Here is a 230,686-nt window from a genome sequence, read left to right as displayed (position 1 = left end):
CCTAAAATTATATCCAGATGTATTAAATTATGAACCCTATTCCTTTTTGGCTGAAAACGAGCGACAAGATCTGAATAGGTATGGGAATTTGATGGAGGCATTCAATCAAGTACCGGAAGGTGCATTTACACCTGTTATATGTGATAATGGTGCCTACTATATTGGGATTTTAAATAGGAGAGAAGCAGGCGATAAAAGACCATTTGAAGAATATAAAGATTTTTTGGCTATTAAGTATATTGAAGAGTGGATTCAAGATGATATAGATGCCTTAACAGTGAAAGCGCAAGTTCAGATACTAAAGCCATTTACACAATGAAAAAACGTCCTATATAACTAAGGTTTTAGACCTTGTTATATAGGACATTTTAAGTAAAAGAGATGTAGAGCATGTAATGAAAGCTTATTTACGAAAATATTTCATTTTAATTGTTTTACCAGTTACACGAGACGCTTCAGCAGCTAAAGCAAGTAAGTGACTTTCTACTGAAATGTCAATGGGTGTAATAGAAGGTGATGGCTTACCTGTTGCAATAAAGTTAACGAAATCATTCATAAGATTATGATCGCCACCGCCATGACCAGAATGATTTTGAGTTGTATAAATCACATCTTTACGTCCACTATGGAAATCATAAACTTCTATTACATGTTCATCACCAAAGAGCACACGAATCTCTCCGTGAGTACCCATCAAACGCATGGTGCGACTAAAGTCTTTTGTAAAACCACACATAGTGAAAGAGACTGTTAAACCACTTTTGTAGTTAAGATTGACCACTTGATGATCGACTACATCATTTCCTGCTTTAAACGCACATTTGCCAAAAGGAGAAGTTTTTAGATGTTCCATAATTTCTTCAGAAGTCATAGGATTGGGTGAGAAATAGTCCGTTCCCCATAATTTATCTTTAGCATAAATACGAGGTGCTGAATAGGTACAAGTATGGACATGAGGACAGCCATCTGTACAACGACTTGGTGCATCAATTGGTGCATTTTCTTCGCAGAAGTAGCTTAAACTACCAAAGGAAGAAATTTCAGTACATTCATCTTCACAAAGCCACTGGATAATATCTAAGTCATGACAAGATTTTGCCATAATCATTGGTGCACTTTCAGAAGCTTTTTGCCAAGGACCACGTACATAGCTGTGTGAATAATGAATATGATAGACGTTTTCACAGTGAGTAATCGACATCAGTTTTCCGATACGCCCACTATCTACGATTTCTTTAAGTGTTCTAAAGAGGTTAGTATAGCGTAAAACATGGCATACAACCACGTTTAAGTCTTTTTCTTTTGCCTTATCTCTAATTTGAATGCATTCTTCAGCCACTGGTGAGATAGGTTTTTCAAGTAGAAGATGATAGCCGCGTTCTAAAGCTTCCATAGCTGGTGCAAAGTGGAGTTTGTCTTGGGTACAAATGAAAGCAACATCTGCAAATTTAGGTTTTTCCAAGAGTTCTTCCCAAGATGTAAAACAATTTTCATCAGGAATATTATGTAATTTTTGAAGGGTTTTACGACGATCTTCTAGAGGTTCGGCAACACCTACGATTTTAATTTCACTAGCATTTTGTAAAGCATAAGAAGTATAGGCAAGCGTACAGCGAGGTCCAGCCCCCACTACAATTGCTGTAATTTGTTTCATTGGATAATCCTCCTAAGGTGTATAGATTATTACAAAAGTTTTTGTTAACCCTATTTTATAATATCTACGCTTTTTTAAAATGCTTTTTTAGACCCTAAACATATAAAATTAGACACCTATTAGACAAATGGAGTAGGTAATTCCGCACTTATATAAAAACTGTAGAAATACCATTGGCTTTTGTATTATAATGTAGAAAGTGATAAGAACTGATCAATGATAGAACGTATGCAAAACACAATATAAAAATGATAAGGCAGCATACAAGAAAGGGAAGAATATGAGAACATTAAAGACGTTAGAAGGTATTTCAGACGGTAAACTCTATGATATAGATGACTATGTAAAAGCCGATACATGTGGATGTAATGGGTGCTATACCTGTTGTCATCAAGTAGGAGACTTAGTTGAACTTACCCCATTTGATGCTTATGAAATAGTAAGTCACCTCAATGTATCCTTTGATGCATTACTAGGGGATAAATTAGCGCTTCAAAAAAATAATAAATTGATGCTCCCTTATCTCAAGATGGTAGGAGAAACCCAGCAATGTAGCTTTTTAAATGGAGAAGGCAGATGTAGTATACATGGACAACGTCCAAACATCTGTAGACTATTCCCATTAGGAAGAGTTTATGAAAATGATGATTTTAAATACTTCTTACAAGTAGGGACATGTGTCATGCCTAACTTAGAAGAAATTAAAGTAAGTGAATGGATTGGAATTGTGAATTATAACGAAAACAAGACATTCATTTTAACGTGGTACAAGTTATTAAAAGCACTTAACTTTAGATTGAAATTTGTCTATGATGAAGCAGAGTTAGAAGAGATTAATCAGTATGTACTGGATACATTTTATCGCATAGAAGTAAAAGAAGGTGAAGACTTCTACACTGCATTTTTCAGAGTATTACCTGAAGCAAAAGAACGACTAGGCATTTTATAAACAAAATAAAGAATGAGAAGTCCCGCTATTGGTGTACAGCGAAGTGTGCCAATAGTGGGATCTTTTTGCATAAGGAGATTAAAAAGGCTTTCCAATAATATAGACCGACAAATTAGGATGGATAAAGACAGGAGAAAGTCAAGGATACATGATAGTATAGTTATGAAAACAGCAAAAAGGGAGGTTGTAAAACAATGATTCATTCGAAAGGTAGAATGGTAGGGGTACTACTAGGGATTAGTACCTTGATTAGTATAGGTTTGACAAGCCTAAAATCTAATGAGATAGAAGCTAAACAAGCGATACAAATGGAGCGTCATGATACAGTTATAGTGGGGGGCGGTATTGCAGGTTTAACTTGTGGTTATTTTTTAGAAGATGAAGATTTCGTTATTCTTGAAAGAAAAAGTACAATTGGTGGAAGAACGATCTCGGGTGTTCATGAATCTTTTACATATGCTAAAGGTACAGAATATTTAGGAACACCAGAAAGTGCCTTAATGGAGATGATAGATGAACTTGGATTAGAACCCAAAGAAATTCCTTCACCAATGGATGGGTATTTTGATGGCAAAAACTTCTATTATGGAAGTGATGGTATAAAAAGGTATTTGGTGAGTAATAGTGACTATGATGCCTATGAAACGTTTACAGATCTTATATTAGATGCCTATGAAGATTATGATGAAGTTCCAGATTTTGATTATACATTTAGAGCAAAAAAACTAGATAATATGAGTGCAAGTCGTTGGCTTCGTAACAATAATATTCCAGCAGTATTTATAAAAAAATATAACGTAACTTCAAAAGGATTATTTGGTGCAACCCTTGACGAAATCTCTGCATTAAGTTTTATTCCTGAAGCAGCCTATGACTATGAGGATGAAGGCTTTAATGAAGGGTATGTAGATTACGAAGATTTTGATGAAGAGGATATTGAAGAAGAGTATGCAGAGGCAAAAGAAGAAAGTTCAGGATCCTACTCATTTGTCAAAGGATTGACAGAGCTCACAGATAAATTAGGTGAGGTATTAGAAGATAAAATCAAATTAAGTAGTAATGTTAAAAGTATTACTAAAAAAGGTAGAGAGTACGTTGTGACATATGTAGGAAATGATGGTAAAGAATCGATTATACTTGCTGATAACGTTGTATTAGCAGTACCAGCTCCTGAAGCACTTAAAATAGCACCTACTGTGATTTCTAGAGAAAAGACGAATATTATGAAAAATATTAAATATGCATCTTATGCAACGGTTGCACTATTCTCAGAAACACCAATATTTGATAAAGCATTTGATCTAGCAGTACCAGATGGATATTTCTTTACGGATATTTATGATTCTACATGGGTAGAAAGATTTTATGATGATAAAAAAACAGAGTTAGAGGACTATATTATTTCTGTATATGTTGCACCTAAAACAGGTGTAGATCATTCATTAGATACTATGAGTGATAAAGAATTAATAAAAAATGTCTATAATGATTTAGATAAAGTTTTTAACGCTGCAAGTAGTAAGGTTACAGGATACGATATTGAACGCTTCCCATATGCATATCCAATTATGTCTGAAGGGGCATATAAAAGATTGCTAAGATTAGATGAACTGAATTATGGATCTCTTATTTTAGCAGGAGATTACTTAGTTTATCCAACTTTTGAAGGTGCTGTAGAATCAGGTTATTTAGCTGCAGAGCGTATCATGGATAGCTATTAAGATATCCAAAAACCTATTTGAATATTGAAATCTTAATAGAGAGCTAGAAGCTCTCTATTTTTGAATGAAAATTTTATTTTGTGGAACGATTAACTTAAAGCTACATGATAAAATAACAGTAGATTTTGTTGATAGGAGGACGAATGAACTGGATAGAAATTATACAAAAAGCAATGAGTTTTATAGAAATGGAGTTGGCAAACAGTGAGCTATCCTCTCAACTTGTTGCCAAACATGTCCATGTGAGTGAATCCCATTTTACAAGGGCATTTCAGATATTGACAGGCTTCACTCTATCAGAATATATTCGTAATCGCCGTCTATGTGTAGCTGGAGAGCAGTTACAAGGTTTAGAAATATCTGTATCTGAGGTTGCTCTTAATGTTGGTTATGAGTCAGCAGAAGCTTTTTCTAAAGCATTTAAACGTTTTCATGGTGTGACACCAAGTGAAAGTAGAGGTGAAAAATTAAAAGTATTTTACCCTTTGCAAGTAAAGCTTATACTGACACAAGAGCGTCCACTTACTTATACTATTCAAGAGAAGACATACATCTTTTTAAATGGAATAACCAGTAGTGTTCCAAGTGATGACCCAAATGCTACAGGTTATCTGTGGGCAAAGTCTGAAACAGATGGATACTTAGATAGGTGCTGCGGATTTTCACAATTTGAAACTTTAGTTGGTGTTTCTACAGGAGAGGGATATACTATTAAGGAAAATGTACACAGCCATCAAAGGATACAGTAGTGATTATTCCACCTCATAAATGGGCTATTTTTCCTTGCCCGGGTGAGATGCCTCAGTCTATACTTCAAATATGGAAGCAGATTTATACAAGCTGGATTCCGAGAGAAGAATATGAAATTGTAGATCAACCACAGTTAGAAGTGTATTTTGAAGTTGATGAGGGGTATGCTTGTGAAATTTGGATACCTGTTAAGTAATACTTATAGGATCGATGTATTTATTTAAACGTATAAATACATCGATTTTTAATATATGTCGATAAATCTATTAAACTATGGCAGAGGATGCATATGTAAAAATATTACCTCTTCAAGTAAAAAATATCCCTTCAAAAGTAGTAGGTCTATTTCTTATAATGAAACTATAAAAAGAGAGAACAAGGGGGAAATGTTATGAAAAAGGTTTTACACAAATTACTTCCATTATTATTAACAGTGCCTATGATGGCAACCATGGTAGGATGTAGCCAAAGTAACACGCCTGCACCTAGTGAAACACCTTCTAGCACACAAGAGAGTCAAAAAGGGAATGGCCAAGTGACTTTAACCATGTGGAGTATTGCAACAGAAAGTGATGCCTTTAATCCAGCCTATACAAAAGCAATTGCTGATTATGAGGCAGCCCATCCAGAGGTTAAGATTGTACATGAAACTTTTGAAAATGAATCTTATAAGACCAAGATCAAATCAGCCGTAGCCGCCAATGAACTTCCAGATATCTTTTTCACATGGGGGGGAGGATTTTCTGAACCATTTATCGCTTCAGGTAAAGTCTTAGAATTAGATAGCTACTTTACAGATGAATACAAAGCTCAACTTCCTATAGCAGCACTAACGAATGCTACATATAACGATAAACTATACGGTTCAACTTTTACCACACCTGTATCTGCATTATTCTATAATAAGAAAATGTTTGATGAACGTGGACTTACGCCACCAACGACTTGGGATGAACTTGCTAATGTTTGCCAAACCTTCTTAAGTGATGGTATTACACCATTTGGTGTAAGTGTAAAAGATACATGGGTACTTGCTATGTGTCATGATGCACTTACTCTAAAATCAGCTGGTCCTGAAAAGACAAAACAAGCAATTACTAAGCAAGGGGTAAGCTATAATGATCCAGATTTCTTGGCTTCAGCAACAAAGCTTAAAGAGTTAGTAGATATGGGTGCTTTTCTAAATGGTGCGACAGGTGTTTCAAACGATGAAGCAAGTGCACAATTTTACAACGGTACAGTTCCTATGTACATTACAGGAAGTTGGATGGGAGGTTCTATTTTGACAGATGCTCAGAATCCAGAAGACTTTAGTGTTGCACCTGTTCCAGTAATCAATAGCAATAATGCTAAAATTACGGACTTTATGGGTGGGGCAGCAGATACTTTAATGGTAGCTCAGTCTACAAAATATCCTGATATTGCAGGTAATGCAGTATTTGAACTTTGTAGAAGTATTTCTAAATATGCTTATTTAGATGGTGCGGGTATAGCTGCTTGGGAAGTAGATTATGATGATAGTGGCGTAAATCCTATTACACAGAAAATTGCAGAGTTTGCAGGTGAAGCAACCTCTTTCACATTATGGTTTGACACATTAATGGCAGCTGAAGATGCTGGAGAATACCTTGCACTCTTACAAGAATTGTATATGGGGAACATTTCACCACAAGAATTTGTAGAAAGTATGGCGATTCAATTAGGTGAATAAACAAGGTATAAAAAGGTACTTCTAGTCCTATAGAAGTACCTTTTTAGCAATAGAAGAAAATAGAGAGAGCCATTTTAACTAAGGGGGAAGTCATACATGGATAAAGTGATGCGTAATAAGTTAGCCATTTTTATATTCATAGCACCAGCAGCAATACTCTTTTTTATGATTATTATTATTCCTATTTTTATGTCAGCATACTATAGTTTATTAAACTGGGATGGTATTACAACAGGAAATTTTGTAGGCTTAGAAAACTATATAACCCTTTTTACAAGCAAGTCTATTGCCTTTCCTAAAGCCCTTTCAAATGTATGTATTTTGGCAGTGTTATCTGTTTTTATTCAGTTACCACTTTCATTGTTTTTAGCCCTTGCCCTTGCAAGAGGTATTAAAGGAGAAAGGTTTTTTGTAACGGTTTTCTTTATTCCCGTATTAATCTCAACCGTTGTTATTGGGCAGTTATGGGCGAAGATTTATAACCCTGACTACGGTATTATTAATAGTGGATTAAATGCTTTAGGATTAAATCACCTGACGCGTGTATGGTTAGGTGATCCGAAGACCGCATTACTGGCTGTTTTTGTACCTATATTGTGGCAATACGTAGGGTATCACATGCTTCTACTCTATGCTGGTATTAAGTCTATTTCAAATGATGTAAGAGAAGCAGCTGTTATAGATGGTGCATCTTACTGGCAAACATGTAAATATATTATCATCCCACTTATCAAGCCTATCATCCAAGTATGTGTTATTTTTGCAGTAACAGGCTCGTTAAAGGCTTTTGACTTGATTTATGTGCTAACCAATGGAGGTCCAGCCCATGCCAGTGAGGTACCAAGTACTTTGATGGTCTCTATGATTTTTGGGCGTAATCGCTATGGTGTAGGAAGTGCCATTGCTCTTTGTATTATCTTCTTATGTTTCTTCTTTTCTATTTTAATAAAGAAAACATTTAAGACGGAGGTGGAATAAATGAAGTCAAGTCTAGGAAAAAAAATAGTTTTTGTTATTCTTATAGTATGGGCTGCAATTCAACTTTTTCCTCTCTATTGGATGTTTACTTTCTCACTAAAAGATAACTCAGAAATCTTTGGGCAAAATATAATAGGATTACCTAGAAATTGGCTTTGGTCTAACTATAGCGAAGCATTAACAACAGGTAACATGGGACGTTATTTTTTTAATAGTGTGATTGTAACAGGTGGAACCATTTTACTTACAACTATGTTAGCCTTAATGGCAACTTATGCATTAACAAGAATGATTTGGAGAGGCCAAAAAGTAATGAACATGGTTTTTATGCTAGGGCTTACAGTTTCTATCCATGCGGCCATACTTCCTGTATTTATTATTCTACGTAATTTGAAAATGCTAGATTCTTATCAAGCATTGATTTTGCCGTACTCGGCTTTTGCTTTGTCCATGGCAATCCTGATTAGTGGAAGTTTTATGCAGAGCATTCCCAGAGAGTTAGAAGAATCAGCTTGTATTGATGGATGTAGTGTATATGGCATCTTTTTTAGAATTATTTTACCACTTATGAAGCCAGCGCTTTCAACTATTGGTATTTTTGTTTTCTTGCAAGCTTGGAACGAGCTTATGTTTGCTGTTATTTTTATTAGTAGTTCTAAATATAGAACATTGTCAGTTGGGATACAGACCTTATGTGGTGCCTATACAACAGATTGGGGGCCAATAGGTGCAGCACTTGTCATTGCAACTTTCCCAACATTAATTGTTTATTGTTTTATGAATAAAAAAATTCAAGAAAGCTTACTTGTAGGCGCAGTCAAAGGATAGGGGGATTACATATGTTTAATGATGTAGTATGCAAGGAAAAGGCGGTTCAATTAGTTTCACAAATGACTTTAGAAGAAAAGGCAAGCCAGCTTACGTATAATGCTCCAGCAATACCAAGGCTTAATATACCAGCTTATAACTGGTGGAATGAAGCATTACATGGAGTAGCTAGAGCAGGAACAGCAACGAGCTTTCCACAAGCTATAGGGCTTGCAGCAATGTTTGATGAACAATTTTTAGAGCAAGTAGCAAGTGCTATTGCCGAAGAGGGACGGGCAAAATATAACGAAAGTGCACGTCATGGTGATCGTGATATTTATAAGGGGCTGACTTTTTGGTCACCTAATATTAATATTTTTAGAGATCCAAGATGGGGGCGGGGCCATGAAACCTATGGAGAAGATCCATACCTTACAAGTCGGCTAGGGGTAGCTTTTATTAAAGGGCTTCAAGGTCATGGAGAGCATATGAAAGTGGCAGCTTGTGCAAAACATTTTGCTGTTCATAGTGGTCCAGAGGATTTGAGGCATGAGTTTGATGCACAGGTAAGTCCAAAAGATTTATGGGAAACCTATTTGCCAGCATTTGAAGCTTGTGTCAAGGAAGGGCAAGTAGAAAGTGTCATGGGTGCTTATAATAGAACCAATGGAGAACCTTGCTGTGGAAGTTATTTCCTCATTCAAGATATTTTAAGGGGACAGTGGCAGTTTAATGGGCATTTTGTATCAGATTGCTGGGCCATAAAAGATTTCCATATGCACCATCATGTCACATCTACACCAGAAGAATCGGCAGCTTTAGCAATGGATGCTGGCTGTGATCTCAATTGCGGGAATACTTATTTGCACGTGATGATGGCAAATCAAAATGGGCTTATTCCAGAAGAACAGATTACAAAAGCAGCTGAGAGACTTTTTACAACACGATTTAAGCTAGGTTTATTTGAAGACTGTGAATATGATACGATTTCATTTGACAAGGTAGAATGCCAAGAACATATTGATCTAGCAGTAGAAGCTGCTAGAAAAAGTGTGGTACTTCTTAAGAATGAGAACATCCTTCCTCTTAATAAAAAACAGCTTAAAACCATTGGTGTAATAGGACCTAATGCCAATAGTCGTCTAGCGTTAAAAGGGAATTACTACGGCACGTCCTCTAGATATATTACCCTATTAGAGGGAATTCAAGATGAAGTAGGTGATGAAGTACGAGTTTTATTTGCCAAAGGTTGTGAGCTCATAAAAAGGCAAACAGAAGGTTTAGCCATGGAACATGATAGAATATGTGAAGCACTAAGTGTGGCAGAGCATAGTGATGTAGTCATTTTATGTCTTGGATTAGATGAGACACTGGAGGGTGAGGAGTTTGACCAAGGTAATGAAGTGGGTTCAGGTGATAAAAAGGATTTAGAACTTCCACAAGTTCAAAAGAAGCTTCTTGAAAGGGTTGTTGCAATAGGCAAACCTGTAATTTTATGTATGATGACAGGAAGTGCAATGAACTTAAGCTATGCCCAGGCCCATTGCAAGGGCATTTTGCAGGTGTGGTATCCAGGTGCAAGAGGTGGTAAAGCTGTTGCAGATATTTTGTTTGGCAAAACTTCTCCATCAGGTAAGCTTCCTGTTACATTCTATCAATCATCAGACCAGCTTCCTGCATTTACAGATTATGCTATGGAAGGTAGAACTTATCGTTATATGAAAGACCAACCTTTATATCCATTTGGCTATGGCCTATCCTATGGTAAAGTGTTCTGTGAAGAGGCCCAAATTATGAGTCCGTTAGAGGTTGGACACGATGTAGAACTTCTCGTTAAACTTTTTAATGATAGCTTATATGATACAGAAGAGGTTTTACAAGTCTATGTCAAAAATGAGACCTCTCAATATGCTGTGTTTAATACAAGCCTCTGTGCGTTTAAACGTGTAGCGCTTAAAGGAAGAGCAAAGGAAGAAGTAAAGTTAACCATTCCATGGAATGCTTTTACAATAGTTGATGCAAAAGGTGAAAGACGTTATGATTCATCTACTTTTAGCCTTTTTGTTGGAACAAGTCAACCGGATACTAGAAGTGAAGAACTTACAAAGATGAAACCCGTACAAGTAAATGTAATATTTAAATAAACCCTAAGAGGCTAGATAAAATGGATAGAACATTTTTCTAGCCTCTTTTTATAAGCTTAAGTGATGAAATGGAATACGTTATTAGAGATATTGATACATTTGTATAGAATATATATGTATAAATATTATAAAAAATATAAAATTTAAAGTTAAATTATGTTAAAATATACTTATCATGCAATAAGAAAAGGGTAAGGGACATAAAAGGAGGCAAAAGGTTGTTCAAACGCTTTTTAGACTTAAAACTTAAGCAAAAAATCAAGTACTTATTTCTTTTTATTATTATGAGTTATATGATTATATTTTTTATGGTCTATGCCTTCGTTTTAAAACGCAATATGGTACAATATGCCTTCGAAAATAATTTGAATACCATGACCGCTGTTGGGAATAATCTGGAGACAGAATTTGTGACGATTAATAATGTCAGCAAGTTAATTCTTACAGATAGTATCATTAATAAATACTTAGATAATGGCTATAAAGAGGGCGTGCGTCATGCACAAGAAGCTAAAAGCGCTTTGTTTGATTTAATGAATACTTTTAACCATATTAATTCTATCTATGTCTTCAATAAAGAAGGGGGCTATATTAACGTAAGCCGTAATACGGTTAAGTTAGATTCGGCAAGAATACAAGAACACCAATGGTATGATGAAATTGTTCAAGCTGCAGGTGGTTATAGGATACGTCTAGACGGAGAAGGGGCATTTAGTGGAAAAGAGCAGGTAATATCCTTTATTCGTTTAATGAATGATATCGAAACACAACAACCTAAAGGGATGCTCATTATTAATGTGTCTAAAAGCATTTTTACAAGTACATATAAAGACATGATAGGCGGGAATAAAAGCTTTGGCTATGCTTATGGTAATAAGCTTTTTTGTGGCAACTTAAGTATAGAACAAATTGGAGATTTGGCACTAGAGCAGAAGTACTATGTTCAATACAAAGAAGGATTTATAGTAAATGAAAATGTTACAGGGTTATACCCAATAGAGAATATGCCTATTACACTTATTGCAGTTGAAAAGATAGGAATTAGTAAGATGATTTCCAAAGAAGCAGGTTGGATTATTGGGAGTATTTTAATACTTACGTTAATAGCAATGAGTATGATAGGTGTTTTTATATCTATATTTATTACCAATCCTATAGAAAAATTGGTTGCAACGATGAAAAGCTTTAAACAAGGAAAGGTTCAAAAAGTATCTTTGTCAGTTGCCAATGATGAAATAGGGGATTTAAAAGAAAGCTATAATGGAATGATTAAGGAAATGAATGACTTGATCACTCAGCTTATTAACAAAGAGAAGTTTATCCAAAAAGCAGAACTAGAAGTATTGCAAGAACAAATTAAACCTCATTTTCTATACAATACGTTAGATACCATTGCTTATCTCGCACTTGAAAATGATGCAATCCATGTTTACCAGGCTTTAGAAACATTAGGAAGCTTTTATAGAAAGTTTTTAAGCAAAGGAAGTAGAGAAATAACGATTAAAGGTGAAATTGAAATTATTAAAGACTACTTAAGTCTTCAAAAGTTACGTTATGAAGAGGTTTTTGAAGATGAATATAATATTCAAGACGATCTATTAGATGTTAAAATACCTAAGTTAATTCTACAGCCCTTGGTGGAAAATAGTCTGTATCATGGATTAAGACCTAAAGGGGAGAAAGGACTTATTAAAATTACAGTTGAGAAGTTAGAAGGTCAGATTCATATCAAAGTTTATGATAGTGGAATTGGCATAGATGTGGAGCAACTACATACCATTATGAATTCTAAAGAGCATAAAAGCTTTGGTCTCAAAGGTACTATTGAAAGAATTCGTTATTATTACAGTAAAGAAGATGTCTTTAAGGTTAGAAGTGAAGTAGGTGTTTTTACAGAAATAGAAATTATCATACCAGTTATCTAGGGGGAAAGTTCATGTATAAAATCATGATTATAGATGATGAAACATCCATTAGAAACTTACTCAAAATTAAAATTAGCTGGACGAACTTAGATGTTGAGGTGGTAGGAGAAGCTGCAAGTGGTGTAGAGGCTATTAATATTATTGATGATCTAAAACCTCATATTGTTTTTGTAGATATTAGAATGCCTTTTATGAATGGCATTGAATTTGCTAAGTTAGCAATTGAACGTTATCCCAAGCTAAAGATTATTATATTAACAGCCTTTGATGAATTTAAATATGCAAGAGAGTGTATTCGAATTGGTGTTAAGGACTATCTTCTAAAACCTGTTGCCCAAACGGATATACAAACCGTATTAGAGAAAATCAAGAGTGAACTAGATCATGAAGTTGAAGAAAAAATGATGGACGAAGACGTAAAAGATGAATGTATAGGCCATGAAGTCATTCATCAAATCAAACAATACATATTAGCACATTATATGGATCCAGATTTGAATCTAACCTCAACTGCCATGCATTTTGGATTTAATCCAAGCTATTTAAGTAGAATATTTAAAGCAGAAGTTGGCGATAGTTTTATTGATTTCTTAACGGAATGTAGAATGGAGAAGGCTAAGCAATTAGCCAGACGTGAAGTAATGATGTATTGCGCAGCAAAAGAAGTAGGTATACCTGATTCCAACTATTTTGGGAAGTGTTTTAAAAAGTATACAGGTAAGGCCTATTCGTTATATATGAAAGAATAACCATAAAGTAAATACATGCTTTCTAAAAATGTAATACTTTGGAAGATTTTATTATTTAAATAGATAAAAAATGTCGTACATAGGAGAAGTGCAGAACAAAATTTTATTGTAGTAATATAATGTATTATATTAAACAATAGGAGATATGCTATGTATAAAAAACATTATTATAATAGATGTATGAAAGATTATAGTATATGTAGAGATGATGTATGGAATTGTTGTTGCGGCTGTTGTATTGAATTAAAAGGAAATAAGGGCGAGACAGGAGCTACAGGTCCCACTGGTCCTACCGGACCTGAAGGATTACCAGGAGTTACTGGAGCTACAGGTCCTCAAGGGTTACCAGGAATATCAGGAGCCACTGGACCTACTGGTTCTCAAGGGTTACCAGGAATATCAGGAGCCACTGGACCTACTGGTTCTCAAGGGTTACCAGGGATAACGGGAGCTACAGGAGCCACTGGTCCTCAAGGGTTAGCAGGAATAACGGGAGGCACAGGAGCTACCGGTCCCCAAGGGTTAGCAGGAATAACGGGAGGCACAGGAGCCACTGGACCCACTGGTTCTCAAGGGTTAGCAGGAATAACGGGAGCCACTGGACCCACTGGTTCTCAAGGGTTAGAAGGAATAACGGGAGCTACAGGACCCACTGGTCCCACTGGCCCTCAAGGAGTGACAGGAGGATTTTTTAATGCATACTCACAATATATTACTACGGATGCAGTAACTTCTAATCATTTTATTACTTTTATTAAAAATTATGATGTAGGAGGGTTGACAGCATTGTCTGCCGATCGATCAACTATAACAGTTAAAGCAGGTTATGTTTATGAGGTATGCTATACACTTCAAGGAAGTATATCTAATCAAAGTAATCATTTTCAGATAACACCTTATATTAATGGTATACTTCAAATTATGTTTCCTACGTCAGCAGCAAGTTATGAGACCTCTAATAATTCTATTTGTTCAGTTTCATCATGTTTTTATGTTATTGCAACAACAGATAGTCGTGTGCAGCTAAAAATGGCTACTTCTTTAACTACACCTATAAGCTATATTGGAAGTATATTCATTAGACCTTTTGCAACGGTATAATTAAATAAATATAAAATGTGTAAAATAGGACTATATATGTCCTATTTTAGTTTTATGATAGATAAGAAACCTTTTAAAGAAGGTTGATTCATAAAAAATCCTGTATATACTATGCTTTATAAGAAAAAACAAAATATGAGATTGATGTAAGTGGAAAAGGATAGAGAACAATGAGATTGATAGAAATACTCTTTTACTTATTAAAATGTAATTCTAAGACTACAATTAAACAACTAGCAGAGCAATTTAATGTTTCTCAAAAAACAATACAAAGAGATTTAGATAAATTATCAGTTCTTGGAATTCCCATTATTTCTTATAGAGGGATAAGTGGAGGAATAGAATTAGACAGAAATTATATTATTGCTAAATATGTATTAACTGAAAATGATTATGAAGATTTAATATTATCCTTATATATATCTGAAAATATAGCAAGCCATTTAAAAAAATCAGATCTTATTGAGAAATTTAAACTTGTTAATCATAATCGATGTGATCAGATATTAAGTAACTTAGAACAAAGATTTATAATTGATCTAGATGAGCAACAAGCAATTAGTGAAAAAGAAGTATGTAAGGTAATTAATTCATGTTTAGAAGATAAGATATTTGTGAAGTTAGAACTTAAAGAAATGAGTATAGAAGCCGTTCCTATTAGCTATGTTTTAAAAAAGGAGGGAATCTATCTCTATTGTTACGCGAAAACGTATAAATTGATCTCAATGGATCATATATATCAAGCTTCAAAAAGTTCTCATTGCTATGATGGAGTGTTTATTCAGTACAAGGAAAATAAAGATAATTTAAAATTATTGTAGTTGTTCTTAAAGTTTTATAAGTAGAATGAGAGAAAATTTTTAGGAGAGACTTATTAAGGAATAGTTTAATAAATAAAATATAAAATTAAAAAATATAAAGTGAGGTAGAATATGTGTACAGCATTAAGTATAAAATCAAATGAAAACAAATGGTTTTTTGGAAGAAATATGGATCTAGCCTATACTTTTAATCAATCAGGAATTATTATTCCAAGAAATTATCAATATCAAGATAAGGTAACGGGTAATATGGTTATCAATAAACGTGCTATTATTGGTATGGGAACCGTTATCGATAATCATCCTGCAATAGCGGATGCGATGAATGAAGCGGGATTAGCTTGTGCAGGCTTAAATTTTGCAGGGTATGCTTATTTTGAAGAAACGCGAGTGCCAGATAAAATAAATCTTGCACCTTATGACTTTATCCAATGGGTATTATCTAACTATGAAACAGTGGATGAAGTAAAAGAAGCAATTAAAAATATAGAATTTGTAAATGTACCGATTAATGATAAAACACCTGTTGCGATGCTACATTGGATGATTGCGGATAAAACTGGTAAGTCTATAGTAGTTGAAAAAACTAAAGAAAAAATTACAGTTCATGATAATCCTGTTGGTGTTATGACCAATAACCCAACATTTGACTGGCATTTAACTAACCTCAATGAATATATGCATCTTACTCCAAATCAACCTAAGGCAACAATGTGGAGTAACCAAGAACTAAGACCTTTAGGTATTGGAGCAGGTACATTAGGTATACCAGGAGACTTTGCTTCTGTTTCAAGATTTGTAAGAATTGCTTATATTAGATCTCAAATGCCAACAATAGAGAATGATATGCAAGCACTAACTCAATTTTTCCATATGCTTGACTATGTAAAGATGGTAAAAGGTGGTGTTATTACAGAAGAGGGACTAGAAGATTCAACTTTATATTCTTCTTGTATGGATCTAGAAAAAGGTATTTACTACTATAAAACACATGATAATAGTCGAATCAATGCTATAGATATGCATAAAGAACAACTAGAGGGCAAAGAACTCAAACTATTCCCATACGTATCTACACAAGATATTAATTATCAAAACTAATAAAATAGATTAAATAGAGTTTATCAAAGAAAGAGCTACTTATGTGTCTTATAGACATTTAAGTAGCTCTTTTAGTTTCCTATAAATAGTTAGACGTCGTACACACTGATTACTTTTAAATCTGATAAGTCTATAGTTGCAGTGCAATGGACTTTTTTCACTTCACCAGGAAGTAGAGAGAAGTAGTTGTCACTAAATATGCCATCTTTTGAACCAAGGTCTAGCATAATATCATGTGCAAAGGCAGTAGAGGTGACTTCTATTTCATGTGCATTAATTTGCTTAAAACTAATATGAGGATTCTCATAATTAAAGTGCTTAGGTTTTATAAATAATTGACAAGCACTGCTTAAAATAGTTTTGTCATGAATCAGTGTATACTGAAAGACTTTATCCCTTTTACTATTATAATCCAGAAGAAGTTCACTAAAATCTAAAGTTATACCTTCACTTCTTCCTAAAGATGGAGCAGAAACAGATGAATGTCCTAATTGTAGGCACTCCCCCTTAGCGTTTGTGATTTGCCATTGAATTTGACCAGTGAAAGCTTTGGCGCTGTCATTAATTACTAAGAGATGGACTTTGTTATCTTCTAGATCAGCGGATAAGAGGATAGGCGCAAAGAAATGCTTGCTTTTATAATGTAGCGCTTTCCATCTGCCATAGTAATCAATGCCGGACCAAGAAGCTACAGGCCAACAGTCATTAGTTTGCCAATAGAGTGCACCCATACATCTACCTCTATTTCTACGCCAATGCTCAGCACCATAGCGCATTGCTTCAGCCTGTAAAAGTTGTGAAAGATAGACTGTGTGTTCTAGGCTATAAGGGTAGCGGTAGTTGTCTGCTAGATAGTGCAAGATAATTTTATTAGCTTGTTTATTTTTTTGGTGCTTCTCCATCACATAAGAGAAAATATTACGATCAGATTCAAGGGTAAAGGATTCAATAGTCTTCATAGTAGGGAAGGATTGAAAACCATATTCGCTAACAAATCTGAAGTAATGCTCCTTATAGGCTTCAAAAGGTTTAAGTCCATGCCAGACTGTCCAGTAGTGCATATCTCCATGGTGTTCATCTCGTGGGTCATCACAGTCTATACCCGATGAAGGTGATGAAGGCCAATAGAATCTCTCTGGATCATACCGATGAACAAGCTCAGGCAGGACTTCTTCAAATTGTCTCTGGTAATGTTTTTTATATTTAGGTGCAATTTCTTCATTCCACCCCCAATAAAACCAAGCTTCTTCTTGTTCATTATTACCACACCAAAGGGCTATACAACTATGATGGCGTAGACGTTTGATTTGTTCAATGGATTCTTCAATAACTTCTTCTTGAAGGTTATCAAAGTTATAAAGGCTACAAGCATACATAAAGTCTTGCCATACAATAAGCCCCAATTCATCACAAATTTCATAGAAATAATCGGGCGGATAAATGCCACCACCCCATACGCGAATACAGTTGTGATTAGCTAAAGCGCAATCTGTTAGTAGCTTACGAGTACGTTCTTCTGTCATGCGAGATAATAAGCTATCTTCTGGAATGTAGTTACTTCCCATGGCAAAGATCTCTTTGCCATTAATAATGAAACAGAATTTTTCACCCCATTCATCTTTTTCCTTTTTAATACCTAGTTCACGTAGACCTATTTTAAAGTTTTTACAATCTTCTTTTCCTAAAGTTATTTTGACATCATATAAAGGTTGAGCACCATAACCATTGTGCCACCAAATTTGAGGATTATGAATGTCTAGTGTACTTTTAGTGCCATCGCTATAATATTTTTCTCCACTTGGGGAGATGACTTCAATTTGAATAGGTAAATCATGAGTCGCTTTTACATCTATTTCTAAAGATACCTTTGTAGCCGTATGATGTTGCCTAATAGTGTAGTCTAGGATATGTGCATTGCGTCCTATGATTTTAAGTGGTTTCCAAATACCTAAATCAGGTAGCTGCGGTCCCCAATCCCATCCAAACATATAGTGAGCTTTTCTTAAATGAGTATAGCCATCTACTACACCTGGATGATGAAAAATAGGCTCTTGCTCATGGCATTGCTGAATATATCGAGTAGGTGATTTTAAAACAACTTTAATTTCATTTTCTCCTTTGATGAGAAAGGGTTTCACATCAAAGATATAAGTTCTATGCATGTTTTGTGTTTTTCCTACTTCATGCCCATTTATAAAGATTTCACTCAAAGTATCAATACCTTCGCATAGAAGTGAAAGCTCTTGATAATCTAAGTCAACGACTGTAAAGGTTTTAATATACTCATAATCATAGTCAGCAAGGTTTAAGACGATTTCTTCATGATCTCGGAAAAAGGGATCAGGCATACAACCTGTATTTAATAGATCTAAATAGACACTTCCAGGAACAGTACCTGTATGATAGGCTGAATCTGAAGTACGTCTAAACTTCCAAGATCCAGATAAGTTTATTTCCATTGATAATAATCCTCCTTATGTATTAAAGCTTATTATAGAATTATAGACAAATAAAGTAAAAATGGCTATACATAATTAGTGAATTTTAGTAAAGTATAAAAAATTAAATAGGAAAAGTTGTTTTATTTGATGATTTAAATTTCAAAAAAGTAAATAATATTATATAATAAAACTAACAAATGGATAAAAGTTAAGGGGATAAAATGAAGATAAGAAAAGCTAAGTTAGCCAATAAAGTACTTGCTATTTATTTAGTCAGTCACTTTATGATTGCACTAAGTATTTTAGCCATTATGGGAGTGGGCCTTCGAACGATACGTGATAATTTTATACAGCGCTATAAAACAAATGCGATGCAACATATGGAGTATTTTGATGAAGAATTACTCAATTTACAAAATTTAGTGATGTATATGATGCAAAGTGAAAATGTTCTTGTATTATCTAATCAGTATGAACAACTATCTGATTATGAAAAAATAAATAAGAAGAAGCAGGCTAAGGAAGAGCTCAATATTTTAAATAATCAATATAAATGGACAAGTGATATAGGCATCTATATACCACAGCAAGATTTATGGATTACATCGTTGGAGTGGTTTAGACCTGATGAGGCCATAAAAGACATAGAAGAACCTGGTTTATATTTTTTACAAGATACTCTATATCTACTAGAAAAATATGAAAATAAGAATGAGTATAGAAGAGGATATATTAAGCTAGACCAATATGAATTAATACGTTTAATGGAGAAAATGAAATTTAATGAAGAGGTTTATATAGAAGCACTATTAAATGGAGAAAAGTTAGAAATTGCTCCTTTTAATGTACAACAAGCCAATAAAACTTCGAGAGAAATGGTTATAAAGAGCAGCTTATATCCTATAGCCTTTCATATTTATCTTCCTTCTCGTTTCATAGAGTTTGGACATGAATTTTATTTACTCAGTTTATTAGCTTTAATTTTATTATGTTTTATTACGATTAAGTTTACCAAGTATCTGAATCGGGCCATCCATAAACCACTCCAAAATGTAGTAAGTCATATTGAAAATATGAATGTACATAACTTCAATCAACAGGCAAAACATGAAGGTATCGATGAATTTGAGTATGTGACACAAAGTTTTAATAAGGCTAAGGGGTTATTAGAAAACTATATTAAGAAAAGTTATGAACAAGCTATTGATATGAAGCAGATGGAACTAAGCCATCTTCAAGGGCAGATTAAACCTCATTTTCTTTATAATTGCTTTTTCAATATTTCAAATATGTGCAAAACCTATGATGTAGAGAAGATAGAACAGCTTACACTTGGATTAGCCAAATACTATCGCTATATTACAAGGACAAGCTATGAGTTTGTCAAGTTAGAAGAAGAGTATGAGCACATGAAAAATTATATTGGTATTCAACAAATTAGATTTGAAGATCGAGTACAAATTGAGATGGATCCACTACCAGACAACCTAAAAAATGTATATGTACCCCGATTGATTTTACAGCCAGTGGTAGAAAATGCGTATAAATATGTATTTGAAAAAATTGAAGCAGGGGGAAAGTTACATATAAATGTTAGAGAGCAGGCCCATTTTATTCTGATACAAGTAGAGGATAATGGAACCTTTATAAGCTTAGAGCAAATAGAAGCATTACAGATCAGATTAAAGGCGTGTGAAAACCCTGTAACAGGTCTAATTAATATTAAAAAGCGACTTCACTATATTCATGAGAAAAATGATATTGTGGTAAGCCAAGGAGAAATGGGGGGATTAGCCATTATACTTCAGATTTATAGCGAAAAGTAAGTACATATAAGGGGGAAAATATGTATAAGATTTTAGTGATTGATGATGAGAAGAGTATTGTAAAAGGTCTTGTAACGATGCTAGAGAACAGAGAAGAACTTGAGCTACAAGTTTACTCAGCTTATACAGTGAGTGAAGGCCTTCGTATTGCAAAAGAGGTCAAATTAGATATATTATGTACAGATATTAATATGCCCATTATGGATGGATTTGAATTTAGTCAAACAGTAAAAGGCTATTGGAAGGAATGCAAGATTATTTATTTAACAGGTTATGATACTTTTGATTATATTTACCGAGCAGTCAATGAATATGCAGGGAAATATATGCTGAAAAATGAGGAAGAAGATAAATTTATTCAAGTGATTAATGAGTGTATCCAAGAAATAGAACGTACTCAACAAATAAGAGCAACTGAAGGCAAGATGTTGCAAATGACAAATGAAAACAAAACTTATGAAAAATGTCAACTTATGACAGAATTTCTTGGACATCAAAATAGTAATGAACGTTTAGAAATATTAAAGATGATTTATGATGCAGGACCCATTCAGATAGAAGAAGATTTTTATATTGCAATAGGGAAAGTATTAGGAGAGCGTTGCAGTAGCCAAAAGAGGAAAATGATTCTTCAAACAATTACACAGGTCAAGCAGCAGTATAGCTACTTTTATGAAGTAGATGAAATCAAATTATATAGTAATACCTATCTTATAGTCGTTCAGCCAAAGGAAAAAGTTGAGGAACAACAAGTCCTACTAGGTAACATGTTAGAAGAAATACAAACTCAATTAATGGCGTTATCTGAAGAAAAGATTTCTTTTATTTATTCCAATCATCAAGTGCAATGGGAGCAATTGAAGGATCAAATTAAGCTGTATACGACCTTACTAGATATTAATTTATCTAAATACGTACCTATTCTTATTGATGTGGAGACACTTATAGAAGGAAATAAGTTAAAGGATAGCAATCATGAGCATTATGTACTCCAAATTGATAAAATGCTTATAGAAAAGCGCTTCCTTGATTTAAAAGAAATTTTTGAAAGCCTTTATATCAGTATTAAGAATACCTATGAGCTGAGTTTAATTGATACACAGATGTACTATAAGTGTCTAGAAAAGGTTGCATCTTACATAGAAAAAGAGATTAATTACTTAGAACTTCCGGAAGATTTACAAAGAGGTTATTATCATTTACGTTATTTAACAGGCGTAGATGAGATCCATCAGTTTTTAGTCTTATTGCTTAAGTCCTTAGGAGAAGACCAAGCACTCAGTAAGGTAACGGAAGAAGATATGATTATTAAAAAGATAGAGGACTATATTTTAAATTCTGTCACAGGAGAAATTAGTTTAAATACTTTAGCTAAGTTAGTTTATTTTAATCCATCTTATCTATCAAGATTTTATAAAAGTGTTACAGGTAGAAATTTATCGCAGTTTATTAAAGAGGCTAAGTTGATGAAAGCCAAAGAACTTTTAAGAAAAAGTGATAAAAAAATAGGCGATATTTCTAAAATGTTAGGTTATGAGTCGGTAGGATACTTTACCGTATTCTTTAAAAAATGTGTGGGGCTTACACCTACAGAGTACAGAAATTATAAATAGGAGTAGAGTTAGAGAAAGTAACAAAGGCTTTCTTTAACTCTATTTTTATATACATGTCAACAAAAGAAAAAGAAGTAAAAATAAAGAAATTGAACAAAATGTACACAAAACATATAATTGTATATATAAATACAATAAAAAATATACAAATTCGGAGGTGCTATATGGGAAGAAGAGTAGGGGCGATGATTCTTGCTTTAACAATGTGTATGGGTGTCTTAGGAGGATGTGCTGGAAAGGAACAAACAACCGCTTCATCTAGTGTGGAAAAAGGTGAAGTAGATCCATTTGGAAAATATCAAGAGCCTGTAGAAGTAACAGGAGTACTTTCATTTTCAGCTGGCTCATCAGAAGTACCAGCAGGTACTACCCCAGAAAACCAATCTTTTGTTAGGGAAGCAAAAAATAGGTTTAACATTGATTTTAAATGGCTTTGGACTGCACCAACAGATCAATATGAACAAAAGCTAGGAGTAGCAATGGCATCAGGAGAGTTACCTGACATTATGGCAGTTTCAGCTGTTGATTATCAAAACTTATTAGAAAATGAACAGATTATGCCATGGAATGATGCCTTAGAATGGGCCAGTGATACTTTGAAAGAATGGATTTATCGTGACCCAGCAGTTCTTGAAAGTGTGACAACAGAAGATGGCAAAATTATGGCGATACCACAGTATTGGGATGTCAAACGTAATGTTAATATCATGATGATCCGTACAGACTGGTTAGAGGAAGTAGGGATGGATGTTCCTACAACTGTAGAGGAATTAGAAGCAGTAGCAACAGCTTTTAAAGAACAATTAGGGGCAGATATGGGAATCAGTCTTTCAAAAGATGTTTTAGCAGGTACATCTCCACTTGCAGCACTTATGAATATGTTTGGTTCTTATCCAACAGCATGGATAGAAGGAGATGATGGCACTTTAGTTCCAGGGGAAACACAACCAGAAACAAAAGAAGCTTTAGAAGCACTTAATCGTTTTTATGAAAAAGGGCTTATACATAAAGAATTTGCATTACATGATGCAACTAAACTTAGAGAGTTTATTATGTCAGAAAAATTAGGTATTTTAATTGCACCATGGTGGGCATTTGATTCTTTCATTGGAAAAGAAATTGCTAAAAATGGAGATAGTAAGTGGACAACAGCACCTATTCCAAGAGCAGAAGGTACAAACGGTGCTTTACTTGAAAGTATGATGATTGAAGATTACTATGTTTTAAATAGTAAATGTACAAATCCAGAAGCAGTTATAAAGCTCTTTAATCTTTGGGCATTATTTGAAACAGAGTATCCAGAAGAAGCTCAAGTTGCAAATGGGCACGTGTGGAACTGGGTACCAACAACTTACTTTGATCCATATGATATTCAAACTTTACATGATCGTTTCAACACCCAAATTGCTACAGGTGATTTAAAAACTTTACCAGAAGGCATTGGAGGTGGAGATATTCAGCTTTGGAGTTATGCTGAGGATTACTTTAAATGGAAAGCCGGAGAGATCCCTTATGATGAAACCAATAAATGGGGTAAATATTTAGGAAGAATTGATGACGACTTTGCTTGGGGAACAACAGAAAGACTTGTAGAAAACAAAGAGTATCAATTAAATAAATTCTATGGTCTTGCCACAGATACAATGAAAGAAAGAAAAGCTACACTCAATAAGTTAACAGAAGAAACTTATGTAAAAATGGTTATGGGAGAAACACCTATTAGCACCTTTGATGCTTATGCAGATAACTGGCTCAAACTTGGTGGAGATGAAATTACTAAAGAGGTTAATGAGTGGTATCAAAATAAATAAGACAGAAGTAAAAGGGTAGTAATTTTATTACCCTTTTACTTTTACAGAAAGAGGGATGGTAGATGGAAAAACTTAAAGCATTTTTGAGAAAAGATACAACAGCATGGCATATCATGCTTATACCAGGTGTTATTTTTACTGCTATCTTTGCTTATTTGCCTATGGCAGGTATTGTAATGGCATTTCAAAAGTTTAATCCAGTTAAAGGCTTTACAGGATCAGATTTTGTTGGAATGAATAACTTTAAGTATGTATTCAACTTACCAGGTTTCTATGACGCATTGTGGAACACACTTTACATATCTGTGCTTAAAATCATATTTGGTTTATTAGTTCCTTTAATACTGGCTTTACTTTTAAATGAAATTGTACTTAAACGTTTTCAAAAATATGTTCAAACAGCTATCTTTGTGCCCTATTTCCTCTCTTGGGTAATCTTAGGTGGAATTATAAAACAAATTTTTGCTTTAAATGGTCCAATCAATCAGATCTTAGGTGGCTTAAACATAGAACCACTTATGTTTTTACTCAATAATACTTGGTTCCCTATCGTTATTGTTATAACCCATGTATGGAAGGGGATGGGCTATAACATGATTGTTTTCCTTGCATCAATTGTAGGGATTGATACAAGTCTCTATGAAGCAGCAGAGATGGATGGTGCCAATGCATGGCAACGTGTAAAATATATTACACTTCCATGTATGATGCCTATTATCCTTCTTATCGGTATTTTAAGTCTTGGTAGCTTATTAAATGCTGGATTTGATCAAGTACTGATGCTTTATAGTCCTGTTGTATATGAAAGCGGTGACATTATTGATACCTTTGTTTATCGTTTAGGTATTTTTGATAGGCAATATTCACCTGCAGCAGCAGTAGGGTTATTTAAATCATTTATATCACTTATTCTAGTAGCCTTCTCTTATTGGACCGCTTATAAAGTAAGTGATTACCGTATCTTCTAGAGAACAAGACGAGAAAGGGTGTGTGTTATGGCAGTTAAAGAGTCAAAGGGACGCAAAGCGTTTAATGTATGTAATATTATCTTTTTATCCATTGTTACATTAATTTGTATACTACCGTTTGTACATTTATTTGCAGTATCTATGAGTTCACAAGCAGCAACTACAGCAGGGGAAGTTGGGCTTTTACCTAAACAAATTAGCTTAGAAGCATACAAGTACTTACTTCAAAAGAAAGAGTTCTTCCAATCTATGGGGGTAACCGTTGTAAGGGTAGTGATTGGTACGGTTATTAGCATGGCCATTACAATTTTAACAGCGTATCCATTATCTAAGTCTAACTTACGTTTCAAAAAGCGTAGTCTATATGTATGGTTCTTTGCTTTCACCATGTTCTTTAGCGGCGGTATGATTCCAACTTATATGGTCATTAAGAGTTTAGGGTTAATTGATACCATTTGGGCATTAGTATTGCCTACAGCCATGAATGTATGGAATGTTATTCTACTCCTTAATTTCTTTAGACAGATTCCAAAAGATCTAGAAGAAGTGGCACTGATTGACGGTGCGAGTCAGTTCTATATTTTATGTAAGATTTACTTACCGATTTCTTTACCATCTTTAGCAACTATTTTACTTTTCACTATTGTTGGTCATTGGAACTCATGGTTTGATGGGATGCTTTACTTGAATACAACAAGCAAATATCCATTACAGACATATTTATCAACGGTTGTACTTGATCAAAATATGACGGCGAATCAAATGATGTCACCAGAGCAACTTTTGGCACTTGAAAGTATTGGTGAGCTGAATCTACAAGCTGCACAGATTTTTGTCGGTGCACTTCCTATTTTACTCGTATATCCATTCCTACAACGTTTCTTTATTAAAGGTATTGTAGTGGGTAGTGTTAAAGGTTAAATCTATAGAAGAGGGGTTTTATTGATGATCATAAAAGCGGTGCAACATGAAACAGTTAGGTTGTATTATAATGAAGAGACCTTACATATAGCCATTGAAAGTAACGGTAATCGTTGGCAATGGGACGAAATGTATCAACCCTATTTCAATATAGGTGAGCAGACGATCTATTTTAAAGATGCAGGTTGTATCCAGCATTTTAATTGGAAGACAGGTGTAGGAGAAGGATTTAGAACTAAGTTTTCAAACTTTGTTGTAAAAGGGATAGAAAGCCCTTTAGCTTTTGAGACAGTGGTTTGGATAGAGTACGCTACACAAAACATTTATTTTGAACTTATTCCAATAGAGGAGGCTCATGAACTTATGGGCAACTTCTATTGGCCGGGGCACATGGCATTTAAAGAGGATAGTAGTAAGTGGTACACCGTTATCAATATGCTACAAGGACTTATGATCCCCAATAACTGGCCACATCAAGTAGATAAACTAGTATTTGATGGACAAATGTGCAGTAGTGCAGCGTATATGCCATGGTTTGGCCAAATAAAAGAGCATGAAGGATATATTGCTATTGTATGTACACCATGGGATGCAGGCTATCAGGTGAATCATCCCGAAGGATCAGACTTTTGCCACATTGGCGTAAGATGGCTACCGAGTATGGGGAAATTAACTTATAAACGTAGTATGAAACTGACTTTCTTAGAAAACTGTGATTACAATGACCTTTGTAAAGTTTACCGCCAGTATGCCAAAGAACAAGGGCTACTTGTAACTTTAAAAGAAAAAGCAGCTAAAAATCCCTTAGTTAATAAGTTTATTGGATCTGCTATTGTACATACAGGTATTAAAACACACGTATCACCAGATTCAGCTTATTATGATCAAGAGCATCCGGAGAAAAATGATGAAGTGGTTCCATTTGCAGTGAGGCAAAAACAAATGGAAAAGCTAAAAGAAGCAGGACTTGAGAAAGTTTATCTCCATTTAGATGGATGGGGAGAACCAGGGTATGATAATCAACACCCAGATTATTTGCCAGCTTGTATTGAGGCTGGTGGATGGGCTGGTATGAAAGCACTTTCAGATAAAATGAAAGCGTTAAACTATATGTTTGCTATTCATGATCAGTATCGTGATTACTACTTTGATGCAGCAACTTATGATAGAGCATTTGCGCTTCAAAATCCAGATGGATCACATATTGAGTTTTGTAGATGGGCAGGAGGCTGGCAGACATATATTTGTGCATCACAAGCACCATTATATTTAAAACGTAACTTTACAGAGCTCTTTAGGCATGGCATACAGCTAGAGGGAACTTACTTAGATGTATTCACATGTAACGAGCTAGATGAATGTACACATCCATGGCATACAATGACACGTAAAGAATGTATGGCCTATAGAAAATCATGCTTTGACTACTTGGTTGCACACGATATTCTTCCAAGCTCAGAAGAAGTGATTGACTGGGCAGTACCTAGTATTGTAACAGCTCATTATGGGCCTTATGCCTTTATGTTATGGCCAAATGAAAAACCTAAAGGCATACCTGTCCCACTCTTTAACTTGGTATATCATGACTGTGTAGTCCTTCCATGGCTGATGAAAGAAGATACACCACAAGGAGACTATATGCTCTATGCATTACTCAATGGTGGAGCAGCTTACCTAGATGCAGAAAAAGAAGGAGGCGCCCTTAAGCATGAAATAGAGCGCTATCAACAAGTGGCAGCCCTTCAAGAAAAAATTGCTCAATGTGAAATGATTAAACATGAATTCTTAGATGAAAATTATAGAATACAAAAAGCTGTATATAGCGATGGAACAGAAATAACTATTGATTTAGACAAAGGTACATATACAATTCAATAAAATAATAGAATTCTATATTTATACTTGATTATATAAATGCATATACATATAATATCAAATATAGAATGCATTATTTTAAAGGAGAAGTTAGAACAAATCATGGACGATGCTAGTGATACGGAGCATGAAAATAATAAGACATTAAAACTGAATAAGTTTCAAAATATAGAGGCATGGCTTACGTCTAATTAGGCGTAGGTTGTGTCTTTTTGCGTATATTTTGACTTAGAATATATTAAAAAACAGAGAGGATTGATTATTTTGGAAAGTGATTCGGCAAGTATTATGGGACAGTTGATTTTGATTCTTTTACTAACAGGTACAAATGCATTTTTTGCATCAGCAGAGATGGCCATAGTATCTGTAAACAAAAGTAAAATCAGGAGACTAAGTGAAGAGGGAAATAGTAAAGCGAGGTTGCTTGAAAGATTTATAGATGAGCCAAGTCGTTTCTTATCTACAATACAGATAGGAATCACTTTAGCAGGCTTCTTTTCAAGTGCATCAGCAGCAACAGGTTTATCTAGCCATGTTGCAAAATGGATGCTGCAACTAGGTATCCCTTTTTCAGGAGAAATTGCAATGATTGGTGTTACCCTTATGCTTTCCTATTTTACTTTAGTTTTTGGAGAGTTAGTCCCTAAAAGAATTGCACTGAAAAAATCAGAAGCTATTGCTTTAAGTTCAGTTAAAACCATTTATTTAGTATCATTAATTGCAAAACCTTTTATAAAGATTTTGTCTTTATCTACACTATTTGTTTTAAAAGTAACAGGTAATAGTCAAGACAATGCAGAGGAAAAAATTTCAGAAGAAGAAATTCGTGCATTGGTTTCACAATCTAAGCAAGATGGATGTATTGAAGATGAAGAAGAAGTTATGATTGATAAAGTATTTGAGTTTAATGACAGGATTGTTAAAGAAATTATGACACCTAGAAAAGATATCTTTGTCATTAATATTCAAGAGGATATAGAAGTGATTTTAGATAAAATTACAGAATTCAATTATTCAAGAATTCCTGTCTACGAAGACAATATAGATCATATTATTGGCCTACTTTATACAAAGGATTTAATAAAGGAAGCAAGAAAAGTAGGATTTCATGCTATAAATATTAGAAACATTTTACGTACACCTTATTTCATTCCAGAAAGTAAAAAGATTAATGAACTTTTTAAAAACTTTAAAGAAAGTAAAAATCACATCGCTATATTGATTGATGAATATGGTGGCTTTTCAGGGATTGTAACGATGGAAGATCTCGTGGAAGAAGTTATGGGAGATATTGATGATGAGTATGACATCGAAAAACTTAAAATAGAACAAATGGATGAGAAGACTTACTTAGTAAATGGTTCAACAGGCATTCATGATTTGAAATATACATTAGGACTAGAACTACCTGAAGGGGAATATGATACACTTAATGGATTCCTTACCACTTATATGGGTGCAATACCAGATGAAGGTATTGAAGTAGCATTAGAAGGTATAAAATATACAATTGTAGGTGCCAATAGGAGACGTATTGAGCAAGTACAAGTCGTGCTACCTTTCAATAATAAATAAAAAATAAGCCTCTATGTGGCAAAAATGTTATCAAGACATTGTACATAAGAGGCTTATTTTTATTAGAGTTCTCGGTTATAAATAGCAGATACAGCGTCCTTATTTTTAATGATGAGGAAGTAGGCTGCCAATGTCCCAATAATGCCATAGACCAATGCAAGGTGAGCGTAGTTAAAGTATTCACCAAGTATACCAGATACAAGGCTACCACAGCAGACCCCTGCCATAGATAAGATACTACTAAAGCCATTTACACGACCTCGTATCTCGGATGGAACATAGCTTTGGACAGAGGACATTCGAATATTAGCTGAGTTGGTACCCATAAATCCCAGTAAGAAACGAATAATAAGCATAACTGGAAAAGCCATAAAGAGCATGATGCCTTCTAATAGGTCATAGAGGACATACACACTGGCGGCAACTTTAAAGCGTGCCTTAGTAGGGATTTTAAATAGATAATGGAAAGTACCACTTAGTGTGCGTCCGATTGTTTCAGCAGAGATTAAGAGAGAGTAACTAGTTAAAGTAAGAAATTGATGATTTTCAAAAAAGGGTACTAATAATAAGGCGGTTGCTTGTGAGGCAAACATGGTAAAGAAGAAGTATGTAAAGATAGCAAGTAATCCTTTTTCACCTTGAATATAGCAAAAGCCTTGTTTTAGTTCTTCTAAATAAACTTTATAAGAAGTACTATCCGGTTTGGTTAAAGTTTCTTTGACTTTGATAAAGCATTCAAAGGAGGCCGCTACGATCAAAAGGACACCCTCTAGTACAAATAAGAAAGATACACCAAAGTGTTCAAAGATAAGTGCAGCCACAGGTGTCATCAGTGTGCTAGCTAAAGGATAAATCATACTACTTACCGAATAACCTTTTTGATACATCCCTTCAGGAATTAAGTCAGGATATAAGGCATTATAAGCACTGCCATAGATCACTCCATTTGTGTTAATAAGAATTCCCATGACAACAAAGAGCGGATAACTAAAGAAGTTATCCCGAGTGAGAAAGCTACAAAATAAAAAGAAAAAGCCCATGAGAAAATCTAAGCTTACAATAAGTTTTTTTCGGGAAAAGCGGTCAATGTAAGGTCCTATTATAATAGGCAGAATAAGCTGTGGAATGAGAATAAGTACAGTATATAGTCCTGTAAGAAGTGTAGATTCTGTTTCCTTAAAGACTACAATGTTCATAGCAAAGGAAGTTGCCACACCTCCTAGAGCAGAAATAATCGTTCCAAGTGTAATAATAGTAAAATTACGTGTCCATAACGTAGGTTGTTTTGTTTTCATATTTTCACCTCCTCTTTATATTATAAATAGAGGCTAAAGAATAAAATAGAGTGCAGTTTTGAGAAAATTTCACTTATATACGAGTGTTAATACGACTAAAAGCCCATATCTTAGGAAAGATACGGACTTTTGACATAAAGTTCTTCTGTAATGGCTAGGGCTTCTTTGTAACGTCTATTGGCCTTGTAGTAGTCAATAAGATAGTTGCCATGAAATTGTTTAAAACCAAAATGAATGGCTTCACCAACTTGGTTATAGACGGATTCTAAGAGTGTTCCATATTCTGAATTATGAAGATAGTTAGGATCATCAAGGGTAATCTTAACGATATCGAGCATCGTTTTAGTAAGAGGTGTACCGTGGATAGAACATGCCAGATAGCAGTTATAGGCACGGTCTAAGAAATTATGTGCCTTTTCCAGATTACCAAGTTGATGATGAATGAGGGCTAACTTGTGATAATTCATTACATCAGGATGAGGGCTATCTTTTCTAAGGTGAAGAGCTCGCTCACAGTAAGTAAGTGCCTTTTCGTAGTCTTTAATTTCTAAATAAGTGGCACCTAAGTTATAGTATGCGGTATAGAGGCTGTCATCTTCCCCTAGACTTGTTGCCAGATTAATAATGAGCTTAGAATATTTCTCCATAAGGAACATATTACGAATAGAAGAGTAGACACCTGCAATATTAAGTGCACTATAAAGAGCACACCTTAAGTTACCCTCTTTAATACACATCTCGTAGGCTTCTTCCATATAGTTTAGAGATAAATTATAGTGACCTAAGCGATAATGCTGTTTGCCGACAGCAAGTAGCATAAAGCCAGAGCGTTCATAAGCCAATGCCTGCTCCAAAGTATTAAATCCTTTAGTAGGCTCAGTTTTCATGTAGATTAAAGCGCAACCTTTAAATAAATAAAAGAGTGCCTTTTGACTGGAGGTAAGAAACTTAAAAGAATGTTCTAAGTCGTCTAGCGTTTCTAAAAGTTTTAAGTCGTGTGTTTCATTTTGTATATTTGCCTGAACGAGCAGTGCTTCCAACATCAAAGGTGAAAATAAATAGGTATTATAGTTTTCTAAAATATGCTCTTGAAGTAGTGCTACTTTATCTTCTAAAAAGAAGGATAATGCATGGAAGTAATCGTTAAAGAGCACTTCACCTTCTTTAAGGAATGCTTCTTCTAGTTCATAATGAATACCTAACGCCTGAGTAAGTCCTTCTAATATATCTTGGCTAGGGGTGACAAGGCCGGCTTCGATTTTACTTAAATAAGAGACAACACAAATACCTTGGCAAAGGGACTCTTGACTCATATTTTGTTCAAGACGATATTTTTTAATAAGGGAACCGAGTAAAGGGGTGTGAATAGCCATTTGATAAATCCTTTCTAGATAAACTGTTAGCTTCATTATACTAAAACTTTTAGGAGAATACATACTTTTTGAAACTAGAACTAAGGTAAATTATTTGATAAATATTTTACTAAAATATATGAATTTGTTATAATTTAACTGAGAGAAAATAATGGCTTAATATATAACAAAATGAAAAGCCGGAAAGAGAAGGTATAACAATGTATTTTGTAGGTTATGTAAATAAAGGAAGTATGCATACGATAACGGATGAACAAGCAAAAGCGTTAACACATCTTAACTTAGCATTTGCACCAATGGTTGGGGATATTACAGTCATGGAGCTAGATAAAGCGCAAATAGATGAACTCAAACGTATTAAAAAGGCAAATCCAGAACTTAATGTACTTGTTTCAACAGGAGGCGGTAACAATCATGGACATGGGGAAGCCACAAGTACACAAGCAGGAATGGATAAATTAGTAGCCTCTACAATGGATATTGTAATACGTTATGATTTAGATGGGATTGACTGTGACTGGGAATTTCCAGGTGATACAGGGATTATAGAGGAGAAATACCAACATACAGCACTTTTTGCAGCGTACCGTAAAGCCTTAGATACATTAGGTGAAAAAACAGGAAAGAAATACTGGCTCACAACAGCAGCTGGGAGTGGACAGTGGTATTTAGATCGTACAGAGATTCAGACAAGTCATGAGTACTTAGACTTTATTAATTTAATGACTTATGATTCTAATACAGGTGGAAAAGTAACTGGTCACCACACCAACTTATATGAGCCAAAAGGAGAAGGGATTAGACCTCATAGTGCAGATTATCACATTCATCTAATGGTAGGGGCTGGTGTACCTATTGAGAAGATACTAATAGGCGCAGCATTTTATTCTCAACAATGGAATAATGTACCAGACATTGATCATGGTTATCGCCAAACTTCACCAGAGCTTAATAATTGGGGACCTGGTTACACAGATATTGTTGATCACTATGAAAATAAAAATGGTTACATCAAATACTTTGATGAAGCGGCAAGAGCACCTTTCCTATTTAATGGAAGTACATTTTTCTCTTATGATGATCCTACCTCTGTAAAGGAAAAGTGTGATTATGCAAAAGCTCATCATATGGCTGGTATTTTTTACTGGGTACATGATGCAGATCGTAGGGGAGAATTGTTCGATATTATAGCACGTGAGATAAAAATTTCCTAAAAAAGAGTAAATTTTAAAATTAACTATTGCAATTATGTACTATAATACATAAAATATAGTTAAGTTCACTCCCCCAAGTTGAACTTGAATGAAGTCTCCTCCAACCCCTTTTTGGAAGAATGACGGAGAAAATGCCCTATGGCCTTATGCCATAGGGCATTTTTGTTTAGATTATAAAATATTTGCAGGAATATAGTGTTTTAATTATATGTTATGTTATAATAAATTCAGAATTAAAGCCTAAAATGACTAAATCATACAAAAAGTGGGGGGCTAGCATATGGGACTTAAGAATGTTATTAATATAGAACAAAAGCAAGTCATATCGACCCAGCAGCAACAATCGCTAAATATTTTAAGTATGACTAATGTAGAGTTATTTGATTTTTTGGAAAAGCAGTCAGAAGAGAATCCTGTTCTTGAAGTAGAAAGTAAGTGGATTGAGCAAAAGAAATTAGATGCTTTTAATCAGGTCGTTGATAAGGCTATAACATTAGAAGAATATCTTATAGGGCAAATTGATGTGGAACGTTTTACACATCATGAGATTAATTTATTACATATACTCATTAAGATGATAGATTCTCAGGGATTTCTAAAAGAAAATGAATCAGAACTTTTAAAGATATTGGCAGTAGACGATGTAACATTATATCGTCTTTTATATTATATTCATCATTTAGATCCAATTGGTGTAGGAAGTAGTAATTTTAGAGAGTGCCTTAAGTTTCAATTAGATGCAAAAGGATTATTAGATGAAGTATTAGAGCGAATGATAGATTTTTATTTGGAAGCATTAACAAAAGGGAATTTTGGAAAGGTGGCAAAAGAGCTAGGTATTTCTACCGTACAAGTAAAGTCTTATTATCAATTGATCAAGGTCCTTAATCCTAAGCCAGGTAATGGTTTTGGGATTAAAGATGAACAATATATTACACCTGATTTAGTTTTAAATTTAACCAATGACGGATATGAACTTATACTTGAGCGTCAGTCGCTCCCTCAAGTAACTATAAGTACTTATTGGGAGCATATGATGAAAGAAGCTCAAAACGATGATGGAGCAAAGGCTTATTTAGAGTCTAAATGGCAAGCAGCAAGAAAACTTGTACAGGCTGTAGAAGAGCGTAAAAAAACGATTCTAGCAGTAGGACATTTTATTGTAGAGCGCCAATACCTTTATTTTAAGACAGGTAATAGTAAATACATAAAACCATTAAAACTTAAAGATATTGCAGAAGCTATTGGTGTACATGAATCTACAGTGAGTCGTGCTGTAAATACTAAGTATTTATTATGTAGTCAGGGCATTTATAGTCTCAAATATTTCCTATCTACAGCAATAGGGAAAAAGGACACGCAGCTTGCGGGTAATGGAATGGAAAATGTTAGCAAAGAGAGTATCAAAGAACATCTAAGAGAATTGATTGAGAATGAGAATAAGGCTAAACCATTAAGCGATAGCAAATTGCAGGTGAAGCTTCAAGAAATGGGGTTTGAAATATCACGACGTACAGTGGTGAAATATCGTGAAGAATTAAATATAGGAAGTTCTTTCCAGAGGGGGACGCTGCATGTTTAGAATTTTATTTATTGTGCCTTATGATGCCATTCAACTTGAAGTAGAACAAGCTGTTAATCTCTATAAACCTAAGGGGATGAGCATTGACCTAACCAATGTCATTGGTGTAGAAGATACAGAAAAATTAAATATTGGTATTTATGACCTCATTATTGCAAGAGGGATTACATATGCAACCATTAAACAAATGGATCCTAATAAACCTATTATTGAAATAGGAGTAACTGGGTTTGAACTCATTCGAGCCATTAGTGAAGCCAAATCACTGTATAATCCGAAAAAAATAGCAGTAGTAGGTTGGAAGGATATGATTCATGCGGTTAAGGAATTAGGCAATTTGTGTGATATGGAAATACTATGCCAATCCGTTGAATCTGACCAAGAGGCAAAAATGGTGACTGGTGAATTAAAGAAACAAGGTGTAGAGGTCATTGTTGGTGGGCTGATGGCCTGTAATGCTGCAGATGCAAATGGACTACCTTGTGTATTTATTAAAACAGTAAAAGAAACCATTGAAAAATCTGTTGTTGAAGCCATTAATACAGCACGCGCGATTATCGAACAACAAGATAAAGCTAATCTCTTTAAAACGATTATGGATTATTCAACAGAGGCTATTATTTCCGTTGATAAGACTGGACATATTACAACCATGAACAAGATGGCTTATAGAATTTTAAACCTTCCTTATCAAATGGAGCTAATCGGAAAATCTATTCAAGATGTCATGCCACATAGTAAGCTTAGTGAAGTGATTGTAAGTGGTAAATCGGAAATGAATAAAGTCATTAAATATCAAGGTACACTTCTTAATACTAACATTGTTCCTTTAGAAGTTAAAGGAGACGTAAAAGGTGCAATTAAAATGTTCCAAAAGGTTACGAAAATCCAAGAGGTAGAAAGTGAAATTCGTAAAGCCATTCATAAGAAAGGCTTAGTAGCGAAGTATACTTTTGATAATATTATAGGTGAAAGTAGCACAGTAAAAAAAGCCATCGGGGCAGCACTCAAATATAGTAGCGTTTCTTCGAATATCCTACTTATTGGTGAAACGGGTACAGGTAAAGAACTTTTTGCTCAAGGTATTCATCAAGCGAGTAACCGTAAAGAAGGACCTTTTGTAGCCATTAACTGTGCGGCTCTTCCAGAAAACTTACTAGAGACGGAATTATTTGGTTATGTTGAAGGTGCATTTACAGGTGCATTAAAAGGAGGGAAAGTTGGTTTCTTTGAACTAGCTCATGGTGGCACAGTCTTTTTAGATGAGATTAATGAAGTATCTTTAAGCTTACAAGCAAAATTGCTAAGAGTACTAGAGGAAAAGGAAATCAGAAGAGTAGGCGATGACCGAGTGATTCCTATAGATGTGCGTATCATTACAGCTACAAATGCTAATTTAGGTGAGAAAGTAGAGCGAGGCGAATTTAGAAGAGATTTACTTTATCGTCTCAATGTATTGAATATTAAAATTCCACCACTGAGAGAAAGAGAAGATGATATATTAGCTCTAGCTGAGTATTATATTAATAAATTTAATTTGAAGTTTGAAAAGCATATTGAAGGGATAGAAGAAGACGCTAGACAAGCCTTTATGGAATATAGGTGGCCGGGGAATATACGAGAGCTTAAAAATATCTGTGAACGGCTCGTTGTATTAAGTGAGTATTCAATGATTACGTATGAAGATTTTATTGCACAAGTATCTTTTGAAAGCGAAATGCTAGATATCATTAAAAGGGAACCGGTAAAAGGAAAACATTATGTCCAGCGTGAACCCATACTTAATATTGATAAGCTTGAAAGTTATACGATCTTAGAAGCCTTAGAAAAAGCAGGACACAATAAAAGTATAGCAGCTAAAATGCTAGGGATTAGTAGAAGCACCCTTTGGAGAAAGTTAAAAGAAATAGAAGATAATGATTAAAAGGATAAAATCTGAGTAGCAGTATGAGTCTATTCGGATTCTTTTTTTACATTAAAACATTTAAATGTTTCATAAAAATAAAAAATGAAACAAGATGTTTAAAAATGAAACAGGTATACTGAAAGATTAATAAAAGTGCCGTAATAATAGAGTGTGGTATCTATTATTACCAAAATATAAAAGTTGGCACATTAATTGCTTATAAATAATGCATAGGAAGATATAAAAAAATACAATTCTATTCGTACTTTTGCATAGTGTGTTTTGCTACATCCCTTTCCCTGCTTAGTAGCAAGAACAGTTTGTAGAAGGCGAAAGAAAAGGAGAGGATTTTTTTGAACAAAGTGAATACAAAAACCCTGTTACCTCTTGGAACAGGACTCTTATCTATTCTATTTATTTACTTTGGTATTGTAGAGTATGGTATTTGGGATGATAAAAAAGGACCATTGGGGGGATTCTTCCCTGTCATTATTGCCATTGTTTTACTTCTTATGAGTATACTTGCCATTATACAGTCTTTTAAGGAAAGTAAAGTAGTTTATGAAAAAGAAAATTGGCTACCTGTTATAGGCGTAATGACCATTATCCTTGCAACTTACATAATTGGTATGATTCCAAGCGTTTTAATCTATTTAGTTGTTTGGCTTCGTGTTCTTGAAAAAAGTAGTTGGAAACAAACTTTACTTGTAACGCTCATCATTGGTGCAATTGTCTATGGTGTATTTGTGCTATGGCTAAATATTCCATTCCCACAAGGTATCATTTTTGAGTGGATTTTAGGATAGGGGGCAAAGAGATGGAGAATGTCGGATTTTTGTTAGAAGGTTTTATGGTAGCACTTTCGCCTCAAAATATAGGGGCAGCCATGATAGGGGCAGCACTTGGAATCATTGTTGGAGCAATGCCTGGGATTGGATCATTAGCAGGTGTTGCATTGCTTTTACCACTTACCTTTAAGTTCAACCCTACAACAGCCATTATTATGTTAGGTGCGATTTATTATTCCAACATGTATGGTGGTTCATATAGTGCTATTTTACTTAATATTCCAGGAGATAGCCCAGCTGTTATGACTACATTAGATGGTTATCCAATGGCTAAGAAGGGGAGAGCTGGGCAAGCGCTTTTAACAGCTAACTTTTCGTCTTTCATTGGTGGACTTATAGGAATGTGTATTTTAGTATTCATTGGTCCAGCTTTAGCACGCATAGGGCTAAAGTTTGGCCCAGCAGAAATGGCTGCTCTTTTATTAGTTGCTATGACATCTATTACATGGCTTGTAGGTGAAAATCCAACAAAAGGGGTTATTGTAACATTGGTTGGTATTTTGCTTGCAAGTATTGGAATGGATTCTGTACTTGGTACACCACGCTATGACTTTGGCAGTATTCATTTACTTGGAGGGATTCCATTTACACCATTAGTTATTGGGGCAGTAGGTTTTTCACAAGTGATTAAACTTATGTCAGAACGTGATAAACAACAAAAGGTAGAAGGGAAAATACGTCTTCGAGATAGTTGGTTTGTAAAAGGTGAAGGTAGACGTCTTTTATTTCCAGCCCTTCGATCAGGTATTCTTGGTACATTTGTAGGCGTATTACCTGGTGCAGGTGCAACAACAGGTTCTTTTATGGGATATGCTATTCAAAAAAAATGTTTTAAAAATAAAGAGAAGCTTGGTGAGGGAGCCATTGAAGGAGTGGCCGCTTGTGAAGCAGCAAATAATGCAGCAGCCGCTGGAGCCTTTGCACCATTGTTGGCTTTAGGTATTCCTGGTTCAGGAACAGGTGCTGTTCTACTTGGTGGACTTATGATGTGGGGACTCAATCCAGGACCAATGCTCTTTGAAACTAATCCGGATTTTGCCTGGGGGCTTATTGCTTCTTTATTCTTAGCCAATATGATTACACTTGGTATTGCACTTCTCATTATTCCATGGCTTATGAAGATATTATCTGTACCTGTAAAAATCATGATCCCAGCGATTTCTGTTATCTGCGTAGTTGGAGCTTATAGTACAAGTAACTCTATGTTTGGTGTTATTGTTATGTTCTTAGCAGGTGTATTGGGTTATTTATTAGAAAAAAATAATTATCCTATTGCACCATTACTCCTTTCAATGGTACTTGCTAAAACATTAGAAGTGAATACACGTCGTGCATTTATTATTTCAAAAGGTAGCCCGATGATTTTCTTTGAAAAACCAATCTCAGCGGTTTTAATGGTTATCTTCTTCTTGATTATTTGTACACCTATTGTAAAAGCGATTATTAAGAAAGTGAAAAATTCTAAAAATAATTCAATGGCACAAGGCCAATAAAAGAATGGGGGAAGTAAAATGAGAAAAGGGTTTATGATGGTGGTAGCAGGGATTTTGGCAATGGGCAGTTTAACAGGTTGTGGAGCAAAAGAAGCTTCATCAGATGGTACTTTCAAACCAACTAAAAACGTTGAATGGGTAGTTACTTCTAGTCCAGGTGGTGGGAGCGATATTTACACACGTGTCATCACAGACATTATGACGAAAGAAAAATTAGTAGATCAGCCTTTTATTGTAAACAATCAAACCGATGGTGGTGGAGAAGTAGGACGTAGTCGTGTAAGTAAGACAAAAGGGGATGCACATACACTCCTTACTTTTAATAGTGGAGACCTTACACCAATGGTAACAAATACCCAACTTCGTATTGAAGATTTTACACCAATCGCAGTAATGGCAGTAGATAAACAACTCATGTTCGTAGGAGAAAATCCTAAGTATCCAACCATGGAAGCAGCCCTTGAGGCCGCTAAGAAAGGCGAAAATGTTGTAGTAGGTGGTTCTAAGGGGGATGATATTGCAACCTTTGAAAAGTTTCTTGAGTGTGTAGGAATGACACAAGATCAAATCTCATACGTAATGTATGATTCTACAGCAGAAGCAATAACAGGTTTACTTGGAGGTCATGTTGACCTATGTATTAGTAAACCAGCAGCTTCAGTACAATATGTAGAATCAGGTGATATGACTCCTGTATTAGCGCTCTCAACAGAACGCTTTAATGCACCATTTGATGAAGCACCAACACTTAGTGAACTTGGTTATGAAGATGCAGAAGTTCCTGTTTGGCGTGGTGTAGTTGGACCAAAGGATATGCCACAAGAAGCTGTAGATTTCTGGAGCAATGCTCTTAAACAAGTAGCAGAATCTGAATCATGGCAAGTGGATTACTTAGATAAATACTTACTTATTCCAAATTTCTTAACAGCTGAAGAAGCTGCGACATTTATGAAACAATATCAAGATGATTACCTTGCAACGCTTAATAAATAAGGTGGCTTCCTCGTCACACATAAAAATAAAGCTATCACATGTGGTAGCTTTATTTTTATGTACATATGTTTTAGGTGTTTCAAGAAATGTATCACATTGAAACATGAAACATGGTGAAAATGGATAAAGTACCTAGAATAAAGCAAAAAATCTTTTTTATCTCATTTTAAAAGTTGGCACTCTATTTGCTCTATATAAAGATAAAGCAGGGAGTTAAAAGGGGAAAAATAGAGAAGGAGTGGTGTACGTGGAAACGTTAAAAAAAGATAAACCAAGGCTTGGGATTTTATTAGGAGATGCTTGTGGTATTGGACCAGAACTTATTGCAGGATTATGTGAAAAAAATAAAGTCAAATGTTATTGTGATCCTATTATTATTGGTGATAGACGTATTTTTGAAAGAGCAAGAGAAGTGATAAAAGGTCAGTTTCAGATTGAAACGATAAAAAGTGTTTCAGAATTAGACACTGTACAAAAAGCAGAAAATACTTACTATATATTAGACCAATACAATGTGGATCCTGAACAGGTTCCATTAGGTGAAGTAAGTGCTATCGCAGGAAAGGCATCAGGTGACATGTTGATGTTGGCACTTGAACTTTGTAAGAGGAAAGAAATAGATGGATTTGCCTTTGCTCCTCTTAACAAAGCAGCTCTTAAAGCTGGCGGCTATACGCTAGAAAGCGAAAATAAGTTGTTTGGGCGCTATTTTGATCGTGAGGAACTTACCTGTGAGGTCAATGTTCTAGATAAGCTTTGGACTTCTCGTGTAACTAGCCATATTCCAATTAAAGATGTTGCTAGTCACTTAAATATAGATACTATTTTTAATGCTATTAAGTTGGCACATGATACATTAGTCTTTTCAGGAAATGTTTCTCCACGTATAGGTGTCGCTGCTCTTAATCCTCATGGTGGTGAAAATGGTACTTGTGGTAGGGAAGAGATTGATGTCATTTTACCAGCTATAGCAAAAGCGAAAAAAGAAGGGATTGAGGCAATGGGGCCTTATCCTGCAGATATTCTTTTTATTAAAGCTTTCAACGATGAATTTGATGCTGCTGTAACTATGTATCATGACCAAGGGCAAATTGCTTTAAAGCTTAAAGGTTTCCAATATGGGGTTACCGTTCATGCAAACTTACCAGTAGCTATTGCAACAGCGGCTCATGGTAGTGCCTTTGATATAGCCGGTAAAGGTATCGCGACAACAGATGCTATGGAGAATGCAATCAAAATGACTGCAAGTTTAGCACTTGGTCTTAAAGCTAAGTAAGGGAGGTGGTGGAAAGATGAAACTATGTTATCAAGTTGCAACACCTGATGTGACACTTTCTCCTTCAGTTACAGCTTTTCAAGGTGACTTAGAAACTTCTTTAGGAACATTAGGAGATATGGGGTTTGATGGGGTAGAGTTTATGACCATTAATCCGATGGCTCTAGATTGGGGATATGTAGAAAAAGTAGCTTGCAAAAATAACTTAGACATTGTCCTTGTTTGTACAGGAGAAATTTATGGTCAGCAAGGGCTTACCTTTACAGATCCTAAGCAAGAAATTCGTACAAAAGCTATTCACCGTGTAAAAGAAATGATAGATTTTGCTTCATATTTTGGTGCAAATATTAATATTGGGCGTGTCAGAGGCCAGTATGTAGACAGTATTCCTAGAGGACTTTCTTATCAGTATGCCTTAGAAGCGTTTAGGCAGATTGCAGCCTATGGTGAAAAGAAAAAAGTGAAGATTGCTATTGAGCCTGTTACTTATTTGCAAACCAATTTTATCAATACAGTAGATGAAGCGATTAAAGTATGCAATGAAGTGGGGAGTGATTCTCTTAAAATAATGCTTGATCTTTTTCATCTTAATATAGAAGAAAGAGATATTTATGAGGCTATTGAACAAGGTAAAGACCATAACATCCATGTTCATATCGCAGATAATAATCGTCGCTATCCAGGTATGGGAGGTTTTGACTTTACAAAAATTTTACGAAGTTTAAAAACTGCAGGATATGATGGGCCTATCTGTACAGAAATTTATCAATTACCCAATCAGTTAGAAGCTGCTGAGGGTACCATTAGAAAGATTAAACCTATACTTGCAAACCTTTAGAAATGAGGTGATGTCATGAAAATAGGTGTTCTATACACCGTGAAATCAGTCCTAGATACGTTTCCTCAAACTATTGTAGAGGAAATAGGGCCAGTAGATTTCGTACATATATTAGATGAAGAGCTTTTAAGTTGGATGAAAGAAGAAAATAAGGTTACACCGAGGCAAGAAAAACGCATCTTAGCCCATATCAAAAAATTTGAGAGAGAGCAAGTAAACCTAATTATTAGTAGCTGTTCAAGCTTAGGTGACTTGTTACAAAAGGTAAAAGATGAAACCCACTTACCTATCTTAAAGATTGATCAACCGATGATGGAGGAGGCTTGTAAAATAGGTACTGATATTACCCTTATTGGAACAGCACCTACAACGATGCTGCCAAGCTTCCATCATTTAGAGCAGATTGCATATGACATGGGAAAAGTTATTCACATTACACCTATATTGGTAGAAAGAGCAGGTGAGGCACTTTTTAGCAATCAACATGAACGCTTTGCCACTTTATTATTAGAGGCATTAAAGCTTGTGCCCAAGCAAGATGTAGTGATTCTGGCACAAGCATCAATGGAAAATGCAAGGCAGAGTTTAGGATATGAATTGAATTTACCTGTGTTATCAAGTCCCAACTTATTTATAAGAAATTTAAAACAATACCTAGGAGGTGTTTAATATGGCGATTGAGGTGGCAAAAGTTGACCATTTAAAACAAATGAATCATCGCTTTAGACAAGAGCTTATTGAACTTTTACATAAGATTCAAACGGGGCATCCAGGGGGCTCCTTATCTTGCACAGAGATCTTAACTTTACTTTATTTTGACAAGATGGATATTACACCTTTAAATTTACAGAATCCAGAGCGTGATCATTTTATCTTAAGCAAAGGTCATGCAGCACCTATGTTGTACCTCACGTTAGCAGAAAAAGGATTTTTTGATAAAGAAGAACTTCAAAATTTGAGACAAATTAATAGTATGCTTCAAGGGCATCCTTGCTCTAAGACAACACCAGGTGTAGAAGTTTCTACAGGGCCTTTAGGACTTGGAATCAGTGCAGGATGCGGCATTGCAAAAGGGTTAAAAATGCAAGGTATAGATCGTCACGTTTATGTACTCATGGGTGATGGGGAAATTCAAGAAGGTGTTGTATGGGAAGCAGCCATGTCCGCAGCTAAATTTAAATTGGATAATTTAGTTGTTATTTTAGATGCCAATGGTGTACAGCTAGATGGGACCACGGAAGAAGTTATGCCAATGGGAGATATTAAGGCAAAGTGGGAGGCTTTTGGGTTTAGGGTTATTGAAGCTAATGGACATGATATTACATCCCTTTCAGAAGCTATTGATGAGGCTAAAGAAATAGAAGGTAAACCAAGCTTAATCTTGGCACATACGGTAAAGGGCAAAGGTATCTCCTTTATGGAAGGTAAAAATATATGGCATGGTAAACCAATATCTGATGCAGAATATGTGACTGCTCTTAAAGAGTTGGAGGTGGAAGTATGAAACAATCAATAAGAGATGCTTATGGGAATGCCCTTTGTGAATTAGGAGAAGAAATGAAACAAATTGTAGTACTTGATGCAGATGTATCGAGTTCGACAAAAAGTGGTGTATTTGGTAAACAGTATCCAGAGCGCTTCATCAATGTGGGTGTAGCAGAAAACAATATGATTAGTATGGCGGCAGGACTTTCAATTGTTGGATATATTCCTTTTGTTAATACCTTTGCTACTTTTATGGTAGGGCGTGGTGCAGATCCACTTAAAAGTCTCATTGCCTATGGCAAGCTCAATGTGAAAGTAGCAGGTGCTTATGCAGGGTTATCTGATTCCTATGATGGGGCAACCCACCATGCTCTAGAAGATTTAGCCTTTTTTAGAAGCCTTCCTAACTTTACAGTAATTTCTGTAGCAGATGGTGTGCAAGCTAGAAAAGCAGTTAAAGTTGCAGCTCAGCTAGAAGGTCCTGTTTATCTCCGTCTAAGCCGTGCAGAAGTACCTATCCTTTATGATGAAAGCACACCTTTTGAGTTAGGTAAAGGAGATGTTTTAGAAGAAGGGAAGGATTTAACCATTATTGCAACAGGCGTCATGGTAAGCAAAGCACTTGAAGCAAGCCAAATACTAAAAAATGAAGGCATTACAACTAAAGTTATTAATATCCATACCATTAAGCCTATTGACCAAGCACTTATTGTAGAGAGTGCTAAGCAAACAGGTAGAGTACTTGTTGTAGAAGAACATAATATTAATGGAGGCCTTGGAAGTGCAGTATGTGAGGTACTTAGCGAAACCTACCCTGTACCTGTAAAGCGTATGGGCACTCAAGATTGTTTTACAGAATCCGGGGATTATGAAGCTTTACTTTGTAAATATGGATTAGATGCAACAAGTATTGTACATGAAGCAATAACATTAATACGTACAAATTAATCCATTTCAATAAATTTAATGAAAAAACATATTCGAGGAGGAAAAGAAAATGAATGAATCTATGTACAAATATATGAAGGTCGGTCTTATTTACTTTATGGCTTATCCAACAACTATGAAAGGGGATAATGAGGAGGAGATTTTATCGGCTATTAAAAAAGTAGCCTGTGATGACTATTTTAATGCTATTGAAATCACTTGGATTAAGGATGAAGTAACACGTAACAAAGCCAAGAAGATGCTAGAGACAAGTCATATGGCTATAGGGTACGGTGGTCAACCTAGACTACTTACAACAGGGCAAAATATTAATGATTTAAATGAAGAAAAACGTCAAATCGCTTTAGATAATCTTAAAGCAGGTATTGATGAAGCATATGAAATGGGTGCACAAGGTTTTGCATTCTTAGCTGGTAAGTATGAGGAAGTTACAAAAGAAACAAGCTATGAAAAGCTTCTTGCTTCAACTCGTGAACTTTGTGACTATGCAGCCTCTAAAGGTGATATGAAAGTGATTTTAGAAGTATTTGATTATGATGTAGATAAAAAGAGTTTAATTGGTCCAGTAGAACTTGCACGTCGCTATGCAGAAGATATGAGAAAAACTCATGACAACTTTGGTTTGATGGTAGACCTAAGCCATTTACCTCTTGTAAGAGAGACAGCCGAAGAAGCGATTTTACCAATCAAAGATTATATTGTGCATGCACATATGGGAAATGCGGTATGTAAAGATGCCGATATGGAAGCCTATGGAGATGCACACCCAAGATTTGGATTCCCTAATAGTGAAAATGATGTGGATGAACTTACAACGTACTTAAAAGTGCTTATGGATATTGGTTTTTTAAATGAAACCAATCCTCCTATTGTAAGCTTTGAAGTGAAACCATGGGGAGATGAAGATCCAGATATTGTTGTTGCCAATGCAAAACGTACCTTAAATGAAGCATGGGGAAAACTCTAGAAGAAAGAGGTGAATAAGATGCGCATTGTCATTGCACCCGATTCCTTTAAGAACAGTAGTAGTGCAATATGTGTAGCAGAAAGTATAGAAAAGGGCATCAGGCGTGTAAAGCCTGATACCCAAATTGTTAAAGTACCTATTGCAGATGGTGGAGAAGGTACAGTGGATGCTATCTTAATAGGAAGTAAAGGGCAAAAAGTAACTTTACAAGTACAAGGTCCCTTAGGTAAGTGTGTGGAAGCTAAATATGTGCTTATAGATAAGGAAACAGCATTTATAGAAATGGCAGAAGCGTCAGGATTACAACTTCTATCAAATGAGGAACGTAATCCAATGGAAACCTCTACATATGGTGTAGGACAATTGATTTTAGCAGCTCTTGATAGAGGGGTTAGCAGAATTGTCTTAGGTATAGGCGGTAGTGCAACCAATGATGGCGGCGTTGGGATGGCCATGGCTCTAGGCGTAAAGTTTTTAGATAAGACGGGTCAACTTATACCTGTTGGTGGAAAAGGTTTAGCGTATATTGATAGAATTGATAAGAGTGAAATAGATCCACGAATTGCTAGAACAGAATTTAAAGTAGCATGTGATGTGAAAAATCCACTTTGTGGACCAGAAGGTGCAACAGCAATCTATGGCCCACAAAAGGGTGCCACACCCAAGATGGTTCAATACTTAGAAAAGGGCATGCAGAATTATGCAAAGGCTGTTGGGCACCTTTTAGAAGGTAGCTCCTATCATGAAGTACCAGGAGCTGGGGCAGCAGGTGGACTTGGGATGGGACTAATGGCTTTTTGTGGTGCGACGTTACACTCGGGTATTGATACCATACTAGATATGGTTCAGATTGAAAAGTATTTAGAAGAAGCGGATCTTGTCATTACAGGAGAAGGGAATATGGATGGGCAATCCATCTATGGTAAAGTACCCGTTGGACTGGCAAAGCGTGTAGAGCCTTTTAATGTACCAGTAGTGGCCATTGTAGGTGGCATGGGAATAGGAGCAACTAAAGTATACGATCATCACATCCAAAGCATTATGCCACTTACTAATAGACCAATGGTTTTAGAGGAAGCTATTGAAAATGTAGATATATTGTTACAAGATGCGGCAGAACGTATGATGCGTTTCATAGAAGTAGGAAAACATTTAAACTAAAAATAAGAAAAATATAGGAGGTTATTCATATGAAAATCGTTGTATTAGATGGTTATACATTAAATCCAGGTGACTTAAGTTGGGAGGTCTTACATGATTTTGGTGCGGTTACAGTGTATGATCGCACACCTGAAGAGGAAGTCATTAACCGTATTGGAGATGCTGAAATTGTTTTTACAAATAAAACACCTTTAAGTCGTGAAGTCTTTGAAGCAACACAAATCAAATGGGTAGGTGTACTTGCAACGGGGTACAATGTGGTTGATATTGCAGCAGCTAAAGAAAAAGGAATCCCAGTATCCAATGTACCAGCCTATGGTAATGATGCAGTAGGTCAATTTGCAATTGCACTTCTTCTTGAAATGTGCCATCATATTGCAGCACATGATCAGGCTATTCGCAAAGGACAATGGAAAGAAAGTGGAGATTTCTGTTTCTGGAACTACCCACTTATTGAACTTGCCGGGAAGACAATGGGTATTGTAGGATTTGGACGCAATGGGCAGGCAGCAGGGCGTATTGCAAAAGCACTTGGTATGAAAGTGATTGCCTATGATAAATATGTAAATGAAGCACTTGTAGCAGAGGGATATGAATATGTTGCGTTAGATGAACTCTTTAGAAGGTCAGATGTCATTAGTTTACATTGCCCACTTTTTGCAGATAACACAGGAATCATTAATAAAACCAATATTGCTAAAATGAAAGACGGTGTAATGATTATCAATACAGCACGTGGTCCACTTGTTAATGAAGAAGATTTGGCAGAAGCTTTAAATAGTGGAAAAGTAGGTGGCGCTGGATTAGACGTTGTATGTATAGAGCCTATTTTAGAAGATAATCCTCTTTTAACAGCTAAAAATTGTATTTTAACGCCGCATATTGCATGGGCACCTATTGAAGCAAGACAACGTCTTTTTGATATTGCTGTAGATAATTTACGCAGTTACTTAGAAGGTCAGCCAACCAATGTAGTTAATGCTTAAATCTCATTCAAGAAGGAGGAGCGTATGGTTAAACATATTGTTATGTGGCGTGTAGTCTCTCAAACAAAGGAAGACGTACTTAAAAACATAAAAGAACGGTTAGAAAATTTAAATGGCCAGATTGATGGACTGATTCATTTAGAAGTAGGCATTAACTACAATGCTTCAAAACAAGCTTATGATGCAGTTCTTTATTCAGAGTTTGAAAGTAAGGAAGCACTGATCTCTTATAGAGATCATGAAAAGCATCAAGAAGTAGCCAATACTTACGTACGACCTTTTACAGTAGAACGAGCAGTTGTAGATTTTGAATCTTAATCTGGAGTGAGTAAACATGACATCAGAAATAAGATAAATAGCTAGCAGTAGGGTTCTGAGAGAGAGGAATTTCAGAACCCTTTTTGCAGTACTTAGACATAGGGGTAAAGGGAGGAAGCAGATGGAGAATGATTTTTCAAAAGGAAGCATAGTAAGCCATATAGTTAAGTTAGCAATCCCAATGACACTGGCACAACTCATTAATGTCTTGTACAGTGTAGTGGATCGAATTTATATTGGTAAAATTCCAGAACAAGCTACCTTATCTTTAACAGGAGTAGGTCTAGCACTTCCTATTATTACTATGATTATTGCTTTTGCAAACTTGATTGGTATGGGAGGTGCACCGTTATTTTCTATAGCAAGAGGGAGACAGGAGGAAGAAGAAGCTAAATATATTATGGGTAACTGCTTTGTTCTATTGTGCTGTCTAGGTATTATACTTACTTTGTTAGGACTCCTTTTTAAGAAACCTTTACTTTATTTATTAGGAGCAAGTGAAGCTACTTTGCCTTATGCCAATGCGTATATTACGTTTTATTTATTAGGAAGTATATTTGTGATGATTGGTTTAGGGATGAATAACTTCATTAATGCACAGGGGTTTGGCAAAGTTGGTATGTTTACCATTCTTATTGGTGCAGTTGCAAATGTTATTTTAGATCCTATATTGATTTTCTTTTTACATATGGGGATAAGGGGAGCTGCTATTGCCACAATCATTTCTCAGTTTCTTTCTGCCTTATGGATTTTTAAGTTCTTGACGGGAAAACGTGCAAGTATAACCTTAGAAACTCAATATTTTAAATTAGATTGGGGAAGGATTCAAAAAATACTTACACTAGGTCTTTCTGGCTTTATGATGTCTATTACAAATAGTGGTGTACAAATGGCTTGTAATGCAAGCTTGCAAACTTATGGTGGCGACTTATATGTAGGTGTAATGACTATTATTAATACAGTCAGAGAATTTATTATGCTTCCTTTACAAGGAATTAGTAATGGTACACAACCCATAATTGGATATAACTATGGTGCTAAACTTACTACGCGAGTAAAAAGCGCTATTAAGTTTATGGTTGCTGCTTGTATAGGTTACACCCTTTTGGCATGGTGTTGTATTCATTTGTTTCCAACCTTCTTCATTAAACTTTTCAATCAAGATTCTAATTTGATAGAGGCAGGTGTATTTGCTTTAAGAATTTATTTTTTTGGCTTCTTTATGATGGCTTTGCAACATTCGGCACAGGCTGTTTTCGTAGGATTAGGCAAATCAAAGCAAGCTATTTTTTTCTCCTTACTTAGAAAAGCTATTATTGTGATTCCACTTACCTTATATTTGCCAAAATGCTTTGCACTAGGTGTGAATGGTGTATTTATTGCAGAGCCTATCTCTAATTTTATTGGTGGATTAGCCTGTTTTACAACAATGGTAGTGATTGTACGTAAAGAACTAAACGGGTTGGCAGAAAACTTCCTAGAGATGTAATATTTTTAGGAAGTTTTTTATGATGAGTAATAAATTATACTATTGACTAAAATTCGACAAAAATATACTATATGGTTATAATATTTTGTAATTTAAGGGAGTGTCATATGAAGTATAAAATGGGAAGAAGTACACATCAAGATGTACAGCAAAGTATAAATGAAGCAATTGGAGAACTTAAGCATCCTAAACTGATTTTATTCTTTTCAAGTGTAAGAAACTTTGACGCCTATACAATAGGTATTAAAGAAAAATTTCCGAACTGTTTAGTTATAGGTTCTACAACGTTTGCATCTTTTTGCAAAGAGGGGATTTCTAAAGAGGGCATACTAGTACTTGGAATTGAAGAAGGAATAGAGTGTTATGGTGATGTTCTTGAGGAAGTAGATCAATATCCTATCAAATATGTGCCACGTATAGAGGCGTGTGTAGAATCTATAGGTACATCTACCAATACTATGTGTTTAACTTTTACAACAGGATTAATAAGCTGTGAGGAGTTAGTGCTTTCTACATTAAATTCTGTTTTGAACCCAAGATAAATTCCTATATTTGGTGGGACAGCTGGGGATGAAGGAAAAGCTGAAAAGACACTAGTATCTTATAATGGGAAGGTATATGAAAAAGCCTGTATATTCGTGATATTGAAAAATTTAGGAGGGAAAATACACTTTTATCAAGAAAATATTTATAAACCAACAGCTCATCATTTTATAGCAACAAAGGTTGATGTTCGCAATCGTATTGTTTATGAGTATGATGGTAAGCCAGCGGCACCTCAAGTTGCTCAAGCATTAGGAACAGACCTTCAACATTTGCCGAGCTATTTAGATAGCTATCCTATGGGGAGAATGATTGGAAATGATATGTACATTACTGCCAATAAAGAAGTCGTTGAACAAAAGGGCATGGCGTATCATGCACGTGTCTATAAAAATTCTCAAATGGTTTTACTAGAACCAGATAACTATAAAAATGTTATTAAACAAACTATGGAACGTATTCACCAAGATGTACCTAAGCCATCTTTGGCTTTAGTTGTCCATTGTTTAGCACGTTCTTTACTATTTGAATCACAAGGGTATCTTGATCAATTTGCAAGAGAAATGGGACAGACTCTTGGTAACTATGTAGGCTTTTCAGGATATGGTGAACAACTTGATCACCAACATTTTAATCAAACAATGATTATAGCTGTATTTGAATAGGAGAGAGAATCATGAAGTGGCTAAGATTAAAAAAGAAACAATTAGATACACAAGCAATACCTACATCTATAGATGAGAAGGTTGTATATGAAAAAGAGGATCATACGCCTCATTTAAGGTATGGTGTACATCATATAGAAAAGAAAATAGAAGCATATATGGATGAAGAGGTAGAAGTAACACAAGCTATAGAAGATATTGCAGAGACCTTTGTGGAAATTAGCCGTATTAATCAGATGATTGAACAATTGAATACTGATTTTACAGCGTTTCACCATACAGCCAATCAAATAGATAGCGTAATGGAACAATCTGGGCAGACTGTTTATGAGGCTGACTTAAAAATGAATGACTTGGCACAGCAAATTCAAGGAACATGCCATCAATTGGATGCTATATCAGGTGCCTTTACAACATTAGAACAAAATTGTGTCCAAATCGGACAAATGTCTAGTAATATTACAGGCATTGCATCAAGCACAAATCTTTTAGCTCTGAATGCATCTATTGAGGCCGCACGTGCAGGCGATGCTGGCAGAGGTTTTGCAGTAGTTGCAGACCAAGTAAGAGAACTCTCTAATTCCACAACAGAACTTGCAAAAGGGATTGATGAGAGTATTCGATCGATTAATAAGAGTATTGAAACATTACGTCAAGAAATTGAGTCATCTAAATCTGCCATTCAAGAGAATGTAAAAACAGCTCAAACAGTACAAGAGAATTTTCAACAAATGACTCATAGTGCTAATGATGTAAAAAACTTTACCAATCAGATTCTAAGTGGAATAGAGTGGACAAGAAAGAATCTTAATGGTGCGGTCCAAGGGGTACATTCTATAACAGACTTGGTACAAACATTCGGTGATAAGCTTAAAAATTTAAAATCCAAAATTAGTAAAAAGTCAATTGTAATGTGTGAAATTATAGATTTCTTACAGCAGTTAGACAATCTTTTAAAAGAGAAACGATAAAGAACTATTTTGAAGAAGTAAAAAATGTCGATAAAATTTATAACAGCATAAATTTTATTGGAGGTTATAATAATGATTCAAACAATTTATCCTAATCTATTTCAACAAGTTCATTCAAGTAAAAAGTACTATGGTATGCAACCTAGTGAAGAGATTCTTTCTATTCAAAAAAAGTTAGCAAGCGGTATAAAGGTTGAAACATTATCAGAAGAAGAATATAAGAAATTAAATCATTATGAAGTTGCTCAGTCACAAGCTTTTTATGCTGAAGTTTATATGGAGATGGGACGTGCAGAAGCAATTGCTATCAAAATTGCTAAAGGTGAAAGTCTAACACCAGAAGAAGAACAATTTATTAATGAAAGCTATCCTGATCTTAAGCGTGAGGCAAATCGTGCAAAAGAAGAAGGTGAACAACTGAAAAAACGTTTACAACATGCTAAAACCGAAAGTGCAAGACAAAACATTTTATCTGCAGCAATGGGGACAGTGGTTGGAATGGCTCAAAAGGGATTTTTATCAGAGGTTCAAGTTCGCATTCAGATGGCAGCAATAGAAAAGGCCAAAGAAGAAGCAGAACAAGCGGGATGTAAAACAGGTTGTGTACAATTAGATGTAAAGGCTAGCCAACGAGAAGGACTTTTATTTGACCAACAAGGTTAAAGGATATGGAATCGAGTGGCTCCTAAAAGAAGTTATTACATTAGAGTAATAGCTTCTTTTTTATATAATTTTACTCCATACATTATTTAAAGGTCTATATTTGTAATTCTAAAATAAAATAAAAAGTAAGACTTTCAGCTAAGGGGGAACTCTATGAAAAAATATTGGTGGATTATATTATTCATCTTTATTAATATAAATGTATATGGCGCTAAAATAAGTGAAAAGATGGATATGGAGATTTACCAAGTTACAAATCAAAATCAAGAAAACATAAATATACCACTAAAGCTAGATGGAGAAACAGCAAAGGCGGAGCTAACGAATGGACCCAAGTCTTTTTCATCAAGGTATTAATGAAATCAAAGGACTATTCCATCAATCAGCAACCTACATATCAGCAAAAATATATTCCAGTTCTCATGTATCATCAGATTAAGGATCAAATAGGTATTACAAAAGAAGAGATAAGTATAGGTGTTAGCAAAACTTTATTTGAAGAACAGATTAAAGCTTTGTTGAATGCAGGTTTGCCTAATAAGCCCTTTATCATTTTGTTGCTCTGGCAACGTCGCTCAAATAGAAAATCAGATATACTAAATACATCCAAACAGATAATATAAATCAAGTTCAATAAGGAGCATACAATGAGTAAATTTTTAGGTCCAATTCATTATTGGTTATATAATAAAATTCAAATACAAGAAGGATTTGTTAAAACAGTTATAGATACAGCACAAACGAAATGGCATATTGATTTAGCAAGTAGCTGTTATACAAAATATGGACAAATCGCCCAAGGTGATTTAGAAGATATTATCGATACAACACAAATCCATGGATGGCTACAAAGCCAACTTTCTGTTACAGAATATCAATTTGCATATTGCGTAACAGAGCTTATTAAGCAAATACCAGATGCCATGGAGACTTTAAAAGAGGCTTTTGAGGACCAAGGACAAGCAAAACGTAAAAAAATGGGTGAAGGATTAGCACTTAAAGCACTCTATCAAGAGATTCAAGATAGTTTGATTGATGGTATGCCATGTGATCATGTTAATGAAGTATTAGAAGCTACAGAAGAGGCCGTTGTATGGCAAAGAAATCAATGTGTCCATAAAGCGTATTGGGAAGCAGAAGCGGGAGAGGTGTCCTGTTACTATGCATTACGTGAAGCATGGCTAAAAGGATTTGTAGAAACAGGTAAAGAAAGATTTCAAGTTGTAGATGAACACACTTATAAAATAAGTAAATAGGAGGAGTATAAAATGAGTGAAAGAACCATTAAAACATCTAGAGTTAAAAAGATAAATGAAGCTAATAGAGGGAATTTAGCAGAAGTTGTAGAAAAACAAATACTTATAAAAAATGATAAATATCGTATGATTTGTTTTGTATTTGAAGCTGGAAAAGGCTTGCCTAACCATACACACCAGGGACTTGCAGCTATTCAAGTTATAAGCGGGGAAGTGGAGATGTCATTTGTAAATGGACAGGTCCATCAACTTAAAGTAGGAGATGTCTTTGGATTTGATGCGAGTATTGAACATAATGTGATTGCAAAAAAGCAAAGTAAAGTACTTGTTACAATTATTAATTAGATTGAATGATTAAAAAGAAAAAAGAAAGAGACGTTACCTTTAGAAGTTAACGTCTCTTTCTTTTTTATATGTAGGATATTTTAACGTAAAATGTCTTTATCTCCCTGATTTACATTTTCAGAGAGTAACTTGATAGAGGAACCATATTCTGTAGGAGACATTCCAGTAAACCTTTTGAATTGCTTAGAAAAGTGTGCTAGGGAACTATAGGAAAGATAGTCTGCAATTTGAGAGAGGTTTTTCTCGTTCTCACGAATAAGCTGTTTAGCTAAATCGATTTTATGACGATTAAAATACTCCATAACACCAATATTTACTTTGGAATGAAAGAGCTCTTGTAAACAAGATTTACTAATTAGATTATCGTTACAAATGATCGGTACACTTAAGCGATCGCAAATATGTTTTTCTAAATAGTGACAAATATGTTCAAAAGTATGCTCTTTTGTAACCATAGGGCTTACAGGAGAATAGTCAGATGGTGTCGTTAGGATTCTTCGAATAAATCCAATAAGAAGTTCTTCTAGGTGGATTTTGATAAGTTGTTCAGCACCAAAATCTACCTCTTTTGCACGTGTAATTTGTTCAACAGCCGGTACATTAAGGGGTGTAGAAAAAGCTTGACTTGCTTCGCTGATAATTTTAGAAATAAGCTTTTTATCATTACTACCTAGTGTAAGATGTTTGTTTTGTAAGCAATCCATAATAGGTGAAGATGATTTAAACGAGATCGCAATAAGATTAGGAGCTGAGTGGCCAATAGATTTAATTGCGTGAAATTCCATTGGTTTATGAAAAATAATATCTCCTTGTTTAAGATGATGCATTTTGTCATCTGCTTGAACTTCAACTTCACCCTTGTCTACACATAGAAACTCCCAAAAGTTGTGAACCTCTCCAGCAAAATAGAAGTCTTTCATATATTCAAAGTAGTGAATCGTAATAATATGGCTAACTTGCACGCTAGAACGAAGTTTAGTACTAATATAAGTCATGGGGCATCCCTCCTATTGTAGGTTGTGTAAAGACTAGATTCGGATAAAAATACAAATTAGTCGGATAAATGATTATACAACTTTGTTTAAATATCATTATACTATCTATATACAAAAAAGTAAAAAAGTTAGAATATTAAAATTAGATTGCTATCAGGAGGAATAATATGGCTAAAAAATTAACAGTAGCATTAGCAGGACTAGGGAATCGTGGGAAGGATGCTTATGCGCCAGCAGCTTTAAAATTTAAAGATAAGATGGAAATTGTAGCAATTGCAGACTGGGACCCAGACAAAGTAGAAGAAGTTGCAAAAACTTATGATGTACCAAGAGATAAATGTTATAGCAGTGTTGAGGAGATGCTTGAACAAGATCAACTTGCAGATGTGATGTTTATTACAACACAAGATAGACAGCATGTGGGGCATGCTATTCCAGCTTTAAGAAAAGGGTATCACCTTTTACTTGAAAAACCAGTATCTCCTGATTTAGATGAATGTCGTGAGCTTGTAAAAGTAGCCAATGAATGTAAACGTAAAGTTGTTGTATGTCATGTACTTCGCTATACACCTTTCTATACCAAGTTAAAAGAAGTGTTAGATGCAGGCACAATAGGTGATGTAGTCACTGTAATGGGTATTGAAAATGTAGGGTATTGGCATCAAGCACATAGCTTTGTTAGAGGAAATTGGTGCAATTCAGATGAAACAAGTCCAATGATTTTACAAAAGTGTTGCCATGATATGGACTTATACTTATGGCTTACAAATAAAACCTGCAAAAGTGTGAGTTCTTTTGGAAGTACCTATCTTTTCAAAAGTGAAAATGCTCCAGAGGGTGCAGCAAAACGTTGTATGGATGGTTGCTTAGCAAAAGAAAATTGTCCTTATGATGCAGAAAAATTCTACATAGAACACGAAAGAATGGGCATTAAGAGTGGGCACACAGGATGGCCATTAGAAGTATTAGCGCTTCACCCAACCCTTGAAACGATTACAGAAGCCATCAAAACAGGACCTTATGGTCAATGTGTTTATTACTGTAACAATAACGTAGTAGATCATCAAGTTGTAAATTTAGAGATGACAGATGGTTCTACAATGAGCTTTACAATGAGTGGCTTTACAAATGATAATTCCCGCTATGCAAAAATTATGGGTACAATGGGTGAAATCGTGGCAGATATGAAAGCCAACACCTTAGAAATTAAAGTATTTGGCAAACAACCAGAAGTAATCGATATTTCTAAGTTAGCTCAGAATTTATCTGGGCATGGTGGTGGAGATATAAGACTTGTTGAGGAATTTGTAGATATGATTCTAGAAGACAGAGAACCAACAAAAGCAATCACATCATTAGAAAACTCTGTAGAAAGTCATTATATTGCATTAGCAGCAGAGAAATCTCGAGTAGAAGGCGGTACATGTATTGCGTTAGAAAATATAAGAAACGCATAAGCGTATAAAATGAGGGGATGATGTATGTGAGTAAAATGTTAAAAAAAGCGGTAGCAGTATTGATGATGACGATGGTTACAGCGTCTTGCCTAGCAGGATGTCAAAGCCAAGGGGACAAAAGTGGAAAAGTACAATTAACTTTTGGTATCTGGGATAAAAATCAACAGCCTACCATGCAAGCTTTGTGTGATGCTTATACCGCACAAAATCCTAATGTAAGTATAGAAATTCAACTTACACCATATAAAGGTGGGGAATACTGGACTAAACTAGAAGCTTCTATGACCGGGGGCACAGCACCAGATGTATTTTGGATGAATGGGTTACATGTAGAAAGTTATGTGGATGGTGAGATGCTTCTCCCATTAGATGAATACATAACAAGTAATAGTTTTGATTTAAGTCAGTTCCCAGAATCACTGGTATCACTTTACAATGTTGAAGACAAACAATATGCTGTTCCAAAAGATTTTGATACCAATGCAGTATGGTATAACAAAGAAATTTTTGATAATGCCGGTGTGGCTTACCCAACAGATGATTGGACTTGGGAGGACATGGTTGAAACAGCAAAACAATTAACAGATCAATCTAAAGGTATTTATGGTATTGCAGCACCATTAGATTTCCAAACTTGCTATTACAATACTATTTTTGCTGCCAATGGTAGTATTTTAAATGCTGATAAAACAGCAACAGGATATAATGATTCCAATACACAAAAAGGGATTCAATGCTGGATTGACCTCATTAATGAAGGGATTTCACCTACATTAGCAGAAACAACAGATACAAGTGCAGATGCCATGTTTGAATCAGGGAAACTTGCGATGATTTGGGCAGGTTCTTATATGACACCTGAATACGTTCAAAATGATGTGGTTAAAGGTAAAATTGACTTAGTAGAAGCACCAACTTTTGAAGGAAATCAAGGGAATGTCATTAATGGTCTAGGTTATAGTGTTTATGCAAATAGCAAACAAAAAGATGAAGCTTCTAAATTTGCACTTTGGTTAGGTGGAGAAGAGGCTATGAAAATCCAAGGAGAGTCAGGTGTTGTTATTTCTGCAAGAAATGATGCACAACAATATTTTGCCCAAACAAATCCTGATCTTAACTTGAAAGCTTATACAAATCAAGCAGGCATTGCAACAGCGTTGCCATGTTGTAAAGTTTCAAGTCAACTTTTTGATATTGAAGCAAAATACCTTAAGTTAGCATTTAGTAATGAAATGAGTTTAGAAGATGCATGTAGTAAAATTGCAGAAGAAAGTGATGCTGCACTGGCAGAAATGAACAAATAGGGGGGATGTTATGAAGGTCACCGAAGTACAACAGACACAGTGTGTCTATAAAAGACCCTCTAAAAAGTTCAATGTAGATTATATATGGGGCTATTTATTTATAGCCCCTTTAGTTATAGGTCTTGGTGTATTCTACATCTATCCTTTTATTAAGAGTTTCTTTTATAGTTTTACAAACATTAATAATTTTAACCAAGCAACTTTTGTGGGGCTAGAAAACTATAAGAAGTTATTTGGCGCACCAGAGCTTTGGCAAGCAACATGGAATACATTACGTTATGTAATTATTACAGTACCTATTGGTATTGCATTGTCGTTAATCATTGCAGCCTTATTAAATACTAAGATTAAAGGAACATCTATTTATAGAACCTTATACTTCTTACCAGCTGTTACAATGCCAGCGGCTATTGCCATGGTATGGAAATGGATTTATAACGGTAATTATGGGGTACTCAACCAGATTCTTGGCGTATTGGGTATAGAAGGACAAAATTGGTTGTCCTCTCCAGATTATGCACTTTATATGGTTATGATTGTAGGGATTTGGAGTATGATTGGTTATAATATGATTATTTTATTAGCAGGGATGCAAGGCATACCTGATACTTACTATGAAGCAGCTTCTATAGATGGAGCAGGGGCCTTTAGGAAATTCTTTAAAATTACTGTACCACTCTTAACACCAACAATCTTTTTTGTTCTTATTACAGGATTAATTAGCGGATTCCAAGTATTTGATACGATTTATATGATGATTGGAAAGAGTAGTTTAGCTTTCGAATCGACTCAATCACTGGTTATGCTATTCTATCGTAATGCTTTTGATTATGGACAAAAAGGTTATGCTTCCGCTGTTGCCATGTTTATTTTCACAATTATTATGATTATTACGGTTATTCAAGTGAAGCTTCAGAAAAAATGGGTTAATTATGATTAAGGAGGGGAGAAGTTATGAGTAAAGATAAGAAAATAAGTCACTTTTTTGTGCATTTGCTTTTAATTCTTGGATTAGGTATAACCATCTTCCCTTTTATATGGATGGTACTTACTTCATTTAAAACAAATGGGGAGGCTGTGCAAATACCGCCAACCATTTTCCCACAACATTTTAATGTAGATGCTTATACATCAACTATTAAAGCTATTCCTTTTGGTAGCGTTTATCTGAATACCTTGATCTCAACTGTCATTACGGTTGTAGGTCAAGTTGCAATCTGCTCAATGGCAGCCTATGGGTTTGCTAGAATTAAGTTTCCGGGACGTGATCTTATTTTTATTCTTGTACTATCTGTATTAATGGTACCAGGTCAAATTTTCTTAGTACCTCAATATATGATTGTACAAAAAATGGGCTTACTTAATACCACAGTGGCTTTATTTTTGCCCAATTTATTTAGTGCCTTTGGGACATTCTTGTTGAGGCAGTTCTTCATGTCGCTACCTGATGAATTAGAAGAAGCAGCCATACTAGATGGGTGTAATAGGTGGCAAATTTTCTATAAGATTATGCTACCACTTGTAAAATCAGGTATTGTAGCCCTTGTTATCTTCACAGCGAAGTTTGCATGGAATGATTTCATGTGGCCACTTATTGTCAATACATCACCAAAGAAGATGACATTAGGCCCAGCGTTAGCTTCATTATCAGGTCAGTATACTAATGATTTCCCAGCACAAATGGCAGGATCAGTCATGGCTGTTATTCCAATGATTGTCTTATTCTTTGTTTTCCAAAAACAATTTATAGAAGGCGTTGCACATGCAGGGATCAAAGGGTGATACAAGTCCGCTATACAATAAAGTATAGCGGACTTTTTTATAGCGGATTAAACATTTTAAATGTAAGGGTTGTATTCAATATTTAATCATGATAGCCTAAGGATAATAAAATCGATTAGATAGATCATGTCTATTGGGAGGGTAAAATGATTTATTATTTTTCAGGAACAGGTAATTCAGAATGGGTAGCTAAGGAATTAGCAGTTAGATTACAGACAGAAGCAATTGCTATTACATCATTGGAGAAACAAACGATTATTGAAGTGGGAGATGGAGAAACTGTAGGGTTTATTTTCCCCATTCATGCATGGGCACCACCCAAAATTATGGCGGAATTTATAAAGCATATAAACTATGGTAAGGATACTTTTAAATTTATGGTAGGGACATGTGAAAGTGAAGCAGGAACAGCCATGAAAAAGCTTGCAAAAGAAATAGGAATACAAAGTGGCTATTCAGTGAGTATGCCTAATAATTATATCATTGGAACAAATGTAGACACACCAGAAACGATAGACAAGAAAATAAAAGCTGCTAAGATTCAAATAGAGAACATTTGTGATGAAGTAAAGGCTAAGGAAAAAGTATGGAAGGTGGCAAAAGGACGGTTGGGTGGTATAAAGTCAGTCATTGCGGCACCTATGTTTCAAAAATATGCAATCAGTACCAAACCATTTCATGTTGAAGAAAGCTGTATAGGGTGTGGTGTATGCGTTAGATCTTGTCCATTACATTCTATAAAGCTAGTAGAAAACAAGCCTGTTTGGGATAAGGCATGTACCCAATGTTTAAGTTGTATTAACCATTGTCCAAAAGAGGCTATTCAGTATGGTGAAAAAACAAAAGGGAAAGCACGTTACTTCTTAAAAAAATATATGAAATAAAATGAGAAACTTGAAAAAGACGCCGGATAGCCCTTTGGCTATACAGCGTCTTTTTCTGGACAAATCATCATATACGAATATGAAGATATATATGATTATACAACAATTGAAATGAAATACAATATATTTCTGAATAATATAAAATAATTAATACTATAAGATAAAATAATAGATCTAAAGGTCAAATAAGAGTTAGAAAAGATAAATAAATTTATTAAATTTTTCAAAAAGTTATTGACAAAATTAAAAATATTTCATAGTATATCATTAATTAAATCGAATTCAAAATCTAGGAACAAAAAGAGTACTTATATTTAAATGTCACAGAGAGTCGGCGTTGCTGGGAGTCGATACGGGAGAATATAAGGAATGGGTTTGGGAGATGCATGGTGAAATGAGAGTAGCCAGAGCCGTTAGCTCTACGTTATAAGAGCAGGATATCGTACTTTTATGTACCGTATCTGAAGTAAGATAAGCTTAGAGAAGGTCTCTAGGTTTATAATTTGGGTGGCACCACGAAGTTATATCGTCCCATTGTGAGGAGGATATAATTTTTTTTTGGCCCAAAATAAGTTTACCCAACTGTTCATAGATCACTCTGATTTAATCATTAAAAAAATGGAGGGATTTATTATGTTAAAAGATGTATTTGGTAATTTTGGTGGAGCGTATGTACCTGAGGCACAACTTAACGCATTAAAAGAATTAGAGCAGGCATTTGTAAAGTATAAAGATGATGAGGCATTTAAAGCAGAACTTAATTACTATCTCCATGATTATGTAGGTAGAGAATCACCTTTATATTATGCTGAAAATCTTACTAAAGCCTGTGGGGGTGCAAAGATCTATTTAAAAAGAGAAGATCTAAATCATACAGGTGCTCACAAAATCAATAATGTACTCGGACAAATGCTTTTAGCAAAACGCATGGGTAAAAAGAAAGTGATTGCAGAAACAGGTGCTGGCCAACATGGTGTGGCAACAGCAACAGTCGCTGCACTAATGGGGATGGAATGTACAGTCTATATGGGTAAAGAAGATATGAAAAGGCAAGCACTCAATGTATTTCGTATGGAGATGTTAGGAGCCAAAGTTGTACCAGCAACCTCAGGTACACAGACTTTAAAAGAGGCAGTAGATGAGGCCATATGTGCATGGGTAAATGCTTCAGAAGAGACTTTTTATGTATTGGGATCAGCAGTAGGTCCTCATCCCTATCCAACTATTGTTAAGCATTTTCAGCAAGTAATTAGTGAAGAGTCTAGAAGACAAATTTTAGATAAAGAAGGTCAATTACCTTGTGCTATTATTGCTTGTGTAGGTGGAGGAAGCAATGCAATAGGGTCATTTGCAGCCTATATAGATGACCCAGAAGTTGCACTTATTGGCGTAGAAGCAGCTGGAAAAGGTTTAGATACACCTATGCATGCTGCAACCATCACTAAAGGAGAAAAAACAATTTTACACGGTATGAAAACCCTTTGTGTTTTAGACGAAAACAAAGAAGTTGCACCAGTTTATTCTATTTCACCAGGACTTGATTATCCAGGTGTAGGGCCAGAACATGCCTACTTAAATGAAATAGGCAGAGCAACGTACGTCTCAATTACAGATGATGAAGCAGTAGAGGCCTTATTAAAGCTTTGTAAGTATGAAGGGATACTACCAGCAATCGAAAGTTCACATGCTCTAGCTTATGCACTTAAATATGCACCAACTTGTAAGATGGATGAAAGTATCATCGTAACAGTATCAGGACGTGGAGATAAAGATGTAGAAGCAATCGCAGCATATCTTAATAAATAGTATGTAGGTAGAAGAGGTTGCATTTAATCAAGAATACAACCTCTTTAAAATATAAGATATGATGAATACTATATAGTACATAGAAGAGAGTTGGTATATAATAACTTTAAAAGAATGATGACAAAGGAGAAACCAATGAATCCATTAGACTTTATTTACAACCGTAAAAGTGTACGTTTATTTAAAGATACACCTATTCCAAAAGAGGTTATTACAGAAATTGTAAAAGCAGGAACTTATGCACCGTCACCAAAGCATCAACAAAATTGGCATTTTGTTGTACTTCAAAATAAAGAACTTATTACACAAATGGCAGAGATTGTTCGTGCAAGTCATGAACGCATTGGACAACTGGCTAAAAATGAAAAAGATTTCAAAAGACATATGAGTGTTATTAATTACTATACCTGTTTTAAGGATGCACCCGTTGTAATTTTAGTTTATGGTTGTCCTTATAATATGATTGAATACAAAATTTTACAAGAAAATGATGCACCAGCAAATGTGCTTGAAATGTTGCAATCACCACAATCAGGTGCACAAGGAATAGGTGCAGCAGTAGAGAATATGCTCCTTGCAGCCACCAAACTAGGTTATGGAAGTTGCTATATGACAGGACCAACTCATGCAAAATCAGAAATTGAAGCATTGATTAACTTTGAAAAAGAAGGGTATGAACTTATGGCGATGGTCGCTTTAGGAGAAGCTGCAGATCATACACCAGCTCAGCCACCTCGTAAACCATTAGAAGAAGTTCTGACATTTATTGATTAATGATGAGACTAAAGCTCTAACTTATTACTAACAAGATAATAAGTTAGAGCTTTTTATATAAAATAATAATTAATAAAATAATATATGATACAATAATAATTGAACTGATGTTGATTTTATTATAATACATTATAAATAGCTTATAAGGAGATTAAATATGTTATTAATTAAAAATGGTAAGATACTTACAATGGCAGGGACAACTTATGAAAAAGGGTGTGTTCTGATTGAAAATGGAAAAATCAAAGAAGTTGCTCAAGCTATTGAACCAACAAATGAAATGGAAGTTATTGATGCAAAAGGTGGATGGGTTATGCCAGGTATTATAGAAGCCCATTGTCATATAGGTATTATGGAAGAAGATAAAGGATTTGAAGGGAACGACACCAATGAAATGACAGATCCAATTACACCACAACTTAGAGCAATTGATGCGATTAATCCAATGGATACAGCTTTTGATGATGCCGTAGCTGGAGGTGTAACTTCTGTTATGACAGGCCCAGGAAGTGCCAATGTAGTCGGCGGACAATTTGTCTTTATGAAAACAAAAGGAAAAAGTATGGATGATCTCATTGTTAAAGCACCAGCGGCTATGAAAATTGCCTTTGGTGAAAATCCAAAACGTGTCTATAACAGTAAAGGTAAAATGCCATCTACACGCATGGCAACAGCTGCTCTTTTACGTGAAGCACTTACAAAAGCTGTACAGTATAAAGTAAAAAAAGAAAAGGCAGTAGCAAAGGGAGAGGACTTTGAGATTGATTTTAAGCAAGAAGCATGGCTCCCTGTACTTAATAAAGAAATTCCTCTTAAAGCACATGCCCATCGTAGTGATGATATTTTAACTGCTATTCGCATAGGTAAAGAATTTGATGTACATATGACATTAGATCATTGTAGTGAGGGGCATCTTATTCCAGAATATGTAGCATCTTCTACTTATCCTGCTATTATCGGTCCAACACTTACAAGTAGAAGTAAAATTGAAGTACAAAATAAATCCTTTAAAACACCTGGAATTGTACATCAAGCAGGTACACTTGTGGCACTCACAACGGATCATCCTGTTATTCCAGTTCAGTATTTAAGTAAATGTGCTGGATTTGCGGCAAAGGAAGGATTAGGTATAGAAGAAGGTCTTAAAGCCATTACCATTAATGCTGCAATCATTTGTAATGTAGCAGATAGAATGGGAAGTTTAGAAGTGGGTAAAGATGCTGATATTGCTATATTCTCAGGAAATCCAATGGAAATCTTTACTGATACCCTCTATACCATTATTGATGGGGAAATCGTTTATAAAAATTAAAGATTATTAATTTTGATGTTTTATCTTTAAATTTAACATCTGTTATTTAGTAGTAAGATATTCCATTATCTCGATTAGTATTTTAGAAGAAATGACTAGACCGTAGTAGTGTTTAGGTAAAGGCTTATTTCCTTAAATAGAGGGGATAAGCCTTTTATATTGTAAAAATGAAAAAGAACTTAGTGATGAAATCAAGATCTTCGCTATATATATGATTAGGGAACAAAATAGTAAAAGAGTGTAAGGAGATGTAAAGAGATGCTACAAAGTAAAACATTAAAAATTAATAAACCTACCTTAATAGGTTTGAGTATATTAGTAGGCCTTGGCGTAGGTGTTATTACCGTTTGCTATCGGCTGGTCTTAGAGTATGCTGAGCACTTTGTATTTTGGATAGTAAAGATGATTAAAGAACAGGGAATTGTGAACATTGGCATATGGTTTTTGATACTGATAGTACTAAGTGTACTGGTGGCAAGATGTGTAAAAGAGTGTAAATCTATATCAGGGAGCGGTATCCCACAGGTAAAAGGTTTACTTCAAGGATGTTTTAACCAAAAATGGTTACCAACTTTATGTATGAAGTTTATAGGAGGGGCTCTGACTGCAGCTGGAGGATTATCAGTTGGAAGAGAAGGACCATCAATACAGTTAGGTGCATGTGTGGGACAAGGAATAAGTAAGAAGGCGAAAGTTTCTAGCCAAGAAGAAAAATTCCTAATAGCTGGAGGTGCAAGTGCAGGTTTAGCTGCAGCTTTTAATGCACCACTTGCAGGTGTCCTTTTTATATTTGAAGAGATTTTTAAGTACTTTTCACCCCTTATTTTGTTGGTAAGTATGAGCGCAGCTGTTATTGCTGATTTTATAAGTAAGCAAGTCTTTGGTCTTAAGCCTATTTTTAATTTTAATCTAGGTATCTTTCCATTAAAGGACTACATTTTATTAGTAGTATTAGGAATCTTAATAGGTGCATGTGGTGTACTTTATAACCAAACATTATTATGGATTCAGCAAAAATATAAGCTTGTAACCTGGCTAAAAGGCTATGCAAAATTTATGATTCCTTTTATTCTCGCAGGTATTTTAGGTATTGTTTGTCCTCTTGTACTAGGAGGTGGCCATGCCATTGTTGAAATATTAAATTTGAACACAGCCTTATGGCTGATGATTATGCTTGTAATAATTAAATTTCTATTTTCTCTTATTTGTTTTGGAGCTGGCGTACCTGGAGGCATTTTCTTTCCTTTGCTCATTATTGGAGGCCTTATCGGTGGGATATTTGGTAAGGTATGTATTCTTTATTTAGGCGTAGATCCTAGTCTCTTTTATCACTTTGTCATTGTCGCTATGGCCGGGTATTTTACAGCTATAGTACGTGCACCCATTACAGGTATTGTACTTATTGCAGAAATGACAGGATCTTTTATAAACTTTTTACCTCTTACAGTCGTTTCTGTTATTGCTTATAGTGTTGCAGAAGGATTAAAGAGTGCACCTATCTATGATTCATTGCTTGAAAATCAATTGGCAGGTCAAGATTTAGGTATTGATGAAGAAGAACATGAGGAGAAGGTGATTCTTACAACAATAGTTAAACATGGTTCTAGGATGTGTGGCAAAGAGGTACGAGAAATTGAGTGGCCAAAACGTTCCTTACTACTTACAGTAGAACGTATGGGAAACACAATGGTTCCAAATGGAAAGATGAAGATAGAAGTAGAAGATGTGCTACAAGTAGTGACTGACTTAAATAATGAATGGGAAGCAAGAAAACAACTAGAATGTTGGACTAAAGAATAAAAAGCTAAGATCTACAATACTGATACCTATTAGGTTTCAGTATTGTAGATCTTCTAAAAGGGTCTGCAGTAAAGCTTCACAGCCTTCAACCACATCATTATAGGTAATATCAAAGTTTCCAGTGTACCATGGATCTGCAATATCACGTGGATTTTTGGAAAAGTCTAAAAGACGTCGTACTTTCTGATCAGGGTCATTGCTGATAATACGTCCTAGATTACGTAGGTTGTGACTATCCATACATAAGATATAATCATAGTTTGCATAATCTGCAGATGTAATTTGAATAGCGCCTCTTTTTGTAAGTGGAATACCCATCTCCTTAAGCTTTTTACGTGTGCCAGGATGGGTATCATTGCCGATTTCTTCACGACTTGTAGCAGAAGAAGTAATATGGAATAGATGGCCTATACCACGTTTTTCAACTAAGTCTTTCATAACAAATTCAGCCATGGGTGAACGACAGATGTTTCCATGACATACAAACATAATATGAATCATCATAAATCTCCAATCTCAAAATAGTATTGTAAGGTCCTATAAGTGATATGATTTGTTAATTTATTGAATACGTAAAATAGAACGATATAGGATAAGTATAACATGATAAATTTATAAGATACAATTATTTAGAGCTTTCACTTTATAAGAGTTAGATAATTGCTTATTTTTTATAGTTGATATATATTTAATAAAAGATAGGTGTAAATGGCGTTCTGAAAAGAGATAAAGGAGATGCAGGTATATCTATTGGGATTATTGGAGGTGCAGATGGACCAACAAGTATCTTCGTATCTACAACAGCGTTGATTGCAAGCGTTTGGGATTGGATCTTACTAGGGGGATTACTAATCTTGACTATAGTTTTATGGATTTTGAAGCTAAAAGGTAAAAATAAATAACTAGGGCAAATAATTTAAGTTCACAAATGAGGAGAGATTATGCGAGAAAGCTTATTAAACGGGACTATTGTAGAGTCTGGATTACATTATTCTAGAGAAAGTTATGAGGCTCTGAGGGAGATTCATAAAGATAAGGATTACTTATGGGCATGGAAAAATGACAAAGCATTATCAGAGATTGTACTTTTAAGTGGAGACAAGCCTTTAAATGATATACATATCTGTACCAGTGATTTTGTTAAAGGAACCGAATGCATCCCAAGCACATGCATAAAGACATTTTTTGTTAAGGAAGTAAAAGGTTTTATTGGACATGCCGGTTGGTATGCTTATAATAAAGCAGGGATTATGCCTACAGGACCAAGAGAAATGTTCCCCGATGTTCTTTGGGAGGATACTGTTTGTAGCATGCCAGCATTGAGTATACAATCAATTTGGATAGAAATACAGGTACCAGAGGATGTATCCGCTGGAATCTATGAAGGGAGAGTAGAAGTACACTGTGAGGAAAATAAACTAAGCTTTGACTATCAATTAGAAGTTTTAGAAGCGGTACTTCCTACCCCCGAACACTATCTATTTGATGTAGAATATTGGCAACATCCTTATAATCTTGCAGAGTATTATCAATTAGAGCCCTTTTCAAAAGCGCATCTTGAAAAGTTAAAAGAACATATGCAGTGTTATCAAGCTTTAGGGGGACAGACTATTACAGCATCTATCGTTGAGGAAGCTTGGGGTGGACAAACTTATAGCCAAAATCCTATTCATTACCCTTCAATGATTAAATGGATTAGAAAAAAAGATGGGACATTTAGCTTTGATTATACTCATTTTGATAAATGGGTAGCTCTTAACTTAGAATTAGGCCTGCTACAGCAGGTAGTTTGTTACAGCATGATGCCATGGGAAAGTAAAATCCTGTATAAAGATGAGATCTCAGGAGAGCAAAAGGTGCTTATTGCAGATGTTGGAGATCCTAAAAATTATCAAGCAGTATGGCGCCCATTTTTAAAAGACTTTGTAAAGCATATTGAAGCAAAAGGATGGTTTGAATACGTTTGTATAGGATTTGATGAACGTCATCAAATGGAAGTTGCTTTAGATTTAGTAGATGAAGTGAAAAATAGTAAAGGCAAAAGTATGAAAAAGGTCGCAGCTTTTAATGATTTTGTAGGTAATAAAAAAGTATTGGATCAATTGAGCCATGTCAGTGTAGGATTAGAAGAAATTCGTCAGAATGTAGAGGCATTCAAAGTAGAAGTAATGAATCGTAAAAAGCTTGGAAGAAAAACAACCCTTTATACAGCAACGGAACACTTCCCAAATAGTTTCGTAAAGTCTATACCTGTAGAAAGTTATTGGACGATTATGTATGCAGGTTCGTTAGGTACAGATGGCTTTTTGAGATGGGCCTTTGATGCTTGGGGAGAGAATCCTCTCCAAGATACAACACATGCTTCGTTCCAAGCAGGAGATTGCTTTTTAATTTATCCAGACTGTAGATGGTCTGTACGTTTAGCAAAGCTAGATGAAGGTGTAAGAGATATGAATAAGTTGTATGTCATGGCGAAAAAGTGCCCTGAACTTGAAGGACCAATCAAAGCATTACTTAATCAAGTGAAGTGTCAATACGACTATGATGAAGTAGAAACACCACCAACATGGGCAGTTGCAGGAAGAAGTGCTAAATGGGCTAGAGAAGAAAGTAAAATAGAAATGCTCAAAGATATGCAAAAGATTAAAGAAGGCATTTATGCAATCAGTAAACAATACAGCAATCAAGAGGTTTTAAGTTTAAAAATCAAGAAAAATAGTATATAATAGATGAAAGAGATATTTTTACTTCATAGAAAGCTCTAGTTAGCAAGATGAACTAGAGCTTTTGCAATGATTACACACAGAACAAAAGTTCGATATTATGAAGCAGTATATTGTAAAGAAAGAAGAGAACCTATGGAAAATGAGAAACAACGATTAAAGATTTTAGCTGACCTTCCTATTAGGCAACAAAATCTTGCAAAATACATACCTTTTGCTGAACTCTATGCGCTTAATAAGCGTTCGGATAAATATACCAATTTAGACATGGGCGTTTTAGTCCTTAGTGTTTTATCTTATCTCCTTTATGAGGGGCATCTAAAAGATCGTGGCGTAGGATTTGAAGAAATACAAGGTCATTTAGAGGGTGTTATTGGCACCGTTTACAACGAGGATTATTCTCCAGTGGAGATGACAGACCTTACCCGTTACGTTCTAGATAAACTTCAAAATGGTGGAACCCCTTTTGGTTATACCTATTATGATCTTGAAGAAAGACGCATGAAAGAAACAAAGCTCCGTTATATCAGTTATACAAGAGATGCCCTTTTAGAAAAAAACTTTTATCGTCTGACAACGGTCGGCATTGATTTTCTCCTTCAGACAAAGGAATTTGGAGAAGAAAGTAAAATCAGTATTCAGCTTATTTTACTTCGTAAATTGGTTGAGCATGAGGACTTTGGAAGTGCGCTTAGCACTTTAGAACGTATTAATATTGAAATTAAAAAGGAAGCTAAGCGTAAAGGAGAAATTTTAGAGGAACTGAGCTATGGCTTTACAGAGGGCTATGCGCTCTACACACAATCTGTAAGAAAACGTCTAGAAGATGAACAATCTCTTTTTAAAGAAACCCTCAGCTATTTGTCAACTTTAGAAAAAGAATATCTGCAACAAATCGAAGTGAGTCAAATGAGTGAAAAAGATTTAAGATTTAAACGTTTTGTCATTGATATGCAGATGGAACTTTCTAAGACAGTTGAGCTACATGCCCTACTATTAGATGCCCTTGTTGACCTAAGGCAGAAGGCAGAAGAAATGCTTGTGGCACGTCGTAAAACGATTTTTAAAGAGAACTTTAACTTCCACCATTTCTTAGAAAATGCTATCAGAAAGGACGATACAAGAGGCCTCGCGGCAGCTATGAATAGTTTATTTGATATCCATTTACCTAAGCAATTTGCCCTAGAGCGTATTGACCATCTTTTTTTACTTAAGGAAGAAAAAAGTTCAGAAGGTGAAATTGTGAACCCTGAAGATAGTGAAAGTATTAAAGTTGAGACATTAGACCAACAAGTTACAAGCCGTCTTATTTTTAACTATGAACTGATGTTTAGAGAGCTTCTATTCTTAGTCATGGAAAAGGAGCATATGAGTCTTAGAGATTATTTACAAACACTTAAGGCACGTTATGGTGCACAAGTAGTAGAAAACTATGATTTGCCAAGCTTTATGATGATCCTTACCCAAACAAAAGGAGAAGAAAGTGGTACAAAGTGTTTTGACTATAGACAAATAATCAGACAAGAAACCAAGCTTCCTAGTGTAGAAGCTATTTATAAGAAAATCGTTACAGAGACAGAAAGTTTGTCAGTTTTTAAAGAGGTGAATCTGATTGTAGAAGTTCAAAGAGGAACTTATATGACAGATGGGGCTTTAGAAATGACAGATTGTCATTATTATATAAAGAGGTAAATTTATGACACATACAGAACAGTTGCAACAAGCATTACAAATGACCAACTTGTTACTCCAAAATAAACCATTAAGTTTACAAAGTGAACCAGCACTTTATGAGCTTTATATGACAGATATGGGTGTACAAGAATTGGTTTATACCATTCTTTCAAGCTTTAACTTGACACTTATTGAATATAAAAAGGCACTTTACGTTTCACCAGGCCTAGAAAATACATTATTTGGTTATAAAAATGAAGAGCTTAGACAAGCTATGAATTTAGAGACCAATAAAGAACTCTATCTTTGTTATTTCATTATGTATAGTATGATGACGTTATTTTATAAAGAAAGTGCTTATACCACTTATAAGGATTATATTACCAGTACGGAAGTCGTGGACCGTGTAAGTGCTACTTTAGGCGCGTTAAGTTTAGAAGAATTGGATGAGGAAGAAGTCTATTCATTTACAGCTATTAAAAACTTCTGGGAGAGCTTAGCGCAAATGAGTTTGCACCAAAGCGAAGAAAATTTAGAAAGCCTTAGAAGAAGCCAAACACAATTTTACTTTGTCACAAGAAGCCTACACTTTTTAGTAGGACAAGGACTTTTACTTAAAAATGAAATCGAGCGTAACTATGTGCCAACTGAAAAGTTTAAAGCATTGATTGCCCATTACTTTGATGATCGCACAGTGAAAAATGCCCTTATGCATTACGGGGAAAGCCTACTTGAGAAGGGAGAGAACTAATATGCCATATATCAATCGCGTACGTATTACAAACATTAAATATAACGATGGCAATAACTACTATGAAGATTTTGTGCTTAAAATGGGAGGGACTCATACATTAATTGATATGATTAATGGACTAGGTAAAACATTCTTCTTACAATGTATGGCACAACCTATGCTACCAGGTGCAAAGTTTAAGCAAGAGTTTCCTCTTTCTCTTTTATTTGATAACAAAAATAACAATAATACGATTCACTCCCTTGTGGAATGGCGATTAGATGAAGGCAGTGCCTTTAAATATGCTTTAGTTGGATTTTGTGCTTATAAAAAAGAAAAAGTGGAGCAAGTGAACTTTTTAGACGAAGAAGAAAATGGTGAATTTGGTACGATGCTTTATATTACCTATTACAATGAACCTAATGCTTATGATTTAGAAAGTTTGCCACTGGTTACTGTAAAAGAAGATGGTACGAAGAAAATCATGAATTACAAAGAGTTAGAAGGTTACTTGAAGAAATTGATGCAAACGCCCCTTCGTGAGTACAGTGTGGTGATGAATCGTACGAAAAAGGACCATCTAAAAGAACTTGCAAAGCTCAATATTAATAGTGTGGAATGGAAACATCTCATGGGTATCAATGCCAGTGAGGCCAATGCCGAGAAGTATTTAAGAAGTTACAGTACAGCAAGTAGCTTTATTCAAGATTTCCTTATTCCGACCATAGAAGAAAGCTATAGATTACGTCACGAAGGCGACTATCAAACAGAAGAAAGTCGTGCAAAGACCCTTCTTAATCTGAGACAAACCCTTCTTACGCTTCAGCAAAAAGAAGCTTTAGAAGCAGAATATACTTATATTGAAGAAGCTTGTGAGCGTATTTATGAGCAACTTGGTAAACTAGGAAAAGCGTTTCAATCTAAAGAGGATTTAGTGACAAAGCTGAGTGAAATGAGTTTAGAGATTACCCAAGACCAAAGCTTTAAGGAACAAGAGAAAAGTCGTCTTATTAAAGAAACTCAAGAACTAGAAAGTTTACTTGGACAATATAAAATGCATGTAGAGCACTTAAATAGACAAGAGCAAGCCTATTCTATTAAAGAAACCGAGGAGAAGCTAAACGCACTGGGTACTTATCTTCAAGAATTAGAACAAGCCTTTGGACAAAAAGATGAGGCATTGAACGCTTTAAAAGAAAAGAAAACTTACTATGAAGCAGAAAAACTTTATGGGGAATATGAAAGCTTTAAAATGAGAAAAGCTTTAAAAGAAGAGGAACTTGGTACACGTGCCAAAGAACATAAGGAACTTATGGCAGATTACAACTATTGGGGTAATGTGTACGGTAACTTATTGTTTAAGCAGTTTAAAACAAGTACCAAAGCTAAAGAAGAAGCAGAAAAAGCCTTGGAAGCGTTAAAGGCTGAGTACCATGAAAGTTGTTTAGAAAGAGAACGTATTAAGACAACTTTAGGGCATACAAGGGTTCAAGTAGCAGAAAAAGAAAATACAATCCATAGAATCCAAGAGCAATTAAGTGCGCTTCAAAAAGAATTTAAGCATTTGACAAAAGAACAACTTGAAGAAGAATATGAAGCAAATAAATCAAATTGTGAAACTTTAAAAGCAAAAATAGAAGCACTAAAAGTTGAGATGGAAGAGGCAAAGAGTAGCTTAAATGACAAGCTCCAAGCACGTAAACTTTTAGAACTTGAAAAGCAACATCAAGCATTACGTGTGCTAAACCTTAGAAAAATTTTAGCAGAGGTACGTACAGGTGAAAACTTAATGAATCAGCTAAAAGCTAAGTACGACACGCAGGATTTGATGGGGCATTTAAATAAAGCCTTAGTAAATCTACATAAAGGGATGAGTCAAAAAGAAACAAAGAAAAAAGAATGTGAAGAAAAGCTAAGCATGCTGGAACTCAGTCATGGGGTTGTCCTCTCTGCATGTGCAAGAAGGCAATATAAGCGTGTATCAGATAGCTATCCTTCTGCAGTACTTGGGAGTAGTTTCTTACAAAACCAATCGGAGGACGAAAAGAAAGCACTCTTAGAACGTACCACCCTTTTACCTTACAGCATTTTAGTCGATGAAGTAGACTTTAGAAAGCTTGTAAGAGATACAAAGCTTAGACGTACATTAGAAGATGAAGTATTACCGATTATTAACCAGGATGCGTTATTAGAAGGTGAAGATCTACAAGCTTCAGGGATTACCTTTACGACCAAAGATGTTGACTATTTTATGGATGTCGACTTAAGAGAAAAAGAACTACGCAAGTTAAAAAAAGAGCTTGTAAGTCTTGAACAAGATTTAAAGGATTTAGAGGCACAAGTTAAAGTTGTTACAGATCACCAAGCCCTTGTTCTTGAAATCACCAAGACCTATCCAGAAGAAAAGGTAGAAGGATTTAAAGTTGAACTTGTAGAAGCCATCCACAAGGATGAAGCCTTAGAGGAACAGCAAAGACAACTTGAGGAAGCACTTTGTAAAGAAGAAACAAAGCTTCAAGAGATGAAAGAGACGTTAGAACAAGAACATCAAGCATTTACAACGATAAGTAAGGTGTTAGAAGGACTAGAGCAAGAATGTGAAGCTTTAAAAAAATGGGAAGCTGATCATCAAACGCAAGTTACTCTAGAAAGAGAGCTCAGTGAATTAAGCCTTACGCTTAAAAATTGTGAAAAGACTTTAGGCCTTTTAGAAGAGACTATTGAACACTTTGGTGTAAGACAAACTGAACTCACAGCATACAAGGATGCTTTAACAGGAAGTTATCATGAGATACGTATTCAAGTTGAGCACTTCACCTTTAAAGTTGAAGAAGATGCTGAGTATGATGTAGTAGATATGTCTTATGAAGAAGCAAAACTGAAATATGAGATGTATGACCAACGTTTACGTGAAGAAGCGGGAGATGTCAAGCAGCTCGAACAAGCCATTAAAGAATGTGCAGAAAGTATGGAACACAAAGTCTTAGAAATGGTAGCTAAAGGCGAACAGTTTACAACAGACTACTTCACAACGAGAAGTCGTTTTGAAGGTGACTATCTTTCCCTTCTTAAACAACTAGAAATCCAAATAGGTGAAAGCAGCAAACTCTACGAAGCAGCTCGTACCAATGTAGAAGCACAGAAGGTAGCATATGCCAGTCAAGAGGGTGCATTGGGGAATATGAAAGCCCAATTTTTAAAAGAATACCGTATGACTTACGAAGAGATGATTCTAGAAGAGGGAGAAATTCAGGCGTGTTTAGTAAAAGTAAAAGATGAAAAAGGTCTTTTACTTCAAAATATTAAAAAATGCCAAAATGAACAAAATCAGAAGTCAAAAGCACTTGTAGATCTAGAAGAAACACTTAAGAACCTTAACCATCAACGTGAAAAGCTAAATGGACTCATGTATCGTTACGGGTTACAATACATAGAAACTATTCAGGCTACCCGTAAAATGGAGAGCTTTGATGCCATTGAGCAAGAAACAAGAGAAGTCCTTCGTGCTTTAGAGAGTACTTCTAATGGTTATAGTCTATTACTCAAAGAAGTATTGGATTATTTAGAAGCACCCGAACTCATCCATTTTAAAGGAGATTTAGATAGACTCCTTTTAGAAAGTCCTAAAGATGAAGAAATGTGCAACCTCTATAGAGGACTCATTGGTGGAGAAGGCGGCTACCTTGAAAATGTAAGGGAAGAAAAAGTCCGTATTAAAGAAACCATTGAAGCGCTCAAAAAGGATGAAGAAAGCTTTATCAATCAATGTATCCAAAAATGTGAGCAAGTCTATAATGACCTTATGAGCCTGGCACATCTTTCAAAAATAGAACTTTATGGACGTAGTCAAGAAATGATTCGCATTATTGTGACACCACTAGAAGAAGAACTACGTTTTGCTAAGATGAAAAGTTATATTAATAACTTGGTTGAGCAAGTAGAGTCTATTGAAGATAATAAAAAACAAGCCTATTTAGCAGGTCGCCTCACACTTAGGGAACTCTTTGGTGCCTTTGTTGTCAATATCAAGAAAAGTGATGTACGTGTCTATAAAGTAGAAGATATTAAGGAAAATAGTAGAGAGCTTCCTTGGAGCCGTGCCATTGGTTCTACAGGACAATCCAATGGGATGTATATGAGTATCTTTATTTGTCTTATTTCCTATATTAGAAAACTCTATAATCCACATATCGGAGAAGATAGTCGTAAGTTTATTATGCTAGATAGTCCATTCTCTGGTACAGCTGCAGCCTATATATGGGAACCTATTATCAAATTACTTGATCGTAATAATGTTCAACTTCTTTGTGTAGGTTATGATATTCCACAACATCTTATGTCTCTCTTTGATGTGAAGTATAATTTAACTTCAGAGTATGACCAAAACAAAAAGCAGACTATTGTTGTAGAACATATTAAATCACACATTAATTTAGATGTACTTAGCTTTGACAAGCTTTTAGGAGAACAAATGATGTTATAAAATTAAGGTGATGAGTGGAGAAGACTTAATAATTGGTAATTAATTAGAAATATGTCTTTTTATATGATATAATGTACCCTGCTAACATAAAATAGTAGTTTATTTGTAAGGGAGAAAAAAATGAAAAACCAATTATTAAAAAAGTCAGGTATTTTGCTATTAGCCGTAGCAATGATTCCTGTATCACTCTTTGCCCATAGTGGAAGAACAGATGGAAATGGCGGACATAAAGATAACAAAAATAAGAGTGGCTTAGGTTCTTATCATTATCACTGTGGAGGGTATCCGGCGCATTTACATAATGGAGGGCAATGTCCATACAAAGGTAACGCTAGTACAAGTTCATCCTCATCTACTAAGTCAACAAATAGCGGTTCAGCTAGACCTACATATGAAACCACAACGGCAAAGTTCTATATTGATGAAAATTATCTTGCTGTAAATGGTATTATTGATAATGGCGTAACATTAGTAGAAATGAGACCTCTTTGTGATGCATTAGGAATTCAAATTGAATGGGATAGTGCTTCTACCACGGTACATTGTTCAAAAGGAGATAAGACATTCTCATTAACTACAAATTCTAAAAGTGCTAAATTAAATGGTAATCCTTATGCATTAGAGCGCGCACCTAAGCTTATTGATGGGAAAACATTATTACCAGCAAGATTTGTAGCAGAAGCAATCGGCAGAGTTGTAAGTTATGATGCTTCAACAGGAATAATAACAATAGAATAATTTAAAAAATAATTAGAAGTCAATTACGCTAAGATAAGTGTAGTTGGCTTTTTTTTCTATTGGAAAACTGAACTTGCGGAAGAATAAAACTTGAAATGAATGATTAAACATAAATAAAAATGAATAAATATTAAAAAATATATTGCAGCCTATTTTAAATTATGTTACTATGTATAAAGTAAACAAACAACTAATAAATATTCACAAACATAGAAAGAGGGATTAAATATGAGCAAGAAAAATAATTTACTTAAAGGATTAATGACGCTTCTTTTAAGCTTATCTGTAAGTGTTAATGTATTCGCTTGTACAGGCGTTGTTGTAGGGAAAAATGCTACTGAAGATGGTAGTATTATCATGGGTAGAACTGAAGATATTGGGGCAGCTTACAATAAGAATTTTGTTGTTGTACCAGCAACAACTTATAAAAAAGGCGAGATGTTTGAAGACCTTAATGGATTCAAGATTGAACAGCCTGCAAAAGCTTATAAATATACAATGCTTCCTGATGTAGAGGAACATGAAGATGGTATTTATGCAGCAGCAGGAATAAATGAACAAGGTGTTGCGATGACAGCAACGGTATCAGCAGCAGTAAATGATGCCATTAAAGCTATTGATCCACTTGTTGAAAATGGTATTCGTGAAGCAGCCATTCCATCAGTTGTTCTTCCACGTGTAAAAACAGCAAGAGAAGGGGTTAAAGTACTTGGTGAAATCGTAGAGCAATATGGATCAGCAGAAGGGAATATTATTCTTTTTGCAGATAATGAAGAAGCTTGGTATATGGAGATTTTAAGTGGTCATCAATGGGCAGCTGTAAAAGTACCAGATGATATGTATGCAGTTATTCCAAATGCTTTTATGTTAGGCTATGTTGATTTAAATGATACAGAAAATGTGATGGCTTCAAAAGATGTGATTAATATGCCAGCTCAACATGGTTTAGTAAAAAACTATGAAGGTAAATTCCATTTAGCACTTACATATGGACCAGAAATGTCAGAAGGTAACCGTTTACGTGCATGGGGAGGCCAACATTTCTTCTCAGCTTCTCAAGAGATTGCACTTGATACACCAGTATTTGATTTATTTATGAAAGCCGATGACAAGATCTCTGTAGACGAAGTGATGGACCTTCAAAGATATCGTTATGAGGGAACAGAAAATGATGTAAACCTTCCTGAAAATAAAGGTAAACGTGCTATTGGTACTGAAGCACAAGCCGAATGTCATATTATTCAAATGAAAGAAAGCTATCCAAAAGAAGTAGGCGGTCTCATGTGGATGGCAATGGGAAATGCAGAACACGCTGTATACCTTCCTACATTTGGAGGGATTACAGATACACATGAAGCCTACAAAGTACCAGGCGTAAACTATAATGAGGCATCTGCATATTGGACATTTAGAGGGCTTTCAACACTTGCAGAACTTGATCGTGTAAACTTTGGCAAAGGTGTAAGAGATTATTGGAAACAATATGAGTTAAACCTTATTAAAGCACAAGCTCAAGTCGATCAAAAAGTGATTGAACTTGTCAAAACAAATAAGACAGCAGCAGCTACATATATGACAGAGCAAGGTATAAATACAGCAGAGGATGCTTTAACAAAAGCTAAAGAAATACATAGTCAACTTTATACATTTGTTGCAAAACACGGTGGTGGTAGAACAATCAAAGCACCATTTGCGCCAGTTGTTAAGTAGTTTATAAGGTTATACAAAAAGAGTAAAGATAAAGGAAATCTAAGCCTTATCTTTACTCTTTTTTTATTCTGATTGCGTTATGTTAAGCTGTAACCTATAAGCGTCCAGATAATGTCTATTCCATTTAGCGGAGGAAGAAAAAATAAGAAACAGTATATGAAATGCCCCAGCATTATATAGAATTTGTGAGAAGGGATATACTATAGTATAATGAAACTATAACTAAAGAATTAAAGAGGTAACTTATGACAAACTTAGAAAAACAATTTGATGAAGCATTAATCAAAAACTGTGAAATCGCTAAAAAAGAATGTGATTGTAATCCTGCACGTTTTTTACAGACATTAGAGAAATTTGGTGGTGTTAAAACTGCAAAAGAAATTATTCGCAAGGGTAGATTATCTGACAACTTTGATAAATTACAAGAAGCGGGTTGTTTAGAACTGACTATGGAAGCTACCATTACAAAAAGTCAGTTTTTGGAGTTATTTACAGATGATGAAGTGAATAGCTGTTTTGAAGTACTTTGTGAATATGGTTATTTTAAATAAAAGGTATATTTTTATAACGTTATATGTTCATAGACTCTCTCTGATGAATAAGATAAAGTAAGGTGTTTTATAAAGGGGAGAGGTGTATGCAACTTTTACTTAGCTTGTTAATGATTGCTTTAATCTTTTTTGTTATTTTAAAGCTACTTAAATGCACAGTAAAAGGGGTGCTCTATTTAGGAGCGGCTATTGTATTACTATTTATAGTGTTTGCATTAGCCTTCTTATTTGGATTATAGCGTCACATACCACTAAAGCTCTATAAGGAGTTTTAGTGGTATTTTTGTGTATAGACTTTTGTAAAGACATATATTATCGTATAATAAGACAGACGTTATTTAAGTCTATGCGAGTAAAGGAATAGATTACAAATGGATATTCAAAAAATACAACAACTATTAGAAAAATATAAAATGGATTATTGGATCATTACAGATTATCATGGGCGAGATGTATTTAGTCAGCAACTCCTTGATTTACCTCAGCCATTTTTCACAAGCCGTAGATGGATTTACTTGCTTCCTAGAATAGGACAACCGATCAAGCTAGTTTCTACTATAGAAAAGCATATCTTAGATATTCTTGAGGGAACGACTGTATGTTATACAAGCTATGAAAGTTTAAAGACTCTACTTCATGAATATCTTTATGACCAAAAGGTGGCGATGCAATATAGCAAAGAGTGCCAGTTACCTATAGTGGCAACTACAGATGCAGGCTTTGTAGAACTGATTAAAAGTATAGGGGGACAAGCTGTATCCTCTGGAGATTTGATACAAGAACTGTATTGTGTGCTTGATGAAGAAGGAATAGAAAGCCATAAGCGTGCAGGAGAAAAGATCCTACGCATAAGAGATGACGTTTATCAAGCGATTCGTAAAGGCATCAATGAAGGGCAGCCTTTAACGGAATGGGATGTCTTAGTATGGATTCAAAAGGCTTATGAGAAATATAACCTTACCTGTGATCATGATATGCCTTATGTTGCAGTCAATGAGCATGCAAGCCAGTTAACCTTTGTACCCACCAGTGAAAATAGCTATACCCTTCAAGAGGGTGACCTTTTATTATTAGATTTGTGGGCACGTGAAAAAGGGGCAAAGAGTATTTATTACGATGTCACCTTCTGTGCTTATATAGGTAAGGAGATTCCGAAAGATTATGCCGAACAATTTGAAAAAGTAGTTGGGGCAAGAGAAGCTTGCTTAACTTTTATTCAAGAAAGGTTAGAAAAAGGCTTGTTACCAAAAGGCTATGAGGTAGATCAACATTGTCGCAAGTATTTTGAGCAGTGTGGAGAGGCAGACTATTTTATTCATCGAACTGGACATAACATAGGTCATGAAGTCCATGGACCTGGCGCTAACTTAGATAGTTTTGAAGCCATTGATGATAGAAAGTTACTGCCTGGAACATTATTTTCTATAGAACCTGGTTTATATAAGAAGAATATAGGTGTCCGTACAGAAGTGGATGTCTATATTGATGACCATTATAAACTTCATGTTTTTGGAGAAAAGCAATTTAATCTATTTAAAATATAAAGGAGTATGAGATGAACGAACAACGTAAACCCATTTATGAACTTACCAAAGTTGCACTTTTTGCAGCGGTAACCTTCTTAGGCATACAGGCATTTAGAATTCCACTACCAGCAGCTGTAGGGGTTCCTTTCTTACATTTTGGTAATATCTTTTTATTACTAGGCGCACTTATTTTAGGAGGAAAGAAGGGTGCATTTGCAGGGGCTATTGGCTTTGCTATCTTTGATTTACTCAATGGCTATATTACAGTGATGCCAAAGGTTATTATCCTTGCCATTCTTATGAGCTTTGTAGCCTCTAAACTCTTTGAACATTTCAAAGATCAAATAGGTGTCACTAAAGCATTAATTCTTGCAACAACTTGTGCCTTTTTAATTAGTTTAACTGGAGACTTCTTATATGATACAGCCACTTTATTTTTAGTAGGCAATGGTTTAAGTGTAGCCATGTGGGGCGCATTCACAAGTTTACTTGCTACCTTTGTCAATAGTGTATTTGGGATTGTAGCTGTAACCATTTTATATCCAGTACTTAATCCATTGGTTAAGAAATTTTAATAGGCTAAATAAAAAGCACCTTCAAATATTAGAGAAAATAAATCTAGCATTTGGAGGTGCTTTTTTAATGTAGAAATTGCTGTGTCTTACCCATGTTATAAGCAAGTTTAATAAGAGCTTGCTCCTCGGCTGTCATAGGACGATCATACATTTTTTCAAATTGCTCTATAAGTGCATGATAGTTGACACGCCTTTTAGGTTGCCTAGGATGGGCAGGCTTAAAAAATGGATCATAAATCATAGGTTTTATTGTAGGTGTATAGACTTTTCTAAAGATTTCCGCTGTATAGTAGGCATCATGAAGAGCATTATGAAACGCATGAGAGAGTGGAAGTTCAAGTTTTGTAATGGCATCTTCTAATTTTAAAAGCTTCTTCGCGGAGAGATTAAAGTAAGTTGAGGTATAAGGCTGAATATTGATAAAGTGTTTAGGTAAAGGTGCTTGGTCAAGATGATGATAGAAGACATTACGAAAAAGTTCCTTCATGTCAGACATTCCCCAAACAACCCATGTGATTTCTTCTTCGCCAATAAACTGTAGATAGGTTTCATAAACAAGTGGGAATAGGTCGCCTTCTTCTAATTGTTCGGGTGTAATTTGAGTTAATTCCGCAATGAACGGACTAAGACGTTTATAAAAAGTAGGTTTAATATAATGATTAAAAGTTGAAACAAGATTAAAGTGCTCATCTAACTTAACTGCACCAATTTGGATAATTTCAAAAGGAAAACGTGTTGCAGCGTGCTCAAAATTCTGTAAAGATTCAGCATCTTGATTAAATTCTAGATCAAAGACTATGTAGTGCATGATGGACCTCCTGAAGAGATAGATTTTACTTATTTTTTACAAGCTTTAATAAAGCTATACGTAAATGAAATAGCAGTAAATGGTTCATATTATTATATATTAGTTTAAACGTTGAATGAGAACGGAGGTTGAGAAAGATGCAAATTGTTATTCCAGAATTTACACTTCTTGTTATAGTAGGCGAAGAACAAGGAATACAAACTTTTATAAACAAACATTTCCAACGAAATGAAGTGATTGATCCGCAAAATATAGAAACACAAGTTATAGGTAGACTAGAACTTGGGCAGCTTACAGTGATTCCTCTTGTAACCTTTGAGAAGACAGTAGGCCAACATTTGGCTCAATTGGCAAAACGTTATCATTATACCCCTATGGCAGTAGTGGTTGGCAAAGATTATCTTCTCACTCTAGAAGGTGAAAGGAACGAGTGTCCTAAAGAAGAGATCAAGCAAAGTGAATCTATAATAAGTGTGCTAGGAAAAGTAGGATTTAAAACGTTGTATCATTTAGAAACATTGGAAATGATTGAACATACTTCAATACAATATAGACCACTCGCCAATAATAAACGCAAAATCCATGGACCTTTTGATATTATAGGGGATGTGCATGGATGTTATGATGAACTTTGTACATTATTGGATCAATTAGGCTATCGTGTAGATAAAAAGGGAGCCTATGCTTATCCACCAGATAGGAGAAAACTGGTTTTTGTAGGGGACTTAGTGGATAGGGGGCCAAAAACACCCCAAGTGCTTAAACTGGTGATGCATATGGTGACTAATGAACAAGCCTACTGTGTACTCGGAAACCATGATGGGAAGCTTTTACGCAAATTAAAGGGCTCAAATGTTCAAGTCATTCACGGATTAGAAACCACTATGGAACAGTTGGCACAAGAGCCAGAGTGGTTTAGTGAAAAGGTTAAGATCTTTTTAGAGGGACTTGTCAGTCATTATGTTTTTGATGAGGGAAAACTTGTGGTCGCTCATGCAGGACTAAAAGAACATTTGCATGGTAGAGAATCCAAGAAAATTAGAGATTTAGCCATGTTTGGTGAGACAACAGGTGAATTAGATGCACAGGGTTTACCGGTTAGACTTAATTGGAGTGAAGATTATGAAGGAGATGCATTAGTCGTTTACGGCCATACACCAAAGAAAGAGGCAGAGCATGTTCACCATACGATTAATATTGATACAGGTTGTGTCTATGGTGGGAAGCTCACAGCCTTTAGATATCCGGAAGATGAAATAGTAAGTGTGAAAGCAAAAAAAGTCTACTATCCCTCTGCAAGACCTTTTCTCTAACAGTGCTAGTCCTTGAGGACGGGGTATGCTATACTACACCTAAAAAGCGTAAGTTTTAATGTAAAGAGAGATAGGATGAGAGGCATGTTGAAAGAACAAATACAAGATTTTTGCAAGGCACAAGGGCTTACCACAATCGGTTTTATTCCTTGCAGGAGATTTGATGAACTTAGAGGGTTTTATGAAAAAAGACAAGAAGCAAAACTACAAAATGAGTTTGAAACTTCTGAGATAGATGAACGTATTAATCCTAGGCATTATATGGAAGAGGCAAAGACCATTATATCTATTGCCTTTCCCTATGCCGAATCCATTCCAACCCAGGCAGAACCGAATGGATTTTCTGTTTATACAAAGCGTTTAGATTATCATAGAGTGGTGAAGCAATACTTAGTGGCACTTTGTGATTATATTGAATCTCTTGGTGGCAAAGCTATGGCCTTTGTAGATAGTAATACATTGCCAGAAAGATATATTGCTTATTTAGCAGGGCTTGGGTTTATTGGTCGAAATAACATGCTTATTACAAAAACATATGGCTCCTATGTTTTTCTTGGGGAAATATTAACAGATTTAGAAATAGTATGTGAAGATCAGAGGAATTTTGAAGAGATGGGAAGTTATGTGGAATGTGGTACCTGTACCAACTGTTACAAAGCCTGTCCAACCTGTTCAATTAATAAGGCACGTATCAATCCTAATATCTGCTTATCTTATTTAACTCAAAAAAAAGAGCTGACCCATCAAGAAATGGGATTATTAAAAGGCAATGTATTTGGATGTGACTTTTGTCAAATCGAATGTCCTTATAATAAAGATATTACATCTTCAACATTAGAAGCCTTTTCTACTTTAGATTATATGAATGATGAGGCACGTATTTATGCTGAGATGGATAATAAATACTTTAAAGAGAAAATGGCATCTACTTCCTGTGGTTGGCGTGGTAAAAATGTTATTAAACGTAATGCCATCATTCATATGCATCAAAAAGGTGAATCTATTGATCAATTTAGAGGTGAGTCAAGTTATATTAATAGCTATATAGATAGACTCTCAGAAAAATAACCTAAAAAATTACAGAAAAGGTATTGCGCTCTAGGCTAAAAATAGTATATAATAATAAGCGTCACACAGGCGTATTCTGTGTGACATTAAATGGCGGCATAGCCAAGTGGTAAGGCAGAGGTCTGCAACACCTTCATCACCAGTTCAAATCTGGTTGCCGCCTTAAGATAAGCTCTTAGACTTAGGTCTAAGAGCTTTTTTTGTATACTTAAAAGTAGATGTGATATAAATAAATAGAGGATAGAGAAAGGAAGAGAAAAATGATTAGTATGATTGTTGCAATGAGTCAAAATAGAGTGATTGGCAAAGATAATAAAATGCCATGGTCTATTCCCGAGGATTTACAGTATTTTAGAAAAGTGACATCTGGACATATTGTGATTATGGGACGCAAAACTTATGAAAGTATTGGAATACCCTTACCTCACAGGACAAATATTGTTCTCACAAGGGATCAAAGCTATCAAGCTGATGGGTGTATTGTGATCCATGAAATGGATGCACTTCTTGCCCAGTATCAAACAAGTGAAGAAGAGGTCTTTATTATTGGAGGAAGTACCCTCTATCAAGCTTTTATGCCCTTTGCAAATAAACTATACATCACTCAAATCCAAGCAACTATTGAGGGGGATACTGCTTTTCCTATACTTCCGGTCACAGTACAAGGTGAAGGAGTGTTTAAATGTATAAGCTCAGAGTCACAAAAAGAAAACCATGAATATAGATATTGTTTTACAGAATGGATCAAACAGATCTAGAAAGATAAAAGTTTTAAAAAAGAAAATAAAATATAAAAATTTATTATACAATATGGTATAATTTTAATAATAACAAAAACTATGTCCTGTTAAAAGTGCTGGGGGGATGAGACAATGGACTACTATAAAGTTGTACTTGTTGATGATGAAGAAGAGATTAGAAGGGGGATTATTAGAAGAATTAAATGGGAAGAGTTAGGGTTCAAAATTGTAGGAGAAGCAGAAAATGGTTTAGAAGCTTTAGAAGTGATTGAAAAGACTTTACCAGACTTAGTCATTGCAGATATTAAAATGCCCTTTATGGATGGTATAAGGCTTACAGCAGAAATTCACGACCGTTTTCCTACAATTAAAGTCATTATCTTATCTGGTTTTGATGATTTTGAATATGCTAGAGAAGCGCTCAAGCTAGGTGTCATTCGTTATATCCTAAAACCCATTAATTCCATAGAGATTCATACACTTTTAAGAGAAGTAAAAGTCTTATTAGATGAAGAAATCTTATCAAAAAGCAATCTTAATACACTTAAACAGACCTATAAGAAAAGTCTACCTTTATTAAAGGAGCGGTTCTTAAATCAATGGATTGAAGGGTATATTGAACGAGAGATCCTTTATGATAACTTAACTGAGCTAGATATACAATTAGAAAGTCAAGCATTAGCCGTGGTGATTATACGACCAGATGAAATGAATAAAAAAGAAATGGTCCATTCATCTATTCCAAGTAAAAACTTATTAAAACTTGCTGTTTTTAACATAGCTGATGAAATTACACGTAGTGAACAACTTGGTTTATTATTTGCACGCAAAGATGAGCTTATTTTGCTTGTTGATTTAAAGCAAGGCGAACACCCTAAGTCGAGTAGCTATCTTTTTAGAGGGCTTGATCAAATACGTAGTGGTGTTAAGAAATACTTAAATACAACTGTAACTATTGGGGTAGGCAGCTTATGTACAGACTATACCAAACTTTATAAAAGCTATGCCGATGCCTCTTCTGCACTGGATTATACCATTACCATTGGGAATGATAAAATTATCTATTTAGACGATATAGAACCTGCAAGCCATACAAGTACTGTATTTGAAGAAGAGGATGAACATACCTTACTGACCATGATTAAACTAGGGCAAGAGGAAAAAATACAAGATGCTGTTGATAAAATGCTTGGGCAGTTAGATGGGGAATGGATGGCACTACGAGAATATCAGATTTATATTGTAGGTGTGCTTGCAAGTATATTAAAACTTGGTCGTAGCATGAAAGTAGAGATGAATAGTCTCTTACCACAAGATACAAATCTTTTAGAAGCACTGAGTAGGCTTTGTACAAAAGAAGAACTGAGAGAGTGGCTGACTAAGATTTGTTTGGCTATGACAAGAAGTATTCATGACTCACGTAAAGATAGCAAGAATGAATTGATTGAAAAAGCCGTAGAGTATATTCATCTTCATTATGAAGACGAAAACCTAAGCTCAGAAGCAGTATGCCAATATTTACATATTTCAACAACCTATTTTTCAGCACTCTTTAAAAAAGAAATGGATGTAAATTTTAGTACATACTTAACACAAATTCGAATAGAAAAGGCAAAGACTCTTTTACAAACAACCAATAAGAAAGCGGCAGAGGTAGGCTATGCGGTAGGGTATCCAGAAGGACATTATTTTAGCTATGTGTTTAAAAAGATAACAGGCTGTTCACCAACGGAGTACCGCAATGGAAAGATTTAAAAGTATTAAGAGCCTGATGATTATATGCTTTACCTCTATTATTGTAGTTGTTTTACTCTTAACAGGTACGAGCCTTTATAAGAAGTTTAATGATATTGCGATTCATTATGCAACTCAGTCTGCACAACAGCTGATGACACAAGTGAAATATAGTCTTGATACGTATACAAGAAGTATGATTGATGTTTCTAATACGTTATATTATAAGATCATTAAAAATCAGTCTATACAAGATAATACGTTTACAAACCAAATGTCTTTGATTCAAACAACCAACAACCATATTGCCAATTTAGCAATCTTCAAAGAAAATGGTGAACTCATAGCAGCCAATCGGTATATGCATCTTAATGAAGCGGTGGATGTTACAGAGGAAGAATGGTTTAAAAATGCCATTCAAAAGCAAGAAAATGTACACTTTTCAAGCCCTCATAAGCAAGTGATTTTTCAAGATAACAATAGCCCTGATGTGATTACACTTAGTCGGGTGGTTTCACTCAATGAAAATGGCAATATTATTCAAGGGGTATTGCTTGTAGATATGCACCTTACAGGGATCAAAAATATTTGTGCACCTATTAAAGACAGTGATATAGGAAGTATTTATATTGTGGCACCAGATGGCGGGCTTGTATATGGTGATTTAGGGGCTTTTGAAGTAGGCAAATTCAATGAAGCAATAAAGAATGAAGTAACTGTATTTGAGGAAGATAAACGTCTTATTACACTTCAGATGGCAGGTTATACAGGTTGGAAGGTCATAGGCGTTTGGGATTTAACCAAATTACTTGTTGATTATGATACATTCCAAAACTTTATTATTGCTGTCTTTGTAGTAGGATTTATTCTTTGTATTATAGGAACCTTATTTATTTCCTCTAGGCTTTCAGCACCTTTATATAAACTGCAAAAATCCATGAAGTTAGTAGAAGAAGGAAACTTTAATATTCGCTTGCCTGAAGAAGGTGAATACATTGTATCTGAATTGTCCAAAACATTTAATAGAATGGTAGAACGTATTAAAGGCTTAAAGCATGAGATTGTAACCGAACAAGATGATAAACGTAAAAAGGAAATGGAAGTTCTACAATCACAAATTAATCCTCACTTTCTTTATAACACCTTAGATTCTATTATTTGGTTAGTAGAAGATGAACGTAATGAAGAGGCAACGATGATGATTACTGCCTTATCAAGATTCTTTAGAATAGGCATTAGTGGAGGCAAAACGATTATTACAGTAAGGCAAGAACTCGAGCATGCAAGAAACTACTTAGCGATCCAAAAGATTCGATATAAAAATAAATTTGAGTATTTCATTGAAGCAGAAGACGGTATTATGGAATGTCTAACACTTAAGTTAATCTTACAACCTATTATTGAAAATGCGCTTTATCATGGGATTCAATACATTCAACATCAAGGACAGATTCATATCAATGTTTGGGAAGAAGAAGGGGTATTAATTTTTAGCGTACAAGATAACGGTGTTGGCATGGAAGAAGAAGTATCTACCAAGTTACTTGAAGAAGGGCGTACCATTCAAACAAAAGGCTCAGGGGTAGGCGTCCAAAATGTACATAGACGTATTCAACTTTATTACGGTATAGAATATGGCGTTGAGATACAAAGTGAAGTAGATGAAGGAACAACTATTTTAATCAAAATTCCTTTAGAAGGTTAGGAGCATTAAAGGAGGAAGGTATGAAAAAGACTTTACAGTGGTTGGTAATTGTAAGTATGGTAGGGCTTTTAGGGGGAATAGGCCTTGTAGTACTCAAGCAACCCACTCCAGAAAAGAAAGAACAAATAGACATTGGTGTCGTACTTTATAATGCGCAAGATCCTTTTATTAAAAAAACAGTTGAATATCTTGAAACGTACATACGTGAAATTCATGCAGAAACAGATTTGGCTTTCAATCTTACCTATAAAGATAGTACACATGATCAAAGCTTACAAAATGAACAGATTTCTAAATTGATTGAAGAAGGCTATGACTTACTTATTGTGAATACAGTGGAACGAGAAGATGCCAGCTTGATCATCGATAAAGCACAAAATGTAAATGTGCCAGTAATCTTCTTTAATAGAGAGCCTGTACCTCAAGATATTGCTAGGTGGGATAAACTAGCCTATGTAGGTTCAAAAGCAGAAGAAGCAGGTAAGCTTCAAGGGGAGCTTTTAGCTGATGCCTTGGATGCTGAATTAGAGGTTGATTTAAATCAAGATGGTAAGATTCAATATGTCATGTTAGAAGGTGAGTATGGTCATCAAGATGCCATACTTCGTACTTATCATTGTATTAGAACCCTAGAACAACGTGGATACCGTATGGAGAATTTAGCGACGGATACTGCTATGTGGCAAAGAGATACGGCCAAAGCAAAAATGGAAGAATGGTATACAAATTTAGGTGATCAAATTGAAGTCGTTATGGCGAATAATGATGAAATGGCATTAGGTGCCATAGAATGTCTCAAAGAAAAAGGTTACTTTGAAGGGGATAAGACAATTCCAGTTCTAGGTGTAGATGGACTTGATGAAGCTGTAAAGGCCATGGAAGAGGGCACCTTACTAGGAACAGTTTTAAATGATTCTAAGGAACAAGCTAAGTGCATGCTCTACAAAATATTTGAGCTTTTAGAGCTTCCAATGGATGAAACACTTATGCCTATTACAGAAAAAGAAAATCAGTATTTCTGGGTAAAACATGTACCCTTAAAAAAACATACGTTAGAAGATAAAAAATAATACAAAGAAGCTATTTTAGCTTTTTTGTATTATTTTTTTTAGTAAATTTTTAAGGTAAAGTGTTAAAATTTTGTATTCATACTAGACACTATTCACTATAAAATAAAGGCATAAGTAAGGTGCTTGTTAAAGGTATCTAAATACTAGGGGGTAATATAAATGAAACTTAAAAAAGTATTAAGCGTATTTCTTGCAAGTTGTATGATGTTAGCTTTTGTTGGTTGTTCACCATCTACTGAGAGCTCATCTTCAACAACCGAAACGAAAACCGAAACCGCTGAAACGGCTGATACAACTGAAAAAGCTGAAGAGCCAAAGCAAGAAGAAACAAGTGGTAAATTACCTAAAATTGGTGTAACTATCTACAAATATGATGATAACTTTATGACATTCACAAGAAATGCCATTCAAGCAGCAGCTGATGGAAAAGCTGAACTTACAATGAATGACTCACAAAATGATCAAGCTAAACAAAATGACCAAGTCGATACATTAATTGCAAAAGGTGTTGATGGTCTTATTATTAACTTAGTTGATCCAGGTGCTGCACCAACCATTGCTGAAAAAGCAAAAGCAGCAAATATTCCAGTTGTATTCATCAACAAAGAATATCCAGATGGTACAAACAATATTGGGTATGATCAAACATGGTATGTAGGTACAAACTCAGCTGAATCAGGTATCATCCAAGGCGAACTCATTATTGATGCTTGGAAAGCAAATCCTGATTGGGATAAAAATGGTGATAGCAAAATTCAATACGTAATGCTTATGGGTGAACCAGGACATCCAGATGCAGAAGCAAGAACAAAAGAATCTATTGCAACAATCAATGCAGCAGGTATTGAAACAGAAGACCTTGGTACACAAACAGGTATGTGGGATGCAACCAAGGGTAAAGAATTAATGGAAACATGGCTTGCAGCTAAAGGTGATGGCATTGAAATGGTTATTTGTAACAATGATGGTATGGCACTTGGTGCTGTAGAAGCATTAAATGCTGCTGGATACTTCCAAGGTGACAAATATATGCCAGTTGTAGGGGTAGATGCCATTCCAGAAGCCCTTGAACTTATTAAACAAGGTAAGATGTTAGGAACCGTTCTTAATGACCCACTTAATCAAGGTAAAGCAGCTGTAGAACTTGCACTTAATGCAACACAGGGTAAAGATATTCTTGAAGGCACAAGCTGGCAATTAGATGATACACTTGCTGTACGTGTTCCATATGTTGCAATCACAAATGATAATCTTGGTGTAGCTGAAGAAGCTTACGGATTAAAATAAGATTTTAGGGATAAAGCATTGCAGTGCACATAGCGGTGTCTGCAATGCTTTAAACAAAGAGGGGCGGTGACTACAAATGGCCAAAACAACTTATTTGCTGGAAATGAATCATATTGTTAAACAGTTTCCAGGTGTTAAAGCATTAGATGATGCCAACTTAAAGCTTTTACCAGGAACGGTACATGCATTAATGGGGGAAAATGGTGCTGGAAAGTCTACACTTATGAAATGTCTATTTGGGATTTATTTAGAAGACGCGGGTGAAATCTTCCTAAAGGGTGAAAAGATTCACTTCACCAATCCGAAACAGGCACTTGAGCATGGTGTTTCCATGGTACATCAAGAATTAAATCAAGTAAGTCAAACCCGTGTTATGGATAATATATGGCTTGGAAGATTTCCAGGAAACTCATTATGGGTAGATGAAAAAGAAATGTATCAACAAACAAAAGCAATATTTGATAAATTAGGTATTGATGTAGATCCAAGAGAAAAGGTGGGACACCTTTCTGTATCTCAATGTCAAATGATAGAAATTGCAAAAGCAGTTTCATATGATGCCCAAATTATTGTAATGGATGAGCCCACTTCATCTCTTACAGAAAAAGAAGTTGAGCACTTGTTCCGTATTATTAATCAATTACGTGATCAAGGCTGTGGCATTATTTATATTTCTCATAAAATGGAAGAAATTCTTAGAATTTGTGACGAGGTAACGATTATGCGTGATGGGAAATGGATTGCAACCCATGAGGCTAAAGATTTGACAACGGATAAAATTATTAATTTAATGGTTGGACGTGATTTAACACACAGGTTCCCACCTAAAACCAATAAACCAGGTGAAACTATTTTAGAAGTCAATCATTTAACTGCCTTTTATAAACCGACTGTAGAAGACGCTTCTTTTAAACTTCGCAAAGGTGAAATATTAGGTATTGCAGGGCTTATGGGTTCTAAACGTACAGAGCTTCTTGAAACCATCTTTGGTATTCGCCATAAAGAAGACGGCGAAATTATTCTTCATGGTAAAACGATTGAAAATAAGAGTGCAAAAGAATCGATTAAAAATGGCTTTGCACTTTTAACAGAAGAGCGCAGAAAAACAGGTATTTTTGATGTGTTAGATATTAAGTTTAATGCAATGATTGCGAATCTACCAAGATATACAAATAAACTTGGGGTAACAAACGATCAAAAGATTAAAGAAGATACGGATTGGGTTATTGAAAGTATGAAGGTAAAAACACCTTCACAAAAAGAGAAGATTCGTTCTTTATCTGGTGGTAACCAGCAAAAGGTTATTCTAGGAAGATGGCTACTGACTGAACCAGAAATCTTAATGTTGGATGAACCTACACGTGGGATTGACGTAGGTGCTAAATATGAAATTTATCAACTTATTATAGATCTAGCCAATAAAGATAAAGGCATTATTATGATTTCATCAGAAATGCCCGAACTGCTAGGTATTACAGATCGTATTTTAGTCATGAGTAATGGGCGTGTTGCAGGGATTGTGGAGACCAAGGATACGAATCAAGAAGAAATCCTAAGACTTGCAGCAAAATACTTATAAAGGGGGAGCATTATGAATGAAACAAGTGTGAAAAAGTGGAATAAAAGTACCGTAGCGGACTTTTTGATTAATAATGCCATTTATGTTGTACTTTTACTTTTAGTTATCGTTATTATTTGTATGGATAGTAGTTTCTTATCTGTACAAAACTTTAAATTTATTATTACACAAGCTTCAACACGTGTAATCTTGGCGCTAGGGGTAGCAGGACTTTTAGTACTTGCTGGAACTGACCTTTCTGTTGGTCGTATGGTTGGGTTATCTGCTGTAATCAGTGCCTCACTACTTCAAGCACCAGATTACGCAAGAAGAATCTTCCCAGATATGCCTCAATTACCCGTATTTGCACCGATTTTACTTGCTATCCTTTGTACAGCTATTGCATCTACTATTAGTGGCTATGTTATTGCAAAATTCAAGGTAACTGCTTTTATTGTAACCTTAAGTATGCAGCTTATCATCTATGGTGTAGCATCTCTTTACTATGATTATACAGGTGGATCACCTATCGCCAACTTAGATGAACGTTTTAAATACTTTGCACAAGGTAGCTTACGACTTGGACCTGTTGAAATACCGTTCCTTGTTATCTATGCAGCTATTACAGTTGCTATTGTTTGGTTCATTTGGAATAAAACAAGACTTGGTAAAAACATGTTTGCAGTAGGTGGTAACGAAGAAGCGGCAACTGTATCTGGTGTTAATGTTATTCGTACCATTGTACTTGTATCTATGCTTGCTGGTATTCTTTATGGATTTGCAGGTTCACTTGAAGTTGCAAGAACAGGGAGTGCAACCAATAACATTGGTAATGGTTATGAACTTGATGCCATTGCTGCCTGTGTAGTAGGTGGGGTATCATTCAATGGTGGTGTTGGATCGATTGCGGGGGTAGTAAGTGGTGTACTCATGTTCCAAGTTATCAACTATGGACTCAACTACGTAGACGTTAGCCCATATATCCAGTACATTATTAAAGGTCTTATTATTGTTATTGCAGTAGCTATTGATACAAGAAAATATATTAAGAAAAAATAAAAAGAAGGGACTGTTTTAAAACAGTCCCTTCTTTTTTAAGCTTTTTCATAGCTACGACATGCATCAATGATTGAAAGAAATGGAGCAATCTCTTTAAAGCTTACATTTAACTTAGATAAATAGAGATCGGCAAGGTCTTTTTGCTGACTTTTGCTATCAGAGTCACTAGATGAACCCCTAGGAACATTGGCGTAGGCTAGTAAATAATAGGTTCTTGCAATATCATATTGCCAAGGCCCATGGCATACATTCATGAAGTCAATCAAGGTGGTTTTATGATTGCTCCCCACTAAGATATTACCTGGATGATAGTCACCATGACACAGAGTGTCGCCGTCTGGTAGGTGCCTAATTTCATTAATCAGCCTACTTTTTTGTATGTCCTGATCAGGAATAGATTGAATAAGAAATGTTTTATAGGATAGGACATTTTGGGTATGATGTTTCAGAATTTTTTTATGTACATGGGTTAAAGTATGAACTAGGAAATGAAGGTCTGCTGTTTCAAAGAAATACTCAAGAAGTGTTTTACCATACACTTTCTCGTAAATAATACCACTACGATGGTCATATTGAATGATTTCATGACATTTAGGGACATGAAGACCTAAACTTTTCATAAGCTTTGCATTGGTATATTCCCGGTTAATGGCTTCTAAGGGGTATCCTTCAAAAAATAGTTTACAGACCTTTTTGTTACCGTAGTCGAAGACTTCTGCTGTATTTCCTACAGCAATAGGCTTTACCTTAATCATTTTGCATCCTCCTAAGAGCAATAATCATTGATGTGTTCCTCTTATCTTATGAGGAGAAGTAGACCAGTTAGTACAATACCTATACACATTAAGATAAATTGTGCAATTGCATAGTTTTTTAATGTCCTATTTGTAGAAGATGAAGTTAAAATCCAAATTAAAACAATAATATTAATAATAGGAATACCAAGCGCAATTGAAATACCAATCCAAGCACCTATAGAGACATCATCATTGTAATGCTCATATTGGAGTGAGTGGCCAAGAGGAGACATATTATTTGTATTATAGCCTGTAAATTCAGTGGAATTGATCTTTACCTCTTCTCCTGGAAGGACATTTTTTAAGTCTTCTAGACACTGCAAGCAATAGATAGCATCTTCGTCATTTTGATAGCCACATTTAGGGCATACTTTTATCATAAACCATTCTCCTAACTATACAAAACTGAAATTTCTATTAATATGAATATTGTATCAAACATTTCAATCAAAAGATATCATTAAATGATTAGCCACTTGCTAAAAAGTCTTGTATAATGGAGTGAATAACATGGGTAAAAAATTTTAGGAGTAAGACATGAATTTATATGATCAATTATTACAGCTACAAGTGATAGAACATGCCTTTAGTGAATGGCAAACTTATCGTTCACAAATAACTAAGTTTATTATAGAGCATACCAAGCCAGGACAAAGCCTGGCTATTTGTGGTGCAGGAAGATGCAACGATTTGGATTTAGTTTTACTTAAAGAGCATTTTCAGCATATTACATTGCTAGATAAGGATGAAAACAGTATGCTAGAGGCCAAAAAACAATATGGTTTAGAAACTGAATCTTATGTAGATACTTTAAAAATAGATTTTGTTGGTATATCCGATACCACGTACCGACAGTATGCAGATACATTGATTGCAGAAGCAAAAAAGTATGGAAAAGCTACCAATGTCCATCATCTAGCAGAAGTTGTTCTTAAACTTTTGCTTCAATTAGAACCACAGTTAGCAAATCTAAGTAGTCCATTAGAAACTGGGCAATATGATGTGGTTGTTGCCGTAGGTGTCCATAGTCAACTTTTAAATATGCTGGAATGGATTTGGGGGATTATACTTGAAACCCTTGAGCTAGATGAACCTCTGGTTCGTAAAAAAATTGGTGAGATGAACACATTGGCTGTTGAAAAGCTCAATGACTTGCTTTTTGCAATGACAAAATCATGCTTAATTATAGGTATTGAACAAAAGCGTGTAGATCGGGTAGGCAGTATACAAGGTGCCATGCAATGTATGCAAGATATTCAGCATTATCAAGAAGCAGGTGTATTAGAACTGGTACAAGATATAGTCTTAGAATGGCCATTTGACCTAAGTACTCAGAAGGTATATGAAATGGGCATTCAGATCTTGAAAAAAGTCTAAATCCTAGTATATCCTTGCATATATTGTCGAAATGGTTATAATTAAAAGTATTGCAGATAACACGAGACAAAGGAGTCATTATGAATACATTATATGAACTTTTTAAAATTGATCAGGATGTGCAAACATTTTGTGAAGCCACAAAAAGTGAGATTGCACCTGTTTTAGAAGGTATTGATGCACGTATGCATCAAAATGGAGCAAAAGTTTTAGCAGCAATGCAAAAAAATAGATTAAGTGATGTACACTTTGCAGCAACAACAGGTTATGGGTATAACGATTTAGGCCGTGAAGTTGTAGAAAGTATTTATGCAGATATCTTTAAAACAGAGTCTGGACTTGTAAGACCACAACTTATGTCAGGCACACATGCTTTAACGGTTGCTTTATTTGGTAACTTACGTCCAGGAGATGAGCTGTTATCACCTGTGGGCAAACCTTATGATACGCTTGAAGGCGTTATTGGCATTCGTGAAACAAATGGAAGTCTTGCTGAATATGGCATTACATACAAACAAGTAGACTTAAAAGAAGATTTCTCTTTTGATTATGATGCTATTCGTGAAGCCATTACACCAAAAACTAAGATGGTAACCATCCAACGTTCAAAAGGTTATAGCTATCGTCCAACTTTCTCTGTTGAGCAAATTGGAGAGCTTATTGCCTTTATTAAAGGGATTCGTGAAGACATTATTTGTATGGTTGATAACTGTTATGGTGAATTTGTAGATACTATCGAACCAACAGAAGTAGGTGCAGACCTTTGTGTAGGTTCCCTAATCAAAAATCCAGGCGGTGGGCTTGCACCAATCGGTGGCTACATTGTAGGGAAAGAGCAATACGTTGAAAATGCTGCAATGCGTCTTACAGCACCTGGACTTGGTAAGGAAGTTGGGGCTACACTTGGCCTTAATCAACCTGTACTCCAAGGTCTTTTTATGGCACCACAAGTGGTATCAAGTGCTTTAAAGGGTGCTGTTTTTGCAGCGGCACTTTATGAAAAATTAGGTTTTGAAGTGATGCCAACTTCAACTGAAAGACGTAATGATATTATTCAAGCCATTAACATGCGTACACCAGAAAATGTTATTACTTTCTGTCAAGGAATCCAAAAGGGTGCGCCAGTAGATAGCTACGTTGTACCAGAACCATGGGATATGCCAGGATATGATGCCCCTGTTATTATGGCTGCAGGTGCTTTCGTTCAAGGTGCATCTATTGAACTGAGTGCAGATGCACCGATTAAGCCACCTTATACAGTATTCTTCCAAGGAGGCCTTACAGATTATCATGCTTATTTAGGGATTATGATGTCTGTACAAGCTATGAAAGATAAAGGGCTTATTACACTTTAATGAGATCACCCGATTTAGTCTAAATTGCTAAATCGGGTGATTTTTGTTAATATTCTATTAAATAGAGTTTCAAAATACATTAAATACGTTAAACTAGAAGAACATGCTAAAAAATGAGAATAGGGACAAGGGTAAAGCTACTATAATAAGGGTGAAATGGAGTTTAAGCTGTGGAGAGATGTTCATGAGATATCAAGGTTGTAAAACATTCGTAGGAATAGTGATGTTAGCAATAGGATTAAGCGGTTGTAAATCACAGGTTATACAAGAGGTGGATAGACAACCTAAAGGGGAACAAAACGTAATGGAAGTAGCAGAACCTATAGAGGAAATAGCTATAACTGATAAAGTAGAAGCATCCCATCAAGTACGTATAGCTGACTATTTAGAAGAAAAGTGCAAACAAGTTTTTGCTAATTATTATGAGTTATTAACCTTTGATATCATTAACTATGTAGAGCATGAAGACAATGGGCAGACAGAAGCTAACTTTTGGTATCAAATACTCTACAAAAATTATGACAAAGATCCCGATACAGTAGGCTATATAAAAGAAGCAAAAGCTAGAGGTGACAAGTACTATCAACAACTCTATGATGAGTACTTAGCAACAAAAGAAATGAACTTTGAGTTCAAAGCTGTCATAGATCAAGCGGGTAATATTATATTATATACAGATATTGATCCTACAGAGCAGGAAGAATGGGAGCAAGTTGAAATACGAAATTTTATCTTAAGTGATTGAGAAAGGATATACAAAAGATGATTAAAAAAGCGACGATGAACGAGAGCTACACCGTAGCTGTATTGGCACAATGCTTATGGCCACATCATAGTGTAGAAGATCTACAAGAAGAAATGGGTACCTACATAAGTTCTCCTACAGCAAGTCTATTTCTCTATTTTGAAGAAGATGTAGCTGTTGGCTTTGCTCAGTGTCAATTACGACACGACTATGTTGAAGGGACAAGTACAAGCCCTGTGGGTTATTTAGAAGGTCTATTTATTAAAGAAGAAGCAAGAAGAAAAGGCTATGCTAAAGCACTTTTAGCAAGTTGTGAGAAATGGGCTGCAGAAAAAGGATGTAGTGAATTTGCAAGTGACTGTGAACTAGAAAATGAGGAAAGTCTTAAATTTCATGTAAAACTAGGGTTTATTGAAGCAAATAGAATTATTTGTTTTAATAAAAATCTTTCTTAGATGTCCTATAAAATACATACCTGCTTGTCCTTTAGCCGAATAGGATGATGAGACTTATGGCGACGCTTTTAATTTTTCACAGTTAAAGAGAAAGATTGTTTAAAGAAAAATGAGATATAGAGGTAAAGTACTATGATACGTATGATAGAAGATCCCGTACAAAAAGAGCAAATAACAAGACAAGTATTAGCCGATTTAACCGAGTGGTTTGGGTTACCAGAAAGTATAGAAGAATATGTACAGTATAGCAAAGAGCTACCCTTTTGGGCTGATATTGAAGACCAGGATATGAAAGGATTTATTGTACTAAAAGAAACAAGTCCACATACTGTAGAACTCTATGTTATGGGAATATTAAAAGCCTTTCATAGACAACAAATAGGTAAGAATTTATTTGATGTGTGCTATAACTATGCTAAGCAACAAGGCTATTCCTATATGCAGGTTAAAACAGTTAAAGAGGGCTGTTATGATGTATATGACCAAACAGCTCGTTTTTATAAGCATCTTGGTTTTAAGGAATTTGAATGTTTTCCAACTCTTTGGGATGAATGGAATCCTTGTCAAGTTTATGTTTTAGCTATTCATTAATCATTAATTTTTTTAATGATAGTATTAAAAATTATTATTTTTCTTTTACCATCCCTTACGCTATACTTAACATCATTAAGAGATACATTTAGATGTATTTAAAATACATATGTTAAAAATATAACGAAGGAGTAGTAGGAATATGATGATTGAAACATCTTATAAAGAAGCATTATGCAATGCAGGAATGAGAGAAGTTTTACCAAAAGGGGTAAGCCTTTCGAAAATTGATGATAACAGAGATTATATTTACTACCTCCAAGAAGGTTTGTGTGCATTAGTACGTAAGAGTAAGACAGGAGAAGAGATTATTTATAACTATCTTCAAGAGGACTCATTATTAGGCGTTATTTGCTATGGATTAGGTGAAGACAGATATTCTAAGAATGAGGAAACTTACTTTGTGACGAAAACAACGTGCGTGGTTTATAAAATTCCTCATAAAGTGATTAATGAACTTGTTGACCAAGACCCCAAAGTAGGATTTATGATTGCAAGAGCAATGTCTAAACACTATTCAGATGTGCTTTACCATTTTCAAAGTGCAAACCATGAACATACGAATATCAGAGTATGTAAAATGCTCCTCCAATTAGCAAAGCTAGAACAAGGTGAATATGTATTAGACAAATACTTTAGATATAATGAAATAGCAAAATACTTAGGGGTTCATATGGTGACCATTGCACGTATTATGCAAGAACTTAAAAGCCAAAATATTATACAGAAAAAAGGGCAACAAATTGTCTATAAAGATAAGAACAAACTCAAAGAAATGATTGATCATTATAGTGAATACGGGCATCAAGTCTATGCCTAAGAGGCGTATCTTATTATAACTGAAGAAGATGAAGAAAAGTGAAATTCTTCAAGACCTGTAAAAATCATTATCTGATAAGAAATAATAAGCTCTCTCTCCTTAGCACCAAAGGAGAGAGAGCTTATTAAGTAAGGTGACACTTATATGTAAAATGTCCAAAGATTTTTAGTTTCTTTCATAAATACGTCTATGTCCCAAGTCATTTCACTTCGTACTTTACTGTCAGAATCATTGACAATAATTTTGTTGTCCTCAGTAATACCTGTAAGGAGTATGAAGTGACCACTTGTGGTAAAGGTTCCTGGTCCCATAGAGGCAATAATGGGTTGCCCCTCCCTTAGAAGCGATAGGATCTTAGATTCACTAAGAGGAACCTCTTTGCTATTTAGACCAAATGCCTGAGCACCTTTTGACATCAATGCCCAACTGGTACCTACATTATTGACATAGTAGCCATTTTGAACACTAAAATCTGCTACCATTTTAGGATTTACATCCGTATTTCCTGTAAGGCCTACAATAGCCATTGCTAAAGTAGTCGGTCCACATCCATTAATCGCCATATAGTTATCACCATATTGATCATATCCCCATCTTTCATCCCACTGTATAAAGAGAGGAAAGGTGCTTTTTGTATAATTTTTTAGTGTTAGATCCTTCTTTGGTAAATCTTTCTTTTCTAAATAATTATAAACAAATGTTCTTGTTTCCGGTTTCGTTAATGCCAGTTCTACTAGTGCACTAGGATACAGAGTCTCATTGGCTAATATATGATCCATCTTAATATCCTTTTTTACATTTTGAGCGACTACAGGTTGCCTTGCTAATTGATTTTGTATAAAACCAAAGGATATAAGGGTTATAATACCTGCAGTCAATAATGTTCTAAGTACATTCTTCTTTAATTTTCTCTTTCTACGTCTCTTCATTTTCATCCCTCATCGCTGTTTGTCATGTCATCAAGTCTATTGTAGTATAAGCTTATTTTAGAAAATAAATCTTACAGAAGGGTGAATTTATTTCTTGCGATTTTGTAAGATTTATTTGTAAAAATATCCATTTGGGATATAATAGTTAGGATAAGACATCTAAAGAGGAGGCAACTTATGATTAATAAAATCGGTAAAATAACAATATATGTAGAAAATCAAGCAGAAGCAAAGCAATTTTGGTGTGAAAAACTAGGTTTTGTAGTCGCTTTTGAACAACCAATGGGACCTCATATGACTTGGTTAGAAGTAGCACCTAAAAAAGGTTGCGAGACAACTTTTGTACTTTATGAAAAAGGGTTAATGTTAGCTCAAAATAAAGAAGCCAATGTACTTCATCCAAATGTCATTTTAAGTACTCAAAATATTGAAAAAAGCTATGAAGAGATGAAAGCAAAGGGTGTAGAAGTAGGCGATTTAATGAAGATGCCTTATGGAAGTATGTTTAGCTTTAAAGACCAAGACAATAATTCATACTTATTAAGAGAAGATCAATAATAAAAATACCCTTGATTTGGTTCAAGGGTATTTCTTTATATTTGAAAGTATTTTATAATTTGATTATAGTTTATATAAAGGGGTGAGCTCTTTTGAGACATCAACGAGATAACAACTCAGTACAGTGTATGTAATCTGTTAGCAGATTGTACTGAGATGAAAATGAAATGTGCTAGCAGTCATAACTGTACAAATTCCGATTAATTCAAAACTAAAGGAGTACAGATATGATGTATTTAAAAGAAATTGTTAAGAAAAATAAAGTATGGATAGGAATCTATATTGTAGTAGGGATTGTATTAGCCTTTTTGACTAATTTAAGTGCCAATTACTATCAGCAACTGATTGACCATTTTACAGCAGGTACTTTGACATTTAGGTTTATTATCATCTATGGGAGTGTTTTGCTCCTCATTTGTATAGGAAATTACCTTGATGAATATCCTGGTAGAAAATTAGAAAATGGCATCTATTTAGATTTAAAGGTACAGGCCTTAAAAAAGGTGAGTTGTATTGATTATCAAACCTATCAATCACTAGGGACAGGGGAACTTTTACAAAAGATTGAAAGTGGTTCTGGTGCAGGTAAGCGAATCTTATTTGATTTTTATTTTGAAATGGCAAGGAAGCTACTACCTTCTATAGGTTTTAGTATGTTATTTATTTGGAGATTAAACACTTCTATTGCTTATGCTGTATTAGCAGGTTATATTCTTGTATTTGTGATTACTAATATACTGCTGCGTTCTTTATATCACTTAAAAGAAAAAATATTGAATAATGAAGAGCAAATGACCCATTTCCTAACACGTGGTTTTATGGAAATGGTAACCTTTAGACTACATAGAAAGTTTAAAGCTGAAATCGCTCATGCAAATCATGCAAAGACACAAATTGTGGATTCAAAAATTAAAATGAGTTTAATTCATGAAGCATTTTTTACGTTATTTGCATTATTGGTTACCTTAATCAAAATAGGGATTATTCTTTATGCTTGGTTCACCAAAAGCCTTACCATTGGAGCAGTTATTGCCCTTATTACTTTGGTTGACCATGCCTATACCCCTATAGCCATTTTTAATGTACTGTTTGTACAATATAAATTGGACCAATCGGCTTTTAAAAGATATACACATTTTCTAGATGCAAAAGAAGATAAACAATTACAGATAGGTGAGCCCCTACAAAGCTTACAAGGAGCATTCAATATTTGCCAGATAGATTTTGCATACAGTAAGCAAATGATTTTTAAGAACTTATCGCTCGCCATTCAAGCAGGGGAAAAAATAGCCTTTGTCGGGGGAAGTGGCTCTGGTAAATCCACCTTAGTGAAGTTATTGATTGGCTTGCTCAAGCCTACTTGTGGTGAAATTCAAATAGATGGTCAAGCATTAGGCAAGATATGCTTGGAGGACTATTATAAGCAGATCCTTTATATCCCACAGGAAAGTCCTATATTTGATGGGACACTCAGAGAAAATCTAATCTTTGATAAGCAAATTGCTGATGAGGAGATTGTAGCTGTCTTAAAACATGTATGCCTTGAAGAGTGGTTTACTAAGTTAAGCCATGGGTTAGAAACGAAATTAGGTGAAAGGGGAATCACTCTATCTGGTGGCGAAAGGCAGCGCTTAGCACTGGCACGTATTTGGTTCCAAGACTCAAAGGTTATTATTTTAGATGAAGCAACTTCAGCAATGGATAATCTAACAGAAGAACATGTTATGAAGGCAGTACTTGAAGTGGCGGCACCTTGTACCGTAATAACCATTGCACACCGATTAAATGCCATTAAAGACTTTGATCGTATTTTAGCCTTTCATATGGGTACTGTAGTAGGTGAAGGGCACTTTAATGAGCTCTTAGCAGATAATGATTATTTTAAAGAACTCTATCATGTAGGGAGTTTAGAGGAATAGATAGAAAGGGAGCCAATTTGACTCAGGTGAGTCTATAATTGGCTCTTTACTTATAAGTTTATTAATAGTGAACATAATTTTTACCGGGGCATTGATTATACAGTATATTAAAAGAGAGCACAAGGTAAGGAGAGGTGAAATGGAACCGATGATTTTAGAAAGAGTATATATCCGTCGATTTCGAAAAGAGGATTGGAAAGACCTTTATGACTATTTATCAGATCCTGAGGTTGTAAAGTTTGAACCATATGATATCTTCTTTGAAGAAGAAGCAAAAGAAGAGGCGTCAAAAAGAGCTCAGCATAAGAGTTTTTATGCTGTATGTTTAAAAGAAAACGATAAGTTAATAGGTAATCTCTATTTAGACCAAAGTGCGTTTGATACGTGGGAGCTTGGATATGTTTTTAATCGAAAGTATCAAGGACAAGGGTATGCCATAGAAAGTACCCGTGCCCTGGTTGATTATGCTTTTACAGAACTTGGCGCCAGAAGAATCATTGCTATGTGCAATCCGGATAACCATGCTTCATGGAAGCTTTTAGAAAAGTTACATATGAGACGAGAGGGACACTTGAAACAAAACATCTATTTTAAGCAAGATGCCATGGGTAACCCTCTATGGCTTGATACGTATCTCTATGGCATTTTAAAATCTGAGTGGAGAAACTAAATTTAGAACAGATAAAGGTGACAAAATGATTTATTTAGAAAGTTTTAAATTTCCAAATGATGACAAAGAATTTGATTTTATTATATTAATTAAAAGAAAGTGCTATGATACCTTCTATCCCTTTAAAATCTTATCTAAGCATCATTTTGAACGGATAGATTTTGAACCTATAACCATTCTTTATGGTGGTAATGGCTCAGGTAAATCAACGGCATTAAACGTTATCGCTGAAAAGCTACGCATTTCACGAGAATCTTTATACAATCGATCTAATTTCTATCAAGACTATTTAGACTTGTGTGATTTAGAAATTGCCCAAGAGATTCCTAGTAGAAGTAAGATTATCACAAGCGATGATGTTTTTGACTATATGCTTAATATTCGTACCCTTAATGAGGGCATTGATGAGAAACGAGAGGACTTATTCAAAGAGTATTTAGATTTTAAGCATACGAACTTTAAGTTTCGTTCTCTAGAAGATTATGATGAACTCAAAAAAGTCAATGAATCCCGTAGCAAGACCCAATCTAAATATGTGCGCACCAATCTTATGAATAACATTCGTGAGTATTCCAATGGTGAAAGTGCTTATAAATATTTTTTAGAAAAGATTGAAGAAGGTGGGCTTTATATTCTAGATGAGCCTGAAAACAGTCTATCTCCTCAAAGACAACTTGAGTTAGTAAAGTTCATTGAAGAATCTGCTAGATATTTTGATTGTCAGTTTATTATTTCAACTCATTCCCCTTTTTTATTGGCGATACAAGGGGCAAAAATCTATGATTTAGATGCAGACCCTGTAACCATAAAAAAATGGACAGAACTTGAAAATGTTCAAACCTATTATCAGTTTTTTAAAAGACATCAAGGAGCATTTGAAGATGATGATTGATCCTATTAACTTAAAAAAGTCAGATACTGTTGTTGTATTTGTTCATGGTATTATTGAAGGTCCCAACCAATTTGAAGATTTTATAGAAAAAGCAAAGGATAAAGTAGATACCGTTAATCTTTTGTTGCCTGGGCATGGTGCAACAGGTAAGGACTTTGCTAAAAGTAGCTTAAAACAATGGAAGCAGCATGTATTTAAGACTGTAGAAGGCTTAGAAGAAAACTATAAACATATTATTTTAGTGGGGCATTCTATGGGGACGTTGTTAGCGATAGAATGTGCGATGCACTATCCTCAATCCATTAAAGCACTTTTTTTACTGGCTATTCCCTTATGTATCAGACTAAAGTATCAGGGCATGATCAATAGTTTAAAAGTAGCACTCGACTTGGTTAAAGCTGAAGATACACTAGCTGTGGCAGCTAAAAAGGCATGTAGCATAGAGCGTCAACCGTTACTTTATTATGTTACATGGTTGCCAAGATATGTGGAGCTCTTTCATATAGCTTATACAACAAGACAGTTAGTGAGTCAGTTAAAGTTGCCTATTTTTATCTTCCAATCTGAGCAGGATGAATTTGTAAGTATGAGGTCGTTAAAGTATTTTAAGGGCATGAAAAATGTTCAAATAGCTACACTTAAGGAGTCTGGACATTTTTATTATGTAGAAGAAGAGCGAACAGATATCTTAAAGCATTTTCAGGCTTTATTAGATAAAGAGAGGGATGAAAATAAATATGAGAACAGAACAAGAAATGTTTGATTTGATTATAGGGATTGCAAAACAAGATCCACGTATTCATGCCGTCTATATGAATGGTTCTAGGACTAATTCCAATGTTCCCAAAGATATTTTTCAAGACTATGATATTATCTATGTGGTCTCAGAAACAAAACCATTTTATGAGGATGAAACTTGGATTGACCATTTTAGTGAAAGACTCTATATGCAAATGCCAGAAAAAAGTGATGTGCTTCGTGGAGAGGATTGTAACTTAGAAGATACATATGGTTGGCTTATTCAATTTGCAGATGGCAACCGATTAGATTTACATGTCTCCCGAGTAGCGTATGCTAAAAAAGATCTCTTAGCAGATACACTCTGTATGATTCTATTAGATAAACAGTCTGTCTTACCTATGATACCTCCGTCAACAGATGAAAATTATCATGTACAAAGACCAACACTTTATGAATTTCTAGGGGTGTGTAATGAGTTTTGGTGGTGCCTAAATAATGTGGCCAAAGGGCTTTGGCGTGAAGAAATCCCCTATGTTATGGATATGGTGAATGCATGTATTAGACCTCAGCTCGTGAGTCTTCTTTCTTGGAAGATAGGGCTTGATACAAACTTTTCATGTAGTGTTGGGAAATCTGCAAAATATATGGATCGTTATCTTGATCAAGAAACCTATAATCGCTTTTTAGCAACGTATGCTCCTGCAGATTTAGAACAGATGTGGCAAGCCACCTTTATCATGTGCAAACTTTTTGATGAAGTTGCAAAGGAAGTGGCTGATAGACTTGGCTATCGTTATAATCAAGCCGAAGCAGATGCCAGTTATAAGCATTTAGAACATGTTCACCAATTACCCAAAGATGCAACTCACATTTACTAGATTATATATGCAAAACAAGCCAACCTAAATCTACCTTCCCCCTGATGAAACAGAGGTAGAACTTAGGCTGGCTTGTTTTGTTGTGGCAAAGGATAAATAGCATTGTTTAATAAACCGAATCACATGGGTCTACATTAAAAGGATATCCCTTCATAAGGTTCCTTAGGTGAAAGCGCTATCAATATAGTTATCACCACCAGTTGTTAGGTTGGTCGATCCGATTAAGATAAAGTAATGTGTATCAGAAGGTTAAACAGGCTATTTGAAGTAAAAGCGATAATACCCCACTCTATGAAGTTGCCACCACTTTATAGAGGAGGACCTAAAAATAAGTTCATCCACTCTTAGTAGGGGGAAGACTAAAAGTTTCAAAAGCTATTCTTAGTGGTACAGTTAAAGGATTTATCTAGAATAACCTTTTAGGCTGTACTTTTATATTGGGCGTCGAATGAAGCTTATAGCATAGTTATACCGAAAGTGAAAACAAATGTATAGAGTGAAATTTTCACAAAATTAAAATGATCAAAAACAAGATAAATAAATTGTTTTCAAAGCTTTTTCTTTAGAAATCAGAAATGCAAATATCTATAAATTCGTTGCAAACTATACCGTTTAGCTAAAAGGAAAATTGCTTATTGGGCAAGTTAAACAAATAACACGCTAAAGGGATAGGTGATACATTTGGTTAGTTTTTCTTAATCTATCTTTTCGGTAAAGAAAAACTAATTCAAAAATGTAATTATTTGAAAAAAATATAAAATTTAGTTTAAAATAATAGTGATATAAGTTACCATGAGTAGACTTGCATCCATAGAATGAGGTGAGAAGTATGAAAACAATCGATGATATTACAAACTATATTTTTTTAGAGCATCCATTAGAAAAGGCTGACATTATTTTCATTCCAGGAGGTTCCTATGCTGAGTTAGGTGAGCAAGCTGCTAGACTTTGGTGTAACGGATATGCACCATTCATTTTACCTTCTGGTAAATACAGTCCTTCTCGTGGCTACTTTCCGGGCCCACTATCTAAGGCCAATGAATATAACAAAAGCTATACAACCGAATGGGCATTCTTCCAGGATGTTTTACTTCAAAACGGTGTAAGTGAGATAGCTATTCTAAGAGAAGACTTGGCAGAATATACCTATCAGAATGCCTTTAAATCTAAAGAAGTGACGGATGCCTTAGGATTACAAATCAACAAAGCCATATTATGTTGCAAAAGCTTCCATGCCAGACGTTGTTATACTTATTATCAATGGGCTTATCCCCATACAACCTTTATCATTTGTCCTGTAGACATCCAAGGTATTCGTAAAGACACATGGTTTCAGACCGAAGTCGGTATAGATAAAGTATTAGGAGAATTAGCAAGATGTGGTTCTCAGTTTAAAACATGCATTATGCAGTCGATATGCAATGAAAATAAAGGTTAAGGTTTATGTTTTAATTATTGAAAAATTATAAATAATAATTGAAGTAATAGTTTACAACAATAAAATATTATACTAATATAGAACATATGTTTGATTTTAAAATTGTATGAACTTGAGGAGTATAGTATGAGAACGGATATTATTGATACATTACAAAAAGAGATAAAGACAAGATGTACAAGCCCCAATAACTTCTTTGGTAGCGATAGTTATGGTCATGTTCAAGCTGTTGTAAAAAATGCCAAGCTATTGGCAGATGCCTATGGGGCAGATCTTGAGATCGTCATCATCAGTGCATGGCTACATGATATTGCTTCCGTCACAAGTTATGACTTGTATAAAGACCACCATATTCATGGCGCACGTATTGCCAAAGAACTTTTAGAACCCATGCATTACCCTGCAGAAAGCATTGAACGTGTTCAAAAGTGTATACTGAACCATCGTGGAAGTGAACTCAAAAGTAAAAGTACTATAGAAGAAATTTGTGTTGCAGACGCAGATGCTATTTCGCATTTTGATAATCTTCCTTCATTATTGTATTTTGTATATACAAAGAAAAAACTTTCTTATGAAGACGGTGTTGTCTTTGTACGTAACAAACTAGAACGTAGTTATCATAAACTTTCAGTACAAAGCAAAATAATTTACCAAGAAAAGTATACTCAAGTAATGAGTCTTTTAAATGAATAATATATTTAAATAACTTTAAAAGGAGAAAATAGATATGGTACATTTAGTATATTGTGATAACACAGGGAAAAAAGGAGAACACGTTCTCGATCAAATTTTAGCAGGTACAAAAACGATGGTCGTACGAGGTGCTGCTGGAAGAAAGATTCCCCATAGCAGAGTATTTGAAGGAGAACATCTCTATTTTATGGAGAAAGGCACAACAACCATCTCTACAATGGCAACCGTAAAAAGTGTTCAAAATTATGTGAAGCTTACAGAGGATGAGATTACAAAAATACTTGAAGCGCATCAAACTAAGCTTAATTTATCAGACAAGCAAAAAGTACGTTGGCATAAAAAATGCCTCTGCTTAGTTGAATTTGAGCAGGTACAAAAAATAGAACCACTAGAATTTGAACATCAAGGGAATATGGATGACTGGCTAATTATTGAGAAAATAGAAGATGTACTTGTAGGGACAAGTATCCCTTACAATTATGAGAAGTCAAAGTTTTAGCTTTAAAAAATAACATTCATTATAATATTTTAACTTAGAAAGACGCTGAATGATTAAAAGTATGCATTCAGCTTTTTTAAGAGTGTTATCTGTAATGATTAAAGTATTAATATAAATGATAAGTAATAGAGATTTTTAAGAATACATAGAGTTATAAGCTTGTACAGGCTAAACTAATAATGGTATAATAAAATGGTAAAGAATACCGTGCAATGGGTGGCACGGGGGTTGTAGGTATATCCTCCTGTGAGGCTATGATATAGAGTCTATCTATGTCGAAAGCGGAGGGGGTGTTATGAATGGACTATGTACTACTAATGATAATTATAGTAATAGGTATTATTATCTATCCTAGACGAAATACCTTTTTCGATAAAATTAAGCTTAAGGCAAGCTTGAAAGGCTTTGAGTTTGAAATAAGTGCAAAAGAAAAGAGTGTTCCACCCTGTAAAAGAGAACACTCTAATCGCAATAAATAACTTGTGATTCTATTTATAGCCCCGAAAATAAAACCTCCAGGGAGCATCAGTGTTAGCCGCACTGGTGCTTTCTTTAATTGTATTATAACACAATCTATTAAAATTCAAACAATAAATTACTAAATTATAATTAAAACGTTAAAAAAAGTAGCTTAGATTCAAATATCAGGAAATACAGATAGAATAGATGGAGAATCTATTAACACCATAATACTTACGATCTGAATAGATATTATGAGTAAATTTTTCTTAATAAATAGCTTAAAAATATGTTAAATATAGCGTATATTATCCAATAAATGATATAATAGACATAAGATAGGGGGGAAGGAAATGGAACTATATACAAATAACCAAAAGAAAATCAATTCTTTGGTATCAAAAGCTGCTCAATTTATAATTATATGGTATGGCATTCAATTAATTTTCGTTAATTATCTTATAATGTCAGATATCATTTTTGATGTAGTATTTGCATCTTTAGGTGTGATCGTCACAATACTTACAATCAAAGGAAAACCTACTACCTGGAATAAGTGTGTAGCATTTTTTTCTTGGATAAGTACAGCAATTGGATACATAAGATTAATTTTAATACTGACTGGAAAGTAATCGACTCTTCTTGAGTCGATTTTTTATATTAGTACTTTAACTAATTGCACAGGCAAAGAGTAAATACAATAGGATTAACAGGGAATTAGCAAATAGAATTGCATGAACCTTATGCACAGTAATTGAAAATTCTGTAGTAGGAGGGAAGTAAAATGACAAGGAAAATACGATCTATAGTGATTGCATTACTTTTACTAATTGTAATACTATTCTTAGGATCACGATACAGTTGGAAGCTTTGTGGATTTCGTTATTGTATCGACCCGTCTACAGTATATGTTGAAAGTGTTATACCCGGAAAGGGATGCTATCAAATAAAAGGAAATGTTATGGATAGTATATCATCTTTTGTAGGCTATACGTATAAAATAGAGGAGCAAAATATTTATATTGGACTTAAGTATAATACCTTTTTAGGATTTTTTAAAAGAGATAGCGTCTTTGACATTAAGATTGACTGTGATACGTCTGGTGAAAAATATAACATATATATAGTAGACTGGAAAAACGAAAAGCTTATTTGGTAATTGAAGCAGCTAAAAGCAAACTATTATCAAAAGCTAGACTAAGTATTGAAACTCTTAGTATAAACTTACTAAGAGTTTTTTTATTGATATTACACCTACTTTTTCTTATTCTTTAACTTCTCCCTTAACATTTTACCTAACATATAAGATATCACTATCACAACAACTGTCAAACCAATAAAACATATCATAATATTACTATGACCACTTTCACGATATACATATGTTTCTATCACTTCACTTGTTTCATAATTTATACCATTCATTTCTATACGTCCTTATTTTCATTATTCTTTATATAGATTTTTAACGCTTTAATAAATAAGATTAGAGCGTATAGTCCAAGAATAGTGAAGGCTAGTATTATAGCTACGCTGAAAAACTGCATGAAAGTAAAAAATAAATCAAACATTATTAGTTGGTTAGAAGCAAAGGGATTAAAGATTCCAGCAGATAATCATAGACAAAATATAATAAGATTAGAAGAAGAGTTACTAAACATGAAATAAAAGAAAAAATTAAGGAGGAGGGGCATCTAGAAGTAGATGCTCTTTTTTATAAGATCCCAGTACAAGCTAGTAAGTTAGAAGAATTTATTTCAATGAAAGAGCTCGCAGAGTACACAAAGCAGATTGCAATATTTGAGCCCAGCAAACTGGAATTAAAACATGCACTAATGGCAGGCGAAAGAAAAGCTTTATCCCTTCAAGATGTCTATACCAAAGAGCAAGATAAGCAAGCTGGAACAGTAGCGAGTAATATGCTTCAAGGGATAGAGCAAAGCATAGAGTTAACTACACTAGGCAACACTTCATATGTTAGTAGGAAATTAGTAAATATTGAAGTCTCGGCAACTAAACAGTTGGGCTTATTTTTTATTGCAAGCGATAGTCATAGTTGGAATTCTGGACAATATGCGATAAATATAGATAAAAGCATTGTAAAAATATAGAAAGTTACATATACTAAGGCTGAGTAAAATAATCTTTTTATGAGGTGATAGTTATGAAAATGTATTTTCAAGGGCATATACAAGTAAATGAAAGTAATTTTTCTATAGAGATGCCATTAGAACAGTTTGAAGAGGAAACAGGAATCATTATAGATAAGGATGAAGAAGTTGATGACTTTACAGATAATGAAATTGCAGATTTTGTTATAAGTCAATTTGAAGAAGATAGATACAACATGGGAATTGAAGCAGATGATACTATTTACTATATTGGATTTGATATTTATCCTGAGGGGCATGAAGATTTAGTATCTAGTCATAGGGATTAAATATCCTAATATCCAGTATTCCTATGTTGGACAAGCTACTCTTCCAGTTATATTAATTGTGCTTAGTATATGATATACATTAGTAATTGAAGAGAAGGAAAAATTTATTCAGAATAAAATATAAGTATTATTAGCACTACTAACAGGGTTTATATTTTTTATGGATAAGTTTTTTAAATCATGCTGAGGCACCTAATCTTAAGAATAGGATTAGGTGCTTTTTTAGTAATATAAATCAAGAATTGAAAAATAGAATAAAAGATATAAAATAGTATATATAAGTTGAATTGTTTTGTTTAAAATCTTCTAAGGATGTTAGCTTTTTTAACCTTTTTTACATAAAAAAATACACCACTTTCATCTAAAATTTCTAGAATCACGCAGTGTAAATGATATTCCAATGTCTTGTAAATATTACATCTCTCTAAATAACCCAATAACTTTTCCAATAATCTGTACATCTAAGCAGAAGATAGGATCCATAGTGTCATTTTCAGGTTGTAATCTTACACGATTCTTTTCTTTGAAGAAGCGTTTTACAGTAACTTCATCTCCAAGAAGTGCAACAACAATATCACCATTATTAGCTGATTCTTGTTGGCGTACAATCACGTAGTCTTGGTTCAAGATTCCAGCCTTGATCATACTTTCACCTTTTACGCGAAGCATATACACTTGACCATTACGTGTCATATGATTTGGAAGAGGATAGTACTCTTCAATTTGTTCAGCTGCAAGGATAGGCTCACCTGCAGTTACTGTTCCAAGTACAGGAACAGGTGTCACATGATCTGAGAGCCAGTTTTTAGATTCATCTATCACTTCAATCGCACGTGGCTTTGAAGGGTCTCTTTTAATAAAGCCTTTTGCTTCAAGGCTACTTAAATGACTGTGTACAGTAGAAGTAGACTTAAGACCTACAGCAAGGCAAATCTCTCTTACTGATGGCGGATAGCCGCGTTCCGCACTCACTTTTTTGATACAATCTAGGACGGCTTGTTGTTTAGCGGTTATATCCTTCATAGTATCCCTCTGTTCTAGTTGATTTTTCCTTATTATAACACAGCTTATTTCCAATATCAAACATTCGTTCGCTTTTATACTTAATTTTAAAATAAGAGGGATAGAGTGCCTATCACAATAAGCGTAAGGCCTATGGCAGATTTCTTTGTAAGTTTTTCTTTAAACACAATATAAGAAAAAGCAATGGTTACTAAAAGACTAAGTTTATCAATAGGAACGACTACACTTGCTGGTCCGTCTTGAAGGGCACGGTAATAGCAAAGCCAAGATGCGCCTGTTGCAAAACCAGATAAGACAATAAATAACCAGCTCTTTTGATTAATGGTTTTGATGGTATGTTGCTTGCCTGTAACAAATACAACCACCCATGCCATAATAAGGACAACAATAGTCCGTATAGCTGTTCCTAAATTAGAATCAATACCTTGTATACCCACTTTACCTAAAATGGATGTTAAGCTGGCAAAGACTGCTGCGCCTAAGGCATAAAAAAGCCAAGCCTTTCCTTTCACTTCGTGATCTTGTGCTTCTTTCTTTTGAATCATTAAGTATGTACCTATACCTATAAGCACAAGGGCAATAAAGGTGATGAACGTCATAGGTTCACCTAGGAAAATAAAGGCGAGTACCATGGTTAAAATGGTGCTTGATTTATCAATGGGTGTGACTTTATTCACATCTCCAAGTTGCAGTGCTTTGAAGTAGCACAGCCAAGAGGCTCCCGTTGCAAAGCCTGATAGAATAAGAAAGATAAATGTTGTGGTGTTGATACCACTTAATGTAGTATAAGAACCTGATATAAAGACCATCATCCAAGCAAAAACCAATACGACAATGGTTCTAAGAGCAGTCGCTACATTAGAATCTGTATTTTTGATCCCACATTTAGCTAAGATAGCTGTTAGTCCTGCAAAGAGTGCAGAACCAAAGGCAAAGAGTAACCACATTATAAATCCTCCTTTTTGAAAATAGATTTCATTTACTTGTATTTTAGCACCTTTTGGTAATAAAAGGGATACTTTATTGAAAAAAATTGCTTGACATTGAAATATCTATGAGCATATCTATGAGCTTTCCAATGCATTTAATAGATTTTATCATGAACATAAGATTCTTGCAGAGCAAGATTAGGTTAAACAATACTCATGGATTCAAGTCATTACCCTTACTAAGTCGATCCTTACAACTTGCTTAGATTTATTAGGTATTGAAGTCCCTGACAAGATGTAAAATGTATCATAAATGAGTCCTTGAATTCAATAAATATGACTATAGAATTTCGTTATTTAGTGTTATAAAATGAACTAGTCTATAATTATTTTATAATTAAAACTAGGAGAATCGTAATGAAACCTATAGACCTACAGCATTACAAAAAGATTTTATTTCTGGGGGATAGTATCACTTATCTTGCACACTATGTGAACTATATGGATACGTATTTAACAACACATTTTAATGAATCAAAACCTATGCTTATCAATTTAGGATTGAGTAGTGAAACGGCTTCAGGTCTTTCCGAAGATCATCATCCTTTCTTAAGACCTTGCATCTTTCAAAGACTTGAGCCTACTCTAGAGAAGATTCAGCCTGATTTAGTCATCGCATGTTATGGGATGAATGATGGCATTTATCATCCACCAAGTGACGAGCGCTTGGATGCATATCAAAAGGGTATGAGACAACTGGCAAAAATAGTGGAACAAAAAGGTTGTGATTTGGTTTGCCTAACGCCACCACCCTTTGATGCACAGATGATAGATCCAACTTGTCTCCAAGATGCGTATGGGGATGACTATGGGTTTATGAAACCTTATGAAGGATATGATCAAGTTTTACAAGACTATGGTAAGTGGCTTATGTCAGAACCGCTAGGTCTAGGCACTATTGATATTTATAGTGACGTTGCAGCCTATATTGATGCAAAACGTTTAGAAGATCCTCACTATGTATCAGGTGATGGCATCCATGTTTGTAGCATGGGACATTTCTTATTTACAAAAGCTCTATTAAAGCAACTTTTTAATATTTCTCTTCAGCGTGTCCCTGAATATGTAGAATATCCAGAACAAAATGTACTCTATAAACTTATCGAGTACAAGAATCACCTTATTAGTGATACATTGCTTGAGGATATTGGACATGGGAATGAAGCATTAGTTCTACAATCTGTTGGGATTGAAAACTTACAATCAAAAGTTGAAGCTGTGCAAATACAAATTAATGAACTCCTTTTACAAGAACAACCTTGTGAAGCCATTGAGACGATCACTTTTAAAGGGTATAAAGGCTATCAATTTTATAGCAAAGGAAGAGAATGTATCCTCATCGAACCTAAAGTACCAACCAAGATGCGTCATTGGGTATGGCGTGCAGAGTTCTTCGATGCTTTTAGCTATGCGGATATGGCACTTCTTGAAGCTGGTTGGCATCTTGCATACTGTAATCTAAGTGATATGTATGGCAATCCTCAATCTGTTGAACTGATGCACGACTTCTATACAAAAGTTGTTAAGGACTTTAACTTGAATTCTCAAGTAGATTTATTTGGATTTAGTAGAGGTGGCCTTTATGCCATGCACTATGCCAATGTCTATCCTGAAACATTAAGAAGTGTGTATTTAGATGCACCTGTACTCGATCTATGTAGTTGGCCAGGTGGTTTAGGAAAAGGGATTGGCTCATCTTTAGATTGGCAACAAGCCCTCTGGCAGTATGCTTTAGATGAAAAAGATGCAAAAACTTATTTTAAATCAAAAGCTTTAGAAGCAATGAATGACTTAGTAAGCACACAGATTCCTATTATTTTAGTGGCTGGAGATGCCGACGAAGTGGTGCCTTATGAAGAAAATGGTGAGGTATTAGTCCATTTATGCAAAGCCCAAGAAAAAGACATTACAGTTATCGTAAAACCTCATATTGGGCATCATCCTCACAGCTTAGAAGATCCAAGCCCAATTGTTACATTTATCCAATCCATATAACAAATTTCAAACTAAGGAGTCATCATCATGAATATTGGAGCCATTATTACACAAGGACCACAACCTTGGCAAATCATCCAACAAGTTGAAGGCAAAGCAAATATTTCGTTAAAAGGTACATATGATGTTCATGCACATTGTGAAGAAGCTAGAGTCTGGGCAAGAGTTGTCTTAGAAGATACCTTTGAAAATGTTATCAGATGGCAAGAAGCTACTAAAATGCAAGATGGCGAATGGGAAATCATTTTAAAAGAGGTACCTGCAGGTGGCCTCTATCGTATTGAAACTTGCTTAAAAGAAAATATAGGGAATCCTATAGAATGGGCGATGCGCGGGGATATGATTCACCATGTTGGCATCGGTGATCTCTTTGTTATAGCTGGGCAAAGTAATTCTGCTGGATATGGCAAAGGACCCGTATTTGATCCACCAGAATTAGGCATTCACTTACTCCGAAATAGTGGACAATGGGACTTAGCGAGCCATCCTTTTAATGAATCTACCCATACGCTTCATAGTATAAATCGTGAAGGGGCTAATCCAGGTCATTCACCTTATTTAAGTTTTGCCAAACGCTTAAAAAGAGACTTAGCCTATCCTATTGGATTGATTCAGACGGCTTTAGGCGGTTCACTACTTAGTGCGTGGAATCCTGAAGAAGAAGGCTATTTATACCACAATATGTTAGAAGTAATCCAATCAACGACAGATAAGATTAAAGGTGTATTATGGTATCAAGGATGTACTGATACAGATACCTTAGATTTAGCTCATTCTTATTTAGAACGTTTTAAGACAATGGTACAGGCATTAAGAAAAGACTTAAACCAACCCGAACTTCCAATATTGACGGTTCAGTTAAACCGGGTTGTTAATAACTTAGGTAATGAAACTGCACAAAATCATTCCGATGAAGGGTGGTCTATGGTAAGAGAAGCGCAACGTCAAGCAACAATGATCATAGATAATGTGTATATAATCCCATCTATTGATTCTACTTTATCAGATGCAATTCATAATGCTTCTCCAGCTAATATGGTATTAGGTGAAAGAACGGCACGACTTGCCTTAGAGCAACTTTATGACAAAGGTATTGAAGGAACCCCACCCAATCTTCAATCTGCTTCTTTATTAGATACAGGGTGCATAGAACTTACCTTTGCACCTGTTTATGAACGTTTAGAAAGTTTTGATGTGGCTGTAAGCGACTTAGCTTTCCAAATAGAAGATTCTATAGGTAAAATTGAACTTGCAAGTTACCAACTTCTAGGCAATCGTATCCAGTTCAAGATGAGTAGGAAGCCTGAAGGCGACTGTTATGTAAGTTGTGGTCAAGGACGATTTCCAAGAGGGGTTGTACCTATTGATCGTGGTGGTCAACTTCCCCTTTTACTTTTTAACAAAGTCAAAGTAAACCTTTATAATAAGTAAAGCTTTAGGTTATAAATCAATAAATAAAGCAGGAACCATCGTAAACCACGATTGTTCCTGCTTTTTAGTGTTCTTTGTTACAGCCAATAGTAATATCATTCGCATTGGCATAATCTGTAGACCATTTACAAATATCATGTAAGATCGGATCTAGGCTACGTCCACGCTCAGTTAAAGAATATTCTACTTTAGGTGGAATCTCCGGATAAACTTCTCGATGCACTAATCCTTTTTCTTCTAGGTCTCTTAATTGTGTTGTGAGCATCTTTTGTGTAATAGCTGGCATAAGCTTATCCAGTTCATTAAAGCGCTTAGCACCATCTAGAAGATGCCAGAGAATAATCAGTTTCCACTTGCCACCTATTAAATCCATTGTAAGCTCAAAAGAGCATTGATAGTTTTTTTGTAAACTTGCCATGTGTACCTCCAGTGATTTATGTACCATTAACTATAACATCATACTGTCAAAAAGGATAGTATATGATAAAAATGTAAGTACTTGTGGTATTGTTCTATATCGTTTACTATAACCCTATCAGTTAAGCATAAAATAAGATATGGTTTAAAAAGGAGACAATAATGAAGGTTGTAGCATTTAATGGAAGTCCCAAAAAAGAAGGTAATACGTATCATGCACTTAAAATGGTAGGCGATGAACTTAAAAAAAACGGTATTGATTTTGAAATTATCCATGTAGGAAACAAGGTGATTCGTGGTTGTATTGCATGTGGTCAATGTGCTAAAAACAAAAATGAACAATGTGCTCTAAAAACAGATGATGTCAATGAATGGATTCAAGTGATGAAAGAAGCCGATGGTATTTTATTAGGCTCACCTGTACACTTTGCTGGGATTGCAGGGACTATGAAATCCTTTTTAGATCGTGTCTTCTATGTTCATTCAACTAATGGGGGACTATTCCGTCATAAAGTAGGGGCAGCAGTGGTAAGTGTAAGAAGAAGTGGCGGTAGTGTGACTTTTGATGGTTTAAATCATTATCTTAATTATGCAGAGATGTATATGCCAACAACAAATTACTGGAACATCATTCATGGTGGTGCACCCGCTGAAGTTTATAAAGATGATGAAGGGATGCAAATTATGAGTGTTTTAGGTAAGAACATGGCCCATTTAATGAAAGTTCTTGAGAACTCAAAGACAAGTGCACCAGTATATGAGCCAAAAGTGTTTACCAACTTTATTCGTTAATTTAAGATAAGCGAGGGGTTAGAGGATGAAAGAAATCTTTTCTAGAGCAAGTGTTAGAAAGTTTAAAGAAAAAAAGTAGCAGTTTTCTCTACTCATAGAGAAAACTGCTACTTTTTTATCTTCTATTTAATCTCTCAATTTAACAATTCCAGCTGCCATACGGCGTCTTGCATCATCCATTTGAGCGTAGTGTTTCTTAGTGGTATTCACATCTTTATGTCCAAGAACATCTGCTACAAGATAAATATCGCCTGTTTCTTGATAGAGTGTGGTACCGTATGTAGAACGTAGCTTGTGAGGGGTAATGGTCTTAAGCTGAGTCACAAGCTGACTATATTTCTTGACAAGGATTTGAACACTTCGTACACTCATACGTTTATTTTGAAGCGAGAGGAAAAGTGGGGTATCATCCTCTTTACAAACCTTTTCTTCCCGTTCTTCTAGATAGTCTAGAAGGGCACGTTCAACTTCATTTCCAAAGTAAATAATGGTTTCATTACCACCTTTTCTTGTAATACGGATACCATTGTAGTTAAAGTCGATATCCTCTATATTAAGCCCTACACATTCGGAAACACGAATACCTGTCCCTAGTAGAAGGGAAATAAGGGCTAGGTCACGCTTCTTTGTATAAGCATGATAACGTTTTTGGTGATCGGTCAGATCTGTACCGTCTTCAACAGTATCTAAGAGTCTTGCCACCTCATCCACATCTAATTTGACAATAGGCTTCTCATGAATTTTAGGCATATCTACAAGCGCACTTGGATTCGTTAAGATACGTTGTTGTTTATAGAAGTATTGATAAAAGCTTTTAAGAGAAGAAAGCTTTCTAGCCTTTCCTTTTAATCCATTTTGATGGCTCACTATATCCTCATGACCTTCTTCTTTTTCATAGTAGGTTAAGTATTCTAAGTACATCTCTAGGTCACGTGGTGAAACCTTTTCAATGAGTTCTAGTGGAATCTCTCGTATACTATTAAGTGCTTTACAAGGTGGATATTCTTTATAAAGATACTCGAAAAAAAGTCTTAAGTCATAGGCATAAGCAAGGCGTGTATTCATACTGGTTGTATGCTCAATACCACGGAAAAAGTCAAAAAGATAAGGTGGAAGCTCACTTAAGATTTCACGCATCATTTTAGTAATATGTTTTTGTCTTTGGTCAGTATAGCTTGACATATTCTCACTCCCTTGATTTCCAACCGTCTATTTCACTACGCTCAATTGCACCAAAGAGTCTATTTGAAAGTTGTGGGATTTCTTTTTCAAGTGAATAAATAAGTTGCTTAGTTGTCTCTCGACGTGTGACACCATCTGCTGGACATGGGCTTTTGACAACAGGTAGGCCTTCTTTTTTTGCAAAGTACTTAATATCTCTTTCAGGTACATAAACAAGTGGGCGAATCAGTGTCACTTCACTACGATCTAAATAGGTCACCGGACTCATAGTATGGATACGTCCTTCATAAAATAGTGACATAAGTAATGTTTCATTGATGTCATCTTTATTATGTCCTAAAGCAATTTTATTACAACCAAGCTCTTTAGCAATATCATTTAAAGCACCTTTACGCATTTTAGAGCAAAGGGAGCATGGATTAGATTCTTTACGTTCATCAAATACAATTTGAGCAATTTGTGTCTCATAAACTGTATAGCGTACACCTAATTTTTCACAGAATGCCTTGACAGCACTAAGGTCAAAGTTATCAAAACCTAGTGAAATCGTAATAGCTTCTAACTCAAACTTCTTAGGATAGAAGTATTGTAAATGTCTAAGGGCAACAAGAAGGGCTAAACTATCTTTTCCAGCAGAGATCCCAATAGCAATACGATCTCCTTCTTCAATCATATTATAATCTTGAACAGCACGGCGAACGTAGCTGAGTAAATGTTGTATTTTCATATTTTGCGTCCTCCTTTAGTATAATTTTATTATAACCTTTTGTTTTTAGATTGGCTAGACTTAGCATGAAGCTGCCTAAATAGACACACTTTTGGAACTTTTTGTAGACGTGAAAAAAATTAATGACAAGTTGAGTTTTTTCTGCTAATATAATCGTTAAAAAATAAAAACCTAGCGCAAAGGAGACTCGTACTATGAAACGCTATTTAGATGTATGCCGTAAACTTCAAAAAGCTGATCTCGTATTAAAAAATGCTAAAATCTTAAATGTATTTACAAAAGAATGGATAGAAGGTGACTTAGCTATCTGTGACGGACGCATTATTGGGATTGGATCTTATGTTGGAGTCGAAGAGCAAGACTTATCAGGGCGCTTCGTTGTACCTGGTTTTATCGATAGCCATATCCATATTGAGTCCAGTATGATCTCCCCTTATGCCTTCAGCCATACAGTACTACCTTTTGGAACAACTACATTAATTGCAGATCCACATGAGATTGCCAATGTAAGTGGTTTAAATGGTATTCGTTATATGCTTAAAGAAAGCGAAAATTTACCTGTTTCTATTTACTATATGATGCCATCTTGTGTACCAGCAACACCAATGGAAAGTAGTGGTGCTATTTTAGACGCAGAGGATTTACAAGTTTTAATGGATCACCCACGTATTTTAGGTCTTGGCGAAATGATGAACTTCCCTGGTGTTTTGTTTGGAGACCCTAATGTTCATGCTAAACTTAAAGTGGCTGGTGATAAAGTAATAGATGGTCACGCACCTGGATTAAAAGGTGATGACTTAGTTGCTTATGCCTTTTCAGGCATTCAAACAGATCATGAGTGTAGTGAAATGGATGAGGTATTACAACGTTTGCGTTTAGGAATGGCCGTACAAATTCGTAAAGGTTCTGCAGCCAATAATCTCTATGATATTGTTAGTGAGCTGGTAAAGACCAACCTACCACTTGATCGCTGTGTATTTTGTACAGATGATAAACATATTGAACATATTTTTAAAGATGGTCATATCAATAGTAATATTCGTGAAAGCATTGCCCTTGGTATTGATCCAATTGAAGCCATTTGTATGGCAACTTACTATCCCGCACGCCTTTACCACTTAAATAAGAAGGGGGCACTTGCACCAGGTTACGATGCAGATCTTGTTATCTTTGATGATTTACAAGCAATAAACCCTACTCATGTTATGACTAATGGAAACTGGCAATATATAGCAGGTGAAAATGTAGGTTCAGCTCTACTTAATAATGTAGATAGACGTTATGAAGAAATACCAGGTATTTTCAATTCCGTTAATTGTGACCCGATCAAAGAAGAAGACTTAGTGATTCCGTTAGTAGGTAATCAAGCTTATGTTATGGGACTTATTGACTTCCAAATTCTCACAAGCAAATTAGTTTGTGAAGTACCAACTGAAGCGGGGCACTTTAAAGCAAATGAAACCTACTCAAAGCTTGCTGTATTTGAACGTCACCACTGCACAGGTCAAAAAGGCCTTGCCATTATCAAGAACTTTAATATCCGTAAAGGTGCCATTGCTCAAACCATTGCTCATGACTCCCATAACATTGTATGTGTAGGGGATAATGACCAAGATATGGTGCTTGCAGTGAATACACTCATTGAAAAACAAGGGGGGATTGTCATTGTATCAGAAGGAAAAGTCGTCGATCACCTCAACCTTCCAATTGCAGGACTTATGAGCCACTTAAGTGCGAGCCAAGTAACGGATAAACTAGCAGCCCTTTTAGCGGTTGCAAAAACTTTGGGAATTAATGATAAGATTGATCCATTCTTAACTTTAGCCTTTATGGCACTCCCTGTTATTCCAGAGCTTAAATTAACAGATAGAGGGCTCTTTGATGTAGGTGCCTTTAAACATATTCCTATTCAGCCAGAATAAATCATAGTAAATTTAATGTATAAATTTAAAATAAGTATCATATGTTAGAGATATATTCTTGATAAAACTTTGACCGTAGAGCTATTTCTTTTTAGAATAGCACTACGGTTTTTTATTAAAAAGAAAGGAGTAGCTCCATGTATTTCTATACCTCCTATCATGATACATTACTTTTTAAAGAAGAAACTTTGCCTGTACTACTTGAAAATGAAGCAGAGAACAACTTACTTATTGCAAGTATACTCAAATATGAATCCACACATCTAGAAGATCATGTCATGGGTACTGTGAAGAGTGAGAAGGGTGAAATACAAGCTATTATCGGAAAAGTTACACCATATAGTCTTTGTATTTATGCAAAGGAAGATACCAAGTGTCAAGAGGTGTTAAGCTTTTTAGCTAAAATAATGGTTGAAAGACAAATTGCTTTCCAAGGGATTGTAGGGAATGAGCACCTAATTGATGTATTTAGTACATTTTATAGCATCTATCAAAACGTGCGTCCAAGAGTACGTATGTATCTTAATGTGTATAAGTTAACAGAGCTTATACCTCTAGTAAAAGCTAAGGGACGGTTAAGACCCATAACTTATGAAGATTTATACTTTTTACCTTATTGGTTAAGAGACTTTCAGAAAGATTGTCATTTCCCTACATCAACATTGATGCAGAACTTTAGGGCTATCGAGCATATTATTAAACATCAATTCGCCTACATATGGGAAGATGACCATCCCGTTTCTATTGCAGCTAAAGGCAGACAATTTATGAATGGCTGTGCAGTATGTCAAGTTTATACCCCACCTTATTATCGTGGAAAGCAATATGCATCTAGTTGTGTTGCTGCTTTAAGTGAGAAACTTTTAGCTGAAGGAAATACCTTTACTGTACTGTATGCAGATAGAAATAATATCTCCTCAAATAAGGTCTATCAAAAAATGGGGTATAAACTTATCGGGCATGTAAAAGATATAGTCTTTACAAAATACTAAATGCACTATATAATCAAAAATACTAATTACAGAATAATTTATTTTTTTATAATTTATAATTTATAATTTTTAATTTTTAAGTTTAAAGTTTAAAGGTTAAGTGAGGGGGCAAGAAGAATGTATTATACCATTTATGAGAATGCAACACATTTTAAAGAAGAAACATTTCCTATGTTACTTAAAAATGAAGCAGCAAATAACTTACTTGTTGGCAATATATTAAGATTAGAAAAAAGTCCTATAGAAGGACGTCTTATGGCAACAGTCAAAGATGAAGCTGGTAACATCCTTGTCATAGCTGTTCATACACCACCTTTTAATCTTTGCCTCTACACACCTACAAAGGCTAAAGCACAAGAAGCATTACAGTTTTTAGCTAAAACACTTTATGAGAAAAAAATAAGTATACCAGGTGTTATCGGTGAAGATGAGACTGTAGAGACCTTTAGTTTATTTTATTGTACGTATACACGTCAACTAAGTAAAATAATAATGAGACTTAATGCCTATAAACTTACTACCGTCAATGCTTATCAAGCTATTAAAGGTTCTTTAGAATGTGCAACATTAGATGCGCTTTCTTATCTTCCTTATTGGCAAGAACACTTTATTAAAGAGTGTCATTTGCCTCCATCATCCTTTGATACCATTGTTAAGAGCATAGAAACAAGTCTTGAAAATGAAAGGTTTTATATATGGAAAGATAACCACCCTGTATCTATGGTAGGCAAAGGGCGCCAACTTAAAAATGGAATCGTCATTTCAAATGTTTATACCCCACCTTACTTTAGAAACCAACATTATGCTACAGCCTGTGTAGGCACAATTAGTCAAAGACTTTTAGATGAAGGCCATGACTTTGTTGCGCTTTTTGCAGATAGAGATAATCCTATCTCCAACAAAATGTATGAAGCCATCGGCTATCAGTTAGTTGGCTATACAAAACAAATCCATTTTACAAAAAATTAAGGGATTCTTCTTTAAAACGTATAAAAAAACACTTACGCATTACACTAATGGTAAGTGTTTTTTTGATTGAAAAAATGTGCCAAGACAAGGAGAAGATGATGAAACAATCTAGACTTGTAAAAGAATATGCCTTTATTATTATTGGAACCTTATTAGTTGCTTTCGGTGTGAACTGGTTTTTAGCACCTAATGGACTTGTAACAGGAGGAATTTCTGGGATCGGGATTATTCTACAAAATGTATCCGGTGCATTCTTAGGTTTCTCTATTCCTCTATGGATGACCACCATTGTCCTTAATATCCCTCTTTTTCTCATAAGCATTAAGCAACGTGGGTTTGCCTTTGCTAAGAAATCAGCAGTTGCTGTACTCAGTTTATCTGTAGCCTTAGCCATTGTAGAACATATTCCTAATCCATTTTGGGTAGGGGATGATCTTTTAGTATGTTGTTTGTTTGGTGGTGCTCTTTCCGGGTTAGGGATAGGCTTTGTCCTTCGAAGTTCGGCAAGTACAGGTGGAACAGATATGCTTGCATCTATTATTCGTTTCAACCATCCTAAATTTCCTATAGCCAAATTAATGCTTGGGATTGATGGTCTAATTATCCTTACAGGACTTTTTGTATTTGGTGCAGATAAGGCTATGTATGCCATCGTTGCTGTCTTTGTAAGTACACGTATTGTCAATAACGTTTTAGCAGGTCTACATTATGCCAAAGCCGTCTTTATTATGTCTGAAAAAAATGATGCCATCGCCAAAGGGATTATGGAACAAATTGTCCGTGGTGTAACAGGCTTAAGTGCAAGAGGTATGTATACCAAGCATACCAAAGAAATGCTTTTTGTTGTTGTTTCTCAAAAGCAAATTTCTGATTTGCGTAATCTCATTCAAGAAATTGATCCAAAAGCCTTTGTAACCATAGCAGATGTACGAGAAGTTTTAGGTCAAGGCTTTATTGAAGATTATAATTCTATTATGTAAGAAGTAAACAGGAGTAGATGCTAAAATAAGCAATTACTCCTGTTTTATTATTGAAAATACCCTCTATAAAGGTGAAAAAGTGCCCTTTAAAACATATTCGAACATATGTTCTCGAGTTTAAAAATGGTCATTTATTCAAGAAGTTGAAGATAATAATTTGAATTTTAATCTAAATTTTGATATGATGGGATCAGTTTAATAATAATCTTTAAAGGAATAGAAAGGATGACCTTTAATGGAATCACCAAAAATGGAAAAACTCACAGCCCTTGCAAAAACACGTTTTTTAAGTCTTTATGATGCTGAATATAAGAATCGTAAAGGTGAACCTAAACACTGGATCATTGCTTCACGCAAAAGCTATGAAGATCTCGAAAACCTTTACTTCAATCATGGAGAAGAAAAAACAGATGCTGTTGTACTTGTAGCTATTCACCAAGAGACACATCAGCTTGTACTCATTAGACAATTCCGTATGCCACTCAATGACTTTATCTATGAACTTCCAGCAGGTCTTATCGATGAAGGTGAAGATGCAAACAGTACAATAGGACGTGAACTAAGAGAAGAAACGGGACTTGAGCTTATAGAAGTTACTCACTTACAAGATAAACTCTATTTATCAGCAGGTATGACTGATGAGTCTGTAGCCCTTGTTTATTGTACTTGTAAAGGAGCCGTTTCTACAGAGTATTTAGAAGCAGATGAAACAATAGAACCTATACTTGTATCTAAAGAAGAGGCTCAAAAGATCCTTGAAAGCGGTTCGAAATTGGATATTAAAACCTACTTAGTCCTACAACAGTTTATATTGGGTATGCTTTAAGGCATTGCCAGTATTTCTCACTTGTCTTTTAAACCTCTAAGGCCTATAATTATAAATCTACCCGAAAAAAAGGTAGAAGATTCAAAAAGAAAAGAGGTTTAAAAGCATTATGAAAAAAAACAGTTTACTTAATTTATTAATGTATTTTGTGATATCTACTATTGCTAACTAATAGCCTAGTAGATATTTTTATTTTAGACTCCATATGACTTCTAAGTAATTAAAGTATGTACTTTAAGAGACTTTTAAATATATATTATAAATAGAACCATCTTGACAGCAATTTGTATCTATGCTAATATTCAATAAAATTTAATCAACTCAAATACATTGAAAAGGAAAGTACATTTAGAATGTCTTTTACAGAGAGCTTCGGAAGCTGAAAAGAAGCAAAGTCTACTAGATCGAAAATGGCCTTGGAGTAGTGCCCTCGACAGTTTAAGTCATTTCTTAAATTTAGAGTGCAACAGGTTCGCCTGTTATAGCGATAGAGTATAATCATCTTAAAGATGCCGTACTTGAAGAGGCTTATACTGTGAAGTATAAGTGAATTAGAGTGGTACCACGAGTCTATAACGACCTCGTCTCTATAGTAAATAGCTATAGAACGAGGTCTTTTTTATTGTTCAAAAAAGATTAATTTAAGGAGGCGTATCAGATGAATATTTTAATTGGAGGCGCATGGCCATATGCGAATGGCACATTACACGTAGGAAGAATCGCAGCACTTGTACCAGGAGATGTACTCGCTAGATACCATAGGCAAAAAGGAGATCAAGTACTTTATGTATCTGGTAGTGATTGTCATGGAACACCTATATCGGTAAGAGCAAAGAAAGAGGGCATAGAACCCATAGCAATTGCTACAAAGTATCATCAGTCTTTTGTACATTGCTTTGATAAATTAGGTTTTTCTTATGACCTGTATACACGTACAGATCATTCTTACCACAAAGAGGAAGTTAAAGACATTATTAAAACCCTTTATGAGAAAGGTTATATTTATGAAAAGATTATCGATCAAGTCTATTGTGAAGTATGTGAGCAGTTTCTTCCAGATCGCTATGTAGAAGGTAAATGTCCAATATGTGGGCAGACTGCAAGAGGAGACCAGTGTGATTATTGCCAAAGTTTACTTGATCCTCTCGACTTAAGTGAAAGAGTATGTAAAACATGTGGTCATACCCCTATTGTGAAACCGACTAAACAACTTTATTTTGCACTTTCTAAGTTTGAAGAAGAGCTTAGAGCTTATGTTAAAAAGAACCAAGAAAATTGGCGATTCAATGCACTACAGACAGCCGAACGATACATTAATGAAGGACTTCAAGACCGAGCCATTACGAGAGACTTACCATGGGGCATAGATGTGCCTATTGCAGGTTACGAAGATAAAAAGATTTACGTTTGGATTGATGCCATATTAGGCTATTTTACAGCAAGCAAAAAATGGGCATCCACACATGGAAAAGATTTTGAAGACTTTTGGAATGCCGAGACACGTTCTTACTATGTACATGGCAAAGATAATATTCCATTTCATAATGTGATTTTGCCAGCACTACTTATAGGTTTAGGTATAGATGGCTTGCCAAGTCATATTATTTCTAGTGAGTATATTACTCTAGAAGGCCGTAAACTTTCAACCAGTGAAAATTGGGCAATCTGGGTAGAAGATCTTATAGAGACTTATCATCCAGACAGTATTCGCTATATCTTACTTGCCAATGGACCTGAAAAGCGAGATGCAGACTTTTCTTGTAAAGAACTTGTCAATTTAAACAATGCAGACTTAGTAGGCGCTTATGGTAATTTAGTCAATCGCATATTAGCATTTATTAAGAAAAGCTTTAGGGGTGAAATTAGAACGTGTGAAGTAGAGTCACATTTAATGGATAGGATTCATACACTTTATGAAGCAGTTGGTGTATGTATTGAAAAAGGTGAATTCAAAGCTGCACTCAAATACATTTTTGAGTTTATACGTGCAACCAATAAGTACTTTGATGAAGAAAGACCTTGGTCAACTTTTAAAGATGCGCCTGATCGCTGCTACCATACACTTTATCAATGTACTTACTGTATAGCTAATATCAGTAACTTATTAAACCCTTTCTTACCTTTTTCCTCACAAGAGGTCAGAAACTTCTTAGATTTAGAGGATGTAACTTGGCAACCTATAAGTTTAAAAGAAACGACATTACCAGAGCTTAAACTCCTATTTACCCGTCTAGAAAAATAAAGAAAAGGGCTTTTCCAATCTATAGCATAAGGAAAAGCCCTATATAGGTTAAAAATTGACGATGATTTTATGATTCTAACACAAAATATAGTGTATTTTTACGTTATGATTTATTTTTATAATATACTATAATTAATATATAAAAATTCAGATTAATCAATGTGAGATTTAACGTACAAATACATAAACTATTTAAAGGAGAATCATAATGATTAGATACACGACAAGCCTAGAACATATTGATAATAGCCAATTAGACGGATTTTTTGTGGGATGGCCTAATCCACCCTCTATTACCAAACATAAGGAGCTTCTAGAAAAAAGTAGTTATGTCTGGTTAGCTATAGACCAAGATACTGAACAGGTTATAGGGTTTATAACAGCCATTTCAGATGATGTATTAAGTGCTTATATTCCTTTTTTAGAGGTTTTACCAAGTTATCAAAAGCAAGGAATTGGAACCGAATTAGTTAAACACATGCTAGAAAGCCTTCAACATCTTTATATGATAGATTTACTTTGTGATGAAGAAGTTACAACCTTTTATAAACGCTTTAAGATGTTTGAATGTAAGGCGATGTGTTTTCGCAACTATAATAGACAAAGTGGTCAGTAGGCCTTATCGCATAAACCCACTAATAAAGGAGAGAATCACTTTATGCTTAATAAATCACACGAACAAATGACTTGTCAACCTATATGGATTGATGATCCATCTGATTATAAAGAACTTGAAATATTGTGTCATAAGATTAAACCTGAGTTACATCTTATAAAAATAGGATATTATTACGATCATTCAGAACCAGAAGGGCGTACATATGATGTATATCAACTTATTACCAAAGAGGGAACATATGTTCTAAAGCGTACGAAGCGTAAGGAAGCAACTATTTATGAGAATTTTTTAGGTGCATGTGATTTTGCTGTACCCCATCTATTAGGTTATATAGAAGAGCAAGATACAACTTGGATTCTTCTCGAACATATCCAAGGGCGTGATCTTAAACAATTCAATGAATCTATAGCCCTTGCTTGTGCAAGAGAACTTACAAAAATATTTAATACCTATTGGCAAGAACACAATTTTGAGGTAACTAAGCTAGATGATCGTTTTGAGCAATATTGGGAGCGTATTAATAGACGTAGACAATGTTTAAAAGAACTTCCACAACTTAAAGAGGCATATGACCTTTTTTTGGCAAGGCAACGTACTTGCCCAAGAACACTTTGTAATGGTGACTTACTTCAATGTAATGCCTTATATAATGAAGATAATGTAACCTTTATCGATTGGGCTTTTGGTGGGATTATGCCTTATGCACTAGATATTGCAAGACTTATTGCACACGGAGCAGAGGTTGATGATCCTTTTTATATGACAGATGACCTAAGAATGCTTTTTCTTGAAAATGTTTATAAGCAATTAGTACGTACCCACTTGTCCTATGAACAGTTTATATGGGATATTAAATTAGCTTGCTTAAATGAATGTATTGAGTTCATTGAACAAGAACTCCTAAATCCAGATAAAGAGAGAGATCATTACTTTGATTATTATCTAAAAAGAGCAAATCTATTAGCAAAAGACTTATTAATAAATCAATACGACACAAGGTAGTTTAGAGATATAAAATATAAATGGTATCCTATAGAATCAGCAAGCTTTCTTTGCAAATTCCTTTGACACTAAAACTCATCAGGTCATCTTCTATAAAGGTATAGCTATTGGCCTATTAGAAACCTTTATTAACGATCATAAAATAGATGTTATCGAGTTAGAGCTCCTACCAGAATATCAAGGTAAACAAATTGGTAGCTCTATCTTAAAAGATATTCTAAAAACAGCAAACCAAAATAACATGAAAGTCGGTATCGGATGCTTTAAGCAAAATGTTAGGGCAAAGAAGCTTTATGAAAAATTAGGCTTTCAACAGATAAAAGAAACCACTACTCATTATATTTTAGAATACTAAAACAAAACCACCTATAAGTTGCCTAAACTTAATAGGTGGCTTTATTATTTAACAAACTTATTTAAAGCTTCGTAAAGGTCATCAAGCGCTTCTGTATTACCTTCTTCAATAGCATGTACGACACAATGTTCAATATGTTCTTGTAAAATAAGTTTTCCTAGATTGTTTAAGGCAGATTTGACAGCAGCTATTTGTATGAGAACTTCAGTACAATCTTTTTCTTCAATACACATTCTCTTAATAGCTTCTGTATGTCCAATAATACGTGATAAACGATTAATCACTTGTTTTTGATTGGGATGGCTATGTTTTTCCACTGATTCATCTCCTTTTCGCTTTCACTATTCAAGCATAATAGTAGTATACCATTTTCCTCTTAAAAAGCGATACATAAGTAGAAGTCCTCGAAGTAAAATATCTAGAGAATAAGCGAGCCATATCCCAACAAGTCCTAAGTTAAAGATAACAGCAAAAAGATAACCAAATACTACGCGTATCCCCCATACCCCCATAAGAGTCGCATACATTGGGAATTTGGTATCTCCTGCGCCTTGAAGTGCACTAGCAATAACATTTGTAATGGATAGAAACGGTTGGAATAAAGCAATAATTCTTAAAACGTTTACAACAAGGCTTTGGATTTCCATATCATTAGTAAATAGACTTGCAAGTATCGGAGCAGTAGTAAAGAAAAAGAGACCTATTAGAATCATAACAATTGTAGAAAGTATATTAGCCACTAATCCATATTGTTTGGCCAATTGGACGTTTTTAGCACCTAAGCTTTGCCCCACTAAAGTAGCCGCAGCAATGCCAAATCCCATTGCTGGTAAGTAGGAGTAGCTTTCGATAGTCCCTGCAATATTGTGTGCCACATAAGCACTTGTGCCTAATGAGAGAATGACAGATCCATAGACCATTTGTCCTGCACGCATAATTAACTTCTCAATACCTGCAGGCATACCTATGCCTAAGATAGATAGAAAAACCTTTTTATCTAATATCCAGCGATCTCTTAGCTGAAATTTAATTATTCTATTTCCATGATAAAGTTTAAAGATTAAAATACTGACTGCTACAATCCTAGAAAGAGTAGTAGCAAGCCCTGCACCAACTATCCCTAGTGCGGGTATATTAAAAAGTCCAAAAATTAAAACATAGTTTAGAATCATATTAAGTAGATTAGCAACAACTGCAGCAATCATCGGTGTTTTTGTATCGCCCATACTCCTAAGTGTACTCGATAGAATCATCATTAAGCTTAAAAAGACGCATGGAATACCTACTGTATAAAAGTACGGAATGGCATATTTTAAAACATTTGTCTCTGTACCTAAAAGTAGGAGTAGTGGTTTAGCTACAATAAAGCTTAGAAGTCCAAGCACTAACCCAATACTACATGCTAAGATTATTGCTTGTTGCATACTTACCTTTGCTTTTTTTAGCTCTTTTAATCCTATGTAACGTGCAATAATAGCACTAGCCCCTACACTAATAGCGGTAATAAAAGCAATAAAAATATTCATAACCAAATTTACAGAGCCAATTGCTGCAATAGCCTCTGGTGCAAGCTTGCCTGCAAAATAAGTATCTGTTGTACCTAATAAAACTTGTAAAATGTTTTCTATAATTACAGGAAATGCTAATAATAGAATAACCTTTGAGTGTGATAGAAATGTATGAATCATATCATATCCTTTCTGAATATTTTATAACCCCCTACAGGGGATATAGCTATTATATGTTGTCATCCTAAATAAAACAATATTTGCTAGATATTATTTTAAAGTTTTAATAATGTATAATTTTTAATTAAAATATGTTTTTTAGTCTCATAATAAATGTTATAGTAAAACTAGACATTAAAAGATTATATAATCATTTAATTTTATATAAAGTTAAATAAGGAGGACTTATGCCTTACACAATAGAAGCTTTATTTATTGATCGTGATGGAACGATTGGTAACAACAATTACATAAGCTATTTTAGTGAAAACTGGCTCTGGGGAAGAAGCGTTAGGAAAATATAGAGATAAATAGAAAGACGTCCAACCTATTTATATAGCTGAACACTTACTTGATGCAATAGAATGGCTATTACAAAATAAGATTCCATAAAATATAAAGGGGGGTAGAAGATGTTAACAACTATAGAATGGGAAGAAATTAATCAGACAATAGACTTTGCATGGGCATGTTGCAAAGAAATACATACAACGTGTTATCCTCTTAGAAAAACAAAAGAAGACTTAGCTGCTGGACTTAAAAATGGGTTTAATTACGTTGATGATGAAGTCTTAGGCTATTTTGAAGAGAATACTCTAAAAGGTGTTATAAATCTATATGTGGAACGTCCTGAAAAGTATATACAGGCTAGAGTATATGTATTAAATCACTTTGATAAAGTAATGGAAGAACTCCTTATCTACTTACACACACATTATGAAGGGTTTGAAGTACAATTGGGTTATCCAAAAGAAAATGTAATGGCTATCCAGTGGTTAAAAGCTCATGGATATACATGTATTGAAGCAAGTAATGATCTACGATTAAATGTGACTCATTTAAAAAGAAGTACCAAGAACTATTCTCATGTTTCACGTTTATCAAAAGAAGATTTTAAAACATATGCATTTTTTCATGATATCTATGCACAGGGAATGTATTGGAATAGTAGAAGATTAGAGGAAGATTTTAATAATTGGTACATTCATATCTATAAGGATGAAGATCATATTTTAGGAAGTATCTTTACACGTTTATGCAAAGATAATATGGCAGAAGTGTTTGGTGTATTTGTAAAAGATCAAATAAATCTTCAAAAGATTTATGAAGCACTCCTTAATGTTGCCTTTATTGATATCCTTGATCATGAAGCTCATATTAACTGCATTGTATTTTTTATAGATGAAACAGATCCTATTTTATATGAAGAAGCTGAAAAAATAGGTTTTAAGTACTCAGGTAGCTACCAAGGGTATTTACTAAAGATATGAGTAAAATAATTAAAGAAGCATCATCCAAGCACATGATTTGGCATCATTTGATATCAAATTAATTCCTAAAGCACAAGGTAAGGGATTGCAACTTATGCATTAAAGTATGCCATAGGTCAAGTGTTTGAATTAAACTTAGCCACAAAAGGCTATGTAGAGTCGGCAGCAGTTAATCAAAAGGTTTGGAGTCTTTACGAACGTATAGGGTTTGTGAGCAAACCAAGAGCAACATTTTTAGAATCTGATGAAACATATCTAGAAATTACAAAGGCTTTGTTTAGAATGTAAGTACATAAACAAACCCCATCTATAAAATTAATCTGTTCAATAGCAGAACAAGGTACCTTATAGATGGGGTTATTTATATAAGAAGAGGGCTTTCCTTATATAGATAACTATTCGCGAAACACAAGTTTTACGAAAACTTGGTTATATAAGGAAACGAAAGTGCTTCTTTATACCCATTTTTGTCTTATATAATACTTCTTATTTTATATTCTTTTATTATATGATTTCTTATAGAAAATAAATGACTACTTTATTTTTATTGGATCCTTTAAATGCTCTCTAAAATCTTTAATCACTTTAATAAATAATCTGCATCTTAGATTCTATATTTTAAACCTATTTTTACCATCCTATTTCCAGGATCATAAATGCATTGGTTTCTGTGCCTAATATCTAATATTGCATGATTAAGATCTTCATAAGCATCTATTTTAAGTCTAGATTCAACCTATCTCTATTTTTATATATATTTTATGACATTTAAATTATCAGAATAATTATACATCTGATAATTCCGTTAATAAACTTATAAAATAAGAGCATCCGTATTGATTATGCAATACCAGATGCTCTTATAAATGACTTATACGATTATAGCTTACTCAGATTGAGCTGAAATGTTTAAATTAACAACTTTTGATGGACAAACTGTAGAAATAGCATGTTTGTAGATCATTTGTTGTTTACCTTCACTATCAAGTAAAACAACAAAATTGTCGAAACCTCTTACTGTTCCTTTAATTTGGAAACCATTTGTTAAGAATACAGTAACTGCAATACGATCTTTTCTTAATTGATTTAAAAGTAAGTCTTGAAGATTGATAGCTTTACTCATAATAACATACCCCTCCTAAGGATTTAATTGATTAAGTTCATTGTATAGGATAAAACTATACTTGTCTATATATTGCATAAAATTTCTAGATTCATTATTCCTATTATGCACTTTATTTAAGTACATTATACATCTATTTCCAAATTAATTATAGGGTCAATCTACAATATTTTGGAGATATTTTGACATTTCATTCACTATAGCATCAGCATCAAAGCTTAACTGATCTACTTGAATAAATATAGGATTGGATTGATGTCGGAACCAAGTTAATTGGCGCTTAGCAAAATGACGTGTATTTTGTTTAAGTTTATCTACACAGGCATCTAATGTCATTTCTCCTCTAAAATAAGGGAAAAATTCTTTATAGCCAATAGCCTTCATACTTGTACAGTCTTCCGGTAAACCAACATCATAAAAATGCCTTACTTCTTCTACTAGCCCTTCTTCTAACATTTGATCAATACGTAAATTAATACGGTTATAAAGTGTTTGTCTATTCATATCAAGTGCAAAGAATTGATAATTGTAAGGTGATACTTGTGCTGCACGCTTTTCTTTTTCAGATGCATTATGAGAAGAAATAGGTGTACCTGTTTGTGCATAATACTCCAGTGCACGTATCACACGCTTTACATTATTGGCATGAATGGCTTTAGCACTTGTTGGATCTACTTCTTTTAGCTTGTTATGAAGATATTCTACACCGTGGATATCTGCAAGCGCTTCTAATTCTTTTCTATAACTTGTGTCTTCTTCTGTTTCATCAAACTGTGTATCAAATAAGATGGCATTGAGATAAAAACCAGTTCCACCTACTAATATCGGTATCTTTCCTTTGGCAGCAATGGTTTTGATAGCTTTTTCTACTTCGTCCTTAAACCACGCAATGTTGCATCCTTCACTTGGATCAAGCAAATCAATCATATAGTGTGGAATACCTTCTGTTTCCTCTTGTGTAACTTTAGCTGTTCCAATATCCATACCTTTATAGATTTGCATAGAATCACAAGAAATAATTTCGCCATTGATTCGTTTTGCAAGCTGTACGCTTGATTTTGTCTTTCCGGAAGCTGTAGGCCCCGCAATGAGTATAAGTTTTTGTTTCATAGTGTCACCTACTGAATTCGTTTAAATATTTTTTCTATATCTGTTTTACTAAGTTTAACAAGTGTTGGTCTACCATGTGGACAAGTATAAGGATTCTCTAAAGTAAGTAGTGATTCAATGAGTGCTTTACACTCCGCTCTAGTAAGCTGATCATGTGCTTTAATTGCACTTTTACATGAAAGCTGAATAATATGTTCTTCTCTCATTTCATAGAGATTAGAGGTTTTCTTTACGTCAATACTATCTAGCATATCACGAAAAGCTGTTAAAGACATAGGCTGATTAAAGAGATAAGGAACTTCACGTATAATAATAGAAGATTCTCCAAAGAGCTCAATACCAAAACCAAGTTTTTGTAAAAGGTCCAAATGTGTCTCAATAAAAAGAAGTTCTTGACTTGGTAAATAAAGTGTCTCTGGCATTAGAAGAATCTGTGTCGAAACATGGCTCGTTATAAAGTCTTTCATATACTGGTCATACATGACACGTTCATGGGCTGAATGTTGGTCCATGAGTAACACTTCATTACCATATTCCAAAATCCAATACGTATTAAAGAGTTGACCTATAATTTGATAATCCACACCTTCTACAGGTTTATACGGTTCCGTTTCAATAACTTCTACAACAGATGTGATTTTTTTTGATTCATCCGTTAATGTTGTTTCACTTGTTAAAGGCAACTCATTGGTTACCTGTGCTGTGCCTAAGGTTCTAGGTGTTGTTAAAGCTGACTGTTCACCTGTCATTGGAACAAATGGTGTTTCACTTACCCTATTACTATCTGTAAAAGCTAGGGTTTCTTCTTTATTTATAGGCATTTGTTCTAACGCTTCTGTGGTATAAGTAGATGATGATGGACTTATAGGTACTTCTTCTACCTTCTTCCCAAAGAGTGGTTGATAGACTGATTGGCTTGTATTAAAATCATCCTTTTGTTTAAGGGGTGCTTCAACCAGCTTACTTGGATCATAGGACTTATTAAACTGAGGTTTATTAAAGAAACTTTCAACTTTAATATCACCCGTTGCCTGAATAGGCGCAGGTTTATAATTTGGGGTTGAAGTAAGGCTTTTAACCTCTGGGATTAGGTTTTCTATTTGTAAATGTTTACGAATACCATTATATACAGCATTATAAACACGTTCACTCTCACTAAAGCGTACCTCTAATTTAGTCGGATGAACATTTACATCAACTTCTTCTGGTGGTAAGTTAAGATGCAAAATAACAAAAGGAAATTTGCCAATAGTCACAAGTGTTTTATAGGCCTCTTCTGTAGCCTTTTGAAGTAAATTACTTTTCACTGTACGTCCATTAATAAAGAACTGTTCGTATTGTCTATTAGCACGTGTCAAAGTAGGTAGCCCAATAAGTCCTGAGACTTGAATGCCTTCTTCTTCGTATTGCATTTCTAGTGTATCTTTAGCTGTATCTTTGCCATAGAGGCTAAAGACACAACGTTTTAAATCATAGTTACCTGCTGTTTGGAAAACAAGTTTATTATTTTGAATATATTTAATGGCTACCTCTGGGTGTGCTAAAGCTAATTTATAAACAACATCTGCAATTTTAGTTGTCTCCGTTGCCGTTGCTTTTAAGAAAGCACGACGTGCTGGTACATTGTAAAAAAGCTGACGCATAATAATGGTTGTACCAACAGGGCAGGCAATCTCTTCAGAATGAAGCATTTGTCCTGCCTCTACTTCTATTCTCTTGCCAGTTAAAGCATTAGGTGTTTTTGTAAGGAGTTCTACTTTGGCTACAGAGGCAATACTAGCCAGGGCTTCACCACGAAAACCTAAAGATAAAACATGGGCAAGGTCTTCCGCTGAAGTGATTTTACTCGTAGCATGACGCAAAAAAGCAATTTCTACTTCATCTTTTGGAATGCCTTTTCCATTATCCGTAATACGAATAAAGTCAACGCCACCATTTTTAATTTCAATGGTAATGGAAGAAGCTTTTGCATCAATACTATTTTCAACTAATTCTTTGACAACAGATGCAGGGCGTTCAACGACTTCTCCAGCTGCAATCTTATTAATGGTATGCGTATCTAATAATTGAATTTGCGTCATTTACTCACTTCCTTACCTTCTAGATTTTTTCTTTTTAGAACCTTTACCATTTAGCTGATTTTTAAGTTCAAATAATAGTTGCATGGCCTCAAATGGTGTCATATTCATGAGATCTGCATCTTCTAATGCATCAATAATTTCCACATGGAGGTCACTTCCTCCTAATAAGCTCATTTGAGCTGGTGGTGTCGCTTGTGCTGGCTCAAGTAAGGAGACTTGTCCTGAGGGAGATACAGTTTGCGCTAGACTAATAGGTTCAGCTGTTAGAGATGCTTGTGAGGCTTCTACGTGTGCAGAAGCTGGTACTGTATTTTGTTCCGTTTGTAATTTATGTTCTTCCACAGCTTTTGAAGAAGTTTCAACTACAGCACGTAAATCTCTTGAACTTTCACCTTCTATTTCTGCCATAATGGCATGAGCACGGTCAAGTACTTCTTTTGGTAGTCCAGCAAGATGAGCTACTTGAATACCATAACTATGATCGACACTACCTGGTACGATTTTGTGTAAGAAGATAATGGTTTCACCCATTTCTTTAACTTGTACACAATAGTTACGTAGAGAAGGTATAGTTTTTTCAAGTTCAGTAAGCTCATGATAATGAGTGGCAAAAAGTGTTTTTGCGCCTAATTTATTATGGTTTGCAATATGTTCAATAATAGCCCAAGCAATACTTAAACCATCAATTGTACTTGTTCCACGACCAATTTCATCTAAAATCAATAAGCTTTTCTTCGTTGCATGATGTAGGATATTAGATACTTCCATCATTTCTACCATAAATGTACTTTGACCTGAGGCTAAATCGTCTGACGCTCCAACACGTGTAAAGATACGATCTACAACACCAATATGAGCAGACTCTGCTGGAACAAAGGACCCCATTTGTGCCATTAAAACAATCAGTGCTGTTTGGCGCATAAAAGTAGATTTACCAGCCATGTTCGGTCCTGTAATCAGATTAATTTGATGATCTGTTTCATTGAGATAGACATCATTTGCTATAAATTGATGCTGTCCTATAATCTTTTCAACTACAGGATGGCGTCCACCCACAATATTTAAAGTATCTGATTCATCAATCAGTGGTTTGACATAGCCATTCACTTCCGCAGCAATCGCTAAAGAAGTTAACATATCTAGTTCTGCAACGAGACGAGACATACGTAAAAGACGATCCATATGTTCAGCTATAAAATCGCGTATTTCTGTAAACAGTTTGTACTCTAAAGCTTGGAGTTTCTCATCTGCCCCTAGGATTTTTTCTTCTATTGTTTTAAGTTCTTCTGTAATGTAACGTTCACAGTTTGATAAAGTTTGCTTACGAATAAAATAATCTGGTACTAAATGGTTATAAGACTGAGTAACCTCTAAGAAATAACCAAATACCTTGTTATATTTAATTTTTAAATTTTTGATTCCTGTTTGTTCTTTTTCTTTAGTTTCTACATCACGCAGCCAATTGGTACCATGCGTTTTGACATCACGTAGCTCATCAATTTCTTGATTATAACCACCTTTAATTAGCCCACCTTCACGTAACGAAATAGGTGGTTCATCAATGATAGAGACATCAATACGTTCAAATAAATCACTTAAGTCATCAAAACTATTGTACATAGCACGAAGTGCATGACTTGTAGTTGTCTCTAAATGACCGTGAAGCTCTGGCAGTACACGTAAAGATTCTTTAAGAGCAATAAGGTCCTTTGCATTACATGTACCATATGCAATACGTCCAACAAGACGTTCCATATCATAAATAGCACTTAATGAGGCTTTGATATCATCACGTAAAAATAAGCTTTCTTTAAGTTCTTCAGTTGCTGAGAGTCTAGCATTAATGGCTTCTTGATGAATAAGTGGTTGTTCTACACACTTTCTGAGGTAACGTGCTCCCATAGCTGTTTGCGTATGATCTAGGACATGAAGTAATGAACCTTTACGCTTTTTCTCACGGAGTGTTTCTGTAAGTTCTAGGTTACGTCTTGTTGCGCTATCTAAAAGCATAAATTCATTTACATTATAGAATGTAATTTGACCTAAATGAGAAAGCTCATTCTTTTGTGTTTCTTTTAAATAGTTTAATAAGCTACTACAAGCAAGCACACAAGCTGGATGGTTACTCAGACCAATACCATCTAATCCTAAAATATGAAAATGATTAAGGAGTAACTTTTCACATAAATCATAATCTAAAACATGGTCTGGTATTTCTTCTACTAATGCATTAAAACGGTCTTTTAAATGTGTTGGTAATTTAGTATCAGTATAAACACGGTGATCTAAAAGACACTCTACAGGTGCGAATTTTGCCAATTCATCCATAAGTTTATGGTCACCTTGGTCAATGCTTACTTCTGTTACAAGCCATTCTCCTGTTGTAACGTCACAGAGGCTTAGACCATAGTGATCTTCTGTACGTACAAGAGATGTAATGTAGTTATTCTTACCTTCTTGAATCGTACTACCTTCTAAAATAGTACCTGGTGTAACAATACGTACAACACCACGTTTAACAAGGCCTTTTGTTGTAGAAGGATCTTCTAATTGTTCACAGATTGCAACTTTAAATCCTTTTTCTACAAGACGTGCAACGTAGTTATCTGCAGCGTGGAACGGTACCCCACACATAGGGGCACGTTCTGACAAGCCACAATCACGACCAGTTAAAGTGATTTCTAATTCTCTTGAAACAGTTACTGCATCTTCAAAAAACATCTCATAAAAGTCACCCATACGGAAAAAGATTACGCAATCAGGATTCTCATCTTTAATGTCTAAGTACTGTCTCATCATAGGTGTTACATTTAATTTATTCACACTCATCACTTACAAGTTCTCCCATTAAATAATGTGTTTTTGCACTAATGATTTTAATATTAACAATTTCACCAATAAAGCTTTGGTCCGCTTTAACATGAACAAGTATACCTTCTGAAGTACGTCCACTTAAAAGCGTTGCATCCTGTTTGTTAACTTCTTCTAAAAGTACATCTGTCACTTTACCAATAAAGGATTGCATATGTTCTGCTTGTGTACTATTAACAAGATCTAAAAGACGATTAAAACGCTCTTTTGATACTTCTTCTGGAATTTGATCTTCCATAGTTGCTGCTGGTGTACCTGTACGTTTTGAGTAAACGAAAGTAAATGCCCCTGAAAAACGTACTTGACGTACAACATCCATAGTCTCTTCAAAATCTTCATCTGTTTCACCTGGGAAGGCTACAATAATATCCGTTGTTAATGCAATGTCTGGCATTGCCGCCTTAACTTTTCTAACAAGTTCTAAATATTGTTCCTTTGTATAACGACGATTCATACGTGTTAAAACATTTGTACTACCAGCTTGGAATGGAAGGTGTAAACTGTTACATACTTTATCACACTCAGCCATTGCAGCAATTAAATCATCACTTAAATCTTTTGGATGTGAAGTCATAAAGCGGATACGCTCAAGACCTTCTATTTTATTTACCTCACGAATAAGGTCTGCAAATGACATTGGTGTATCTAGAGTCTTGCCATAAGAGTTAACATTTTGTCCAAGAAGCATAATTTCTTTTACACCATCTTCTACAAGTGTACGTATTTCTTTCAAGATATCTTGTGGCTCACGACTTCTTTCACGTCCTCTTACATAAGGCACGATACAGTATGTACAGAAGTTATTACAGCCATACATAATGTTAACACAAGCTTTGAAAAGGAATTTACGCTCACTTGGTAAATCTTCAACAATATCTTGATGAGAATCCCAAATATCAATAACTTTTTTACCTGTTTCAAAACGTGTTTGTAAAAGTTCAGGAAGCTTATAAATATTGTAAGTTCCGAAGATAATATCTACATGACGATAATTTTTCTTAAGGTTTTCAAGTATAATATCTTGTTGCATCATACAGCCACAAAGAGCAATCATAAGATCTGGCTTTAAACGCTTAAGTTTTTTAAGATAACCTAGCTTACCAAAAATTTTGTTTTCAGCATTTTCTCTTACACAGCATGTATTATAAAGGATAAGGTCCGCTTCTGCCTCTTTATCGGTTTCAGTGTAGCCCATTTGGGTAAGCATACCCTGGATTTTTTCAGAATCGTGTGCGTTCATCTGACAACCGAATGTTTGAGTAAAATACTTTAATCCTTTATCTTTTATATGGTGCGAAAGTTGGGAAATAATGTCCATTTGTCTTTTTGCTTCAGCTGTTGAAATTTCAATAGTTTGTCTTTTGCCCATAAATAGTTCTCCTTTATACTTATTAAATATACAGTATACATTATATCATAATTGGATAAAAAAAATAAAGCTAGGGCTTATGAATTGAACTCCAAATGTTAGAGATATTTTGTCTAATATTTGGGGTTCAATTTATACTCCTAACTTTATAAACAATACTCTATGCTTATGAAAAAAACAAAGATGAGTTAAGCACTATCTAGCCAAATGATATTTTTATTATAACTACTTTTCTTCATCCACTATACTAAAGTAAATGTTCTGCGGAACACCTTTAATTTCTTGATCCCACTTCATATATACTTTACTTGTTTTGTTAATATGTATTAACTTAAAATATAAATATATATCGCTACTACACGCCCCTAGATTAAGCATAAAATAACTAAGGGTAAAAGTGATACTTAGCTTGCCACCGATTAAATATAGTATTACTCCTACAGTTAAAATTATTATATTGAATCCCCAGAACGGTGCTATTAACGTATTCATACATTGTTTAACTGTTAGATATTCATTCTCCTTAAAAATAAACAGTCTTCCTATAATTTTACCAGTTATTCCATACTTCATAGCCTCTTTTTGATGATATTTTTCATGCGGTCTAGAAAACCAACCAATTACTATTAAAAAGATATAAGTACATATTACACATAAAATATATCCACTACTCACCATTTTATGAGCATTTGCAACCCCTATCTTAACAAATAGTAAAAATAGAACTGCCGCCATACCTAGTACAATTTTAGATTTTTTGCTTTTATATACCCTTTTTACATTTATATCATACATAATTTAAATTCTCCTCATCATTAATATTTTAGCCTACTTAAATAGTATCATATTATATCCCTCCTACAAAATCAGTATTTGGGCAAAAAAATAAAGGATAAGCCCATTAGGACCTATCCTCTACATACTTAGCCATCTTCTTAATTAAAGATGGTACGTTATTGATATTTATTTTATCTAACTGCCATGCTGCAGGACTACCCACTATATTAGCACCTACAAGCACCTGTATAGCCTTTTCATAATCCTCATCTTTTTCTATGCCTTGTATAGCTTTCTTAAAATCTGTCCATAACTTAGGCTCTTTAAGCATCTTTGCTGGACATTGTTTCCCACAACTATCATGGTGTCTAATAACCCTATCTAATGGGATATTTAACTCTTTCATTAGTTTTTTAGTAAGCTCTACTGCATTTGCTACTGCTTTATTATAATCTCCATCTTGATTAACACATATTTCTATACCTATGGAATTACTATTATTACATTGTGGTACTTTAGGATTGGAAATGTATTTTTTACCATTATGCCAAGATTGCACGTTATGTTCTACTAATTGTATCACTTGCTTATCATCTACAACATAATGAGCACTAGCTCCACGATCTCCACTATTAAAATATTTATAATGACGTTCTGCATCTGCTCCAATATCTGCATTGCCTGTTTCATGAATAACTATATAGATTGGTTTATTAGCCCCACTATGATTATATTTAATTAGTTTCTTTGTTATTTGAATCATATTAAGCACCTACTCTTTCTTTAATTTCTTTTACATCCCCTTGAATAGCATCTAATTTATTAGTATGTTCACTAATAATCTCAGCCATCTTATCATTGGAACTAATCGCCCTACTAAGTTCTGTATAAAGTCTTTCCTTATCTTGTAATTGTGCTTGATACATCTTCCAAATAAAGAAACCACACGCTCCTACCATTACTATAGGAAAACCTAAACTGTTAATTAATGTTTGTACCATATTTACATCCATCTCAATATCTCCTTTCTTCTACTGGACGAGCCTGTCGTAGATACAAAAATAGCACCCTATTTTTAGGGTGCTTCATTTTAATGTTTATTTTTTTTAAGATTGTGCTATAATATGGGTATAAAGAAAGCACCAGTGCTGTAACACTGATGCTCCCTGAATGTTTTTATATTTGGGGCTATGAACTTAAATCACAAATTAGTTTTTATGATTAGAACGGTCGTTTTTCGAGGGCGAACCGTTCTTTTCTTTTGCACTAATTTCTATATGTAAGCCTAAAGTTTTTAACTTAAACTTATCTATAAAGATTCCTTTTCTTGGATAGATAACCATTGCTATCACCAATACTATCATTAGTACATGTTCCATTCATAACACCCCCTTTCGGCCTATGAGATAATACCTTATCCATAGCCCTCAGGAGGGTAACATACAACCCCCACGCCACCCTCTGCGTGGTTTTATTTTACTTGCCTATTATAGCACATATCTTTATTTTTGAATATAAAAAATACACCATCTCTGGTGCTCTCAAATCATTCTTTTATTCTGTTAATCCAAGTTCCTTTTTAACTTCTTCTTGGTACTTCTCAGGAATAACTTTTTCCCCTATTCCTTCTAACTGCCATTCATAATCAGCAATTAGTACTACACAAATCTCTGTTTGTTGTGCAGCTGGACACTTTTCTACTTTCTTTCTTCCTGCATCTACTAATCTTGCATTTGCTCTTACTTGTACTGGATATTGTGCTGTATCAATCATTGTGATACCTCCTTTAAATTATTTTATTTATCTTAAACCTTTTGGCCTAATAACTGATTAAGTTTTTCATCTATAGCTGTTAATAACTCCATGAGCAGTAATGAATCGCCACCTGCAGTTGTTACCTTCCCATTTGTATCTAAACTCAATTCCATGCTCATTAGACTATCTTCTCCACTTTGTAGGCATAATCCATAAGTTCTTTCAATGAGCGCTTTCTCTGTTAATGGTTTCTTACCAAGTCTTTCTAAAGTCACACTCTGCAATTCTTCGTGGTAGACCCACTTATACATAAAGTCATCTTGTGGCACTATAGGAATAACTATATCATCAGGAACTCTAATACATTTTGGATCATCAATGTAATATGCAAGTTCTTTTACTGAATTATCACTATGTGACCATAGCACCTCATTATCATCACTTATATAAAGAATCATAGTACAACCTCCGTTCCTAAAATTTTAAGTGTAGCTGTTCCTACATACCATCCTGAGAAATATAAACATTGTCCCTCATGTACATACATATCAAATATACAGTTTTTATTATTATTCACTGCTTTGTGATAAATCTCCATAACGGTTTTCATAGTCATATACGTTGGTGAGCCTACGTTATGTATATTAGTATTTAAAGGAAGTCCTTCCCAACTTGTATAAGAGCTATTTATTCCATGACTAGATGATAGTGTAGCCTGTACATCTGGATTTGTGTAAACAGTAATTCTTGAATTATCTGTACCATTTGTAGTTAAGAAACAAACTCTAATTACACCTGACCTTTTAGCAATAAATCTTCCCATGTAGCTCTGAGCACCATTACTAAAAGCATAAGCTGTACATAAGGTGGCTAATACATTGCTTGAATGTGGTTGATATACTTTCAGTCCACTTGTAGCTGTTGTAATATGACTCTTAATATTATCTCTAGCTGCATCTACTTTAGAAGTTACATGATTCTTAGTAGCTGTATGCTGATTAGTAACATGTGTTGTCAAAGTACTTATTGCATTTAAAATAGCAGTTTTAGCTGAAGTAATCCATTCATTAATCAGAGTACTAAGTGGTTTAGAAGTATCTGCATTAACTCTTTCGTTGACAACCCGTCTAACATCACCCGAAACATCTATACTCGTTATTTTCTGATCTATACTTTTAATTTTTTCTTCTGCACTCGTTCCATCCTCCATAAATACAACGTCTGCAGATGTATGAGGATGCAGCACATCTCCATTATCAGCCTGAAGTTCTCCTTTTAATTTAGCCATGTCATGCCTCCTATTCTATTACTTTAAAAAATAGTTTTCTTGGTACTGCATTGGATGTAGTTGTCCCAACTTTAATGCCATCACCTGGATCACCTTTAGGCCCCTGTGGCCCTGTTGCCCCCTTTGCACCTGCTGGCCCTTGCGGTCCTGTTTCTCCCCTTGGACCTTGTGGCCCTGTGGCACCTGTCGCTCCTACTGGTCCCTGTGCTCCAGTTGTTCCCCTAAAGTTTCCTCTTTTAGTCCAAGTTGTAGATGCTGTTTTTTCAAATACATCTCCATTAGATGTATTCAGTGCCCAATCACCTACTACACCTAATGATGTAGCTGGTGTCCCAGTAACATTATGCATTTTAGATCCTGCAACTCCAGCTGGACCTTGTGGGCCTGTTGCACCTACAGGGCCTTGTGGACCAACTGCTCCCGTTGCACCTTTGGGTCCTGTTAATTTCCCCCTATCTAGCTTTTGTTGAAAGGTCTCTCCATCTTCAAAAGTTACACAATCTGCTGATGTTATTACATCAACGCCTTCAATAACCTCACCAGTTTCTTCATTTAATAACTGTACTCTTACCTTCTTTAATGCTGACATCTTGTTCACTCCTTATTCTTTTATTTCAATCCCCATATTAGGGCTTACTTTTATAATGCCATTACTACTTCCACCACTCTGCCTACTTGTAACTTTAAAATACATCTTCCCCTTTACTCTATCCTGAACAGGAATATCCGAGCCTTCTGGTATAACATATGGACTAGATAAATTCTTGATTTTAGCATCTAATTGTGAGTCTCCTAGTATACGAGCATCTTCTTCTGCTTGTATTAGTTGACGTATTGCTTGATGTGCTTCTGGATCTTTATCGTGTAGTTCTAAATCTTCTGGCCCTAGACCTACCAGACTGCTATTAATAGTTGCTGATACATTTGTTGCATTTCCTATAATAGCTATAATGTCTATTTTCTTCTCTATCAGTTCACTACCTTTTGCTGGTATATACTCTGCTAATGCCCCTGCATTACCATAACAATAAAGAATTTCTTCTCCTTCATTATCAGGATTTTTTGCAAACAGGCCTAGCTCTCTATAATAAACCCCTATTGCTAAGCTACTATTATTAAAACCTCCACCTATCTTAGCAGTTCCATCTTCACTAACTAAAAGCTTCGTAATATCAACGGATAACTTCTCATTTACAAGTGTATTAAATGCTTGAGGTGCTTGTCCTTGGAGTTCACCATCCCCCAATGCTATACGTGTAAAATGTAGAGGTGTTCCAGTTTGTGCTTTGGCTTGAAGTATTTTTCCTTTATTAGTAAAAAATACGTTTGAAATACTCATCTTATCCCTCCTGTCTTATTGTGATTCTATCTCCAGTATGTAATGCAAATCCTATATAAATACCTAATTCACTTGCAAGTAATACAATAACTTCATCAAGCCAGCTACTTTTTCTTTTGATGTGTTCTGCTGCCTCTTTAAATTTATTAATAAAAGTTTCATCTGTACTTATATTGGTGGTTGTTATTCTAAAATGATGTGGCTCACCACCATACTCATACCACTCTTCTACGGTACTTTCACCAAAGATTGTACTTACCACTTCTTCAACAGCTGCAACCGTTCCCTTTTTCTTATGCCAATTAATTGCATTTTTAACTAATTGTCTTTTCGTACCTAATGGTAATGTAGGATCATAGTAAGGAGCATCAAATTGTTGTGCCATTAAATCCACCCTATCATCCTCTAAAGTATCAATGCTTGGTAAAATATAAAGTTTTTGAATAGTACTTTGTAATTTCCTTATTTCTAAATCAATTGCTTCACATGATGCCAATATTTGCTTATCATATGAAATACTTGAAGGAAGTAACTCTTTAATAGATAGGTTTTTTATACTATGCATCTTCTACCCCTCCAAAAACAACCGATTTACTTGTTAAATACGCTATACTTGTACTCTCTAAAGATGTAAAACTAGGGCTTATTACATTGACTCTCTTTGCCCCTGCTTGCATCACACGATAAATAAGCTCTGATGGATTAATGTCTCTTCCTAACTTACTTTGTTGCCATATTTTATATTCTGCTACTGCTTGATCAACTTGATTTTGAATAACTGTAGATAGAGCTATATCTTTTCTATCTATCCAATAAGTCATTTCTAGAGTGTAATTTTGTTTAGTTGGCTCTACAACTACTACTTTATCAGTAAGTGGCTTAACATTCTTTTCACTACATCGTTCAAGTATCTTATTTCTAAGTTCTTCTGATAATAACTCTCCATTTGCACCTATTGGAATAATATTTATCTCTCCTGGTGTTGGTGTTATAACTGCTACATCCCCTATTTCTGGTGAAACTGTTTTAGCCCAAAAAGCATAAGCTCCATCACTCCCAGCACATGAGTAAGAGTTAGGAGCTTCAAATGCTCTTTGTCTTAAGGCATCATCTGTCTCCCTATCCGTTCCACCTGTAGTAGTATTTATATTAGTAACACTTGAAAAGTAAGGGAACACATCTACTAATTGATTAATTTGTCCAGGGACTAAACCGTTTCCTATTTGACCTTTTGTCATACACTCAATAACTACTTCTATAGTTAATTGACCAGGACTAATAATACCTTCCTGACTAGTAGCAAAGTATAGTTCTCCTGCTTTTACCCTTGTTCCCTTTGGAATAACAATATTACTTACTTGTGCATTAGATAAAGTAAATTTCACCGTACATCTGGATGGTGAAGCTTCTAATCTCTCAACACCTACTAATGCAACCACATGATCTAAATAATCTCCTTGTGCGTAAGCAAGCAAATTTTGTTTAGCCCCAAAGTCAATAAGTACTCTTTGTTGAGTAATAATTAAGGCAATAGCCTCTAAAAACAATCTCACAGGATCTCCTGGATAAAGTTTTTTATTTGCTATTGCCTCATAAGCATTAATAATATCACTTTCTACAATTGATGTATTTGTACTACAAAAATTAATATGTTTTAAATCTTTAATACTCATTAATTACCACCTGCACTTTTGGTTTTAATACTCCTGTTAAATGTTCTTTTTCATAAGTAACTTTTGCTACCTTTACTCTAGGCTCATAGTCTTGTATAGCTTCTATAATTTGAGCTGTACATATATTTTCAGCCATTTCTAAAGGTAAGTCTAATGCACTCATATCAATGCCAAAATCTCTATCAAGTGTAACACTCCCTTTTGGTGTGGTTAAGATAATAGCTATATTTTGTAGAATCTCTTCTACCCCTCTTGCCAACATGTTAAGTGGTTTATGATCTGTTGTTATCTCATACATACTACACCTCCTATTTTACATACTCTTTAAGCGTTACTGTAAGCTCTGCTGATAATACATTCCCTTTATTGTCTATATTTTTATAGCCCTGTTCTAAACTTTCGACAACCCATCTATAATAACCTAATGCGTCGCCACCAATAACAAGCAATAAAGGTTTACCTGTTCTTGAATACTCCATAATTTTCTCCATATCATATCGTGGATTTCTCCCAAGGGTTGCTTCAAGTTGCATCTTAAAAGAAATAGAGTCTAAATCAGGTCCCAAAAACTCGCCTTTTGGCTTTTGCATATGAACTTCATGAGTGGCCCATCTTCCTGAACTGCTACGTGTAAAATCTTGAAAAGTACTTACATCATTTATAGATACCTTAAATATAATGTCTCCTAATGCACCAATCATATCTTGTCCACCTTCCAACTGCCCAATATAAACCCATCTGAAGAGTTATCTAAGAATAAGCAAAGTACAGGTTGATTAATTTTAGGTAAGTCTTCTGAAGTTAATGTATTACCGATTGGGATTAGAATAATTAAATCCTTTGAAACCATATTATCTAATTCTTTAAAGACTACTTGTGCTGTAGATTTTTCTTTATTTATACTAGAGACTTTACCGATTCTTACATTCATCAATATCCCTCCAAGCATTTGGTTAACTCAATATCAGTCTTATAACCACCAATCACTACATGATTGGCTTTTTGTATGATGTATTTACCATCAAACTTTTTCCATCCTTTTAATTCAATGGTTACACCTGAAACAAGTCTTGTGTCTCCCATCAAACTAAACTGTGCTGTATATTCGTTTGAATTTTTCTCACGTAGTCGCTGCTCTGATAATCTTTTGGCTTCTTCAACAGATTTTACCTGTTCATTAACCTCTAACTGCTGACCTTCACCTACTGTTGTTGTATATTCTATTGTTTCACTTGTTACTGGGTCTGTATAGCGTACACGACAACTGCCATAAGCTGTGTCATTAGTTGATGAATTAAAACTATATGAAAGTATATTGGATTTGCCTTTTTCTAAGGTTATAAGAGCCTCTTTAGCTTCATACAGTTTCTGTTCAAATAAAACAATGGTACTATTTGTAACTTTTAAAGAAATTCCTTCCCTTGTACATAGCTTTTGTAAAAAAGCTATGTTGCCTTCTTTGACTTGATCTATACTTTCATAAAATGGATCTTCACTACATTCAAACATCATACTAAGTCCTGAAGCACTAGCAATATCTCCCGCTATTTTTGAAAGGTTAACTTGCTTCCAAGATTTTGTTTGCTTTGTATGTTTAATTGAAGAATTAACTGGTACAGATTGTCCTTTTAATGCAACTGTATCAGGAGGGCCACTTAAACTGATTTCATCTAATGTGAATGCCCCACATGGTAGTACTTGAACACTATTATCCTTAGTCCAATTCTCTACACTAAAAGAGGCATAGATAAGATCACCCTTTTCAGGTAACCATTCTCCATGCCATAATCCATCTTTATCTTCTAATGTAATTTCAAGGCTATCTGCCTCATTACTTGCATTATCTGTATAGGTAAATCCTATCAAATACTTACTTATATCTAAACTAATGTCTACTCCTTGATACTTGACAGACAGTTTTACCCTTCTACTCATACTATACCTCTTTTCCAAGGTGGCAAACTACTTTGTTGTATAATTTGGACTTCTGGAATACTAAGTTCAACATTAGCTTTAAAAATAATAGTTTCTTTATATAGTAAATTAGATTGAATAAGCTTATCTACATACTTTTCATTTCCATAGACTTTGTAACTTATCATATCCCATGTATCACCTTGTGAAGTTATATATGTATTATCCATAAGCTAATCTATCCTTTCCTTTAAACATTGCTTTTACTTCCGCCATCCATTTTCTTCGCTCTGCTTCAAGAATTTGTGCTAATTTGGATTCGGATACATCTCCACCTTTAACTGTAATTTGAGGGTTATAAACAAGTTGATAATTGTCTTTGTTACTATTTGAAAAAATCCCTTTAGTTTGTGCATTAGTAAAGACTCTTCTTCCAGGTGCCCCCGAGATAAGTTCAGGTCCATTTTCGCCTGCTATAAAGGCTCCTTTAGGTGTACTCATAGTTCCTTTAGCAAACATAGGAATTGTTGGAATAGTAGGTATATTAATACCTACACTTTGCCCAATACCTATTAACTTATTAAGTCCTTCTGGTATCTTATTTAATCCACCAATAATAAAGTTAACAAAACCCTTAAAAGTAGATTTAACACCTTCCCACAAACCACTGAACCATGTTCCTACACCACCAAATGCTGATTTTATGCCTTCCCAAAGCTCAAAAGCTTTAGCCTTAATCGTATCCCAGTTTTTCCATAGTAAGACACCTACTGCAATCAGAGCACCTATTCCTAACACTACCCATCCAATAGGGGATGCAATAAATGCTGCATTTAATGCCCATTGTGCTGCTGTTAAAGCTACTGTTACACCTTGGGATGCTAGTTGAACACCTTTTAATGCAATAAGTCCCACTTTTTGAGCTGCCATCTGTGCTGTATTAACCGCCCACGACAGTGTATTTGCCGCTATTGCTTTCCCTTGCATAAGTAACGAACACAAGAAATCTCCAGCATATAAAGCCTTGAGATAAAGTGTTTCTGCCTTATCAGCAACTTTGGCCAATGTTAACTTACCTTGTGCAATTGTAGCTATAGTCATTGCTTTAGCCATCTTATAAAACTCAACAATAAGAGATCCTATTTTCCAACTCGTAAAAGCAACACCAATACCTACAATAATTGGTTTTAAAGTACTCCAATTAGTGCTAATAAAATTATATAAATCTATAGCTTTTTCAAGTACCCACATAACAGCATCTGCTACTTTTGGTAAGGCAGTATCTTTTAACCAGTCTAAAGTAGATGCCCCACCTTTTAGATTACTAAATTTTATTTTAATATCTTCAACAACTTGTGCAATCTTATCTAGTAATGGTTTGTTTTCTAGAACTTTTGCCTTAATTGTATTATAGGTATCTGTAACCCAAGTTTTTAATTGCTTAGTACTTACTAAAGCTTTTGAAATCCCATTATTAATCTGATTACCTATCTTTTCAAATGTTCCATCTTGTTGCCATTTAACAAAGGTATCTGCTAGGGTTTTAGCTTTTCCCTTAAGTGTATCCATCAAACTTCCTTGTTTAATTGTACCATCTGATGTTATGCCTACTATTGTAGCCATGCCAGATTTCATAACCCCTGATATGGTAGACATGATTCCTTTCATCGTACTTGCTTGCTTTTCCATACCACCTTTAAACTTATCATTCATAAGAGCAAGCATCGCTTCATTAAACTTCTCTTGATTGGTAATCTGTCCTTTATTGTTAACTACTTGAGTCTTGTTCATCTTGTCATATGCATAGGCTACAATGTCATCCTTTTTAATCCCAAACTCTTTAAGTCTTTCTAATTCTCCTGTTTGGGCATCAATAATAGCTTCTGTAGCCTGTATAAGGTCTTTATTTGTTGCACCAGCCATATCACCAATCATAGGTAAATATTTTTGAGCTGATAGACCCATTGCTTCAAGTCTTGCACTTGCTTCTACTACCGAACCTGTTTCAAAAGGTGTACGATTTGCTAAGTCAACAGACCACTTCATAATCTCTCCAGCTTTTTCAGCTGACTTAGTTGCTGTTTCAAGTTGCATCTTAAACCCTTCTAGATTCATAGCTTCTGTAAGAGCCATCCCAACAGTATTTTTAGCCCCTATAGCTCCTATGGTTGTTGCCATAGCTGCTTTAGCTGTTTTAGCTAAACTTTGTATACTTCTCGTTGCACTATTAAAGCTCTTATTAAATCCAGAAGCTAACTTACTATTTAAAGCAAATGCTATTTGATATTGCCTATTCCTTGCCACATTTTCACCTCTTCTCTTGCATAATTTCTATCCATGCTTCAAGTTCATCTAAGGTCTGTTCTAACCAATATGTTACTGGTGTAAAAGAGGCTTGTGCCATTTCAAAAGCTATTCTTCTAAAGTCGGTTCTGTGACTGACTCCTCTCCTAACAAAAAATTCTGCACTTGGACTGTTATAGTACTAAAATCTTTAATCCCTAAAAGTGGAATTAAATCTGTTGGCATACCACACGCTTTTGCAGCAACAACCGCTAAATACTCTTTATTAAACTCTAAAACAGGTACATCTAGTGATTGAATTTCCTTTTGAGCATCTATCATATCTTTACCTGTTAAACAATCTAAATCTAAGTTTAATTCTGTAATTAATTCCCCTTCAAAGTTTATTGGTTTCTTTAATTTCATTTTCATATTTTTATCCTCCTTATTTATCAAAAAGACCTACGCTTATAAGCCTAGGTCTCTTCTTACTTCTTTTAAATAATCTACTCCATTTACAATATAAATATAGTTAAATGGATCAATTTCAATTGCTACCTTCCCATCAATTACCATCTTATAGTAAAGCACACTAAATTCGTTACCACTTTCTGTGCTAGCGCATGTTTCCATTTTACCTGGTGTAACTTTCTTTGGGATAGCTCGTACGATATGTTTAACTGCAACCGTCTTAAGTTTACCTTCTACATTATCAAATACTTGTTGTGATGCTCTAAAATCTAGAGCATGTGTAACTGGTGCTGATAAAGCTACTAAATCACCACATACGCTACGCCAGTTAATTGTCATACTCATAGCCCCAATATGCCCAAGTGTAGGCAAGTCAACTTCTCCTGATATGCCAGCACCTTTTATAGTATCTGACATAGCTTCAATATCAGGTAGTTCTACATCTGCAATTCCTAGCATATCTTTACCATCTTTATAAGCTCTATAAGCAATAAGTTTATCAGGCATTTTACTCATACACTTTTACCTCTCTTTCTATGCAAATAATGCTTTTAAATACTCAACATCATATTCAAGCACAAAGTCTATTTCTCTTGCTGGTGATGGTGGTGTTATATATAAATGGAACTTAATGTTCCCATCCATAATGGATGTTGAAGGATTCTCTTCTTCTAAAAATTCAACTCGTCCACCTAATATGTACTCGCTAGCTGTTAAGCCATTTAGCCAAATGTTTACACTATCCATGACAGTATCAATAAGTCTTCTTGTAATAGGTGCATCTACCTTTTGCCAAAAGGTCTGTACAATTGTTGTAGCTATCCAATAGAACATACGCTTCACAGGGATAAAGGCATCTTTGGGGTCTGTAACTAGTGGATAACATGCTGTACGATTACCCCAAGCCTTCCAACCACCACTAAAGTTAATAGCTGTTACTATCCCTTGGCCATTAAGATAGTTAGCTTGATCTATACCTAAGATAACTTCCTTACCATCCTTACCTACTAATCCATTAATTTGCAAGTTGTGATTAGATGGTGAAGCATAAGGTACCCCATCATATGAAGCATCTACTTTACACATAAGACCAGCTAGTTGTGTACTCATGTGATAAACAGCCTCACCTAGTCTTACTTTTGGCCAACATACAATTTGATTTTCATAAACATAATTGTTTGAAGTTTTCCATTGTGCTACATCTGAGTACTTTGTTACTTCATCTACGGGAATATCTGTTAGTGCCATACACTTAAAATATCCATTAATATTACTTGCCTTACTTACCATAACTGCTGCTACTGTTGGCTCTGTACTAAATTTAGGGGCTAATACTTGTCCTGGAACGAGCCCAAAACGAGGAAGAACTTCATTAATTAATTCAAGCCCTGTTAATTGCCCCTCTAAACCAACACCCCCTATTATGTCATCATTCGATACTGTTGCTGGAGTAAGTTTAGAATAAGCCACTTTAATTTCTTGTGTTCCACCATTAGTAAGGGAAATAATCAGATGCCCTTGGGCATTAAAAGCCAGTTCATAATCTTCACCTAAAGTCTGCTCTATACCTTCACTACTTTTTACTACAACTGTAGATAAAAGCACAGGCTCTTCAATAATTAATTCACCTTCAACGACAGACTTTGTTGTTTCTTCCACAACTTCTTTATGCTTTGCTGGATCTAATACATTTATAAAAGCTACAGGTGCTACACTAAAAAGTGTAAAATGTGATTTTATAAACTCACATAATGTATAGCTTTCAAAATCGTCACTATATCCAAAAGCCTCCACTGCTTCTTTGTAAGAATAACAAAGTACAGGCTCATTCACTTTTGGATTTTTTACTAGATGAATAGGTGCTGTTCCAACAACAACTGGAAACCCAGCTAATGCTTCAACTGGTGGAATAATGCTTGTTGGAATTTCTGATACATAAACACCATGTCTATATCCACTCATCTTATCTACCTCCTAAATAATTCATAATTTCTATGTATTTTTGTTGCTCAAAACTTCCCTTTACAGCAAGTTTTAAACGTGTATAATTTAACTTTTCAATAGGTACAATCAACTTACTAATAGCAGGGCATGATTCAATATGTAACTTTAAGATATTGTTTTGACCTTCTATAACTGTAAATTGGTTTAATCCTGGCAGATTAGGTCCACAATAAACCTTTTTATTATAAGGCTTTTTAGCTACTTCTTTTTTACTTTTTACGCTAGCCACGGTTCTTCAACTCCTTCTATTTCAATTCTAGGAATTTTAAACTTTAGTTCTAAAAAACCATGAAAATGAGGATATGCTTGTTCTTCTGGAATAGATGACTTAACGGGATGTTCTAATGTGTAATAATCAAACACTTTCTTTTTTAAAAGATATTGCTTGATACCCTCAATAATATGTAAAATATCAACCCATCCCCTGCTATCTGGGCTATGTACACCAATAATAAGCTTTAAATTCATCTCACTCTCTTCTTCTTTATCTTCTCCATTTATATATCTAATAAGTACATATGGAAAATCTTTATTTTCATCATCATCCACTTTTAACGGTTCTAGATAACCTAATTCTACTTTTGGTTTTCTAGTAATATTATCTTTAGACTCCAATTCTACATTGACTAGAGCCTCTTCTAATACTACTTTAAAATGCTCCATTACTTTATACGCTGTCACGATAAGCACCTACTTGTTTAATAATTTAATGACTTCATTCTTAAAATTCTTATCAAAGTTCACTTCTAACTCCTTTTTTACTTCTTTAGAAATGTTTTTTGAATTCGCCATACCTGCTACAGAAGGCCCTTTTAACTCACGAATTTCATCCCTCTTAGGGTTACTCCCCATCTTTCCACCTGTTCTTTCGAATATACCTATATGCCCACTATTAGGCATTGTTTGCACAAATGCTTGTTCTGGTAAGCTTTTTCTACTCCTCTTTTTAATATACGCTGCATATGCTTTAGGAGTTTTGGTATCTGTCCTAAATCCTTTTTTTAAACGTGTAACTGGTCCATTTGCAATAACCTTACCTTCTAATCGTGATAATGTAGCCCTTTGTATATTTAAGCCCCTTTTAATCTCAGAAACTTTAATATTATAATCAGTCTTCAATTCATTATGAAGACTTCTTCCTGCTGAACGTGTAGTTTTATTAATAGCATTTTTCATACACCTTTTCATACCATTGGGAACTTCTGATAACATCTCTTCTGCTTGCTTTACAAGGTGTTTATCTAAATCAATTTTAATCAGAGTCATTCACTCCTAACGTAATCTCAAAAATCCCATCTGTTTCTTTACATGAAACAATAAAGTATTCTTTATGATCTAATCTTAAACTTCTACCCTCTACAGGTTTCCTCTTGAAATATTTAGATTGGATTAAAACTAGTTTTTCTCCTACATAAGTTCCTTCTGCTGCTTGGATGCGTCTCTTTTGTATTTCATCTTCATCAATGATAATTGGAACTTCTTTATCATCTAATACATGTATTTCTGCAAATTCATTAGTATTAAAAAAGACATTTTGTAAGTCCTCTTCAATTATTTTCTTTAAGTTCATCATGCACCTACTTTTTAGATGTTCTGCCTATACGTGGTGAAGTCTTTTTATTTTCTTTAGTTTTTGTATCTTCTTTCTCTGTTTCAACTTCTTCCTTTTTTTCTGGTTCATCTGATGCCACTTCTTCATCCAAATCTAACCTATTGCATTTAGCTTCTTGCTCCATTTGTATGAGTGGATACTTTTCTGCTAACCCATTAGCTACAAGCTCTTCTTCATCTTTTAAAGATAATGTTAAAATAGCACCCTTCTTATAAAGGATGCCATCTTTGTTAAGTGGATTAGTAAGTTTAATCATGCTTCTTCCTCCTATCCTATTCTGCAGAGTACAGTTCCTGCACTTGAACTTGTTTTTTTGGAAACAGCTATGCCTGCTACACAAGTCAATTCACTTTTTGTTTTAGTGACATAACGATTACTATTATCCCAATAAAGAACATCTCCTACTTCCATTGTTTCTGCTGCAGCTGGCATTTCATAAACGCCTGTTAATCTTACCCCACCTGTTCCACCGCTTGGAATTGCTTCTGCTGCAACACCTACAATCCCACCAATTGGTACAATGTCGTTGTAGCCAACTTCTGCAGTGGCTGTAAAATAAATAATTTTCCCATCTTGAATAAATTTTGCTTTTGCCATTTCGGCACCTCCTATAAATTTTATATAAAGGCTTATTTCTAAGCCTTTATTAACCTAATGTTACCCCATTATTTTTAGCAAGACCTTTGAAGTCTGTAACAGTTACACCATAGTCCATGTAAATTCTCCATTCCATACCTAGGAAATCAAAGCCCATTCTACTTTCAAGCTTAGGCATATCGTCACCATTTAAATAAGTCACTTCAATAGTATCTGATAACATTGGGTCTGCTGCTAAGAAATAGTTCAATAAATTACTTTCATCTGCTTCAAGTTCTGCATCAACAATGAGTTCCAATGCATTTCTCCAGATGTTATTCACTCCTGCATTTTGTTGTCCTGGTAGTGCCATAGATGTAAGTAGTTGTAATGCTTCATTTTCAAGTTCTGGTGGCACAATAAGGAATTTTGGTGCAATATTTAAAGCTTGCTTACCTGCAATACCTTTTTGACGCTTCATTAAGGTTTTCATTTCTGACAATGTCTTATTTGATAATGCACCTGCTGTTCCTAAGTTACCATGATCAGCATGGAATAGAGGCTTATTATCAAAAATTGTTGGGTTGTTTGTAAGTTGTTGATAAACAAGCTTATTAATACCACGTCTAGCTGATTGAACATAAAGCATAGGAATTTTAGTAAGGATGCCTAGATCATCATTAATCATAGCTTGACGTGTAAATCCAAACTTCTTACCAAATGTTGCAATAGACTTTTTAACTCCTTGGTCTTTTAGTTCATCAAATGTAAACTCACCTGTCTCACTCATTCTTGTAAGATCACCAGCTTCAGAAATCTGATAATGTGTTGCCCCTTTGAAGTCTGGGTTACTACCAATACTTGTCCAACGTTCAAATGTCGTCTGAGCAATTTGGTTGCCTCTTGCCATAGATTTATTTACTGTATCTGAAAGGATACTTGCAAATTGGCTTTCTGGACTTAAAGCACGTCTTAAGAGCTCATCATCATCTAAACGATATGCATGTGTTACACCTGAACGCTGTAAACATTCAATAGCAATATCTCGTAGCTTCATGCCTCGCATTTCCCTAGCCCCTTCGGCTGGATTTTCTACACTTCCAAATGCACGCATTTGTAATGCATCTGATGCTGCTGCACGCATTTTATCTGCTTCATCTTTATGTACATGTAAATTACCTTCTGAACGTCCAGATGAAATAGGTTCATTCATACTCATAAATCTTTTTAATACTTCTGCATTGACCTGTTCTACACTTAATCCTCTTTTAATAAAATCCTGCATATCAAGTTCTAATCCTCTTTGACTAGCTACTCCACAAATTTCAACAATAGCTGCATAGCGTTCACGTTCTGCTTTTAATGCTCTTTGAACATCATCGTTACCACTTTGTGCTCTTTCTTGTTCTTCAATTTCTCTTTTCAGAGTATCAATTTCTCTTTGTAATGACTCAAATTCTAATTGCTCTACATCTGATAAAGCTCTGTTTCCATTTTTAGCTGCATCTAATAGTGCCTGTTGTCTTTGTGCTTTTTGTTTAAGTAACTCTTTTTTGTCCATTTTTTCTTCCTCCTACAGGTAATTTCTATTTATTTGAACTTGCCTTTCTAAATTTGAAAGGACAATATTTTCAACTTGTTTTTGTTGCATATTTTCTTCTAGTTCTCTCCCTACACCCACACTAGGATCTGCTGGGATAGATACAATTGAAACTTCATAAGGTTGCCAATTCGTTGCAACTTCACATGGCCCTACAAATCTACCATTAATTGAAGTAGCACCTGCTCTTACTTCTTCCCAACAAGATACGGTATAGCCAACTGATACCCCTTTTAAGGTTCCACTTCTTACCTTTTTATAAATCTTTTCACTCTCTTCATCATCATCAAAGACAATATCACAGTATGTTCTTTTTTCTGTATCATTACATACAGCATTTTCAATACGACCAATAACCTTATCTCGATCATGATTAAAGAGTGATACACCCATTTCATTTAAACGTGTAAAATCTACACATCCTTCATCATGGCAAAGTATTTCTTGTCCATACCATCTATTCACAGGTGTTTCACTTGAAAATGAAACAGATATTCTACGCTCTTCTTCATTTACTTGCCTAATTGATAATGGAATACTTCTTTGTTGTGTTAACCCATTATTAGGTCTTTTCTTTTCCATTAGATTCTTCACTCTCCTTCTCTTCTGGAAATAACTCTTTTTCAAAAGTTTTTTCCTTAGCACGTTGTTTCATGACTTCTTTCCAATCAAGTCCTCGTGAACCACAAACATTTGCCAAGGTATCCATTCCAGATTCTAAAGCAAATTGATTAGCTCTTACTTCTTTTAATGGATCTATCCAACTCCATCCTGGTGTAACCCAATCATGCTTAAGGTATTTCTTTTGATTTTGCCAAAAATCTTTAATATGTAGTTTCCCACTTAATACTGCCGAAATGATAAATTCTATATACACTTCTCTACAGAAATGGTCTATTAAATATTTTTGTTCCATTTGATAGGTTCTTTGGTCTTCTAACAGTCCTTGTCTTGCACTTGAATAGTTAACCTGTGACATATCTCTAGATGATGCTTCATAACTTAACCCCTGTCCTGCTCCTGCTATGCGCTGTTGTGTCATAATAAATTCTTTTGCATTAGATGATTGGCCACTTGGATTAACTGTAGTAACATCATCTCCTGGTTGTAATTCATGAATCATACCTGGACTTATAGTTCTAACAGGATAACCACTCTTTCTATCTATTACACCACCTCTACCAATTGCTCCTGATGGCGAATTCTTTTTAATAAATACAGATAGACAAGCTAAAATACGCTCTTTAACTGATATAGCTTCTACAAACTCATTAACCTCTTTAACTATTGGCATAGTTCTGGCCAGCTCTGTTACTTCACGAATTTGTGTAGGACGTTTCTTACTAAATAAATAGATTACCCTACTTGCCTCAATACGTTCTGTACCTCCTGTCCAATAGCCATCTGGCGAATATTGTTTAAAATAATAGGCAATAGGTCTATTGTATTGATTAACTTCAATCCCTCCAATAATCCTATTACCCTCTGAAGTTTTACTTAAAGAATAAGATGTATCCAGTTCATCTACCTCTTTCGCTTGCAAACAAAAAGGAATTATTCCATCATCTGTATAACATTTGATGAATATAATTCCTCCGTCTACTTTTTTCCTTCTTACAGCCATAGCTTGAAACTCATCAAAGCATTGTGTTCCTGCCACATCACAATTTTTTGCATGACACCACTCTTCCCACAACTCTTCAATTTCAGTATTTAGCTTTTCATCCTCATTTCCTTCTGCATCTATTACCTTTGCTTGGGCCATAATACCTGTACCTATGACATTTCTTTCAAATGGATTAATAAGTCCTTCTAAAATATCAGAGTTTCTTTCTAAGTCCCTTGCTCTTGCTCTAAGTACATCTCGATGGACTTGATTCGCTTGTTCTGCTGTTCCATTAACAGTTGTCCAGTTGGTATTAAGCCGACTTTGAGTCCCCGCATCATAAGACCTTAAAGACTCTCTCCATGCAATACGATTATACCCCCATCTAGGTGATATAGCTGCTATTCCTCTATCAAGCCAGTTCATTTTCTCACCTCCTTTCAAATACGTTTCTTATCTTCTATCAAAACAAGCTACAGTAACACCACCATAACTTTCTTGATCTCTTATTTCTTGTTCTAATCTTCTTCTTTCCTGGTACAGTACACTAAGTTCTGCTTTTTTAATACGTCTTGAGCCAATTTGATATTCTTGTGCTCCTTTTTCAATAGCACTAATAGCACCGTTTAGTTGTTCTAATCTATTTACTTTATCCATCTAGATCCACTCCTTATCATTATTTATCCAATTCTCTTGGCTTTGTTCCTCTTCCTTTTGCTCATCACCTTCTGGCATCATATATCTTACATGTAAAAGATCAGCTGCTGCCGCTGCATACACTTCACAGTCTAAATAATGGTTATCAGCATGGCTTGTTTTTGTTTTCCAAACTTCTACGTCTCGTCCACCTTTCCTTTCAATAACCTTCTCCTCACTTGTGACCTGTCTTGCATAGTCCATATCAACACCATCGTAAACCATCCATGAGCCTAGTCCATTTTCTTTACGCATTCTTGCATAAATCATATTTTTATATTGACTACCATCTACAATACATAACCTCATGCCATATGCACTACTATCAATCTTATCAATATTAGTAAGCTTGTATTTAGCTACAATAGTATTAGATGAACCTTTACATGCCATGGCCCAATCTTGGTTATCTAGACAAAACTGATATACGTTTTCTGTATCATTCCCTGAGTCAATTAAAGCTAAATTAACTAGATAAGACTCTCCATTTTGCTTACTAAAACGTTGATTCATAATAAACTCTACTTGCTCCCACGTTTCAACCTTACCATGAAGGATATTCCACGATGTCATATAAGGCCCCCACGCTCTAATAGTAAAATAGAAACAATCTTTTTGAACGTCTACGCCACCAGTTAAAATAAATGCTTCATCTGGAACAATACCTTCTGTATATTCAGATTGACGTTCAAATATAATGTCACTATCCAATTTACTCTTTGTATCTTCCCAAGGCTCTCCAAGCCATGAGTTAATAAAGTTCATTAGTTTTTCAGGATAGTTATGAGAAGAGACAAACTCATAGGCCACATCTCCAAAACGTACCCAAGGGGAATATATTGCATTTAAATGAAAAGCTATAGATCGCTTACCATTACCATTTATACATCTCCATTCACCATTTCTAATCATTTGTGGCTTATGATTATCTTGAATCATTTCTTGACAATGTTCACATTCATAATAAGCAGTTTCTCTAGCTTCTTTCGGAGACTTTGTATCTTCTTTCCATTTCACTTGCTTAAAGATTAACTTTTGATATGTACCACAATGAGGACATGGCACATAATATTGATATTGACTATCTGCATTAAGCCATTCCTGCCAAATAGGCCCTCTCTTTAATGTAGGTGTAGAGGTTAAAAAGATTTTCTTTGTATTAGGAAATGTTCTAGTACGCTCTTTAGCTAAAGAAATAGGATCAGCTTCTTTACCTGCATTTGTAGGATACTTATCTACCTCATCAAAAAAGATAAATCTTACTGGTCTACTAGCCAAGTCAGATGCAGAGTTAGAACCAACTAGTACAATATACATTCCATTAAAGTTAAGCTCCAATAGTTTACTCTCATTCTCCCTGTACTTTTCTGCTAATACTGGAGATAGAGCTATCATAGGCTGAACTCTTTTCTTACTTGTAAATTCTGCAAGCTTTTCTGTAGGATAAACAATCATAGTTGGACTAGGATCTTGTGCAATTACATAACCTATCATATTGTTAAGGCATTCTGTTCCACCTACTTGTGTAGGCTTTACAAATACAATCTTTTCTACTTCTACATCTGTAAAAGCATTCATAATACCTTTTAAATATTCTGTTCTACTTGTATTCCATTTGCCAGGTTCAGCACTTGTTTGAGCATCTAGTATGCGATACTTATCTGCCCATTCTGAAACTGTTAATTTTTCGGGTGGTTTTAAGACTTTTAAGGCTTGAAGAATCCAGTCAGGAATGTTGACCTTTTTACTTTTCTTTATAAATGCCATTCTCAGCAAACTGCTCCAACGCACTATTTATAGTTTCTCTAATCTTATTTTCCACCCTTCTTGCTTCTACCTCATCCACATAAGGTGCAATATCTACACCTATCTTTGACACTAAACCAAGCGCTGACCTTTTAAAGATAATAAAGTATCTTTCAAGCTCTGCTATAGCATCACTCTTTAATAGATAATCTCCTCTAGCAATTGCATTCTTTAAATCTGCATTTTCAGTTTGTGCTTTTTTAAGTTGTGTCTCATAGAATACTTTTTGATAAGTGATAGGCATAGTCTCTATATCAACATCTTCTGGCATTTGCCTATTGGCTTCATCACGCCACTTAAGCACATCTGGTAGATACCAATAACCATGTGATATTTTAGGACAACCTTTCTTCTCCCATTGGTTTAGCGTTTTTTTAGTCACACCAAAAGCCTCTGCTATAATTCCAGTCGATAAACAAGTCTTACCTTCAATCACTTTGATGCCTACTTCCTTTGCCATATGATTCCTCCTCTCTTAGGGTTAATTTGAAACTCAATATTTCCCACCCTGTAGCCTTAGAGCCACAAAGCTTATAAGATTTTTGTTTCAATACTATAAATTCCTCATATTAACCTACTTTCAAAATTTTTATAATGACAGAAGCCTCGGGCGTCGTGGTACCCGCATATACCCCCACCCCTTAGAAAGTACCTATTCATTTTGCACAATACTTAATGAGTGCATCTGCTGCTTTTCTTATACATTAACCACTGCTCAACTGCTTCTATCCCTTATCTATCAATGGATATTTCCCACTCACTAGAAGATATTATGAGTTTTACTTTACCTAGGGATTGTTAAACTGATGCAAGCCCTACACCCCTTGATATTATTAGCCTTATTAAATATATACTTCTTGAGTTTTACATTATACAAAAACGTTATACTCATGCATAATCAAAGTGTCTTAACTCATGGTTTACTTCTTCATCTACAAGGCCAATGTATATCTTTGTTTCTTCTATTGATCTATGATTTAATATCTTCATTAATGTTGCTAAGTTCTTGAACATTCTATAATGTTGATACCCAAATGTCTTTCTTAATGTATGGCAAGATATATCTTCAAGACCAAACTCCTTTTCAATCTCTTTCATTAATTGCCATACTCTTTGTCTTGATACTGGAGTATTACCCTTTTCAAAATAATCTCCTTCTTTGTTAAGCCTTTTAGGAGCATACTGTCTAGATAAGAATAAGTACTCTTCTCCATCTCTTCCTTTGCAATACTTCTCAAGTGCTTGTACCAAACTTGGTGGCATTTCATACTCTCTATATTTGCCTGTCTTCTTTTCTTTTACTTTTAAGATTCTCTTACCTTTTACATCTTTTACTTTAAGTTCTACTAAATCAGCTACTCGTAAAGCTGTATAAAATCCTACAAATAAAATCATATAATCTCGTTTATTTCTTTTACGGTACACACTTAGTATCTGCTTTACCTTGTTCGGATTTCGAATTGGAGAAGCCATCTTATCACCTCTTTATACTATTCCTCTTTAAAATAGCCCTTGCTACTTCTTGAGTAACTTTATCTACACATATACACTCTTTAGATATAAAGACACTAATATCATTGACTTGATATTTGTTACCATCTTCTTTTCTTATATTAGCTTCTGTAACAAGCTTCCTTGTTCTTTCTAAGGATTCAGTCTCTATATACGCTCTAAATATAAAGTGTTGCTCGTTTACTATTGGTATTAGTAAGATGTCACGTATTTTTTTAAGTTCTACTATTTGTTTGTTTATTTCACTTAATGTCATATGCTCCACCTCTATCTAATAATTTGTAATAATTAACTCACCATACTCTTTTCTAGCTTTTTGTTCCTTAGCTATTGAATAAGATACTTGTACTTCTTCTATCTTAAAATCTTTGTACCATTCCCTCACTTTTAGATGGTCGTTAATTGTAACCATAAACTTGCCTTTTATCTGAGCTAATGTATCCCTTAACAAAAGATGCTCTTGCTCTCCAAATTCATTGCCATAACCTGCAGTTTCAAAATAGGGTGGATCACAAAAGAAAAAGCTATGAGGTCTATCATATCTTTTGATAATATCCTCAAAGCTTTTATTCTCAACATATGTATTTCTAAGTCTTTCTTTTATATTACCTAGTACGCCTTGATAATATATCTGTGGCGCTGGCTTACTTGTTGTTCCATAACCAAAGGTTTCACCCTTACTTGCAAAGCTTTGTGAGATGAGATAGAGAAAGCGTACTGCTCTTTGAATCTCGGTAAGATATTCAACTGTACAGTGCTTATATTCTTCAAACATATCTCTACCAGAAAACTCATACTCTAGTACTCTCTCAATCTCTGGTGCATGGTGCTTAATCATACGAAACATATTTATAAGTTCTTTGTCAACGTCATTAATAACCTCAACTTTACTCGGGTCTTTACCAAAGTATACCCATCCAGCTCCAAAGAATGGTTCTATATAACAAGTATGCTCAGGTATTCTTTCTAAAATAGTCTTTCTTAATTTTGATTTTCCTCCCATACGAGGTATTGGTGGTTTCATCATTTGTTATATTCTCCTTTACAAAACAGTTTTTTATTGGGTTATTACACACCGTTTTGAACAAGGATTATTTAAAATAAAATACACCTAGATCATATCACCAGGTGTATTTAAAACGGATATTTGATAGGTTGTCCTATCGTTTTGATATTAGGATGATTTGCACTTGGGGGAAAAGTGCTTTGTTGCTTACACTATTATAATAGCAACTTTTTATATTAAAAAGTGTCGCTTTTCTGTCGCAAAAGTGTCGCTAAAATGTCGCTTTTTTTAATACCGTCCTCTATATAAACGTTCTCTCCTTCCCCACGAAGAGTTTCTTAGCTTACTTAATGATACTCTATTTATTTTTACAATTTCATCAGTATTCATTCTATATGTATACGATAACTCTTTTATACTTAATGGATTACTATCCCACCCATAATGTAATTTAACAATAGTTTTTTCATCTAAAGTTAATTCATTATCTAGTGCCTCTCCTAACTCCTTTCTTACTTCTTTATAATACATACTGTCTTCAGCTTTTACAAAATACTCTTCATCATCTATAATCTTATCTATTATTTCTTCTTCTCCACTTTCATTCTTTACATTTAAGCTTATTTCTTCATTAGTTTTATTTTTTTGTATATATCTATATATTCCTTCATAAACCCAATACACTGCATAATGTATAAACTTAGCTGCACTTTGATTAGTAAAATCATACTTTTCACATGCTCTCATAAGTCCTATGCAGCCTTCTTGGTATAAATCTTCTGCATCTATGGCATTAATTTTATCTGTATAAAACTTTGATACTAACTTTCTAACCATTTTTTCATTTTGCTTAATAATACTATCCATGACCTTATGGTTTCCTGCTTGATACTCACGCACTAATTCTTCATTGGTCATTATAGGCCCCCCTTATGCATAATAATATGTTGCTCCACTTACTAATGGCAAATCTTGATTAATTTTTATCCCATATAAAAACTCACCTATAATCATTACTGCATCTCTTCCAAGCTCTCTGCATCTTGTTTGCCCGTATCCTACATTAAGAGCTACTGCAACCCATTTTTCATTTTTCATATACTTCATATGTATAATTTTAGATGAAATAGGGTTCAAATGACTTAGCCCTTTATCTATAGCTATAATATCTTTTTCTACCTCTTCAATTTCAAGTTGTAATTTTTCAATCTGTCTTAGAATCCTTTTTTTAGATAATTCATCTTCTTCCAGACTTAATAAACGTTCTTGCACTTCAAGTTCTTTTCGTCTTACTAGTATAAAATCTTTCATTCTCCCATATTTTTTAAGTTTCTCTTTTGTTTCTTTTATCATCTTATTCTTCATCCTAATCCCTCCAATATCAAACTTTCATTTGTTTGCTTGAATAAGCACCAAAACACTTGAACTAAATCATTAAAAATTTAATCCAAGTGTACTGGTCCTTATTCAATTATTTCTTTTTGTACTTAGCAAATATATCAGCAGCTCCCCCTACTTTTGGCTTTTTCGTTTGAGGTGTAAATCCATCAAGAAAATTAATATCGCTTTTAAGTCTTGTCTCACTTGTAGCCTGTAAGTTTCTCTTAATTGATTCTTGGTTTTCAATCACTCTATTCTTAATTTGATCTAACCTTGTAAACGGTAAACTTAACCCTGCTAATACACAAATTGTTTCTTCCCCATATCCTTGAAATACATCTATGTAATTTCCTACTTCTTTCTTTAGCTCTGAAATATCTACACATTTAGCAGCTAATAAACCAACATACTTAATAACTTGATCTGCCTCAATAGGCGCATATATATTTGACTTTATCCCCGCTACTATATTTGCTAAGTTTGTTTGCTCCTTATCAACCTTTGTAATCGTTAACATTCCTCTTGAACTTAACATTTCCATTACTTCAGCTTTATCTATATTGCCTTTAATATCTTTATGGTTTGGCATATCCAACATTCCTTGTAAGAGCTCCACAAAGTCCTTATTAATGCTTAATTTATTTTCACAAGCATTATTATCTAGAACAATTGTACTTGCTATACCATCTATCTCTTCTAGCTCTCTAAAACACTCATATGCATTAATATGTGTCTTTAATGGTTCATTCTCTCCTGGGATAATAGTAATTGCTCCTACAGCCTTTTCCATATGCTGAATCAATAAGTCTATTAGCATTGGTGATGCTCCTGATCCAGTTCCTCCACCACTACTAAAGATTACATAGATAAAATCTTTATTGACCTTATCAGCAATCTCTTTCCCAATGTTTTCAAAGTCCTCTATTACAAGCTCCTTTGCTTTATTTCTGTCTTTATTACATCCTTCTCCACCCTTAATGTGATACTTGAACTTAGTTTCAAGTGTTGATAAATCCTCATCTGAAGTATTTAAGAAAAGCACATCATATCCAACTGCCTCTAATTTACTCCCAATATTTCCTCCTGCTTGTCCAACTGCAATAAATCCTATTTTGTTATTCATCCTAATTCCTCCTCTAATAATTTTGATCCTGTATCAGTTATATAGTAAGTATGTTCACGGCCTTCATGTAATCCTTTAGCAATATACCCACCTATCAGTAGTGTCTTCAATCTTCTATGTAATGTTACTTTTTTTACTTCAAGTACATCCATAATACCTTTTCTTGTTATGGCTTGTATTTTTCTAAAACATTGATTTTCTTGTAATACATTAAGTATTGCATAATCTAACTTATCCATCGTTTCACATCATTTCATATGATTTCATCGCATTTCTTAAGGTTTCTTACTGTTTCACATTGTTTCATAAGTTTTCATCATCTATAAAACTATTCCCTATTTGCTCTAGATCAACCTGTGGGTTAAGCACTGTACATATTTCATGAAGTGCTGATAAATAGTCGCTATTGTCATTAAAATAAATAGCATTATTTGCAATTGCATATGCTTTTTTAACATTTTCTAGACCTAATAAATCAACTGATAATTTTAAATTACTCATTATTAAACCTCCTCTCAAAAGCAAATTTTATTTAATGTCTTGAATACATCTTATTAATTTTATACATAATAATTAATGGATCTTATACTTCATGTAGTTAGCACCATTTGTTGATTCATCCTTATGGAATAGCCTAATTTTTCCCTTATAGGCTATTCCATAAATTTCAAATTACGTTACAGTTTGCTTATTAATACGTTCAACAAGTTTAGTATGTATTTTATCCACATCAACTTTTCCTGGTATTACTTCACAATCTACATTTACTACATACTCTTGTGGCTGATCTTCTTTCTCTAATATGTACTCCAACCAATTGCCTATAGGATTACACATTACAACCTTATACCCTTCTTCCAATAAATTCTCTAGTTCCTTATATGCGATATTTTCGCCTCTTGCTATTCCCATCATACTACTTGTTCTTACTACTTTTTGATTACCCATTACTTCTTTCTCCTTTCAAAATCAATTTTTATTGAGTTATATCTATCATCCATACTTTAAATGTTCCTGGTGCCTCTTTATCTACAAATAAGTAAACTCCATCATTTCCATGCTCTAATCTTGTATCTTCTGTTCCATATGGATAATACCTTACACTTGCTTGATATATATCATCTTGATTTATCACTTCTGGCAGTCTATCTCCATGCTCTATTACACAAGCTTCTGCAAACTCTGCTTTATTAGGAAACTCTTTAATCTTTCCAACTAACTGGGTTCCAGCCCCAATAAACTCCATTATTCCTTTCATGCCTTTATCCTCCCAAAAACTAATTTTATTGTATAGAAACTTCTTCTAACTACCAGATCATGCTATAATGCAATGAAAGGTGGTGAAAATTTGAAATACATAAAACCAATTTATATATTTATACTATTAATGTTATTAGGTTCTTTTCTAACTATTAGTAGTTATGATTTAGGCTCCCATGCTGGAACAAAAAAAATAACTACTAAAAATTCAAACGGCAGTACTAGCCTAAGCTATCAAACTAATACAGATAAAATAAGTGCTTCCATAGATGCTTATAAAAGCTTAGGATGTGTTGTTTTATTGATAGGTGGAATAGGCGTGATATCTGTACTGCCTAAAAAGAATTAGAAATGGTGTTCATAGTAGCACCATTTTTATTTTATTGTCTTATTAACCAGACTTGTCTCTTTATTTCAAAAAACTATTTTATTTACTCTTGCCATACAACTTCTACAATGTCATCCTCTTCAACTTCAAACTCTGGATTATACTCTTTAAGTATTTTTTCAATCTTTTTCTTATCAACAAATAATATCCATTCTTCTTGTTCATCATTGAAATGCATATACATTTTGTTTTGTATCTCCCGCTTCAATTTGTCAAATTGCTTGGCCTTATCCCTCAACTCATCAAAATCATTAATACTAATGGTTACTTTTCCGTCCATCTTCATCCTCCTCAAAGAATTATTTTATTTATTAAAATACGGTGCATCTATCCACTCACGCCAATCATCTTCATAATTGTTATTTCCATTTTCATTCCATTCAGTATCTTCGATTGCATTAAAGATAAATGATGCTAGTTCTTCATTTGTCATCTTCCGTATTCTGTCTCCATTTGTCATTTCATTTCCCTCCAAGAATGATTTTATCGTGCCAAAGTACAATATTTTTGTATAACCCGTTCTGCTTGTTTCCATACTAGCCAATTTACATCTTTATACGTTTCAGCGTTGGCTATCTTCTCCCATACACTTCTATCAATTTCTGACATGCTTTCATATGATCTGTCTATATTATTCTGCCTAACGGCAGTTAGTTGATGTTTCTGCCACCTTTTCAACTGCTGATTACGTTCTTTTTCTTCGTGCTCTGTATATGTCATTGCCTCACTCCTCACTGAACAGAAAAATTATTTTATTACCTTCGGTTCAAACTTTATAAAGTCCTCTATACCAAGTTGCTGTTTTTCTTTTGATTTTCCAATCAGTACCCCGTGTTCAAAACCTCTTATATCTAACTCAAATACCTCTTCAAAACTATTAAATTCCTTACCAATCACGTCTTTAAGAGGTAAGTACTTCACAACATCATTAGGTGTTATACCCCCTTTTTCAAAAGAAAGTATCATATCTCTTTTTGTTCGTTCTGGATATTTAGAAACCAGTAATTTGAAGGGATACTCTCTTTCGTTAAACATTGCATAAAGTATTTTTATCCATGCCTTTATATTCACCACCTCCATAAAACTTAGATTTTAGACTTTCAGTAACTCTTTGTGTTCATGAATATTTCCGACCACCTTAACCTTAACGCTCCAATAATCTAAATCAGTTCTAAAATATGTGCTTTCTATCCATTTAATAGTGAATGCTGCATTTTCAAATACAACATAACATATTGATTCTTCTCCATATCTACTTGTAAACAATAGTATGTCACCTTCATAAATATCTGTGCCATTCATATCTTTAATCCCTGTATACTGCATTGTATTAAATGCTCTTTGTTCAGGTGTCCCTGGTAGCACTTCCCACATTGGTAAATGCATTATATCTCCATACTGCAACATCTTTTTATTGATAATATCCCATGCTCTAAACTTAATCTCTCTCATCGGATCACCTCTCCTGGCACTGACATTAATGCCGGCACCACCAAAAATTATTTTCTACTTATTAATCAATGCTCCTATGTTCTTTAACCTTACTTCAACTGACCCGTCTGGGTTATTAACTACCTCAAACTTATTAGGATCAGTGAGCATCTCCGTAGGTAATTTAATTTCTATCCCTGTATTCGTTTTGATTTTATGTGAGGTATATTTTTTACCTACTTTTTCAGCATTGGGAATTTCAATTACCTCTTCTGCAATGCCTTGTTCTTCAAATATAGATAAGCATTGCTCTTTAATGTGTTCATGTTCTCCAAAGGTTTCCTCCAATACATCACTAACACGAATACTACTTGTATGATCTATACTCTTAGCGATATTGGTTTTAGCAAAAGCTAGTCCCTCTAACTTATTATCAAAGTTTTCTTCAATTGCTCCTGTAATGACTTGTTCCACCAGCTTAATTTTTTGCTTAGTAGATAGCGTCGTTGTTGTTCCAAGTAAATTATGTAAGTAGCACTCTTTATGTCCATCTAAGAGAAGAATTTCACACGTTTCCAAATTAATAATTGCAGCTTCTTGAATCTTACTTGAAGTCTCTGGGAATATAGTCTTATGCTTGATAATTTGATTAATAGTACCTGTACCATTTTGATCTATAACATGTGTGTATGCTTCTTTATAGTTCAGCTTAAAAAATGCTATATATGGTACCTGGTCACGTTTAAACCTTGTAACGATTAAATCCCCATTAGGAATATTTTCTAACGTTTGCATATAAGCAAAAAATTGACTTGCTAATTCACAAGAAAAACTATAGAAGTCGGGTACATTTACTCTAATTGTTTCTGCCCAAGATGAAGTTTCTTCAAAAATAGCATGTGAAACACTATGACTATTAAATAAATCTACTATGTACGTTGTGATATATGCCTCTACCTCATCATTTAGTGCTAAACACTCTTTTGAAAGTATAGGCTGACCATACCCCATATCTAAGGTATGCATAATGACTTTATCAAAAAGAATACTCATTCTAGTTCCTCCTTCTGGTACCGACATTAATGCTGGTACCACCAAAAATTGATTTTAGTACTTTATTTGAACTTTTCTTTAAATCACCTTATAATTTATTTATCAGTTGTACGGAGCTGAAATATAAAAGAAAGGTGGTTCTTGTATGAAAATCACTCAAAACCAAGAGCAAATTGCTAAAGAACTTTGCCTCAAGCTCATAGAGAAAGACCTATTTATGCGTCCTTCTGTAGATAATTCATGCGATACATACAATAACGCTGTTGGTAAACAAGTAGGGATTATGTATCAAGCAATCTTATCTCAAGTTTGTAACCAAACATCATTAAATGATTAACGTATTTTCATATTATCTAATGTAATTACTAATGAACTAATTGCTTTCAATGTCTCTGGAATAGCTGCAACTACTTCTGGAGACATTTGTTCTTTATCTAGTTCTTTTTGAACCCATTCACAGCTTTTACAAATTGTTTGTTTAAGATTTTCTTTTACTTCTTTCATTCTTATTTCCTTCCAAAAGTTAATTTGTTTTACTCAATCTTCATCTGACCTGGCATAATTGCCGTTAGCTTTTTAATATCTGTAACAGGCTTATAAAATTTATTAGCCCCTTCTATACGATCTATTTCTATCAATCCATGACTTTTAAGATTTTTAATATATTTATCTGTGTTATTTTTCATGCATCCAAGTTCTTTAACAAGTTGTGATGATGTATACGACTTAACCAAGAGCATAAGGATGATTCTGTACTCTGTTGACTTTAATTTACACTGTGCTAAATAGCTGCAATACTGTTTATCCATGTTATACTTTGTTGGTTAGTATTTTTAGACTAATCAATTAGTCTACTTACACTAACCTTATCCTTTAACCTTTTTGTCCAGCACTCAGCGCAACTTATTTTCCCACACCACGGAATCTTTCCTTGCATATCTGCAGAACATCCTGTCACGCGCCATATTTTTTCTATAAGTTCCTTATCCGTGAGATCTTCATATACATAAGTATCATCGTATTTTTCTAAGATTCTAATCGCCTTATCTCTGTCCATATCCTTTACCCCACTATGTACCTAAAGCTAACGCCAAGGGTTTTCACGTATCCACCATTATACGCAATGGCATTTCTTATTGTTTTCTCGCTGATATAGTGTGCTTCTGCCGCCTCTTCAATCCTTGCATATTGCTTGATGATTTTATTTGTACCATCCTCAATCTCTGCTATACCATATCTTTTGATTGGTCTGTTACTCCCATCGCCGTAGGCAAACCTCAAATGCCTCTTGTCAAACTTGCCATCATTATCTGCAAGCATTTTGTGTAATCTTGCTCTATCTATTTTGTGTTCTTCAAGTGCCTCTTTTATTGAGCTATAAGTCTTAATAACTTCACCTGTTACATAATCTAACTGGTTAAACTTTCTTCTTTTTCCCATGTTACGCCTCCTATGCTAACTTAAGTTGCTCGCATTCTACTTTGCTAGATTCATACTTTATCCCTTTTACTCTTCTTGCTACTTGCTGCACATCTGAACAATACTGTCCTGCATAAACATGTAAGGCTACATCTTCAATAGAATCTTTTTTATTCCATAACTTAATTGTGCCCATAAGCTTATTGAGAACTTCTTCATTCCCATACTCTTTGATATGCCTTTTAACAATGCTTGTCCATTCTTCTTTGGTTAGCTTTGTGCCATCCATGAGATAATAAAACCACACTTTGTTTACTTCTTCTCTGCATCCTAATGTCATATTCATTTACTTTACCTCCCTAGTTCAATAAGCTCCCTAATATAGCTGTCTTTTTTACCCCTATAGCCTGTCTACGAGGCTCTGCTTTCACTTTAACCGGTGGGCATATTTCCATCATTCGGTCATAAGTTCGTTCAACACCATCTACTCCTACCATCTTGTTTCTTAGCTGCTCTGTAGATAAATTGGTTGTGATAATAAGTGGCTTCTTTGCCCTTACTCTGGCATCTATAACTGAGTAAATAATCTGTTTTTCTTTTCCACTCTTGCCATTATGTTCTGCCCCAAGGTCATCTATAATTACAAGACTTGCATGTTCAAACTGTCTTATAATTTCAACCTCTCCAAGTGCTCCAACTCTGCCATAGCTTTCATAGATTTGATTAATTAAATTAATGCTACTTGTTGCAATAACAGATACACCTTTTGATAACAGTTCATTGGCGATACAAAAACTTAAATAAGTTTTGCCTATACCTGTATCACCCCAAATAGTCATTCCAATATTTTCTGCTTTCATTTTTTCCCAGTTATCACAATATTCCTTGCCTAATTCAAACATTTTTTGATTAAGTGCTGTATGCTCCCAGTTCTCAAACTTGCTATTTTTAAAGCTTTCATCCATAAGAGAACACGCTCTTAACCTCTCCAATTTTCTCATCTGCTCTTGATAACGTTCTAATTCCTCTTTTTCTTGTAGCTCTAACGCTTTACACCTGCAATTCACCCCTACTTTTTTCTTTTTGCCAAATAACTTAACAATGTGCTCAGTAGGTGTTCCACATTTAGGACATATATTACAGACTAAGTCCAACGTTGGAGTACTTATCGTTTGATCCATCTGCACTAATATTTGATTTACTGCTTCCATCATTCTTCCCCCCTTTAGTCACCTTAGCTATCTTATAACTCTCTAAAGCTTCTACTGTCGCAATACCTTCATTTGTCCACGTAATAAGAATGGACTCTATGTAATTTAAATTTCGAGCATTATATCTTTTAGCTTCTTTCATAGCTTCTAAAATAATTGGGATGGGATAATTTTTACACCAGGAGATCATAACTTCTACATCGTATTGTTTTGGTAGATAAAAATTGCTCTCAAAAAACTCAAATACTTTTTGTACACCTTCTCTATTCTTTTTACCTCTATCATCATCTAACTTAGATGCCGATGATGCCTCTGTAGAAGTCTTTGTAGAAATCTCTGTAGAAATCTCTGGTATAGGTTCGGCCATTTTGTCGTCTTCGTTACGCCATTCTGTCGCCGTCGTTACGCCAATTTGTCGTTCTCGTTGCGCCATTTTGTCACCATCGTTTGCACTTTTCGTTTCTTCGATTACGCCATTTTGTCGTGATGGTTCAACTTCTTCTTTGTTTCCTTCAACAACTTGGGTTAACCTATCATAATCAATGCTGTACCAACTGGTTTTATCAAATTTAGCTATATTAAAATTACCTACTTTTAATATGCCTAAATCTTTAAGTTTTTTAAAAATTCTTTGAATAGTTCTCTCTCCATAAAAAGGAAAACACTTATTCCACTCTTTAATTGAATTGTAGGTCCAGTAAGATCCTTCATGAAAATTATTGTTTTTCTTACGGTTTATTTCTATCCAGTAATGGATCTGTTGAAGTACTAATGCTGCATCTACGCCTATCTTAGTAGCCAATACTGTATCAACTACTAATGGTGCTTCATCAAATAGCAATTTACTCATGCAAAAATCCTCCTTTCTTACCTTTTTCTAATTCCTTACGTTTAATAACTTGTCCTAGCCTACATGAAAAATGTCCTATTATAACACCTAATGCAAGCAATGTTGTGCCTACTAATTCTTTCATAATGTAAGCCTCCTAAAACTTATATATTAAATACAACACCAAAGATAAAGCATAAAGCTTGTACCTATCGCAGCTATTATTGACGCTTCAAGCAACCCTTTTATTTTGTACACCAATCCATTTATAATATTAGTACAAGCTATTCGCAGTAGCTTGACTAATATAAAATGAAAGGTGGTGTTGAAATGAAACAACCGCATGAATTAATTGAAACTGATTTATTCGACCATACATATGTAGATGAATCAAAACAAGAAAAATATGAAAAGGACTGTTGTGTCTCTCTAGTCTGCAAGTCTTATGGTGCGCTAAGTTACTGTTGTTTAGCTGGTGCTAATGTTGGTAATCGTTGCAGATATGCTGAAAAGATGCAGCTTCTTATTCTTAACGATTCAAACCCGAATGCAACTTATAAGCCTGTAAAACCTAATCATTAGACACTATACTAAACAAGCTACCTAGTATAATTTCTTTAGAGTTATCTAAAATTGAAATTGCCTCATTTGTTGTTATTCCTAATTCCTGAAGTGTTACAGCAAATTGATAGGCAATTTCTTTTTCCTTTTTACTGATTAATTCAAGTATCTCTTTTTGTTCTTTAAAACACTCCATACGCTCTTTAGGATCTTTTAAAGTATAAAAACCTATTTCTTTTTGAGAATATTCTTTTTTTAATTCTCCAATGGATACATTCTTCATAATACGTCTCCCTTTAATATTTATTAAATACAGCACCAAAGCCCTAGCATGAAGCTTGTACCCATTACAATTATTACTGAAACTTCTAATACCCACTTCATAGCTTGGTCAAACCATCTGCTAAGATTTCTTTTAAGTGCTCTTTTTTCTCTGACTGTCATTATTCAATTCTCTCCCTTTGACACCAATATAAAAACGTGCTATACTAGTGTCACCAATTTGTTGTTTTATACATAAGCTCTTTCAAGATTGCCGTCTTGGAGGGCTTTTTTCTTTTGCATTCCTTCTCTGATTATTATTGGGAACATTACTGCAAATAGTTCTTGTATCTGTTCCAATGAATGTTGGTAATCAACCTTTTCACTATCATCTATCTTCCCATCTCGGAAAATCCTCATTAGTTTAGGAATTTCTTCTACAACATCATTAAATTCATTCTGCATATCTAATGCTAGCAATCTTAAGTCATTAAAGTTTTGATATGTATTAGGAAAAGATGGAACCAAATCATCAGCTCCATGTTCTTCTCTCATATACAAGGTGTATACCTCTGGATCTTCATAGATACGTGTTAGCTTAATTACTGTTTCAATTCTTAAATCAACTTTTCCATTTTCCCATTCACTAATACGCGCCCTTTCAACTCCAAGCTCAAGTGCAACATCTAGCTGTGATAATTTTTTAGCCTTACGTGCTTCGTAAAGTCTTTTTCTAAATCCATTTACTTTCATTGTTTTCATCCTTTCTGTACATTAATCTGTACATATGTAATGTGATTGATTTGTACTTTGTATTCCCTAGCTAATTTAAAACTTATAGACTATAGTCAAATAAATAATTACCTAATTGTTATTATTCAGATTGTACTTTGTATTGTTCAGGTACAGGATTTACAAATACCCCAATAGGGATGCCTTTGTAATTGTTGTCATACCATTTGATAAAATCTTCAAAGTTCTCTATACCCAAAGCTTTAAATTGTTCATTACAATCATTTTTAGCATTGCTCCATATCTTTTCTTTTAATGCTAAAAATTCATCATGATTTTTAACACCTATTTTTTTGTAATATTGTTCTATTGTCATAATATCTCCTTGTTTACAAGGCAATCGAATATTTTGTTCGATTATTCCTTAAAAAAAATGTTTTCTATTGATTCATTTAATACATCAGCAATTTTTTTTGATAGTGAAAACCCAGGAGTTCTTTTCCCTCTCTCAATCATCGAAATATAATCTTTATGTACTCCTACCTTTTCAGCCAATTCTTCTTGCGTAAGCTTTGACTCTTTTCGATAAAATTTTAATTTACATTCTACCAAAATCCTTACCTCCTTTAATCGAATGTTTTGTTCTATAATTAGAATACAGAACATTTTGTTCTATGTCAATAGTTTTTTAGAATTTTTTGTTCGATATTATTTTGTTTATCGAACAATATGTTATACTTTTTCTGAGGTGATAGAATATGTTATTCGGCGATATATTAAAAAAGTTAAGATTAGAAAAAGGTATTACTCAAAAACAATTAGGAGAAGTTATAGGAATATCTGATAGAGTTATAGGGTATTATGAGTCCAATAATCGTTTCCCAAAAGATGAAAAAGTAATAAAAGATCTTGCTGCATACTTTAATGTAACAACTGATTTTTTGCTAGGAAGGGTCATCCAAAAAGATATTGTTCAAAAAGAACAGCAAGAACATGATGATTTCATGGAAAACGTACGTATTCAATTTATGGATGCTTCCGAAAAGGATAGGGATGCTATCTATAGAAAAATTAGTGAACTTTATTGGGACGCTAAAGAAAAGCAAAATCAATCTGATAAATAATTAATTTTTACAAATGATAACGGGGTAACATCATGAAATATATAAGAGAATTAGTAAGGGAGCTAGTTCACAAACATGGAACTAGTAATCCTATGGATTTAGCTAAATTTGAAAATATTCATGTGGAATTTGACTTTTATGAGGAAACAAAAGGATACTTTATTAAAATTGATGAAATAAAATACATTGTTATTAATCAATTACTTAATGAATTTCTCATGCTATTTGTTATAGCGCATGAGCTAGGCCATGCGCTTATGCATTCTAATAATACTTATATCATGAAATATGAAAAGGGTATTTATCACACTGATTCCCACGAAACTTTTATCACTAACAATATATATGAACGAGAAGCCAATTATTTTGCAGTACTTCTTCTTCGTTCTTATTTTCAAGCTTACGAAAACTCTTTACCTAGTGAATTACTTGAAATTTTAAATGCATATTCAAATATAAAAGAGGGTTTTGATTTATAACAATACATAAAGAGCACTTGGCTCTATTATTTTTAATGTTTATACGAACATACATTCGATAAAGGAGGATTTTTATGAAAGCCGCTCTCTATATACGAGTAAGTACACATCATCAAATAGATAAGGATTCTTTGCCCTTTCAAAGACAAGAATTAATAAACTATGCCCAATATGCTTTAGGTATTTCTGATTTTGAGGTCTTTGAAGATGCGGGGTACTCTGCTAAAAATACGGATAGGCCTGCTTTTCAATCTATGTTTAATAAGATTAGATTAGGAGAGTTCTCTCATCTTCTAGTATGGAAAATAGATCGTATTAGTAGGAATCTAAAAGACTTTAGTGATATGTATGATGAGCTTAAAAAATACTCTGTTACATTTATTAGTAAAAATGAACAGTTCGATACTTCTTCTGCTATGGGAGAGGCCATGCTCAAAATAATACTAGTCTTTGCTGAGCTAGAAAGAAAGTTGACTGCTGAAAGGGTATCTTCTATTATGCTCTCTAGGGCAGAAAAAGGGCTCTGGAATGGCGCAAACTGCCCTTTAGGATATATTATGCCACCAGATAGTAAATTCCCCGTAGTGGACGTAAATGAGGCGAAAATCGTAAAATATATTTTTAACACCTATGAAGATACAAAATCAGCCTTTCAAGTAATGAAACTTTTAAACCAAAATATGTTTAAAACCAAACGTGGTGGGGAATGGACGAGTAAGACAGTAGTAGATATTATTAGAAATCCTTTTTATAAGGGTACCTATAGATATAATTATCGTGAAACTGCTCGTGGAAAGATTAAACCTGAAGATGAATGGATCATTATAGATGATAATCACCCTGCTATTATTTCTGTTGAACAATGGAATAAATGTAATTTGATTATGGATACAAATGCAGAAAGGAATACAAGTGAATTTAGAGGGAATGTGCATACACATATATTTAGTAATATTTTAAAGTGTGCTGAATGTGGCAGGCCATTTATCGCCAGTAAAGATCGTGCTAGAAAAGATGGCTATGCTCCTTCTAAATATAGATGTCAAAGTAGGATGCGTGCACTAGGCTGTCAATCTAAAATGGGAAATGATGATAAAATAGGTAATTTTGTACTTACCTATCTTGCTAACTTTATGAGGGCAACAAATAATATTAATACTCATTCAAGCATAGAGTCTTTTGAAAAGGAATTGTTATCAGGTGATTCATTAAAGAAAGTAAAAAGCTTAGATAAGACCTATTTACAAGATACCTATATGTCTGTTTTATATAATCAAAATAAAGATGTGTTTTATGAGCAACTCGATAACCTTGAAGGAATGGAGTCAAAGCTCTATGACTATGAATTATTAATTGGTCAAAAAGAAAAGCTTGAACGTGCTCTAGAAAGACTAAAAAAACTATATCTATTTGATGAAGAAGGCATATCTGAAAAAGAGTTTCTAGTCCAACAGAAAGCCTTAAAAGATGAGCTTGATGCCACTAATAAAAAATTGAAACATTCTTCTAATCATACTTCTACTTCTGATATAACCGACCTACAAAAGCTTTCTAACTTTATGTTACTCACCCAACTAAATAACCAAGAAAAGATACAATTAAAAGAATTACTAGAAAGGATAGATAAGGGGACTTTAAGAAATTTTATAGTTTCGATCATAAAAGAGATTATTGTAAAAGATGGAAAAGTAATAAGTATACTATTTCATAATGGATTAATTAATAGATTTATATATTAGAAAATGCCATAGGATTACCCTATGGCTCTTGTTTTTCTACCTGTACTTGAGTAGTTGTAGTGATTGAATTGTTTTGAGAATTTTTATTGGATATAATAGTCTTTCCTATAATTTTAAAATTAAAAATAACGCCTAGCATTACTAATGTAATTACCCAAATTGCAATTAACACCCTTACTTGTTTCCAGGTTGATTTTATTTTAGTATTAATAAATTCATCTTCTTTAAAAATTTCTTTTTGATCTTTATCATCTAATAAATCTCCATAAGTATTTTTAAGCTTTTCATAAGCCTCTTTTTGTATACTCATAGTTATTATTATTTCATAAACACTTAATCCTAGATATATAATAGATCCCACAATAATTATATTGATTACAAATTTAACTTCAGATGAAAATATGTTTGCTATAATATCACTTGAAGCTAGATTAGTAAAAAAAACAGTAAGTAAGAAAGTAAAGATGGCTATTACATTATTTCTAAATTTATGTATAACTGTAACAACCACTTCCCCTATTCTATTGCAAAAATCAAATATATAATCTGATACCTTATTCTTAACTTCAATATACTGCTCAATATTATTTTTCAAATACATTGCATAATTTGATTTAATTGATGACAATGTGGTATCATCCAATGCAAGTAAATCTACAAATTTACAATGTAAACTTATAACATTTCTAGCTAAAATTGCTTTGTCAATGACATTCCCATCTGTATAAATCCATTTATAAATAGAATATAACTCTTTACAGTGTGTAATCATATTATCATTACTTAAGTCATAAGATATGGAAAAATTTCTTTGTCCACATATTTGAATGTTGAATATATTATTAATGATATTGGCCGAATTACTTATATATGCTAAGGCAAAAATAGTTTCTATCTTACTAAAATATCCATTAAACGGGTTACCTTCATAGGTACAATTTAAATGAAAGTCCTCTGGTAGCAATGGATATTCTTCTATTCCATAAAAATATGCACCTGCTTTGCAGCTATTCAATTTGTCCTGTCTATCAAAATCAAATATAGTTTTTGATGGAGAGTACGACCTAAAGACCATTGTTTCACTTGAAAAGGATTGCTGATTATCAAACATTTCAAATACAACATATGGTGTTTGTTTTAGGATATAAGAAAATCTATCTATAATGTTTACTAAATTTCCATTTAACAATTCTTTACTAAAGCTATTAAAATTATAAACAGAAAGTATATTGTTTGATATTGTCTTTTCAATAGAAACTTTAATATCTACTTCATCTTCATCTTCTAACTCTTGAACAAACCTTAAGAATTTGTCTTCATTTTCCTCTGAGCTATTTACTCTACAGAAATTATCAAGTATATCACTTAAAGTAATTGTTACCGTATCTCTATTAGGGAATTTATTTATAACTTCTTTAACACACCTATATGTAGGAACATCATCTCTAGATATTTTAAAGGAGGCCTCTAATATAGATATTCTTTCAGAAACACATACTTCATCTATACTAAATAAACTCAATAATTCATCTAATAAATTCATCCCTTGGCCTCCTTTAAGTACTTAATTTCTATTTCTAATAAATGAACGATATGTTTGTTCATCTTCAACTCTTATCTTAAGATAGTGGTGTCCATCATGACCATTTTCTGATGATATCATTTCATCTATATTTTCAGCATTAAAATCTATCTTAAGAGTAATACCTTGGCTAACCTTATATACACTTCTCATTCTAGATTTTATGCGTTTTGGTATAGAGTTAAACTGTTTTTCAAATCCTTTAGACGCAGGTAAATTCAATAAATTACTCTTGAGTTTAGCTAACTTATCTGCCTCCACTTGATAGGGAACATACTCATCCAACATAGAATTAATCATTTCATCGTAGTCTATGAGAACATCTCTTCTCATATACGTAATTAAGTGATTTTTTAATATCGTATAATCTGTTGGTGCATTTGTCTTTAAAGATCTAGCTAAAGCTGTATGCACACTTTTAAATGCTAAATCTGTATTTACTTCATCATTTATTTTTTCGTCTATTTCCAGAAATGTATTACACCAATAAGATACTGACCTGTCTAGATAAACATAAATATCATCCAATATCAGCATATCTTCTTCTATTTCAAACGAAATAACCGTACTCCTCCAAATACGAAACTCTTCACTTGAGAATCCTTGTCTACGTTTTAAATCTGTAATGTCAATAAAACCATTATTATCAACTTTAGATATTATACACATATAGCTTTGTTTGTCTTCTATATCCATCTCTACTAATGAAATAATTAGACTCCCAACTAAAACTGTATTCCCTGTGCCTTTGATTTGTTCTTGAGCTTCTAACTCACATCTTAACAATCTATTAACTATTGAAATAATAAATTCATGCGTTCTTGAAAAGTTTTCATGGGTATTATTAATTACATCTAGCAGCATTGTATTTATACAATTAATGACCTCTGTGGTGTTTGAACGCGTTTTATATTGACGAGTTCGTGTATTGCTTGTAACAGATTCTATTAGTTTACTAATATATTGCTGAAAATCATCTGGTATTTCTTTGCTTTCAATCTTTTGATTTTTTACGTCTACATTGTAAAATTCGCTATATATTATATTCATTTCTATAATCCCCCTTTATATTCTAAAGGATGCATGATATAATACATACCACATAGAATATATTTATATTAAAGAATCCTGGGTACCGCCAATCACTAGGGTTCTTTTTTTATTTTAATATACTTATAAACACATATCAATTATTAATTTTTAGACTAAGAAATCGTATTTACTGACACCTTTTGACAACCAAATGTTGTAATACAGAATTTAAGATTTTTGTCTCGTATATGATGTGATAATTGGGAAATAATATCCATTTGTCTTTTAGCTTCAGTCGTTGAAATTTCTATTTCTTGTCTTTTTCCCATGATTAACCTCCAATTTCATTAGTTATTCGACGTTTATTATACCACTATTTAGTATAACCTTTCTACTCCTAATAAAAAAGGTTACTTCACATATTTTCCATCTATAAAATAATTAAATCTACAAAACCTATAAAGTAAGCAGTTATGATTGAGAAAGGAGTATGCCTATGAAATTTTTCTCTATGAATTCAAAAATTTGGGCATTACTAACATTGTTGTGGGTAGGAGCAAGCAGTGTTTCACAACTTTATGCAGAGCCAATTAATTACTCCGAAGATTTACCTATTGAGATCGAACTTCCATCTTTAAAAGAAGAAACACCCGAAGAGGAAGAAGCTACTCCCCAAGCGCCTCCTACTCTTTCCGAAGAGGAGCTTACCGCTAAGTTTAAAGATCTTTTAGAAGGTATTATTACAAAACGTAATGCTTATATGTTAGATGCTAATGTAGAAGGTTTAAAAAGTCTCTATAATACAAGCATTAAAACAGGGCTTTATGCTTTTGAAAATGAAGAGATTAAAAGCGAATATTTGCATAAATGGGCAGATAAGCAAGGCGTTACTTTCCAAGATATTCACTCTACACTCCATATGCGTAAAGTACGTGATCGTGGAGATGGCTTATATGGGATGACTTGTAATATAAGTACAGAATTTAGTTACAGTTATAATGATGATCCTGATAATATTACACATTTTAGACTTGGAACATCACACTATATCCATCTCAAAGAACATGGTGAAAATTATCTTATTGTGAAAGAATGGTATACAGATCCTTTTGCAGATTCACTAGATATTACAGAGGAAAAATCTGCAGAAATGAAAAGTTATATTGCAGATCATAAAGCGCCTGAATACACACCTGATGAACGTACCCAAAATGCCATTGATTATGCCCATAAATATTGTGGAATTGGAGATGGCGAGTATTTATTTAAATATAATAAAAACTATTTAAATTGTAATCCTCGTGGAGGAGACTGCGCAAACTTTGCCTCTCAGATACTTCATGAGGGGGGTAAGTTCAAAAAAAATAATACTTGGAACTATACTAATGATGGTACAAAAGCATGGGTCAATGCTCAAGCTCTTAAAAACTATCTTGTGAATAGTGGTCGTGGTTCTTGCATTGCTAAAGGTAGCTATAAAGAAGTCTATAAAGCTGCTTATCAGTTAAGACCAGGTGATATTGTAGCTTATGAAAAGAAAGGACGTATTACCCATGTTTCTACTGTAACAGGACTAGATTCTAAAGGTTATCCACTTGTCACTTGTCATAATACAGATAGACTTCTTGTCCCTTATGATTTAGGTTGGAGTAACAAATCAATTACTTTCCATCTTATTGATGTGCACTATTAAAATTTACTGCTAAAAAAAGTAGCCTTGTACTCTATCAGTATAAGGCTACTTTTTATCAATTTATATAACTTTAAAATTATAGAGCTTCTTTATAAGTGTCTAAAGCTTCAACAACAGCTTCCATTAATTTCTTTTGGTAAGATGGGTCACTAAGCATACGGTCTTCGTTGTAATTGCTCATAAAGCCCATTTCAAAGATAACAACAGGTACCTTAGACCAGTTAAAACCGGTCATATCTGCCCTTTCAAAAATTCCATTCACTTTAACCCCTTTAGATCCCAACTTTTCTTTTAAAACTGAAGCAAATTTAAAACTTGGTTCATAGATATTTGAAGTATAACGGCTCTCTTTTGAAGGTACAAGAAGTGTTGCACCTGTTTTCCCACCATTCCCTATACTATCACAGTGAATACGAATGGTCATTTGTACCCCTTTATTATTGGCAAAAGTTGCACGTTCCGCATTACTTATGTTCACATCATGAGATTCACGTGTCATATATACGGTGTACCCTTTTTCTTCTAACAATTGTTTAAGAATCATTGAAGCTTCAAGGTTGACAACATATTCAGCCTTCTTAGTACCTACACCAGCTGTACCTGAAGAAACACGTGCTTTACAGTTGCCACTTCCAGGTGCTATAGGTTCACTTTTGCCATCCCCTTTAGCTTGGTGCCCTGGATCAATACATACAATAAAGGGTTTTGTAGGCTCAGCACCATAGACAGTAAGACTACTAAAAATAAGAATCATTGGTATAAAAAGCTTAAGCATAAGTTTGTGCATAAAATAAATCCTCCTTTGTACATTTTATAATGTTATCGCACTAACACTTTTAAAATGTGTAAAAAGGAGGATTATTATGCCTACTCTTTGTTTTTTGAACTGAACTGACCACTATAACGACCTACAAGTTCTAAATAAAGAGGGCGTGGTATCCATTTTAGAAGATTGTAACAAAGTTTGTTGAAACCGCCTGGAATGACAAACACCTGATGATGAATAAGGCCACGTAAAGAAGCTTTAACAACTTCTTCTGGTGTTCCCCAAGTAATAATACCATAGTTTTTACATGCTTCTTCTGAGATATCTAAACGACTGTGAAAATCTGTATGTACAAACCCTGGGCAAAGTGCTTGTACTTGGATATTATAAGGCTTAAGTTCCATTGCTAAGGATTCAGAGAACTTAATAAGAAATTGTTTGGTACTGCAATACATAGCCGATGAAGGTAATGGTGTAAACGCAGCAAGGGAACAAACGTTAATAATACACCCATTTTTATGTGCTGTTTTAAGTTGATTTGCAACAAGATGTGCAAGGGTTACACTTGCTGTAATATGAACTTGAAGCATTTCAAGTTGAGTCTCTAATTCATCTTCTATGAAAGATTTTTTTAATCCATAACCAGCGTTGTTAACAAGAATCTCAATATCTTTTTGAGCCTTAATAAAATCACTAAAGCGTTCAAATGCCTTTGTATCTTTAAAGTCTACGACACAAATTGTAACTGGAATATGATAGGTATGACTTAAGGTATGTGCTATTTCTTCTAACTTTTCTTGCCTACGTCCTGTTAGAATAAGTTGATAACCTCTTTCGGCAAATGCTTGAGCATAAGCTAGTCCTATTCCACTAGTTGCACCTGTAATAAGTGCTGTTCTCATGATAATCCCTCCCTACTCAAACTCACTTATGTATAATAGTCAAAATCTAATATTAAGTATAGCATAGGAAGAGCGAGAAACAAACAAGGCGCAGAATTATTCTGCGTCTTGAGCTTTTGCAATAAAAGTTTTCACTTCTTCTACTGTAAAATGTGGTGTTCTTGCATGAAGTACAGTTTTACAGTTGCGACAAATAGGGATTAAGTCTTGATGAGGATCAATAGATTCTAGATTTTTTTCAGGTTGTAAGTTATGCACTTCAATCAGTCCTTCAAACTCTAGACCATAAGTATATCCAAAGTCAAAACCACAAAGGTCACATACTGCACCATAGTAGCTTAGACATTCGGCTTTCTTTTCTTCCCATATAGTATTCGTTTCAGGGGCTACTTCAGATACTATTTCTTTAGGGACTACATCTATAGAGACTTCTTCTGCTGTGGACTCTGGTAGAACTTCAGTAATAGGTTCAACCTTAACTGGTGCTGTTGGTATGACTGGTATTTCTTCTTGTCTTTCAACTTCAACCGCTACTTCATCAGCTACAATTTCATCTTGCTTTTCACTTTCAAAAGCTTCACTTTCGTGTGTATCACTGTGATATGCCATCATTGGAGGCTTAGAAGGTGTTTGTGTTTGAGGCTGTTCTTGTGTTTGAGTTGGTGCAGGTTTAACCTCTTTTGGCGTATCATCAATAAGAAAGTCAATAAAGTCATCTAAAGAAGGTAATTGACCTGTTTCACTAAAGATAGACTTTTTAGATGCTTTAGCCTCTTCGTTTTCTAGGTCCACTGGAGTTGGTGGGAAAATAGCTTCAACTTCTAAAGTTTCATAATTTGGAGCCTGTTCACGCTCTACTTGTGTAATCATCTTTTCTTCCATGAGCATTGTAAGTGCCTGGTCTAATTCAATACGAAGGTTAAAACAGAATTTTTGATTGTTTTCATAATAACCTGTAAAGAGTAACTGCCACCAAAGAAGTTTACCATCATCATTTTTTGGTACTTCAATTTTAAGGGCAGCTTTGATACGTTTACAAAGAGAGAGAATAACTTCATAAAATGGGTATTTAGAAGAGTACCCTTCTAATTCCGCTAATAATTCTGGTGTGATATTAAGACTTCCTAAACTATACATTTTTAGAATAAGGTCTTGATTCATTTTGGTGAAAATCGTTGTTTTCATAAAAAGGTCTGCCCAATCAGCAGCTAAAATAGGTTTTGCCATATAATCTTCACTTATAAGTGGCTCTGGCTCTTGTTCTTTTGGCATGTTAAGAAGCTCTTCTTTTAAAAGGGATAAGTCTTCTACAAAAGGTGTAATCTCTTCTTCTACCTCTTCTTCAATATGATTAGGTGCGTAATTATATTCGTCCAATCTACGCTGACAAAGTTTTACGACATCATCTGGGAAAAGGGGTTGGTATTTTTCTTTAGTCACTAAGGCTTCAATAGATAGATCTAGGCGCTGTTGCTCCCAGAGTAAAGTAAAATCAAATGTATGGGCATCTGTTGGGAGAATTTTAATAGCTGCTTCATACCCACCATACTTATTAATCATTTCAAGCAAACGTGGTGATTTATATTTAAGCTCTTTGACAATACGTTTGTAAAGTGCGATCATTTCCTCATGAAAGGCTTTTTTAAGTATAATGTCTTGTTGATTCATGTTTCGTCCTCTAACTTTCTTGTTTTAACCTTATTAGACTAATGCACAACTTAAGAGATGTCAATAATTATTTCACACGAATTAACGGAAAGGGTTACTCCACTAGTATGATAAAAAAGAAAAATGTTTATTCAACTTTCAAGAATAAAGCAGTTTAAAAACTCTTTCAAAGTTTATTAAACTGCTTAAACTGCTTTTTAATTTTATGCTTTTTTTGTTTTAAATATTACAAAGAATTTGGTAAGAATTAAAGCAACTACGGCTGGTATAAGCCAGCTAAAATCATAGGCTGCAAAAGGTAAATAGCTTATAATATTTTGTAAGAATTCGATTTTAAAACTTTGTCCTAGTACATCAAGTATAGAGACAATAAGTGTTACATAGGTAGTGATACGATAAATTCTATCATCATCTACTACTTTTCCTGCTAATGTAAAGATGACTAATACAATAATCATTGGATAAAGAATCTTAAGAACTGGAACGGTTAAACCAACAATATTGTCTACTCCAAGTAAGGCAATCGCAAAACTTAATAAACTGATTAAGACTGCTACAAGATTATAAGAGAGTCTTCCCTTAGAGAGATTTGAAAAATAGTTTGCACCTGTTGTTGTGAGCCCAATAGAAGTTGTTAAACAAGCAAGTCCTACTGCTAAAGCTAAGAAAACTGCACCCATCTCACCAAGAATTTGACGTGTAATTTCTATAACAAGTGCTGTTTTTTCATACTCACCTACAAGAGTTGAAGTATGGGCGCCAACAAAGATTAATCCTCCATAAATAAGTCCTAATCCTACTAAAGCAATCAGAGAAGATTTTAGTGTTGCTTTAATAATACTCGATGTATCTGAATAACCTTTTTGCTTAAGATTAGCAACAATCAGCCCGCCAAAACATACCGCTGCAAGAGCATCCATGGTTTGGTATCCTTCAATAAGAGAAGTTGTAAAGACATGTTCTATTGTATTTTCAGTTAAAGGACCAATTGGAATGAAAATACCTTTAATAATGATAATAGCTAAGATAACTAATAAAGCTGGTGTTAAAAACTTCCCAATGACATCAATCACTTTTCCAGGTTTAAAAACAAAAAATAATGTTAAACAAAAGTAAAGTGCAATGACAATAACAGGACTTAAGTTTGGTAAAAAAGGCCTAATACTCATTTCAAAAGTTGTTGCTGCTGTTCTTGGGATTGCAAGAAATGGTCCTATTGCTAAAATGAGTGCTGTCATTAAAACAATAGAAAATACCTTTCCAACACGTTCGGCAACAAGGTGAAACTGACCATCAGCTTTAGCTGTTGCCATAACACCTAAAAGTGGCAAACCGACACCCATAGCGATAAAGCCTATACATGCAACTAAGTATTGTTCACCGACTAAGCGTCCTAGAAAAGGTGGAAATATAAGGTTACCTGATCCAAAAAACATGGCAAATAAGGCAAATCCTAAGATGATAATTTCTTGCATGGATTGATTTTTTTTCATAATGTCTACTCCTTATGCTGTTTATGTATAATTATTCCGTCTTATCCTTTATAGCATATTTGATGAGTATGTCAAATATAAGTTAGCAACAACGTGGACTATGACCTATAGAAAAATCAGGTATAAATCCTACATTTTCTATATTATTTAAGATTTGTTGCTGACAAAGTGCAGACTCTGTTCCCACATAGACTTTTCCATCATAAAGGGCATACTGGTGCCTTACTTCTATAGGGGATAAGTTTGGCATAACAACATTTGCGCCTGATAAAAGCCCCATTTCACCACCTTTAGGATCAAGTGTTGCAAGAGCTGTTGTCGCTGGCAATAATACATCTGGAAGCATCAAACGAATCAAACTTAATAAGAAGGTTGTAAACTCAGCTGTTCCACTCGTAAAGTTACCAAGAGGTGTATCTTTTTGTGGCATAAAAGGACCAATACCTACCATATGGGGATCTAATTGTTTTAGGAAACAAAAATCCTCTACTAAATCCTCCATAGTTTGCCCTGGTACGCCTACTAAAAATCCCGCTCCTACTTGATAGCCTATAGTTTTTAAATCTTTTAAGCATTTTATACGGTGTTCAAAGCTCATATGAGGATGGAGGGATTCATAAAGCTGTTTAGAAGCTGTTTCATGGCGCAATAGGAAACGTCTTGCACCCGCTTGGTAGAATCGTAAATAAGACGCATAACTACGTTCACCTATTGAGAGGGTAATTGCACAATCAGGATATCTCTCATGAATACCTTTTACCAATGCTTCTATACGCTCATCCGTAAAATAAGTATCTTCACCTCCTTGAAGAACAAAGGTACGATAACCTAACTTATACCCCTCTTCACAACATGCAAGAATGGTCTCTTGATCTAGGCGATAGCGTACGACATTTTCATTTTCACTTCTAAGTCCACAATAAAGACAGTGCCTATGGCAAATATTTGTAAACTCAATAAGCCCTCTTAAATAAACCCGTTTTCCAAAATAATGTGTGCTTACTTGATGTGCAAGTTCACGTGCGCTACATGCTAATGCATCCGTATAATGTTCAAGTAGATAAAGCCATTCTTCCTTCGATAAATCATGAGTTTCATAAAGCTTTTGAAGTAATAAAAAACTTTTTGTTGCTTCCATAACTACCTCCGTTTATTCTTAGCAAACGACTTAAATTTTATACAATTATATAATATTATAGCATCTATCTATCTTCTTATATAGAAAAATCCCGTATTTCAGTAAGTCTTTATAAGACTTATCTCAAATACGGGATTAAATGGACTACCAGTTACGTTTGATACCTGTGTCTGTAAGTGAAATGGCTCCTTCTTTTAAAAGACGTCCTATAGCACGTTTGAAAGAAGCTTTACTGATGCCAAGTTGTGCTTTAATCTCTTGTGGAGAGCTCTTATCTCCTAAAGCCAATGTACCACCTTGAGCTTCAAGTAGGTTCATAACTTTAGTGGCATCATCCTCCATTTGTTGGAAAGCTTGTTTACGTAAGCTTAAAACCAGTTTACCATCTGGACGAATGTTCTTAACACGCACGTTAAGTTGATCTCCTACACGGATAGAATTCATCATTTCATTAGTAGGGATAAGACCATGGTAACCATCTTCAACAGCTACCAAAGCCCCTAGTTCTGGCTTAATGCTATAAACAATCCCACTAACACTTTGATTTTGCTTGTACGGTGCATCACATTTTAACATGTCATAAATTTTCATTGTTGCACAGAGACGGTCACTTTTATCAATATAAAGACCAACGAGTACTTCTTGATCTTTTTGTGGTTTACCCACTTGTTGTTTGAATGGTAAGAAGAGGTCTTTTTGAAGTCCCCATTCTAAGAACGCTCCAATAGAAGTGACATCAACTACTTTGAGCTTAGCTACATTACCAAGTGTTAATTTGGGAATATGCACAGTAGCAATAAGGCGGTCTTCTGTGTCACGGTAGACAAAAACAGAAAGTTCTGCCCCCATTTCTAAATCTTGTGCGACTTCTTGACGAGGAATAAATACTTCTTCTTCACTTGTTTCTTCTAATTCTTTTAAATAAACTCCAAAATCTGTTCTTCTTACAGCTTTGAGTGTTTGTACTTTACCTAATACGATCATTTTATTTCTCCTTACTACAATAAATCCTTTGATTGATGTAGTATAACACAAATTGGTAAAGACATAAAGGTAGGACTTTTTTTAAAAGAATAAATGAATAAGATATTTTGGGACATACTACCTTTAAAGTAAATTTTATGGAAAAGGAGTATAACAGATGGGCTATAAACTCAAAATTAAAGCGTTTAACGATCTCCTACAAGCTCTAGAAAATGAATATGAAATCTGGGCACCTAAACGCTTTATTGGCAAAGGTAGCTTTGCTGATACAGATTATATTCGCTATGATCAAGTACATGACTATAGCACGATGGAACTGACTGAACGCTCTCACAGCTCTGCAAAAGAAGTGGTTTTCCCAATTACCCAAACTATTCTCTATTTCGATGAAACAGGGTATCGTGTACCTCAACTTCCTTCTAAAGAAAAGTTAGTTATTGCACGTGCTTGTGACATTACAGGTATTCACCGACTAGATACACTCTATCAAAAAAATGGTGACCCCGACTTCTACTACAATCGCTTACGTGAAAAAGTACACTTTATTATTTTAGAGTGTCCACATAGTTTTAGAAGTTGTTTCTGTAAATCTATGGGAGGTGACCAAACTGACGATTTTGTAATGGGTATGACTGTTAAAGATCAAGAAATTTATCTTGAGCTAAACGGCGATACCTTTACAAACTATCTTGAAGGTGTTGAAAGTGAACAAGTTGATTATACCTTTACTTTTCCACAACATAATGATGTAACCGTTACGCCACCTGATGTAGATGATATGCCAAGAGCAATCTTTGAACATCCTATGTGGGAAACCTATGATCGTTGTATTGATTGTGGGCGCTGTAACTTAAATTGTCCAACATGTACATGCTTTACAACAACCGACCTCTTCTATAACGAAAATAAAACAGTTGGTGAACGTAGACGTGTATGGTCATCTTGCCACTTTAAAAAATTTACTGACATGGCTGGTGGGCATAGTTTCCGTAATACACAAAGAGAACGAGGCCGTTTCCATGTATTACACAAAGTTTATGACTTCAGAAAACGTTTCCATCAAGGGAATATGTGTGTAGGTTGTGGAAGGTGCGAAGAAAGTTGTCCTAAATATATCTCCTATATTGATGCGGTTAATACTTTAACCAAAGTATTAAAGGAGGAATATCTCCATGAAAAATAATCTTTTACCCAAAGCCTATAAACTTGTAGAAATTATTCCACAAACATCTGTAGAGTATTTGTTCCGTGTAACTTTCGATCATATTGATGAAATTCAATATGGACAATTTGTTCAAGTCTCCTTATCAAAAGTTGGTGAAGCACCTATCTCTATAAGTCGTTTTGATAAAAAAGAAGGTATCATTGAGCTTCTCATTCGACGTGTAGGCACAGTAACGGATGCCCTCTTTGAACTTAAACCTGGTGATAATATCTATTTACGTGGTCCTTATGGACACGGTTTTCCTTTTGAAGTTTATAAAGACAAAAGAATCATTATTATTGGAGGTGGTTCTGGTGTAGCCCCTGTACGCTCTATGGTGGATACAATTGCTAATGATATGAAGCTGGTTAAAGATATTAACGTATTATTTGGGTTTAAAAATGAATCTTTAATCCTTTTTCAAGAGGATATCAAACGTTGGTCAGAATGTTTATCTCTTCAAATTACACTAGATGAACCTGATAATGTAGGTCATTATTTAGGTGGACGTGTAACCGAACACTTAGATAAACTTCCTCTATTAAAAGATAAAGATAAATATCAAGACCTTCATATTGTTATTGTTGGGCCTCCAATTATGATGAAGATGACCGCACTTGCTTGTAGTAACTATGGTATTAATGATCATCATATTTGGCTTTCTTTTGAACGTAATATGAGCTGTGCAGTAGGTAAATGTGGCCATTGTAAAATTAATGAAACATATGTCTGTTTAGATGGACCAATCTTTAGATATGATCAAGCTAAAAAGCTTATAGATTAGGAGGTGACATGATGATTGGAAATCTTGATATTGCAAAACTTAGAAGTAATGAATACCGTGAATCTAAAGTTCGTGGTGAGTTTATGGTAAGTATTCGTATTCCTGGAAGTTTATTTCCATCAAGTTTACTTCCTATTGTACAAGAAATAGCTGATAAATATGGTTCTGGGCAAATCCATATGCAAACAAGACAAAAACTGTCTATTCCTAACATCTCTTATAAAGATGTTGAGGCAGTCAATAAGCTTCTCGAACCTATTATTAAGACAATGGAAGTTGATGTATGTGGTATTGATCTGGATACAACCCAAGAAGGCTATGCAAGTATTGGTGCACGTAATATTATTAACTGTATAGGAAGTATCCACTGTCCATTTGGCAATATCGATACAGTTGCGCTAGCAAAAAAAGTAGAAAAAATTATTTATCCAAATCATTATCATTTAAAAGTTGTCATTGTAGGATGCCCTAATGACTGTGCAAAAGCCAATATGGCTGATTTTGGTATTATGGGTATGTCTAAAATTGATTGGGACTATAATCGTTGTGTTGGCTGTGGTGCTTGTGTCCGTGAATGTGGGCAACATGTAACAGCAGCCTTAGGCGCACAAAATGGTAAAGCGATCAAACAACCGGGAAAATGTATTGGTTGCGGTGCTTGCGTTAAAGTTTGCCCAACACAAGCATGGAGCCGTAACCCTCAAAAATACTATTGGGTTAAAATTGGTGGTCGTACAGGCAAACAAACGCCTCGTGCAGGCCAAACCATGTTTAAATGGATTAAAGAAGAACCTCTTCTTGAAGTCATCGGTAATATCTTCAAATTTGAAGATTATATGCTAGATGGCCAACCTATTTATAGACACTTTGGTCACTTAATTGATGATGGCTCTTATAATGTCTTTAGAGACTTTATACTAGGAACCAGCGAACTTGCTCAATCAAGAGGCGTTGTACCTGTTAAACTAAATGAAGAAGTGCTTGTCGCAGATAAACTCTATTGGGTTGAAGATAAACAAAATCCAGATGTATATATGCATACACATTAACGATCAACTTAAAAGGTGGTATATGGAAATGACATAGAGTCATTTCCATATACCACCTTTTCTACTCTTTTTATAAACTATCCATTTTATAGACTAGCTAGATAATCTCTAAAGTTATTGTACAAATTGATCATAAATGACTGGAATAACGATAAGGGTCAAAACTGTAGAAAGTAGCAATCCACCTGTAACCGTTAAGGCTAATGGAAGCTGGATTTCTGACCCTTGACCAATTCCTAAGGTCATAGGCAAAAGTCCAAGGACTGTTGTAAAAGTGGTCATCAAAATAGGTTGGAGTCTTGTCATTCCAGCTTCTATAATAGCCTCTTCTACACCTTTCCCTTCTTTTCTAAGTTTATTTATAAAATCTAAAAGGACAATCCCATTGTTTACAACAATACCTGACAATACGATAAATCCTATTAGAGCAGGCATAGAAACAGGGACATTGGCAATAAATAAAGCTAAAATACCTCCCGCAAATGCAATAGGTACAATCATCATAATAAATAAAGGTTGAATAAACGATTCAAATTGAGCAGCCATAATCATATAGACCAATAATACTGCAATCCCTAATGCCATAAATAGCATGCTAAAGGAGTCTTTCATTTGTGCCACCTGTCCACCCAGTACCACATGATATCCTTCTGGTATATTTAACTGTTCAAATACATTTTCAAGATCCTTTGAAACTTGTCCTATGGTTCGTCCTTCTATGATTACATCAAGACTAAGTAAATGGGTTTGATTGGACCGTTCAATTTGGTGATAACCCTCTTCTCTTTGGTAAGTCGCTACAGCACTTAAAGGTACACGACTTCCTTTAAGAGAACTTAATGTTAAGTTTTGGATTTCAGTCAATCCACTTCCTAAAGCTGTTTGACTATAAAGTACAACCTCTATAGGTCCCTCTTCATCCTCTAATGTCATAACAGAAATAGGACGCATGGCATTTTGAATGGCATTGGCAACTTGGGCACTACTTAATCCATATTGGCTTGCCTCACTTTGATTGACTTGTATGGCTACAGAGGGGGCACTTCGGCTTTCTTTAAAAGCAACTTCCATAACACCCGTTATAGATTTAGATAAGCCTTGTATGGCATCCCCAAGTACTTCAAGTTCCTCTAGCTCCTCTCCCAGTATATTAATGGTGATACCGTTATTCCCACTACTCATTAGGCTTCCACCTGTAGATGCTGAGATTTTGGCTCCTGGAATATTTTTAGTTGTCTCCATAATAGCCTTTGTTACATCCTTATCCGTAAGCTTTCTCGTTTGTAAAGGGTCAAGAACAAGCATAATATCTGCACGGCTACTTGACTTATCCATTGTAAGTGAAGTCGTTTCAATATCTTCAATCCCTTTGATACGCTGCAAGACTTCGTCGCATACGAGACGTACGGCAGTATCTGTCTTTCCTTTAGGAAGATTGACTGTAATATAAACAATACCTTGGTCGGCCGATGGAAAAAAGGTAAAACCTACGCCTTGAAGTGCAAAACCACCCATTATGAGTACAAGGAGTACAAGAACAGTCACCTTTTTCTTAGTGTGTAATCCCCATATAAGGACTTGTTTATATTTATGTCGTAGTGAATTTAAAATCAAGTGCTTTTTCTCTAATGATTCAACGCTTAAAAGGCGACTTGCAAGAAGTGGCACAATTGTAAACGAAACACCAAGGGAAGCTACAAGAGAAAAGGTAACAGTAAATGCAAGTTCTTTAAAGATATGGGCAGAAATCCCCTGAACAAACACAACAGGTAGAAAGACACTAATGGTTGTCAATGTAGAAACTGTAACAGCTTGTGCTACTTCTGTTGTACCTTTATAGGCAGCTTCAGCTGGTGAAAGCCCTTGTTGCTTTAAACGATGAATATTTTCAATCACAACAATGGCATTATCAACAAGCATGCCAACGCCAAGGGCGATACCACCTAATGAAATCATATTAAGTGTAAGATGAAAGAAATAAATAAAGACAAAAGTTGTAATAACAGATATAGGAATGGATACAGCCATAATTAAAGTCGTACGGAAATCTTTTAAAAAGCAAAAGAGAATAACAACTGCTAATAAAGCACCTATTAAAGCATTGCTTCCAATCGCTTTAATGGACTCATTAATGATCACTCCTTGATTAAATAAGACATCTACGGAAAGTCCAGGGTTGTCTACTTGGAGTTGTTTTAACACTTTTTCAACTTTTTCTGAAACAGTTACAGTGTTTGCTGTAGACTCTTTCTGTATAGAGAATAAAATACTAGGCTCACCATTTACGTTGGCATAGCTTGAAGTTTCCGCATAAACTTCTTCAAATTCTACAAGTTCATCTAATGTAATAGGTCTACTGTCTTGGTTACTTACAACTAAATGCTTCAGATCTTCTTTGGTAAGTGCACTCGATTGAACATGAATATTCAGTTTAGAGTTGCTCTCTTCAATCACCCCGCCTGGTAAAGTACGATATTCACTTCTAATCAGTTGGTTGAGCTGATTTAAACTGAGTCCATACGTACTAAGTCTATCTATATCTGCAACTAATCGAAGTGCTCTATTGACGCCACCGGTTACTTGAATGTTGGCAACACCTGGTATACGTTTCAGAGTGGGAACAAGTGTAGATGTTACAAAGTCCGTCGTTTCACTCAGACTACGTGCATTAAGGGTAATACTATAATGGCCAATAGGCATCATATTAGGATTGAGTTTCATAATAATAGGGGATGCCACACTATTTGGCAATAAGGGCTTGATCAGGTCAACCTTTTCTCTGACATCAAGAGCGGCAAAATCCATATCTGTTCCCTCTGCAAAAGAAAGCATCATCATGGAAGTACCTTCTGATGAGATAGAATCTATGCTACTCACTTGATTTGTCGTCGCAAGTACACCTTCTAAGGGTTCTGTAATCAGGTCTTCAACTTCACTGGGGCTAGCACCTGTATAATGGGTCATGACCATCAACATAGGAAGATCAAAAGAAGGGAGTAAATCAATATTAAGTTTAAAAAAGGCAATAAAACCAAAAAGTAAAATAATACATAGAACCATAAAGGTTGTCACAGGCCTTTTAATACTTAAATCTGTTAGCTTCATAGTATTTTCCTTTCTAAATTTACCATGTTGTAGAGGAATGGGTTTCTAGAGGTGAAACAACTTCTACAGTATCTCCATCTTGAAGATAGGCATTTCCATCTAAAATAATGATATCGCCCTTTATAAGCCCTTCAATGATTTCAATTTCATCATCATTTTCTATGCCAATTCTAACTGTACGCTTTTCTACGGTATTGGGAAGGGTTGAGCTTAAAATGTAAATATAGTTTTCATTTTGTGTACGCATGATGGCATCTTTTGGAATGACACAGGCGTTTGACTTAGTAAGTAAAGGAATATGCACTTTCCCAAAACTCGTTGTATCTAAAGGAAGGTTTGGATTTGGCATGACAATGTTTACTGCATAAAGCCCTGTTTTTGCATCTGGTTCATTATGGACCTCTTCTACCCTTCCTTCAAGATTTAAAGGTTCCCCTTTTAAGGTAAATACCTCTACTATTAAGGGACTTACATCTTGAAAATAAGTCAAATGTTCTTTCGGAACTGCTAGGCTAAGTTTTAAGTTTTCTGTTCCTGTGATAATAAAAGAAGGGGCTAAAAAATTGGGCACTTCACCTGTTTTAGCGTTGACTGCAACGATACGTCCATTTAATGGAGACGTAAGATGATATTGAGACTCCATCCCTATAAGCATTTGATAACCGTCTTCTAAAGCATCCAAACGGTCTATAGAATCTGTTGTATTAGGTGTAATCGCAGTAAGGGTTTGCTTAAGCATTTTTAGTGATTCCAATTCACTTTCTAAGGCTGTCATATTTTTCTTATAGGTTGTACCTGCATACATAGTGGATTGTTCTTTTTCTAGTCGATCTAAATGGGATTCAATGTCAGCTATTTGATGATCAATGTCTTGCAGTATAGATGCTAGTTTTTCACCCCCAGATTCCAGTGTCTCATTAAAAGATTTTAGTTTTTCAATACCTTCAGAGGCACTTTGTATCTGGTTATTAAGCGTTGTTGTATCTAAATCCATAAGGGCATCTCCAATGTTTACAAGATCGCCTTCTTTTACATGGATCGCAACAACTTTAGATAGAACCTGTGGGATAATTTTTGCTTCTTCACCACTTTGTAGCTTACCAGAATAGTTTTGATAGGTTGCAATTTCTCTTTCAGTGACGGTATAGGTCGTTACTGGAATACACTTACTTTCTAGTATGGCATTAACTTCTGGTGGCCTAGTGCGCATCCAGTAGAGAAAAACAAAGCTCACTATAATAATGACCAAGGTGGTATAGCCTACTATCGATTGACGTTTCATATAATCACTCCGTTAATTTCATATCCCTATAGTATTTTCTAATTGGAAGTATTTCATACTCTAATCAATAACAAATAGAATGAAATATAAACAAAAAAGTCGCTACACATGGCGTGTAGCGACTTTTTTAAAAGGTATAGATATCAGAAAATTCCACATGACATCTTTCCAGATTTGATTCAAATCCAAATCTTTCAGATTCAGTATATCGTTTTTCTTCTTTCACTTGAATTCTAGGTAAACGTACTTCAAAGGTTGACCCTTCACCTAAAGTGCTTAAGACACTAATGTTACCACCATGCATTTCTACAAGTGCTTTTGTTAAAGATAACCCAATTCCGCTTCCTTCTTTAGGTCTAGTAAGTAGGTCATTGACTTGAATAAAACGCTCAAAGATCGTTTCAATCTTATCTGGTGGAATCCCCACACCATTATCTTGAACTGCAATAACTATATAATCCTGTTCTAATGAAATGAGAACATTAATATGTCCGGGTAATTTGGCATATTTAATGGCATTGGAAAGAAGATTGAGCATAATTCGTTCAATTTTCTCTGGATCACAAGCAATGACTTCTTCTTCTACCTCTGTATCAAATATTATACTTATATTATTGCTCTCAGCATAATTGACTACTGAATCTACAATTTCTTCTACAATATAAATAATATTATAATTGGAAAAATACATTTTATAGTAACCAGAGTCAATTTGTGTTATATCGATAAGATTATTGACCAATTTCAAAAGACGATAGCCATTTTGCTTAATATTACAGATATAGGTTAAATACTTCTCTATTTCTGGATCTTTAGGATATTCTTGAAGGGTATATTCTAAAAGCTTAGAGGCTGATAAAATAATATTTAGAGGTGTTCTAAATTCATGAGATAGATTGGCAAAAAATTCACTTCTCATGCGTTCAAGTTGAAGTGCTTTCTCAGCTTCAGCTCTTTCTTGAAGTAAAGTTTTTTCTGTAACCATTGCACAATGAAGTGCTTCTGTTAGATTTCTATTCTTAATAATCAATGCAAGTTGATTACAAATCTTACCCATTAAATAACGCCTAGCGTAGAAATGCTGTGGATATTTTTCATACACTAGGACAAGTATACCTAAAAGCTCACCACGATAAACAATTTTAGATTCTATAAGATAGTAAGGTTCTTTTCTATAAATATATTCGTTATCACTAATCTGTACTTCAAATGTCTCTTTAATAAGCCCATCCTCTTCTTCTGAATACTTTTTAAGCATTTCATCAGTCATAGGAAAAGTGAAATTATTCGTTTTATAATCTTTTAACATTCCATTTTTAAAATAAGCATATATATTTTGTTCTTTCTTATTGTACAACCATATATCATAATAGTCTGTTTTAAAATAATATTTGAGCAAATTGCCCAATTCTTTTAGTGGTTCATCACTTCCCACATCAATTTCTTGATCGTATAAATAGCTTTCCTTTGCCTTGCTAAAGAGATGTTCACTTTCAGATACAAAGTGCTCAAGGTTTTTGGTAACTGTTATATTTTTTTTGAATATACCTATATATTTTATATTCCCATTTGGGCCACATAAGGGCATCCCTGTAATTTCAAAATAGTTAACCAGCCCAGCTTTTTCTTCTCGTCGTTCTAGCGTAAGTTTTTCGCCTGTACGCATAATATAGGCCTCATTTTCACTAAGGCGTTTACTTTCTTTAGCTGTAGAAAAGGCTTCTGATGTTTGACCAATGATTGCTTCTTTCGTCGTTTTATAATTTTTAGCACATTTTTGATTAGCAAAAACGTAATAACCCTCTAAATCCTTAATAGATACACTTTCTTCTATTGCATCTAAAAAAGCTTCTAAAAATTCACCTTTATCTTCTTGAACCCATTTGATGATACAACCTTTATAGTTAATACCCTCTAAAGGAACGGTTGCAAACTGACAAGAACCTTTTAATCGTTGCCCCGATTTGGAGTAAGCAATAATGCTATTATTGATTTCGTTCTCTTGTATAAATATATTTTGTACAACACTGGAAAAATCAACTTCATTTTGTTGATAGCCTAATATATTGAAAAAGGCTGAATTTATAAAGCTAATTTTTCCAGTTTCATCTATTAGACATACACTTTCACTCAGTACATTTAAGAAATTTTTCATACTACAAATGCCCCTTTTCAGCATAATTAAAGCAAATATTATAAGAAATTTCAAAACTCTAGTTTTTTTTATATATAACTATATAATATAGCTTATTTATTTTAAATACAAGTTCATAATTTTAATAAAAAAAATTATCCTCAAAGTAAAACTTACTTTGAGGATGAACTACTATTTTTTCTTCAGTTTTAATTTAGCAAAAATACTTTGTAAAATAATGAAGAAACATAAAAGTGCAGCAATAACAATCTTCGTCCACCAAGAAGAAAGTGTACCTTGGAAAGTAATAATGGATTCAATGGTTCCCTTAATAAGTACACCAAACAAACTTCCTACCACACTGCCTACACCACCTGTTAAGAGTGTGCCACCGATGACAGATGAAGCAATAGCTTCCATTTCAAAGCCACGTGCTTGCTCAACAAATCCACCACAGGAGTTGAGACAAAAGACAAAGCCTGCAAGTCCAGCTAAGAAACCATTTAATACATAGACTTTAAGTTTTGTCAGCCGTACGTTAAGCCCCATTAAAAGCGCAGATTGTTCATTTCCACCTACAGCATAGATAGACCTACCAAATGGGGTAAACTTTAACACAATAAAAGCAATAATTAAAATAACAATGGCAATAATCACACTGGGATAAATATAAGGATAAACTAAGTTTCCCTTTTTATTAACAGTTGCTAAGAAAGGTAAATAGATCTTGGAATTGGCCATTTTAAGGAAAGTTTCATTAGTAATACTAATCATATCTGAACTAATGACAGCAGTCATCCCCCTTGCAAAGAACATCCCCGCTAAGGTAACAATGAAAGGTTGTATTTTGAGATAAGCTACAAAAAATCCTTGCACAAGGCCAAAACATGCACCAGCCACTAAAACAATCCCAATACTTAATAAAGGTGGTATACTTTGCTTTTCCATCATCCAAGCAAGCATCATACAAGTCATTCCTATAACCGAACCTATAGAAATATCAATACCACCAGTAATAAGAACCATAGTCATGCCAACAGCAGCCACAATGAGACTGGCATTATTAATAAATAAGTTAAAGAATACTTGAGGCTTTCCAAAGTTTTTGTTATTAAAGAGAATCATTCCAGTAATATAGAGTGCAATAAAAAGTACAATAGTAATAAGTAATAAAAAGCTATTCCCATCTAAACGTTCACGTATTTTCTTAATCATTGTTCCACCTGCCCTTCAACACCTTTTACACTCCATTTATTACGAAGACGTTTCATCAATTTCTTAAATTCTTGTGACTGTAGTGTAACGATAATAATAACAACAATAGCTTTATAAACAGGGAGTTGATCAGCAGTCACTTTCATGGCATATAAAGAGGTTGTAAGCGCTTGAATGGTAATGGCACCAATGACACTTCCTGCGATAGAGAACTTACCTCCCCCTAAGCTATTGCCACCTAATGCAACAGCTAAGATTGCATCCAGTTCAATGTTTAGTCCAGCATTATTGGCATCTATGGAATAAATACGTGAAGTAATAATAAGTCCTGCAATCCCTGCACAAAGTCCGCAGAATACATAAGACATAAATTGAATCACTGTTGCGTTAAGTCCTACAAGTTTGGCTGATTTAGCATTAATCCCTACAGATTGAATATAAAGACCAAGTGCTGTTTTCTTTAAGATAAAACTAGTAACAAGAACAACAAGGATCGCTACAAAAATAGGCGTTGGAATCGGAACATTCGGTAAAAAAGCACCAAGTCTTTTGAAAGAATCTACTTTTACATAAAGGATATTGCCACCTGTAATGAGTTGGGCAATACCACGACCCGCAGTAAATAGGATGAGTGTCGCTACCATTGGCTGAATTTTCATCTTAGCAACTAAGAAACCATTCCATGCGCCACAAAGTGCGCCAGTTAACATGGCAAGAAGGATGCCCACAATGTATGGCACTTGATAGGTGTTACCTGTTCCTAGCGCAAAGATACAAACAGCACCAGAAAAAGCACTTACTGCACCTACAGAAATATCTGTCCCTCCTGATGCAGCAACAACCAGTGTCATTCCCACAGCAAGAATAATCAACTCACTAGAACGATTTAAAACATCGATCAAATAACCATAAAGTACACCATTTTGCAAACTGATGTTAAAGAAAGTGGGTGTTTTAATCAGATTAAAAAGTAATACAATAGCTAAACACATGAGCGGCCAAAACAAATGATATTTCGTTGCCTTTTTGATACTTTCTTGAATCCTACTCATCTTTGTCACCTCCTGCAATCGCTTTCATTACATTTTCTTCTGAGAGCTCATGTTCTTCCAACTCTCCCACTTTATGACCATCTCTTAAAATTACCATACGGTTACACGTACGAAGCATTTCTTCTATTTCAGAAGAGATAAACATGACACTCATCCCTTCTCTTGCCAGTTTGACCACAAGTTTTTGAATCTCGGTTTTTGTTCCAATGTCAATCCCTCTAGTCGGTTCATCTAAAATGAGAAAGTCAGGGTGGGTTAAAAGCCAACGTCCTAAGATTACCTTTTGTTGATTGCCACCACTCAGTTGCTTAATCGGTGTTTCACGATCTGCTGTCTTAATTTGTAAAAGTTCAATGTATTCATCTGTAAAGGCTTCTTGTTCTTTGCGACTTAAGAGTTTAAAAACACCTCTTTTGGCTTGCAAGGCAATAATAATGTTTTCACGCACAGACAAGTCTGCAATAATCCCTTCATCTTTTCTATTTTCAGGGCAAAATGCCATACCTGCTTTCATGGCTCGAAGAGGCGTATGTGCATGAACAGGCGTATTATGGACCTTCAGATTGCCTTCATCTGTTCGATCAGCACCATATAAAGTTCTTGCAAGTTCTGATCTACCTGAACCTAAAAGACCAGATAATCCAATCACTTCTCCCTTATGAATGCTTAGGTCAAATGGACGAATTTTACTCGTACATCCTAACCCTTTCGCTTCTATGACAACATCTTTTTGAGCATCACCACTGAATAAGATATGCTCTTTTTTTATACTTGCAAGGTCATCAAAATCTTTTCCCATCATTTTAGCAACCAACTGTACACGAGGAAGCTCTTTTGTTTCATAAGCACCAACTAACATCCCATTACGTAGTACGGTAATACGATCACAGACTTCGTAAACTTGCTCTAAGAAGTGGGTAACAAAAATAATACCTACACCTTGGCTTTTAAGTTTTCTCATGACATGAAAGAGCTTTTTTACTTCTTGATCATCTAAACTTGCTGTTGGTTCATCTAAAATGAGTACTTTACAAGATACATCTATAGCTCTTGCTATAGCAACCATTTGTTGAATGGCTACAGAGTAGTTTTCAAGACTTTTGGTAACGTCAATTTCAATATTCAAGTTTTTAAGAATGTCACGTGCTTTTTGATGCATTGTCTTCCAATCAATACGCCCAAACTTCTTTGGCGCTCTTCCAATAAAGATATTTTCAGATACAGATAGATTAGGACAAAGGTTGACTTCCTGATAAACAGTACTAATTCCATTTAGTCCAGCTTCTTGTGGTGACCTATTAATAATGGCACCTTTTATTCCTTCAATATGAATTTCTCCTGTTTCAAACTCCTCCACACCTGTAAGTACTTTTATAAGTGTAGATTTCCCGGCACCATTTTCACCCATTAGGGCATGGATTTCACCTTGCTTTAGAGAAAAATCAACATGAGAAAGTGCAAGAACCCCAGGAAAGCTTTTGCTGATATTGGTCATGGTTAAAACATTCATTTGCTCTGGCACATTATTCACCCTTTCTAAAATTGGATAAAAAAAGTGTGAACGAGAACCTTCTCATGGTTCATGGTTCACACTTTTACTAAGATTCAGTTTTAATAAGCACGTTCAGGAAGGATTTGAGCAGCTGTATCTGCTGGGTATACACCTTCATCTACATATTGAATTTTTTCTACTGTTTCACCTTTCATGATGGCTTTAGCAAGTTCTGCTACACGTGGTCCATGAAGTGGGTTACATTCAACTGAAACATTCATTTCACCAGCAATCATCGATTCAAATGCTGCTTTTACTGCATCGAAAGATACGATAACTACATCTTCAGCTGGTTTTTTACCAACAGCTTTAAGGGCATCAATGGCACCAAAAGCCATATTATCATTTTGAGCAATGAGGATATCAATACGTTCACCTGATTTAAGGAATGATTCCATAACCTCTTGGCCTTTTGCTTGGGTAAACTCACCTGTTTGTTCAAGAACAATTTGATAATTACTATGTTTAGCTAAACCATCACGTACACCTTTTGTACGACCAATTTCAGCTGATGAACCAATGGTTCCTTGAAGAACAGCTACATTTAACGCATCACTACCTTTACCAAGAGAATCCATATAGCCTGTAAGCCATGTTACAGCATCAAGGCCTTCTTGATAGAAGTCTGATCCTACCCAACAAGTATAAAGAGAATCATCGGATACATCGATCATCCTATCTACAATAATAACTGGAATCTCAGCATCTTTTGCTTCACCAAGTACTGTTTCCCAACCTGTTTCCGTAACTGGAGCAATAACAATGACATCTACTTCTTGAGAGATAAAGTCACGTACAGCTTTAATTTGATTTTCTTGTTTTTGTTGTGCATCTGCAAAAATTAAGTTAAAGCCATTTTCTTGTGTAAGTGTACCTTTCATAGATTCTGTATTAGCAACACGCCAGTCGGATTCAGCACCTACTTGTGAAAAACCAATTGTAATGGGTTCATCTTCTGTTTCAGTTGCTGGAGCAGGTGTTTCTTCTTGAGCAGTGTCTTCGGTCTGAGTACTACTTGATTGTTCTGTTTGTGTATCGTTGGTATTGCTACTCGTTCCAGCTGGTGCACTACTACAGCCTACTAATGAACCCATAAGCATTGTCATACCTAACAAAATACTTACAAATTTTCTTTTCATCCTAAAATACCCCCTCAAATTTTTGACTACCTTTGATCACTTTCTATGAGCTTATTATAAAGAGAAATAAATTTTTTTAATACAGAATATATTTTGATTTTATTTCAATTTTTTATTGATTTTTTAAAGCTTAGGTAATTTTTTAACAAAAGGTGTGTTTTCTTATAGAAAAAGTAAGTTTTCTTTAGGGAGACTTGTACGAGACGGAAGACAAACGGTTACACATGTTCCTTCTCCATAGGTACTATCAATCACTAAACCATAATCATTACCATAATTTAGTCTAATACGTTCATGGACATTAGCAAGACCAAAACCTTTATCGGATGTGGCTAAATTACCTCTTTCTACACGCTCTCTTAAAGCTTGCAACTCATCTTCTTTCATACCAATCCCATTATCTTTCACCTTTAAGAATATGGAATAAACATCATAGTCTGCCGTTACTGTAATTTTCCCTTTACCTCTTTTTTGTTTGATGCCATGATAAAGTGCGTTTTCTATAAGAGGTTGCAACGTTAATTTGAGTAGCATAAAGTCACCAATAACTTCAGGAATGTCTATTTCATATTCCAAGATATCTGCATATCTAAACTTCTGAATTTGTAAGTAGCTCCTAATGTGACTTTCTTCTTCTTTGAGGGTAATATAGTCACGTCCTTTACTCAGTCCTGTCCTAAAAAACTCAGATAATGCTGAAACCATTTCAACGACCTCATCCGTTTGTCCATCTTCAGCCATCCAGCTGATGGCATCTAACGTATTATAGAGAAAGTGAGGATTAATTTGAACTTGTAGTAGCTTAAGTTCCATTTGTCGTAAGTTAATTTGCTCTTGCTTTACATTTTCCACTAAGCTCTCTATTTTACCAACCATTGTATGAAAGCTCTGCTCCAGTGCCATGACCTCATCCCCACGACTTTTAGGTTGTTTGATACTAAAGTCTCCTTCCCCTACTTGCTTAGTCAGTTCACACAAGTGTTGAAGTGGTTTAGAAATACTATCTGAGATGACTATGATAAGCAGCCATGTAACCACTAGTACACATGCAAAAATAAGTAAAATAATCTGGAGCATATGATTAATATCATTCTCAATAGCATGTTTTACTTTTTCAAGTTCTAGGGCTTCATAATAAACATATTCTTCGATTTCATCTGTAATCAGTTCGGTAAAAACGTAAATATCATTTTCTAAGATAAACATATTCTCATCATAGTGCCCGCTCTCTTCGCAATTGGCTTTGATTTGATAGATTTTTTTCTCTAAAAGTTCAAGATTTCTTTGAGCCATACGTACTTGTTTGCGACTTTTTTCTAAATTTGTTCCATCTTCAAGTTGTTTAAAATAAACCTTACTCCTTTTTAGAATCTGTTCAATCTGTGTATTTTCGAATTTTTCAGATCCTATGGCAATACGATACATAGCATAGTCTACATCTTGTTTAAAGTGCATATCAAATGCATTGGCAATATTGATATCATTAATAATCGGTACATAGCGATCGGTATAAGTACTAAAGCGTACAATCATATAAAGAACTAAGCACACCAAAGGTATCAGTACACTAAACATGAAAAGCTTGAGCTTGGTTTTAAGTGACATATTGGTCCAATTCATGCTAAGCTCTCCTATATTCTTTAGGTGTACAACTTTGTGTTTTCTTAAAAAGGTAGCTAAAGTAATGTGGATCTTTATAGCCGACTTCATAGCCGATCTCTAACGTCTTCATATTGGTGCAACGGAGAAGTTCTTTTGCCTTTTCCATACGTATTTCCGTTAAATAAGAGACGAAGGTTTGGCCTGTTTCTTGACTAAAAAGTGTACTCAGATGGCTAGGACTAATCCCTACATACTCGGCGACTTGATTGAGGGATAAGCTTTCTTTATTATAGTTATCTTGTAAGTAACGTTTAACTTGATTGATTAATGCATTATAGCGCTTACTACTTATAGACTCACGAAGTTTGATACTCTGAAGTAACCAGTTTTCAATGGTTTGCTTAAAAATGGCTTTATCTTGCATAAAGCCATTTACATTTTGTAAATTGCCATAAAGTTGTTCAATTTTTTCTGGTGGCATTTCAAGTTGTTCACAAAAAGTAGTCATACTAAAATAAATATCCATCACCAGATACTGACGGAACAAATAAGACTCTAAACTTTCATCCAGATGATTAAAATAGGTACTTATAAACGTAGGAACCTCTTCAATCCTTCCGTCATGTAAAAAGTTTTCTAACTTCCTCTTATCTATTTTGGGAATGATAACTTCCTGTAAGTCCAAAGAATGATTGGAAACAAAGGTATTATAATCTTTGAGTGCATCATAGCGTAAGACTTGTGTGTCATTCAGAAGATAACGATAAGCTAAAGCTTGGCTTGCTGTATCATAGGCATGAGGGATTTCACTCATTCTACTGACTTTTTCTCCTAGTGCTAATGTATAATGCATAATAGGATAGGCTTTTAAAAGTTCAGAAATTTGAGTAATGAGATTTTGTTCTAAACTTGATAGATTTCCATCTGAGCCCTTTAATAAAATGGCATAGCCCTCCCCATCTCGTTCACATACTAATAGCTGTTTTTGTAAGCTTAAATAGTTTTTTAAGGTTTGTCTTAAAGCTTCTTCATCTGTTAGGGATAACTTGTCTATAAATGAGACTTTAAAAAGCATAATATTATAAGCTGTGGCTGTTAAATCTAGCTCCAATTCCTTAGCTTTTTCAATCAATGCCTGAATACCTTGCCTACCCGTTACTAAATCATAAAAAAACTTCTTTTTAGCAAGTTGAAGCTTTTCTTGGTTTTCAAACTGCCACTGCTCATAGTGCGCTTCTTGTTGTTTTTCCTTATTAATAAGATTGGCTACTTCACTTAGCGATTCTAGAAGCTTTTTAGATGTAATGGGCTTAAGTAAATAATCCGTTACACCTAGACGAATGGCTTCCTTTGCATAGTCAAATTCATCATAGCCACTTAAAATAAGAATTTTCATCTTAGGCATACTTGGCTTTATGAGTTCTATAAGTTGTAGTCCATCCATAAAAGGCATGCGAATATCTGTAATCAAAATATCTGGTTGTAATTCCTGAATCATAGGATAAGCTAATTCCCCATCTCCTGCTTCTCCCACTAAGCAGAACCCATGTACCTCCCAATCCATGTTCTTTTTCATACGTTCGCGTACAGCAAATTCATCTTCGACTAAAAATACTTTTAACATTGGCTATCCCCCAGTTCCTTCTTGTCCTTATAAATAAGTTGAAGCATTATCTGAAAATATAGTAGTATTGTAACAAATTTATAGGGCATTTTGTGTAGTATAGTGTCGTATAGCCAAAAATAAATTAACATCAAAAAAAGAGTAGCCTTCGCTACTCCTTTATAAAAACGCTTGTATGATCTCTAATGGGATACTCTAATAGACAAATCGTCTGCTCTATTTCATCTAGACTATGTATCTTATAAGTCGCCATTTCTAATTCATTTTCATCACCAAAACCATATAAACAACCTATTGATTCAAGTTGATATTTTTGAGCGATCTCCATATCTTGAAATCGATCACCAATAATGATAAAGTCACCTGTATAACGTGTCTTGATCACATTAAAGATTTCGTATTTTGGTATAAAGCCATAATCTTCTGAGCAATAAAATCCAGTAAAGTATTGTTCTAATTGAAAGGCCTCAATATGTGCTTCCATATATGCACGCTTACAATTGCTTAAGAATATAAGGTTATAACCCTTTATTTTAAGTTGTTCTAAAATTTCTAATGCGTGTGGATAGAGCTTAGCCTTACCTTCTTTGATAAGCCCAATCATTTCTTTGCCAATTCTCATACTAGCATTTTGTTTTTGAGATGCTTCTAATGTGGGCATAAACGTATGCCACATTTCAGCTGCTGAAAACCCTAACCAATAGCTTATTTCTTTATCTGAATAGTCTCTTGGCTCTACAAATCCTTTTTCAACTAATTCCTTATAGGCCAGTCTAAATGCTGGTGCATAGATTTCAATACTATTATGAAGTGTGCCATCATAGTCAAATACTAAGTTCAGCATGCTTATTGTTCTATTTCTCTTATTAAGTTCACCATCTCAATGGCACCCATTGCACAATCAAAACCTTTATTTCCTGCTTTTGTACCTGCACGCTCAATAGCTTGCTCAATATTTTCTGTGGTGACTACGCCAAACATAACCGGAATATCACTACTCAAAGAAACACTAGCAATGCCTTTTGAAACTTCACTACATACATAGTCATAGTGTGTTGTATTACCACGAATCACTGCTCCAAGGCAGATGATTGCATCATATTTATTGCTTTTTGCCATTTTAGATGCAATAAGTGGAATCTCAAAAGCCCCTGGAACCCATGCCACTTCAATATTTTCTTCTCTGACTTCATGGCGTGTAAGGGCATCTACTGCACCACCTAATAATTTGCTTGTAATAAATTCATTAAACCTTGCGACTACAATTCCAATTTTAATGTCTGTTGATACCAATTTTCCTTCATAGATTTTCATGTTTTTAATCTCCTTAATTTTTTATTAATGTATGTTTAAATAATGACCCATTTTGCATTGTTTTGTTTTAAGATAGAAAGCATCATGTTCGTTCGCCTCTATTTCAATAGATACACGTTCTACAATCTTGATTCCAAAATCGGAAAGTTGATAAACTTTATCTGGGTTATTAGTTAATAGTCTCATGGTTTTGACGCCTAAGTCTTTAAGAATTTGTGCACCAATATAATACTCTCTCAAATCTTCTTCAAAACCAAGAGCAACATTGGCTTCGGCTGTATCCATTCCTGCTTGTTGAAGTTCATAAGCTTTTAACTTATTTATTAATCCAATGCCACGGCCTTCTTGACGCATATAAAGAAGAATGCCACGACCTTCCTTTTCAATTTGTTTCATTGCAGTAGCTAATTGATCACCACAATCACAACGTGAAGAACCAAATACATCTCCTGTTAAACATTCTGAATGAACACGACAAAGTATATCTTCTCCATCACCAATGTCACCTTTAACAAGTGCTACATGATGTTCTCCATTAAGTTTATTCACATAGCCATAGGCTCTAAAATTACCATAAGATGTTGGAAGCTTAGGTGTTGCCATACACTCTACAAGGTGATCAAATCTTTTACGATACTCTTGCAGTGCTTTGATGGTTATAAACTTCATATTCCAATCTTTTGCAAATTCAATGAGTTCCGGTGTACGCATCATATGTCCATCTTCTCTCATGATTTCACAGCAAAGCCCACATGGCTTTAATCCTGCTAACTTCATGAGATCAACTGTCGCTTCTGTATGACCATTACGTTCAATCACCCCATTTTTCTTAGCTAAAAGTGGGAACATGTGTCCTGGTCTACGAAAATCTTCTGGGCATGCCTCTTCATCTATGGCTTTTAATGCTGTTATACTTCTTTCAGCTGCTGAGATACCCGTTGTTGTATCCACATGATCAATAGACACTGTAAAAGCTGTTGTATGATTATCTGTATTGTTGGTTACCATTTGATGAAGTCCTAACTTTTCACAAAGTGCTTCATCCATTGGCATACAAATGAGCCCCTTGCCATAGGTAGCCATAAAATTAATATTTTGTGTTGTTGCAAATTCAGCGGCACAAATAAAGTCACCTTCATTTTCACGATCTTCATCATCTGTTACAAGAATGATCTCACCTTTTCTTAATGCCTCTAAAGCCTCTGGTATTGTATGATACTCAAACATATTACCCTCCTAAAATCCATGTTTTAATAAGAATGCTTCTGTAATGTTACTCTGGGGAGTAACAAACTTTTCAATATATTTACCAATGATGTCATTTTCAAGATTCACAAGTTCCCCTACCCTTTTTAGAGATAGTATGGTTTCTTTTGCTGTATGGGGAATGATTGAAACACTAAAATGATCCTTTTCTACTTTTGCTACTGTAAGGCTGATGCCATCAATGGCTATAGAACCTTTTTCAATGATATATCTCATAATCTTAGAATCCGTTTGTACGGTATACCAAATAGCATTATCATCTTTATGAATAGATACAATTTTTCCTGTACCATCAATATGCCCTGAAACAATATGTCCTCCAAATCGTCCATTACTCGCCATGGCACGTTCTAAATTCACATAACTTCCAATGGTAAGGTTTCCTAATGCAGAACGAGAAAGTGTCTCATTCATCACATCTGCATAAAAAGTACAATTCCCTAACTTTGACACTGTAAGGCATACGCCATTCGTAGATACACTATCACCAATCTTCAAGTCTTCAAAGATTTTATTCCCGGTAATCATAAGGATAGAGGATTTCATTCTCTTCTGTATGCCTTGTACTTTACCAATCTCTTCGACTATTCCTGTAAACACGGATATTCCACCTCACTTTCTAATAACAAATCTTCTCCAAACCATGTGAGTTTTTGATTTTTCAGTTTAAAGCAATAAGTTGGTTCATCAATACCGCTACCCCCAATAGGTGTCCTTGCTTCATCACCACCAAATAACTTTGGTGCAATATAAGCCTGCACCTTGTTGACAATACCACTTTGCATAGCGGAAGCATTGAGTGTCCCGCCACCTTCTAAAATAAGGCTATCGATTTTTAATATGCCTAGTTGCTGCATCAATATTTGTAAATCAATATGATTATCTTCTTTAGGAATAAGTAAAATCTCACATCCAGCTATTTCATAGGGCATGTATCTGTCCTTTTCCGCACAACACGTTGCAATAATGGTCCTTACACTAGAAGCTGTTGCTACCACTTGAGCGTTTAAAGGTGTCCTTAAATGGGTGTCGCAGATAATACGAATCGGATTACATCCATTTTCTAACCTGCACGTAAGCATAGGATTATCTGCAATTACTGTCCCAACGCCTACCATGATGCCCGTATAGCGATGGCGTTCTTTATGTACATGTATTCTTGCTTGATCTCCTGTAATCCATTTTGATTTACCTGTAGAAGTTGCAATTTTTCCATCCATAGTCATGGCATACTTCATGACCACATAAGGCGTCTTCGTTTTGATATAATGAAAAAATACCTGATTAAGTTCTAGACATTCTTTTTCTAATACACCGCTCAACACTTCAATTCCCTTAGCTTGTAAGATTGAAACACCTTTTCCAGATACAAGTGGATTAGGGTCAAGTGTTCCGATTACAACTCTTGTGATACCACTCTCTAAAATAGCATCTGTACAAGGTGGTGTTTTTCCATAATGACAACAGGGTTCTAGAGTGACATAGAGTGTTGCACCATGAGGGGATTCTTTACAACCTACCAGTGCATTTCTTTCTGCATGAAGCTGTCCATATTTTTCATGCCAGCCTTGCCCAATGACCTTATTATTTTTAACGATCACAGCTCCAACCATAGGATTCGGACTTACAAAACCACAACCTTTTCGAGCCAGTTCCAAAGCATGTGTCATATACTCTTGGTCAGTCATACACTTTTCCTCCAAAATAAAAATGCCTTGAACAAAACAGGTTCAAGGCATTTCAACAATTCTATAAATAGCTTTTAAGCGTTTAGTAATAATCCACATTTGTATTAAATACAAAAAACTCTGAAATGAAAAATCATTCCAGAGCATACTATACTAAAAGAAAATGCAAAAAAAAGCATTTATAATCTATCTTCTTTCATCCAGACTTTACTGTCGGCTTCGGAATTACACCGAATCATGCCTTACGGCTCGTGGGCTATACCACCGGTAGGGAATTGCACCCTGCCCTGAAGATGTTCTATTCAATTAATGTAATCATATCAGTCTTCTCATATTTTGTCAATAACTTCTATTTTAAATAAAATCTATTTTTATCTACATATGTAATGTCTTGATGGTTGATAATATATTTAAAAATCAATTAAAATTGAGGTACCATTATGTTTAAAAACAAGCATTATTTTTTCATCCTTATAGGTATTTTTATATGTTGTTTGAGCCTTTCTTCTGTGACTTTTGCTACACAAAATAATTCGCTCGATACAACCATTGATACGTATTACAAAACTGTTAGAGAGAATCAAAAACAGCTCCTCAGTATTTTAGAAAAAGGCTACTCCAATAATACGACTCAAAAAAGCAATGATAAGCTTATTGGCCAACTCTCTATTTACTCAGGTAATGTTGATAACTTCTCTAATAAACTTGTTCATGAAACCATTAATAGTTCATCTGAAAAAGAACAAAATTCCAAACTTCAAACCTTAGTTGTTGCAAGTGATTATTTAAAATTTATTAAAGATCAAATTAATGAATTTTTAATTGCTGAAGACTCCTTAACTCAATTTTCACTTTTAAAAGATATCCTTCAAGCCAACTCCTTATTAAATCAAATACTTGCTTATCTATAAGTCTTTATCCATCATTTAAATAATAAAAAGGGTAGATTGATTCTATCCTTTTTATTATTTAAATCTATCCATTTTTTACCCAATAATACTTTTAAAAACCTTACAACCGTTGAATTACTTAACTAAATAAGCAATAGTTTCCACATGCCTTGAGTAGACAATAATGATGTGGTAGAAAGCTGATGGTCCTTTGGCGGATGGGTATCTCTTTAATAAACACTTATAAATCTTGAGATTTGGATTTTAAACCTCTAATGTCTGCTTCCAACAGCTTATTCTACTTAGGCCACAGTAGTCGTGCACAATCTTATCTAATGTTAATATTGTACACAATTACCCCTTCAAATTGTGCCTTACTTGAAAGCTTTATTGGGCACAATTCTTTGATTCTATTATATTTTGCAGCTGTAAACTTTCTATTTTACTAAACTTATAATGTCATCTCTAACAACTTCATATCCGATTTTGTTTAAATCACTAATTGCTTCATCTATGTATCCTAAATACCTTCTTGCATAATATCCTTGCTCAGATAAAACTAACAGTCTATCTTCAGGTCTTGACACAGCAACATAATGCAAATATTTTATACCATCATTATCGAAATTGTAATTACCTGCATTTATAATTACTTGACTAAATTCCAAACCTTTAGACGAATGTATAGTTCCACTTGTTAATAAATAACTTTCGGAATTGTAGCTTGGAATATACTCCTCATCTATTACTGTATCATAAAGTTTTTCTACTTCATTTTTTACTCTCTCTGTTACCTCATTGTAGCTAAGATATGAATACAATTCGTAACTTGCCTTAAAAAAATCATCTTTTTTTTCTATACTGTCGCTAATATTTTTTAATTTGCTTTTCAGAATTGATATTTTATAGTCATCTGGAATTGGAATTTCATCTTTGAAATCATACTCACTATATCTCTTTATCATTATATAGTTGGCAATTCCTCTAGCAATCCAAATGTGTTCACTTTCAAGTCTTGTATCATCAAGAGGTGATTGTGGAACATAAACAAAATTCATCCCAACTTGGTTTAAATAATCACTCCAGGATTTTGCATCGGCATTGCTAAAGCTAAGCATCGCACATTTTTTACTTTCATCAATCCATTTTTTTATGTAGCTACATGAATCATTTTGATTATTATACTCATATAAAATGACCTCTTCATTAAAATCAATTCTAGTATATTGTTCTCTAACTGATTCCATAAAAATATTAGAGTAATTCTGTATAGCCTTATTAGACCTAAAATTATGCCACAGCTTAAACAATTTAAAGCCATCCTTTTCAAATAAACCTTTAAAGCCATCACAATATGCTCCACGCCACCCATATATTGATTGTTTAATATCACCTACTACAAACAATGGTATTTTTAATTCATCACATAAATAAATAAAAAACGAATGCATATCTATATCACTATCTTGATATTCATCAATATATATTCTAAAATACTTTGATTTCATATATCTACTTGCAGAATGTGATTTTTTTAATATATCTAAAGCCAATTGAAAAGCAAAGTTCTTATGATTATCACTAAATTTACACATAAATCCAGTTTCACGAATTTTCTCAATGCCTTCATCAAAAGTTTCTATTTGGTTTGCATCACCATAATCTGGATTTATTTTCTTTTTAAAATCACGGCCATAAACATCATACATAAAGGGTTGAATGATTTCAGTCCAGACAAAATTATCATTAGTACCCACAAAACCATCATCTCGATTTATTCCAAGACGATTTGCAATTTCTTTAGCTGCTTTCCTCGTAAAAGTAATTGCAGCAAAGGTTCTAAAGGTTTTGTTATTCTCTATATCCCTTAATATTCTTGCTACTGTTGTATAAGTTTTACCAGTTCCTGCGCTAGCACTAATAACAATATTTCCTTTACAGTCTAAAACTTTTTCCCTGGTTTCTTTATCTACTGGCAACATAATTCCACCAACTTTCTCAAGCACTCAAACCTATCATGATTATATATAGAATTAACGTTTTGTTTATTTAATTTTTGACATAATTTAATCATATTTTTCAGTTTGGCTGTTTGAAGATAATCAACTCCAGTCATGGAACTATTGTTTTCTTTTGACAAATCGTCCATTACATTAGGTATAGCTTCGTATAAATCATTTTCTAAGTCTACCCGTGATAAGTAAATATTCTTCTTTGTAAAGTTTTTAATCATATTCGGATATTTTTGGTCAAAAACCTCTCTTTTCTTATCGATTTGGACAGATATATTTGTTTTATAATTTGAAACATTATCTATAATAATATTAGGCTTCGTTTCTTTTCCTAATAAATTCAAGCATCTATTTACTCCTAAAAGAGTTGCTTTACTTGTTTTTTCATACAATTTCAAATCATTATCAGTTCTTATAATCACATCTATTCCTAAAGCAATTAACACATCATAATACTCTTTAAAATTAATACCTTCAACTTCGAGAATATATCCACCAAGGCTTTCATATCTTTCACATTTGTCGTACAAAATTCTTTCAAATAATGTTTTTTCAGATGGTCCTTCTACTAAAAGAACAACATCAGCATAAATCGCTTCTGCTAAATTCTGATTAAGTTTTTGTTTTAATTTTTTATAATCACTTGGAACAGAGTATGCAAACGACTTACCAACAACGGCACATTCTTTAACTAATTTAATTAGATTTACTTGATCCATCTGGCTTACAATAAGAGATGAATGTGTTGTTAAAAACAAATACCTAAATAAATTGTCCGAAAAAATTTCATATGAAAGAGACAATTGCATAGATCTATGTAAATGATTTTCCAACTCTTCAACAAGAAACACATTTATCATTTCATCTTCTTTTCTTCTATTTTCAAGTGTTAATAATGTGTAAGATAATATTTTTTTTCGACCATCACCAGCAGTAGGATATGTTTTACATTCATTATCCAATATATATGGAGTCAACTTATCATGTAGATTATCAATCTCAATTTCAGATTTAATTGCTAGTTCAAACCCCTTTTCATTTCGAAATTTCTTATACTCTTCAACTAAATCAGATTTAAGTTCTTTAATTGCATTTAGCTTAGATACACATGTGTTTAATTTATCTATATTATTAACTAGTTTTTTACGTTCATCAGCTTCTAAAGACGATTCTTTTCTAAATATCTCCCTAGAATATTGTTTAAAGGTACTTTCAAGCTTAATTGATGAATCTATATATATAACATTGATGTACTTATCAATTTCAAAATACGACTGTCTACTTGGAATGTCCTCAAGATCATTAACATCTATTCCCCAAAACATCGTTGGTTCTCCTACTGATTTCTCGCTATCAAAAGTAGTTTTAAGTTGAAAAAATACTGTATCGGATTTAGAATCAATAGCACCCTTCATCATTTTAAAGATTTTTTTGCTATCTTCGTCATCTTCTTCATCAGAAACTTTTACTTCAAGTGTAATTATAATTTCTTTGGTTATGTCTTTATTGTAAAAATCTGAATCTATAAACCCATTTTTGCGAAAATTACGGTCAAGCAGAAAACGTAATGCTGCTAAAAAATTACTTTTCCCTATATCATTAAGACCAAAAATAATGTTTCTATTTGTTAAATCTATATTCAGATTTTTAAAGTTTCTAAAATTCTTTATAATAAGATGTTTTAATTCCATTATGTTTCCCTCCAAACAGTTAATCGCCCAAATATTGAATTACAAATGAAATCAACGACAGGCAACGCTTATAGAAATAACCATAATGCCTATTATCTTCTATATCTATTTTGTTAATTTTATGATGGCAAATTTTAAAGTTATTTCCTATCGCAGTAAATTCAATAAATTCTTTTTCATATAAATCTATATATTATTTTTTATTGCTAGCAATATCTTTGATAATTTTATTTATAGATTTCTTTTTTTCTAAAGTCTAAAAAATATGTTTTTAACCTTTCAAAAGCGTCTCAAAGCTTTTCAACCGCAATTTTGTCATTACTGTGTGTTGGCAAAGTTCATCTTTTGCATCTGAAAATCTCGTATCTAAACTAGGCATACTATTTCAATTATGCAATTTTTCCAAATATTCAATTTCTTTAAGAGCTCATTGTTTGAAGAACCTAAAAGGTATGATACTATTCGACATATTATTTTCTTAGTATATTTAGAGTCAAAATAAATGTAACAAAATATTTTAAAAATATATTTCTACACTTTACAAATCTTTTTTAATATCACTAAATCTTATATATTGAATAGGTCTATAGTGCAAATGAGGCAATAAGAATGAATCAAAAGCTGAAGGTAAAGAACTACCAATAAGATTCCCTACTATTCCGCCAATTGCATTTCCTAAATTGCCTCCCAAATAACTACCAGTTACTGAAAAGATTAAGAACCTTAATAATTTAATTGGTATAGTTTCATTTGGTGAAATATTGCTTTGCACAAAATCAAGATATTGATTATAAATCTCAATGTTATCCGAAGGATTTAAATTCCCTATTAATTTGCGTAAATTTTCTGATTTTAATCTAATTTTATCTATGTCCCTAAAATTGATTTTTCCTCTTTTATATAATTCGCCAATATCAGGTACTCTTTCTTTTGTCATCAAATATTTGAATACCTCATTACTTTTATCATAATGTGTCAATATTCTTGAAAATTTATTTTCTATTACATCTGAAGTACTTCTATCAACCCATACTCCAGTAGAACTTAGAATATTTGAAGAATTCATGAAAATGTTGGTGTATATTAATATTGCTAAAATAATGTACAAGATGGTGTAAATCGTATTTTTTTCATCAAAATCCTCCTTATTGATTTTAAAATGAAACCCCTTATCAGTTAATGTAACTGTATATATTAATTCTTCAATTAAATATTTCTTATTAAAGTAAATTTTATTTTTTTCAATAATTCTTTTCACAAGCTGTATATCATTAATCTCTTCTAGAACTGTTTGCAAACACAATTTTTCATTAATTCTATCTGATGGTATTATGAACAAATTATCTAGTATTGCTTTGTTTAAATTCTTTTTCCTATTTTGGCTAATATCAATATCATCGATTGCTTTCCATAAATATTCTTCTAGAATAGCCTCATCTCTATATGATGTTTTGTCTAAATTCTCAGTATGATATATGAATGGGTTTGGTACTATAAAGTTACCAAGTCCACCAGTACTTAAATTATATTCTTTATTCGTTTGGCAAAATGTAATAATTTTGTTGTTTATGTATTCCTCAAGAATATCCGTAGAAAATAGATTTACTATTTTATTTATAGTTATCTTAGGATTACCAATTTGAAAAACTAATCTATCATAACTTATAATGCTCTCAACTATTTTTGAGGGATCAATTCTATAATCATTTTGCATAATATCATAAGTATCTATATGAATTAATGTTTTATTATCCAACGTGCAGTTCCTCCATTTATAATTACTATTTATGCTAATTATGTATAATAATACTTAGAAAACAAGATAGAAGATGGTTTTGTACTTCAAAAATTATCTAACTTATAGATAAGTAGTTTTCATCAGATAATATTTAATAAGTACTCTTTCATTTTTTCTTTCTGAACATAGTTTAAATCACACCCGCATAAATGACATTCTTTATCTAAGAAATCTATATATCCATCAATAGATATGTTTTTTGCTAGATATGCTTTTCTAATCAATTCTTTTGGAATAATATTTCTCTCTTTCGCTTCTGATAATTTAATTAACGCATACTGTCCAATACTATTATTGTAAGTATATCGAGGTTCTACTGATAAAAACTCTGACGTAATATTTATATTTGTAAGTAATAAATTTCTAAGAGAAATATTTAATTTTTGAGGAATATGTTCTATTTTTTCAAAATATCTATACTGCATATTCAGGACCATTTCTTTTACCTTATTATGCTGTATTAATTCATTATAATTTGAAAGTTCATTGATAAAATAAATTAGTGGATAATCATTAGCTTTATTCTCATAATCATTGTAGCTTTGTTCAAGAACACATAGTTTTATGATTGTGATATAAAACATATTAATAATATCTTCTTCATATATAGAATTTAATAATGAACCAGTCAATGGTTTTTGAAGGTATTCAATAAGTTTATCATACATGCTTTTTGAAAATCGATGTTCTATATTAGATTCCTTAAATTCTTTTATTAATTTATCATAATTTTCATTCATATTACCATGGTTATTCCATAATGCTTTCATTACGGCTATATTGATATACTCCCAATCAAACCTGAATTTATATATTGAATAGTAAATTATTATATACGAAAATACATATGTACAATTTTCTTTATTAAGTAATTTAACCATTTCTACTGCATCTCTGTCATTATATGATATTAGCTTATTGCGTATTATGTTTGCATAATAATTATTGAATTCCTTTGTTCTTATCAAATTACCAAATATCTGGGCAAATTCGTTCTGCGACTTATTTTCAGAAAATATCTCATCTATATTCATACGAATTAGATGTAAAATACATTGATTACAATACTCTTGGAACATAGTTCCAGTACTACAATATCCATTATATAAACTATTTATTAGCTGTTTTTTGATTTCTAAATCTGAATTTTTAAAAATATTGATAGTAAGTTCTTCCCAATCTTTACAGTCTAATAAGCTATTTTTTTCACCAAATACAAATAATTCCTGAGGATAAAATTCTTGGTTAATATGTTCACATCCTTCTGCACTGGCTCTTATCATAAGTAATTTTATTAAGTTTAGATGTAATACGCATATATATTTTTTTAATTCTTCATCAATAATAAAATAGTTTTCATTATAAATTTCTTTTAATAAATCACATTCCATTTGGGCATTATAAACCCATTCCACTTGATTTTTTACAATTTTTTTCTTTTCAATTATTATATTTATCTCTTTCTTTTTATTACTAATATACGAATCAAAAATCTCAATTATTAAATCATTATATAGGCTTTGCAGCATTCTAGGATTATTATCTTCTTTAATTGCTTCTTTTAAGTATCTCATATCATACTTTAACAAATCTATACTTCTAATCGACATGCGTTCTTTCAATGTTTTTTTTAGAAAGATTCTATTAATATCACGAATTATTGTTCCATTTCTTTTAGGGAGAGATATTCTTTTCAAGATTAAAATGCTTTGTGTACACTGCCAAAATAAAATTATAAATATTACAAAATAAAAAATCACAAATGAATACCATAAAAAGTTCAAAATACATATTAGATTCTCTGGAAAATAATTATCATATATATTAAGTATTGGTTTGTATAAAACTTCTAATATAAACAAAATATAAAAATAGGGTCTGGAAACAATTAAATTAAACGATGAGACTTTCTTCTTTACAAAATACTCCGTTAAATTAACCCCCAAATACTTAGTTACTGAATCTGAGTTACCTTGAAATGAGGCTACAAACTGATAAAAGGTCATTAAAATACCGTATATAGCAATTTGGCTTCCTACTATTGCTATATACGTTGCTTTATCAATATACAGCTGATTATTAATTATATAATCTATTATCAAAAAGAGCTTCCTCCTAAGTCCTTTTCTTTAATTAACATAAACACTATGTTAAAACTATCGAATTCAATTGGTTTAAACCAAAAAGCGAAAATTTATACTATATATTCAATCATTCCATAATGACCTATTCTCCTATATTTCACCTGTGCAGGAAATTAGAATATATGCAACATAAATCTGAATTTTATCAACTTCATTTCTTATTATTCTTTCATCATAAGCACTCCCCCAGAAAACAGCTTTACTCATGGTATTCTTTACCCTACATTCATTAAGAGTAGGGGAGTGGGAACAGGCTTCTTTAATTTCTTATCTACATTCATTGGATCCAATCATCCAGTTTCAATCTATCTAATGCCTACTTTCACATTATAAATTAAGCTAAATATATACACTAATAACGATGGAGTCCTCTCTTATAAAACTTATTTATCACTTGCTTATTACCAATCCATAATTAGTCTTGCTCCCTGGGTTAATACGACACTATAATCTTTATCTTTTAAAATACGCTCTTTAAGTTTTACACTAAAATCATCATTAATAATATATTCACTATTTTGTTTACCAAGGTGTCCCTCAATTAATTGATTGATTTGCTTAATATCTTTTATCTCTTCTAAATATTTACCAATTAAATAAACTATATAGAACATAAAGACATTTCTATTTTTAGTACCTTCTGGGTTTAATATAATAGATTCTTTTGAATCTATTATATGCTCTTTAACAAATCTTTTTAATGCTTTTTTATGAATGATACTTTGATTCATTAGATATTCAATATTATTCATTATAATACCTAGGCTATTTTTTGTAGGTTCTCTAGTTTCTACAACTTGTCCACTTTCCATAAGTTGATATATACTACTTAGAAATAATTTTTGTTGAAGTGAGGTATCTAAAGGATTTATTGGTATCATTACTGTAATTCCATTTATTATTTTATTAGGGATAAAACTATTTTGAACATCATGTAATAAAGAAGCTGGATTTCCATATAATATTTCTTTTCTTTCGCTGTTGATTGTAAGTTCCTGTAGCATACAAGTGTTCTTACATAATTGTGGATTAAATTTACATACCTTCACTTTATATAAAGCTGCACCAAATAAGCTTAATAACACATACACATTATTATCTTGGCTTAAGTACCCAATTATACAATGGCTTGCAAATATTGTATTTTGCCTAAAATAATTTATAATCCCCGCATCTTCAATTATATATACAGGATGTCCAATACCATGAGTAATAAAGTTGATTATATCCATAAAGTCATCATATTTATCACTTATATCATTTTTTAAGCAATACCATTCATATGCAATTTTTGAAACCATTCTAAACATTTCTTGACTATAAAAAATACTAGTATTAATTTGTATTTTCTCTTCAATCTCAAGCTTATTAATATCAATTTGTTCAACTTTGTTTGGATCTTCAGCAATATCCTCTATATCACTTAGTAATCCCATAAGATGCTTACCATCTTTACTCCTCAGCTTTTTTCCCCTAAACAATTGAGTTTCGGAAGATAGCTTTACTGGATACTCCAACCCAGCAATATTATATGTCGCCTCATACTTAGGGTATGAACTGCTTTTACTTGATTTTATATCTAATGAATTAGTGAGAAATGCCAATTCACTAATTATCTTATATTCAAACAAATCACTAAATTTATTATTATGTTCAGTTTTACATACATTTCTATTTAATATTCTTGCATTTGTTAATGCATCCGGAATAATATCTGATTCTGATAAGTTATATTCAGTTCCACAGTATATACATCTAGCCATAAATTTTTACCTCCTAAGTACGTCGTTTTTACCTCGGCATTACTTATACTCCATTCTTATATATAGTTTTACCTCAGATATCCTACTCTCATTTTTCATAAAGATTGTGGGAAGCATTACTCTTTTAAATTATAAAAAAAAGAGTAATATTTCCTCAATTTGTTCAAAAATTAAAGTGTATAAATTCCCTACGCTCATATTTTGAATCAATAATGTAATCAATCAAGTTTTTAGCTATCTGCTCCAATAATGGAACTAATTTAGATACAGTACTTCCAACATACATATTAAATATACCTACGCCATAACTTCAGGAGGTTTTTTCCAGAGTTTTATTATCACTGTAGAATTGGAGTTATTCAAATCTTTTAATAAGTAATTTCAGTTATAATCGAAATTGTCTCAACAATCTTAAAATCTACTTCCTATATTATTTTGTTCATCCATAACTACCTCTCTTTAGAAAATTAATCCTTGAAAAATTTCATAGGCCACTAATATTATTTCAATCAATAGTACATTTTCTTTTTATGGAATCATATATATATTGTTTCAACATCTCATGAGCCTTTATAGCACATTGGGATATCAAAGGATCCGTTATAGTACACATGGATCGTGCTGCAACATTTAGACGCATAACTAAGAAAAATTCATCATTCTCTATTGCTTCTTTAGATAATTGCAACATTTTCTCTGGCATATTGGCAAAGGAGCATTGCATAGCATAAGTTATTGGTTCGACAATTCCAGTTTTACCACAAATGAATTCTCCATCTTTATATTTATGGGTATGAAAACCGGCCATATTATGAAAAGGCATGTCCTCTGGTTTTATAAGAATATTATTGAATGAACCAATAACCTTAAATATTTCTAACTGTATATCTCTTGAGCCATTTTCCATAGCCATTGGAACAGTAGAAAGATTCGATAAAAGAAGCCAAGGATTAAAATTTGAAATTAATGTGCCTTCAATTTCACCAGACAATTTTATATGTCCAATGTCTGAAAAATATAAACCAAAAACGCCGTAATCATTATTTTGCTTCACTAAGGGTGAATCCTTTATAAGTAGACAAAGCAGTTTCCAAAGGACCTCCCGCTCTATGCAGACACCAAGCACTGCTTTTGTGGCAGCCACATCACTATATGGAATACAATCTATATTTTTCATTATAAAATCATATGCATTTTCGACATTGCTCCTATCGATAATCTCAATAATTTTATCTCTAAGTACATACCCGGCAGCCGTTGCAATAGCCTCAGGAAATCTAGGATATAAATATGCTTTGCCATCATCAAAAACTAGTTGATGTATATGTCCGTCGCTTTTCATTCTATTTATGCGTTCAGTTCCCATGAATTGCTCTGCAACTTTTAGAGATATAACTCCTCTTGTTGCAGAAAGGATTGCTAAACGAGGATCAGCTGTCCTACTATTCATATCATTAAACATGGCTTCTGCAAATATACGGTAATCACTTCGTGTTTCTGCATTAGTCACTATTTTGGACCATACCGATTCTAATACAGAGTAATTCATATAACTAGGCAGAAAAAAAACCTTCTTTGTATCAGAATTATCATCTATACTGTCGTTATTTTTAGGTAGGCTGGACGCTAATACCCTTAAAATACGAGGATTTCTGTATTGTACATTACATTGTGATCCTTGATAAAATGCTACGCCATTATTATGCATGAAAAAATCCATGGCATTATAGAACTCTTCATCTGATAAAGCATCGAGTTTTACCATCGGAGCTTTACCAATTGCGTTTTTAGCTGGTCCACAATTGATTCTGCTTATGCAATCGTAAGTATGTTCATTCATAACCAGCAGTAACGAATATGAGTTTTCTCGATTAATATCATTGAGTTGGTTTATTTCGCGCCAGAATAGCTTATCATCAACAGAGCAGATGTTATCAAAAATAAATACTATTCTACTTTTTTTCTTTCTTTCGCTATACCCATTGATTAGCCATTGCTTTACCTCATTTGCCCCTAAACTTCTGAATACTTCTTTGCAAAACCAATTGGATATCTTTTCAAGTGGATCATAGCTTACGTTAGCATCAATATAAACTGGAATAAGATCATCGGGACATTTCTTGCACATCTGATATATGGCATTCGTCTTTCCTGCTAAAATTGGCCCAACGAAGCTAATTAAAGGATATTCTTTTGCTTTATCTACCAGTTGACTTACAACTGTACGCTCCAGTTGAAAATTTCTTGCAACTTGGTATGTGAAGTCATCAATATCACCTTCCATTTCTTTAATTGCCTTTTTTGTATATCTAGCCAATATCTCTCTCCACATGTCATTATCACGACCAAGAAGTATTGTGATAGCTTCGTCCAAGTCTGCACTTGCGCATTTCGTAGCAGCTTGAAAGAGAGATTGCACTATATGCTCATTTACATTATCGACTATCCACTGCTTGCGGTCATAAGTAGTAAAAAACCGGGTATCTTCACCATTACTGACAATTGTAAGTGGCGGCATAGGATCTAAGAGTCTAGCATATGAGGTCCCTTGGATAGCATCATCATGTGAAAGTGCTATACCCGGTGCCTTTAATTCAAGTATCGCCAGATTGACTCCTTTATGTTTAATCAAAACATCTAAGCGTGCGAATGCCTTATCTTTTTTCACTCCATTATAAAAATATGTATTATGTCCTAGTGTAAGCTGAAACTGCTGTTGGTGGGTAATATCCCCTTTGTTAATCATCGGAAATATCCGTTTAATTTCTTCGTTTACTCTTGCTTCAAAGGATGCCTCATTCATCAAATACCCTCCAAATTAATTATATAAAATAATTTTGATTACTTACTGGCTTTATTGGGCCGGAATAAACCCAGTACGATTGATATCTGGATTACCTGTAAAATAGTGATATGTAATTCCACGCAAATCCTCAGATGGTGTTTCATTGTCAAATACTATAATCTGGCAATCTGTTGAACATTTAGCTAAGTTGTTAAAAAATGAATTCTTTACACTTTTACTAACTTCTTCATTTTTTTCATTATTGCGCTTATCCTTTTCTTTATAGGTCGTAAGCGGAGAATCTAAAACCACAAATCCAGGATGGGGAAGACCATTCTGTTTACAATATAACAATATTGCAATTATAAAAGAAGAATTAATAATTGCTCTTGCCCCTTTACCATAAGAGGCTTTTGTCTTACTGTTAACAATTACATCATTGTCTTTTTTATTAAAGTAAACTATATTTTCACAACTAATATCAATAAAGTTCCAGCTTTCTAGTAAGCCTTGTATAATTTCACAAAACTCTTTCATAAGCTCGTCTGATAATTTCTTTACTTCCACTTTATTAGATGTGGACTTAGTGTTATCAATTCTCTTATTAAGTTCTTGAATACGGCTCTGTGTATCATACAGTTTCTTTTTATTATTTTGAATAGCAAGTGCCTTATCTCGTATTTTTTGATAACGCTCATGTTCTATTAATGCATTTGAAATCTGTCCTGCCTGCTTCTCCAATTTGTGTTCAATAGATTTAATGTTTTCCTGCTGCTTTACAACACTTTTTTCAATCTCCAATAATTCCTTTTCAAAGTCATCGATTGTTTCTTGTAAATCAATTAAGTGTGCATTAAGCTTTGCCTTTTCCTTATCTATTGCAATAAAATATATTTCCTTGTTTTCCTGAGTAGATTTCATAGTAGTATGGCATATAGGACATTTAACATCAGCTAGTTGTCCAGTATAATCATGTGATTGTTCAATAAATCCTAAACGTTCAATATCTGACTGATAATTTTTCTTTAACAGTTTAAATTTCAATAGATTATCTGTAATTCTGCCTCGTTCTCTCATTATTAAGCCGAGTTGCATCAAACTTTTTTCACGGTCTTTTTCAAACTCTTCTACAGCAGTTCGTTGCTGTTTTATCGAATTCTCAATACCTTTTATTATCTCAGAAACCTGCTGAGGTGCGTAATCATCTAACATCTCCTCAGCCTCTGTAATCTCTTTTTGTAAATCACTAAAAATCAAGGTCAGCTCATCAATTGCTCCCTTAATTTGTGCTTTTTTTACCTCAACACTTTCTGGTTTAGTATACTTTTCATAGTCGAGACCAGATAGTATAGTAAAGAAAGAGGAGACTTCAGGTGTTGAGTTTTTATCTCGTTTTGTATCCCCAATAAAAATAGGAGAGTTTTTTTGAACAATGCGTGTCTCATTCATCATCGTTAAGTAAACAAACTTTCTGAATGTGAAAGCTCCAGTTTCTCCTCTTGAACAATTTCGAAGTATGTTTCTATAGGAACATTTGCATAGTGAAAGCAATTTAGCTGATAAACTATTTTTGGCTTTGGAATCAGATGATAATGTTTCAGGACTTGTACTGTCCAAATGAGCAATATCAGCACAAAAATAATAAATATCATTTTTTTGACTTTCTAGTAGGCTTCTCTTCAAAGTTATACTCTGTCGTGATGTTTTATCAAAAATCTCTAATAATGCCCATTCATATCCATCAGCTTCATTAGGCATCTCTGGTAGATCAGATGATCCCAAAACATAATTGATACATTCATATGCAAAAGATTTTCCAGTATCTGATGCACCAGCAACTACATTTAAGCCTGTAGTAAAATTCAAAAAAGCATCCACTTTCTTAGTTCCTTGCAAAAGTAGCATTTTTATTTCAAGTCCTACATCTGCCATATTAATCACCTCCTACAAAGATATTTTCTTCAAATTCGCCTGCCCATTTTCCAATATTTCTATCTATATATTTATATATCTGTTTATCCGTATAGCTTGAGAAGAATTCATTGACAACACTAATATTCCTCTTAAGTTCTTCAACATAACCATTTTCAAAAAGTGAAATAAAGTGGTGTGTTAAATGATTTCCTTGATAATAAATTCCTGTCTTTGTATATTTTACCCCAACAAGACCTTTGGCAATTATCAAGTTTAGTCCTTTATTAATTATATCCCTCTTTACAGCTATTTCTGAAGAGTGATTAGGGTTATCTGGGTGTAAACTCTCCTGTGTTTGATCCAAATCTCTTAAATGTAATGAAAAATAGTCATAGTACATTATTCTTTGAAAACTCATTCTTTTTTGACAGATATCTAATATCAGTAGAATTCTCACTCCAACTTCTTCTGGTGAGTTAAATATCTGTATTTTCTCGCTCATTATCAACCCACCTCATTTCTCCGTCATTCACCAGATCATGGCACATACCACTTTTCTCTAATATACTTATATCGCCTAGTTCTGATGTCTTTATTGGTAATATCTGTGCTCGTTCTATGGTTGAATCTACTCTATCCAAGTCCTTATCAAAGGTTGCCTCACAGGTAGTAATAACTCCATGATATACTTGATTCTTTAGATCATCATAAACCTCATCATTAATAAACTCATCTCGACTAAAGCGTTTCAAAGCTCGTGCATTGTGAAAACTTTCTCTTTGTCGCTTAAAATGTCCATGTAGCTTTTTAATTGAACTAAGTGTTTCAATATCTTTAATCGATTTCTTTTCATGTTGTGAATAAACCTGCATTAACTGGCAAACATATTCCATCGTTACTTCGTCCGATTCAAGTTCTTCCTGAGGCTTCCTTACACGAGGTCTTTTCCGTAATCCACCTCCAAAATGATACTTATACCAACTTGTTGTAGCAAACTGCTGTAACAAGGTTTGAGGCGATACTTCAGAAACTATACTAAAATCAAAATTGGTGATATACTCTTTCAATTCATGCGACAATGGTACTCCGTCAGCTGTTATTTTCCTTTTAGGCTTACAATACTTATCCCATGTTTTTATTAATTGGGTATTTATTCTTTTAGGATGCTCTATCAATTCTCTTAAATCCTGCCCAATGCCATTACTAGCGACAATAAAATACTTCCTTGGCTTATTATACTTTCCAATCATCGTGTAGTAACAAAGCTTTCCAAACTCAGACATATAGACAGATGGAGATAATGGGTCCTTATATCGTTTGCATTGAAAAATATCAAATGTTTGCATTTCTTCGTCCAAATAGGCAACAATATCTCTGCCAGAATCTTTCGATCCTCCTATTTGTGCTACATTTTTATAATGCTCACTGTTAGCTAAATAACCAGAAGCCCATTGACAGGCAATATCTTCGAATTCCCCAGCGTCAATTGTACGTAATCGATCTAATGGATTAATTGATACATCAAAAATACGGCTAGTATCTTGAGGTGCTTCAATTGTTGGCAAAGGAATAATATTCATTTTACTTACCTCCTTTGTCAACATCTTGTTTTTTGTATTTCTGCTGCCTTGATGAAGTCTTTTCGATTGGCACAACCCCCATATCATCATTCTTGATATAATTGAGGAATAAAGTTCCAATAAGAAGACGATCACTGCGAGATATTCTATTCCATTCATAGCCTTTAAAGAGATCTCTTACTAGAAATACTTCATTGGTTTTAATATTTGAAATTTCTAACTTTGCAACATCTAATAATTCATTAACTGATAGCACAATTATACCTCCTAAATTAAACAACAATAAAAACAACATTGTCAGTATAATTGTATAATTTTTTCTGCCAATATACAACATCAAATTTGCGAATTTGACATAATTTCACTGGTTATTCAGAAATAATAGATGGATTGTCAAGACCAAAATTCTTAATCTTGACAATCCATCTTAGGAGCAG

235 protein-coding genes, 1 tRNA gene, 2 pseudogenes, 1 riboswitch and 2 other annotated features (1 of these 241 cut by a window edge) are annotated in these 230,686 nt (G+C 34.2%); of the genes and pseudogenes, 121 read left to right on the top strand and 117 right to left on the bottom strand.

What is annotated here, in order from left to right; genetic code table 11:
* A protein-coding gene (locus tag PBV87_RS10045) for a peptidylprolyl isomerase (protein ID WP_271012142.1) crosses the window boundary here: on the top strand, positions 1-319 show its final stretch. The gene continues 734 nt to the left of window position 1, outside the view; the window shows 319 of its 1,053 coding nt (coding positions 735-1,053); its start codon lies off the left edge, out of view; the stop codon is at positions 317-319.
* A gap of 84 nt (positions 320-403) precedes the next feature.
* Here the strand turns inward: PBV87_RS10045 and PBV87_RS10040 are convergent, their stop codons facing one another.
* The gene (locus tag PBV87_RS10040) at positions 404-1,654 is read right to left on the bottom strand and encodes a Gfo/Idh/MocA family protein (protein WP_271012141.1); all 1,251 of its coding nucleotides are present in this window, start codon (positions 1,652-1,654) and stop codon (positions 404-406) included.
* Positions 1,655-1,934: 280 nt separating this feature from the next.
* Here PBV87_RS10040 and PBV87_RS10035 point away from each other — a divergent pair, with 280 nt between their 5' ends.
* The 13 genes from PBV87_RS10035 to bsh all read left to right on the top strand — a co-directional run bounded on the left by PBV87_RS10035 (position 1,935) and on the right by bsh (position 16,411).
* A complete protein-coding gene (locus PBV87_RS10035; protein WP_271012140.1) occupies positions 1,935-2,603 on the top strand; it encodes a YkgJ family cysteine cluster protein in 669 nt (222 codons plus the stop codon).
* A 194-nt stretch (positions 2,604-2,797) separates the two neighbouring features.
* Positions 2,798-4,324: a protoporphyrinogen/coproporphyrinogen oxidase gene (locus PBV87_RS10030; protein ID WP_271012139.1), complete on the top strand. Its 1,527-nt coding sequence runs from the start codon at positions 2,798-2,800 to the stop codon at positions 4,322-4,324.
* A gap of 143 nt (positions 4,325-4,467) precedes the next feature.
* Entirely contained in the window at positions 4,468-5,073 is a 606-nt protein-coding gene (locus PBV87_RS10025) for a helix-turn-helix transcriptional regulator (RefSeq protein WP_271012138.1), read from the top strand.
* Positions 5,073-5,270 (top strand): GyrI-like domain-containing protein, encoded by a 198-nt coding sequence (locus PBV87_RS10020; RefSeq protein ID WP_271012137.1) that lies wholly within the window; start codon positions 5,073-5,075, stop codon positions 5,268-5,270. The genes PBV87_RS10025 and PBV87_RS10020 overlap by 1 nt, the downstream gene beginning before the upstream one ends.
* A 195-nt stretch (positions 5,271-5,465) precedes the next feature.
* Positions 5,466-6,785, top strand: a complete 1,320-nt coding sequence (locus PBV87_RS10015) for an extracellular solute-binding protein (RefSeq protein WP_271012136.1) — start codon at positions 5,466-5,468, stop codon at positions 6,783-6,785.
* A 96-nt stretch (positions 6,786-6,881) separates the two neighbouring features.
* Entirely contained in the window at positions 6,882-7,763 is an 882-nt protein-coding gene (locus PBV87_RS10010; protein WP_271012135.1) for a carbohydrate ABC transporter permease, read from the top strand.
* Positions 7,764-8,591 (top strand): carbohydrate ABC transporter permease, encoded by an 828-nt coding sequence (locus PBV87_RS10005; RefSeq protein ID WP_271012134.1) that lies wholly within the window; start codon positions 7,764-7,766, stop codon positions 8,589-8,591. It abuts the gene before it with no gap.
* 11 nt (positions 8,592-8,602) lie between these two features.
* A complete protein-coding gene (locus PBV87_RS10000) occupies positions 8,603-10,714 on the top strand; it encodes a glycoside hydrolase family 3 C-terminal domain-containing protein (RefSeq protein WP_271012133.1) in 2,112 nt (703 codons plus the stop codon).
* Positions 10,715-10,932: 218 nt separating this feature from the next.
* A complete protein-coding gene (locus PBV87_RS09995) occupies positions 10,933-12,639 on the top strand; it encodes a cache domain-containing sensor histidine kinase (protein WP_271012132.1) in 1,707 nt (568 codons plus the stop codon).
* Between the two features lie 11 nt (positions 12,640-12,650).
* Positions 12,651-13,388: a response regulator transcription factor gene (locus PBV87_RS09990; RefSeq protein ID WP_271012131.1), complete on the top strand. Its 738-nt coding sequence runs from the start codon at positions 12,651-12,653 to the stop codon at positions 13,386-13,388.
* Positions 13,389-13,538: 150 nt separating this feature from the next.
* Positions 13,539-14,489, top strand: coding sequence for a collagen-like domain-containing protein (locus tag PBV87_RS09985; RefSeq protein ID WP_271012130.1), 951 nt, complete (start codon positions 13,539-13,541; stop codon positions 14,487-14,489).
* Positions 14,490-14,659: 170 nt separating this feature from the next.
* On the top strand, positions 14,660-15,310 hold the full coding sequence (locus PBV87_RS09980; protein ID WP_271012129.1) for a helix-turn-helix transcriptional regulator: 651 nt from the start codon (positions 14,660-14,662) through the stop codon (positions 15,308-15,310).
* A 111-nt stretch (positions 15,311-15,421) separates the two neighbouring features.
* Entirely contained in the window at positions 15,422-16,411 is a 990-nt protein-coding gene (gene bsh, locus PBV87_RS09975; RefSeq protein ID WP_271012128.1) for a choloylglycine hydrolase, read from the top strand.
* A gap of 89 nt (positions 16,412-16,500) precedes the next feature.
* Here the strand turns inward: bsh and PBV87_RS09970 are convergent, their stop codons facing one another.
* Positions 16,501-18,870, bottom strand: a complete 2,370-nt coding sequence (locus tag PBV87_RS09970) for a beta-mannosidase (protein ID WP_271012127.1) — start codon at positions 18,868-18,870, stop codon at positions 16,501-16,503.
* A 203-nt stretch (positions 18,871-19,073) separates the two neighbouring features.
* On the opposite strand from PBV87_RS09970, the gene PBV87_RS09965 reads away from it, so the two are divergent.
* The 8 genes from PBV87_RS09965 (at position 19,074) to PBV87_RS09930 (ending at position 29,441) form a co-directional block, all read left to right on the top strand.
* Positions 19,074-20,678, top strand: a complete 1,605-nt coding sequence (locus tag PBV87_RS09965; protein ID WP_271012126.1) for a sensor histidine kinase — start codon at positions 19,074-19,076, stop codon at positions 20,676-20,678.
* 20 nt (positions 20,679-20,698) lie between these two features.
* Positions 20,699-22,291: a response regulator gene (locus PBV87_RS09960; RefSeq protein WP_271012125.1), complete on the top strand. Its 1,593-nt coding sequence runs from the start codon at positions 20,699-20,701 to the stop codon at positions 22,289-22,291.
* 164 nt (positions 22,292-22,455) lie between these two features.
* On the top strand, positions 22,456-24,102 hold the full coding sequence (locus PBV87_RS09955; RefSeq protein ID WP_053983572.1) for a type 2 periplasmic-binding domain-containing protein: 1,647 nt from the start codon (positions 22,456-22,458) through the stop codon (positions 24,100-24,102).
* A gap of 62 nt (positions 24,103-24,164) precedes the next feature.
* Positions 24,165-25,070: an ABC transporter permease gene (locus PBV87_RS09950; RefSeq protein WP_053983571.1), complete on the top strand. Its 906-nt coding sequence runs from the start codon at positions 24,165-24,167 to the stop codon at positions 25,068-25,070.
* Between the two features lie 27 nt (positions 25,071-25,097).
* On the top strand, positions 25,098-25,991 hold the full coding sequence (locus PBV87_RS09945) for a carbohydrate ABC transporter permease (RefSeq protein WP_053983570.1): 894 nt from the start codon (positions 25,098-25,100) through the stop codon (positions 25,989-25,991).
* A gap of 24 nt (positions 25,992-26,015) precedes the next feature.
* On the top strand, positions 26,016-27,869 hold the full coding sequence (locus PBV87_RS09940; RefSeq protein WP_271012124.1) for a DUF5696 domain-containing protein: 1,854 nt from the start codon (positions 26,016-26,018) through the stop codon (positions 27,867-27,869).
* 36 nt (positions 27,870-27,905) lie between these two features.
* Positions 27,906-28,061: a hypothetical protein gene (locus tag PBV87_RS09935; protein ID WP_271012123.1), complete on the top strand. Its 156-nt coding sequence runs from the start codon at positions 27,906-27,908 to the stop codon at positions 28,059-28,061.
* 69 nt (positions 28,062-28,130) lie between these two features.
* Positions 28,131-29,441, top strand: coding sequence for a hemolysin family protein (locus tag PBV87_RS09930; RefSeq protein ID WP_330680375.1), 1,311 nt, complete (start codon positions 28,131-28,133; stop codon positions 29,439-29,441).
* Positions 29,442-29,503: 62 nt separating this feature from the next.
* Here the strand turns inward: PBV87_RS09930 and PBV87_RS09925 are convergent, their stop codons facing one another.
* The gene (locus PBV87_RS09925) at positions 29,504-30,736 is read right to left on the bottom strand and encodes an MFS transporter (RefSeq protein WP_053983567.1); all 1,233 of its coding nucleotides are present in this window, start codon (positions 30,734-30,736) and stop codon (positions 29,504-29,506) included.
* A gap of 110 nt (positions 30,737-30,846) precedes the next feature.
* Positions 30,847-32,145 (bottom strand): tetratricopeptide repeat protein, encoded by a 1,299-nt coding sequence (locus tag PBV87_RS09920; protein WP_271012122.1) that lies wholly within the window; start codon positions 32,143-32,145, stop codon positions 30,847-30,849.
* Between the two features lie 164 nt (positions 32,146-32,309).
* Between PBV87_RS09920 and PBV87_RS09915 the strand changes: the two genes are divergently transcribed.
* From PBV87_RS09915 to PBV87_RS09800, 24 genes and pseudogenes are all read left to right on the top strand, one after another.
* The gene (locus PBV87_RS09915) at positions 32,310-33,323 is read left to right on the top strand and encodes a glycoside hydrolase family 18 protein (RefSeq protein ID WP_271012121.1); all 1,014 of its coding nucleotides are present in this window, start codon (positions 32,310-32,312) and stop codon (positions 33,321-33,323) included.
* Positions 33,324-33,603: 280 nt separating this feature from the next.
* Positions 33,604-34,905, top strand: a complete 1,302-nt coding sequence (rpoN, locus tag PBV87_RS09910) for an RNA polymerase factor sigma-54 (protein WP_271012120.1) — start codon at positions 33,604-33,606, stop codon at positions 34,903-34,905.
* The gene (locus PBV87_RS09905) at positions 34,898-36,829 is read left to right on the top strand and encodes a sigma 54-interacting transcriptional regulator (RefSeq protein ID WP_271012119.1); all 1,932 of its coding nucleotides are present in this window, start codon (positions 34,898-34,900) and stop codon (positions 36,827-36,829) included. The genes rpoN and PBV87_RS09905 overlap by 8 nt, the downstream gene beginning before the upstream one ends.
* 344 nt (positions 36,830-37,173) lie before the next feature.
* Positions 37,174-37,617 carry a tripartite tricarboxylate transporter TctB family protein gene (locus PBV87_RS09900; protein ID WP_271012176.1) on the top strand — a complete coding sequence of 148 codons (444 nt, stop codon included), beginning with the start codon at positions 37,174-37,176 and terminating at the stop codon, positions 37,615-37,617.
* 11 nt (positions 37,618-37,628) lie between these two features.
* Complete coding sequence (locus tag PBV87_RS09895; protein WP_271012118.1) at positions 37,629-39,152, top strand: tripartite tricarboxylate transporter permease; 1,524 nt, start codon at positions 37,629-37,631, stop codon at positions 39,150-39,152.
* 18 nt (positions 39,153-39,170) lie between these two features.
* Positions 39,171-40,145 (top strand): tripartite tricarboxylate transporter substrate binding protein, encoded by a 975-nt coding sequence (locus PBV87_RS09890; protein WP_271012117.1) that lies wholly within the window; start codon positions 39,171-39,173, stop codon positions 40,143-40,145.
* Between the two features lie 247 nt (positions 40,146-40,392).
* The gene (locus PBV87_RS09885; protein WP_271012116.1) at positions 40,393-41,421 is read left to right on the top strand and encodes a PdxA family dehydrogenase; all 1,029 of its coding nucleotides are present in this window, start codon (positions 40,393-40,395) and stop codon (positions 41,419-41,421) included.
* Between the two features lie 16 nt (positions 41,422-41,437).
* Complete coding sequence (locus PBV87_RS09880) at positions 41,438-42,259, top strand: sugar phosphate isomerase/epimerase family protein (protein WP_271012115.1); 822 nt, start codon at positions 41,438-41,440, stop codon at positions 42,257-42,259.
* Positions 42,260-42,274: 15 nt separating this feature from the next.
* Entirely contained in the window at positions 42,275-42,928 is a 654-nt protein-coding gene (locus tag PBV87_RS09875; protein ID WP_271012114.1) for an aspartate/glutamate racemase family protein, read from the top strand.
* Between the two features lies 1 nt (position 42,929).
* On the top strand, positions 42,930-43,763 hold the full coding sequence (locus PBV87_RS09870) for a transketolase (protein WP_301335072.1): 834 nt from the start codon (positions 42,930-42,932) through the stop codon (positions 43,761-43,763).
* Positions 43,760-44,692, top strand: coding sequence for a transketolase family protein (locus PBV87_RS09865; RefSeq protein WP_271012113.1), 933 nt, complete (start codon positions 43,760-43,762; stop codon positions 44,690-44,692). The genes PBV87_RS09870 and PBV87_RS09865 overlap by 4 nt, the downstream gene beginning before the upstream one ends.
* A gap of 49 nt (positions 44,693-44,741) precedes the next feature.
* A complete protein-coding gene (locus PBV87_RS09860) occupies positions 44,742-45,659 on the top strand; it encodes a sugar phosphate isomerase/epimerase family protein (protein ID WP_271012112.1) in 918 nt (305 codons plus the stop codon).
* A gap of 18 nt (positions 45,660-45,677) precedes the next feature.
* On the top strand, positions 45,678-46,820 hold the full coding sequence (locus tag PBV87_RS09855; RefSeq protein ID WP_271012111.1) for a glycerate kinase: 1,143 nt from the start codon (positions 45,678-45,680) through the stop codon (positions 46,818-46,820).
* A 29-nt stretch (positions 46,821-46,849) separates the two neighbouring features.
* Positions 46,850-47,806, top strand: a complete 957-nt coding sequence (locus PBV87_RS09850) for a D-2-hydroxyacid dehydrogenase (protein WP_271012110.1) — start codon at positions 46,850-46,852, stop codon at positions 47,804-47,806.
* Between the two features lie 24 nt (positions 47,807-47,830).
* Positions 47,831-48,124: a Dabb family protein gene (locus tag PBV87_RS09845; RefSeq protein ID WP_271012109.1), complete on the top strand. Its 294-nt coding sequence runs from the start codon at positions 47,831-47,833 to the stop codon at positions 48,122-48,124.
* A gap of 121 nt (positions 48,125-48,245) precedes the next feature.
* Complete coding sequence (locus tag PBV87_RS09840) at positions 48,246-49,613, top strand: MATE family efflux transporter (protein WP_271012108.1); 1,368 nt, start codon at positions 48,246-48,248, stop codon at positions 49,611-49,613.
* Positions 49,614-49,684: 71 nt separating this feature from the next.
* A pseudogene (locus PBV87_RS22885) lies at positions 49,685-50,368 on the top strand (FIST N-terminal domain-containing protein); the annotation flags it as partial.
* Positions 50,357-50,821, top strand: a complete 465-nt coding sequence (locus PBV87_RS22880; protein WP_271012174.1) for an FIST C-terminal domain-containing protein — start codon at positions 50,357-50,359, stop codon at positions 50,819-50,821. The pseudogene PBV87_RS22885 and the gene PBV87_RS22880, both read left to right, overlap by 12 nt.
* 11 nt (positions 50,822-50,832) lie before the next feature.
* Entirely contained in the window at positions 50,833-51,792 is a 960-nt protein-coding gene (locus tag PBV87_RS09825) for a methyl-accepting chemotaxis protein (protein ID WP_271012107.1), read from the top strand.
* Positions 51,793-51,864: 72 nt separating this feature from the next.
* A complete protein-coding gene (locus PBV87_RS09820; RefSeq protein WP_271012106.1) occupies positions 51,865-52,455 on the top strand; it encodes a hypothetical protein in 591 nt (196 codons plus the stop codon).
* A gap of 153 nt (positions 52,456-52,608) precedes the next feature.
* A complete protein-coding gene (locus PBV87_RS09815) occupies positions 52,609-52,812 on the top strand; it encodes a hypothetical protein (RefSeq protein ID WP_271012105.1) in 204 nt (67 codons plus the stop codon).
* Complete coding sequence (locus PBV87_RS09810; protein ID WP_271012104.1) at positions 52,812-53,078, top strand: hypothetical protein; 267 nt, start codon at positions 52,812-52,814, stop codon at positions 53,076-53,078. The genes PBV87_RS09815 and PBV87_RS09810 overlap by 1 nt, the downstream gene beginning before the upstream one ends.
* A 24-nt stretch (positions 53,079-53,102) precedes the next feature.
* Positions 53,103-53,711 carry a hypothetical protein gene (locus tag PBV87_RS09805; protein WP_271012103.1) on the top strand — a complete coding sequence of 203 codons (609 nt, stop codon included), beginning with the start codon at positions 53,103-53,105 and terminating at the stop codon, positions 53,709-53,711.
* 12 nt (positions 53,712-53,723) lie between these two features.
* On the top strand, positions 53,724-54,056 hold the full coding sequence (locus PBV87_RS09800; protein ID WP_271012102.1) for a cupin domain-containing protein: 333 nt from the start codon (positions 53,724-53,726) through the stop codon (positions 54,054-54,056).
* A gap of 80 nt (positions 54,057-54,136) precedes the next feature.
* Here PBV87_RS09800 and PBV87_RS09795 read toward each other — a convergent pair whose 3' ends face one another.
* Positions 54,137-55,051, bottom strand: coding sequence for an AraC family transcriptional regulator (locus PBV87_RS09795; RefSeq protein WP_271012101.1), 915 nt, complete (start codon positions 55,049-55,051; stop codon positions 54,137-54,139).
* Positions 55,052-55,218: 167 nt separating this feature from the next.
* Here PBV87_RS09795 and PBV87_RS09790 point away from each other — a divergent pair, with 167 nt between their 5' ends.
* The 9 genes from PBV87_RS09790 to PBV87_RS09750 all read left to right on the top strand — a co-directional run bounded on the left by PBV87_RS09790 (position 55,219) and on the right by PBV87_RS09750 (position 66,170).
* Positions 55,219-56,508, top strand: a complete 1,290-nt coding sequence (locus PBV87_RS09790; protein WP_271012100.1) for a Gfo/Idh/MocA family protein — start codon at positions 55,219-55,221, stop codon at positions 56,506-56,508.
* A 20-nt stretch (positions 56,509-56,528) separates the two neighbouring features.
* A complete protein-coding gene (locus PBV87_RS09785; RefSeq protein WP_154668790.1) occupies positions 56,529-57,812 on the top strand; it encodes an ABC transporter substrate-binding protein in 1,284 nt (427 codons plus the stop codon).
* 10 nt (positions 57,813-57,822) lie between these two features.
* Entirely contained in the window at positions 57,823-58,752 is a 930-nt protein-coding gene (locus PBV87_RS09780) for a carbohydrate ABC transporter permease (RefSeq protein WP_053983555.1), read from the top strand.
* 14 nt (positions 58,753-58,766) lie between these two features.
* Positions 58,767-59,594 (top strand): carbohydrate ABC transporter permease, encoded by an 828-nt coding sequence (locus PBV87_RS09775; RefSeq protein WP_053983554.1) that lies wholly within the window; start codon positions 58,767-58,769, stop codon positions 59,592-59,594.
* Positions 59,595-59,740: 146 nt separating this feature from the next.
* On the top strand, positions 59,741-60,478 hold the full coding sequence (locus PBV87_RS09770) for an EFR1 family ferrodoxin (RefSeq protein ID WP_271012099.1): 738 nt from the start codon (positions 59,741-59,743) through the stop codon (positions 60,476-60,478).
* 282 nt (positions 60,479-60,760) lie between these two features.
* Positions 60,761-61,015: a binding site (T-box leader), on the top strand.
* A 96-nt stretch (positions 61,016-61,111) separates the two neighbouring features.
* On the top strand, positions 61,112-62,284 hold the full coding sequence (trpB, locus tag PBV87_RS09765) for a tryptophan synthase subunit beta (RefSeq protein ID WP_053983552.1): 1,173 nt from the start codon (positions 61,112-61,114) through the stop codon (positions 62,282-62,284).
* A 117-nt stretch (positions 62,285-62,401) separates the two neighbouring features.
* Positions 62,402-63,058 (top strand): nitroreductase family protein, encoded by a 657-nt coding sequence (locus PBV87_RS09760; protein ID WP_330680374.1) that lies wholly within the window; start codon positions 62,402-62,404, stop codon positions 63,056-63,058.
* A gap of 157 nt (positions 63,059-63,215) precedes the next feature.
* Complete coding sequence (locus PBV87_RS09755) at positions 63,216-64,370, top strand: amidohydrolase (RefSeq protein WP_053983550.1); 1,155 nt, start codon at positions 63,216-63,218, stop codon at positions 64,368-64,370.
* A 258-nt stretch (positions 64,371-64,628) separates the two neighbouring features.
* A complete protein-coding gene (locus PBV87_RS09750) occupies positions 64,629-66,170 on the top strand; it encodes a ClC family H(+)/Cl(-) exchange transporter (RefSeq protein WP_053983549.1) in 1,542 nt (513 codons plus the stop codon).
* Positions 66,171-66,206: 36 nt separating this feature from the next.
* Here PBV87_RS09750 and PBV87_RS09745 read toward each other — a convergent pair whose 3' ends face one another.
* Entirely contained in the window at positions 66,207-66,671 is a 465-nt protein-coding gene (locus tag PBV87_RS09745) for a low molecular weight protein-tyrosine-phosphatase (protein WP_053983548.1), read from the bottom strand.
* Positions 66,672-67,111: 440 nt separating this feature from the next.
* Between PBV87_RS09745 and PBV87_RS09740 the strand changes: the two genes are divergently transcribed.
* From PBV87_RS09740 to PBV87_RS09695, 10 genes are all read left to right on the top strand, one after another.
* Positions 67,112-68,896: a DUF4091 domain-containing protein gene (locus tag PBV87_RS09740; RefSeq protein ID WP_271012098.1), complete on the top strand. Its 1,785-nt coding sequence runs from the start codon at positions 67,112-67,114 to the stop codon at positions 68,894-68,896.
* A 66-nt stretch (positions 68,897-68,962) separates the two neighbouring features.
* The gene (locus PBV87_RS09735) at positions 68,963-70,585 is read left to right on the top strand and encodes a hypothetical protein (protein ID WP_271012097.1); all 1,623 of its coding nucleotides are present in this window, start codon (positions 68,963-68,965) and stop codon (positions 70,583-70,585) included.
* 4 nt (positions 70,586-70,589) lie between these two features.
* A complete protein-coding gene (locus PBV87_RS09730; RefSeq protein WP_271012096.1) occupies positions 70,590-71,318 on the top strand; it encodes a DUF6063 family protein in 729 nt (242 codons plus the stop codon).
* A 1-nt stretch (position 71,319) separates the two neighbouring features.
* Positions 71,320-75,783, top strand: a complete 4,464-nt coding sequence (locus PBV87_RS09725; RefSeq protein ID WP_271012095.1) for a coiled-coil domain-containing protein — start codon at positions 71,320-71,322, stop codon at positions 75,781-75,783.
* A 120-nt stretch (positions 75,784-75,903) separates the two neighbouring features.
* On the top strand, positions 75,904-76,521 hold the full coding sequence (locus PBV87_RS09720) for a copper amine oxidase N-terminal domain-containing protein (RefSeq protein WP_271012094.1): 618 nt from the start codon (positions 75,904-75,906) through the stop codon (positions 76,519-76,521).
* A 228-nt stretch (positions 76,522-76,749) separates the two neighbouring features.
* On the top strand, positions 76,750-78,231 hold the full coding sequence (locus tag PBV87_RS09715) for a C69 family dipeptidase (RefSeq protein WP_271012093.1): 1,482 nt from the start codon (positions 76,750-76,752) through the stop codon (positions 78,229-78,231).
* 245 nt (positions 78,232-78,476) lie between these two features.
* Entirely contained in the window at positions 78,477-78,782 is a 306-nt protein-coding gene (locus tag PBV87_RS09710; RefSeq protein WP_271012092.1) for a hypothetical protein, read from the top strand.
* A gap of 86 nt (positions 78,783-78,868) precedes the next feature.
* Positions 78,869-79,021, top strand: coding sequence for a hypothetical protein (locus PBV87_RS09705; protein WP_154668789.1), 153 nt, complete (start codon positions 78,869-78,871; stop codon positions 79,019-79,021).
* Between the two features lie 132 nt (positions 79,022-79,153).
* Positions 79,154-80,326 (top strand): M24 family metallopeptidase, encoded by a 1,173-nt coding sequence (locus tag PBV87_RS09700; protein WP_271012091.1) that lies wholly within the window; start codon positions 79,154-79,156, stop codon positions 80,324-80,326.
* An 11-nt stretch (positions 80,327-80,337) separates the two neighbouring features.
* Positions 80,338-80,883: an ECF transporter S component gene (locus tag PBV87_RS09695; RefSeq protein WP_053983541.1), complete on the top strand. Its 546-nt coding sequence runs from the start codon at positions 80,338-80,340 to the stop codon at positions 80,881-80,883.
* A gap of 64 nt (positions 80,884-80,947) precedes the next feature.
* On the opposite strand, the gene PBV87_RS09690 is transcribed toward PBV87_RS09695, so the two are convergent.
* A complete protein-coding gene (locus tag PBV87_RS09690; RefSeq protein WP_271012090.1) occupies positions 80,948-81,691 on the bottom strand; it encodes a 3'-5' exonuclease in 744 nt (247 codons plus the stop codon).
* A 137-nt stretch (positions 81,692-81,828) separates the two neighbouring features.
* Between PBV87_RS09690 and PBV87_RS09685 the strand changes: the two genes are divergently transcribed.
* The 10 genes from PBV87_RS09685 (at position 81,829) to mglC (ending at position 93,225) form a co-directional block, all read left to right on the top strand.
* Positions 81,829-83,004: a metallophosphoesterase gene (locus PBV87_RS09685; protein ID WP_271012089.1), complete on the top strand. Its 1,176-nt coding sequence runs from the start codon at positions 81,829-81,831 to the stop codon at positions 83,002-83,004.
* Positions 83,005-83,088: 84 nt separating this feature from the next.
* The gene (gene queG / locus PBV87_RS09680) at positions 83,089-84,072 is read left to right on the top strand and encodes a tRNA epoxyqueuosine(34) reductase QueG (protein ID WP_271012088.1); all 984 of its coding nucleotides are present in this window, start codon (positions 83,089-83,091) and stop codon (positions 84,070-84,072) included.
* 92 nt (positions 84,073-84,164) lie between these two features.
* A tRNA-Cys gene (locus PBV87_RS09675) sits at positions 84,165-84,235 on the top strand.
* Positions 84,236-84,332: 97 nt separating this feature from the next.
* Positions 84,333-84,830: a dihydrofolate reductase gene (locus PBV87_RS09670; RefSeq protein ID WP_271012087.1), complete on the top strand. Its 498-nt coding sequence runs from the start codon at positions 84,333-84,335 to the stop codon at positions 84,828-84,830.
* A 114-nt stretch (positions 84,831-84,944) separates the two neighbouring features.
* A complete protein-coding gene (locus tag PBV87_RS09665) occupies positions 84,945-86,567 on the top strand; it encodes a response regulator (RefSeq protein WP_053983537.1) in 1,623 nt (540 codons plus the stop codon).
* On the top strand, positions 86,554-88,251 hold the full coding sequence (locus PBV87_RS09660; RefSeq protein ID WP_271012086.1) for a cache domain-containing sensor histidine kinase: 1,698 nt from the start codon (positions 86,554-86,556) through the stop codon (positions 88,249-88,251). Before PBV87_RS09665 ends, PBV87_RS09660 begins: the two co-directional genes overlap by 14 nt.
* A gap of 20 nt (positions 88,252-88,271) precedes the next feature.
* Positions 88,272-89,321 (top strand): galactose ABC transporter substrate-binding protein, encoded by a 1,050-nt coding sequence (locus PBV87_RS09655; RefSeq protein WP_271012085.1) that lies wholly within the window; start codon positions 88,272-88,274, stop codon positions 89,319-89,321.
* Between the two features lie 159 nt (positions 89,322-89,480).
* Complete coding sequence (locus tag PBV87_RS09650; RefSeq protein WP_053983534.1) at positions 89,481-90,608, top strand: galactose ABC transporter substrate-binding protein; 1,128 nt, start codon at positions 89,481-89,483, stop codon at positions 90,606-90,608.
* A gap of 76 nt (positions 90,609-90,684) precedes the next feature.
* The gene (mglA, locus tag PBV87_RS09645) at positions 90,685-92,187 is read left to right on the top strand and encodes a galactose/methyl galactoside ABC transporter ATP-binding protein MglA (RefSeq protein ID WP_053983533.1); all 1,503 of its coding nucleotides are present in this window, start codon (positions 90,685-90,687) and stop codon (positions 92,185-92,187) included.
* A gap of 12 nt (positions 92,188-92,199) precedes the next feature.
* Entirely contained in the window at positions 92,200-93,225 is a 1,026-nt protein-coding gene (gene mglC, locus PBV87_RS09640; protein WP_053983532.1) for a galactose/methyl galactoside ABC transporter permease MglC, read from the top strand.
* A gap of 35 nt (positions 93,226-93,260) precedes the next feature.
* Here mglC and PBV87_RS09635 read toward each other — a convergent pair whose 3' ends face one another.
* Both PBV87_RS09635 and PBV87_RS09630 read right to left on the bottom strand, forming a co-directional pair.
* A complete protein-coding gene (locus PBV87_RS09635) occupies positions 93,261-93,980 on the bottom strand; it encodes an aminoglycoside phosphotransferase family protein (protein WP_053983531.1) in 720 nt (239 codons plus the stop codon).
* Between the two features lie 41 nt (positions 93,981-94,021).
* Positions 94,022-94,402 carry a zinc ribbon domain-containing protein gene (locus PBV87_RS09630; RefSeq protein WP_053983530.1) on the bottom strand — a complete coding sequence of 127 codons (381 nt, stop codon included), beginning with the start codon at positions 94,400-94,402 and terminating at the stop codon, positions 94,022-94,024.
* 157 nt (positions 94,403-94,559) lie between these two features.
* On the opposite strand from PBV87_RS09630, the gene PBV87_RS09625 reads away from it, so the two are divergent.
* From PBV87_RS09625 to PBV87_RS09600, 6 genes are all read left to right on the top strand, one after another.
* Positions 94,560-95,399 (top strand): hypothetical protein, encoded by an 840-nt coding sequence (locus PBV87_RS09625; RefSeq protein WP_053983529.1) that lies wholly within the window; start codon positions 94,560-94,562, stop codon positions 95,397-95,399.
* An 80-nt stretch (positions 95,400-95,479) separates the two neighbouring features.
* Positions 95,480-96,754 carry a methionine gamma-lyase family protein gene (locus tag PBV87_RS09620; protein WP_053983528.1) on the top strand — a complete coding sequence of 425 codons (1,275 nt, stop codon included), beginning with the start codon at positions 95,480-95,482 and terminating at the stop codon, positions 96,752-96,754.
* A gap of 184 nt (positions 96,755-96,938) precedes the next feature.
* The gene (locus PBV87_RS09615; protein WP_053983527.1) at positions 96,939-97,499 is read left to right on the top strand and encodes a hypothetical protein; all 561 of its coding nucleotides are present in this window, start codon (positions 96,939-96,941) and stop codon (positions 97,497-97,499) included.
* 17 nt (positions 97,500-97,516) lie between these two features.
* Entirely contained in the window at positions 97,517-97,954 is a 438-nt protein-coding gene (aac(6'), locus tag PBV87_RS09610) for an aminoglycoside 6'-N-acetyltransferase (RefSeq protein WP_053983526.1), read from the top strand.
* Positions 97,955-98,086: 132 nt separating this feature from the next.
* Positions 98,087-98,545: a GNAT family N-acetyltransferase gene (locus PBV87_RS09605; protein ID WP_271012084.1), complete on the top strand. Its 459-nt coding sequence runs from the start codon at positions 98,087-98,089 to the stop codon at positions 98,543-98,545.
* 142 nt (positions 98,546-98,687) lie between these two features.
* Positions 98,688-99,365 (top strand): Crp/Fnr family transcriptional regulator, encoded by a 678-nt coding sequence (locus PBV87_RS09600; RefSeq protein WP_053983524.1) that lies wholly within the window; start codon positions 98,688-98,690, stop codon positions 99,363-99,365.
* A 140-nt stretch (positions 99,366-99,505) separates the two neighbouring features.
* On the opposite strand, the gene PBV87_RS09595 is transcribed toward PBV87_RS09600, so the two are convergent.
* A complete protein-coding gene (locus PBV87_RS09595; RefSeq protein ID WP_271012083.1) occupies positions 99,506-100,294 on the bottom strand; it encodes a C39 family peptidase in 789 nt (262 codons plus the stop codon).
* 177 nt (positions 100,295-100,471) lie between these two features.
* Between PBV87_RS09595 and PBV87_RS09590 the strand changes: the two genes are divergently transcribed.
* The 12 genes from PBV87_RS09590 to PBV87_RS09535 all read left to right on the top strand — a co-directional run bounded on the left by PBV87_RS09590 (position 100,472) and on the right by PBV87_RS09535 (position 110,200).
* On the top strand, positions 100,472-100,852 hold the full coding sequence (locus PBV87_RS09590) for a VOC family protein (protein WP_271012082.1): 381 nt from the start codon (positions 100,472-100,474) through the stop codon (positions 100,850-100,852).
* A 227-nt stretch (positions 100,853-101,079) separates the two neighbouring features.
* Entirely contained in the window at positions 101,080-102,771 is a 1,692-nt protein-coding gene (locus tag PBV87_RS09585) for an ABC transporter ATP-binding protein (RefSeq protein ID WP_271012081.1), read from the top strand.
* Positions 102,772-102,910: 139 nt separating this feature from the next.
* Positions 102,911-103,441: a GNAT family N-acetyltransferase gene (locus PBV87_RS09580; protein WP_271012080.1), complete on the top strand. Its 531-nt coding sequence runs from the start codon at positions 102,911-102,913 to the stop codon at positions 103,439-103,441.
* Positions 103,442-103,466: 25 nt separating this feature from the next.
* Entirely contained in the window at positions 103,467-104,333 is an 867-nt protein-coding gene (locus PBV87_RS09575; RefSeq protein WP_271012079.1) for an AAA family ATPase, read from the top strand.
* Positions 104,323-105,096: an alpha/beta hydrolase gene (locus PBV87_RS09570; protein WP_271012078.1), complete on the top strand. Its 774-nt coding sequence runs from the start codon at positions 104,323-104,325 to the stop codon at positions 105,094-105,096. Before PBV87_RS09575 ends, PBV87_RS09570 begins: the two co-directional genes overlap by 11 nt.
* Complete coding sequence (locus PBV87_RS09565; protein WP_271012077.1) at positions 105,071-105,952, top strand: aminoglycoside 6-adenylyltransferase; 882 nt, start codon at positions 105,071-105,073, stop codon at positions 105,950-105,952. The genes PBV87_RS09570 and PBV87_RS09565 overlap by 26 nt, the downstream gene beginning before the upstream one ends.
* 829 nt (positions 105,953-106,781) lie before the next feature.
* Positions 106,782-107,390, top strand: coding sequence for a YdcF family protein (locus PBV87_RS09560; RefSeq protein ID WP_271012076.1), 609 nt, complete (start codon positions 106,782-106,784; stop codon positions 107,388-107,390).
* A gap of 126 nt (positions 107,391-107,516) precedes the next feature.
* The gene (locus PBV87_RS09555) at positions 107,517-108,083 is read left to right on the top strand and encodes an HD domain-containing protein (RefSeq protein ID WP_053983512.1); all 567 of its coding nucleotides are present in this window, start codon (positions 107,517-107,519) and stop codon (positions 108,081-108,083) included.
* Positions 108,084-108,117: 34 nt separating this feature from the next.
* Positions 108,118-108,582, top strand: coding sequence for a hypothetical protein (locus PBV87_RS09550; protein WP_271012075.1), 465 nt, complete (start codon positions 108,118-108,120; stop codon positions 108,580-108,582).
* A gap of 299 nt (positions 108,583-108,881) precedes the next feature.
* A complete protein-coding gene (locus PBV87_RS09545) occupies positions 108,882-109,061 on the top strand; it encodes a hypothetical protein (protein WP_053983510.1) in 180 nt (59 codons plus the stop codon).
* Between the two features lie 333 nt (positions 109,062-109,394).
* The gene (locus PBV87_RS09540; protein WP_271012074.1) at positions 109,395-109,673 is read left to right on the top strand and encodes a hypothetical protein; all 279 of its coding nucleotides are present in this window, start codon (positions 109,395-109,397) and stop codon (positions 109,671-109,673) included.
* A gap of 152 nt (positions 109,674-109,825) precedes the next feature.
* Entirely contained in the window at positions 109,826-110,200 is a 375-nt protein-coding gene (locus PBV87_RS09535; RefSeq protein WP_271012073.1) for a hypothetical protein, read from the top strand.
* A 95-nt stretch (positions 110,201-110,295) separates the two neighbouring features.
* Here the strand turns inward: PBV87_RS09535 and PBV87_RS09530 are convergent, their stop codons facing one another.
* Complete coding sequence (locus PBV87_RS09530) at positions 110,296-110,466, bottom strand: hypothetical protein (protein ID WP_271012072.1); 171 nt, start codon at positions 110,464-110,466, stop codon at positions 110,296-110,298.
* A 335-nt stretch (positions 110,467-110,801) separates the two neighbouring features.
* Here PBV87_RS09530 and PBV87_RS09525 point away from each other — a divergent pair, with 335 nt between their 5' ends.
* Together PBV87_RS09525 and PBV87_RS09520 are read left to right on the top strand one after the other, a co-directional pair.
* Positions 110,802-111,152 carry a hypothetical protein gene (locus PBV87_RS09525; protein WP_271012071.1) on the top strand — a complete coding sequence of 117 codons (351 nt, stop codon included), beginning with the start codon at positions 110,802-110,804 and terminating at the stop codon, positions 111,150-111,152.
* Between the two features lie 53 nt (positions 111,153-111,205).
* The gene (locus PBV87_RS09520; protein WP_053983503.1) at positions 111,206-111,481 is read left to right on the top strand and encodes a hypothetical protein; all 276 of its coding nucleotides are present in this window, start codon (positions 111,206-111,208) and stop codon (positions 111,479-111,481) included.
* Positions 111,482-111,895: 414 nt separating this feature from the next.
* Here the strand turns inward: PBV87_RS09520 and lexA are convergent, their stop codons facing one another.
* Complete coding sequence (gene lexA, locus PBV87_RS09515; protein WP_053983502.1) at positions 111,896-112,504, bottom strand: transcriptional repressor LexA; 609 nt, start codon at positions 112,502-112,504, stop codon at positions 111,896-111,898.
* Positions 112,505-112,590: 86 nt separating this feature from the next.
* On the bottom strand, positions 112,591-113,451 hold the full coding sequence (locus PBV87_RS09510) for an EamA family transporter (protein WP_271012070.1): 861 nt from the start codon (positions 113,449-113,451) through the stop codon (positions 112,591-112,593).
* 103 nt (positions 113,452-113,554) lie between these two features.
* Here PBV87_RS09510 and PBV87_RS23065 point away from each other — a divergent pair, with 103 nt between their 5' ends.
* The 3 genes from PBV87_RS23065 (at position 113,555) to PBV87_RS09495 (ending at position 116,919) form a co-directional block, all read left to right on the top strand.
* Positions 113,555-113,635 carry a hypothetical protein gene (locus PBV87_RS23065; RefSeq protein WP_416388423.1) on the top strand — a complete coding sequence of 27 codons (81 nt, stop codon included), beginning with the start codon at positions 113,555-113,557 and terminating at the stop codon, positions 113,633-113,635.
* Between the two features lie 215 nt (positions 113,636-113,850).
* Positions 113,851-115,488, top strand: coding sequence for a GDSL-type esterase/lipase family protein (locus tag PBV87_RS09500; RefSeq protein WP_271012069.1), 1,638 nt, complete (start codon positions 113,851-113,853; stop codon positions 115,486-115,488).
* A gap of 27 nt (positions 115,489-115,515) precedes the next feature.
* A complete protein-coding gene (locus PBV87_RS09495) occupies positions 115,516-116,919 on the top strand; it encodes a sialate O-acetylesterase (RefSeq protein WP_271012068.1) in 1,404 nt (467 codons plus the stop codon).
* Positions 116,920-116,983: 64 nt separating this feature from the next.
* Here the strand turns inward: PBV87_RS09495 and PBV87_RS09490 are convergent, their stop codons facing one another.
* A complete protein-coding gene (locus PBV87_RS09490) occupies positions 116,984-117,337 on the bottom strand; it encodes a winged helix-turn-helix transcriptional regulator (protein ID WP_271012067.1) in 354 nt (117 codons plus the stop codon).
* Between the two features lie 161 nt (positions 117,338-117,498).
* On the opposite strand from PBV87_RS09490, the gene PBV87_RS09485 reads away from it, so the two are divergent.
* Positions 117,499-118,128: a flavodoxin family protein gene (locus tag PBV87_RS09485; protein WP_271012066.1), complete on the top strand. Its 630-nt coding sequence runs from the start codon at positions 117,499-117,501 to the stop codon at positions 118,126-118,128.
* A gap of 126 nt (positions 118,129-118,254) precedes the next feature.
* On the opposite strand, the gene PBV87_RS09480 is transcribed toward PBV87_RS09485, so the two are convergent.
* A complete protein-coding gene (locus PBV87_RS09480) occupies positions 118,255-119,310 on the bottom strand; it encodes a tyrosine-type recombinase/integrase (RefSeq protein ID WP_271012065.1) in 1,056 nt (351 codons plus the stop codon).
* 4 nt (positions 119,311-119,314) lie between these two features.
* On the bottom strand, positions 119,315-120,037 hold the full coding sequence (locus tag PBV87_RS09475; protein ID WP_053983493.1) for a tRNA 2-thiocytidine biosynthesis TtcA family protein: 723 nt from the start codon (positions 120,035-120,037) through the stop codon (positions 119,315-119,317).
* A 194-nt stretch (positions 120,038-120,231) separates the two neighbouring features.
* Between PBV87_RS09475 and ade the strand changes: the two genes are divergently transcribed.
* The 9 genes and pseudogenes from ade to PBV87_RS23060 all read left to right on the top strand — a co-directional run.
* Positions 120,232-121,959, top strand: coding sequence for an adenine deaminase (ade, locus tag PBV87_RS09470; protein WP_271012064.1), 1,728 nt, complete (start codon positions 120,232-120,234; stop codon positions 121,957-121,959).
* Between the two features lie 137 nt (positions 121,960-122,096).
* Entirely contained in the window at positions 122,097-122,951 is an 855-nt protein-coding gene (locus PBV87_RS09465) for a GNAT family N-acetyltransferase (RefSeq protein WP_271012063.1), read from the top strand.
* A gap of 117 nt (positions 122,952-123,068) precedes the next feature.
* Positions 123,069-123,920, top strand: a complete 852-nt coding sequence (locus PBV87_RS09460; protein WP_271012062.1) for a GNAT family N-acetyltransferase — start codon at positions 123,069-123,071, stop codon at positions 123,918-123,920.
* Positions 123,921-124,018: 98 nt separating this feature from the next.
* A complete protein-coding gene (locus tag PBV87_RS09455; RefSeq protein ID WP_053983489.1) occupies positions 124,019-124,900 on the top strand; it encodes a YitT family protein in 882 nt (293 codons plus the stop codon).
* Positions 124,901-125,135: 235 nt separating this feature from the next.
* Complete coding sequence (locus PBV87_RS09450) at positions 125,136-125,726, top strand: NUDIX hydrolase (protein ID WP_271012061.1); 591 nt, start codon at positions 125,136-125,138, stop codon at positions 125,724-125,726.
* 321 nt (positions 125,727-126,047) lie between these two features.
* Positions 126,048-126,318 (top strand) — a binding site (T-box leader).
* Positions 126,319-126,384: 66 nt separating this feature from the next.
* Complete coding sequence (gene metG, locus PBV87_RS09445; RefSeq protein ID WP_271012060.1) at positions 126,385-127,968, top strand: methionine--tRNA ligase; 1,584 nt, start codon at positions 126,385-126,387, stop codon at positions 127,966-127,968.
* A gap of 208 nt (positions 127,969-128,176) precedes the next feature.
* Positions 128,177-128,584 carry a GNAT family N-acetyltransferase gene (locus tag PBV87_RS09440; protein WP_271012059.1) on the top strand — a complete coding sequence of 136 codons (408 nt, stop codon included), beginning with the start codon at positions 128,177-128,179 and terminating at the stop codon, positions 128,582-128,584.
* Between the two features lie 42 nt (positions 128,585-128,626).
* The gene (locus tag PBV87_RS09435) at positions 128,627-129,589 is read left to right on the top strand and encodes a phosphotransferase family protein (protein ID WP_271012058.1); all 963 of its coding nucleotides are present in this window, start codon (positions 128,627-128,629) and stop codon (positions 129,587-129,589) included.
* 82 nt (positions 129,590-129,671) lie between these two features.
* A pseudogene (locus tag PBV87_RS23060) lies at positions 129,672-129,944 on the top strand (GNAT family N-acetyltransferase); the annotation flags it as partial.
* A gap of 44 nt (positions 129,945-129,988) precedes the next feature.
* On the opposite strand, the gene PBV87_RS09430 reads toward PBV87_RS23060, so the two are convergent.
* Positions 129,989-130,261, bottom strand: coding sequence for a metal-sensing transcriptional repressor (locus tag PBV87_RS09430; protein WP_271012057.1), 273 nt, complete (start codon positions 130,259-130,261; stop codon positions 129,989-129,991).
* A 24-nt stretch (positions 130,262-130,285) separates the two neighbouring features.
* Positions 130,286-131,632 (bottom strand): MATE family efflux transporter, encoded by a 1,347-nt coding sequence (locus PBV87_RS09425; RefSeq protein WP_271012056.1) that lies wholly within the window; start codon positions 131,630-131,632, stop codon positions 130,286-130,288.
* A 452-nt stretch (positions 131,633-132,084) separates the two neighbouring features.
* Here PBV87_RS09425 and PBV87_RS09420 point away from each other — a divergent pair, with 452 nt between their 5' ends.
* Positions 132,085-132,942, top strand: a complete 858-nt coding sequence (locus PBV87_RS09420) for a hypothetical protein (RefSeq protein WP_271012055.1) — start codon at positions 132,085-132,087, stop codon at positions 132,940-132,942.
* 120 nt (positions 132,943-133,062) lie between these two features.
* On the top strand, positions 133,063-133,230 hold the full coding sequence (locus tag PBV87_RS09415) for a hypothetical protein (protein WP_271012054.1): 168 nt from the start codon (positions 133,063-133,065) through the stop codon (positions 133,228-133,230).
* 598 nt (positions 133,231-133,828) lie between these two features.
* On the opposite strand, the gene hfq is transcribed toward PBV87_RS09415, so the two are convergent.
* The 47 genes from hfq to PBV87_RS09180 form a co-directional block, all read right to left on the bottom strand.
* Positions 133,829-134,065, bottom strand: coding sequence for an RNA chaperone Hfq (gene hfq / locus PBV87_RS09410; RefSeq protein WP_082238629.1), 237 nt, complete (start codon positions 134,063-134,065; stop codon positions 133,829-133,831).
* A gap of 156 nt (positions 134,066-134,221) precedes the next feature.
* Positions 134,222-135,175, bottom strand: coding sequence for a tRNA (adenosine(37)-N6)-dimethylallyltransferase MiaA (miaA, locus tag PBV87_RS09405; protein ID WP_271012053.1), 954 nt, complete (start codon positions 135,173-135,175; stop codon positions 134,222-134,224).
* An 8-nt stretch (positions 135,176-135,183) separates the two neighbouring features.
* Positions 135,184-137,256 carry a DNA mismatch repair endonuclease MutL gene (gene mutL / locus PBV87_RS09400; protein ID WP_271012052.1) on the bottom strand — a complete coding sequence of 691 codons (2,073 nt, stop codon included), beginning with the start codon at positions 137,254-137,256 and terminating at the stop codon, positions 135,184-135,186.
* Positions 137,257-137,268: 12 nt separating this feature from the next.
* A complete protein-coding gene (gene mutS / locus PBV87_RS09395; protein WP_271012172.1) occupies positions 137,269-140,085 on the bottom strand; it encodes a DNA mismatch repair protein MutS in 2,817 nt (938 codons plus the stop codon).
* The gene (gene miaB, locus PBV87_RS09390) at positions 140,072-141,496 is read right to left on the bottom strand and encodes a tRNA (N6-isopentenyl adenosine(37)-C2)-methylthiotransferase MiaB (RefSeq protein ID WP_271012051.1); all 1,425 of its coding nucleotides are present in this window, start codon (positions 141,494-141,496) and stop codon (positions 140,072-140,074) included. Before miaB ends, mutS begins: the two co-directional genes overlap by 14 nt.
* A 225-nt stretch (positions 141,497-141,721) precedes the next feature.
* Positions 141,722-142,291 (bottom strand): metalloprotease family protein, encoded by a 570-nt coding sequence (locus tag PBV87_RS09385; RefSeq protein WP_271012050.1) that lies wholly within the window; start codon positions 142,289-142,291, stop codon positions 141,722-141,724.
* Between the two features lie 106 nt (positions 142,292-142,397).
* A complete protein-coding gene (locus tag PBV87_RS09380; RefSeq protein WP_271012049.1) occupies positions 142,398-143,036 on the bottom strand; it encodes a peptidoglycan recognition protein family protein in 639 nt (212 codons plus the stop codon).
* A 1-nt stretch (position 143,037) separates the two neighbouring features.
* Positions 143,038-143,286, bottom strand: coding sequence for a hypothetical protein (locus PBV87_RS09375; protein ID WP_271012048.1), 249 nt, complete (start codon positions 143,284-143,286; stop codon positions 143,038-143,040).
* 195 nt (positions 143,287-143,481) lie between these two features.
* Complete coding sequence (locus tag PBV87_RS09370) at positions 143,482-143,652, bottom strand: hypothetical protein (protein ID WP_271012047.1); 171 nt, start codon at positions 143,650-143,652, stop codon at positions 143,482-143,484.
* A gap of 175 nt (positions 143,653-143,827) precedes the next feature.
* Positions 143,828-144,046, bottom strand: coding sequence for a hypothetical protein (locus PBV87_RS09365; protein ID WP_271012046.1), 219 nt, complete (start codon positions 144,044-144,046; stop codon positions 143,828-143,830).
* A 32-nt stretch (positions 144,047-144,078) separates the two neighbouring features.
* Positions 144,079-144,486, bottom strand: a complete 408-nt coding sequence (locus PBV87_RS09360; RefSeq protein ID WP_271012045.1) for a hypothetical protein — start codon at positions 144,484-144,486, stop codon at positions 144,079-144,081.
* Positions 144,483-145,316 (bottom strand): hypothetical protein, encoded by an 834-nt coding sequence (locus PBV87_RS09355; protein ID WP_271012044.1) that lies wholly within the window; start codon positions 145,314-145,316, stop codon positions 144,483-144,485. The genes PBV87_RS09360 and PBV87_RS09355 overlap by 4 nt, the downstream gene beginning before the upstream one ends.
* Positions 145,317-145,326: 10 nt before the next feature.
* A complete protein-coding gene (locus tag PBV87_RS09350) occupies positions 145,327-145,905 on the bottom strand; it encodes a collagen-like domain-containing protein (protein ID WP_271012043.1) in 579 nt (192 codons plus the stop codon).
* A gap of 12 nt (positions 145,906-145,917) precedes the next feature.
* On the bottom strand, positions 145,918-146,655 hold the full coding sequence (locus PBV87_RS09345) for a hypothetical protein (protein ID WP_271012042.1): 738 nt from the start codon (positions 146,653-146,655) through the stop codon (positions 145,918-145,920).
* Position 146,656: 1 nt separating this feature from the next.
* Positions 146,657-147,220 carry a phage tail protein I gene (locus PBV87_RS09340; protein ID WP_271012041.1) on the bottom strand — a complete coding sequence of 188 codons (564 nt, stop codon included), beginning with the start codon at positions 147,218-147,220 and terminating at the stop codon, positions 146,657-146,659.
* Positions 147,213-148,328: a baseplate assembly protein gene (locus tag PBV87_RS09335; protein ID WP_271012040.1), complete on the bottom strand. Its 1,116-nt coding sequence runs from the start codon at positions 148,326-148,328 to the stop codon at positions 147,213-147,215. The genes PBV87_RS09340 and PBV87_RS09335 overlap by 8 nt, the downstream gene beginning before the upstream one ends.
* Positions 148,318-148,626, bottom strand: coding sequence for a GPW/gp25 family protein (locus tag PBV87_RS09330; protein WP_271012039.1), 309 nt, complete (start codon positions 148,624-148,626; stop codon positions 148,318-148,320). Before PBV87_RS09330 ends, PBV87_RS09335 begins: the two co-directional genes overlap by 11 nt.
* A gap of 10 nt (positions 148,627-148,636) precedes the next feature.
* Complete coding sequence (locus PBV87_RS09325) at positions 148,637-149,029, bottom strand: phage tail protein (protein WP_271012038.1); 393 nt, start codon at positions 149,027-149,029, stop codon at positions 148,637-148,639.
* The gene (locus PBV87_RS09320) at positions 149,026-149,259 is read right to left on the bottom strand and encodes a hypothetical protein (protein WP_271012037.1); all 234 of its coding nucleotides are present in this window, start codon (positions 149,257-149,259) and stop codon (positions 149,026-149,028) included. Before PBV87_RS09320 ends, PBV87_RS09325 begins: the two co-directional genes overlap by 4 nt.
* The gene (locus tag PBV87_RS09315) at positions 149,259-150,263 is read right to left on the bottom strand and encodes a phage late control D family protein (protein ID WP_271012036.1); all 1,005 of its coding nucleotides are present in this window, start codon (positions 150,261-150,263) and stop codon (positions 149,259-149,261) included. The genes PBV87_RS09320 and PBV87_RS09315 overlap by 1 nt, the downstream gene beginning before the upstream one ends.
* Complete coding sequence (locus PBV87_RS09310) at positions 150,260-150,472, bottom strand: tail protein X (protein ID WP_271012035.1); 213 nt, start codon at positions 150,470-150,472, stop codon at positions 150,260-150,262. Before PBV87_RS09310 ends, PBV87_RS09315 begins: the two co-directional genes overlap by 4 nt.
* The gene (locus PBV87_RS09305; protein WP_271012034.1) at positions 150,465-152,546 is read right to left on the bottom strand and encodes a hypothetical protein; all 2,082 of its coding nucleotides are present in this window, start codon (positions 152,544-152,546) and stop codon (positions 150,465-150,467) included. The genes PBV87_RS09310 and PBV87_RS09305 overlap by 8 nt, the downstream gene beginning before the upstream one ends.
* A 108-nt stretch (positions 152,547-152,654) precedes the next feature.
* Positions 152,655-152,957 (bottom strand): phage tail assembly protein, encoded by a 303-nt coding sequence (locus tag PBV87_RS09300; RefSeq protein WP_271012033.1) that lies wholly within the window; start codon positions 152,955-152,957, stop codon positions 152,655-152,657.
* A gap of 36 nt (positions 152,958-152,993) precedes the next feature.
* The gene (locus PBV87_RS09295; RefSeq protein WP_271012032.1) at positions 152,994-153,512 is read right to left on the bottom strand and encodes a phage major tail tube protein; all 519 of its coding nucleotides are present in this window, start codon (positions 153,510-153,512) and stop codon (positions 152,994-152,996) included.
* Between the two features lie 18 nt (positions 153,513-153,530).
* On the bottom strand, positions 153,531-154,958 hold the full coding sequence (locus tag PBV87_RS09290) for a phage tail sheath family protein (protein ID WP_271012031.1): 1,428 nt from the start codon (positions 154,956-154,958) through the stop codon (positions 153,531-153,533).
* A 1-nt stretch (position 154,959) separates the two neighbouring features.
* Positions 154,960-155,229, bottom strand: a complete 270-nt coding sequence (locus PBV87_RS09285) for a hypothetical protein (RefSeq protein ID WP_271012030.1) — start codon at positions 155,227-155,229, stop codon at positions 154,960-154,962.
* Positions 155,217-155,681: a hypothetical protein gene (locus PBV87_RS09280; protein WP_271012029.1), complete on the bottom strand. Its 465-nt coding sequence runs from the start codon at positions 155,679-155,681 to the stop codon at positions 155,217-155,219. Before PBV87_RS09280 ends, PBV87_RS09285 begins: the two co-directional genes overlap by 13 nt.
* A gap of 9 nt (positions 155,682-155,690) precedes the next feature.
* Positions 155,691-156,266: a phage tail protein gene (locus PBV87_RS09275; RefSeq protein ID WP_271012028.1), complete on the bottom strand. Its 576-nt coding sequence runs from the start codon at positions 156,264-156,266 to the stop codon at positions 155,691-155,693.
* Positions 156,253-156,570, bottom strand: coding sequence for a hypothetical protein (locus PBV87_RS09270; protein ID WP_271012027.1), 318 nt, complete (start codon positions 156,568-156,570; stop codon positions 156,253-156,255). Before PBV87_RS09270 ends, PBV87_RS09275 begins: the two co-directional genes overlap by 14 nt.
* Before the next feature lie 7 nt (positions 156,571-156,577).
* A complete protein-coding gene (locus PBV87_RS09265) occupies positions 156,578-156,868 on the bottom strand; it encodes a hypothetical protein (RefSeq protein WP_271012026.1) in 291 nt (96 codons plus the stop codon).
* Positions 156,869-156,879: 11 nt separating this feature from the next.
* Positions 156,880-157,209, bottom strand: coding sequence for a DUF2190 family protein (locus PBV87_RS09260; protein ID WP_271012025.1), 330 nt, complete (start codon positions 157,207-157,209; stop codon positions 156,880-156,882).
* Positions 157,210-157,258: 49 nt separating this feature from the next.
* Complete coding sequence (locus PBV87_RS09255; protein ID WP_271012024.1) at positions 157,259-158,749, bottom strand: phage major capsid protein; 1,491 nt, start codon at positions 158,747-158,749, stop codon at positions 157,259-157,261.
* A gap of 12 nt (positions 158,750-158,761) precedes the next feature.
* Positions 158,762-159,370, bottom strand: coding sequence for an HK97 family phage prohead protease (locus tag PBV87_RS09250; RefSeq protein WP_271012023.1), 609 nt, complete (start codon positions 159,368-159,370; stop codon positions 158,762-158,764).
* Positions 159,351-160,820 carry a phage portal protein gene (locus tag PBV87_RS09245; protein ID WP_271012022.1) on the bottom strand — a complete coding sequence of 490 codons (1,470 nt, stop codon included), beginning with the start codon at positions 160,818-160,820 and terminating at the stop codon, positions 159,351-159,353. Before PBV87_RS09245 ends, PBV87_RS09250 begins: the two co-directional genes overlap by 20 nt.
* 27 nt (positions 160,821-160,847) lie before the next feature.
* Complete coding sequence (locus tag PBV87_RS09240; protein WP_271012021.1) at positions 160,848-161,051, bottom strand: peptidylprolyl isomerase; 204 nt, start codon at positions 161,049-161,051, stop codon at positions 160,848-160,850.
* Positions 161,052-162,857 (bottom strand): phage terminase large subunit family protein, encoded by a 1,806-nt coding sequence (locus tag PBV87_RS09235; protein WP_271012020.1) that lies wholly within the window; start codon positions 162,855-162,857, stop codon positions 161,052-161,054. It lies immediately after the preceding gene.
* The gene (locus tag PBV87_RS09230) at positions 162,835-163,356 is read right to left on the bottom strand and encodes a hypothetical protein (protein WP_271012019.1); all 522 of its coding nucleotides are present in this window, start codon (positions 163,354-163,356) and stop codon (positions 162,835-162,837) included. The genes PBV87_RS09235 and PBV87_RS09230 overlap by 23 nt, the downstream gene beginning before the upstream one ends.
* A 428-nt stretch (positions 163,357-163,784) precedes the next feature.
* Positions 163,785-164,369, bottom strand: a complete 585-nt coding sequence (locus PBV87_RS09225) for a tyrosine-type recombinase/integrase (RefSeq protein ID WP_271012018.1) — start codon at positions 164,367-164,369, stop codon at positions 163,785-163,787.
* 4 nt (positions 164,370-164,373) lie between these two features.
* Positions 164,374-164,664 carry a hypothetical protein gene (locus tag PBV87_RS09220; protein WP_271012017.1) on the bottom strand — a complete coding sequence of 97 codons (291 nt, stop codon included), beginning with the start codon at positions 164,662-164,664 and terminating at the stop codon, positions 164,374-164,376.
* 15 nt (positions 164,665-164,679) lie between these two features.
* Positions 164,680-165,435, bottom strand: coding sequence for a DNA adenine methylase (locus PBV87_RS09215; protein ID WP_271012016.1), 756 nt, complete (start codon positions 165,433-165,435; stop codon positions 164,680-164,682).
* A 267-nt stretch (positions 165,436-165,702) separates the two neighbouring features.
* Positions 165,703-166,332 (bottom strand): sigma-70 family RNA polymerase sigma factor, encoded by a 630-nt coding sequence (locus tag PBV87_RS09210; RefSeq protein WP_271012015.1) that lies wholly within the window; start codon positions 166,330-166,332, stop codon positions 165,703-165,705.
* A 12-nt stretch (positions 166,333-166,344) separates the two neighbouring features.
* Positions 166,345-166,779 (bottom strand): hypothetical protein, encoded by a 435-nt coding sequence (locus PBV87_RS09205; protein ID WP_271012014.1) that lies wholly within the window; start codon positions 166,777-166,779, stop codon positions 166,345-166,347.
* A gap of 106 nt (positions 166,780-166,885) precedes the next feature.
* The gene (locus PBV87_RS09200; RefSeq protein WP_271012013.1) at positions 166,886-167,917 is read right to left on the bottom strand and encodes an FtsZ/tubulin family protein; all 1,032 of its coding nucleotides are present in this window, start codon (positions 167,915-167,917) and stop codon (positions 166,886-166,888) included.
* Positions 167,914-168,156, bottom strand: coding sequence for a hypothetical protein (locus tag PBV87_RS09195; RefSeq protein WP_271012012.1), 243 nt, complete (start codon positions 168,154-168,156; stop codon positions 167,914-167,916). Before PBV87_RS09195 ends, PBV87_RS09200 begins: the two co-directional genes overlap by 4 nt.
* A gap of 64 nt (positions 168,157-168,220) precedes the next feature.
* On the bottom strand, positions 168,221-168,418 hold the full coding sequence (locus tag PBV87_RS09190; RefSeq protein WP_271012011.1) for a hypothetical protein: 198 nt from the start codon (positions 168,416-168,418) through the stop codon (positions 168,221-168,223).
* A 171-nt stretch (positions 168,419-168,589) separates the two neighbouring features.
* Complete coding sequence (locus tag PBV87_RS09185) at positions 168,590-168,865, bottom strand: hypothetical protein (RefSeq protein ID WP_271012010.1); 276 nt, start codon at positions 168,863-168,865, stop codon at positions 168,590-168,592.
* A gap of 28 nt (positions 168,866-168,893) precedes the next feature.
* The gene (locus PBV87_RS09180) at positions 168,894-169,175 is read right to left on the bottom strand and encodes a hypothetical protein (RefSeq protein WP_271012009.1); all 282 of its coding nucleotides are present in this window, start codon (positions 169,173-169,175) and stop codon (positions 168,894-168,896) included.
* A gap of 72 nt (positions 169,176-169,247) precedes the next feature.
* Here PBV87_RS09180 and PBV87_RS09175 point away from each other — a divergent pair, with 72 nt between their 5' ends.
* Entirely contained in the window at positions 169,248-169,526 is a 279-nt protein-coding gene (locus tag PBV87_RS09175) for a hypothetical protein (protein WP_271012008.1), read from the top strand.
* Between the two features lie 82 nt (positions 169,527-169,608).
* On the opposite strand, the gene PBV87_RS09170 is transcribed toward PBV87_RS09175, so the two are convergent.
* The 6 genes from PBV87_RS09170 to PBV87_RS09145 are packed head-to-tail and all read right to left on the bottom strand — an operon-like array spanning position 169,609 to position 172,049.
* Complete coding sequence (locus tag PBV87_RS09170; RefSeq protein WP_271012007.1) at positions 169,609-169,845, bottom strand: hypothetical protein; 237 nt, start codon at positions 169,843-169,845, stop codon at positions 169,609-169,611.
* 24 nt (positions 169,846-169,869) lie between these two features.
* On the bottom strand, positions 169,870-170,025 hold the full coding sequence (locus PBV87_RS09165) for a hypothetical protein (RefSeq protein WP_271012006.1): 156 nt from the start codon (positions 170,023-170,025) through the stop codon (positions 169,870-169,872).
* A 23-nt stretch (positions 170,026-170,048) separates the two neighbouring features.
* Positions 170,049-170,285 (bottom strand): hypothetical protein, encoded by a 237-nt coding sequence (locus PBV87_RS09160; RefSeq protein ID WP_271012005.1) that lies wholly within the window; start codon positions 170,283-170,285, stop codon positions 170,049-170,051.
* A 27-nt stretch (positions 170,286-170,312) separates the two neighbouring features.
* Positions 170,313-170,600, bottom strand: coding sequence for a hypothetical protein (locus PBV87_RS09155; protein WP_271012004.1), 288 nt, complete (start codon positions 170,598-170,600; stop codon positions 170,313-170,315).
* Positions 170,601-170,657: 57 nt separating this feature from the next.
* Positions 170,658-171,017, bottom strand: coding sequence for a YopX family protein (locus PBV87_RS09150; RefSeq protein WP_271012003.1), 360 nt, complete (start codon positions 171,015-171,017; stop codon positions 170,658-170,660).
* A gap of 54 nt (positions 171,018-171,071) precedes the next feature.
* A complete protein-coding gene (locus tag PBV87_RS09145; protein ID WP_271012002.1) occupies positions 171,072-172,049 on the bottom strand; it encodes a nucleoid-associated protein in 978 nt (325 codons plus the stop codon).
* 145 nt (positions 172,050-172,194) lie between these two features.
* On the opposite strand from PBV87_RS09145, the gene PBV87_RS09140 reads away from it, so the two are divergent.
* Positions 172,195-172,386 carry a hypothetical protein gene (locus tag PBV87_RS09140; protein ID WP_271012001.1) on the top strand — a complete coding sequence of 64 codons (192 nt, stop codon included), beginning with the start codon at positions 172,195-172,197 and terminating at the stop codon, positions 172,384-172,386.
* Here the strand turns inward: PBV87_RS09140 and PBV87_RS09135 are convergent.
* Genes PBV87_RS09135 through PBV87_RS09100 form a run of 8 tightly spaced genes read right to left on the bottom strand, consistent with a single transcriptional unit; the run spans position 172,383 to position 175,653 of the window.
* Entirely contained in the window at positions 172,383-172,553 is a 171-nt protein-coding gene (locus tag PBV87_RS09135) for a hypothetical protein (protein ID WP_271012000.1), read from the bottom strand. The genes PBV87_RS09140 and PBV87_RS09135 overlap by 4 nt on opposite strands.
* A 29-nt stretch (positions 172,554-172,582) precedes the next feature.
* Entirely contained in the window at positions 172,583-172,858 is a 276-nt protein-coding gene (locus PBV87_RS09130; RefSeq protein ID WP_271011999.1) for a helix-turn-helix domain-containing protein, read from the bottom strand.
* A 29-nt stretch (positions 172,859-172,887) separates the two neighbouring features.
* The gene (locus tag PBV87_RS09125) at positions 172,888-173,106 is read right to left on the bottom strand and encodes a hypothetical protein (RefSeq protein WP_271011998.1); all 219 of its coding nucleotides are present in this window, start codon (positions 173,104-173,106) and stop codon (positions 172,888-172,890) included.
* Positions 173,107-173,111: 5 nt separating this feature from the next.
* The gene (locus tag PBV87_RS09120; protein WP_271011997.1) at positions 173,112-173,489 is read right to left on the bottom strand and encodes an NUMOD1 domain-containing DNA-binding protein; all 378 of its coding nucleotides are present in this window, start codon (positions 173,487-173,489) and stop codon (positions 173,112-173,114) included.
* Between the two features lie 10 nt (positions 173,490-173,499).
* Positions 173,500-173,814, bottom strand: coding sequence for a hypothetical protein (locus PBV87_RS09115; protein WP_271011996.1), 315 nt, complete (start codon positions 173,812-173,814; stop codon positions 173,500-173,502).
* A 13-nt stretch (positions 173,815-173,827) separates the two neighbouring features.
* On the bottom strand, positions 173,828-174,679 hold the full coding sequence (locus PBV87_RS09110) for an ATP-binding protein (RefSeq protein ID WP_271011995.1): 852 nt from the start codon (positions 174,677-174,679) through the stop codon (positions 173,828-173,830).
* Positions 174,606-175,529 (bottom strand): DnaD domain-containing protein, encoded by a 924-nt coding sequence (locus PBV87_RS09105; protein ID WP_271011994.1) that lies wholly within the window; start codon positions 175,527-175,529, stop codon positions 174,606-174,608. Before PBV87_RS09105 ends, PBV87_RS09110 begins: the two co-directional genes overlap by 74 nt.
* Positions 175,522-175,653, bottom strand: coding sequence for a hypothetical protein (locus PBV87_RS09100; RefSeq protein ID WP_271011993.1), 132 nt, complete (start codon positions 175,651-175,653; stop codon positions 175,522-175,524). Before PBV87_RS09100 ends, PBV87_RS09105 begins: the two co-directional genes overlap by 8 nt.
* Before the next feature lie 185 nt (positions 175,654-175,838).
* Here PBV87_RS09100 and PBV87_RS09095 point away from each other — a divergent pair, with 185 nt between their 5' ends.
* Positions 175,839-176,090, top strand: coding sequence for a hypothetical protein (locus tag PBV87_RS09095; protein WP_271011992.1), 252 nt, complete (start codon positions 175,839-175,841; stop codon positions 176,088-176,090).
* On the opposite strand, the gene PBV87_RS09090 is transcribed toward PBV87_RS09095, so the two are convergent.
* From PBV87_RS09090 to PBV87_RS09070, 5 genes are all read right to left on the bottom strand, one after another.
* Entirely contained in the window at positions 176,080-176,352 is a 273-nt protein-coding gene (locus tag PBV87_RS09090; RefSeq protein WP_271011991.1) for a hypothetical protein, read from the bottom strand. The two genes, PBV87_RS09095 and PBV87_RS09090, sit on opposite strands and share 11 nt — an antisense overlap.
* 23 nt (positions 176,353-176,375) lie before the next feature.
* On the bottom strand, positions 176,376-176,513 hold the full coding sequence (locus PBV87_RS09085) for a hypothetical protein (RefSeq protein ID WP_271011990.1): 138 nt from the start codon (positions 176,511-176,513) through the stop codon (positions 176,376-176,378).
* 66 nt (positions 176,514-176,579) lie between these two features.
* A complete protein-coding gene (locus tag PBV87_RS09080) occupies positions 176,580-177,083 on the bottom strand; it encodes a helix-turn-helix domain-containing protein (RefSeq protein ID WP_271011989.1) in 504 nt (167 codons plus the stop codon).
* 121 nt (positions 177,084-177,204) lie between these two features.
* A complete protein-coding gene (locus PBV87_RS09075) occupies positions 177,205-177,438 on the bottom strand; it encodes a hypothetical protein (RefSeq protein WP_271011988.1) in 234 nt (77 codons plus the stop codon).
* A gap of 41 nt (positions 177,439-177,479) precedes the next feature.
* On the bottom strand, positions 177,480-177,674 hold the full coding sequence (locus tag PBV87_RS09070; RefSeq protein ID WP_271011987.1) for a helix-turn-helix transcriptional regulator: 195 nt from the start codon (positions 177,672-177,674) through the stop codon (positions 177,480-177,482).
* 146 nt (positions 177,675-177,820) lie between these two features.
* On the opposite strand from PBV87_RS09070, the gene PBV87_RS09065 reads away from it, so the two are divergent.
* The 3 genes from PBV87_RS09065 (at position 177,821) to PBV87_RS09055 (ending at position 180,404) form a co-directional block, all read left to right on the top strand.
* Positions 177,821-178,186 carry a helix-turn-helix domain-containing protein gene (locus PBV87_RS09065; protein WP_271011986.1) on the top strand — a complete coding sequence of 122 codons (366 nt, stop codon included), beginning with the start codon at positions 177,821-177,823 and terminating at the stop codon, positions 178,184-178,186.
* Positions 178,187-178,218: 32 nt separating this feature from the next.
* Complete coding sequence (locus PBV87_RS09060; RefSeq protein WP_271011985.1) at positions 178,219-178,665, top strand: ImmA/IrrE family metallo-endopeptidase; 447 nt, start codon at positions 178,219-178,221, stop codon at positions 178,663-178,665.
* Between the two features lie 74 nt (positions 178,666-178,739).
* Positions 178,740-180,404, top strand: a complete 1,665-nt coding sequence (locus PBV87_RS09055) for a recombinase family protein (RefSeq protein WP_271011984.1) — start codon at positions 178,740-178,742, stop codon at positions 180,402-180,404.
* Positions 180,405-180,423: 19 nt separating this feature from the next.
* Here PBV87_RS09055 and PBV87_RS09050 read toward each other — a convergent pair whose 3' ends face one another.
* The 3 genes from PBV87_RS09050 to PBV87_RS09040 form a co-directional block, all read right to left on the bottom strand.
* Entirely contained in the window at positions 180,424-181,947 is a 1,524-nt protein-coding gene (locus PBV87_RS09050) for a hypothetical protein (RefSeq protein WP_271011983.1), read from the bottom strand.
* Between the two features lie 21 nt (positions 181,948-181,968).
* Positions 181,969-183,036 carry a hypothetical protein gene (locus PBV87_RS09045; RefSeq protein WP_271011982.1) on the bottom strand — a complete coding sequence of 356 codons (1,068 nt, stop codon included), beginning with the start codon at positions 183,034-183,036 and terminating at the stop codon, positions 181,969-181,971.
* A gap of 155 nt (positions 183,037-183,191) precedes the next feature.
* Positions 183,192-183,347: a hypothetical protein gene (locus PBV87_RS09040; RefSeq protein WP_271011981.1), complete on the bottom strand. Its 156-nt coding sequence runs from the start codon at positions 183,345-183,347 to the stop codon at positions 183,192-183,194.
* Between the two features lie 182 nt (positions 183,348-183,529).
* On the opposite strand from PBV87_RS09040, the gene PBV87_RS09035 reads away from it, so the two are divergent.
* Positions 183,530-184,711 carry an amidase domain-containing protein gene (locus tag PBV87_RS09035; protein ID WP_271011980.1) on the top strand — a complete coding sequence of 394 codons (1,182 nt, stop codon included), beginning with the start codon at positions 183,530-183,532 and terminating at the stop codon, positions 184,709-184,711.
* A 76-nt stretch (positions 184,712-184,787) separates the two neighbouring features.
* Here PBV87_RS09035 and PBV87_RS09030 read toward each other — a convergent pair whose 3' ends face one another.
* From PBV87_RS09030 to PBV87_RS09005, 6 genes are all read right to left on the bottom strand, one after another.
* Entirely contained in the window at positions 184,788-185,498 is a 711-nt protein-coding gene (locus PBV87_RS09030; RefSeq protein WP_271011979.1) for an N-acetylmuramoyl-L-alanine amidase, read from the bottom strand.
* A gap of 80 nt (positions 185,499-185,578) precedes the next feature.
* Positions 185,579-186,379 carry an SDR family NAD(P)-dependent oxidoreductase gene (locus PBV87_RS09025; protein ID WP_053983475.1) on the bottom strand — a complete coding sequence of 267 codons (801 nt, stop codon included), beginning with the start codon at positions 186,377-186,379 and terminating at the stop codon, positions 185,579-185,581.
* A 96-nt stretch (positions 186,380-186,475) separates the two neighbouring features.
* On the bottom strand, positions 186,476-188,047 hold the full coding sequence (locus tag PBV87_RS09020; protein WP_271011978.1) for an HNH endonuclease: 1,572 nt from the start codon (positions 188,045-188,047) through the stop codon (positions 186,476-186,478).
* A 203-nt stretch (positions 188,048-188,250) separates the two neighbouring features.
* Entirely contained in the window at positions 188,251-189,540 is a 1,290-nt protein-coding gene (gene brnQ / locus PBV87_RS09015; RefSeq protein WP_053983473.1) for a branched-chain amino acid transport system II carrier protein, read from the bottom strand.
* An 82-nt stretch (positions 189,541-189,622) separates the two neighbouring features.
* On the bottom strand, positions 189,623-190,678 hold the full coding sequence (hydE, locus tag PBV87_RS09010) for a [FeFe] hydrogenase H-cluster radical SAM maturase HydE (RefSeq protein WP_271011977.1): 1,056 nt from the start codon (positions 190,676-190,678) through the stop codon (positions 189,623-189,625).
* Positions 190,679-190,822: 144 nt separating this feature from the next.
* Positions 190,823-191,662: a CvfB family protein gene (locus tag PBV87_RS09005; protein ID WP_271011976.1), complete on the bottom strand. Its 840-nt coding sequence runs from the start codon at positions 191,660-191,662 to the stop codon at positions 190,823-190,825.
* 157 nt (positions 191,663-191,819) lie between these two features.
* On the opposite strand from PBV87_RS09005, the gene asrA reads away from it, so the two are divergent.
* Genes asrA through asrC form a run of 3 tightly spaced genes read left to right on the top strand, consistent with a single transcriptional unit; the run spans position 191,820 to position 194,699 of the window.
* Positions 191,820-192,845 carry an anaerobic sulfite reductase subunit AsrA gene (asrA, locus tag PBV87_RS09000; RefSeq protein WP_271011975.1) on the top strand — a complete coding sequence of 342 codons (1,026 nt, stop codon included), beginning with the start codon at positions 191,820-191,822 and terminating at the stop codon, positions 192,843-192,845.
* Entirely contained in the window at positions 192,835-193,650 is an 816-nt protein-coding gene (gene asrB, locus PBV87_RS08995) for an anaerobic sulfite reductase subunit AsrB (RefSeq protein ID WP_271011974.1), read from the top strand. Before asrA ends, asrB begins: the two co-directional genes overlap by 11 nt.
* Before the next feature lie 11 nt (positions 193,651-193,661).
* On the top strand, positions 193,662-194,699 hold the full coding sequence (gene asrC / locus PBV87_RS08990; protein ID WP_271011973.1) for a sulfite reductase subunit C: 1,038 nt from the start codon (positions 193,662-193,664) through the stop codon (positions 194,697-194,699).
* Between the two features lie 114 nt (positions 194,700-194,813).
* Here asrC and PBV87_RS08985 read toward each other — a convergent pair whose 3' ends face one another.
* From PBV87_RS08985 to ribD, 14 genes are all read right to left on the bottom strand, one after another.
* A complete protein-coding gene (locus PBV87_RS08985; protein ID WP_271011972.1) occupies positions 194,814-197,804 on the bottom strand; it encodes an efflux RND transporter permease subunit in 2,991 nt (996 codons plus the stop codon).
* A 19-nt stretch (positions 197,805-197,823) separates the two neighbouring features.
* Positions 197,824-199,086, bottom strand: coding sequence for an efflux RND transporter periplasmic adaptor subunit (locus PBV87_RS08980; RefSeq protein ID WP_271011971.1), 1,263 nt, complete (start codon positions 199,084-199,086; stop codon positions 197,824-197,826).
* Between the two features lie 127 nt (positions 199,087-199,213).
* The gene (locus tag PBV87_RS08975) at positions 199,214-201,241 is read right to left on the bottom strand and encodes a sensor histidine kinase (protein WP_271011970.1); all 2,028 of its coding nucleotides are present in this window, start codon (positions 201,239-201,241) and stop codon (positions 199,214-199,216) included.
* 171 nt (positions 201,242-201,412) lie between these two features.
* Positions 201,413-202,435, bottom strand: coding sequence for an ABC transporter permease subunit (locus PBV87_RS08970; protein ID WP_271011969.1), 1,023 nt, complete (start codon positions 202,433-202,435; stop codon positions 201,413-201,415).
* Complete coding sequence (locus tag PBV87_RS08965) at positions 202,432-203,487, bottom strand: ABC transporter permease (protein WP_053983463.1); 1,056 nt, start codon at positions 203,485-203,487, stop codon at positions 202,432-202,434. Before PBV87_RS08965 ends, PBV87_RS08970 begins: the two co-directional genes overlap by 4 nt.
* Positions 203,480-204,997: a sugar ABC transporter ATP-binding protein gene (locus tag PBV87_RS08960; protein ID WP_271012171.1), complete on the bottom strand. Its 1,518-nt coding sequence runs from the start codon at positions 204,995-204,997 to the stop codon at positions 203,480-203,482. Before PBV87_RS08960 ends, PBV87_RS08965 begins: the two co-directional genes overlap by 8 nt.
* Positions 204,998-205,098: 101 nt before the next feature.
* The gene (locus PBV87_RS08955) at positions 205,099-206,178 is read right to left on the bottom strand and encodes an ABC transporter substrate-binding protein (RefSeq protein ID WP_053983462.1); all 1,080 of its coding nucleotides are present in this window, start codon (positions 206,176-206,178) and stop codon (positions 205,099-205,101) included.
* Positions 206,179-206,340: 162 nt separating this feature from the next.
* Positions 206,341-207,798: a sensor histidine kinase gene (locus tag PBV87_RS08950; protein WP_271011968.1), complete on the bottom strand. Its 1,458-nt coding sequence runs from the start codon at positions 207,796-207,798 to the stop codon at positions 206,341-206,343.
* A 1-nt stretch (position 207,799) separates the two neighbouring features.
* Positions 207,800-209,404, bottom strand: coding sequence for a response regulator (locus tag PBV87_RS08945; protein ID WP_271011967.1), 1,605 nt, complete (start codon positions 209,402-209,404; stop codon positions 207,800-207,802).
* A gap of 151 nt (positions 209,405-209,555) precedes the next feature.
* Positions 209,556-210,248 (bottom strand): HAD family hydrolase, encoded by a 693-nt coding sequence (locus PBV87_RS08940; protein ID WP_271011966.1) that lies wholly within the window; start codon positions 210,246-210,248, stop codon positions 209,556-209,558.
* 2 nt (positions 210,249-210,250) lie between these two features.
* Entirely contained in the window at positions 210,251-210,718 is a 468-nt protein-coding gene (gene ribH, locus PBV87_RS08935; protein ID WP_271011965.1) for a 6,7-dimethyl-8-ribityllumazine synthase, read from the bottom strand.
* Positions 210,719-210,742: 24 nt separating this feature from the next.
* The gene (locus PBV87_RS08930) at positions 210,743-211,945 is read right to left on the bottom strand and encodes a bifunctional 3,4-dihydroxy-2-butanone-4-phosphate synthase/GTP cyclohydrolase II (protein WP_271011964.1); all 1,203 of its coding nucleotides are present in this window, start codon (positions 211,943-211,945) and stop codon (positions 210,743-210,745) included.
* Positions 211,946-211,954: 9 nt separating this feature from the next.
* Positions 211,955-212,584: a riboflavin synthase gene (locus PBV87_RS08925; RefSeq protein WP_271011963.1), complete on the bottom strand. Its 630-nt coding sequence runs from the start codon at positions 212,582-212,584 to the stop codon at positions 211,955-211,957.
* Positions 212,569-213,672 carry a bifunctional diaminohydroxyphosphoribosylaminopyrimidine deaminase/5-amino-6-(5-phosphoribosylamino)uracil reductase RibD gene (gene ribD / locus PBV87_RS08920; protein ID WP_271011962.1) on the bottom strand — a complete coding sequence of 368 codons (1,104 nt, stop codon included), beginning with the start codon at positions 213,670-213,672 and terminating at the stop codon, positions 212,569-212,571. The genes PBV87_RS08925 and ribD overlap by 16 nt, the downstream gene beginning before the upstream one ends.
* A gap of 184 nt (positions 213,673-213,856) precedes the next feature.
* Positions 213,857-213,971, bottom strand: a riboswitch (FMN riboswitch).
* A 210-nt stretch (positions 213,972-214,181) separates the two neighbouring features.
* On the opposite strand from ribD, the gene PBV87_RS08915 reads away from it, so the two are divergent.
* The gene (locus tag PBV87_RS08915) at positions 214,182-214,583 is read left to right on the top strand and encodes a hypothetical protein (RefSeq protein ID WP_271011961.1); all 402 of its coding nucleotides are present in this window, start codon (positions 214,182-214,184) and stop codon (positions 214,581-214,583) included.
* Positions 214,584-214,999: 416 nt separating this feature from the next.
* Here PBV87_RS08915 and PBV87_RS08910 read toward each other — a convergent pair whose 3' ends face one another.
* The 10 genes from PBV87_RS08910 to PBV87_RS08865 all read right to left on the bottom strand — a co-directional run bounded on the left by PBV87_RS08910 (position 215,000) and on the right by PBV87_RS08865 (position 230,505).
* Positions 215,000-216,541: a UvrD-helicase domain-containing protein gene (locus PBV87_RS08910; RefSeq protein ID WP_271011960.1), complete on the bottom strand. Its 1,542-nt coding sequence runs from the start codon at positions 216,539-216,541 to the stop codon at positions 215,000-215,002.
* Positions 216,532-218,265, bottom strand: a complete 1,734-nt coding sequence (locus PBV87_RS08905; RefSeq protein WP_271011959.1) for an ATP-dependent nuclease — start codon at positions 218,263-218,265, stop codon at positions 216,532-216,534. Before PBV87_RS08905 ends, PBV87_RS08910 begins: the two co-directional genes overlap by 10 nt.
* Before the next feature lie 538 nt (positions 218,266-218,803).
* Complete coding sequence (locus tag PBV87_RS08900) at positions 218,804-220,021, bottom strand: hypothetical protein (protein ID WP_271011958.1); 1,218 nt, start codon at positions 220,019-220,021, stop codon at positions 218,804-218,806.
* A 122-nt stretch (positions 220,022-220,143) separates the two neighbouring features.
* On the bottom strand, positions 220,144-222,165 hold the full coding sequence (locus PBV87_RS08895; protein WP_271011957.1) for a hypothetical protein: 2,022 nt from the start codon (positions 222,163-222,165) through the stop codon (positions 220,144-220,146).
* A gap of 443 nt (positions 222,166-222,608) precedes the next feature.
* Positions 222,609-223,970, bottom strand: a complete 1,362-nt coding sequence (locus PBV87_RS08890; RefSeq protein WP_271011956.1) for a hypothetical protein — start codon at positions 223,968-223,970, stop codon at positions 222,609-222,611.
* A 505-nt stretch (positions 223,971-224,475) separates the two neighbouring features.
* Entirely contained in the window at positions 224,476-226,773 is a 2,298-nt protein-coding gene (locus PBV87_RS08885) for a type I restriction enzyme HsdR N-terminal domain-containing protein (RefSeq protein WP_271011955.1), read from the bottom strand.
* A gap of 51 nt (positions 226,774-226,824) precedes the next feature.
* On the bottom strand, positions 226,825-228,687 hold the full coding sequence (locus tag PBV87_RS08880) for a coiled-coil domain-containing protein (protein ID WP_271011954.1): 1,863 nt from the start codon (positions 228,685-228,687) through the stop codon (positions 226,825-226,827).
* Position 228,688: 1 nt separating this feature from the next.
* Entirely contained in the window at positions 228,689-229,171 is a 483-nt protein-coding gene (locus PBV87_RS08875) for an ABC-three component system middle component 2 (protein WP_271011953.1), read from the bottom strand.
* Positions 229,146-230,249 (bottom strand): ABC-three component system protein, encoded by a 1,104-nt coding sequence (locus PBV87_RS08870; RefSeq protein WP_271011952.1) that lies wholly within the window; start codon positions 230,247-230,249, stop codon positions 229,146-229,148. The genes PBV87_RS08875 and PBV87_RS08870 overlap by 26 nt, the downstream gene beginning before the upstream one ends.
* Before the next feature lies 1 nt (position 230,250).
* Complete coding sequence (locus PBV87_RS08865) at positions 230,251-230,505, bottom strand: single-stranded DNA-binding protein (protein WP_271011951.1); 255 nt, start codon at positions 230,503-230,505, stop codon at positions 230,251-230,253.
* Between the last annotated feature and the right edge of the window lie 181 nt (positions 230,506-230,686).

It is taken from the genome of Holtiella tumoricola, from assembly GCF_027857615.1.
Taxonomy (GTDB): domain Bacteria; phylum Bacillota; class Clostridia; order Lachnospirales; family Cellulosilyticaceae; genus Holtiella; species Holtiella tumoricola.
This window is presented reverse-complemented; position numbering and strand designations above follow the sequence as displayed.

Bases quoted from the DNA above. Each gene is read 5' to 3' on its own strand.
- PBV87_RS09025 (WP_053983475.1), bottom strand. From the start codon at position 186,379: ATGAGAACAGCACTTATTACAGGTGCAACTAGTGGAATAGGACTAGCT.
- PBV87_RS09180 (WP_271012009.1), bottom strand. From the start codon at position 169,175: ATGAAAGGAATAATGGAGTTTATTGGGGCTGGAACCCAGTTAGTTGGA.
- PBV87_RS09035 (WP_271011980.1), top strand. From the start codon at position 183,530: ATGAATTCAAAAATTTGGGCATTACTAACATTGTTGTGGGTAGGAGCA.
- PBV87_RS09265 (WP_271012026.1), bottom strand. From the start codon at position 156,868: ATGATTAAACTTACTAATCCACTTAACAAAGATGGCATCCTTTATAAG.
- ribD (WP_271011962.1), bottom strand. From the start codon at position 213,672: ATGACTGACCAAGAGTATATGACACATGCTTTGGAACTGGCTCGAAAA.
- PBV87_RS08940 (WP_271011966.1), bottom strand. From the start codon at position 210,248: ATGCTGAACTTAGTATTTGACTATGATGGCACACTTCATAATAGTATT.
- PBV87_RS09730 (WP_271012096.1), top strand. From the start codon at position 70,590: ATGACACATACAGAACAGTTGCAACAAGCATTACAAATGACCAACTTG.
- PBV87_RS09785 (WP_154668790.1), top strand. From the start codon at position 56,529: ATGTATGTGAGTAAAATGTTAAAAAAAGCGGTAGCAGTATTGATGATG.
- PBV87_RS09325 (WP_271012038.1), bottom strand. From the start codon at position 149,029: ATGATTGGTGCATTAGGAGACATTATATTTAAGGTATCTATAAATGAT.
- asrB (WP_271011974.1), top strand. From the start codon at position 192,835: ATGAAAAATAATCTTTTACCCAAAGCCTATAAACTTGTAGAAATTATT.
- PBV87_RS09950 (WP_053983571.1), top strand. From the start codon at position 24,165: ATGGAAAAACTTAAAGCATTTTTGAGAAAAGATACAACAGCATGGCAT.
- rpoN (WP_271012120.1), top strand. From the start codon at position 33,604: ATGGGACTTAAGAATGTTATTAATATAGAACAAAAGCAAGTCATATCG.
- PBV87_RS09110 (WP_271011995.1), bottom strand. From the start codon at position 174,679: ATGGAAGCAGTAAATCAAATATTAGTGCAGATGGATCAAACGATAAGT.
- PBV87_RS09980 (WP_271012129.1), top strand. From the start codon at position 14,660: ATGAGATTGATAGAAATACTCTTTTACTTATTAAAATGTAATTCTAAG.
- PBV87_RS10000 (WP_271012133.1), top strand. From the start codon at position 8,603: ATGTTTAATGATGTAGTATGCAAGGAAAAGGCGGTTCAATTAGTTTCA.
- PBV87_RS08950 (WP_271011968.1), bottom strand. From the start codon at position 207,798: ATGAATTGGACCAATATGTCACTTAAAACCAAGCTCAAGCTTTTCATG.
- PBV87_RS08980 (WP_271011971.1), bottom strand. From the start codon at position 199,086: ATGAAACGTCAATCGATAGTAGGCTATACCACCTTGGTCATTATTATA.
- PBV87_RS09360 (WP_271012045.1), bottom strand. From the start codon at position 144,486: ATGATTCTTTATATAAGTGATGATAATGAGGTGCTATGGTCACATAGT.
- PBV87_RS10005 (WP_271012134.1), top strand. From the start codon at position 7,764: ATGAAGTCAAGTCTAGGAAAAAAAATAGTTTTTGTTATTCTTATAGTA.
- PBV87_RS08975 (WP_271011970.1), bottom strand. From the start codon at position 201,241: ATGAAAAATTTCTTAAATGTACTGAGTGAAAGTGTATGTCTAATAGAT.
- hydE (WP_271011977.1), bottom strand. From the start codon at position 190,678: ATGGAAGCAACAAAAAGTTTTTTATTACTTCAAAAGCTTTATGAAACT.
- PBV87_RS09075 (WP_271011988.1), bottom strand. From the start codon at position 177,438: ATGACAATAGAACAATATTACAAAAAAATAGGTGTTAAAAATCATGAT.
- asrC (WP_271011973.1), top strand. From the start codon at position 193,662: ATGATTGGAAATCTTGATATTGCAAAACTTAGAAGTAATGAATACCGT.
- PBV87_RS09875 (WP_271012114.1), top strand. From the start codon at position 42,275: ATGAAAATAGGTGTTCTATACACCGTGAAATCAGTCCTAGATACGTTT.
- PBV87_RS09315 (WP_271012036.1), bottom strand. From the start codon at position 150,263: ATGAGTAGAAGGGTAAAACTGTCTGTCAAGTATCAAGGAGTAGACATT.
- PBV87_RS09570 (WP_271012078.1), top strand. From the start codon at position 104,323: ATGATGATTGATCCTATTAACTTAAAAAAGTCAGATACTGTTGTTGTA.
- PBV87_RS09115 (WP_271011996.1), bottom strand. From the start codon at position 173,814: ATGAATATGACATTAGGATGCAGAGAAGAAGTAAACAAAGTGTGGTTT.
- hfq (WP_082238629.1), bottom strand. From the start codon at position 134,065: ATGAGTAAAGCTATCAATCTTCAAGACTTACTTTTAAATCAATTAAGA.
- PBV87_RS09370 (WP_271012047.1), bottom strand. From the start codon at position 143,652: ATGGAACATGTACTAATGATAGTATTGGTGATAGCAATGGTTATCTAT.
- PBV87_RS09005 (WP_271011976.1), bottom strand. From the start codon at position 191,662: ATGATCGTATTAGGTAAAGTACAAACACTCAAAGCTGTAAGAAGAACA.
- PBV87_RS09120 (WP_271011997.1), bottom strand. From the start codon at position 173,489: ATGGGAAAAAGAAGAAAGTTTAACCAGTTAGATTATGTAACAGGTGAA.
- PBV87_RS09190 (WP_271012011.1), bottom strand. From the start codon at position 168,418: ATGAGTAATTTAAAATTATCAGTTGATTTATTAGGTCTAGAAAATGTT.
- PBV87_RS10010 (WP_271012135.1), top strand. From the start codon at position 6,882: ATGGATAAAGTGATGCGTAATAAGTTAGCCATTTTTATATTCATAGCA.
- PBV87_RS08965 (WP_053983463.1), bottom strand. From the start codon at position 203,487: ATGAGTAGGATTCAAGAAAGTATCAAAAAGGCAACGAAATATCATTTG.
- PBV87_RS09365 (WP_271012046.1), bottom strand. From the start codon at position 144,046: ATGATTGATACAGCACAATATCCAGTACAAGTAAGAGCAAATGCAAGA.
- PBV87_RS09820 (WP_271012106.1), top strand. From the start codon at position 51,865: ATGATTCAAACAATTTATCCTAATCTATTTCAACAAGTTCATTCAAGT.
- PBV87_RS09310 (WP_271012035.1), bottom strand. From the start codon at position 150,472: ATGGATAATACATATATAACTTCACAAGGTGATACATGGGATATGATA.
- PBV87_RS09600 (WP_053983524.1), top strand. From the start codon at position 98,688: ATGATGATTGAAACATCTTATAAAGAAGCATTATGCAATGCAGGAATG.
- PBV87_RS09530 (WP_271012072.1), bottom strand. From the start codon at position 110,466: ATGAATGGTATAAATTATGAAACAAGTGAAGTGATAGAAACATATGTA.
- PBV87_RS09750 (WP_053983549.1), top strand. From the start codon at position 64,629: ATGCTACAAAGTAAAACATTAAAAATTAATAAACCTACCTTAATAGGT.
- PBV87_RS09575 (WP_271012079.1), top strand. From the start codon at position 103,467: ATGATTTATTTAGAAAGTTTTAAATTTCCAAATGATGACAAAGAATTT.
- PBV87_RS09945 (WP_053983570.1), top strand. From the start codon at position 25,098: ATGGCAGTTAAAGAGTCAAAGGGACGCAAAGCGTTTAATGTATGTAAT.
- PBV87_RS09790 (WP_271012100.1), top strand. From the start codon at position 55,219: ATGGCTAAAAAATTAACAGTAGCATTAGCAGGACTAGGGAATCGTGGG.
- PBV87_RS09565 (WP_271012077.1), top strand. From the start codon at position 105,071: ATGAGAACAGAACAAGAAATGTTTGATTTGATTATAGGGATTGCAAAA.
- PBV87_RS10035 (WP_271012140.1), top strand. From the start codon at position 1,935: ATGAGAACATTAAAGACGTTAGAAGGTATTTCAGACGGTAAACTCTAT.
- PBV87_RS09725 (WP_271012095.1), top strand. From the start codon at position 71,320: ATGCCATATATCAATCGCGTACGTATTACAAACATTAAATATAACGAT.
- PBV87_RS09720 (WP_271012094.1), top strand. From the start codon at position 75,904: ATGAAAAACCAATTATTAAAAAAGTCAGGTATTTTGCTATTAGCCGTA.
- PBV87_RS09495 (WP_271012068.1), top strand. From the start codon at position 115,516: ATGAATATTGGAGCCATTATTACACAAGGACCACAACCTTGGCAAATC.
- PBV87_RS09125 (WP_271011998.1), bottom strand. From the start codon at position 173,106: ATGGACAGAGATAAGGCGATTAGAATCTTAGAAAAATACGATGATACT.
- PBV87_RS09480 (WP_271012065.1), bottom strand. From the start codon at position 119,310: ATGTCAAGCTATACTGACCAAAGACAAAAACATATTACTAAAATGATG.
- PBV87_RS08905 (WP_271011959.1), bottom strand. From the start codon at position 218,265: ATGGAATTAAAACATCTTATTATAAAGAATTTTAGAAACTTTAAAAAT.
- PBV87_RS09510 (WP_271012070.1), bottom strand. From the start codon at position 113,451: ATGTGGTTACTCTTTGCCTTTGGTTCTGCACTCTTTGCAGGACTAACA.
- PBV87_RS09555 (WP_053983512.1), top strand. From the start codon at position 107,517: ATGAGAACGGATATTATTGATACATTACAAAAAGAGATAAAGACAAGA.
- PBV87_RS09990 (WP_271012131.1), top strand. From the start codon at position 12,651: ATGTATAAAATCATGATTATAGATGATGAAACATCCATTAGAAACTTA.
- PBV87_RS09535 (WP_271012073.1), top strand. From the start codon at position 109,826: ATGACAAGGAAAATACGATCTATAGTGATTGCATTACTTTTACTAATT.
- PBV87_RS09020 (WP_271011978.1), bottom strand. From the start codon at position 188,047: ATGAATCAACAAGACATTATACTTAAAAAAGCCTTTCATGAGGAAATG.
- PBV87_RS09865 (WP_271012113.1), top strand. From the start codon at position 43,760: ATGAAACAATCAATAAGAGATGCTTATGGGAATGCCCTTTGTGAATTA.
- PBV87_RS08955 (WP_053983462.1), bottom strand. From the start codon at position 206,178: ATGAAAAGAAAATTTGTAAGTATTTTGTTAGGTATGACAATGCTTATG.
- PBV87_RS09385 (WP_271012050.1), bottom strand. From the start codon at position 142,291: ATGTATGATATAAATGTAAAAAGGGTATATAAAAGCAAAAAATCTAAA.
- brnQ (WP_053983473.1), bottom strand. From the start codon at position 189,540: ATGAAAAAAAATCAATCCATGCAAGAAATTATCATCTTAGGATTTGCC.
- PBV87_RS09955 (WP_053983572.1), top strand. From the start codon at position 22,456: ATGGGAAGAAGAGTAGGGGCGATGATTCTTGCTTTAACAATGTGTATG.
- PBV87_RS09620 (WP_053983528.1), top strand. From the start codon at position 95,480: ATGAATACATTATATGAACTTTTTAAAATTGATCAGGATGTGCAAACA.
- PBV87_RS09290 (WP_271012031.1), bottom strand. From the start codon at position 154,958: ATGAGTGGATATAGACATGGTGTTTATGTATCAGAAATTCCAACAAGC.
- PBV87_RS09615 (WP_053983527.1), top strand. From the start codon at position 96,939: ATGAGATATCAAGGTTGTAAAACATTCGTAGGAATAGTGATGTTAGCA.
- PBV87_RS09715 (WP_271012093.1), top strand. From the start codon at position 76,750: ATGAGCAAGAAAAATAATTTACTTAAAGGATTAATGACGCTTCTTTTA.
- PBV87_RS09650 (WP_053983534.1), top strand. From the start codon at position 89,481: ATGAAACTTAAAAAAGTATTAAGCGTATTTCTTGCAAGTTGTATGATG.
- PBV87_RS09965 (WP_271012126.1), top strand. From the start codon at position 19,074: ATGAAGATAAGAAAAGCTAAGTTAGCCAATAAAGTACTTGCTATTTAT.
- PBV87_RS09425 (WP_271012056.1), bottom strand. From the start codon at position 131,632: ATGATTCATACATTTCTATCACACTCAAAGGTTATTCTATTATTAGCA.
- PBV87_RS09250 (WP_271012023.1), bottom strand. From the start codon at position 159,370: ATGGAAAAGAAAAGACCTAATAATGGGTTAACACAACAAAGAAGTATT.
- PBV87_RS09775 (WP_053983554.1), top strand. From the start codon at position 58,767: ATGAGTAAAGATAAGAAAATAAGTCACTTTTTTGTGCATTTGCTTTTA.
- PBV87_RS08875 (WP_271011953.1), bottom strand. From the start codon at position 229,171: ATGAGCGAGAAAATACAGATATTTAACTCACCAGAAGAAGTTGGAGTG.
- PBV87_RS09140 (WP_271012001.1), top strand. From the start codon at position 172,195: ATGAAAATCACTCAAAACCAAGAGCAAATTGCTAAAGAACTTTGCCTC.
- mglA (WP_053983533.1), top strand. From the start codon at position 90,685: ATGGCCAAAACAACTTATTTGCTGGAAATGAATCATATTGTTAAACAG.
- PBV87_RS09925 (WP_053983567.1), bottom strand. From the start codon at position 30,736: ATGAAAACAAAACAACCTACGTTATGGACACGTAATTTTACTATTATT.
- PBV87_RS10015 (WP_271012136.1), top strand. From the start codon at position 5,466: ATGAAAAAGGTTTTACACAAATTACTTCCATTATTATTAACAGTGCCT.
- PBV87_RS09150 (WP_271012003.1), bottom strand. From the start codon at position 171,017: ATGAGAGAGATTAAGTTTAGAGCATGGGATATTATCAATAAAAAGATG.
- PBV87_RS09970 (WP_271012127.1), bottom strand. From the start codon at position 18,870: ATGGAAATAAACTTATCTGGATCTTGGAAGTTTAGACGTACTTCAGAT.
- PBV87_RS09545 (WP_053983510.1), top strand. From the start codon at position 108,882: ATGGACTATGTACTACTAATGATAATTATAGTAATAGGTATTATTATC.
- PBV87_RS09525 (WP_271012071.1), top strand. From the start codon at position 110,802: ATGAAAGAGCTCGCAGAGTACACAAAGCAGATTGCAATATTTGAGCCC.
- PBV87_RS09260 (WP_271012025.1), bottom strand. From the start codon at position 157,209: ATGGCAAAAGCAAAATTTATTCAAGATGGGAAAATTATTTATTTTACA.
- PBV87_RS09740 (WP_271012098.1), top strand. From the start codon at position 67,112: ATGCGAGAAAGCTTATTAAACGGGACTATTGTAGAGTCTGGATTACAT.
- PBV87_RS09695 (WP_053983541.1), top strand. From the start codon at position 80,338: ATGAACGAACAACGTAAACCCATTTATGAACTTACCAAAGTTGCACTT.
- PBV87_RS09055 (WP_271011984.1), top strand. From the start codon at position 178,740: ATGAAAGCCGCTCTCTATATACGAGTAAGTACACATCATCAAATAGAT.
- PBV87_RS09155 (WP_271012004.1), bottom strand. From the start codon at position 170,600: ATGTTTAACGAAAGAGAGTATCCCTTCAAATTACTGGTTTCTAAATAT.
- PBV87_RS09780 (WP_053983555.1), top strand. From the start codon at position 57,823: ATGAAGGTCACCGAAGTACAACAGACACAGTGTGTCTATAAAAGACCC.
- PBV87_RS09145 (WP_271012002.1), bottom strand. From the start codon at position 172,049: ATGAGTATTCTTTTTGATAAAGTCATTATGCATACCTTAGATATGGGG.
- PBV87_RS09635 (WP_053983531.1), bottom strand. From the start codon at position 93,980: ATGATTAAGGTAAAGCCTATTGCTGTAGGAAATACAGCAGAAGTCTTC.
- PBV87_RS09435 (WP_271012058.1), top strand. From the start codon at position 128,627: ATGCTTAATAAATCACACGAACAAATGACTTGTCAACCTATATGGATT.
- PBV87_RS09235 (WP_271012020.1), bottom strand. From the start codon at position 162,857: ATGGCATTTATAAAGAAAAGTAAAAAGGTCAACATTCCTGACTGGATT.
- PBV87_RS09240 (WP_271012021.1), bottom strand. From the start codon at position 161,051: ATGGATAAAGTAAATAGATTAGAACAACTAAACGGTGCTATTAGTGCT.
- PBV87_RS08970 (WP_271011969.1), bottom strand. From the start codon at position 202,435: ATGATTAAGAAAATACGTGAACGTTTAGATGGGAATAGCTTTTTATTA.
- PBV87_RS10030 (WP_271012139.1), top strand. From the start codon at position 2,798: ATGATTCATTCGAAAGGTAGAATGGTAGGGGTACTACTAGGGATTAGT.
- PBV87_RS09450 (WP_271012061.1), top strand. From the start codon at position 125,136: ATGGAATCACCAAAAATGGAAAAACTCACAGCCCTTGCAAAAACACGT.
- PBV87_RS09850 (WP_271012110.1), top strand. From the start codon at position 46,850: ATGAAAATCGTTGTATTAGATGGTTATACATTAAATCCAGGTGACTTA.
- PBV87_RS08880 (WP_271011954.1), bottom strand. From the start codon at position 228,687: ATGGCAGATGTAGGACTTGAAATAAAAATGCTACTTTTGCAAGGAACT.
- PBV87_RS09940 (WP_271012124.1), top strand. From the start codon at position 26,016: ATGATCATAAAAGCGGTGCAACATGAAACAGTTAGGTTGTATTATAAT.
- PBV87_RS09855 (WP_271012111.1), top strand. From the start codon at position 45,678: ATGCGCATTGTCATTGCACCCGATTCCTTTAAGAACAGTAGTAGTGCA.
- PBV87_RS09300 (WP_271012033.1), bottom strand. From the start codon at position 152,957: ATGAAAATGAAATTAAAGAAACCAATAAACTTTGAAGGGGAATTAATT.
- PBV87_RS09880 (WP_271012115.1), top strand. From the start codon at position 41,438: ATGAAACTATGTTATCAAGTTGCAACACCTGATGTGACACTTTCTCCT.
- PBV87_RS09200 (WP_271012013.1), bottom strand. From the start codon at position 167,917: ATGAATAACAAAATAGGATTTATTGCAGTTGGACAAGCAGGAGGAAAT.
- PBV87_RS09550 (WP_271012075.1), top strand. From the start codon at position 108,118: ATGGTACATTTAGTATATTGTGATAACACAGGGAAAAAAGGAGAACAC.
- PBV87_RS09085 (WP_271011990.1), bottom strand. From the start codon at position 176,513: ATGACAGTCAGAGAAAAAAGAGCACTTAAAAGAAATCTTAGCAGATGG.
- PBV87_RS09655 (WP_271012085.1), top strand. From the start codon at position 88,272: ATGAAAAAGACTTTACAGTGGTTGGTAATTGTAAGTATGGTAGGGCTT.
- PBV87_RS09585 (WP_271012081.1), top strand. From the start codon at position 101,080: ATGATGTATTTAAAAGAAATTGTTAAGAAAAATAAAGTATGGATAGGA.
- PBV87_RS09165 (WP_271012006.1), bottom strand. From the start codon at position 170,025: ATGACAAATGGAGACAGAATACGGAAGATGACAAATGAAGAACTAGCA.
- PBV87_RS09935 (WP_271012123.1), top strand. From the start codon at position 27,906: ATGCATATACATATAATATCAAATATAGAATGCATTATTTTAAAGGAG.
- PBV87_RS09375 (WP_271012048.1), bottom strand. From the start codon at position 143,286: ATGGATGTAAATATGGTACAAACATTAATTAACAGTTTAGGTTTTCCT.
- PBV87_RS09700 (WP_271012091.1), top strand. From the start codon at position 79,154: ATGGATATTCAAAAAATACAACAACTATTAGAAAAATATAAAATGGAT.
- PBV87_RS09845 (WP_271012109.1), top strand. From the start codon at position 47,831: ATGGTTAAACATATTGTTATGTGGCGTGTAGTCTCTCAAACAAAGGAA.
- trpB (WP_053983552.1), top strand. From the start codon at position 61,112: ATGTTAAAAGATGTATTTGGTAATTTTGGTGGAGCGTATGTACCTGAG.
- PBV87_RS09690 (WP_271012090.1), bottom strand. From the start codon at position 81,691: ATGCACTACATAGTCTTTGATCTAGAATTTAATCAAGATGCTGAATCT.
- miaB (WP_271012051.1), bottom strand. From the start codon at position 141,496: ATGGGCAAAAGACAAACTATTGAAATTTCAACAGCTGAAGCAAAAAGA.
- PBV87_RS09705 (WP_154668789.1), top strand. From the start codon at position 78,869: ATGCAACTTTTACTTAGCTTGTTAATGATTGCTTTAATCTTTTTTGTT.
- PBV87_RS09905 (WP_271012119.1), top strand. From the start codon at position 34,898: ATGTTTAGAATTTTATTTATTGTGCCTTATGATGCCATTCAACTTGAA.
- metG (WP_271012060.1), top strand. From the start codon at position 126,385: ATGAATATTTTAATTGGAGGCGCATGGCCATATGCGAATGGCACATTA.
- PBV87_RS09230 (WP_271012019.1), bottom strand. From the start codon at position 163,356: ATGGCAAAGGAAGTAGGCATCAAAGTGATTGAAGGTAAGACTTGTTTA.
- miaA (WP_271012053.1), bottom strand. From the start codon at position 135,175: ATGAAACAAAAACTTATACTCATTGCGGGGCCTACAGCTTCCGGAAAG.
- PBV87_RS09420 (WP_271012055.1), top strand. From the start codon at position 132,085: ATGTTAACAACTATAGAATGGGAAGAAATTAATCAGACAATAGACTTT.
- PBV87_RS09090 (WP_271011991.1), bottom strand. From the start codon at position 176,352: ATGAAGAATGTATCCATTGGAGAATTAAAAAAAGAATATTCTCAAAAA.
- PBV87_RS08985 (WP_271011972.1), bottom strand. From the start codon at position 197,804: ATGAAGCTAACAGATTTAAGTATTAAAAGGCCTGTGACAACCTTTATG.
- mglC (WP_053983532.1), top strand. From the start codon at position 92,200: ATGAATGAAACAAGTGTGAAAAAGTGGAATAAAAGTACCGTAGCGGAC.
- PBV87_RS09890 (WP_271012117.1), top strand. From the start codon at position 39,171: ATGAGAAAAGGGTTTATGATGGTGGTAGCAGGGATTTTGGCAATGGGC.
- mutS (WP_271012172.1), bottom strand. From the start codon at position 140,085: ATGAGTGTGAATAAATTAAATGTAACACCTATGATGAGACAGTACTTA.
- PBV87_RS09595 (WP_271012083.1), bottom strand. From the start codon at position 100,294: ATGAAGAGACGTAGAAAGAGAAAATTAAAGAAGAATGTACTTAGAACA.
- PBV87_RS09210 (WP_271012015.1), bottom strand. From the start codon at position 166,332: ATGACCAATGAAGAATTAGTGCGTGAGTATCAAGCAGGAAACCATAAG.
- PBV87_RS09485 (WP_271012066.1), top strand. From the start codon at position 117,499: ATGAAGGTTGTAGCATTTAATGGAAGTCCCAAAAAAGAAGGTAATACG.
- PBV87_RS09870 (WP_301335072.1), top strand. From the start codon at position 42,930: ATGGCGATTGAGGTGGCAAAAGTTGACCATTTAAAACAAATGAATCAT.
- PBV87_RS09080 (WP_271011989.1), bottom strand. From the start codon at position 177,083: ATGAAAGTAAATGGATTTAGAAAAAGACTTTACGAAGCACGTAAGGCT.
- PBV87_RS09050 (WP_271011983.1), bottom strand. From the start codon at position 181,947: ATGAATTTATTAGATGAATTATTGAGTTTATTTAGTATAGATGAAGTA.
- PBV87_RS09475 (WP_053983493.1), bottom strand. From the start codon at position 120,037: ATGAAAATACAACATTTACTCAGCTACGTTCGCCGTGCTGTTCAAGAT.
- PBV87_RS09040 (WP_271011981.1), bottom strand. From the start codon at position 183,347: ATGGGAAAAAGACAAGAAATAGAAATTTCAACGACTGAAGCTAAAAGA.
- PBV87_RS09810 (WP_271012104.1), top strand. From the start codon at position 52,812: ATGAAATCAAAGGACTATTCCATCAATCAGCAACCTACATATCAGCAA.
- PBV87_RS09630 (WP_053983530.1), bottom strand. From the start codon at position 94,402: ATGATAAAAGTATGCCCTAAATGTGGCTATCAAAATGACGAAGATGCT.
- PBV87_RS09685 (WP_271012089.1), top strand. From the start codon at position 81,829: ATGCAAATTGTTATTCCAGAATTTACACTTCTTGTTATAGTAGGCGAA.
- PBV87_RS09795 (WP_271012101.1), bottom strand. From the start codon at position 55,051: ATGACTTATATTAGTACTAAACTTCGTTCTAGCGTGCAAGTTAGCCAT.
- PBV87_RS09710 (WP_271012092.1), top strand. From the start codon at position 78,477: ATGACAAACTTAGAAAAACAATTTGATGAAGCATTAATCAAAAACTGT.
- PBV87_RS09380 (WP_271012049.1), bottom strand. From the start codon at position 143,036: ATGATTCAAATAACAAAGAAACTAATTAAATATAATCATAGTGGGGCT.
- PBV87_RS09490 (WP_271012067.1), bottom strand. From the start codon at position 117,337: ATGGCAAGTTTACAAAAAAACTATCAATGCTCTTTTGAGCTTACAATG.
- mutL (WP_271012052.1), bottom strand. From the start codon at position 137,256: ATGACGCAAATTCAATTATTAGATACGCATACCATTAATAAGATTGCA.
- PBV87_RS09895 (WP_271012118.1), top strand. From the start codon at position 37,629: ATGGAGAATGTCGGATTTTTGTTAGAAGGTTTTATGGTAGCACTTTCG.
- PBV87_RS09160 (WP_271012005.1), bottom strand. From the start codon at position 170,285: ATGACATATACAGAGCACGAAGAAAAAGAACGTAATCAGCAGTTGAAA.
- PBV87_RS09095 (WP_271011992.1), top strand. From the start codon at position 175,839: ATGAAACAACCGCATGAATTAATTGAAACTGATTTATTCGACCATACA.
- PBV87_RS09060 (WP_271011985.1), top strand. From the start codon at position 178,219: ATGAAATATATAAGAGAATTAGTAAGGGAGCTAGTTCACAAACATGGA.
- PBV87_RS09840 (WP_271012108.1), top strand. From the start codon at position 48,246: ATGGAGAATGATTTTTCAAAAGGAAGCATAGTAAGCCATATAGTTAAG.
- PBV87_RS09195 (WP_271012012.1), bottom strand. From the start codon at position 168,156: ATGGATAAGTTAGATTATGCAATACTTAATGTATTACAAGAAAATCAA.
- PBV87_RS09440 (WP_271012059.1), top strand. From the start codon at position 128,177: ATGATTAGATACACGACAAGCCTAGAACATATTGATAATAGCCAATTA.
- PBV87_RS10025 (WP_271012138.1), top strand. From the start codon at position 4,468: ATGAACTGGATAGAAATTATACAAAAAGCAATGAGTTTTATAGAAATG.
- PBV87_RS09745 (WP_053983548.1), bottom strand. From the start codon at position 66,671: ATGATTCATATTATGTTTGTATGTCATGGAAACATCTGTCGTTCACCC.
- PBV87_RS09625 (WP_053983529.1), top strand. From the start codon at position 94,560: ATGAATTTATATGATCAATTATTACAGCTACAAGTGATAGAACATGCC.
- PBV87_RS09825 (WP_271012107.1), top strand. From the start codon at position 50,833: ATGAAGTGGCTAAGATTAAAAAAGAAACAATTAGATACACAAGCAATA.
- queG (WP_271012088.1), top strand. From the start codon at position 83,089: ATGTTGAAAGAACAAATACAAGATTTTTGCAAGGCACAAGGGCTTACC.
- PBV87_RS09540 (WP_271012074.1), top strand. From the start codon at position 109,395: ATGGAACTATATACAAATAACCAAAAGAAAATCAATTCTTTGGTATCA.
- PBV87_RS09500 (WP_271012069.1), top strand. From the start codon at position 113,851: ATGAAACCTATAGACCTACAGCATTACAAAAAGATTTTATTTCTGGGG.
- PBV87_RS09255 (WP_271012024.1), bottom strand. From the start codon at position 158,749: ATGGACAAAAAAGAGTTACTTAAACAAAAAGCACAAAGACAACAGGCA.
- PBV87_RS09275 (WP_271012028.1), bottom strand. From the start codon at position 156,266: ATGACTCTGATTAAAATTGATTTAGATAAACACCTTGTAAAGCAAGCA.
- lexA (WP_053983502.1), bottom strand. From the start codon at position 112,504: ATGAAGGATATAACCGCTAAACAACAAGCCGTCCTAGATTGTATCAAA.
- PBV87_RS08930 (WP_271011964.1), bottom strand. From the start codon at position 211,945: ATGTTTGAGTATCATACAATACCAGAGGCTTTAGAGGCATTAAGAAAA.
- PBV87_RS10040 (WP_271012141.1), bottom strand. From the start codon at position 1,654: ATGAAACAAATTACAGCAATTGTAGTGGGGGCTGGACCTCGCTGTACG.
- PBV87_RS09805 (WP_271012103.1), top strand. From the start codon at position 53,103: ATGAGTAAATTTTTAGGTCCAATTCATTATTGGTTATATAATAAAATT.
- PBV87_RS09465 (WP_271012063.1), top strand. From the start codon at position 122,097: ATGTATTTCTATACCTCCTATCATGATACATTACTTTTTAAAGAAGAA.
- bsh (WP_271012128.1), top strand. From the start codon at position 15,422: ATGTGTACAGCATTAAGTATAAAATCAAATGAAAACAAATGGTTTTTT.
- PBV87_RS09330 (WP_271012039.1), bottom strand. From the start codon at position 148,626: ATGTATGAGATAACAACAGATCATAAACCACTTAACATGTTGGCAAGA.
- PBV87_RS09580 (WP_271012080.1), top strand. From the start codon at position 102,911: ATGGAACCGATGATTTTAGAAAGAGTATATATCCGTCGATTTCGAAAA.
- PBV87_RS09560 (WP_271012076.1), top strand. From the start codon at position 106,782: ATGAAAACAATCGATGATATTACAAACTATATTTTTTTAGAGCATCCA.
- PBV87_RS09295 (WP_271012032.1), bottom strand. From the start codon at position 153,512: ATGAGTAAAATGCCTGATAAACTTATTGCTTATAGAGCTTATAAAGAT.
- PBV87_RS09670 (WP_271012087.1), top strand. From the start codon at position 84,333: ATGATTAGTATGATTGTTGCAATGAGTCAAAATAGAGTGATTGGCAAA.
- PBV87_RS09320 (WP_271012037.1), bottom strand. From the start codon at position 149,259: ATGAATGTAAGAATCGGTAAAGTCTCTAGTATAAATAAAGAAAAATCT.
- PBV87_RS09135 (WP_271012000.1), bottom strand. From the start codon at position 172,553: ATGAAAGAAGTAAAAGAAAATCTTAAACAAACAATTTGTAAAAGCTGT.
- PBV87_RS09045 (WP_271011982.1), bottom strand. From the start codon at position 183,036: ATGAATATAATATATAGCGAATTTTACAATGTAGACGTAAAAAATCAA.
- PBV87_RS09915 (WP_271012121.1), top strand. From the start codon at position 32,310: ATGTATTTTGTAGGTTATGTAAATAAAGGAAGTATGCATACGATAACG.
- PBV87_RS09755 (WP_053983550.1), top strand. From the start codon at position 63,216: ATGTTATTAATTAAAAATGGTAAGATACTTACAATGGCAGGGACAACT.
- PBV87_RS08945 (WP_271011967.1), bottom strand. From the start codon at position 209,404: ATGTTAAAAGTATTTTTAGTCGAAGATGAATTTGCTGTACGCGAACGT.
- PBV87_RS09270 (WP_271012027.1), bottom strand. From the start codon at position 156,570: ATGAACTTAAAGAAAATAATTGAAGAGGACTTACAAAATGTCTTTTTT.
- asrA (WP_271011975.1), top strand. From the start codon at position 191,820: ATGGGCTATAAACTCAAAATTAAAGCGTTTAACGATCTCCTACAAGCT.
- PBV87_RS09860 (WP_271012112.1), top strand. From the start codon at position 44,742: ATGAATGAATCTATGTACAAATATATGAAGGTCGGTCTTATTTACTTT.
- PBV87_RS09345 (WP_271012042.1), bottom strand. From the start codon at position 146,655: ATGAGTATTTCAAACGTATTTTTTACTAATAAAGGAAAAATACTTCAA.
- PBV87_RS09520 (WP_053983503.1), top strand. From the start codon at position 111,206: ATGAAAATGTATTTTCAAGGGCATATACAAGTAAATGAAAGTAATTTT.
- PBV87_RS09985 (WP_271012130.1), top strand. From the start codon at position 13,539: ATGTATAAAAAACATTATTATAATAGATGTATGAAAGATTATAGTATA.
- PBV87_RS09100 (WP_271011993.1), bottom strand. From the start codon at position 175,653: ATGAAAGAATTAGTAGGCACAACATTGCTTGCATTAGGTGTTATAATA.
- PBV87_RS09225 (WP_271012018.1), bottom strand. From the start codon at position 164,369: ATGGCTTCTCCAATTCGAAATCCGAACAAGGTAAAGCAGATACTAAGT.
- PBV87_RS09205 (WP_271012014.1), bottom strand. From the start codon at position 166,779: ATGAAGAATAAGATGATAAAAGAAACAAAAGAGAAACTTAAAAAATAT.
- PBV87_RS09460 (WP_271012062.1), top strand. From the start codon at position 123,069: ATGTATTATACCATTTATGAGAATGCAACACATTTTAAAGAAGAAACA.
- PBV87_RS09350 (WP_271012043.1), bottom strand. From the start codon at position 145,905: ATGTCAGCATTAAAGAAGGTAAGAGTACAGTTATTAAATGAAGAAACT.
- PBV87_RS08870 (WP_271011952.1), bottom strand. From the start codon at position 230,249: ATGAATATTATTCCTTTGCCAACAATTGAAGCACCTCAAGATACTAGC.
- PBV87_RS09170 (WP_271012007.1), bottom strand. From the start codon at position 169,845: ATGGACGGAAAAGTAACCATTAGTATTAATGATTTTGATGAGTTGAGG.
- PBV87_RS09185 (WP_271012010.1), bottom strand. From the start codon at position 168,865: ATGGGTAATCAAAAAGTAGTAAGAACAAGTAGTATGATGGGAATAGCA.
- PBV87_RS09340 (WP_271012041.1), bottom strand. From the start codon at position 147,220: ATGCATAGTATAAAAAACCTATCTATTAAAGAGTTACTTCCTTCAAGT.
- PBV87_RS09065 (WP_271011986.1), top strand. From the start codon at position 177,821: ATGTTATTCGGCGATATATTAAAAAAGTTAAGATTAGAAAAAGGTATT.
- ribH (WP_271011965.1), bottom strand. From the start codon at position 210,718: ATGAAAATCTATGAAGGAAAATTGGTATCAACAGACATTAAAATTGGA.
- PBV87_RS08885 (WP_271011955.1), bottom strand. From the start codon at position 226,773: ATGAATGAGGCATCCTTTGAAGCAAGAGTAAACGAAGAAATTAAACGG.
- PBV87_RS08890 (WP_271011956.1), bottom strand. From the start codon at position 223,970: ATGGCTAGATGTATATACTGTGGAACTGAATATAACTTATCAGAATCA.
- PBV87_RS09815 (WP_271012105.1), top strand. From the start codon at position 52,609: ATGAAAAAATATTGGTGGATTATATTATTCATCTTTATTAATATAAAT.
- PBV87_RS09660 (WP_271012086.1), top strand. From the start codon at position 86,554: ATGGAAAGATTTAAAAGTATTAAGAGCCTGATGATTATATGCTTTACC.
- PBV87_RS09735 (WP_271012097.1), top strand. From the start codon at position 68,963: ATGATTACACACAGAACAAAAGTTCGATATTATGAAGCAGTATATTGT.
- PBV87_RS08960 (WP_271012171.1), bottom strand. From the start codon at position 204,997: ATGAATGTTTTAACCATGACCAATATCAGCAAAAGCTTTCCTGGGGTT.
- PBV87_RS09335 (WP_271012040.1), bottom strand. From the start codon at position 148,328: ATGAGTATTAAAGATTTAAAACATATTAATTTTTGTAGTACAAATACA.
- PBV87_RS09105 (WP_271011994.1), bottom strand. From the start codon at position 175,529: ATGAGTAAATTGCTATTTGATGAAGCACCATTAGTAGTTGATACAGTA.
- ade (WP_271012064.1), top strand. From the start codon at position 120,232: ATGAAACGCTATTTAGATGTATGCCGTAAACTTCAAAAAGCTGATCTC.
- PBV87_RS09245 (WP_271012022.1), bottom strand. From the start codon at position 160,820: ATGAACTGGCTTGATAGAGGAATAGCAGCTATATCACCTAGATGGGGG.
- PBV87_RS09770 (WP_271012099.1), top strand. From the start codon at position 59,741: ATGATTTATTATTTTTCAGGAACAGGTAATTCAGAATGGGTAGCTAAG.
- PBV87_RS09800 (WP_271012102.1), top strand. From the start codon at position 53,724: ATGAGTGAAAGAACCATTAAAACATCTAGAGTTAAAAAGATAAATGAA.
- PBV87_RS09605 (WP_271012084.1), top strand. From the start codon at position 98,087: ATGATACGTATGATAGAAGATCCCGTACAAAAAGAGCAAATAACAAGA.
- PBV87_RS09130 (WP_271011999.1), bottom strand. From the start codon at position 172,858: ATGGATAAACAGTATTGCAGCTATTTAGCACAGTGTAAATTAAAGTCA.
- PBV87_RS09455 (WP_053983489.1), top strand. From the start codon at position 124,019: ATGAAACAATCTAGACTTGTAAAAGAATATGCCTTTATTATTATTGGA.
- PBV87_RS09175 (WP_271012008.1), top strand. From the start codon at position 169,248: ATGAAAGGTGGTGAAAATTTGAAATACATAAAACCAATTTATATATTT.
- PBV87_RS09590 (WP_271012082.1), top strand. From the start codon at position 100,472: ATGATTAATAAAATCGGTAAAATAACAATATATGTAGAAAATCAAGCA.
- PBV87_RS09220 (WP_271012017.1), bottom strand. From the start codon at position 164,664: ATGACATTAAGTGAAATAAACAAACAAATAGTAGAACTTAAAAAAATA.
- PBV87_RS09665 (WP_053983537.1), top strand. From the start codon at position 84,945: ATGGACTACTATAAAGTTGTACTTGTTGATGATGAAGAAGAGATTAGA.
- PBV87_RS09355 (WP_271012044.1), bottom strand. From the start codon at position 145,316: ATGGCTAAATTAAAAGGAGAACTTCAGGCTGATAATGGAGATGTGCTG.
- PBV87_RS09030 (WP_271011979.1), bottom strand. From the start codon at position 185,498: ATGCACAAACTTATGCTTAAGCTTTTTATACCAATGATTCTTATTTTT.
- PBV87_RS09920 (WP_271012122.1), bottom strand. From the start codon at position 32,145: ATGAAGCTAACAGTTTATCTAGAAAGGATTTATCAAATGGCTATTCAC.
- PBV87_RS09215 (WP_271012016.1), bottom strand. From the start codon at position 165,435: ATGATGAAACCACCAATACCTCGTATGGGAGGAAAATCAAAATTAAGA.
- PBV87_RS09960 (WP_271012125.1), top strand. From the start codon at position 20,699: ATGTATAAGATTTTAGTGATTGATGATGAGAAGAGTATTGTAAAAGGT.
- PBV87_RS09760 (WP_330680374.1), top strand. From the start codon at position 62,402: ATGACAAAGGAGAAACCAATGAATCCATTAGACTTTATTTACAACCGT.